This is a genomic window from Glutamicibacter sp. MOO4 (genome assembly GCF_056934395.1).
Genome location: NZ_CM167800.1, coordinates 1,836,563 through 2,067,248 on the forward strand (window position 1 = coordinate 1,836,563; position 230,686 = coordinate 2,067,248).

Below are 230,686 nucleotides of genomic sequence, written 5' to 3' on the forward strand. Positions count from 1 at the left end.
GGTGTGGAAGTAGGCAACCTGCTGGTTAGTGGCAGTGATGTTGATGGAAAACGCGAGAGATCCAATGAAGATCAATCCGAAGAGCGTTCCGGCAACCCACGCGAAGTTGAAACGCTTGGAGAACAGCTTCCAGATCAGTGCACTGAAGGCCAAGACTATGGGCCAGAGAATGAAGATTTGTCCCTGAACGGATAAGGACCAGAAGTGCTGTAGCGGTGAGGCTGAGTCTGTGTTGAACGCGTAGTAATCGACCTGATGATTAGCCAGATACCAGTTCTGTTTGTAGAGCATTGATGCTCTGGACTGATCGATGAGCTCCACCCAGCGGCTACTGGGCAAGATGATCCAGGCGGCAACGATAACGCTGATGATCACCGTCGCAGCTTGCGGGATTAGTCTGGAGAACCGGTGCAGCCATCCAGTAATGAGTGGCGTGCGTTCACCGCGAGAAATTCTGCGAGCGGTGGATGAGGTGAGGAAAAAAGCGGAGAGCATCAAGAAGATGTCGACTCCCCCGGAGACCTTGGAGAACCATATGTGATAGCACATCACCAGCAATACGGCTAAGGCTCGAAGACCCTGTAAGTCGACCCGAAAGTCAGCACCTTTGGTGCTTTTCCGGGGCTGTTTGAGGGCGGTAGTCACAAGCTATGCTTCCGTCGGGGACTCGGGCATGACTTCGGTGTTTAATCTTCTTGACACGTCAGACAACTATTGAGCCTATCAATCGACACTGTGATCCCCACACAGGTTGGCACGCCCTACAGCGCTCCTCAAGCAATAAATGCAGAGCTTGTATTGAGCTGACTTGCGCAAGATTAACTGAGCCTTGGAACCGACAAATTCCCTGTGAACTTGAGGATTTGACGTGCGTCACCCCCATGCCAAAGAATCGTCATTTTATGATTGCCTAATGAGCCTTCAGTGGATGGGACCGATATCGACGACAATTGCAGTTTTGTTTGTCGTCTACCAGGGATTTGATGAACGGTCGCTGAGCAAGAAATTTTCAACTTTGGCGGAAGCGCGAACAAACCTGCCCGAGGGCAGCAGCACACAAAGATCAATAGATTCGACGTTAGCAATTTTGGCTGACAAGATCGAACGCCAGTCACGACCACGTCGCCTTTTAGATTGGCTTAGCATGTTCGCGAAGATCTTGTTGACTTTGGCGTTTCTGTTGTTCACCTCGCAATGGGTCATCACGGCGGGATTCGATAACCCGGAGGACATGGATGAAACTTCCAGAAATCTGGCGGAAATTGCCTATGGCTTTGGCCTGATCTGTAGCGAGCTAGGAATAGCCATACTCATTATCGTGCTGTTTACCAAGCACGAGAAAACGCACATACTGAAGAAATAGATTTTCCGATTGGCGGTTTGCCGAGTTTGCGGAACGACCACGAGAATGACTTGATCGAGCATCCCGCCGAAGTCACCTTGCACCAGACAACCGACGCGAATTCATTATGCAACTCCAAAACCTGATGCTAACAGCCAATCCTCGTAGTTGAATATCGAACTACTAATGAAAAGAAGCCGCCGCCGGCTCAAGTAAGAACTTGATCCGACGGCGGCTTCAAAGCCTAGTCAATGACTTAGTGGCTGTGTGCGTCTTCCGCAACCTCAGTGGCCTTCTCGGCTACCAGGGTTTCGGTGGTCAGCACGAGTGCTGCGATCGATGCTGCGTTGCGCAGTGCCGAACGGGTGACCTTGACTGGGTCAATGACACCTGCGTTGATCAGGTTCTCATAAACACCGGTCTTGGCGTTGAAGCCCTCATTAGCTGGAGACTCTGCCACCTTGGAAACAACTACTGAACCGTCGAAGCCGGCATTGGTAGCGATCCAGAACATTGGCTGAACCAGTGCACGGCGCACGATGGCCACACCAGCTGCAACGTCACCTTCAAGGCCAACAATGGAGCTATCGGTATCAAGAGCAGTCAGAGCGTCAACCAGGGCGGTACCGCCACCGGCAACGATGCCTTCTTCAAGGGCGGCACGGGTAGAGGACACTGCGTCCTCGATGCGGTGCTTGCGTTCCTTGAGCTCAACCTCGGTGGATGCGCCCACCTTGATGACGCCGATGCCGCCAGCCAACTTGGCCAGACGCTCGGAAAGCTTTTCGCGGTCCCACTCCGAATCGGTGCGGTTCAGCTCAGCCTTCAGCTGGGCTACACGCTCAGCAACATCTTCATCGGTTCCGGCACCATCAACGATGGTGGTGGAATCCTTGGTGATGGTTACGCGGCGTGCGGAACCAAGAACCTCGGTGCCTACCTGATCCAGGGACAAGCCCAGTTCTGGGGAGACAACCTGGGAACCGGTAAGGATAGCCAGGTCCTGCATCATTGCCTTGCGGCGGTCGCCGAAGCCTGGAGCCTTGACGGCTACCACGTTCAGCAGGCCACGCAGCTTGTTGACCACCAGGGTGGAAAGGGCTTCGCCCTCAACGTCCTCGGCGATGATCAGCAGTGGCTTCTTGGTTTCCAGAACCTTTTCCAGCAGTGGCAGGAATTCAGCCACGGTGGAGATCTTGGCAGGGTTGATCAAGATCAGGGCGTCTTCCAGAACAACTTCCTGGCGCTCCTGGTCGGTGATGAACTGTGGCGAGAGGTAGCCCTTGTCGAACTGCATACCCTCGGTCACTACCAATTCGGTAGCGGTGGTGGAGGACTCTTCAATGGTGATGACACCATCGGTGCCAACAGTCTTAAAAGCCTCAGCAAGCAGTTCGCCGATTTCATCGGACTGAGCGGAGATGGAAGCAACGTTGGCAACCTTATCCGCTACCTCTACTGCGTTAGCAGCCAGTGCCTGCGAAACAACCTCGGTGGCCAGCTCGATGCCCTTACGGACATCACCTGGTGCAGCACCTGCAGCTACGTTCTTCAGGCCTTCCTTAACCAGTGCCTGAGCGAGCACGGTGGCGGTGGTGGTACCGTCGCCTGCTACGTCATTGGTCTTGGTGGCTACTTCCTTGGCCAGCTGTGCGCCAAGGTTTTCATATGGATCTTCAAGATCGATCTCACGCGCAATGGTGACACCGTCATTGGTGATGGTCGGGGCGCCCCAGGTCTTGGCAAGCACCACGTTACGACCGCGTGGGCCGAGGGTAACCTTCACCGTGTTCGCGAGCTTATCAATGCCCGCTTCGAGTGCGCGTCGCGCTTCCTCGTTGAATGCTAGCTGCTTAGCCATGCATTTTCTCCTGAAACTTTAGAGAGGGTGGCGTTACTTTACGACAACTGCCAGTACGTCGCGAGCCGAGAGTACGAGGTACTCTTCGTTGCCGACCTTGACCTCGGTTCCGCCGTACTTCGAGTACAGAACTACGTCGCCTTCAGCAACGTCTACAGGAACGCGGTTACCCTTGTCGTCAATGCGGCCGGGGCCTACTGCAACAACGGTGCCTTCCTGTGGCTTTTCCTTAGCGGAATCAGGGATAACAAGGCCCGAAGCGGTGGTGGTTACGGCTTCGACCTGCTTGATGACAATGCGGTCTTCGAGCGGCTTGATGGAGACAGACATGGTCTCTCCTTTTCGTGTACGAACCAATGGTGGTAGGGGTGCGCCCTATGGCATTGGACCAACCGTCGTCGCGGTGCCAGTTGGTGGTATCCAGTCAGGCGGTGGTTCCACACCCAATAAAGTGTGCAGAACTTCCAACACTGACTTTAGGACGTGCTTTAGCACTCGGTCAAGGCGAGTGCTAACGAATGCCCTTAGTTCGTCACACCGGTTCGCGCAGAGCGCACAGCAGCCGACTCTTCGATGTCCTCCGGAGCCGAAAGATCGATCTGTTCAAGGGTGACCATCTTTGACTTAGTGACCAACCGGTGCCCCAACCACAGCCCGAGGAATAGTGGCAGACCAATGTAGGCGGACAGTACTTCCAGGCCATGACCGGCTAATACCGCCTGATAGTTCTGTCCAACAATCACGGCAATAAGCATTATGAACGCCACGATAGGACCCAAGGGGAACAATGGTGCACGGTACGGAAGATCTTTGACGCTATAGCCCTGCGCCAAATAGCCGCGCCGGAAGCGGTAGTGTGATGCGGCGATGCCTACCCAGACAATAAATCCGCATAGTCCGGAGACGTTGAGCAACCAGGTGTAGGCGGCACCCTGCCCTACCAGTGCGGTCAGGAACCCAAACAGACCCACCGCTGCCGTAGCCATCAGAGCGATAATCGGAACACCGCGGGAATTGGTGCGTCCAAAAATCTTGGGAGCCTTTCCGTCATGGGCCATGGAGTAGAGCATGCGGGTAGAGGCATAAAGACCGGAGTTCCCGGCAGAGAGAATCGCTGTAAGAATCACTGCGTTCATTGCTGCCGCAGCAAAGGCAATGCCTGCGCGTTCAAAGACCAAAGTAAAAGGTGAGGAAGCAACATCCGCTTCACCGCTGGCCAACAGGCTGGGGTCAGCAAAAGGAATGAGGCAACCGATGATGAAGATGGCACCGATGTAGAAGAGCATGATGCGCCAGAAGACTCGGCGGATTGCTTTGGGAACTTCTCGGCGGGGGTCCTTAGCTTCACCGGCAGCAACACCCACCAGCTCGGTGCCTTGGAAAGAGAAACCGGCAATCATGAATACTGAAAGAATGGACAGCCAACCACCATGGAAGACTTCTTTGCCTTCCCTCCAGTTGGCCAGTGGGTCACTTTGCGTTCCGAGCACTCCGAAGATCATCAACACGCCAGCAGCCAAGAAAGCTACCACGGTGGCAACTTTGATCATGGCCAACCAGAACTCACCTTCGCCGAAAGCTTTGGCCGAGAGCGCGTTTAGTGCCGTTAGCGCCACGAGGAATACTGCAGCCCAAATCCAGCCCGGAACATCGGGCAACCAGAAGCTCATGACGATGCCGGCGGCTACAAGTTCAGCAGCAACGGTGATGGCCCAGTTGAACCAGTAGTTCCAGCCAATGGCGAAGCCGAACGAGGGTGAAACAAATCGGGTAGCGAAGGTTTGAAAGGAACCAGCCACCGGGAGCTTGGCAGTCATCTCCCCCAGTGATTGCATCAACAGGTAGACCATCAGGCCGACTGCCGCATAGGCCACCAAAGCGCCGCCAGGTCCAGCCTCCGCGATGGTTCCACCCGAGGCGACAAACAAGCCGGTACCGATAGACCCACCGATGGCAATCATCTGTAGGTGGCGACTACTCATGCCGCGCTTGAGTTGGTTTTGAGCCAGTGGCGCAGGGTCGTTCAGGTCCCCGACACTTGTTGGCAATTGATTGCTCGACGTCGTTGTCGTTCGCTGCATAGATTTCTTCACAGGTGCCATGGAACACCAAACCATGACCGAATGCGACCTGAGTCACTTCAGTTTTCCTCTATGCACTTCGCCTTTATCGCGCAACACGAGCAATCTGGCTTCGCAGCTCGCTAACTCGAACGACTGACTCTAAATCAGCCAAAGCTCTACCCGCCAGAAACATTTGAAGGATGCAACAAAGCATTACGCTTTCTAAACAAATGGCACTCCATGAAACAGCTTCGCTTAGCCAGCCAAGAATCACGCTTCACAGTTTGAACCCAAATGCCCTGACTCCGATCTCTCCCGAGGCGTGGGCAGCACCCGATTGCACCGACCTTCAAGACCATCAAGAGAATCTGAATATGACGCCGTAGTGTCACATAGGTCACATCGCCCAACTGGAGGCAACAGGCTTCTAGACAAAACAAGCAAACTATCAACGCTAGGCTTGAGACATGGCTCAGGCTTCTAACGACTCAACGCTCAACGAACAATTCGCCGCTCTGCTTTCTGCAGAAGGCTGGCAATTGCTTTCCACCATTGATCCATCCATGGTCTCTTCCAAGGATGCAGCGTGGACCCTGAATGAAAAACTGCGCAAGGACGGGCACGCACCAGAAGTGGTTCGTGCGGTCATTGCCCAGTCCGAGCTTCGTTACAAAGCCCGCGTCAAGTTTGGCCCTTTTGCTGACTCGTTGATTTTCACTCCGGCCGGTCTGGAACAGGCCACCCGGCTGACCATCGCCGGGCTACATGCCCAACGCTTCACCAAGGCTGGCGCAACCCACGTGGCTGACCTCGGCTGCGGTATTGGTACTGACTCGATTGCACTGGCAAGTGCCGGACTGCAGGTCACCGCGGTAGAAAAAGATGAAACCACCGCGGCAGCAACCACGTTGAACCTGATGCCATTTGAGAATGCCAAGGTTGTGCACGGTGGAGCTGAGGAAACAGACCTGACTGGAATTGACGGAGTCTGGCTTGATCCGGCACGCCGAACCGATGTCGCCGGTAGTACCCGCAGACTCTTTGACCCAGAGGCCTTCTCCCCTCCCCTGTCTTTTGTTGAGAAACTGGTTGATTCCGGACTAGATGTTGGCGTGAAGCTTGGCCCAGGCCTGCCCCACGATGCCATTCCTGCGAATGCAGAATCTGTGTGGATTTCTGATCACGGATCAGTCATTGAAGCGTGCCTCTGGTTTGGCAAACTCAAGCGTGAGAACGTGGCTCGCGCTGCTCTGGTCATCGACAAAGATGGCGCTCATGAATTGACGAGCCCTGTGGCGGACAAAGATGACAAGTTAGCTGAAGTTGGTGAACTGGCTGCGCACATCTATGAACCCGATGGTGCGGTGATCCGTTCTCATCTGATTTCAAAGCTTTTGGAAAGCACCGGAGGGCATCTGCTTGATGAGCACATTGCCTACTTCACGCATGAAGATAAGATCTCCACTCCCTTTGCTCGTGGTTATGAAGTGCTAGCAGTTCACGACTACAACGTGAAGAAACTGCGTAGCTGGGTCAAGGCCAATGGCATTGGCACCTTGGACATCAAAAAGCGCGGAGTTGATGCAACGCCAGAAGAGCTACGCAAGATTCTTCTGGCCGGCGCACCCAAGGGCGCGAAGAACCGAGCAACGCTGATGCTGGCACGTATTGGAGATAAGCGTGTAGCTTTCGAAGTATCACCTCACTAATCTGAGGTGATGCACCTCCCATCGGTTCGCTATCCCAACCGACGAGTTGCAATATATAGAATGGGTATGGAGAAACAACGATTTTCGGTGAATCTCCTGTCCTGTTTGTTCGGCTCCGGAGTGATCCGCCCGAGTAGTCATCACAAGGAGCACCGTGCAGAAAATCGAGTTCGCCAAATCCGCCCAATCCACCATTGGTGTTGAATGGGAAATTGCTCTAGTCGATCGCGAAGACGCGGACTTGTGCTCGGTAGCTGAAGATGTCCTTGACCAGCTCAAGAAAGATGCTGGTCTGAGCCATGAAGATGAGCACCCAACGGTCAAGCCAGAGTTGCTGATGAATACCGTTGAGGTAGTCACCGGTGTGCACAAGACAGTGGCCAGTGCTGCTGAGGAACTTCGCACCAACGTGCGAATGCTCAATGACGTTGCCGGAGACCACGGAGTAGATCTGTACTGCGCAGGCTCCCACCCGTTCGCAGCACCAACGTTGCAGCCGGTCACCGACAAAGACCGCTACGCCAAGCTGATTGACCGCACCCAGTGGTGGGGCCGCCAAATGGTGATCTACGGTGTACACGTTCACGTTGGTTTGGATAGCCGAGATAAGGCCTTGCCTATCACCGATGGCTTGATCAATTACCAGCCACATTTCCAGGCGCTGAGTGCTTCCAGCCCATACTGGGGTGGAGAAGACACCGGCTACGCCTCCCAGCGTTCACTAATGTTCCAGCAGCTTCCGGCCGCCGGCATCCCTTTCCACTTCAATTCATGGTCTGAATACGAAGCACATATCGCAGACATGCTGCATACCGGCGTGATTGATGATGTCTCAGAAATCCGCTGGGACGTACGCCCAGTGCCTCGCTTTGGCACCGTTGAAATGCGCATCTGCGACGGCTTGAGCTCACTAGATGACATTGCGGCAATTACCGCTTTGACCCAGTGCCTGGTTCACGACATGTCAATGTCAATTGAAGCTGGCTACAAGATCCCAATCATGCCTGCGTGGTTCCGCGTTGAGAACAAGTGGCGCGCAGCCCGCTATGGTTTGGACGCCATCATCATCCTGAATGCTCAGGGTGATGAAATGTTGGTGACTGACCACTTGCGTGCAGAAGTCAAGCGCCTTGCTCCCGTGGCCGAACAGCTGGGCTGTTCAGAGGAACTTCAAGGCATCATTCGTCTCATCGAGGCTGGTGCCGAGTACCAGCGTCAGCGTAAAGTCTTTGCCGCTTCCGGTGGGGATTTCAAGGCTGTTGTGCGCGACAACGTTGCACGAATGAAGTCGGTCTAAGAACCTTCGATAGAAAACATCTAGAACGGTGCCTCATGAGATTTCGAAATTTCGAGATTTCATGAGGCACTGTTTGTTTCTATCCGAAGCGGCGCCGACATCCGGTAGCTAATGCAGAATTGGCCTCCTCTACCATCTCTAAAACATTAGCCCTGTGGAATTTCAAGCGATTTTATGCGCTGGTTCGGCCGGAACCACAATATTGCTAAGATTCAGGCATGAGAGGTCAAGTTACTGAAGTTTTCAGAATTTACGATGCGCAGAATAAAGAACTGCTAATTCCGGTCTACCAGCGAAATTACGATTGGAAATCTAAACACTGTGAGCAATTACTTCGAGATCTGATCGATCTCGCGCAGTCAGGTAGACCAAAGCACTTCTTCGGCGCAGTCGTCGGGAAGACTGAAGGTTCTTGGCGATGGGTGGTTATCGATGGACAGCAGCGTCTTACGACGGTTAGCTTGCTAATGTTGGCACTTGCAGACCTCATCACCGCTGGATCCATCGAATCGTCCGATCCGTCACTGGGTACAAAGATCAGAAACAGCTATCTCTTGAACGACGCGGCTTCTCAGCAACCAAGGGTGAAGCTAAAGCCGGTCAAAGACGACGCTGACGCATATCGCAGGCTTTTCGGTCCAGCGTCCGAATACATCGAGTCCTCAAATGTGACCGCCAATTACAGGTACTTTTTATCCCGGATACCTCAACTCGGATTGACGGCTGATCAAGTCTGGGCATCAATCAACAAGCTCGAAGTCATGCATCTCGATTTGGAAGAGCATGATGACCCTCAGAGAATTTTCGAGAGCCTCAATTCCACCGGCTTGGAACTTTCGGAAGCCGACAAGATTAGGAATCTCGTGTTGATGGGGCTTCCTTCAGCAACACAAAACTTGCTGTACGAAGATTACTGGAACCGCATGGAAAAGAACGTGAATTACGATACCGACGCTTTCCTTCGTTGGTATCTAATCACCAAGACTTCCAAGACACCCAAACTGGACCAAGTCTTCGACAGTTTCAAAAAGTTCATAGTCAATGATGAACGCGACATCCAAGCAATCATGTCGGAGATCCGCGATTATTCTGACTACTATAAGCGGATACTCAGCGCAAAAACCGGCTCGGCAATGGTTGACGAACGACTGCGCCGCCTCGCTTTACTGCGCCAAGACGTTACCTTGCCCTTCTTCATGCCACTGATGGCCGAGTACCAGAACGGAACTGTCACAGAAGCTGACTTCGCAGACTCGGTCAGAATCGTTGAGTCTTACCTTTTCCGCCGTTGGGTTTACGGACTGGCAACGAACGCGCTAAATAAGATTTTTGCTCTTCTCTACAAAGACGTCCGTAAATTGAGGAAGCCAAACGATAAGTTCTCAGACGTCCTTGCCTATTTACTTACACGCCGATCGGGTAGTGGTTGGTTCCCCACTGATGAAGATTTTCAGGCCGATTTCCGGACTCGAGACATGTACCGAGTACAATCTGAACGCAGAAAGTACATCTTTGAATGTCTGGAGAACCAAGACTCAAATGATACGCGTGACATAGCTGCCGGGATCGAGAGCGGCAAACTGAGTATTGAACACATCATGCCCCAAACGTTGACTGAAGACTGGCGATCGGACCTAGGTGAAGAAGCCGATGCTATCCACGACGAATGGGCCCATCGAATCGCCAACCTAACGGTTACTGGCTACAACTCTGAGTACTCGAACAGCAATTTCGCCGTCAAGAAAACCCGACCTAACGGATTTAACTTTTCACCGTATCGCCTGAACTCGTTGCTCAAGGAGAGCGATACTTGGGGCTTGGATCAGCTCAATGCCCGCAGTGAGATTTTGACGAAGACAGCGTTGGAATATTGGAGCTACCCATTCTCTAAATTCGAGCCACCGCATGTCCCGGTACCGGTGGAGCCCATGGGCACCGACACAGACTTCACCAACCAGAATGTCATCGGATTTGAGTTTGAAGGTACAAAAGCGACTGTCGCAAACTGGCGTGACTTACTTCTATACGTTCTGAAGGCACTAGTCGAAAAAGATCGCGAAAAGATGTTTTCGTTCGCTAGGACGAATGACGCATTCGTAGAGGCGGCGGCTAGCCCAACGGATCCAACTAGCCTCCGCGAAATTGTACCTGGGCTAAAAGTTAGTACTCACTCCTCAACAGGCGTCAAGGTAGCCTTGCTACGGAAGATTTTCGACTTCATGGACTTAGATCCTGAAGAGCTCTTCATTACCCTACGGTCAACGAAAAACGATGCTGCTCATGCCCAAGAGGAAGTCGAGCTTGAGAGCGAATTTTCGGAAATCACAAAATTCATTGATCAGCTTGAGCCTCTGACTGACACTGAGTCTTCAATTGAAGATACCGCTGACCTCCGTCATGAAATTCGTGAGGCTCTCGAGAAGTTCCGTGTCAGCGAGTGGAACAAATTGCTCGGGACCAAGCCAGCCACGTTCGCCAAAAACGACGAGAATATCGGCGCGGCAAGCGCCGATCAGATTTTTGCGCTTTGCAGCGCAAAGCTCTTCGAGGAAGCAGAATTCGACGGTGAAGCCCTTCACGATATCATCTTGGATGGCTCTCTGATGCGATGGTTCCAGCGACTCAAGACGTTGTAAACCGGCGAATTGAGCCAAAAGGAAACCCGTGGGTGGTAACTGATCAATGATCAGTTACCACCCACGGGTTATGTCTTCTGCGCCGTCGCCTAGGAGACGTGGCTGCTTAGTTCCATTTGTTCCGAATAGCGCGACAACAGTTTCGCTAGATCGGACAAGTCCCGAGGATCCCATTCACTAAACATGTCTGAATACTCAGAACGCGTAGCCTGTTTAATTTCCGCAAAACGCTTCATCGCAAAGTCAGTAGGACTGACTAGATACACGCGTGCATCTTGCTCTGAGCGTTCCACCTGAATCAGACCCCACTGTTTCAAGTCCTTGAGCTGACGAGAAACAACGGACTTGTCCATGTGGCAGTCTGAGACGACTTCAGAGACTGTCACGTCTCCCTTGGGCCCACGCAGCGTGCGCAGTAAGACCATGCGAAGTACGGCGAACCCGGCGCCACGCAGTTCAGGATGAAACTGCGTGGCCGCATTAGCCATGCGTCCTTTGACTATTGGAGCGAGCCTTGCAAAGGCAGCCTCAATGTCATCAAGCGCCGGGCCATTCATTCGGCTCACAACCCTGCGCTCCGAGAATCTTCATCGGTACCGCTTGGCTGCTCGCCAGCTGGCTTTGCAGGTGCCGAAGGCTGAGTACCAGCATCAGCGACCGGCTGTGGTTCAGCAGGAGCGGTAGCTTCGCTCTGTGCTGCGTGGCGTCCTTGCATCCGGCTAACCGCACGGCGTTCGGCCTGCGCTTGGAGACGCAGTTCGTGCTGTGCACGTTCAGTGTCATCCACACGCTCGCCTAGAGCATTTAGCTTCTGATCATAGGACTTCAGAGTGTGAACAGCATTACCTACCTGCTCTTCGATTTGTGCGTGAGCTGCGCGGGCACGCTCTAGCGCTCCCTGCAGTTCCTCAACCATGAATTCTGCGCGGGCAGCTTCATGGTGCACTTCGCTCTCTGCGTTCTGAAGCTTCTGGGCAACGCTTGGTTCGACGTTTTGCTCAGACCCCGTGGTCCCAACGCCTTCACCAGGAAGTGCGTTTCGGTTACGCATGACCTGATCAACTAGGTCGCGCTCATCCATCCGACGGGCCACGTGCAACTGCTTACGCGCTTCGGCCAGCTCTTCTTCAGTTGGCAGCGTTATCGCACCGGTAGCGATGAGTTCTTCGTATCCGCGGCCGCCACGTTCGGCTGGCTCAAGGGCAGCAAGTTCTCCGCCAAGCTCTTCCTCAATCTGCTCGGAAGCAGTCTTCTTGGACAGTGGCTTATTAGGCAGGAAAATTGCACAGATCAGGGTGACGATTGCCAATGGGACAACCAGCAGGAACAAGAAGGCAATGGACTGGCCATAGGCGCTTTCCACGACGGTACGCACTGGTTCACATAGGTCGTTGACGGCTGGAACGGTGCCGCTGGTCAGGGACTTCAAGCTATCTGCACAGTCAGGGTGATCAACAAACATCTGCGGAGCACCGGCAGCCTTGTTGATTTCTTCAAGAATCTTGTCCATACCGGACTTCATTTTGTCGGATACCTGGGTACCAAGCACGGTTCCAAGAACGGAAACACCGATGGTGCCGCCGAGGCTACGGAAGAAGGCAATGGCGCCGGAACCGGAACCGATCATTCGTGGAGGCAGTGAGTTCTGTGTAACCAGAACTAGGTTCTGCATGAGCACACCGGAACCAAGACCAAGCAAGAACATGCCAAGATCCACAAACCACAATGGAGTGTCGTAGTCGATACGCGACATCAGGTAAAGACCAACGGTCAGTACTACGCCGCCGCCTACTACGTACTTCTTCCAGTAACCGGTACGGGAGATCAACTGACCTACAACAATGGCACCAAACATGGAGCCAAGAACCATTGGCAAAGTCTGCAGACCGGAGTGGGTTGGGGTGAAGCCGCGTGAGAGCTGCAGGTACTGACTGAGGAACACGGCGGTACCAAACATGGTCACACCAACGGCAATCGATGCAACGGAGGACAGTGCAAAGGTGCGCTGTGCAAACAGACGCAACGGGATGATTGGTTCCTTGATGCGCAGTTCCCAGAAAACGGTGGCAGCAATTAGTATTGCTGCGGCGGAGACCATGATGATGCTCTCCGAGGAATCCCAAGCGAATCCACCTGAGTCTGCAGTCTTACCGCCCAAGCTGATCCAGATCAGCAAGAGGCTGATGCCGCTAATGATCAGTGCAGCACCGAGGAAGTCGAATTTGGTCTCGCGCTTGACCTGGTTGATGTGCAGGGTTCCCTGGATCAGCAAGAATGCAACAACAGCAAATGGCACACAAACGTAGAAGCACCATTCCCAGCCCCAGCTATCGGCGATAACGCCACCAAGCAGTGGACCACCAATCTGTCCGACGGCCATGACGGCACCCATGATGCCCATGTACTTACCGCGCTCGCGAGGCGAGATGATGTCAGCCATAACCACCTGAACCAGCGCCATCAGGCCACCGGTACCGATGGACTGAATCAGACGCCAGCCGATAAGCCACTTCATAGCGCCTTCGTGCGAGTCGCCACCGATTTGGCTGGAGAAGCCGGCTGCAACGGTACCAACAACGAAGATGATCAAGCCGATTTGTAGCAGCAGCTTGCGGTTAAAGATATCGGAGAGCTTGCCCCAGATTGGGGTGGTCACTGTCATGGACAGGAAGGCCGCAACCAGTACCCAGGTGTACTCGGTGTTGGTACCGCGAAGATCCGCAACGATTTCTGGCATTGGTGTTGCCACCACGGTGGACGAAACCAGAACGGTAAAGATGGCGGCCATGAGGCCGGAGATGGAAAGCATGACCTGAGCGGGCTTCATCGGTGCCGATGATTTCACGCTCGGTTCTATAGGTGGTGCAGAAGTTGACATTACTCAACTATCTAAAAAAGGTTGAGAACTGTCAACCTATTTATTTGAGTCCCAAGAAGGTCTAGATTTACATTGTAAGACTATACTTCGGCTTGATTCCGGGGTTACGTCTCACAACCAACCCCGTTACTGACCAGTAAGTATGTTGGATTTGTTGGCAAGATCACAGCGATTCTAGCTGTCCCGATTCAACAGCTTGCTGGAGTCAGGATCGTGCGTGCCGCACACCCCTTGGTCATAAGGGTCTTCACTTTGGGCATGGCGTTAGTCCGAGCTTCGATACTTTCGTTGAACAGCACAGTAGTGGCCTTTGCGCCATGGATGAGAGGGCCATCACGTCGTTGATGACTCCTTCATCAGTTCCCGTAGCAATGCGACCCAAAGCTAAATGGGCCTGCTCTGGAAGATACGATGTCCTCATGCCTGAAGCTTCATATCGCATTGCCCGCGTCCATCCCAAGGACGCAAAAGACTCACCAATTCCAGAGCAATTCTTTGTACGAAATGACGCGGAGGACTACGACTCCCCCGAGGGTCAAACGTGGACGATCATCGATTCGCCATTCCCGACATCACGAGCAAACCAAAACAGCGCTTCACGCGAGGGTTGGGAAATCGACGATGTCGTCTCACAAGACCAGTTTGATCTACTTGCACCCTGCGCCCCAACCAACGTCTTTGGCATGGCCCATAACACCGGTGCACCAGGCCGCGCCATTCCACCGCAGCCATTCCACAAGGCTGCCAGTTCAGTCATCGGACCGAACCAAACAATTGAGCTAATGAGCTCCGACGCTCGCGTCGAGCCTGAAGCCGAACTGACGATTGTCATTGGCAAACCAGCAAAGAATCTAACACTGGACAATGCTCGCGAGGTTGTTCTTGGTGTAACTATCGGCAATGACGTCACGGACCGTGATGCTCAGAAAGCTGATGAACTATGGATCAGTGCCAAGAGCCCAGATACGTTCACACCACTGGGTCCATGGATTGTTGTTGGTCTAGAGGACCAAGACCTAGAAATAGGAATCGTACACAACGGCGAAGCACTAGAAACCTCGACTACGCAGAACCTCGGTTGGGGCGTCGAAGAGATCTTGGTTTATCACAGTGAATTCTTGACCCTACAGCCTGGTGATGTCATCTTGACGGGCTTCCCTGCCACGAGCCGACGGATCGCGGCTGGCGATGAAGTCACCTGCAAGATTCAGGGAATTGGCGAACTGACCAATCCGGTCATTGCGGTCTAATTGTCTTTGAACACTGAGAAGGGATGCCTCCAAGAATCAAAAGATTCTTGGAGGCATCCCTTTCTGTTCCCAGTCTTCGTCTCGTCATACTTCCCACGAGATGAATTCAAAGATCATTGGCTACGCGAAGCTCAGGTTGCGCACTTTGAGGTTCTTGTAGGTTGCCTTGCCGCCAGAAACAAAGAGTTTGATCCCTGAATCTGACGCTAGCGGGAACACCCGGTGTGAATGAACAATCCGTCCATCACCGAGGAAGACTTCAACGCTGGAACGGTCTACCAAGATTCGTACCTTTACGCGTCCGTTGGACACCTTGAGCGGACTCTTGGTTTCGCTCCTATCCCCTGGGTGGAAGCTCGGCTTGCGATTCACATAAGCGAATCCACCAGCCAAGTAGAGCCCAGTGGCAACGTGACGAGTCCCGGTCTTTGCCCGACACAATTCAAAGCCAACGTTTTCCGGTGGATTGGCTGGGTCCCAGTTCAATTCACAGGTCAGTTCGTAGGCGCTGCTGGAGAATTCCAGAACCTTTTCGCCAGATACTTTTGGGCTACCGAGGCTGACCGTAGGGCCCGCCAACTGATCCAGTTCTGCCACCGGGACTGAAGCGAGGTAGTATCCGCTCTTGCCGGCGATCATCCTTACTTCGCGGACAATCATGTCATCCCCGTTGTAACCATCGGTGGCCATGCTTGGTGCGTTATGCGGGTAATCCCAGAAGTTGTTCCAGCCAATGGCACGACGCAGTTCAGGGTTCTCGCTGCCGTCAGCGTGGTGATCTGGGTAGGTCACCGCTCCATAGAAGTCGAAGCCCCAGTCCAACCATTGCGGGTCATCTTCTGTTGTGGTGAAGCTTGTTCCATCAAACTTACCGAGCCAGTAGGCATAGGTAGCAGGCAAGTCTCGCGGCTTTCCATTGGCGCTGGTACCTAGCACCCAATGCTTGGTTCCATCAGAGGCCTGGATTTGGAACAGGTCTGGGCATTCAAGGATGCCCAGAGTTGTGCGCACAAATTCGCTGGTGCGTTTCCACTGCTTCAGATTTTCAGACACATAGATTCCCAGTCGGTCACCTTCAGCATTGAGCATGACCCACCGGGAAGACTCTTCATGCCAAATAACCTTGGGATCGCGGAAAGCTTCCTTGCCCGGATTTGCTAGTACTGGTTCGGTTCCACTTGGCTGGAAGGTTCGGCCTTTATCGGTGGAGTACCAGAGGTATTGTGCTTGCTTGCTATTAGGTGCCTGAGTAACCAAGGCAATGAGCGCATTCTTCCCATAACCAGCAGTGTTGTTCTCATCAATGACGATTGAGCCTGACCAGCAGTCACCGTTCTTGCTGGCGTGCTTGCTGATTGCGATACCTTGGTCAGCGAAATTCACGTGGTCTTTGGTAGTCGTCAATCGCCAGCTGGTACCCGTGCCACCAAGGATGTAGTCCTCGTTGTACAGGTAGTAATACAGATACTCGCCGTCCAAATAGATGGGACGTTGCGGATCGTTCTTCCAGTTATCAGGAACGCTGAAGTGGAAGCTGGGGCGGTAGCTCATGGCTGTGGTGGCTTTCGCTTTAGTTTCTGCCCGTGGTGCTGCCGGTGCAGCGTTGGCTACGCCTGTGCCGAGTCCGGTCAGGCCTAATGCGGTGGCCGAGGCAAGTGTGGCGACAATGCTTCGCCGGGACGGACCATCATTGCTCGCGTCTGTGGTTTTAGAGGTCAATTCATCTCGCTTTCCTCGGCCAGCACCCAGTGCTGGTTAGCTTCATCGATCATGTGTTTTTTGAGGTTGGCGCCGGTTGACCAGCGATGAATCTTTTCACGCAGGGCCGCACGCTTAGTTGCGTCCTGGGTGCTGTTACGGTCTGGGTTAGGCACGGCACCAACGAGTAACTGGGTGTAGGGATGTCTTGGGTTATCGAGCAGCTGCACCGACTCCCCCGACTCAACAATGCGCCCTTCATTCAGTACCGCGATACGGTCCGAAAGATAACGTGCAGACGCCAGATCATGGGTGACGTAGAGGATGCTGATTCCATGCTCATCGCGCAGCTTATGGAGCAGGTTCAGAACACCAATACGGACCGAAACATCCAACATCGAGGTCGGCTCATCAGCCAAGATGACACTTGGCTTAGCTGCCAACACACGTGCGATGGCGATACGCTGACGTTGCCCACCGGACAGCTCATGGGGGAAGGAAGAAAGCACCTCAGGGTTCAAACCCACAGTGCTCACCAACCTGGCCATTTCATTGCGCTTGGATCTGATCTCGGGTTGGTGCAAAGCCAACGCGCGTTCAAGGATGTGCTCAACTCGGAAGGTTGGGTTCAGCGAACCAAAGGGATCTTGGAAGACCATCTGGACATCGCTGCGGTACTTACGTGCCGCGGCTCCCTTGAGACCAGCAATCTCTTTGCCGTTGACCAGGACCTCACCGGAATCAGGAGTCTCAAGTAGCGCCAAGCAACGGGCTAGCGTCGATTTTCCTGAGCCAGACTCCCCTACCAGCGCAACAATTTCTCCGCGCTGAATCTCAAGATCAATATCCCTTAGCGCAGGAATCCTCTTTCGCTTGAGCAGTGAAGAGCTGCTGTAGGACTTGCTCATTGAGCGAATGTAAACGGCCGGACCGGTGGAGGTCTGAGGCGTTGCAGTTGAAGTCATGACAGTTCTCCTTGCGACAGCACTGGCTGATTAGTCGGAGACACCCAATGTCCCTGACTGATTTCTTCAAGGTCCTGAATGTCAGTAAATTTGGTTCCCTCTGCCAGACCGGTGAGTTTCACCCGTGGCCCATGAAGTGGAGGGAAAGCTCCGAGCAACGCTTGAGTGTATGGGTGACTTGAGTCGTCGCGCAGAACCTCTGATGGAGCCATTTCAACAATGCGACCGCCATACATGATGCCGATGCGGTTGGAGAGCTCAAGCATCAACGACATGTCATGGGTGATGAAGAGAATGGCGAATCCAAGCTCGGTTTGCAGTTCACGAATCTGCTCCAAGATTTCCTGCTGAACCACCACATCTAGTGCCGTGGTTGGTTCATCAAGGATTAATAACCGCGGGTTCAACGCACAGGCCATAGCAATGACGATGCGTTGGCGTTGTCCGCCGGAGAGCTGATGCGGGTAAGCGCGCAATCGAGCCGGATCAATGCGCACCATCTGCAGTAACTCTTTTGCGCGGTTCAGTGCCTCGGCACGGCTGCCACCGCGATGTGTACGAATCACGTCAACAAACTGCTCACCAATGCGAGTGACCGGGTTGAGCGAGTTCATGGCGGATTGGAACACCATAGCTACGTTGTTCCAACGCCATGCTCGCAAGGATGCTTCGTCCATGCCCAGCACGTCTTTGCCATCAAAGAGAATCTTGCCGTTGGTGATGCGTGCCGGATCCTTGAGTAGTCTCATGATCGAGTTGGCGATAGTGGACTTGCCACAGCCGGACTCGCCAGCCAAACCAAAGATTTCACCTGAGTTGATGGTGAAGCTGACTCGGTCCGCTCCACGTACAGCGCGTTCATCACTCACGTATTCAACGGTCAGGTCCTGGACTTCCAATACCGGGACGCTCATTTTTCTTCCTTTCGCACCACGGTGGTTGCCGCGGTGCTCTTTGTTGCATGCTTTGGTCGGCGCAGGCGTGGGTTGGTGATTTCATCAACTGCGTAGTTGCACAGCGCCAAGGCGAAGGCAACCAATGCGATGGCCAGACCCGACGGCACAAAGATCCACCATTGACCCAGCATCAGCGAGCCATCACTGGTGGCCCAAAACAGGTTGGTACCCCACGAAATTGTGTTCACGTCCCCTAGACCCAGGAATTCAAGGCCAGCCTGGGCACCGATGGAACCGATGATGCAGCCCAGCAAGGTGGTCATAACCACCGATGCCATATTCGGAAGAATTTCGCGCACCATAATGCGCAGTGGGCGTTCGCCCGAGACCAGCGCTGCGGCGACGTAGTCTTTGCCTCGGATGGACATGGCTTGTGAGCGCATCACACGTGCACTGCCTGCCCAGCCGGTAATCACCAATACAACAATGACCGTTCCAAGACCTGGCGGCATGAAGGCTGCCAGGATCACTAGCAAAGGAAGGCCAGGAACCAACAGGAACACGTTGGTAACCAAGGACAGTACTTCGTCTAGGCCACGCCCAAAGTAGGCACCGCTCAAACCAACTAAGACGCCAACCACGGTAGAGAAGATGCCTGCGGCAAAGCCGACAAAGAGTGAGGAACGTGCGCCCCACAGTGTCAGCCCCAAAACATCCTGCCCCTTGGTGGTGGTACCCAACCAGTGCTGCAGACTTGGGGTGCTTGCACCCGCAGAGGTAATACGTGCTGGGTCGCCCGGGAAGAGCACCGGTGCCAGAAGCGCCAAGACGATGAAGACAACGATGATGCTCAGCCCGGCGACTGCTTTGCCGTTGCGTAGCAAGGTGCGCAACAGTCGGGTAGCGCTCACGCGGGCTCTGTTGGCTGCGCTTTCTTCAGTGGGCTCTTCAGCTATCAGGGTTTGGGGATCTGTGACATTCTGACTCATGATGTTCAGCCCTTCCGCACGCGAGGGTCTAGTCGGATGTAGACCAGGTCTACGAGGAAGTTTGCAATCAGCACTGCGGCGGTAATGGTCAAGAACATGCCCTGCATCAGTGGGTAGTCAAGGCCTTGAACTGCACCAAGTAGCTGGTAGCCAACACCTGGGTAGGCAAACACCACTTCGGTGAGCAGTGCGCCACCGACAATAAATCCAATACTCATGCCCATGCTGGTCACCGAAGGCAGCATCGCGTTGCGTGCTGCGTAGTTCAGCATGATGCGGTGTGGGCGAAGGCCCTTAGCCTCAGCCATCAAAATGTAATCTTCAGAGTTGGTGGCAATCATGGTGTTGCGCATTCCCAACATCCAACCGCCTAGCGAAACCAACACGATGGTCAGCGCTGGCAAGATCAGGTGGGCGGCTACGTCCAAGATGAATACAAGGTTGAAGCCGGGGACCAATCCTACGGAGAAGGCGTGGCGCATTGGAGCTACGCCCATGTTGATGCCAAAGATGTACAGCGCACCCATGGCCAGCCAGAAGTACGGGAATGAGCCGATGAAAACCAACAGTGGTGGTGCCACCGAGTCCAAGAATCCGCCACGACGCCAGGCAGCAAGGATGCCTAGTAGGTTGCCAAGGATCACCGCGATAATCAAAGACGTCAACCCAAGCAACAAGGTCCATGGCAACTGCGAGGCGATAACCTCAGAGACCGGTGTGGGGAAACGGGAAATCGACATCCCAAAGTCACCGGTGAGGATACGGCCAAGGTAGGCAAAGTATTCAGGGATGATTGGGCCGCCATCTACGCCCATCAAGGTGCGTAGTGCTTCGACCTGTTGAGGTTCGAGTCGTTGCTGCGAACGAGAAAGCATGCGGGTGACGGGGTCACCTGGCATCAGTCGTGGCAGCAGAAAGTTTAGGGTGATTGACGCCCAGAAGGCTAAAAGATAAAAGCCTAGGCGTCGTAAGAGGAAACTCATGGTGTGTGTCCTTGACTAAGGATCGCAACGTAGTGGGCGGATAGAATCCGCCCACTACGGAAGGGAATTGTTGCTAGTTCGCTGGCTCTAGGCTGGTGAGCACCAAGACAGTGGTTGGTGCGCGGTTGCTCAGAGTTGCGTAAGGGTTTTCTTCGGTTGGCCAACCAACGAAGTTCTCGGTGGTGTAGGCGCCCCACTCTGGGCCGGCAAATAGCGGTACTACTGGCGCCAGTTCGCTGTAGCGTGCCTGCAGGTCATTAACAATCTGCTTCTGTTCACCTTCATCGCTGGTAGCGACAAAGTTGTTCAGCAGCTCATCTGCCTTCTTGTCACTGAAGCGGTGGTAGTTATCAAAGGTCTGCTTGCCTACCGGCTTCACGTTCTGGCTACCCATGAGGTTCAGGTAGTACTGGTACGGGGTCGGTGCGTTTGCGGTCCAAACGATGCCGGTATCAAATTCACCGGTCTCATATCCTGCCGTGACCGAAGCCCAGTCAGGAGAATCAACGGTGGCCTTGACGCCCACGTCCTGGAGGTTCTGCGCAATGATGTTTGCTACTGACAGCCAGTCGGTTGAGCTTGAGCCCACCGAGATATCAAAAGCGAATGGCTTGCCACCTGGGGTGGTGCGCTGACCCTTAGCGTTTTCCTTGTAGCCAGCTTCATCAAGAAGCTTCTTGGCACCTTCAACATCGCGCTTGGTCCAGTCGCACTTCTCCACTACCGAGGCATCACGCCACTTGTCGTAGTTGCCGGAGAGACCGGTGCAGTCGGCAGGCTTGGCGTAGCCGGACATGCCAACCTTGGTAACCTGGTCGCGGTCAACAGCCATGCTCAGTGCTTTACGCACGCGAACATCCGAGAAATCCTTCTTGGTGGTGTTCAGCTGCCAGTTGATTTCTGAACCGGTGGTTGGGAACCAGAAGTGACGGTGCTCAGGATCCTTATCCACGTAGGTGGACTGGATATCTGGCATGTAGGTCTGGGTCCAGTCAACGTCACCGGAGATAGCGGCCAAGTTGGCGCCGTCGTTACCGGCGAAGGCCAGCATACGGATGCCGCCAAGCTTCTGCTTGTCTGCTTGCCAGTAGTTCGGGTTCTTTCCCAACTCGAAGGACTGTGCTTGGAAGTTGCCTACCTCGGTGTAAGGACCGGTGCCTACAGGCTTCGGGTTCTCTTCATTGCCTGGCTTCTTGAACTTGGACCAGATGTGGGCCGGGACAATAACCTGCTGGCCCAGTTCATAGAGGGCCGGGGTGTACGCCTTGCTGAAGATGAATTCTACGGTGGAATCATCCGGAGTCTTGATTGACTTCAGGTAGTCATATCCGCCAAGAATCTTCTTCTGCAGTTCTACCGAAAGCTTGACGTCCTTAGAAGTCAGCTTGGTACCATCAGAGAATTTAACGTCATCGCGAAGGTTGAAGGTCAGTGACTTTCCGTCTTTACCAACTACCCAATCGGTGGCTAGCCATGGCACAGTGTTGCCGCCTGCTGGGTTGTAAACCAGCATGGATTCATAGATGGACTGACCGGTCATTGGCGCAGCATTTGGTGAGAATGGGTTGAAGTTTCGGGAGAAAGTTCCCATATCTTCACGCGGAATGGTGAGGAACGCAGCGCTTGCAGATCCGTTGCTTCCTTCAGTTCCGCCAGGATTAGATGCGACGCATCCGCTCAAGGCGAGTGCACCGACTACGGCGGTTGTTGCCGCGGCGAGGTGCGCCCGGCGTAGGTATTTGATTATCATTGAAGTTCCTCATCCATTCATGTGATGTGTAGCGGAGGGGAAGCTCATCTTTGGCCGTGCAAGGCCACAGATGAACGAATGCGTGGAGGGCAGCCGATGGTAATTTGGCGATTCTCAATCGGTGAGCCCTCTACCATTTGGTTTAGTAGTGATACTCCAGCCAAGCCCATTTCTTCAAAGGGCAAAGCGATGGTTGTCAGTTTTGGTCGCATATGCGGAGCCAGAATTTCTTGATCATCAAAGCCGACGATTGAAATGTCTTCTCCCACACGCAAACCGAGTTCTTTGATTGCGTCATAGGCGCCCATGGCGATCCGGTCATTTCCGCAGAAAATTGCGGAGGGTGGATCAGGTTGGCTTAGTAACGTTTGTGTCCCGTGATATCCGCTGTCTGCCGTACCGTCACCGGGGACGATTTTTGAATCGTCTTGTTCTATCCCATGTTCACGCAGAGCCTGCTTCATACCGGTTTGGCGCCCGATTTGTGCAGGGATTCCTGTGGCAACGGTGATGTGCCCAATGTTGGTGTGTCCGGCGTTAGCGAGAATTTCAGCGGCGGCATAACCGCCTCCGATTTCATCCGGGACAATTGAGGGAAATTCTCCGTCAGCGTCAAAGCAATTAACCAGAACGCATGGAACTGCTCTTGCGTTGGCTGGCACTGTTATTTCTCGGTGCCAGGTGGTTGCAATGATCAGTCCGCCGACTTGTTGTTCAAGTAGCTTCTCCACCGCACGGTGATCCATTCCCGGTTCCGCGTCGCTTGGTGCAACGAGGAGAAAATTGCCGTCTTCCCATGCTGCCTGCTGTGCTCCTTTGATCACGTCAGTAGCAAAGGGAGAGGTGGCGATTTCGGTAACCAGACCGAACCATGAGCTGCGTTTGCTGGCCAGGGTCCGTGCGGCTGCGTTAGGGCGGTAGCCCAGGTCGCGTGCCGCCTGGTTGATTCTTTCTCTTGTGGATTCAGGGATGCTCGATTCCATCCGACCATTGAGTACAAATGACACCGTTGTTCGGCTGACTCCGGCCGCTTTGGCGACATCGGCCATGGTGACGGATTGCTGAGACATGTCCCCTCCTCCCCTTTGAGATCAGTGCGTTTCTTGCCGTGTAAACGATTTGCTAACACGATTCAGTAACGCGCGTTACTACGCTGAGAAATAAGGTAACCCACATCACTTATGAGTGTCAAGGCGGAAAGTTCGAATGGTCGGCATTTCCTTGATTCCTGCGGATTTGGGCGCACAAAGTCAGGAGATCACTGCTGGAAAACGCACCGCTTTGTGAAGCCAGCGCAGGTCAAAGGTCCACTGGACTTAACTGGAGGCAGGTAGAAGCAACTGGTCTAGGCCACAAAAGTCGCTTCGTTGCGCGGGCGAAGCTCCGCTTAATGACAGTAAAGGTACTAGTCAGAATTTGCGGGCAACGTAAGAAATTTCCTGATTCACTCGCAAGCTGCGTTGAGATGCTTGCGTCAGTTGCTCTTCATGGAGTCGCGCTCGATGAGCGGCATATCAATTTCATGCTCAACGGGTTCCAGCTTCCCGTCGAGAAGCAGTCCAACAGCCAGCGCTCCCATTTCTTCATACGGAAGACGGATTGAACTCAGCTGCGGGCGCAGGTAGGAAGCGATGATCTCATCATCAAAGGAAAGTACAGAGAGGTCCGTTCCCGGTGCCAGACCCTTTTCGGCGAGCGCTTGAAAGACGCCCATGGCCACACGGTCGTTGGCGCAGATAATGGCGTCTGGCTTATAGCCCTCGGCCAGCATTCGCGTGGTGGCCTCGTACCCATCCGTGGGGTTCCAGTCTTCCAGTACCCAGTGGCCAAGAACCTCTAGTTCTGATTCCACCAAGGCCTGACGCATGGATCCGAAACGTCGAGTGATGCTGGGATAGATCCGTGGATTTTTTTCGGCGTTTTTCAGTTCACCGATAACGGCAACGCTTTGAGCGCCGGATTCAATCACGCGCTGAACTGCTTTGGCGCCGGACTCCCTCTCATTGGGAAGCACCGAAGTACAAGGACTCTCGTCTATCCCGTTTACCAGAACGGTGGGAAGTTCAGTCTGAGGAATCTTCAAATCACGTTGACGAGAATCCATGAATCCAAGAATCAGTCCGTCAACATCTCGGTGAGTCATCTGCGTTATGGCTTCAGCCATTTGCTCGGGCTTGCCAAAGGTCTCAGCAATGAGCACCGTGTGGTCACGGCTTTCGGCTTCACGCAGGATGCCCGTAATCATTTCCGAGGCGAAACGGGTGACGGTAACTTGATCAGAAATGAATCCCAGCGTGCGTGTCTTGCCACTTCGCAGGGATTGAGCGGCAGCGTTGGGGCGGTAGCCCAACTCTGTTGCGACAGCGCGGACCCGTTCGGTGGCTTCGGCTGACAGTCGTGTTCCTGGTTTTTTGTTCAGGATCATGCTGACTGCAGCCTTGGACATTCCCGAGGCTTCTGCCACGTCAGCTAGTGTTACCCGCTTTGCTTTGTGTGTTTCCACGTTTCCTTCTTGCCACCGTTGACATGCAATTATTCGAGCCTAGCCTATTGCAGGGATCACATCACACTGCTAGAGTTTTGTGCTAAATGCATTTAGCACTCTCTTATTGAAGGATGGCAGCGTTGCCCGAAACCCAGCAGGTCGCGGTGAAGCGACCACAGCTACACTTCACAGCAAAGAAAAACTGGATCAATGATCCCAACGGTTTGTTCTTTGATGGAAAGCAATATCACCTGTACTTCCAGCACAACCCCAATGGTGTTGGCCATGGCAACATGTCCTGGGGACATGCAGTAAGCACTGACCTAGTGAACTGGGAAGAACTGCCTATTGCCATCCTGCATGGCGACGTTGCTGACATCTTCTCCGGCTCCATCGTGGTGGACCATGACAACACCAGTGGCTTCGGCGACGGAACCATCCCACCGGTTATTGCCATCTATACCGCAGCAGCCAAGGACGAGACCAACCAGTCCCAGGCCATTGCCTACTCGCTAGATGGTGGCGCAACTTTCACCAAGTACGCGCAGAACCCAGTCATTGACCGCGGTTCCAAAGACTTCCGCGACCCTAAGGTCTCCCGCTACGAATCTGCTGAAGGCTCCTACTGGGTCTTAGTAGCTGTAGAAGCGATTGAACGTCGCGTAGTGATTTACCGTTCCGAGAACCTGATTGATTGGACTGAGTTTTCCAGCTTCGGGCCAAAGGCAGCAGTCACTGGCATCTGGGAATGCCCGGACTTGTTCCAGCTTCCAGTTTCGGGAACTGACCAGCTCAAGTGGGTCCTTATTGTTTCACTGAACCCAGGCGGCATTGCTGGCGGTTCCGGTACCCAATACTTTGTTGGCGAATTTGACGGCACTACCTTCACCCCGGATCAAGACGTAGCCGCTGTAGAGGGACTGGACTTTGAAGCACTAAGCGCCGCCAAATGGTTGGACTTCGGCCGTGACTTCTACGCCGGCGTCAGCTTCCACGGACTGCCAGTTGATCAGCAGACTCTGATTGCTTGGATGAGCAACTGGGATTATGCCCGCGATCTTCCTAATGATGGATGGCGCGGTTCTATGAGTACCGCTCGCACCCTGGACTTGGTCAAGAACGCTGAAGATAACTTTGAGATCCGCCAGCAGATCCTTGGACTGCCAGTCACCGATGTTGTTTCTCAGCCAGTGACCGGCACAGAAACTCGCATTGAGTTGGGCTCCCCAGCTCTAGTTGAATTGCGCTTTGCAGGAAACGTCAGCGAATCAGCAAAGCTGTCCTTCCACCGTGCGGATGACAGCTTGATCAGTGAAATCACTGTTGACGCTGCGTTGCTGACGCATGAACGTACCGCAGGCTTGGTTGATCATGAACTCTACGCGTCAACGCAGCGCATGCCACTGCCAGCAGGGCTGGCTGAAATCACGGTCCAGGTTCTGCTAGATCACGGTTCCATTGAAATCCTTGCTGCAGATGGACTTCGCTCACTGACCGATCAGCTCACCGGTGAAGCTGCACCAGCCTATGGCGTACTGAAATTAGCCGGCGGAACCAATGCCTCTGTTGCAGTACTACCGCTGGAAGAGATTGAAGCAGGTACCAACGCATGAGCCTGATTACCGTTCTTGGTGAATCCCTTGTTGATGTTGTTGGCGAAACTGCACATCCAGGTGGATCTCCACTCAACGTTGCTGTTGGCCTGTCCCGTCTCGGGCGCAAGGTTCAGTTCCACACCGAATTTGGTCAGGACACCTATGGTGAGCAAATTGCTGAACATCTGAGCAATTCAGGTGTCCAGGTTGCACCGGGTTCAGTCACGGAACGTTCCACCTCGGTAGCTCAGGTAGAGATGGATGAGCACTCCAACGCTCATTACACTTTTGATATCCACCAGCAGATTCCTGCGGTGGACGCGGATACACAGACCACCTTGCTGCACACCGGCTCCATCGCCGCATGGATTGAACCATCCGGCCAGTGCATTGTGGACGCATTTGAAAATGCATCTGCAGATTCCTTGCGCAGCTATGACCCGAACCTACGTCCGGATCTTGTCGAAGACCGCGAAGCTGCACTAGAGCGTATTGAGCTGCTCATCAGCCTCAGCCACGTAGTGAAGCTCAGTGACGTGGATGGCCAGTGGCTTTACCCAGACTTAGAAGCGTGGGAAGTACTAGAACACGTAGCTAGCCTCGGCCCAGCCGTCGCTGTCATGACGCAGGGCGGAGACGGATGTCTGGCACTTGCTGCTGGCAAGCGCTACGACGTTGAGGCCTCCCCCACCAATCTCAAGGACACCATCGGTGCCGGAGATGCTTTTATGTCCGGACTACTCTATGGAGTACTTTCACTTCCTGATCTCGTCATGGCACTTCGTGACGGAACTGAACTGAAATCTGAAGACATTAAACAAGCTTTGCGTGGTGCACTTACTTCTGCTGCACTGACAGTGGCACAGGCCGGAGCAAATCCCCCATGGCTTGAAGACTTCACTAACGCACTCACTCACTAATTTCGCTTTACATGCACACGAAAGAAACCAGGGCAAAGATGGCTGGCTTTACAACATCTCTAAGAAATCCGACATACCTCCAAAGTTCCTTCTCGATGCTGTTGTTCTTTGCATCTTGGGGTATCTGGTGGTCCTTCTTCCAAATCTGGCTCACCAGCGAAACGACCGGTCTAGCACTGACCGGTGCACAGGTCGGTACCGTCTACTCAGTGAACTCGCTGGCCACCTTGGTCCTCATGTTTGCTTACGGAGCTATCCAGGACCGCCTGGGTGTTAAGAAGCATCTAGCCGTCGTGCTGGCTGCGGTGACCGCACTGGTTGGGCCATTCGTCACGTGGGTCTACCAGCCGCTACTGCAGAGCAACTTCATGACAGGTGTCATCCTTGGCGCCATTGTGCTCTCCATTGGCTTCCTTGCTGGTGTGGGTCTGTTTGAAGCTTTGACCGAACGCTACAGCCGTCGTTTCGGTTTTGAATACGGCCAGGCTCGCATGTGGGGGTCCTTCGGTTACGCCGTAGTTGCCTTGGCAGCCGGCTTCCTGTTCACCATCAACCCAATGCTGAACTTCTGGATTGGTTCCGTACTTGGACTGGTACACCTAGCTCTGTTGTTGTTTTCGCGTGCCAAGGGTGAGCCGGTACCTAAGCGTCCGGTCGAGGGAATTATGTCCCCTGCCTCCACGCCTTCCTTCCGTGAAATGCTTGGCCTGTTCCGTTTGCCTAGCCTGTGGCTGATCATCATCTTCGTGATGCTCTCATGGACTTTCTACACCGTCTTTGATCAGCAGATGTTCCCAGAGTTCTACACCGGACTCTTTGATGATCCTGCTACCGGTCAGCGCGTTTACGGAATCCTGAACTCAGTACAGGTCTTCTTTGAAGCTGCCATGCTCGGTATCGTTCCAATCATCATGCGCCGTGTAGGTGTACGTGCTTCCCTCCTCATGGGTGTCGCCATCATGTTCGTTCGCATCTTGGGCTGTGCCCTGGTGGATGATCCGCTGTTGGTCTCGGCCATCAAGATGCTGCACGCAATCGAAACTCCGCTGTTCATCCTGCCGGTGTTCCGTTACTTCACCTTGCACTTCAACCCAGCACTGTCAGCCACCCTGTACATGGTTGGCTTCCAGGTCTCGGCACAGATTGGTAACGTCGTTCTGTCCACCCCACTGGGCGCACTGCACGACCGCGTAGGCAACGAGCAGACTTTCATCACCATTGCCATTGTGGTGCTGCTAGCCGGCGTCTACGGATTCTTTGCACTGAAGAAGGATGATCAACAAGTTGATGGTGACCCGTTCCTGCGTCACTCAAAGACTGCGGTTGATGCGTAACTAGATATAGCGTGGAAACGGGTCCGGTTGCTGTCGAATTATCGACAGTAATCGGACCCACACTTGCATATTCGTGCATGCCAATAGCAGTAGTGTCCCAGTAACACACAGGGATCTAAAGCGTTGGGTTTAGGCGTTTACCGTTTGAATCCAGAAGAGCCCCTTAACTGGAGCCACGTAGGATCCAGCGAGCACCAAGCGTCACAAGATACACGCACCACAGAGTTCGAGGCGCGAGTTCTGTGCGTACCCGCCTTCGCTCGGTGAACCCTTAACCAGCGCACCACAGGAACCTGGCTTCAAGACGGTTAGAAACAGGATCCAGCGAGCACCAAGCGTCACAAGATACACGCACCAGATGGAGCACCACCCCTCGGTCGGTTAAAACCGAAAGAAGAGCAACGGGAGTACCCGAAATGTTCTGGACGAAGACGTACCGACTGGACTTCGCCAGCCCGTCACTGCGATTCAAGATGAATTGGACCCGCGAGGCCACACGCGCTCTTTGGTCTTTGCGATCCAAATAAGCCTAGCTCCCCGTCGGTATCCACCGGTCAGATGCGTCCGCGCACTGTGGATATTTCTTGAGGATCCGAACAGTTTTGGTTTGGTGCAGGGTTTGTCGGTGCTCGCTTAGCATGCGTAAGTCACGTCGGTTCGCCCATTGGCCTACGGTCCAATCGATGTAGCGGCCTTAGCCATAGTGGCCGTCGCCAGTAAGCGCACGGGCTTGTTGCAGCGCTAGCATGTCTTGTTCATTGAAGGTCTTAGCTATATAGATTAAGTATGCAATCTAGAAGACTGCCCAGCGGTCGCCCCACTCTTCGTCCTTGGGTGAGCGAAAACCCTGAGATGACTGCACTAGCAGAACGTCTATTCCAAGGTGTACTGCTTCGCTTGAAGGAAGCTAGAGCTCAAAGGGCTCTCTTCGAGAAGGGTTGGAGCGATTACCTCGCAACTACCCCATGGTCGTTCTCGCTCGAATCGGCGTCGGAGACAAGCCACTCCCTATTGGGCGTGGAGAAATCTCCAGTTCCCGATAAATTAGGACTACATTTTAGTATCTGGCTTCAGCAGTTACGTTCGTCGTTAGACAACGCACTTCATGCTTGCGTAGGGGCTAATCAAGGGACCGCAACGCCATCGAAATCAAATTTCATCGAGTTTCCCATTTTTGAGTCCCAGAGAAAATTCAAGGACTCTAAAACAATCAAGAACGCTGATCTAGAAGAAGGCCTCATCGACGTGCTTCGGGGTTTTCAACCCTTTATGTTGACACGGTTCAAGTCTTGTTCCCCTCCATGGCTTTCCGAGCCTGTAGAAGACGCGCAGTTATCTCCGCTCTATTGGTTGAACGAGCTAGCGCGGAAGGACCGGCATCGAATGATGCATGTTGGTGTTGGATCGATTATCGTTCCACGAAATATCCGCCTAATCGGAGGCGCAGAACACACCATTACTTATAGGCACCCAGAAGATGCGATCTTTGCTGGTTCCACTTGTTTAATGAGGTTTGAGACTACCTCGCCACTACGCTACCGCAAGCTGAAGTTTCGTCAGAAAATGGAACTTTTACCGGATATTGCTGGCTGGATGAATGCACAGTCACTGGTCTACTCCGCCAGTGCGTACTCGGAGGAAGTCGGGCATGCAACAATACGCGTCTCACTCAAACAAAGGATGAAAAACGTTGAAAGTCTGGTTGAGGAAATTTGTCGACGCTTAGGATCCATGGCAAACCTCCCACCTGAATTCCTCGCCATGTCAGACTTCGCAGACTACAGCCGCCGATACAACAGCAGGGACCATATCAACTCCACAGAAACTCAACGGCAACGCCGAATCAACGGCCTCTGACCTTGAATAATAATTCTTGTCCAGCTTTCCTTCGCAGGCAACGTCCACTACAAACCGATAGATGGCTAAGGCGCTTAACCTGTGGCAGAGTCTCCAATGCTGCATGGCGCCCGGCGATATATTGTGATTCTATGACTACATTCGCCGAACGCATGGGCTTCCGCCAAGCACGCAAATTGATCCAAAAAGACGAACTTGATGAGCAAACGAGAATAGCTTTGTGGAACGATGTCGTTGTCCTCAAAGAAGTATTCGATGAGATTATCAACAGACGATATTCTTCAGATGAAACCGAAGACAGGTTACTCGAGTCAGTTTGGGCCAACTTCTACAACAGAGCGTCTGACGAAAAACCCCACAATACCCATGTATGGGCAGCCATAAAAAGTACGATCATTGACGACAATTGGTATGACAGCCTGAGCATCATCGAATTTCTCATGGAACGGCTAGAGCTACGCTCAAGCGAATCGTTTCAAAATATACACACCTCTGCAATTGAGGCTATCAATCGCACATTTGAGAAAAACCTAGTCGGCTATCGTTTCATCGATACTCACATCACACCTATCGATACCGATGCAGAACTGGATGCCATACAGTCTGCCCTTGACGAAACCGACCATCTCGCTGGGGTACGCCACTCTCTGCAGCGAGCAGTCGAACTTTTTGCCGACCGCAAGCAGCCGGACTACCCAAATTCAATCAAGGAATCCATCTCAGCTGTAGAAGCGATCGTCAAGAAGATCACCGGTAAGGGAACCTTGGGCGAGGGGATTAAGAAACTTGAATCTTCAGGGCTCAAAATCCATCCAGCACTCAAAGATGCCTGGCTAAAGATGTATGGATGGACTTCAGACGCTGATGGGATTCGTCATGCTGGCATCGAAGCTGCTGACGCGAATCAGGCATTGGCAAAGTACGCGCTCATTTCATGCTCAGCGTTCATCTCGTACTTACTTGATGAAGGGCAAAAAGCCGGATTACTCGATACCGTGGACTCGCCAGCATAGATAACAGCGGGAATCTCTTTGAGTAGAGCATCTTGAATCTCAACGCCCTAAGCCTGGCACAGCGCTAGTAGCAAGTTGAGCAGTGGATTCATCGGTGTTCCTAGCTTTGACTCGCCTTTTTCACACTTTTGGAATGACGGGCACAGTTCAAAATCGGATTCCATAAGTTAAACTCGACCGGTGCTGAGTACGGGTAGCGGGTACCGCTACCCGTATTTATCAGGATTGGGCAACATCGAGGTCACTCGAAAAAGGTTGTGTAGTAACTTCCATTCTTCTGTGCAGAATAGCGCTTGAAGGTACTTCTGTTCTTGCAAGCCGGGGTGAAATCTCGTTACTTCGTAGACACTGAAACTCATCACATCGTAGACAGTGGAACTCAAGGCTTTCACACATTTCTTAGGAACAGAAGAACCATTTCGCGCTATTCCCTGTCTGTCAGGGTTGAGGTGCGGCCGCCCTGCTCCGAACTCAAAGTAGGACGCACGGAACCAGCGAACGGTCATGCATCTCAACACGGCAGAAGGGCTCGGTGCCTTGGAGACTGCGAGGACGGCCGCTTGTCAAAAGCACCTATCGCCGGCATAGGTCGAAGATAGTCACATTCCCAATCTGGCCGTCACCTACGAATCCTAGGTCGGGAATTGAGCGATGATGAGCAGTATGAGCAATCAAATGAGTTGTTGGAGTCGCGGTCGCGGGCTAAGTCGCCTTCTTGCGCGGGAGACGAACATTTCGGACCTTATTCAGTACCTTAGTGACCGAGACCCTTCTCCATGGATCGACCTCGTCGGTTTCATTCCCGAAGAGGTCAAACGTGAGGGATCCAAGAGCGAGAACTACGCGGATTTAGTGTTGATATCCGGGTCTAACAGCGCCGCGATCGAAGTAAAGCTCGGCCATTCAATGAGTGAAGAGCAACAGTCTGCCTATGAAGCCCAACAAGGCCGAGCCGCCTATCTCGCAGCACTTAGCTTCGATGAAGGACGCCTCTCGAAAACTGACAGGGAGGTGTGGGGGTTCCTTAATTTAAGCAATCTTTTTGGCAAGTGGGAACATTCCAAAGACGAACTCGCACGGCTCCTTGCGAGCGAGGCAGCCACCGTCCTGCGCGGCTGGGACGACATGATTTCAGGCGTCTTCGAACCACCGACGTCAAGTCAATTGGTTCCCCTGACCGCTCTCGACGAAAAGTTCCTGGCTAGAGTGGTCACCCGCAGGATCGCTCTCGACCTGAGCGCGGCCGGCAGATGGGCCAAGGCCGGAGTCACCAGTGGTGGCGGCCTACCGATAATACAGGCTTGGACGCCGATCCGTGGCGAGACCATAGACCGAGCCTTTATTGCTGAGATCCGATGGAATAGCAATCGGCTCCGCGGGGAGCTGCGGTTCGGCGTTGACTTCGATCCTCGACCTCAACAATCCGAGGACGAGGAAGTACGCAGAGCCGCGTACGATCTCGCCCACAATATGGACGCAGTCATCACCTGTAACTCACTCGAAGATCATCTCGCCGAACTCCATCCAGATCTTCTTGACCTCTTAGTGCGCCAAAGTGGAACAGGCCGCCCCGAGATCAAGGGTGATTGGGAAAGTGTCATCAAGCATGGCTTCAAAGATTCCCCTTTGAGCAACGGTAAGAAGAATAGCCGCAGGCAGACTACGCCAGGATTTTACGGTGATGGAACCCTTCGATTCGAGGCAACCGTTGACGTCGACTTTAAACACACCTCAGCGCGAGATCTAATAATTCTTCTCAATGCGACATTGGAGTATCTAAGTTCTAACCAGCCGACACCGGCTTAGAACGCTCGACGATGCGGTTCGAACCCACGTTGTGTGGCCCATTGAGCATGCCCTCGCGTCCCATTTAGCCTGTCGCACCTGTTACAGATACGAGACAGGCTTCTGAGGCGAAACAATTGGTGCGGTGACAAGGACCGGGTCCCGTCTCGCACAAGTGATGATTATGAGACGCTATCGTTCGGACAACGGCGAATCCTGCCGAGAGGACGTCATGTGCAATGGGCATCATCTCGCGCGCCACGTCGCCAACGACTATTCAGGACGTTCGATCTTGCCAAGTCCCTTTGATTCAGCAAATTCAAATAAGAAGACATGAGCAATATAAGCGAACTCTACGAGCCAGGCGTACGCTACCAGCTTCTCTCCTTCGCTTTTGAAACGTGGTGCGGTCTGGAAAGTGAATTCACTTCCGCCGCCTACCCTCATGCCAGCAAAGTGGCTGATTGAACTTGGGTGTGCATATTTGCTGAGCTGATCGTAAACCTGTCGGAAATGCTGGAAGCGTCCGCTGCGGTCCGCATAACTGGTAATTCGACCAACAGGCACTCCGCGGCCCTCAAGATCGTTCCAAAGCCGTTCAGCCTTATCCGGATGGTCTTTCAAGTAGAGCGCCGCCGCAGACTGTTCTAAATAGGCACGGAGCAAGGTGAACGCAGCGTGCGGGTTATTCGAGTTGATCGCACTGAATGCCGCTTCATGCAGCGACTGCGCACGCGCGGCCATTCCAACAACTATCAGATGATCCATCGTGAAACTGCCCTCGCGAATAACCGATCGTGCGACCATGAGCAATAATTCTCGTGCTTCCTCTGCGCGACGACGGCCAGTGGCCTCATCGGTAATGCCATTTCTTACCAGAAGGTCATCGTCCTTGTTCACCTGTGTTTCCATGCGGTCACTGTACTACGCCGCACACGAAAGCCCTCTTACCGCGCATGTCGCGATGTGCGCTGGTCAACGCAAAAGCCAAAGTGTCGGTACAGCCAATTAGCCTATGAGTACCTACAAGAAAGGAGTCGCCACTATGGCCGACTACGATGTTCGGTTCAACAAGAACACCGGCGATTGGGGTGCCAAACGCGCAGGAGCTTCCAAGGCCGCCGCACGTTTCGATACACAGGCTGCCGCGCACGACGCTGCACGGGGATTCGCCGAGCGAAGCGGAGGTGGAGAAGTCCGTGACCACCGCAAATCGAACAACACCATCAGGAACACCGATACGATCGGAAAGAAGGACCCTAACCCGCCCAAGGGATGATTCGCTTACTGCGAAGAAAGTTTTTATGACCCTTACGGCAATTCCTGCATCACTGAGCCACAGGCTTTCAGAAGAAGTCCCACTCCGACGCGCCTTCAAATGGAACCGAAGTCCATAGATGAAAGTTGTCCATAACCTTCCTGAAGTTTGTGAAACGGCGGTTGCGCGATTCGAATCGGAATCGCGGTTTCCCTGTCCAAGACCCGAATTGTCGTATTGGCCTGAGATACTTTCCTTATGACTCTGCTCGACGACGTGATTAGCCAGGCCTCCGATGGAGAGGCTACGGCCATGCTTCGCAAGCTCATGATCGTAGCCCACCGATTGCAGGCGTCTTCATTGCTTAGGTGGGTGAAGAATGAGCTAAATGGCTACACATCGAAAGATGATCTACCGTCCTACCGGGGGCCGAAGCGCGTCGCTGTCCAGGCGGTTATCTCAGGACCGATGGGCCAAACAGGGAGGAACACTCTCAGTTCTGTTGGCGTGCCCGATGGATTTGAGCAATTATTCTCGATCTCATTTTTCGAACCATTGGCTGGTATTCAGTCAATGGCGGAAACCACGGATAGTATCGGCATGCCGTGGGATCCTGCAGCGGTCGGCCTGTATAACGGTTGGATCGATGAGGGGAAAGTGCCCTTCATAGAATTCTGGGGCGTATACAGTGCGACTAAATCGATTTCTCCGTCCACTGTCCAAGGCATCGTGGATATCGTACGTACGAAGGCTTTAGAGCTGGCGCTGGATCTCCAGGCAGAATTCCCTGATGCTGGTGAAGTCGGTGGGCCGACGACCAATGAGCCGGCAGTCCAAGAGGCCGTGACGCACATTACCAATAACATCTACGGCCCCGTGAACGGATTTGCACAAGGAAATAAGATCCGGCAGAACGTGAAGGTCAAGACCGGAGATCTAGCCGGCGCGCTACTAGCCGCAAAGACTTTCTTATCCGACGAAGCGATTACTGAGTTTTCGAGAATACTTACCGACCCGAACAGTGAAGATGAGAAGCGCAGCAAGCTGGGTCAATTCGTGCAAGGCATAAAATCTGGGACGTTCGCCGTTTCCAGCGGTGTAGCTAGCAACATCGCTGCTGAAGGTGTTATGGAGCTAGCCAATCAATTCTTTGGCTGGGCCTCCGGCGTAGTCGGATAGATTTCTGCTGTCATAAACGGGGTCCGCAGCTTGGCAAAAGTGGTGTGCAGTCGTTACATTATTCCGATTTGCTACACCACGAAGTGGCCGAGATCTATAGGCCATAGCTGGGGGAAGAAACTTACGGGCGAGGGAACCCGAACATCATGCGCAGCCATGATGCCTAATCGCCGTATCTTGTAGGCACTAGCTTAGACCCGCCTCATCTACAAGCCTGCCAGACTCTCACTGCAAACCAACTCTCGATTCCCTACTCCGAGCAATCTTTTCCACAGTTTGCAGTGCGGAAGCGAAAACAGCCTCACGCGATCGTAAACTCGTGCTCATGAACTACAAACGATTCATAGGACCCGACGGGCTGGTAATTCGTGTCCCGGCAGACGAGGAATATCGGACTTGTGCCGAGCGCGGGGGCGACTGCGTCCCAGAGCACGCGGCTCTCGACGGTTCGGGAGTGCGCATCGCGTTCGTCTGCCCAGAGCATGGCGTGCATTCGGTCGTCGACCCTTTCGAAGACAAGCGCTATTCGGCCGGGGCAAAACTATTGCCCCGGGAGTCCGAGTTGAAGAACTCGAATGGTCACCGGGGCGTTACACGTACAGGTTACGCGAGCCGGGACCGAGGCTTCAAGTTCGACTGGATGAACAGGGCGCGACGCTAAGGCCTATCCATCTTGTGCCAGGCCTAGCTGTTCCCTCAGCTGGCGCGCCTCGCGTTCGATCTTCGCGAGCCTTGCTTCGGCCCGCTTCTTCTCCGCCTCTGGACGATCCTGCGACTCTTTCTTCGACTCACTCCTTGGCACCAACCAGCCGATCCTCTGGTAACCGGTGATACGCCGCGCGAATCGACACGTGCGACACTCCTGCTCGGGCTCCGGGCGGGGCCAGCACAGGTCGAGCATCTTGCGGACATGGTCGCGCTCAGCACGTTCCTCAGGCCACCCGGTGTGATCTTCGGCGGACCAACTCTCTTCAAGCTCGCTCCTCATTTCGGATGCGCGCTGCTCTGTGATCTGCTTCGGCCCGTCCTCAGGGTTCCAATCCTCGTCAGTTACGACGCTGTCGTACACGTGACCGCAGGAGAGGCGTACACGCCAGAAGGCAGAGGAACTCGGTTCTGGCCTCCGCAGTACCGCCCACGCCTCCGGGGTCGTATCATCCGGACATTCTTCAGGATCGGCAGGAAACTCCCTGATTCTCCGATCCATCCACTCGACGACGTCGCGATAGACCCTGCCGACGTCCCCGTGATCGTTCGAGCACCAGTACTCGCCCAATGGCAGAGCATCGCTGGCACTTAGCCCGGTCCACGGATGGGAGTCGGGGAAGACCTCTTTCCCGAGGGTGAAGAGCTCGCGGACACATCCGCACTCCAACTGAACCCTCCAGCGTTAGGCGTCTTCTACCTTCGGGACAAAGAAGAACCAGAACTCCGGCTTGTAGCGCTGTTTTTGCCCAATGGCCACCCCATGATGAGTGAAAGAAACTCCATCCTGAGTGGTTGCATGGTCCCAGTCCCCCGGGCCGTTATTCACATCAGAATGCAGGTAATACAGATGGTAAGCGCCGTTGACGAAAACCGGGCGTTGAGGATCACACAGCCATCCGGCCGGCGGAGTCATGTGATAAAAAGACCGCTGTGATGCTACGGCTTTTGCGGCTGTGGGCAGTGCTGTGGCCGAATAGAGTCCAAGGGCTCCAATGCCGGAAACCTGTAGCAAACTTCGGCGAGAAAATACGTGCGTCATTGCGCGTTCCTTTCTGCATCCGGTCTCCGCTTCGCTGCAGTACCGGTGAGGATCTTGATCTTTTGGGCTACGAAAAAGCCTGAGAATATTTGGTGGTTTAGTCAGAGAGACTGACGACGAATTGTTGGGCAATTGATCAAGTACGTCTGATCATCTCGTTCTGGCTCAAGCCCTAGGAGAACTCGAATGCCTGCGGCGCCAAGTTCATAGTGGGGCAAGGCAATAGTGGACAGCGTCGGACGTAAATGGGCAGCAATGACTTCTTGATTATCAAAACCAACAACGGCAATGTCATCAGGTATGCGTAGGCCGCGTTCCCGTAGCCCGTCATATAGGCCCATGGCCACTCGGTCATTGTGGCAAAACACTGCGCTCACACCGCTGTCAATAATTGCCGCCGTGACCTCGTACCCGCCTTCCTGCTCTGGAGCTGCAGGAAATACCAGATCCTCGTCGAAGCTCAGACCTGCAGCTTCAAGCGCACCTCGGTAGCCGGCCAAACGGCCAGTTAATGCTGGTGAAGCAGTTGTCGTATTGATGAACGCAATCCTTTCATGACCAGCGACAATCAGTTCCTCGGTGGCGGATCTACCGCCCTGCACTTCATCTGGCACCACTGCCGGTAGTCCGCTGCCAGTGGAGAAGCAATCAACCAGGACTGTATCTGTTTGGAGAAGTGACGATGGCACTTCGATTTCACGGTGGTACCAAGTGGAATACAAGATCCCCCGTACCTGGTGTTCAAGCATCATTGCGATGGCATCCTGCTCAGCGGCTTGGTTGCCATCGGTGTTGGCGACCAATAGAACGTATCCGTGTTTCCACGCTTCATCTTGAGCACCGTGGATGATCTGGCCTGCGAAAGGTGTGGTTGCAATTGCGTCCGCAACCAGTCCAATGAATCGTGAAGATCCTACCGAGAGGTTCTTGGCTAACGCGTTGGTACGGTAGCCCAACTTGGCAACGGCGTCATGGACGCGTTGTTTGGTTTCTTCACCAATCCGCGCTCCAGGCTTGTCATTGACTACGTGGGATACGGTGGCCACCGAAACACCTGCTTCCCGTGCGATATCTCGCATGGTGACCGGTGAATTTTGTCTAGGTTGTCTTACTTGGCTCATCCCTTGGTGGCCCCACTCTCTAGTCCCTGAATCATTGCCTTGTTCAGGACTAGGAATACCAGCAGTAGTGGTGTCACCGAGATGCATACGGCCGCGAACGTCGCTGTCCAGTCTGTATTTCCCATAGCACCAATATAGTTCTGCAATCCCAGAGGAATGGTCTTCAGCCCATCGGAGAGCACAAAGGTATTAGCGAAGATGAAGTCATTCCAAATGAAAATACTGTTCACCAGAATCACCGTGACGATGGTATTCAAAGACAGCGGGAAGGTGATCTGAGTAAAGATCCGATAGGGCCCTGCACCATCCAAGGACGCCGCCTCGTAGGTCTCGCGGGGAATGAATCCGTAGAACGAGGAGAACAGATAGATGGCCATCGGCAATGAGAACGCTGCCAGCGGAATGATCATTGACAGGTGCGTATCGAGTAATCCAATTTTGGAGTAGTCAATGAACAATGGCACCAAAGCGATCTGCACCGGAACAATAATGCCCAGCAAGAACAGTGCACGGACCACCGAGCTAAAGCGGAAGCCTAGAACCTGCAACGCGAAGGCTGCCATCATTCCTGCAACAACAATCAGCGCGCTAGAGCCAAGGGTAACTATCAGGCTGTTGACGATGTTCAGTCCCAGATTTCCGGTCGCAAATGCGCGCGAATAGTTATCTAGGGTGAACTCAGAAGGCAACGCAAATGGGTTGCCACCAGCAAAGTCGGCCGTGGTGCGGAAGCTGGTCAAGAACAGCCACAGCAGCGGGTACACCTGAACTATCACTATCAGCACAACGGTCACTATCAGTAAGGTCCGGTGCACGCTGCCTCGTGGCCGTTTGGCCTTTGGTGCTGCTGGTGGCTTCTCAGCTATCGGTGTAGTCATGGGCTTTTCCGTTTCAATCTGAACAGTAGTGCTCACGATTCGTCCTTACGTCGCAGGAGGAGGTAGATCAGGCCAACAGCTACCAAGCACTCGATCACAATGAATACGGAGATCGCGCTGGCGTAACCGTAGTCTGTGTGAACAAACGCTGTTTTGTACATGTAGGTTGTCAGCAGTTCCGAAGATTGACCGGGCCCGCCGTTGGTCAAGAGATAAGGAATGTCAAAGCCACGCAGTGCAAAAGTGGTGGCCATGATTGTGGTGGTGATCCAGACTGGGCGAATGTGTGGGAAACGGATGTTCCAGAAGACTTGCCACCAGGACGCCCCATCCAAGCGGGCGGCTTCCTCAAGTTCTCGTGGCACTGAGATCAACGCTGCGTAGATGATCAGCATGTACAGGCCGGTGTACCTCCACCCCTCAGGGATGGACACTGCAGCAAGTACTGTCTGCACATTTGAGAGCCATGCAGTTTGTAGGTCCCCCAACCCAACCCATTGCAATACCTGGTTGAGCATGCCAATAGGTTCAAGTGAGTAGACCCGCAGGAACAAGAAGGCAATGGCCACGGTGGAGATGACCGCGGGCAGCAGGTACAGCGTCTTTACGAGTTCCCGCGCGCGAGGCAACGCGGTGAGCAAGCTTGAGACAACTAGTGCTCCGCCTAATTGCAGGACCAAACAGATGACCAGATAACCCAGCGCATTGGCGAACGCCGTCCAAAACACGTCATCACGCGTAAGCATCTTCACGTAGTTATCTAGGCCGACAAACCTCATGTCGGTGATGCCATCCCACTTATAGAAGCTGAGGACCAGCGACTGAACGATGGGAAGTAGGACCGCGACACCATAAATGATCAACGGTGGCACTAAGAAAACAGCAACAGATAATGCTGAGCGGCGCGGAAGCATGGACTGAACAGCTTTGCGGCGTTGACGAGGCGGACGTGCGCGCCTATTCACAATGGCCGTTTGTGTATTGCTAGCCACCGACGTTCTCCTTCAAAGTTGCGTCCATAGTGGTCACGAACTTATCAGCGGTGATGTCCCCCTGGACAAGCAGAGTCAGTTCCTGCTGCAGGCGAGTATTTGTTGCCGGGTCCAGTTGGGTATCCCAAGGCATCGCGATGTTGCTGCCCACGTCATTGGCCTGCTTGATGGCACGGTCATAGAGCTTCGTGGCCTTCTTTGGGACGGTGGTCTTTGCACCCGTAGTTGGTGAGAGAGCACCGGTGGAAGCGTAGAGCTCTGGGTAACGTTCCAGTGCAAAGGCCAGGAAGTCTCGAACCAGAGGATCATAGGTCTGGGCATTTACTGCCATGCCAATACCTGAAGGGGTAACGTACTCGTTTTCTGCGGTCGCTGAACCATCAATGGTAGGCAAGGTGAAGTAGTCAACATCCTCGCGTACTCCAGCGTCTAAGGTTTCGGTGGCCAGGTTGCTCAGCTCCCAGGTACCGGTGTTGTAGACAGCTGCCTTACCGGAGGTAAAGAGTGCTTGCGCATCGGCGTAACCGGTGGATGAGAAGCCCTTCTGGAAGCAACCTGCTTCACCTAGTGACTGCAACCATTCTGCCGCAGCCTTTCCTTCTGGGTCAGAGAACTTTGCCTCACCGGTCTTCAGCTTCTGCACGTATTCAGGGCCAGTCATGCGGAACGGGTAATAGGACATGTACCGTTCCAACGGCCACTGATCCTGACCATCCAGTGCAATCGGGGTGACGCCCTTTGCTTTCAGAGCCTTACACATGGCAGGGAAATCATCGAGGGACTTAGGAGCTTCAATGCCAGCGGATTTGAAGATGTCTTTGTTGAACCAGAAGAATTCAAGCTGGAATTCAAAAGGAACCATGTACAAGGACCCGTCATCAAACCGCTGGTAGTTCAGCGCAGCTTCACGATACTCATCATTTAGTCCAAGGTCTTTCAGCAGAAGATCAACGTCAACCATCCGGTCTTGGCCAGCCAGCTTTTGGGCGAAAGGCGTTGCATCAGTGTCAAAGAGTTCAGGAAGCTTGTTAGCCGCGGCCAGAGTCTCATACTTCTGAATGTAGGAAGGCCTATCTGGTGTGGTGATGAGGTTCAACGAGAATCCAGGATGATCTTTCGCGTATTCATCAGCAATTTGTTCCATAGTCTTGATCACCCCACCATCCGCTGGTCGGGAAAGCAGCCACGAAATTTCGCGGGCTTCGATTTCTCCGGTGGGATTGATGTCGGTGGGATCAGCTCCTGCGGAGCTTCCTCCACAGCTGGATAGTGCTAGGGCAGCGGCGGCGAGGATTGGTAGAAACTTTGTTGTGCGGTGTGTTCTGGTCATGGCTCAGTTCTCCGTTGAAGTGAAGGTGCATCAAGGTGGATTGTGCACGGTGCTGGTTGGGCCCTCAGGCTGAGGGTGCGACGAGTCTGTTCTCTTTGATTTGTGCGGCGGGCTGATTAGCCTCTCGCGTTGCTACTGAGAAGTGAGAGATCGTAACTGCTCCTTCTCCAACAAAGGCTCCGGCACGACCGGTTGGCCTGTCGTAGAGCCGAGTACTTAGAACTGTGGCGTCATCTAAAGTGGCTACGCACAAATCTGCATCCACGATGACTTCTAGTTCGTGGTGCCCCGGTTCGAGGGAACATGGTCGTTCCAGCTCGATCGCGAAGGGTACATCTCCGGAGATATGCCATTGTTCCGTCCCTGTGGCCCGTCGTGGCCACCGGTCGAGAACTAGCCGTCCACGATGTGGTTCAAGTCGAAGCGCATAGCCTTGGTCTCCGTCGGCGCTGGCGCGCAATAGGACACCAAATTCTCTGGTTCCCTCTTCCACCTCGAAGTGAGCACGTAGGCGGAATGCGCTTGGGGTGTTCTTATCGGTGAGGATATCGCTGTAGCCATCGGCTGCATCGAGCCGGGTCCCGGCAGGCAATGAATCTTCTTGACTGGTGAATATTGACCGGAATTCTTGAGGCGGATGAAAAGCTAAGGTTCCGTCGCTGCGCTGCTCAGCTTCAAGCACGGACATGGTTCCTGCCCATTGCCACGGCCTGTCATCATGTGAGTCTTCTTTGGAAGCAATCCAGCCGAAGAATAACCGACGTCCATCGCGTTCCGCAGACTTAGCTGCGTAATAGGCCCGACCGTCGAGGGTGTCGTATTCGGGAACAATCCAAGGCCCCTTTAGATCCCGTGCCATTCGATAGCGTGTGGTAAATGCGTCACTGAATTCGGAATAGACCATGTACCACCACTCCCCTATCTGGAAAACTTCAGGGCATTCGTGAGCCACGTAGCGTCGTGGATCCCAGAACGGTTCCACTGGTTCCCAGTGGTTGAGATCGGTGGAGGTGCACTGTGCAATGGTCCCGCGGCGTCGTTCCGGGCCGCTTTCGTGGCGAGCTGCGATGAGCATTCGCCACAACTTCGCGTCGGCATCCCAGAAGACAAATGGGTCTCGCCAATCTCCAGACTCATATCCTTGGCCAGCTCCGAAGGTGTGTTCCGGGTGGCGTTGCCAAGAGGTCATGTTGTCGTGGCTCGTGGCGTGCATAACCAGCTGAAGTGCCCGGCCGTCTTGTCCGAGGTTTTCTGGATTTTGTCCGGTGTAGAAAGCGTGGTGTGTACCTTGATCATCAAGCACGATACTGCCGGTGTAGATGTTGAAGTCATCGGCCAACGGACCACCGGATGCGATTGCTTCACCGTCTTCACGGTAGATCACCAGGTCTTCGGTTGTAACGCGGTACCAAGGCATTCCCCCGGTGGTAGCTCCGCGATCTTCGTGCAGGTAGAACAGATGGAAGACTCCATCTTCCTGCCAAGGAATGACATCGCCGACCCACGCGTCGTTCGGCTGGTAAAACCCTCGTGCTGTCATGCTCTGTCTCTTCCTTGAGGTTAATCGGTTAAGCATCACTTTAGTGGCGTGAGTCACAATTGGTCAACCGGTTAAGCAAAGAAATTACAAACGTACTTTTATGGGTTCAAGTGCAAGGACCCATGAGACGCTAGGTGCCTCATGTTGAGCGTTGCACTGACTGCGGAACCCTATGAACCTGCAGCAATGCGGCGCGGTTGCCTGAGCCAGCTCTTATCCTCGGCAGTTAAGAAGTTTCAGAAAGGCGTGACTCCGACGTTAGAAGACAAAAAAGTCGCTCCTGAATGCAGAACAACTCATGCATTCAGAAGCGACCATCGTCCGGACTTCTTATGAACTATGCCGTGGGCGATAGAACGATATTCGTGACCGGCTGCGAAGAATCGGTAGCAAAGTCCAGTCCCGATGGCGCAACACCGTCAGCAACCAGCTGGGCTCCTAGCGCCGCGACCATTCCGCCGTTATCGGTGCAGAGGGTGAATGGTGGCACGACCAAGGCGATGCCCGCAGAAGCGCAGCGAGCAGCAAGTAGTTCGCGCAGTCGAGTATTTGCCGCGACTCCCCCGCCCAGGAGTACTGTCTTCAGGCCGTGCTCTTGCATAGCGCGAACGGCCTTGGACGTAATCACGTCAACAACAGCTTCCTGGAAGGAAGCTGCAATGTCAGCCACGGGGATTTCTTCACCGTTGGCTTCGAAGTGCTCTACGCAGCGAGCCACTGCAGTCTTCAAACCGGAGAATGAGAAGTTATGCCGGTGCTTGCCTGGATTCTCTTCGCTGCCCACGAACTTAGGCAGGGTCAATCCACGTGGGAATCGGAAAGCCTTACGGTCCCCATCCTTGGCTGCCTTGTCGATGGCAGGCCCACCCGGGTAGCCCAGGCCTAGCAGTCGCGCGGTCTTGTCGTAAGCTTCGCCGGCTGCATCATCGATAGTGGAGCCAAGTAGCTGCACGTCATTGGTCAGCGAGGTGACCTTCAAGATTTCCGTATGCCCGCCCGATACCAGCAAGGCACCAAAGGTTGGTGGAAGGATGGTTCCTTCTAGAACACCTACACCAACGTGCGCCACCAAGTGGTTGATACCGTACAGCGGCTTGCAGGTAGCTAAGGCCAATGCTTTGGCAGCCGAGACACCCACCATCAGTGCACCAGCTAGTCCGGGGCCACTGGTCACTGCGATAGCGTCAATGTCATCTAGAGTCAGCTCAGCGGTGTCTAGTGCAGACTGCAGAGTGGGAACAAACGCCTCAAGGTGTGCACGCGCAGCAATCTCAGGAATCACTCCGCCAAAACGTACGTGCTCATCCATGGAGCTAGATACCGCGTTGGCTAGCAACTTGTTGCCTCGTACAATGCCCACACCGGTTTCATCGCATGACGATTCAATGCCTAAGACAATTGGTTCGGTGGTGCTCATGCTTTGTTGTCTTCCTCTTGTCCCTGTAGGGCATCCAGTTGCATCCTCATGATCAATGCGTCAACGCCACCCTTGTAGTAGCCCACACGTCGATGAATGGTTACGAATCCCATTGATTCATACAATGCAATAGCCGTTGGATTATCAAAACGGACTTCCAGCATGACGTCTAGTGCTTTTCGTTCCTTAGCCGTCTGAACCAGTAGCGTCAGAAGCTTACGTCCGAGACCTTGTCCTTGGAATTGCGGACTAATGGCAATGGTCTGGACGTCGCTGATAGGCAGGACCGTGCACAGCCCGGCATAACCAACAACTTTGTCTTCACTCTCGTAAACCCAGTAATTGCGAGTGTCGCTGTGCGCCAGTTCTGATTCAAAAGCAGCTAGTGGCCACGCGTCTTCTGGAAACAGTTCAGTCTCTAGTTTGTGGACTTCAGGAATATCACTGACAGTCATCTCACGAAGGGTCACGCTCATGCTTTAGCCTGCTTCATGAACGCCGGGATCTGCGCGTCAGACTCCCGCAAATACTGCGGTGCAGTATTTGACAGGTCTTTGCCCGCTGCCAGATCTGCGATTCCCCGCTGCGCCAGGTTGGCCGCATCGGCAATCCATTCAAAGGACTGCTCTTGTGGTTGAGCACCGGCTTCCTGGAGTTGTTCCGCATACAGCGCTGCTCCCACGCCAAAGACTGGAAGTGATGGAAGCGTGGAGGCCGCAGCAACATGTGGTCCATCAAGGATGTCACCGTTCTGGTTGTAACGAGCCCAGTAGACTTCTTTGCGCCGCGCGTCCGAAGCAACGATAAATTCCTCAGGTACGTTTGCCTCTTGCCTCACGTGTTCGGCGAGCGCATGAAGAGACATCACGCCATGCACCGGGACGTTCCATACAAATCCGAAGGTCCGCGCCGCAACAAGTCCCGCACGAAGTCCAGTATATGGACCGGGGCCAACGCCAACGAAGATTCCGGCGAGATTCTTGCCTTCGTCATTGTTGTCAGTCAGTAGTTCTCGCACGTAGACAGCCAGTGTTTCAGTTTGGTCATTGCCCTTGGGCGACGTTTTCTGGGCGATAACTGAACCAGTAGTGGAATCGACCAGTGCTACCGAGGTATGCGCAGAGGTATCGATGGACAGATAGTTAGGCATGCTTCTCTCCGGTGCGCTGCGCGTTGATAGCAGAGCGCAGGTTGTCTTTCAGCTGAGCAAAGTTTTCTGAGTCCCAGCGTGGGCCGATTGCTTTGAGCGTGAACTCTCTAGGTTCATCCAATTCTTCTTCGGATTCTTCCCATGGATTCTCTACGGCTGCGGCATTGACCTCGCGGTCCAAGGTAATTTCTAACCGTGAGTCGGTTAGGTGCTCCACTTTGCCCAGACCCCATTCAACAACGGTGACTGATTCAGCCAAGGTTGATTCTAGGTCTAGGGTGTCCACGTCATTCTGATCTTTCAGACGGTAGGCATCAACATGAATCAACGTCGGTCCGTCACCCAACGATGGGTGTTGGCGTGCCAGGACAAAAGTTGGGGAAATAATTCCTTCGCGAACATTTAGCCCAATACCCAGCGACTGTGTCAGCGTGGTCTTTCCTGCACCTAATGCGCCGGTAAGGATCACAAGGTCACCAGCGATGAGCTGCTCCCCTAGTGCCCGTCCCAGTGCTTCGGTTTGAGTGAGGTCAGTTAGCTGGCAGGTAAATTCCTGATTGGCCTCACTCACCAGCTTCACCCCAGCTTCCCTCTACGTAGAAGCGAGGCACGCGTGGTGAGACGCGAGTGACAACTTCATAGTTAATGGTGTTCGCTGCATGAGCCCAGGTGTTCACCGATTGCCCACCCTTACCAAAGATGATGGCTTCTGCACCCAAGAATTCTTCTGGATCAATGTCTGCTCCGAGATCGATAACGCACTGATCCATGGCAATACGTCCGCGCACTGGGTAACTGCGACCCTTGATGGTGACTGGTGCACCGGTAGCAATGCGTGGCAAGCCATCCGCATAGCCCATGGGAATTAGACCGAGGTAGGTTTCGCCTTCGGTCTTATATTTCAATCCGTAGGAGACTCCTTGACCGGCGTGTACCTTTTTCACGTTGGCTACGCGGGTGACCACCTTCATTGCTGGTCGCAGTCCCAAACTCTCGGGTGAATCACTCTCAAAAGGACTCAGGCCATACAGTCCAAGGCCTAAGCGCACCATGTCGTGGTGTGCATCTGGGCGCGAGAGAATGGCAGGAGTATTCGCGATGTGGCGGACTTCTATATCAAATCCGGCTGCTTCAACCATCTCAATAGCTTTGCTAAACAGGGCTAGCTGTTCATCGGTTTCTGGGCGCTCTGGTTCATCTGCCACCGCGAGGTGAGAGAACAGTCCAACGACGCGAAGCAATCCTTCTTCCTGGAAAGCGTTGGCGCGATTGAGCAGATCCGGGAACGCGTCCATAGTGGATCCGTTACGTCCCAGTCCGGTGTCAATCTTCAGATGAATACGTGCTGGGGTTTGTACGCAGCGTGCAGCGACAGCGACGCGTTCTAGTTCCCAGCCGGAGACACCAAGATCAAGACCGGCAGCAATGGCGGCTTTAAATGGTGTGTCTTCGGTGTGGAGCCAAGCAAGGATTGGCGCTTCGAGTCCCGCTTCGCGTAATACCAGGGCCTCAGTGACGTGGGCACAGCCAAGCCAGCTTGCCCCACCGTCGACTGCTGCTTTGGCTACTGGGATAGCGCCGTGGCCGTAGGCGTCTGCTTTAACAACGGCCATCACTGCTGCTGGAGCTACTACGTCAGAGATTTGCTTGACGTTGTTACGGATAGCCGACAAGTCAATAATTGCTCGGCGTTCAAATCCGTTGCTCTGCGCATTCTCGGTACTAGTTGTCACGTTGCTTTCTTCAAGCGCTTCAGAGTTCACGTATATATCTTCCCACTTTTCCCTCTGGGTTGCTGTGATGTCTCTTGCGCAGTACAGCACATTGATGAGTTAAAGCTAGAAGGGACGGATTGAAGCATCTGTTGATGCTTCAATCCGTCCCTTAGGAAACGGTTGCGTGGATCGTTTAGCGCAGGTTCTTCAGTTCGTCGCGAATCTGCTCCAGGATAGCCAGCTGTGGGTCTGGCTCTTCCTCGACCTCTTCTTCGGTCAGGCCTCGACGAGCTGCGAGCTTTTCATTGACCTTCTGCATTGGCAGTACCAATGCGAAGTAAACAGCAGCAGCGATCAGCAGGAAGTTAACAAGTGCGGTCAGGAAGACACCAAACTTGATGTCAACACCGTTGATGTTCAGCAGCAGGAAGCTGTCGAAGTTTGGGGAGCCCACCAATGCAGCGATAAGCGGCATCAGAATGTTGTCAACAAGGGCGGTAACTACGGCGCCGAAGGCAGCGCCGATCACAACAGCAACGGCCAGATCGACAACGTTGCCCTTCATAATAAAATCGCGGAAACCTTTAAGCATGTTTAGAGCATACACAGGAGTAGCACAGGATCAAGTGCAAATCTCCAGATGAAATCGATTAATTCGGCAAACTCTCAGGTTACGTTTCCCGCGCGTATATTCTCCATCCGAATAATTTCAGGCTAAATTTTGCGCAAAAGCATACGTCGCACCGAGTGATCCGCGGATTTGCGCAGAACTAGCTGGGCGCGCCCGCGAGTAGGCAAGACATTTTCTTTCAAATTTGGCTCATTGATCCGTTTCCAGATTCCGTGAGCTGTCTCACGTGCTTCTTCATCGCTCAACAGCGAGTACTTGTGGAAGTAGCTGGCTGGATCCGCGAAGGCACCAGAGCGCAAACGCATGAAGCGGTTGATGTACCACTCTTCAATGTTGCTAGTGCGGGCATCAACGTAAACGGAAAAATCAAAGAAGTCACTCAGCGCAAGACCCACGGTTCCATCAGAACGGGTACGTGCAGGCTGCAACACGTTCAGCCCTTCAACAATCAAAACCTGTGGGCGGCGAACTACGTTGCGCTGCCCCGGGATGATGTCATATGTCAGGTGTGAGTACACCGGCGTACTTACTTCAGGCACACCCGACTTCACTGCAGAAACAAACCTCAGCAATGCACGGCGGTCATAAGACTCAGGGAAACCCTTGCGGTGCATGATCCCACGGCGTTCAAGCTCTGCGTTGGGGTACAAGAATCCGTCAGTAGTAATCAACTGAACGTCAGGAGTCTGTGGCCAGCGGCGCAGCATTTCCTGCAACACTCGAGCGGTGGTTGATTTACCTACAGCTACAGAACCAGCCACACCAATAACAAATGGAGTGCGCGTGGTCTGTTCACCAAGGAATGTAGTTGTTGCCTGATGAGTCGCTCCGGCGCCTTCGACGTAGAGATACAACAGGCGGCTCAGGGGCAGGTAGACGTCCCGGACCTCTTGGAGGTCCAGTTCATCACCAAGGCCACGAAGCCGTTCAATGTCAGCAATGTTTAGTGGCTGTTCCATCTGGTCAGACAGCCGCGCCCAGGTCTCGCGCTCAAGATCAACAAAAGGCGAGATGGGTGTTTCAAGTGTTCCGTGTGGTTCCACGAGGTCAAATTCTGCCAAGAATATGCTCTACATCCCAATTAAGGGGTCGCACTACCAACTTGCTGGACCTGTATTTCTTACTGCTAGTGGCAGATCCCATAGCAATTATTGAGTGCTCAAACACGAATATTCCCATCGAAAGGGTTTGACCCGGTAAGATTTTGCTCATGTGCGGAATTGTTGGATATGCAGGAACCTCGAGCCGAGTTGTCGACCACGACGCCCTCGACGTTCTAATTGAAGGTTTGCGTCGATTGGAATACCGCGGTTACGACTCGGCTGGTGTCGCAGTTGTTGCCGATGGCGCTATTCATTCTCGGAAGAAGGCCGGCAAGCTGGCTAACCTCGAAAATGAAATTGCTGAAGCTCCATTGCCTAAGTCAATGACTGGCATTGGACACACCCGTTGGGCAACCCACGGTGGGCCGAGTGATGGCAACGCCCACCCACACCTAGCCGATGGTGGCAAGCTCGCCATGATCCACAACGGAATTATTGAGAACTTCGCCGGAATCAAGGCTGAACTGGTTGCCGAAGGCGCCACGTTCCTTTCTGAAACCGACACCGAAGTAGCAGCTGCCCTGCTGGGTAAGCTCTACACCACTGAAGCAGCAGGCGACTTGACCCTTGCCATGCAGCTTGCAGTAGCCCGCCTTGAAGGTGCCTTCACCTTGTTGGCAGTCCACGAGGACCACCCAGGTGTTGTTGTGGCTGCGCGCCGTAACTCGCCATTGGTTCTTGGCTTGGGCGACGGGGAGAACTTCCTCGGTTCAGACGTTTCCGGCTTCATCGACTTCACCCGTCGTGCTGTGGAACTGGGCCAGGACCAGATTGTCACCATTACCCCAGATACTCACACCATTACAGACTTCCAGGGCAACCCTGCTGAAGGTAAAGAATTCACCGTTGACTGGGATGCAGCCAGCGCTGAAAAGGGCGGCTTCGCCTCTTTCATGGAAAAAGAAATCTATGACCAGCCTGCCGCTGTGGCAGATACCCTCTTGGGACGTTCAGACGCTAATGGCCGTCTAACCCTTGATGAGTTGCGTATCTCTCCAGAGGAACTGGCTAAGATTTCCAAGATTGTTGTTCTTGCCTGCGGTACCAGCGCTTACGCCGGTTCTGTAGCTAAGTACGCAATTGAGTCTTGGTGCCGAATCCCAGTTGAGGTAGAGCTCTCCCACGAGTTCCGCTACCGCGAACCAATCGTTGACGAGAACACCCTGATTGTTTCCATCTCCCAGTCCGGCGAGACCATGGATACTCTGATGGCTGTTCGTTACGCCAAGGAACAGGGCGCTAAGACCCTGTCCATCTGTAACACCAACGGGTCCACCATCCCACGTGAATCCGATGCAGCGCTGTACACCCACGCTGGTCCGGAAATCGCAGTGGCTTCCACCAAGGCATTCTTGGCTCAGATCACCGCAACCTACCTGCTGGGCCTGTACTTGGCACAGTTGCGCGGCAACCTGTTCCAGGGTCAGATCAAGGACATCCTTGCTGACCTCGGCAAGATCCCTGCCAAGATCCAGGACATCCTGGACCGCGGCGAAGAGATCAAGTCTGTTGCACGCAAGATGGCACAGGTTCCATCGGTATTGTTCCTGGGTCGCCACGTTGGCTACCCAGTAGCAATGGAAGGCGCCTTGAAGCTCAAGGAAATCGCCTACATCCACGCTGAAGGTTTCGCCGCCGGCGAGCTGAAGCACGGACCGATCGCCCTGATCGAGCAGGACCAGCCGGTCTTCGTGGTGGTTCCTTCCCCACGTGGCCGCGACTCCCTGCACTCCAAGGTTGTCTCCAACATCCAGGAAGTTCGCGCCCGTGGCGCTAACACCTTGGTTATCGCGGAGTCCGGCGATGAGGACGTACGCGCATATGCAGAGTTCGTCTTCTACGTACCGGAGACCCCAACCCTGCTGATGCCACTGTTGACCACCGTTCCACTGCAGCTGTTCGCTTGCGAGCTAGCTTCGGCAAAGGGCTACGACGTTGATCAGCCACGTAACTTGGCTAAGTCGGTAACCGTGGAGTAATCCACGCACCATCCCACGCGAAAGGTCCACACCATCTTGGTGTGGACTTTTCGCTGTTAACTCACAATTCTCGAAGCGATACTTCTAGCTGGCGTCGTGGTCAGTTTCGAGAACTGAGGCCAACGTTTCGAGAGCTTCTGCGGCACCGGCATCTTCGCTGCGTAGCACCACTACTTCCCCGTGCTCAGCGCCCAATCCCATCAGCGTCAGAATGCTGCTGGCATCCCCGGCGTCTTCAGCTGGTTCGCCTTCGCGGGCAATGGTGATTTCGAAATCATAGTCGCTGGCGGCCTCTGCGAAGATCGCGGCAGGGCGTGCGTGCAAACCGACTCGACTGCCGATGGTGGCGGTACGTTCAATCATCTTTTTCCTTTGATCGTTAGTTGATTTTCAAAGACATCTCAGCCTTGAATCAACCGGTGGCTATTTAGCACGTGAGCGCTCATGTGATTCACTTCATATAACAGCGCTATAAGTGGTAGGGTAACGCGTATGGGTTCCAATGACCAGTTGCCACCAAAAACTCGCCTGCTGCAAGCTGCTACCGAGTTGCTCGCCAACGCAGGCAGCGAGCCGGTGTCGACTCGGCAAATCACCAAACTCGCCGGTGTAACCGCACCAACGCTTTACCACCACTTCAAAGACAAGGAAGGACTATTTGATGCAGTAGTCACCGCCGGATTCGAAGAGTACCTTGCAGGCGAGAGAGCCCTCGATATTGGTTCCAATCCCATCGAAGACATCCGTCGCCTCTGGGACGGCCACGTCCAGTTTGGCCTTGATAAAACAAATCTTTATTTAGTGATGTTTGGCAATATTCGCCCAGAGAGCCGTCCGGCAATCGTGGCGGAAGCTGAACAGCTGGTGGCAGAACGGTTAAACCGTGCAGCCATAGCAGGAGAGTTGAAAGTCCCACCGCGAGAAGCCGCACGCAGCATCATGGCCGCCAACGTTGGTGTGACTTTAATGCTGATCGCCGAGTCAGCCGAACGACGAAATTTGGAGTTGTCCACGATGACGCGGGACTCCATGATTCAGGCAGTGTTCAATGAAGAAGCCCACGCCCAGTTCTCCGAACCCACCAATCAATCCTCCGTCGTGGTCGCCGCCATTGCTTTGAATGCGGCGCTGCAGTCCTCTAGCTCTAGTGAGTTATCCAGCTCAGAACTTGAGCTGTTCTTGGAATGGCTTCACAGGATCTCGGCCTCCAGATAGCCTCGAAGTCCCACGACCACCCATCATCTCCAGACCTACTACCGCCTACGGGCACATTCTTAGGATTAGTCATGGAAACAGAAACGGTTGAAAAACCACGCGCCGGCTTGAGAGTCGGTGTCCAAAAGTTTGGCACCTTCCTCTCAGGCATGATCATGCCCAACATCGGTGCGTTCATCGCTTGGGGCCTCATTACGGCCCTGTTCATCCCGGATGGCTTCCTGCCAAACGAGAAACTGGCGCTGCTGGTAAGTCCAATGATCACCTTCTTGCTGCCGCTGCTCATCGGTTACACCGGTGGACACGCGATTCATGGTTTGCGCGGTGGCGTTGTTGGCGCCGCAGCAACCATGGGTGTGATCGTGGGTACCGATATCCCAATGTTCATTGGCGCAATGATCATGGGCCCGTTGGCCGCTTGGGTCATGAAGAAGTTGGACACACTCTGGGAAGGCCGCATCAAGCCTGGCTTTGAGATGCTGGTTAACAACTTCTCCGCCGGTATTGTCGCAGCCATCATGGCGATCTTCGGCATGCTACTGGTTGGACCAGCGGTCAAGGCTTTCAGCCAGGGCGCGGCAGCTGCCGTTGATTTCTTGGTTCAGCACGGTCTTTTGCCACTGACCAGCATCTTGATTGAACCAGCCAAGATCCTGTTCCTGAACAACGCCATCAACCACGGCATCTTGACCCCACTGGGTACTGAGGAATCACTGCAGACTGGCAAGTCTTTGCTGTTCATGCTTGAATCCAACCCTGGCCCAGGCCTTGGTCTGTTGCTGGCCTACACAATCTTTGGCCGTGGCATGGCTCGCGCTTCTGCCCCAGGTGCTGCGCTGATTCAGTTTGTCGGCGGTATCCACGAAATTTACTTCCCTTACGTTCTGATGAAGCCAGTCATCGTATTGGCTCCAATCCTCGGTGGCATGACCGGTGTCTTCACCTTGGTCATCACCGGTGCGGGTCTACGCTCCCCTGCTGCCCCGGGCAGTATCTTGGCTATCTACGCGGCCACTGCCTCAGATAGTTATCTTGGGGTCACTCTCTCGGTACTGTTTGCAGCCATCGTTTCCTTTGTTGTTGCCGCAGTGATCTTGAAGTTTGCTAAGCAGTCCGAAGGGGATGAGCTAGGCGAAGCAACCTCCAAGATGGAAGCCATGAAGGGCAAGAAGTCTTCTGTTGCTTCTGCATTGGTGAGCGCTGGTGCAATCTCCGGTCCAATCCGTTCAGTAGTCTTCGCTTGTGACGCCGGTATGGGTTCAAGTGCCATGGGCGCCTCGGTATTGCGCAACAAGATCAAAGAAGCTGGCTTTGGTGATGTGAAGGTCACCAACTCGGCCATCGCTAACCTGAGCGACACCTACGACATTGTGGTGACCCACCAGGATCTGACTGACCGGGCCAAGCCTAAGACGCAAAGTGCCACGCACGTATCGGTGGACAACTTCATGAATAGCCCACGCTATGACGAGATTGTTGAGTTGGTTCGCACCAGCAATACCGCGCCGGATGATTCGGCTACCTCGGCTGCTCCGGCGGCTGCGGCGGCTCCAGTTGCTGCTGCAAACACCGAACCGGAGGCTACCGAAGTTCAGGAATCCGAGGCACAAGGCGCCAGCAACGTCATTGACTCCGACGGTGTGGTTCTTGAAGGATCCGCCACCGAACGTGATGGTGCCATCAACGAGGTAGGACAGCTACTGCTAGCACGTGGTGCAGTGGATGCAGACTACGTAGCAGCCATGCATGAGCGCGAGACCTCGGTCTCTACCTACATGGGTAACTTCCTGGCCATCCCGCACGGCACCAACGAGGCCAAGGAGCATATCAACCACTCGGCCGTCGCCGTGATCCGTTACTCGCAGGGTATCGACTGGGGCGGCAAGGACGTGAAGTTTGTTGTGGGCATCGCAGGCCTCAACAATGAACACCTGAAGATCCTCTCGTCTATCGCCAAGATTTTCACCAACAAGGAACAGGTCGCCCAGTTGGAGCAGGCCACCTCCGTCCAGGAGATCCTTGATCTATTCGGAAAGGTCAACACCAAGTGAAAGCCGTACATTTTGGAGCCGGAAACATCGGTCGAGGCTTCGTCGGGCTATTGCTGCACGAAGCCGGCTATGAGATCGTTTTTGCCGACGTCGCAGCGGAACTAATCGACAGCCTCGCCGCTGCCGACAGCTACACCGTGCATGAAGTAGGCCAAGAAGGACAGGACAAGGTCGTCACCGGCTTTAGCGCCCTGAATTCTGGCTCGCAGCAAGCAGAGGTCATCGAAGCAATCGCCACCGCTGACCTAGTGACCACCGCGGTTGGCCCGCACATCTTGAAGTTTGTTGCCCCGACCATCGCACATGCACTGGCTCAGCGTTCGGCTGATCTTGGCCCACTGCACGTGATGGCTTGCGAAAACGCAATCAACGCCACCGACATCCTGCAGCAGGAAATTACTTCTGCTTGGGAAGGCTCGGAAGAAGATCTGGTTACCCGCGCGATCTTTGCCAACACCGCAGTAGACCGCATTGTCCCCGCCCAGGCTGCCGGTGCACATCTGGATGTCACCGTGGAAACCTTCTACGAGTGGGTTATTGACCGCACACCATTCAATGGAAATGAGCCGGTCATTCCCGGCGCCACTTTTGTTGATGATCTCGGTCCGTACATTGAGCGCAAGCTGTTCACCGTGAACACCGGACACGCCAGTGCTGCGTACTTCGGTTCCGTGGCCGGCATTGAGAAAATCGCTGACGTCATGGCCAATGAACAGATCGCTGCGAAGGTCAACGCGGTACTGCAGGAGACCAAGGCACTACTGGTCGCCAAGCACGGTCTGGATCCAGAAGTTCAGGAAGCTTATGTACAGAAGATCCTGACCCGCTTCACCAACCCGCACCTTCCGGACACCGTGGGTCGCGTTGGTCGTGCACCGATGCGTAAGCTCAGCCGCCACGAACGGTTCATCGGCCCAGCCGCTGACCTAGCAGAGCGTGGCATGCCGGTTGCCGCCTTGTCGGAAGCCATCGTTGCGGCGCTGCAGTTCAACGCACCAGATGATGCTGAAGCCGTGACCCTGCACGAGATCTTGGCTTCCCAGAGCCCGGATGAGGCCACCTCCTCGATCACGGGGCTGGAGCCAGAGCATCCGCTGTTTGCACAAGTTAGTTCTTTGATCGCCCAGAGCGCCTAACAACACTCTGGATTGATCAGATCCGAGGGGTCTCGCGGCGCCATAGGGCAACGCGAGACTCCTCGGTCGTTAAGCGGGGCAGCATGACAATGAATTTTCCCTAGTGCCGGCCGATATACTGGAAAGCATGATTGCAGGTATCGGAGTGGACATTGTTGACGTGCCACGGTTTGGCCGACAGCTCGAAAAGACTCCACGCCTCAAGGAGCGTCTGTTTACCGAGGAAGAACGAGTCCTTCCCCTGCGTTCTCTTGCAGCCCGTTTTGCTGCCAAGGAAGCCATTGCCAAGGCACTGGGCGCACCGGTGGGGATGAACTGGCAAGACTGCACGATCCGCAAGGATGAAGCCGGAGATCCTCAGGTGCACATCACCGGTTCCGTGGCTGCGGCCAGCGAGCTACGAGGAATCACTTCATGGCATCTGACTATGTCTCATGATGGCGATATGGCCATTGCGATGGTTGTCGCTGAACGCTGAGTATTCTCTATCCAAAGAATAACGACACGTTAGACACTAAATAAGGCTTCGCACAGCTGATTTGAGTATTGTTTGTCTTATGATCTCTGTCTACAGTGTTGCGCAAATTCGTGGGGTTGAGGCCCAAGAGATTTCCAAACGCGGTGAAGCTACTTTAATGAAGCAAGCTGCCTCGGAATTGGCTTCTTCAGCCACCAAGATGTTGGCTGAAAACCCGGGTACGGAACCCGCATATGTCGTAGGACTCATTGGTCCTGGCAATAACGGTGGAGATGGCCTTTACGCATTAGCTGAACTACAGCAGCAGAACATCTCTACATTGGCATTGCAGTATGGCGAGCAAGTACATGCTGAAGCCGTTGCCGCCTACACTCACGCTGGCGGAACACTCACTGACTTCGCTGACGGACAAAGCGAACTGGCCAATGCCTCGCTAGTCATTGATGCAATCTACGGGCTGGGATACCGCACCGGTTCCCCACTGCCAACGCTCCCAGCACGCGCACGCGTACTGGCCTGCGATGTACCTTCCGGTCTGAACCCAGAAACCGGTGAAGCAGAAGACAACGTACTACGTGCCGAACGCACCGTAACCTTTGGTGGATTGAAGTCGGGTCTGCTGACCCTTGACGCTCCACTGGTCACCGGAGAGATCTCCATAGCTGACCTTGATTTTGATTTTTCCTCCATCGCCCCGGCTACTAGCTTGGTTGATGAAGCAGCAGCTCTTGAACTGCTAGATCAGCACCGCTCGTGGCGAGACGCTGGACGACACAAATACCAGCGTGGAGTCTTGGGCCTCATTGCAGGTTCTGAGCTTTACCCGGGCGCCGCCCAGCTCACTGCCAAGGCAGCTGTTTCCTGCGGTGTGGGCATGCTTCGCACCCACGTACCTGAAGCAGTCCAGTCATTGATTGCAGTTTCTGTCCCAGAATCTGTGCCACTAGATGATGATCAGATCAAAGAAGCTTTGTCCTCTTCACGCCGTCACCTTCACGGCAAGGGCGCCAAGATTTCTGCTTGGGCCATTGGCCCTGGTCTAGATGGACGTACTCCCCCAACGGGTGCGATTGCTGAAGTCTTTGCGAGCCGTCAGCCGGCCGTCATTGACGCATCCGGTTTGGAAGTTGTTCCTACCGGGCCAAGTGAACAGCCTCGTGTACTGACCCCGCACGCTAAAGAACTACAGATGCTGCTTGGCCGCGCTGGTGTAAAGGTGACTCCGGACGAGATTTCTCAAGATCCCGTTCGCTGGACGCGCTGGGCAGCTTTGTCCTACAACGCTGTGGTGCTACTCAAGGGTCCAACCACCTACATCGTGGCTCCTAACGGTTCCAGCTTGGTCGTTTCCAATTCAGCACCTGAGCTTGCCACTGCGGGCAGCGGCGATGTTCTTACCGGCATCCTCGGCTACCTGCTTTCGGACAGCTCGCTGACCGGTACACAGGGCGCGCGCACCGTGCCTAACCGTCGCATCATGGAACTGGCAGCCTGCGCAGCCGTCATCCATGGAAACCTTGGACGAGTCACAGCTCAGGATGGAACGGTCAGCGCTTCTCGCCTGATTGAAAACTTACCAAAGGTCATGAAGAGCTTCGGGTTCTAATCAAATTTCGCTTGCAAACGGCTGGACCACTTTTGGTCCAGCCGTTGCTTGTTCCTAAGGCAAGCAGAGCGTTCGGCTGCCCTACATGTTTCTTTGACTTAGCTAGGACCACCCAACAACCAGTCGCGCAGCTTGCGCTGGGATAGTCGGGTCAATTCCCGTAAGTTCTGTGAAGCGTTTGAGTCTGTTCATCAATGTGTTGCGGTGGCAGTACAGTTGCTCTGAAGCTACGGAAACACTTCCTGTTTCAAGATACGCGGCTACGGAATCGCGCAAACGACGCCGCTCGGTCACACCGCATGTTTCCAGTGCCCGTTCAGCAACATCCAGATCTGGAGCTCCTGCTCGGTCCAGCTCAAATCGTGCCATCCGCGCCCATCCTCGCTGCCACGTCATGGCTCCTGATTCATCGGGATCAATGAGCTTTGCTAGTGATGTAGCCACGGATGCGACCTGCGGGATCCGTTCCAAAGCGCACCCTTCGCCAACAAGTCCGCAGCTGACTTGTTCCAAGCCCAAATAGAACTTGTGCAAGGCTGCGCCAGCGCGGGCACCTGCAGGGAAAAAGACGACTAGCGCATCACCCAGAGAGTAGGTGTAGATCTGGGCCTCGCCAGGATTCTTTGCCATCACGAGGCGCAGCTGTGGAATGTGATCCCACAGTGCCACCGCCACCACGTAGTCGGTGTCAACGCTCTGTCCAAGTTCTTCCGCAATACGTGTCAGCTCTGCGGACGTCAGAGTTTTCTCACTAAAAAGTGTAGCCAGATAGCTTTGGCGCATGCTCGCCGCTTCAGCTTGGATTTTGGCTAGTTCAGCAACGTAGGCACGTTGTGTTGCTCCCGCGTAACCGTCCACGACTTCCCAGACGCGGGCCGTATGTTGCACTAAAAGTTGTGCATCATCTTCATTGGCTATCGAAGTAATTGCTTCCCAGATTACTGAAAAGTCGAGTCGGATTGCAGTCATGAGCGCTTCGATAGGCACCCCGGCGCGTGCACGTGAGACACCAACGTCAACCGAGATCTTGTCCCGGTCTTTCAAAAACTCAGGTGCGTCTTCATCGGTTTCCAGCGCCAGGAGCAGGGCCTGGAATGATGCTCGTCCGGTACGTTGAATTTCGTTGGCCGGTAACGACGAGTCAACGTAGTCCGGCAGAGTTTTCAGCCTTCGCATGAACTCGTCGGTGATAGCTCCCAAGTCCACCTGGTGCAGAAGCTCACGCCAACGGTCGACAGCCCCTGATTGTTGATTTTGCGTGATTGCCGGGAAATCTGGAGTTAACATCCACTCATCTTATGTGCATTTGCACCGTTTGTGGCGTGGAACTCGTTGAAAATGGTGCAACCAGCGACGCAGTTTCCTTGCGAAGATTGTTGTTGTCCCAGTCACCAAGGCGGCGTGCAGCGATGCAACAGCCCTCCATCGGAATTACAGGCAGAGAATCCCATGAATGACACTGAAACACTCGAAGCTGGCGCAACACGTCAGATCTCGGATAAAGAGGCTACGAAGGTTGCTGTTGGCGCTCTCATTGGCACCGCCATGGAGTGGTACGACTTCTTCCTCTTCAGCGCAGCAGCCGCGTTGGTCTTCAACGTTCAATACTTCGCTAATGAAAACGCCACGGCCGCCGCACTTGCATCCTTTGCCACCTTCGGTGTGGGACTAGTTGCCCGCCCAATTGGCGGCATGGTCTTTGGCGTCATGGGCGACAAGATTGGTCGCCGTAAAACTCTGATGATCACCATCGTCGGCATTGGCATGATTACCGGCCTGATCGGTTTGCTCCCAACCTACGCCGCCATCGGCGTCCTCGCTCCGGTCCTGCTGGTCTTGCTGCGCGTAATTCAGGGACTCTTTGTCGGCGGCGAGTGGTCAGGCGCTATGACCATCGTGGTAGAAAATGCTCCGTTGCACCGTCGTGCACGCTACGCAGCTTTGCCACAGATCGGTTCACCTATTGGCACCATCCTCTCTTCGGGTGGTTTCTTCTTGATGACCATCTTCTTCTCCAAAGACAACTTTGACGCCTGGGGCTGGCGCATCCCATTCCTGGCTGCGATTCCCATGCTGCTGGTTGCTTTGTACATTCGAAGCCGCCTCGATGAATCCCCCGTGTTCAAAGAACTCATGGAAAGCGGAGAGACTGAAAAAGCGCCTATCCGCACCACACTCAAAGAATCATGGAAGCAGATCATCACAGGAATGGCTGCTGGCATGCTCGGCATCGGTGGCTTCTACCTGGTGACTGCATTTGTTGTTTGGTATGGAGTGAACGTACTGGAGTACAAGAGCTCACTCATGCTGCTCGGTGGCATCATCGCAGCCGCAGTTGAAATCCCGGTGCTCATCTTCGGCGGTCGTCTCGGCGAGCGCTTCGGAGCTTCTAAGGTCATCACCTACGGTGGCCTATTCTCAGCCATCATCGCTTGGCCAGCATTCATGATGATCGTTTCCGGCGTTGACGCTCTGGTCCTGATCGGTATGACCCTAGCTGTCGCTGCACTCTCCTTGCCTTACGCAGCATCAGGTACAGTGCTGACCGGGTTGTTCCCGGCTAAGACCCGCTACACCGGTGTTGGACTGGCCCAGAATGTGGCCGGCATGATCTCCGGATTTATCCCACTGGTAGCGACGGCCCTTGTAGCAGCAGCGTCCAGCCACTGGTGGCCAGCAGCTGCAATGTTGATCTTCTTGTCGCTGTTCACCGCGGTGGCCGGAATCATCACTCCTCGTTTGAGCGTGGATCTGCCCGGATTCAAGCACTAAATTCACGCATAAGCTCGCGGGCAAGATCCACATATTCTTGCCCGCGAGGTTGCTCATTCTTCATCGCACTCCCATGCAAAGGAACAACAATTCTCATGACTACGTCTGCCGGACACCTGATTGTCAAGACCCTCGAAGCACAGGGAGTGCGTCGTATCTATGCTGTACCCGGTGAGAGTTATTTGGATGTCCTCGACGGACTTCACGACTCCACCATCGAGACTGTGGTGACCCGACATGAAGGTGGCGCCGGCTTCATGGCGTTGGCCGAAGGACGGTTGGGCAGTGTTCCAGGAATCGCTATGGTCACGCGTGGTCCCGGAGCTGCCAACGCATTCATTGCTATTCACACCGCTTGGCAAGACGCGACCGCCATGGTTCTCTTTGTAGGCTTGATCCCACAGGCAGACCGAGGCCGGGCGTCCTTCCAAGAGTTCAGTCTTGATGGATGGTTTGCAACCACCACCAAAGGCATTTTTGTCATTGATGATGAACACCAAGCTGGTGACGTTGTGGCTCGTGCACTGCGCTTAGCGGCCACCGGACGCCCTGGCCCGGTAGTAGTGGGACTGCCAGAAGACGTACTGATCCGACTGACCGATTCCCCCGTTCCCGCGGTACTGCCACTTCCTGAATCCGCACCGTCGGCAACTGGGCTAGCCAAGTTTTCAACGATGCTCACTGAAGCCCAACGACCAGTCATCGTTGTTGGTGGCGACGGCTGGGATTCGGCCACTTCAACGGGGCTTGCCGACTTTGCCGCCGCGGCCCACGTACCGTTGATGGCTGACTGGCGCGCCTACGATGCTATCGATCACGATGCACCGGCCTACGCTGGTTGGCTCGGTTACGGACGTTCCGAGAACGCCGTATCCGCGTTGAGCAATGCTGACCTTTTGGTCTTTATTGGTTGTGCTCGCACGGACGTGCTCTCTGAGGGATACCAAGTGGCCCTAGAGACACCCAGCATCGTAGTGACCACCGACGCTGAACTCATCGGACATGCCGGACGTATTGATGCGCACCTGAGCACTTCCCCAGCAGACTTTGTCGCAGCACTGCCAGAAGCCACAACCGTACGTGGATCCCGAGGCCCGCAATGGCTAAAACAACTACGTGGTGAGCAACTAGCTTTTACCCGTTCAGGTGCCGACGGTGGTCAGGGTGTGGACCTGGGCCTTGCTTTTGAAGCCCTAGAAAAGGCGCTAGATTCCGACCGCATCCTCACCTATGGTGCAGGAAACGCTACCCTCTGGGGGCACCGCTACCTTTCGCATCATCAGCCTAAAACACTGGTTGGTCCACGCAATGGTGCCATGGGACTTTCGGTTCCAGCAGCCGTGGCGGCCAGCATCATGCATCCGGGACGCCATGTTGTTGCCATCTGTGGCGACGGAGACTTCTTCATGAATGCTCAAGAGCTCGCGGTCTCCTTTGCCCACGGTGGTACGCCATTAATTGTTGTGGTGGATAACGGCATCTTTGGCACCATCGTTGATCACCAGCAACGCAAATATCCTCAGCGACCTTCCGGCACGTCAATGGAGAATCCCAACTTTGCGCAATGGATTCAATCCTTTGGCGGACACGGTGAGCTAGTGACGTCCACAGAAGAATTCGCTCCAGCACTACAACGGGCACTGAGCAGCGGTTTGCCAGCCGTGCTTCATTTGAAAACTGACCCCACCACGATGGGCCCAGGCACTGTGGCGCACCAAGCGACGAACAACGCTCAGGAGTCAATCGCATGAAACTCGACTTGCTCATCCGTGCATCAAATATTCTGACTCTTGACGAGGACTACCCTGTTGCCCAAGAAATGGGAATCATTTCAGGACGCATCGTCGGCTTTGATGCTGACCTCGCAGGCTGCACCGCCACCGAAGTTCAGGACTTTGGCGATAAGACCATCACCCCAGGATTCATTGACGCTCACTGCCACACCACATGGTGGGGTCTTGGACTCGGAGCGCTAGATCTCTCCGGTGCCCGTGGGCTTGAAGAACTTTATGCCTTACTCGAAGCTGAGACTCAACGGCTTGCAGACTATCCAGACCTTTGGCTGAACGGTACAGGCTTCAATCACAAGCACCATGATGGACAGTTCCCCGATATTCGTCGCCTGGATGAGATCACCGGAGAACGTCCCCTTTACCTTCGCCACATCTCAGGGCATGCTTCCATCACCAATACTGCAACCCTGCGTCTTGCTGGCGCTTTGGACCCCGGCTTCACTGACCCCGTGGGTGGATCCGTGGTGCGAGATTCTCAGGGTCAGCCCACCGGCCTAGTAGAAGAAGAAGCTCAAGGTCTGGTTCAAAAGATGCTGCTCCCCTATTCTGTGGAACAAATTGTTGGTGCCTTAGACTCGGCCACCAGCCGCTATGCCGCCGAGGGTATTACTTCCTTCACCGAAGCCGGCGTAGGTGGCGGTTGGATTGGCCACTCCCCAGTAGAGATCACCGCCTACCAACAGGCTCTAGCCGCCGGGAAGCTACACGCCCGAGCCCAACTGATGCCAACACTTGATGCGTTACGCGTACAAGAGTCTCACTCTAGTGATGCTCACGGCACCGGCACGGGGCTGGGACTGGATCTAGGAATCGGCGCAGGTTTTGGCAATGAGTATTTGTCGCTGGGACCCATCAAGGTCTTCATGGATGGTTCACTTCTTGGCGCTACCGCGGCGGTGACCGAAGAATACTGCGGACACAACCACAACAGCGGGTACTTGCTGGATGATGCGCAGAGCTACCGTGAGAGAGTCTCGGCTGCCTACCGTTCCGGTTGGCCGGTAGCCCTACACTCCATTGGGGATGCAGCCATTGACCTATCTTTGGAAATCATCGGTGAGCTACAGGAAAAGTACGGTCGTAACGCACTACCTAATCGCATCGAGCACTTTGGGATCGCACGTCCCGACCAGGTAGCGACGGTAGCTAAGCACGGGATTGCCGTGACCCCGCAAGCGTCCTTTATTGAACCGCTTGGTGATCAGTTCGCCAAGCTCGTTGGCCCGGAACGTGAAGGATGGCTCTACCGTGGCCAGTCCCTGCTAGATGCCGGTGTCCTCGTTGCCGGTAGCTCGGATTTGCCCGTGGCAGATAACAACGTTCGCCGCGCTCTTGCCTCAGCGGTGAATCGGCGGACCGAAAAGGGAAAGATCCTCGGTGGCCTCGAAGAGTGCCTTTCGCCCCTGGAAGCGCTGAAGCTCTACACCGTCAATGCGGCCAAAGCCACCGGCCAGTTCACAAACCGCGGCTCACTTGCCCGAGGCAAGCTCGCTGACTTTGTAGTGCTCTCCGATACCCCACTACAAGCCCAAGCACTTGAATCCCTAGAAATACTAGCCACCTATGTAGGCGGCGTATCAACTTACAGCAACGCACAAGCTGAACTTCCAGCCGGCGCCACTAACTAACTCACAACGCAATTACCAGGAGCGAGAATGAACACTCTAGAGAACTCATTTCTGAATGATTTTAGGTCCATGAGCCAAAACGGTGCGACCCCCGGCGGTGGCGTTGACCGTCAGGCAGCCACGTTAGCCGATGGTCAAAACCGTAACTGGTTCCGCGGACTAGTAGAGGGCCATGGCTTCTCGGTGCACTACGACGCAGTGGGCAACCAATACTCATTGCTGGAACTCGTGCCCGGTGCTCCGTGGATTGCTGTCGGTTCACACCTTGATTCCCAGCCATTGGGAGGTCGCTTTGATGGTGCTTACGGTGTATTGGCCGGAGCCCATGCCGCCATCCGGGTACAGCAGCAATTTGCCGAAAGTTCCCACAACGAGAGTGAGCCCAAGTTCAACATTGTGGTGATCAACTGGTTCAACGAAGAAGGTAGCCGCTTCAAACCATCCATGATGGGAAGCTCGGTCTACACCGGAAAAATCCCAGTGGATCAGGTTCTAGTAACCACAGATCCAACAGGTGTGACGGTACAAGAAGCTCTTGAATCCATCGGCACCATTGGCGACTTTGAATTATCAGTTGCTGCTTACGTAGAAATCCATATTGAGCAAGGCCGTTCTATGGAAGATACGGGCCTGAGCATTGGGCTCGTTGAATCCACATGGGGCGCCAACAAGTATGAATTCATTGTTCATGGCGATCAGGCACATACCGGCGCAACGTTCATTGCTGACCGTCAGGATGCACTATTGGGTGCTTCGGCGTTAGTTGTTGCAGCCCGAGAAATTGCTCTTGAACATTCCACAGATGAACACATGGTGATCACCTCTTGCGGTGAGTTTAGTGTCTTCCCCAACTCCCCTGTAGTAGTGGCAAGTCGGGTGAACCTGCTGGTTGATATCCGCTCAACGGATCCAGACGTATTGGCCGCCGCCGATGCAGACTTGCACGCCCGCGTGGCAAAGATTGAACAGATGGCCAACGTTCGCATCGAACGTGGTGCTGAACATGTCTGGGCAGCTAAAGCCTATGACCAAGCGGGTTTGGACCTGGCAGCACAATCAGCCAAAGCTCTGGGCCTGAGCTACGGAGTGGTCCGTACGCTAGCTGGTCACGACTCCACGAACATGAAGGATATTGTCCCAACCATCATGTTGTTTGTTCCGAGCGTTGAAGGGATCAGCCACAACGAACGCGAGCTGACCAAGGATGAAGATATGTTGGCCGGTGTTGATCTGCTGACTGAGGTCCTCACGCGAGTAGTTCGTGGTGACTTTGTTTCTCCAGATAAGGCCGCAAGCTCGTTGGCTTCGGCAACCGCCAACTGATATTTCCGGCACATAGCAAACTGGTCCGTCACCTCACTCGGTGACGGACCAGTTTCTTTAGCTAGCTTGGGCTACTTGTCGCCCAGTTCAAAGTACTCACCAGGACCGGTCATAACCCAGCCCTGCTCACGCCAGGCCTGACGGTCCAAGACGTTGCGTCCATCAATGAGCATCTTGGAAGCTACTACTTCCCCAAGCTCATTTGGATCCAAGTCGCGGAATTCCTGCCACTCGGTCAGCACCAGAGTCAGATCAGCGTTGTGTGCTGCTTCCTGGTGAGAGTCAACGTATTTCAGACGCGGGAAGCGACCAGCTGCGTTGGCATTGCCCTCTGGGTCATAAACTGAGACTTCTGCGCCAGCGTTGTACAGGCGTACGGCAATATCCAATGCTGGTGAGTCACGTACGTCATCACTGTTGGGTTTGAACGTCACGCCCAGCACACATATGTGCTTGCCCGCCACATTGTTGCCCAGCATGTGCGAAGCCAACGAAACAACACGATCTCTACGGCGTAAGTTGATCTGATCAACTTCAGACAAGAATCCCATGGTCTGATTCAGACCCAGCTCGCTCACGCGCGCCTGAAGGGCCCGAATGTCCTTCGGTAGACATCCACCGCCAAAGCCCACTCCGGCGTTCAGGAAACGGCGCCCAATGCGCTTGTCATGGCCAATCGCGTCAGCCAGCGTCTTGATATCACCGCCAACAGTTTCAGTTACCTCAGCGAAAGCATTGATAAACGAAATCTTGGTCGCCAAGAAAGCATTAGCCGCGACCTTGACCAGCTCAGCGGTCTCAAGATCAGTGACAATCTCTGGAACATCCAATGCCAAGACCGGTGCATAGACTTCACGCAGTAGCTCAAGACCGCGTTCTTCTACTAGGCCATAGACCAAACGGTCTGGATGCAGAGTGTCATTAACTGCAAAGCCTTCACGCAAGAATTCTGGGTTCCATGCAAGGGCAATGGAACTACCCGCCTTGGCGTTCTGTGCAATCTTTTCGCTCAACCGGCGAGCCGTGCCCACAGGCACGGTGGACTTGCCAACAATCAATGCATCACCGGTGATGTGTTTGAGCAAGGAGTCGACAGCACCGTCAACATAAGACATATCGGCAGACTGCGAGTCTTTGCGCTGTGGGGTTCCCACGGTAATGAAATGAATATCTGCATTGGCGGCTACGTCAGCGTAGTCGTCAGTGAAGCGCAGGCGACCGGAGGCTACGTGCTTACGCAATAGCTCAGGCAGGCCAGGTTCGTGGAACGGCAGGATGCCAGCGGCCAAGGCCTGTAGCTTTGCTTTGTCTACATCGACGCCAATGACTTCATAGCCCAATTCAGCCATGCAGGCGGCATGGGTTGCACCGAGGTAGCCGGTGCCGATCACGCTGATGCGTAGAGTCACGAAAGTCCTTCTCTCCGAGAACACAAACCGATGTCAGTTTCTACTAGTTAGCATGCCACACCCCCGTAGCGTGTTCTTACTTGGAACGCAGTACGGGGGTGTGAGTTTTCTTGATATTTACGGGTAAGTTGCCCAGTGGCTACTACCTAAAGCGAAAGATGTTCCTTCACCGAGGAGGCCAGGGTCTCGGCTTCAGCCTGTGCCTGATCATGGGTGGCAGCTTCAACCATCACGCGAACCACTGGTTCGGTACCCGACGGGCGAAGCAGCACTCGTCCGGTGGAGCCCAGACGAGCTTCGGTAGCAGCGATGTCTCGTAGCAGCGGCTCGCATTCTGGAGCGGCAGCCTTATCCACGCCACGGACGTTGATCAGCACCTGTGGCAGAACGGTGAGTACCGAAGCAAGTTCCTTCAGGGACTTACCGGTAGCTTTCACACGTGCTGCAATCATCAGGCCGGTGAGCACACCGTCACCGGTGGTTGCGTGCTTGGAGAAAATCACGTGGCCTGACTGCTCGCCACCAAGCGAGTAGTTTCCTTCGTGCATTCCTTCAAGAACGTAACGGTCTCCGACGCCGGTCTGCTTCAGGGTGATCCCCGCAGCTTCCATAGCCAACTTCAAACCGAGGTTGCTCATCACGGTAGCTACAAGGGTGTTGTCCTTGAGCTCGCCGCGGTCCTTCATGTCCAGTGCCATGACTGCCATGATCTGATCCCCGTCAACGACGGTACCTTCATGGTCCACGGCCAAGCAACGGTCAGCATCCCCATCATGGGCAATGCCGAGGTCTGCACCGTTTTCCAGCACAGCAGCCTGTAGCTTCTCCAGGTGAGTGGAGCCGTAACCATCATTAATGTTGATGCCATCTGGATCCGCACCAATAACAATAACTTCAGCGCCAGCGGCCTTGAAGACTTCTGGGGAGCAACCTGATGCTGCACCGTGGGCGCAGTCTAGGACAACCTTCAAACCGTCTAAGCGGTTTGGCAGGGCCTGCAACAGGTGCATGATGTAACGATCTTCAGCGTCAGCAAAACGTGCAACACGTCCTACTTCCCCAGCCGTTGGGCGAGGCTTAGGCATCTTCAAGCAAGCTTCAATGGCATCTTCTAGAGAGTCATCGAGCTTCTTGCCGCCACGAGCCAAGAACTTAATACCGTTATCCGGAGCCGCGTTGTGCGAGGCAGAAATCATGACACCAAAATCAGCGTCTAGATCTCCCACCAAGAAAGCCGCAGCTGGCGTCGGCAGAGTGCCTGCGTCCATCACGTCCACGCCTGAGGCGGCCAAGCCGGCCTCAATAGCTGCGGACAGGAAGTCACCGCTGATACGTGGGTCCTTGGCAACCACAGCAACAGGCTTACGCCCGTCCTCTGACTGACTCAAGCCCAGCACCACGGAGGCTGCCTGCGCCAATTCCAGCGCTAACTCGGGAGTTAACAGTTCGTTTGCTTTTCCTCGGACCCCATCGGTCCCAAATAACCTTGCCATCGTTTCTAATCATAAGCCCTCTACTTCGATTTAACCTTGTTGTCACTACGGCAAGACGCAGCGGTGAGGAAAATTTATGATCACTTAGTGGATTACATCGGTTAAAGGCCAAAGGCCCCAACATCCTTTGCAGGATATTGGAGCCTTTGGAAAAGACCTTGAAGTAAGGTTTAGCGCTTCGAGAACTGCGAAGCCTTACGTGCCTTCTTAAGACCAGCCTTCTTACGCTCGATGACGCGTGCGTCACGAGTCAAGTAGCCAGCCTTCTTCAGGGTTGCGCGGTTTGCATCGCGATCGATCTCGTTCAACGAGCGAGCGATACCCAAACGCAGTGCACCGGCCTGGCCGGAAATTCCGCCACCGTTGATACGAGCGATAACGTCGTAAGCACCCTCAAGACCAAGGATCTTGAAAGGCTCGTTGACGTCCTGCTGGTGCAGCTTGTTAGGGAAGAAGTTCTCCAGGGTGCGACCGTTTACGGTCCACTTGCCGGAACCTGGTACCAGGCGAACGCGAGCAATAGCCTGCTTGCGACGGCCAACTGCTGCACCTGGAACGGTCAATGGAGCACGCTCGGTGTCAGCAACTGCTGCGGAAGCAGAGGTCTCAGTGGTGTAGGTCGAAGGGGTTTCGCCTTCAAATTCAGTGGTTTCTTCAGTGTTCTGAGCCACGATAATCTCCTATTAAGTATTTCTTCTCGGGGCCAGGACTACTGAGCGACCTGGGTGATTTCCAGGGCCTTTGGCGACTGAGCAGCGTGTGGGTGCTCGGCGCCACGGTAGACCTTGAGCTTGGACATCTGAACGTCAGCAAGCTTGTTCTTAGGGATCATGCCCTTGATGGCCTTCTCAACAGCCAGAACTGGGTTCTTCTCCAGCAGATCTGCATAGTTGATGCTCTTCAAGCCACCTGGGAAACCGGAGTGGCGGTAAGCGCGCTTGTTCTCAAGCTTCTTACCGGTCAGTGCAACCTTTTCTGCATTGATGATGATGACATGGTCGCCCATGTCCATGTGTGCAGCATAGGTTGGCTTGTGCTTGCCGCGCAGCAAGGTTGCGGCCTGGACGGCGAGACGGCCAAGTACTACATCGGTGGCGTCAATGACAAACCACTGACGAGTCTGGTCAGCCGGCTTTGGGGTGTACGTACGCACAGTAATTGCCTTACGTTGATTCGTTTCTGGTCAAACAGTCGCTTGTTGGCTGAAGGCGGTGAGATCCCCCAGTGACAGGCACTGTCGTGTTGTTCTTGTGTTTAGACCAGTACGCCAGGTGAGGACTGATGATAACCGGCCGTCCATATAGTGTTCGCACACCCAGCAGACCAGCGACTATGCAACTAAGCCGTCACGCTTGGGCGTGTAGTGTCGAACGTGGACATACACAACTCATAAAAGTTTAGCGGATTAAAGTGTCTTCGACCAAAAAAGCATCTCGGTCGTGAGCAACAACACCCTTAAGTTCTCGGGGTTTAGCGCCCGCTCAGTCATCTTTAGCGGCGTTGCCTAGTTCTTCTGCGGTGCGTCGAGCACGCGTTAGTAATGCCCGCGCTGCCAGCTCTTCCGCTTCTGGGTAGTAGACCTCTTCAAGGACCAGCGCGCGCGGGTGGGAAAGTCTGGTTCTAGAGTCGCGAACCATCATCTCCAACCTAGCGGCCAGGAACCCTGGCTGCTCGCGACCGTCCCCCACCATCATGGCTGCGCCAATCAGCGCGCGCACCATGTTGTGGCAGAAAGCGTCTGCCTTCAGGTGGGCAAGGATCAATCCGTCTTCACCACGGGTAAAGGTGAACTCCTGCAATGTACGAATGGTTGTCGCATGCGGACGTGGCTTACAGAACGTCAAGAAGTCATGGCGGCCCAGTACCGATTGAGCTTCGCGGTTCATCAAATCAATGTCTAGCTTTTCGCGGTGCCAGGTGGTCAGGTGACGCGTCAGTGGATCCCAGCGGTCCTGCCCGTCGGCAATGCGGTAGGAGTAGCGGCGGGCCAGAGCCGAGAAGCGTGCGTCAAAACCCTCGGGTGCTCGCGTAGCTTTGTGGACCCACACGGCACCGTCTTGGCGGCCAAGAATACCGTTGACCCGACGCAGCAGCGCGGGCTCAGGTGCCAGTTCGGAAGCGCGTGGCAACCCGTCATACTCTTCTTGAGTTAAGTCGAAGTGCACTACCTGACGTCGCGCATGGACCCCGGCGTCGGTCCGTCCGGCAACAACCACACGGATGCGACGCCGAATCATCATTTCCAAGGCTTCTTCAACCAGCTGCTGGACACCGGTCACGTTGGGCTGTCGTGCCCAACCGTTATAGGCGGCACCGTCATAGCTGAGCTCCATCTGCATGCGAATCCATGCTGGTGCTTGCGTAGTTCCTAGTGCGGTAGTTCCCAGCGGATCAATGATGTCAGACTGCGTGCTCATGATTTCCATTATGCGTAAAGATCGGTGCAACCGGCGAATCAAGTGCCCCGCTTCACGCTGTTATCCACAGCCGGCAAAACGAAATCTTTCTTCAGTTGTAGCCTGAGTGCATTCCGCGGCCCGGACATAGAAGTATCCATCATCAAGATATCCATTGCACCGTCACAACCGAAGGACTGAGCATGTTCAACAAAGCCGCTATTACTATGACCGCGTTAGCCGTAACGTCCACGCTCGTTCTGACCGCGTGCAGTTCGACAAAGTTATCAACCGTCGAATCTTGTGCACTGATCGATGAATTGGCGGTTGAACATTCCATCAAAGAAAAGTGGGAGATGGCCTACATCGCCATACTGGCAGAAAATACAGAACCTGTAGTGGACGCCCTCGAAGCCGCCAGCATTGTCTATCGAGAGGTTTCTGAGCAGACTGGCGATAGGGGTTTGCGTACTGCGCTAAATACGAGCGTTGAGAACTATCAAGAGTTCATTGAAATCATCAAGGGCCGCTCCCCCAACGAACCAACATTTGATGCAGAAGTTGAGGAATTGACCGACGAGATGGATGACGGGCATGTCGAATATATCCGCCGTTCCTGCCCTGGCTCGATTGTGGATCCGGACTAGTTCGTTCCCTCGCCACTTACTGCCTATGGCTTTGAGCCGTAATCCAGACTGCGCACCAGGCCATAATCCCGAGCCAAAGAAACCTTGGAATACTTCGCTTGTGTAGGCTTAAAGCATTGTCGGTAGTCCTTGTTTAAAGCACTGGCCGGCACATCATCACTACACAAGGAAATACATGATCAAGAAGGTTGCTGCAGCGACCGCAGTCCTAAGCCTGACTGCCACCGTTTTGGTTGGTTGCGCTTCGGGAAAGCTGAATACCCAAGATACGTGTGACTACGTCAATGAACAGGTTGCGATCAAGCAACTGCTGCAAAAGTCTGAGGACGTCAGTGAAGATCTCATAGCTGGTGATATGAAGGGCTACTCCTTGGTCATCGATGAGTATTCAGGCATCCTCACTGATGCGGCCGAAAAGACCAAAGACAAGAAGCTTGCCAAGGCACTGCACGCCACAGCTGAACAGAGCAACCAGGTCTCTGCGGTAATGGCTGAAGGCACCAGTAGCAATGTGGCTCAGACCGATCAAAAGCTCACGGCCTTAGAAGACCAGGACACCAGCGAGGAAACAGAATACTTGGGCATCAAGTGCCCTGAACTTGAATCCTTCAGCTAAGCAAATTCTCGTTAAACTAGAAAATTCCCGTTGGATCCTTGCGGATTCAACGGGAATTTTCTTTATCACCCCTAGGGGTGAATGAGCTTTAGCTCGAAGAAGACTTACGCCTCTTCGGTTGCCTCTGCCTCAGGTGCAGCCTTCTCGGTAGCCTTGGTGGCTTCCTTGACGACGGCCTGCTTTGGCGAAACTGGCTCCATCACTAGCTCGATAACTGCCATAGGAGCGTTGTCGCCCTTGCGGTTACCAATCTTGGTGATGCGGGTGTAGCCACCCTCGCGGTTTGCCATTGCTGGTGCGATGTTCTCGAAAAGCTCGTGAACGATCGACTTGTTGGTGCGCGAACGCGAAGCGATGACGCCCTGGACGCGGCGACGCGATGCCAGGTCTCCGCGCTTTGCGAAGGTGATCAAACGCTCTGCGTGTGGACGCAGACGCTTGGCACGGGTAAGGGTGGTGGTGATCTTCTTGTTCTCGAAGAGCTGTGCCGACATGTTAGCGAAAATCAATCGCTCATGTGCTGCACTGCCGCCGAGACGCGGACCCTTTGTAGGGGTAGGCATTGTGGTTCTCCTAGATGAATAACCCGTCCTGCACGAAACTTATCGTGTAAGCGGATGAAGTAGTGTGTCGCTAGACGGAAGTCTTACAGACCTTCGTCGTAATCGTCGCCATCTTCGATGGCGCTACGAGCGGCCAGATCAAAGCCTGGAGGGGAATCCTTCAGGGCCAGACCCAGTTCAACCAGCTTGGCCTTGACTTCGTCAATGGACTTCGCACCGAAGTTACGGATGTCCATCAAGTCTGCCTCGGAGCGAGTTACGAGTTCACCCACAGAGTGGATGCCCTCACGCTTCAAGCAGTTGTACGAACGAACGGTCAGTTCCAGATCCTCGATCGGCAGTGCCATGTCAGCAGCCATAGCTGCGTCCGTAGGCGATGGGCCGATTTCGATACCTTCAGCTGCAGTGTTCAGTTCGCGGAACAAACCGAACAGTTCAACCAGGGTGGTACCTGCGGATGCAACTGCATCGCGCGGGGTGATCGATTCCTTGGTCTCAACGTCAACGATCAAACGATCGAAGTCGGTGCGCTGCTCAACACGGGTAGCTTCCACGCGGAAAGTTACCTTTAGAACTGGGGAGTAGATCGAATCCACAGGGATTCGGCCAATCTCGCCGTCAATGTTCTTGTTCTGAGCTGCTGACACATAGCCACGGCCACGCTCAATGGTCAGTTCCATATCGAACTTGCCATTGGCATTCAAGGTTGCGATGTGCAGATCAGGGTTGTGGAACTCCACACCAGCTGGTGGGGTGATGTCCGCTGCAGTAACGATGCCTGGGCCCTGCTTGCGCAGGTAGGCAACGACTGGCTCGTCGTGCTCAGAAGAGACCGAGAGGTTCTTGATGTTCAAGATCAGTTCGGTGACATCTTCTTTGACACCGGCTACGGTGGTGAACTCGTGCAGTACTCCGTCAATACGAACACTGGTAACAGAAGCACCAGGGATCGAGGAGAGCAGGGTACGGCGAAGCGAGTTACCAAGGGTGTAACCAAAGCCTGGCTCTAGTGGTTCAATGACGAACCGGGAGCGATTATCGGCAACTACTTCTTCGGTCAGGGTTGGGCGCTGCGTAATGAGCACTTACATTTCCTTTCAGCGAGCGTCCGCTATATGACGCCTCACGGGGGTGGAAACGACGGTAGCCAAAGGTGGCCGTTCGTCTTTTGCAGGCATATGAGTCCAAGATAGTCACCGGAGCACTTGAAAATGCTTCGGTGACTTCTTAGGCCTAGCCTAGCGAATCAATTAGACGCGGCGACGCTTTGATGGGCGGCAACCGTTGTGAGCGCTTGGGGAAACATCCTGGATGGATCCAACCTCAAGGCCAGCAGCCTGCAGCGAACGGATCGCGGTTTCGCGTCCCGAGCCTGGGCCCTTGACGAAAACGTCAACCTTGCGCATGCCGTGCTCCTGAGCGCGCTTTGCAGCAGCTTCAGCAGCCATCTGGGCAGCGTATGGGGTCGACTTACGCGAACCCTTCATGCCTACCTCGCCGGCCGAAGCCCACGAGATAACAGCACCGGACGGATCGGTAATCGATACGATGGTGTTGTTGAAGGTGCTCTTGATATGCGCCTGTCCCTGCGCAATATTCTTTTTGTCCTTGCGACGCGGCTTACGTACCGCTCCACGAGTCTTTGGGGGCATTTCTTCTCCTACGAAAAAAGTATTTGAGTTAGATCGCTAAGATTTAGCGAGTCTTCTTCTTACCTGCGACGGTACGCTTCGGGCCCTTACGGGTACGTGCGTTGGTCTTGGTGCGCTGGCCGCGGACCGGCAGGCCCTTACGGTGACGAATACCTTCGTAGGATCCGATCTCAACCTTACGGCGAATGTCAGCCTGAACCTCACGGCGCAGGTCACCTTCAACCTTGTAAGTGCCTTCGACGAAGTCGCGCAGCTGCACGAGCTGGTCATCGGTGAGATCCTTAACGCGAGTGTCCGGGTTGATCCCGGTCGCCGCGATGGTCTCTTCTGCACGGGTCTTGCCCACGCCGTAGATGTAAGTCAGCGCGATAATTACGCGCTTCTCGCGTGGAATGTCCACGCCTGCTAAACGAGCCAAGTGGCTACCTTTCAACGAACGGAGGTCTGGAGCAGTACCATCCACGATTACTCGTGGCCCCGGCCTCCGAACCCGGGGGTACACCAGGACATAAGTCCTAGCTGATACTGCCTAATTGACTACGCGTGGGAATCCCGTAAAAACGGAATTAGCCCTGACGCTGCTTGTGGCGTGGGTTCTCGCAGATCACCATGACCACGCCGTTACGACGGATCACCTTGCACTTGTCGCAGATCGGCTTCACGCTAGGGTTAACCTTCAAGGCTTTGTCCTTTTGCGGTTGCAGTTAAATGTGGAGCAGTAAAAAGCTTGTCCAAGAACAATCATCAGTTTTCAATGAGAAAGTTTTTGGTCTGCGGTTTACTTGTAGCGGTAAACGATACGACCTCGGTTGAGATCGTATGGGCTCATTTCAACCTGCACTCGGTCCTCTGGGAGGATTCGAATGTAGTGCTGACGCATCTTACCCGAGATAGTGGCGAGCACTACGTGTCCATTCGGCAGCTCCACGCGGAACATCGCGTTCGGCAGTGCCTCTGAGACGGTGCCCTCTACCTGGATGACGCCTTCCTTCTTGCCCATTTTCCCCGCTAACTTTTTTTGTTGGTGATTTTTCGCCAACAAGTAATTGGTTCTGGCTCCTGATCGGTGATTCCCAAACAAAGAATTTTGGGCACACTTAAATCACGAACCAACAGTCAACGATACGCTATTGTGCCGATGAGTGCCAATCGTTCTCTGACTTAAAAAATGTTAGATCCAGCACGCGACCGCTGGGTCACGTGCTGGATCTATTAATGCTGATGGTTCTTAGTGCTTCATTAGCCCTTGATAGGCGATGGGGTCACACCGAAGGGAGCCAGTCCAGCTTCTCCCCCATCATGAGCCGAGAGCACCCAGATGCCACCCATGTGGAAGGCTACGGTGTGCTCCCACTGCGAAGCGTTGGACTTGTCGTTGGTGACTACGGTCCAGTCATCTTCTAGGACCGAGGTTTCGATCTTGCCACGAACCAGCATTGGTTCAATGGCCAGTGCCATACCTGGCTTGATGCGTGGACCACGGTGACCGGAGTTGTAGTTCAGCACATCCGGGGCCATGTGCATGGCTGAGCCGATGCCGTGACCGCAGTAGTCTTCCAGGATGCCTAGCTCGGCCCCTGGCTGGCTGGTCACAAAGTCATCAATGGCTTCACCGATCTGTCCGATGAAGCGTGCGTTGGCAGCGGCCGCGATGCCGGCCCACATGGCCTGCTCGGTGATGTCGCTCAGGCGCTGATCGGCTGGGTCAATGTTCTTGCCGACGAGCACGGTGCGAGCCGAGTCCGAATGCCAGCCATCAACAATGGCGCCGCCATCAATCTTGAGCACGTCACCATCTTTGAGTTCATAGTTTGATGGGAAGCCGTGGACCACTTCGTGGTTGACCGAGGCGCAGATGTTCGCTGGGAAGCCGTGGTAGCCCAAGAAGTTGCTGGTGGCGTTGTTGCGTTCCAGCACCTTGCCGAAGAGTTGGTTGATCGCTTCGGTGGTGATACCGGGGCGAGCCATCGCAACGGCTTCGTCCAACGCTTCTGCCAGAACCAGTCCGGCCTGACGCATCTTCAGGATTTCAGAGTTGGATTTGTACTCGATACGAGGCTGTCCGAAAGCCAATATCATTCCCCTAGCTGGATATGTTGCTTCTTTGTGGATCTTGCTAAAAACTGCGCAGGGACCGCGCTGCAACGTTCAATTGTTGCTGCACGATCCCTGCGCCGTGTATTTCGAGCTGCCTTAGGCGTTGACGTTCAACGCTGCCAGTACACGCTCGGTAACTTCTTCGATCGCACCGAGGCCATCGACCTTGCGCACGATGCCGCGCTCTTCATAGCGATCTACAACAACGCGGGTCTCTTCGTTGTACAGGCTCAGTCGGTGGCGGATGACTTCTTCGGTGTCATCTGCGCGGCCTTCGATTTCTGCACGCTTGAGCAGACGAGCTACCAGTTCATCATCATCGGCAGTTAGCTGCAGTACAGCGTCCAGTGCGATGCCCTTGGCTGCCAACATGGCGTCCAGTGCGTCGACCTGTGCGCTGGTGCGTGGGTAACCGTCGAGCAGGAAGCCCTTGGCTACGTCCTCTTGGTTCAGGCGATCGTCAACCATATTGTTGGTTACCGAATCAGGTACAAAGTCACCGTTGTCAATGTACTTACTGGCTTCGATCCCTAGCGGGGTGCCGCCCTTGACGTTGGCACGGAAGATGTCGCCGGTGGAGATGGCAACAATATCCAAACGCTCGGAGATCTTTACCGCCTGGGTACCTTTGCCGGCACCTGGAGGTCCAATAATTAGCAGTCGACTCATCGCAGTAGCCCTTCATAGTTTCGTTGCTGCATTTGAGCATTGATTTGTTTGACGGTTTCCAATCCCACACCAACCATAATGAGGATCGATGTTCCGCCAAATGGGAAGCTCTGATCTGCGTTGAACAGCACGAAGGCGATCAGTGGGATCAACGCGACGAACGCGAGGTACAGCGCGCCCGGCAAGGTAATTCGAGAAATCACGTACTGCAGGTATTCGGCGGTAGGCTTACCGGCGCGAATGCCTGGGATGAATCCGCCGTACTGCTTCATGTTGTCGGAGACCTCAACCGGGTTGAAGGTAATCGCAACGTAGAAGTAGGCAAAGCCGATGATCATCAGCGTGTAGACCAGCATGTACCAAGGTGACGAGGTTGAGGAGTGCTCTTGCAGCCACATTGCCCAGCCTGGCAAGGTTCCGTCATCGTTCTGGTTGAACTGCACCAGCATCTGTGGCAGAGCCAAGATGGAGCTGGCAAAGATCACTGGGATCACGTTGGCCATGTTCAGCTTCAGCGGGATGTAGGTGGAGGTGCCACCCACGGTGCGTCGGCCTACGGTGCGTTTAGCGTACTGAACCGGGATGCGACGCTGGGACTGCTCCACGAAGACCACAAGGGCCACGATGAGCAAACCAACAAGCAGCACACCAATAAATGCCATCACGCCCTGTGCCTGAAGGATCGAACCCATCGAGGATGGGAAGCCCGAAGCAATAGAGATGAAGATCAGGATGGACATGCCGTTACCGATACCGCGTTCGGTGATCAATTCACCCATCCACATGATCAGGCTGGTGCCTGCAGTGAGGGTCATGATCATCAGAAGAATCACGATCAGTGAGTCATCTGGAACCAGCGGTAGTGAGCAGCTTGGGAACAGGCTACCGGTACGGGCAAGGGTCACCAGAGTGGTTCCCTGCAACAAGGCGAGGGCGATGGTGAGGTAACGCGTGTACTGCGTTAGCTTGGCTTGCCCGGCTTGGCCTTCCTTATGCAAGGTTTCGAAGTGCGGGATCACCACACGCAGCAACTGGGTAATGATGGACGCCGTAATGTACGGCATGATTCCCATTGCAAAAATGGAGACCTGCAACAGGGCGCCGCCACTGAACAGGTTCACGAACGAATAAAGTCCACCGGTGGTTTCACCCATTGCCAGACACTGCTGAACGTTGCTGTAATCGATTCCCGGAGAGGGAATGAATACACCGACACGATAGATCGCGATGATCCCAAGCGTGAACAGCAACTTGTTGCGCAGATCAGGCGTCCGAAAAACTCGGGCTATGGCGCTGAACAAGCGTCCTCCTGAAGTAAGTGCTTGAGCCTAGGAAGAGATACTTCCTATGACCTAACGATTCTAGCCGTGAACAGTACTATCCTGCCAAATACGCCACACGATTGAGTCGCAACTGTGAATTGATAGAAATGTTAAAGACCAGATCAGGCAAGCATTAATAGTTATCTTTGAAACTTTCTCGCCGATAGCAGAATGGTCCCGGTTCACGTTGATTACTCAACGTGAACCGGGACCACTCAAAGGCTAACCCTGATTTAGAGGGTTTCTGCCGAGCCGCCAGCAGCAGCGATCTTCTCGGAAGCGGAAGTCGAGAAGGCGTCAACCTTCACGTCAACCTTAACCGTGATATCGCCAGTGCCCAGGACCTTTACAGGCTGGTTCTTGCGAACAGCGCCCTTGGCAACAAGTGCCTCTACGGTAACTTCGCCGCCTTCTGGGAACAATTCCGAGATCTTGTCCAGGTTTACAACCTGGAACTCAACGCGGAATGGGTTCTTGAAGCCACGCAGCTTAGGCAGACGCATGTGCAGTGGAAGCTGTCCACCTGCGAATCCTGCCTTCACCTGGTAACGAGCCTTGGTACCCTTGGTACCGCGACCAGCGGTCTTACCCTTTGAACCTTCACCGCGACCAACGCGGGTCTTGGCAGTCTTTGCACCCTCAGCTGGGCGCAGGTGGTGAATCTTTAGTGCTTTTTCTTCAGCCATCTCTACTTCGCCTCCTCAACCTTCAACAGGTGTGGGACCTTGTTGACCATACCAACAGTCACAGGGTCAGCGGAGCGGACAACGGTGTGTCCGATGCGCTTCAGGCCCAACGAGCGAACAACGTCGCGCTGGGACTGGCTACCACCGATGATGGACTTGATCTGGGTGATTTCCAGGTTGGCGTCGCTTACAACAATGTTCTTAGCCATTGATTAAGCACCTGCCTTCTGGGACTGGATGTGACGCAGCATTGCTGCTGGTGCAACTTCGTCCAGCGGAAGACCGCGGCGAGCTGCAACAGCTGCAGGCTCTTCAAGAGCCTTCAGTGCAGCAATGGTTCCCTGAACGATGTTGATCTGGTTGCTTGAACCCATCGACTTCGACAGAACGTCATGGATGCCTGCGCATTCCAACACGGCGCGCACTGGACCACCGGCGATAACACCGGTACCAGGAGCAGCTGGACGAAGCAAGACAACGCCAGCGGCGGCCTCACCCTTGACCAGGTGTGGAATGGTGGTGCCAACGCGTGGAACGCGGAAGAATGACTTCTTAGCCACTTCAACGCCCTTAGCGATAGCTGCAGGAACTTCCTTGGCCTTACCGTAGCCAACGCCGACCATACCGTTACCGTCACCAACAACGACAAGTGCGGTGAAGCTAAAGCGACGACCACCCTTGACGACCTTGGATACGCGGTTGATAGCTACAACGCGCTCAAGGAACTTGTCCTTGTCTTCGTTGCGGCTGTCCTTCTGGTCACGGCCACGGCCGCGGCCTTCGCCACGTCCACGACCTTCACCACGACCGCGGCCTTCGCCACGACGGGATCCAGCGTTCTCGGTAGCGGGAGCCGATGCAGTCTCGACTGCTTCAGTAGCTTCAGACACCTGAGTTTCCTTCTTGTTAGTTGCTTCGCTCACAGTGCCAGCCCACCTTCACGTGCGCCGTCAGCAACAGCAGCCACGCGACCGTGGTACTTGTTGCCACCGCGGTCGAAGACAACTGCTTCGATGCCAGCAGCCTTGGCGCGCTCTGCAACCAGCTCACCAACGCGCTTGGACTTTGCGGACTTGTCAGCATCGCTGTTGCGAAGATCTGCTTCCATGGTCGAAGCGCTGGCCAGGGTCAGACCCTGCGAGTCGTCCACGATCTGAACGAACATGTGACGAGCCGAGCGGTTGATAACCAAGCGTGGACGAGCAGTGGTACCAACGATGTGCTTGCGCACACGCTGGTGACGACGACCGCGCTGAGCGGACTTGCTCTTGCCCTTGATTCCGATAGCCATAATTACTTACCAGCCTTTCCGACCTTGCGGCGGATGATCTCGCCAGCGTAACGAATACCCTTGCCCTTGTAAGGCTCGGTCTTACGCAGCTTGCGGATGTTGGCGGCAACTTCACCGACGTGCTGCTTATCAATACCAGCGACGGTGATTTTGTTGTTGCCCTCTACCGAGTAGGTGACACCCTCAACGGCTGCAACCTTTACTGGGTGCGAGTAACCCAGAGCAAGCTCCAGGTCAGCGCCCTTGGCCAGTACGCGGTAACCGGTTCCGTGGATTTCGAGCTTCTTCTCGTAACCCTCGGTGACACCGATGATCATGTTGTTGATCAGGGTGCGAGTCAGACCGTGCAACGAACGAGCCTCGCGGCCGTCGTTGGGGCGGTTGACGGTAACAGTGTTCTCGTCCTTGGCAACGGTGATAGGAGCCTTGACGGTGATCGAAAGTTCACCCTTCGGGCCCTTGACGGCGACCTGCTGGCCATCGACATTTAGCTCAACGTTTGCAGGAACGGTGATCGGAAGACGTCCAATACGTGACATTGTATGTTTCTCCCTTTCCGTTACCAGACGTAGGCGAGGACTTCCCCACCCACGCCCTTCTTTGCAGCCTGACGGTCAGTAAGCAGACCGGAGGAGGTGGACAGGATTGCGATACCAAGACCACCGAGCACGTGAGGCAAGTTGGTGGACTTTGCGTATACGCGAAGACCTGGCTTGGAGATACGACGTACGCCAGCGATTGAACGCTCACGCGATGGGCCGTACTTCAAGGTGATGGTCAGAGTCTTGCCGACTTCTGCAGCAACTTCCTCGAACGAAGCAATGTAGCCCTGTTCCTTGAGGATGTTAGCAATGCGTACTTTTAGCTTGCTCGACGGCATCGACACAGTGTCGTGGTATGCCGAGTTAGCGTTACGCAGACGAGTCAGCATATCTGCGACTGGATCTGTCATAGACATGTGGGCTTCAGCCCTTCCTCGTTACGGTTTCCTTAGCGGACCTGTAACGTAGTGAGATTAGTTGTTGGTCTTGAATGGGAAGCCCAGAGCCTTTAGCAAGGCACGGCCTTCGTCATCAGTCTTGGCGGTGGTCACCACAGTGATGTCCATACCGCGCACGCGATCGATCTTGTCCTGATCGATTTCATGGAACATCGACTGTTCGGTCAGACCGAAAGTGTAGTTACCATTGCCATCGAACTGACGGTCGCTCAAACCGCGGAAGTCGCGGATACGAGGCAGTGCCAGGGTGATCAAGCGATCAATGAATTCCCACATGCGATCGTTACGCAGGGTGGTGTGCGTACCAATTGGCATGCCTTCGCGCAGCTTGAACTGTGCGATGGACTTGCGAGCCTTGGTTACCACTGGCTTCTGACCGGTAATTGCGGTCAGGTCCTTGACGGCACCTTCAATGAGCTTCGAGTCCTTGGCAGCTTCGCCGACACCCATGTTCACTACAACCTTGGTCAGGCCTGGGACCTGCATGGTGTTGACGTAGTTGAACTGCTCCTGCAAAGCAGGGCGGATCTCTGCGTTGTACTTAGCCTTCAGACGTGGCTGGATCTTGGTGGCTGCTTCAGTCATTACAGATCCTTTCCGGAAGCCTTGGCGAAACGGACGCGTACAGTCTTGGACACGCCGTTCTTTTCTACGGTTTCCTCGCGGAAACCGACGCGGGTTGGCTTCTTGGTTTCTGGGTCAACCACTGCAACGTTAGAAACGTGCACTGGTGCCTCAACAACCGTGATGCCGCCGGTGGTCGAACCTGATTCGGTCTGACCTGCCTTGGTGTGCTTGGTGACGCGGTTAACGCCTTCAACAAGTACGCGGTTGGTATCGGTGATGACCTTCAGGACTTTGCCCTGCAAGCCACGATCCTTGCCTGAGATGATCTGAACCAGGTCACCCTTTTTGATCTTTGCGCCCATGGTTACAGCACCTCCGGAGCCAGCGAAACGATCTTCATGAACTTCTTGTCACGAAGTTCACGACCCACTGGGCCGAAAATACGGGTACCGCGTGGTTCACCTTCGTTCTTCAAGATCACAGCTGCGTTCTCGTCGAACTTGATGTAAGAACCGTCTGCACGACGGATTTCCTTCTTAGTGCGAACGACGACTGCCTTGACGACGTCGCCCTTCTTTACGTTGCCGCCAGGAATTGCATCCTTGACGGTAGCGACAATAGTGTCGCCAATGCTTGCGTAGCGACGCTTCGAGCCACCAAGAACACGGATGGTAAGGATTTCCTTAGCACCGGTGTTGTCGGCAACCTTAAGTCGCGACTCCTGCTGAATCACTTCTTACTCCTGTCGTCTCGCTGGTTCTCTTATAAATCGAGCCTTGCGGAACGGATATGGTCTCCACGGCACGTATCGCTTACCCCCACCGTCGCGAGCGCACCGAATGCTGATCTCAATTGGCGGCAGGGCCGAGGCGTAAAATACCGAGGCTGTACTTGTGCATCTAAACTGATTTAGACCGCACTGCATCGTGCCGAAGGTGGATAGTCCCCGAACACACTGCGCACAGGTTTACAAGTCTAGCGCAGAGTGGCACAAAACCGAAATGGTGTGGTATGCGGAAAATAGGCGTCGTTCGTCACATCAGACACCACGTACTCCCCCGGCATATCAACGTTCATGACCGCGGCCAAATTTTCTGATGTGGTCGACTAACACCAACACTGCAGGTAATTCTTCTGACTGCCCATGGCTTCCTGAATGATTTTCAGAAAATATTTGCTATAGACGATGCCGCTCAAATGAAGCACAGGGCGCTACCTGCCTATGAGGCCAAACGTAGCCTTGATCGCCAGATGATCCGAGCCATGAATCTGCAGTGTCTCTTGTTCCAATGGAATGAATCCTCTCGACAGAACATGGTCTATGCCCAGCAGTGGTGGCACGTTTCTATTAGCCGGCCAGGTTGACAGCGGAAACAACGTTGACTCGTCGTCCATAATCGAAGCCAGTTTCCGAAACTGCGGATGGCTCCTCGCCGAGTTGAAGTCCCCTGCTAGGATCAACGGCTTGTTGCCTTCCTCGCCTATCCAATGTTGTAACGCGGACAAGCCTTGGGCCCACCGCTTCGCGCTGCCCAAAGGCGGATATACGTGAACGCCCACTACGGTGAGAGTCCTACCCGGTAATTCGACTTCCACAACGGGCATCCCATACCAGCCGGTGACCCCCGGGCCCAGACTACCGCCGAGGTCCTTTAGCGGATACCGCGAAAAGATCACGGTATCCCGTTCGCCTCCTGTGGGTACCGGTGCGCTGCGGTATTTCAACGAGCCTAAAGCGCCTTCCGCGCGCAGCCGGTCGTGCAGCGCTTCACTCGTTTCAACAAGCACCACGACATCAGGATCTACCTGCTGGATACTCGTTGCGAGTTGCTTTGCGTCCGCACCGGCTTTGAGCGCATTGAAAGAGAACACGGTGACATCGGCACTAGCGCCCTCCAGCGTTGCCTGATCGCTAGGCCAAACTACATTGGGAGCCATCCCCATCACCAACAGCACCACAGTGAGCGAAGCAACTAGCCAACGCCGCCTCATGAGCGTGAACAAGACGATGACCGCCACTGCAAGTAACGTCCATGGTTGGAATGCTTGAAGTCGGGGTAACCAACCGCCGGCAAGCCACGGAACGTACGGCAGGGCTCCAGTGCTGAAACAGGTCATCAGCAATATCGCCCACTTCCACGGCCAACGTGGATGTGGGCGATATTTTGACATGTGCTCAGCTTAGTTGACCACCAACGCGAAAGCGTTTACGACGAAGCGCTACCCGACTGCTGAGCAGCCCATTCCGCCACGCGTTGCGCGCTTTCCTCTTCGCTCAGATCTTCAACCCGGCTCATGATCGACCACCGCACACCGAATGGATCGATGATGGAAGCGAATCTGTCGCCGGAAACAAAATTAGTCACCGGTTCCCTCACCGTAGCTCCCGCTTCAATCGCTCTAGCCAGCACGGCATCCACTTCTTCGCAGTACAGACCCAAGGAGTAGGAGGCGTTCGGAGCCTCCGGCGGTGGCACCAGACCGTATGCCGGATTGGGCTCACCAATCTGTAGGTGTCCCTGGCCAAAATCTATTTCAGCATGCACGACAACACCGCCCATGCTTGTGGCATCGATGATCCGCGCTCCGAAAACATCTTTGTAGAACTCCAGTGCCTTCCGCGCATTGGCAACGGCGAGAAATGGAGTCAGTGAAGTTACTCCGTGCGGAACGCCAGCGGTGGTGTGCGTTCCGGTGACACCATGCACCAATTCGTTGTGATTTTTCATGTCTCAAGACTACGTACGTGTGCAATGCTGGGGCTTGTAAATTTGCGACGGATTTGAGGAGCGCTTGCATGGCTGATATTCATGATGGTCGAGGTGTTCTATATCCTGCACGGCTCCCAGAATTCGAACGCATCCTACCTCCCGAACATATGCAGCAGTACGTTAGCTGGTTCTGGATTTCTCGCTGGCAGCTTGCTGCCGGCAGAAGTTCTCGTCAACAGCTCTTACCTTTCCCGCTGATGAATGTTGTCGTGCAGCCTGAGGGAGTGACTGTCTCAGGTCCAAGCAACGGCGCATCCCATAAGGACCTGCGGGGTTCAGGCTGGGCGGTAGCCGCCTTGCTCCGCCCTGCAGCTGCTCCTTATGTTGCTTCTCTGACCAATTGCTCACCACAACAGCTACTAGATCAAGAGCTACCGATAAACGCTCATGATCTTCATCAGGCCTTGTTGAAAGAGCGACAACTACGTGGCGACGACCAGTTGAATGAACGTTGTGCTCATCATTTGTCTGTGTGGCTCGAACGATGCTTGCCACCGATCAATGAATCAGGAACGCTAGCCAACAAATTCTTGGATTACGTTTCGGCGGACCGTACCGCGCTACGTGTTGATCAAGTCGCTACAGATCTAAACCTGACTGTACGTAGCCTGCAACGCCTGTCCCTAAAATACTTAGGGCTTTCTCCGTTGTCCGTCATTCGGCGCTACCGGTTGCAAGAAGCCGCCTTGCATTTACGCGAGCATCCGCAAGCCTCGCTTGCCACATTAGCCGTAGACCTCGGCTAAACCGACCAGGCTCACATGTCGACAGACTTCCGGAAAGTACTCGGCTACTCCCCTAGCGATTATCGAAGCAGCTAAAGATTTCTGAGCGACTAACCAACGAACGATACAACGCCAAGAATCCCCATGAAGACCTAACCATTCGAATCGGCACTAACGTGCTGAATTGGGAGTTCGTTGTGGCAACCGGGTGCCGATGGCGGAAGTACCTTGGAAAGGTCCACCGCTCCTTAGACGCAGAAATGCCCCGAACTCTTCTTTCGAAGTGTTCGGGGCATTCTTCAATCACGAGATCCGTGAAATCGAGTCGAAAGCTTATTTAGCCTTCTCTACGATCTCAACGAGACGCCAGCGCTTGTCAGCAGACAGCGGGCGGGTCTCAGCGATTACAACCAAGTCGCCGATGCCGGCTTCGTTGTTCTCGTCGTGAGCCTTTACGTTCTTGTTGCGACGCATAACCTTGCCGTAAAGGGCGTGCTTCACACGGCCCTTTAGCGAAGACGAGAGGCCCCGTTCAACTACTCTGGGGTGACAAGTCTGGATAAAGTCCGAACACCGAACGCGAACTGGTCGAGCTGAAGTCTTACGTGGCCATTTTGCAGTCCTTGTCCGTTTACGCCAAGCTCACGAAATTTGAGAGGCAGCAGCTCTTCCGGTACTAACCGCGGTATAGTCCGGTTGATCCATGGCCATCTTTCAATAGCCTCAGGGGCGTGCCCGGCCAGCGCTTTAACATAGTCATCCGGCTTGAGCTCGGGACTAGAAGAGATTTCTACGACCGCATAGCAGTCCTTCGTTTCTTTTGCGCAGATAAGAACCAGGTCGCCTGGACGAAAGCTAGGCTTGCCCTTCTTGGGACTAGCGATCCAGCTCTCCTGCAGCCATCCACCGAGCTTGGGCTCTCCGTACTCTAGTTTTAGCCACAGCGTACGGGATTGCTCGCGTGCATCGGACAGCAGTTCTTCGACTATCAGCAATGCTGTCGTTGCATCAAACCATGTATTCTTTTCCGTCGTCTTGGCAATCTTGGATGCTGATTCAAGGAGCTTGGTCAGTGCTTCTTTTGAAACCGAGACGGAAGGCCACTGCTCAATTGCTCGTCGTGCTTCGTCTGCTTGACCAATGCTGAGCTCAACTGCCAGCTCCCGATTTCGTTTCATCGACAAACCAAGTCCAGCTCCCGTAAGGTTTCCAGATCCCAGCAAACCGCGACTACCCACAATGAAGCATTTAGCATGTAGGCGTTCTGTATGACGCACTTCGATACCGGCATTTATCAAGTCTTTCAGCCCATTTACGGCTAAATACCCGTCCGCAACTGCACGTGGATCCAAAGTCGTAATGACCCGGGTTGGTCTCGTGTGTTTAGCCGATGCCTCTACAATTCGATCGCATACTTCCTGAGTAACATAAGGGCTGGTTAATACGACTGGGCCATCCGGCGATTCGAGGGCCGCCGTCAGCCAGTCGCCTGCAACTTCAACAATGCCGATTGAATCCTTCATGATCCGAGATTAGCTTTCGAAGGGCAAAGTACTAAATTACGTCGCAGTCGCGCTCCAACGTGTCATTCATTCGCCCTGTTGAATCAGTGTGCCATGCCCGTAGTCGCAGGCAATTACCCTGGATATCGTATTCCGGTAGGATCCATTTCCTGTCACTACCAATCAGCGAACGGACCGAAACTTGGTGCCATACCAAATGAATGGATCTCAGTTTGTTCATCTTTTCTTAAAAGTCCGTTGCTCCTTAGACGCAGAAATGCCCCGAACTCTTCTTTCGAAGTGTTCGGGGCATTCTTCAATCACGAGATCCGTGAAATCGAGTCGAAAGCTTACTTAGCCTTCTCTACGATCTCAACGAGACGCCAACGCTTGTCAGCAGACAGCGGGCGGGTCTCAGCGATTACAACCAAGTCGCCGATGCCGGCTTCGTTGTTCTCGTCATGAGCCTTTACGTTCTTGTTGCGACGCATAACCTTGCCGTAAAGGGCGTGCTTTACACGGTCCTCAACGTCAACGACGATGGTCTTCTGCATCTTGTCGGAAACCACGTAACCACGGAGGGTCTTGCGGTCGTTACGCTCGGTAGCGTTATCCACACCGTTCTCCTTCTCGCTCATTACTTGGATTCCTTCTTGGTTTCTTCAACCGGAACGACGACATCCTGACGAATGCCCAGCTCGCGCTCGCGCAGCACAGTGTAAATGCGGGCGATATCGCGCTTGATAGCCTTCAGGTTCGCGTTGCTCTCTAGCTGGCCGGTAGCCGACTGGAAACGCAGGTTGAACAGTTCTGCCTTGGCCTTCTTCAATTCCTCGTTCAAACGAGCAGAATCGAAGCCGTCCAGGGACTCAATGCTAAGGTCTTTAGAACCGAGAGACATCCCTATTCACCACCTTCACGACGCACGATGCGTGCCTTCATTGGTAGCTTGTGGATTGCAAGACGCAATGCCTCTTTAGCTACCTCTTCACTGACGCCACCGAGTTCAAACATGACTCGTCCTGGCTTGACGTTGGCGACCCACCACTCAGGTGAACCCTTACCGGAACCCATACGGGTTTCAGCAGGCTTCTTGGTCAAGGGACGGTCAGGGTAGATGTTAATCCACACCTTGCCGCCACGCTTGATGTAACGGGTCATGGCGATACGAGCGGCTTCGATCTGACGGTTAGTCACGTAAGCCGGGGTCAACGCCTGGATGCCGTACTCACCGAACGATACGGTGGTACCGCCCTTGGCAGCACCCGAACGCTTTGGGTGGTGCTGCTTACGGAACTTGACTCGACGTGGGATAAGCATTTAAGCCTCTCCTCCTTCCGCAGCCGGAGCTGCAGCGCCCTTACGATCGTTACGACGACGGCGTTCGCCGCCACGTGGACGATCGTTTCCGCTACCGCGACCACCGCGAGCTGGAGCAGCAGCAGCCTGCTGTGCAGCCAGTTCCTTGGCGGTTACGTCACCCTTGTAGATCCAAACCTTCACGCCGATACGGCCGAAGGTGGTCTTGGCTTCGAACTTGCCGAAGTCGATGTTCGCACGCAGGGTGTGCAGCGGCACACGACCTTCGCGGTAGAACTCCTTGCGGGACATTTCTGCGCCGCCAAGTCGACCGGAGCACTGAACGCGGATACCCTTGGCACCAGCGCGCATTGCCGACTGCATTGCCTTCTTCATCGCACGGCGGAAAGCCACACGTGAAGCAAGCTGCTCGGCGATGCCCTGGGCGACCAACTGGGCTTCCATGTCAGGGTTCTTGACCTCGAGGATGTTCAGCTGAACCTGCTTGTTGGAAAGCTTTTCGAGCTCTCCGCGAATGCGGTCTGCTTCGGCGCCACGACGACCGATGACGATACCTGGACGAGCGGTGTGGATATCCACACGCACACGGTCACGGGTACGTTCGATTTCGACGCGGGCGATGCCTGCACGATCCATTCCCTTGGACAGCAGTGCACGGATCTGTACGTCTTCTTTTACGTAATCCGCGTAACGCTGGCCTGGCTTGCTGGAATCAGCGAACCAGTGCGAGATGTGGTCAGTGGTGATGCCGAGACGGAAACCGTTCGGATTTACCTTCTGTCCCATTTAGTTCTCCCCACCCTTCTGGGTTGAAACAACCACAGTCACGTGGCTGGTGCGCTTCTTGATCTGGAATGCGCGACCCTGAGCACGCGGCTGGAACCGCTTCATGGTCGGACCTTCGTCAACAAACGCTTCGCTGATAATCAGCTCGTCCTCATTGAATGCTTCACCTGCGCGGTCCGCGGCGGCACGGGCGTTAGCCACTGCCGATGCGACAACCTTGTATACCGGCTCCGAAGCTGCCTGTGGGGCAAACTTCAAGATGGCCAGTGCTTCGTTGGTCTGTAGACCACGAACAAGGTTGACGACGCGCCGGGCCTTCATAGGCGTTACGCGGATGTGACGCGCAATTGCCTTGGCTTCCATTGCTATCCTTCTCTCGTCTATCGAAGAAGTGCTAAGCGATACTAGATCCCTTGCGGGGCCTAGCGGCGCTTGCCCTTCTTGTCGTCCTTCACGTGGCCACGGAACGTACGGGTTGGAGCAAACTCTCCGAGCTTGTGACCAACCATAGATTCGGTAACGAACACAGGAATGTGCTTGCGACCGTCATGTACGGCGATGGTGTGTCCCAGCATGTCCGGGATGATCATCGAACGGCGGGACCACGTCTTGATGACGTTCTTGGTGCCCTTATCGTTTTCAGCAACGACCTTTAGGAACAGGTGCTGATCGACGAAGGGGCCTTTCTTCAGGCTGCGTGGCATGTTTCCAGGCTCCTATCGCTTGTTCTTGCCGGTCTTGCGACGACGCACAATGAGCTTGTCGCTTTCCTTATTCGGACGACGGGTGCGTCCTTCACGCTTACCGTTAGGGTTGACCGGGTGACGACCACCGGAGGTCTTACCTTCACCACCACCGTGTGGGTGGTCAACTGGGTTCATGACAACGCCACGAACGGTTGGGCGTACGCCCTTCCAGCGCATACGGCCGGCCTTACCCCAGTTGATGTTGATCTGCTCAGCGTTACCAACTTCGCCGATGGTTGCGCGGCAGCGCACATCAACGTTGCGGATTTCGCCTGAAGGCAAACGCAGCTGAGCGAAGCGACCCTCACGGGCAACCAGCTGAATCGAAGCACCAGCGGAACGAGCCATCTTAGCGCCGCCACCTGGGCGAAGCTCCACAGCGTGAATCACGGTACCAACCGGGATGTTACGCAGTGGCAGGTTGTTACCTGGCTTGATGTCGGCTTCTACGCCGGCTTCAATTGGGTCACCCTGCTTGAGGTTGTTCGGTGCAATGATGTAGCGCTTGGCGCCATCTGCGTAGTGGAGCAGTGCGATACGTGCAGTACGGTTTGGGTCGTACTCAATGTGAGCGACCTTTGCCGGAATGCCGTCCTTATCGTGACGACGGAAGTCGATAACACGGTAAGCGCGCTTGTGTCCGCCACCCTTGTGTCGGGTGGTGATCTTACCGGAGTTGTTACGGCCGCCAGTCTTGGTGAGTGGACGAACCAGCGACTTTTCCGGAGTCGATCGGGTGATTTCTGCGAAGTCGGCTACCGACGAGCCGCGAAGGCCCGGGGTAGTCGGCTTGTACTTACGAATTCCCATTTATTTTAATTCCTCGTTAAAGTGGTCTCCGCTTAGGAAAGCGGACCGCCGAAGATGTCAATCGAGCCTTCCTTCAGGGTGATGATGGCACGCTTAGTACTCTTGCGTGCACCCCACCCGAAGCGGGTGCGCTTGCGCTTACCGACTCGGTTGATGGTGTTTACAGAATCAACTTTGACGTTGAAGATAGCTTCAACGGCGTACTTGATTTCCGTCTTATTTGAGCTAGGTGCCACCTCGAAGGTGTACTGACCTTGATCGATCAGACCGTAGCTCTTTTCCGAAACGACTGGTGCGATGACCACGTCGTGTGGAGCCTTTGAGAACGCGCTCACTTGGCTTCCTCCTTCTGGACCAGGGCATCGAAGGCAGCCTTGGTGAAGACTACGTCATCCGAAACCAGAACATCGTAGGTGTTCAGCTGGTCGACGTACAGAACATGCACAGCGTCGAGGTTGCGAACCGAAAGGGCTGCAACATCGTTGGCACGATCGATGACGACAAGCAGGTTCTTGCGCTCGGTGAGTGAACGCAAGGTAGCCAGAGCATCCTTGGTCGATGGGGTTTCCCCTGCAACCAAGTTCTCAATCACGTGAACGCGATCGAAGCGTGCGCGATCAGACAAAGCGCCGCGCAGTGCAGCAGCCTTCATCTTCTTCGGGGTACGCTGCGAGTAATCACGTGGGGTTGGACCGTGGACAATGCCACCGCCGGTCATGTGTGGAGCACGGATCGAACCCTGACGGGCGCGGCCGGTACCCTTCTGCTTGAACGGCTTGCGACCTGCACCCGAAACCTCGGAGCGGTCCTTGGTCTTGTGGGTACCCTGGCGGGCAGCAGCAAGCTGTGCAACGACAACCTGGTGCAGCAGCGGGACGTTGGTCTGTACGTCGAAGATCTCTGCAGGCAGTTCGACGTTAAGTGCCTTAGTCATTTACTTATGCTCCCTTCACGGCGTTGCGTACGAGAACGACGCGGCCGCGGGCGCCTGGAACGGCACCCTTGATCAGCAGGAGGTTCTTCTCAGCGTCGATAGCGTGAATGGTCAGGTTCTGAGTGGTAACACGCTCAGCACCCATACGACCAGCCATCTTCTGTCCACGGAAAACGCGACCTGGGGTCGATGCGCCGCCGATGGAACCTGGCTTACGGTGGTTCTTGTGAGCACCGTGCGATGCGCCAACACCATGGAAGTTGTGGCGCTTCATAACGCCGGCGAAGCCCTTACCCTTAGAGGTACCTACGACGTCGACCTTCTGGCCGGCTTCGAAGAGCTCTACGGAAAGTTCCTGACCAGCGGTGTACTCGGCAGCGTCTGCGGTGCGCAGTTCTACCAGGTGACGACGTGGGGTTACGCCTGCAGCCTCGAAGTGACCAGCCAGTGGCTTGGTGACCTTGCGAGGATCGATCTGGCCGTAGCCGATCTGAACTGCGGTGTAGCCATCGCGCTCAGCGTTGATGAGCTTGGTGACAACGTTGCTATCAGCCTGCACGACGGTGACAGGAATCAGGTTGTTGTTCGAATCCCAAACCTGGGTCATGCCGAGCTTCGTGCCCAACAGGCCCTTGAAATTACGGGTTGCGGTCATAGTTTTCTCGCCACCTCCCCTTAAAGCTTGATTTCGATGTTGACATCCGCTGGCAGGTCGAGACGCATCAGCGAATCAACAGCCTTCGGGGTCGGATCAACGATGTCGATCAGACGCTTGTGCGTGCGCATTTCGAAGTGCTCACGGCTGTCCTTGTACTTGTGTGGCGAACGGATAACGCAGTACACGTTCTTCTCCGTTGGCAGCGGCACTGGGCCGACTACGGTTGCGCCTGCGCGCGTGACCGTCTCAACGATCTTCCGGGCTGAAACGTCAATGACCTCGTGGTCATACGACTTCAGCCGGATGCGGATTTTCTGTCCCGCCATGGCGTCATGCCTCTTTCTGTTAGCACTATCTAAAATTTCTGTGCCTATATACGGGTTCTTGCGAACCGGCACGCCTTACGCTGCGACTGAATCCGAATAAATCCGGGTTCCTCACCCGCAGGTGGCTCCGACCCCCGAACTCGGGCGTGTCGTGAAATTTTCAGTCACGACAAAACCGCAAAGTTCTCACTTTATCGAGGGCCTTATAGTTTGAAGCAGTTGTATTGATCCCGAACCACAGGCATTATCCTGTGTGAGAGCCAATCCCGGTTGTTCAAACCAGATCCGATTACCCCAACAAAGAGGATCGGGTTGCAATCAAGCAACTTATCTAGTCTGACAGGTCGGCAACGATCGCGCAAATCTTTTGTAGCCTTTTAGCCCCGTGATCTTGACCTCACCGCGCCTAAGAGACTGCATTAGACACTGCACTTTTACTCTTCGGGATCTTTGACAGTTGGATCTTGCCGCACATCGTCTTCTTGCGCAACTCGCATCCATGGCAACCCTGTCTGTGTCGGAGCCGCACCTGCTGGTTGTTGCGGCGGCGCAGTTGGCTCCGGCATTGACGGATTATTGGCCTTATCAACCTTCACCAATTTGAAGACCGCAGCAACAATCAGGCCCAAGCCAATGATGACTAACCAGAGGAAGGCCAGCTCGCGCAGGAACCACAGCACCGCAACCGTCATGGCGATGGCGCCCCACCAGATCAACAACTTATCCCCTTGTTTCAGGCTCCAGGCTACTAGGGCAGCGAAGAAGATCAAGGCCAAGATCTGTACCACAGGATTGGCGTCCATCAAGGAGAAGATCAAGCTGAGGCTGGCGGCTGTCGCTGCAGAAATCAGATAGATGCGTTCAAGCTGGCGGTCCACGCGCAGATTCCGCCAGATCACCAAGACCACGGCGATGGCGCACAGGTAGAGGCACACGGTGCTGGCCTGCGGCACAGACTCTAGGAATGCGTAGCTACTCAGGCCCAGCAGGGCCGCGAGCACAAAGAGTGCGTCCGGCATATAGGGGCGGAACTTCTCGGGTAGTTCAAAAATGTAGGTAGCTGTTGCCACCGCAAGAATGAGGGCCGCTCCCCCAATAACGCTGAAAGCGCCGTCGGTTTTACTATGCGCAATGAGTCCGGCACCAAATCCAGCCACCATCATCTGCGCGAAGTACAACCGCGATGCCCCACCCACCGCGTTGTCACTACGGTAGTTTGCTTCAGGATAGGCAGGTACGGGCTGAGCCCACCGTCCATGCGCGGTAGCCAATAGGTAGAAGACCAGCGCGGCAGCTAGCAAAACCCAAACACGATCCATGGCTTCTAAAGCGTTGGCACCTGAACGATCGCGCAACAGCTTCACCGCACGAATACCGAGGTACGTGATGGTCACACCTGCAGCAATCGCGTACCAAGCACTGAGACGAGTCACAACGAACAGCACCAACACCACAGCCACCAGCAACAAGGCCAGTACTTCGAACCACGTGCCCGACTGCCACAGCGCAACTGTCATTGCTGGAACGAAGATCCCCACACCGGCAGCTATAGAGAAGTTCTTCTTGGTGCGCAGACGCCATTCGGCCAAAGCAGCCACTAGGACAAGTATCAGCAAGAGCACACTGGCAACATCCTTGGTCCACCACGATGAGCGGATCCAACCGGTGTTCTGTCCCAAAGCCAATGCTGGAATACAGAGCAAGAGGGTTACACCCAAGATGGTTGGCAATATATAGAGCTGCCGAGCAACTGCTAGCTGATGTTGGGCCCAATAGGCGGTTGCCCCGTGTACGGCCCAAAGTAGTGCAGCAAGTAGCAGCGCGCCTCGATCCGGGTCCGGCACACCATACATGTAGACAAACAGGCTGACCGGTTCAAGGATGAGTAAACCGGTGGCAATCCATTGAAGTTCTTGAGACAGAACCTTCGTCTTCAGTGCGTTGCGTACCAGGCGTAGCAACTGCGGAACAACTAGCGAGAGCAGTAGCAGCGCGTAGCGTCCGTGGATATCAAACTGGTGAACGTCAACGAACCACCAAACCATGGTGCTAAAGAGCACCTGGGAGAAGGTAGCGTTGCGAATTTTCCATGACTGGCGTTGCTCTTGGCGCAAGCTGAGCAGGAAGAAGAGAAGCCCAATGGTTCCGACCACCAGGGCTAGGTACCAGTTCGCTCGGTTGAAGCTGAGTGAGTAGGTCAGCAACAGCATCAGGCTTGCCGCACCTCGAATCGAATCGTTGAGACGCGTCTGCTGGGCAGTCTTGCCCGCAAGCCACCAGCCGGATACTGCGGTGACCACGGCGGTCAGCAGCAAAATAGTGGTAAACCAGCTCACAGAAGAGATACCAACAAGTTGCGCCTGCGCCTCATGTGATACTCCGGTTATACGCCAGGCAACCAAGGTCATTGCCACCACCAGTGCCGAACCGCCCAGACGGATCAACCGGTGCGAATCGTCCTTGACGCTAGGCTCGCCACGCCTTGTGGCGAATGTGGCCAGAACCCAGTAGCCCAACGCAACGAGCGTAAGTCCAACACCCACCGACAACATGAGAGCTAGATCCGAACGCTTGCCAGTGGTTTCCCACAACGTTCCGCCCAGTGCACCACCCAAACTAAGCAGCAGCACCCAGCGAGCGTAGCTCCGCAGCACATTCCAGCCATGGTGGGAACTGCTGCGTATCACCGAGAGCGCGAGAATGCCCAGGGCCAGGCTTGGCAACGGACGCCAGAAATGCTCCGCGAGATCGAGGATAGGTATCAGCGCAAATCCCGGCAACGCGAGGGTTTCAACCCTCGAACGTTTCATCACGCCAAAGATTGTGGCAGTCATCAACAGTGGGATGGCGACGTAACTGATCCAGCCTGTAGTTCCTTCAGTACCAGTGAGGAAGTAGGACAGTGCGGCGGCGATGAGTGCCAGTGCCCATAGTGCTCCACGTTCATAACGCACGTGGGTCGCGCTGATGCCCAGCCGTTGCGCGTAGGAAGCTGCATAACGAAGTACCAGCACACCTTGAAAGGCTAGTGCTACAGCTACAGTGATAGCCGCGACCGAACCGGTAAATCCTGCATAGTCGCAGGCAGCGACCAGCATGAGCATGAAGCTCAGCCGGGCAGCATACAACCGATACAGCCGGAATTGGCTGAGCAGTTTAACGCTGAGCAGTAGCTGTCCGGTGAGCAAGAAGAAGATCCATAGGTAGTCTCTGCTCGAAAGTTCCGGCAGCAGCACCAGTGCCAACAGTCCTACCAGCGCAGGCAGTAGTTGGGCTGTGCTCGAAAGAGCCGTGTAGAACGCAGAGTTACGCACGCGGTCACTGAAGACAGCCAACAAGAGCAGGACCACCGACAGCGCCAAGAGGAACAGTAGGTAATAAAGCATTCCGCGCTGCAACATCGCAGCTCCAGCCATGGAGGTGCTGACCAGAATGAGTACGGCTACCCATGCCAAGACCCGAGACTTGAATCTAATCGTTGCGTAGCCAACCGCCAGTGTCGAGATTGCAGAGAAGACAAACCAGATCACTGGGCCGGGCACATCGAGGGTGTTGTAGGTAGCGATGCCACCCAGTGGCAGCAGCGCCATGCCGGTACCGGCAAAGGCAGCGCCTGCCGGCTTCAATGAAGATTTGAATGCGTGAGTGAGCAGTCCACCAACGTAGAACACTGCAGCCAGTAAGAAAAGACCAACCAGCTTGAGTACTGGGGGCAAGGCGAAGCTGAGGAATAGTGCGCCAGCGGCAACGATCATCAGGGCGGCTACATACAAGGTGATATTGATATTGCGCAGTTCGCGCTCACGCTTGGTTAGTACCTTGACCGGTTTGGCTACAACAATGGGGCCGGTGGTTATGTTTTCTTGTGGTCTTGGCCCGATGGGTTGCCGTGTCAGATACGGCTGGCCTACCCCAGGAGCTACTGGCTGCGCATAGGAAGTATTGGTTGGTGGGGATAGCTGCGGAGTTGATCCATACAGCGGGGCCACGGCAGTACCTGGCGGCGCCTGCCCTTGATCAGCAAGAGTTGAGTTGCGCAGAAATTCTTGGGCCGCTTCATAGCCTTGTTGCCAGGCTTCGCGCAGTTGGGCGGAGCCGACGTTGTCTTCTTCGGCTTTACTGCGTCCACGCTTTTGCCCAAAAACGAAGGCTAGAACGATCAGCAAAATCGCGAACAACGTTGAACCGACCATTATCGCCACTCCCCTAGTGATGATCCATTATGCTCACCAATTACACCAGCTTATTGAAATAATCGCTAGCGCAAAATCTTGGGGACACAAAAATCCCCCAGCACCGTAACAGTGCTGGGGGATTTCTCAGATCCGAGGATCTAAATCATCAAGTAGAGACTACTTGGTGATTGCGGTGACCTTGCCCGAACCAACGGTGCGGCCGCCTTCACGAATAGCGAAGCCGAGGCCTTCCTCCATAGCGATTGGCTGAATCAGCTCAACCGACATTTCGGTGTTGTCGCCAGGCATAACCATTTCGGTACCCTCTGGAAGAGTGATAACGCCGGTTACGTCGGTGGTGCGGAAGTAGAACTGCGGACGGTAGTTCGAGTAGAACGGGTTGTGACGTCCGCCTTCGTCCTTCGACAGGATGTAGACGTTTGCATCGAAGTTGGTGTGTGGGGTGATCGAGCCTGGAGCTACGATAACCTGGCCACGCTCAACATCGTCGCGCTTCAGACCGCGAAGCAGAAGGCCACAGTTCTCGCCAGCCCATGCTTCGTCAAGCTGCTTGTGGAACATCTCGATACCGGTAACGGTGGTCTTCTGCACTGGGCGGATACCAACGATCTCAACTTCCGAGTTGAGAGCAAGGGTGCCACGCTCGGCGCGACCGGTTACTACGGTACCGCGACCGGTGATGGTGAAGACGTCCTCGATAGGCATCAAGAATGGCTTGTCACGGTCACGTACTGGATCTGGGATGTAGCTGTCAACAGCGTCCATCAGTTCCTCAACAGCTGCAACCCACTTCTCGTCGCCTTCCAGAGCCTTCAGGCCGGAAACGCGAACAACTGGTGCGTCGTCGCCATCGAAGCCCTGGGAGGAAAGAAGTTCGCGAACTTCCATCTCCACGAGCTCGAGAAGCTCTTCGTCATCAACCATGTCCGACTTGTTCAGTGCAACCATCAAGGTTGGAACACCAACCTGGCGGGCCAGCAGAACGTGCTCGCGGGTCTGAGCCATTGGACCATCGGTAGCAGCAACCACGAGGATTGCGCCGTCCATCTGAGCAGCACCGGTGATCATGTTCTTGACATAGTCAGCGTGGCCTGGAGCGTCAACGTGTGCGTAGTGACGCTTCTCGGTCTGGTACTCGATGTGCGAGATATTGATAGTAATACCGCGCTGGCGCTCTTCTGGAGCCGAGTCGATGTTAGCGAAGTCGCGCTTTTCGTTCAGGTCTGGGTACTTGTCAGCCAGAACCTTGGAGATAGCTGCCGTCAGAGTGGTCTTACCGTGGTCAACGTGACCGATGGTACCAATGTTGACGTGCGGCTTGTTGCGCTCGAACTTTGCCTTTGCCACAAGTTCCTCCTAGAAACATTTACAGAAGACTTTTTTCGTCTGCGCGGTTCGCAAACGAACTTCAATTAGTCTACTGGGGGCGTGGATAATTATGGAAATTTCGGTCCTCTGCGGGCCCTGCATGTGATGCAAATCCCTCGTTGGCCGTTTGCGGGGCCGGCCTCAATGGCGTTGAAACCGGCTCCGCGATCGGCCACTTCCCCACATGGGGGTCACGGCCAAGTTTGGTTCCGAAGCGAATTATTCGCCGCGGGACTTCTGAACGATCTCGTCGGCAACTGCCTTCGGGACCTCAGAGTAGCTGTCGAAGGTCATCGAGTAAACTGCACGACCCTGAGTCTTGGAACGCAGGTCACCAATGTAACCGAACATTTCAGACAGTGGGACGCCAGCCTTGATGACCTTGACGCCTGCAGCGTCGGACATCTCGGTGATCGAACCACGGCGGGAGTTGAGGTCGCCGATAACGTCGCCCATGTACTCTTCCGGGGTACGAACTTCAACGCTCATCAGTGGTTCAAGCAATACAGGGTTAGCGCGGCGTGCGCCTTCCTTGAATACCTGTGAACCAGCGATCTTGAACGCCATTTCCGAGGAGTCAACATCGTGGTATGCACCATCGATGAGGGTAGCCTTCACACCAACCAGTGGGTAGCCAGCCAGGATGCCGTACTGCATTGCTTCCTGGATGCCCTGGTCCACGGATGGGATGTATTCACGAGGAACACGGCCGCCGGTGACGCCATTCTTGAACTCGTAGGTTACGCCGTCAACAACTTCCAGAGGCTCGAACGAGACCTGGACCTTTGCGAACTGACCCGAACCACCGGTCTGCTTCTTGTGGGTGAAGTCAACCTTCTCCACAGCCTTCTTGATGGTTTCGCGGTATGCAACCTGTGGCTTACCAACGTTTGCTTCCACGCGGAATTCGCGCTTCATGCGGTCAACCAAGATGTCGAGGTGAAGCTCGCCCATGCCGCCGATTTCGGTCTGGCCGGTGTCTTCGTTCAACGAAACGGTGAAGGTTGGATCTTCTGCAGACAGCTTCTGAATAGCGGTCGACAGCTTTTCCTGGTCACCCTTGGTCTTTGGTTCGATAGCAACGAAGATCACTGGAGCTGGGAAGCTCATCGACTCAAGAACGATTGGGTTTGCTGGATCACAAAGGGTATCACCGGTGGTGGTATCCTTCAGGCCGATCACTGCGTAGATGTGACCTGCGTGGATCTCGTCAACCGGATTCTCCTTGTTGGAGTGCATCTGGAAGAGCTTGCCAACGCGTTCCTTCTTCTGCTTGGTGGAGTTCAGCAGCTGTGCGCCGGCCTCGACCTTACCGGAGTAAACGCGGATGAAGTTGAGCTGACCGAAGAATGGGTGAGCAGCAATCTTGAAAGCCAGTGCCGAGAACGGTGCGTCCTCAGAAGGCTCGCGAGTGAGCTCGATTTCTTCGTTCTTTGGATCGTGACCAACGGTTGCGCCAACATCCATTGGGTTTGGCAGGAAGTCAATCACAGCGTCGAGCATTGGCTGCACGCCGCGGTTCTTGAAGGCCGAACCACAGTAGACCGGGTAGATCTCCGAGTTGATAACCATCTTACGAATGCCGGCCTTGAGCTCATCAATGCTGATCTCTTCGCCTTCAAGGAACTTCTCCATGAGCTCATCCGAGCCCTCAGCGACGTCCTCTACCAGCTTTGCGCGGTATTCCTCAGCCTTTTCCTGCAGTTCAGCAGGAATTTCGCGAGTTTCGTAAGCTGCACCCATGGTGACGTCGCCCTTGGCGTCGCCTTCCCAAACGAATGCCTTCATGGTCATCAAGTCGACCACGCCGGTGAAATCGTTCTCGGAACCGATTGGAAGCTGCATAACCAATGGCTTTGCACCCAAACGCTTGATGATGGTGTCTACGGTGAAGTAGAAGTCAGCACCCAGCTTATCCATCTTGTTCACGAAGCAGATACGTGGAACGTTGTACTTGTCAGCCTGACGCCATACGGTCTCAGACTGAGGCTCAACGCCTTCCTTGCCATCGAACACGGCAACGGCGCCATCGAGCACGCGAAGCGAGCGCTCCACCTCAACGGTGAAGTCAACGTGGCCAGGGGTGTCGATGATGTTGATCTGGTTCTTGTTCCAGAAGCAAGTAACGGCCGCGGAGGTAATGGTGATACCGCGTTCCTTTTCCTGCTCCATCCAGTCGGTGGTCGACGCACCATCGTGGGTCTCACCGAGCTTGTGGTTCACACCCGTGTAGAAAAGGATGCGCTCAGTAGTAGTGGTCTTACCGGCATCGATGTGGGCCATGATGCCGATATTGCGGACCTTGTTCAGGTCAGTAAGCACGTCCTGTGCCACGTTGTCTCCCTAAAAGGTGAGGCCGGAGTTGCTGGGCATCGGTTGATGCCCAGCTCATCCGAACAGTTCTTACCAGCGGTAGTGTGCGAAGGCCTTGTTAGACTCGGCCATCTTGTGAGTGTCTTCGCGACGCTTCACAGCGGCACCCAGACCGTTCGATGCATCCAAGATCTCGTTCATCAAACGTTCGATCATGGTTTTCTCGCGGCGAGCCTTCGAGTAGCCAACCAACCAGCGCAAAGCTAGTGCGGTTGCGCGTCCTGGCTTAACCTCAACAGGAACCTGGTAGGTCGCGCCACCGACGCGGCGTGAACGAACCTCAAGGGCTGGGCGGATGTTATCCATAGCCTTCTTGAGAGTCGTAACAGCGTCAGTACCGGACTTTGCAGCGGCACCTTCGAGTGCACCGTAAACAATGCGCTCTGCAGTGGACTTCTTGCCATCTACGAGAACCTTGTTGATCAGCTGGGTGACCAATGGGGATTCGAAGACTGGATCAGAAACTAGTGGGCGCTTTGGCGCCGGACCCTTACGAGGCATTACTTACCATCCTTCTTTGCACCGTAGCGGGAACGAGCCTGCTTACGATCCTTAACACCCTGGGTATCCAGAGCACCACGTACAATCTTGTAACGAACACCTGGAAGGTCCTTTACACGACCACCGCGAACGAGCACGATGGAGTGTTCCTGCAGGTTGTGTCCGACACCAGGAATGTAAGCGGTAACTTCGATACCACCGGCAAGGCGCACACGTGCGACCTTACGCAGAGCCGAGTTAGGCTTCTTCGGGGTGGTGGTGTACACACGGGTGCATACGCCACGGCGCATTGGGTTGCCCTTTAGGGCAGGGGCCTTGGTCTTGACGACCTTAGGCGAGCGGCCCTTACGGACCAGCTGCTGAATAGTAGGCACTTTCGTGTCCTTCCATTGTCTAAGTTTGTCGGCACCACGTCATAAGCACTGTTGCCTAGAAGAGTTTCGGTGCTTGGTTCATGGAGCTAGCTGCTTGCTTTACCGCTCAACTAGAATCTAAAAGTCCCTAGGCGTGCGAAAGTGTGGCATTCGTTGCGCAACCTACCCGCAACCCGGACTGAGTCCATTTTGCCACACATAAAACAATTGATTTCAGTCTAGCATTAATCCGCTGTCCCACCATGTCCAGTAACCGAGATCACCCGTGACCACCGGTTAGTCCATTGAGCAACAAGGAAGATACCAACATTCCCCTGACTCAAATTCAGGCTAACAAGTAGCCCTGAATAACAGCTGAACAGCGGTAGACACACACGTGGCGACAGGCTGAATCTCTAGGAACGGCACCGAAACCCTGGATTGGCGCGAATCCCTGCGGAGATCGGTGATTCTAGTTGATTATTCAACCAGTAGTATTCTCAACTAGTTTTTGTTTTCTTTCAGCAAGTCTGGCCCATCAGCAGCTAAGTCCTCCACTCCCCCAATCGCCTACTCTGCTGTAGGCGCAAACGTATCTGCAGGCTCACATCCAGCCGCATCAGGATTGCCTTGTTAAACGCCCAACGCCTGCCCACTTTTTCAAGTGGGCAGGCGTTGGGTCAACTACCTAGCGGTGTCGTTCTTCCGGTTTAGCGGAAATCCGATCCGTGGTCGTAGTCGTCCATCGAGATAGCACGGAATTCAGGCGAAAGCCCACCTTCCAGTGCATCGTCGTACAGACCCGAGGAGAAGGCCGAGGTACCGGTGAACAAAGTTGCCTTTGCTTCGTCGGTAGGCTCAACGTTGACCTGGGTGTAGCGATCCAGACCGGTACCGGCCGGGATCAGCTTACCGATGATCACGTTTTCCTTCAGACCGCGCAGTGGATCTTCCTTACCTTCCATCGCAGCCTGAGTCAGAACGCGGGTGGTTTCCTGGAAGGAAGCAGCCGACAGCCATGAATCGGTGGCAAGCGATGCCTTGGTAATACCCATCATCTCGTCACGGCCGGCAGCTGGACGCTGACCTTCCGAAACGGCCTTGCGGTTCGCAGCGGTGAAGCGTGAACGGTCAGCCAACTCGCCTGGCAGCAAGTCGGTTTCGCCGGACTCGATCACGGTGACGCGACGGAGCATCTGGCGGACGATAACTTCCACGTGCTTATCGTGGATGCCTACACCCTGGGACTGGTACACGTCCTGAACCTCACGGACCAGGAACTTCTGTGCTTCACGTGGGCCGAGGACTCGAAGAACCTGCTTCGGATCCAAGGTACCGGAAGTGAGCTGAGTACCGGCAACGATGTTCTGGCCATCTTCAACCAACAGGCGAGCACGACGCAGAACCGGGTAGGCCTGCTTCTCATCGCCGTTGTCTGGAGTAACCACAACGCGCAGCTGCTTCTCGTCGTCCTCGATCGATACACGACCGGTGACCTCGGACATCGGAGCCACACCCTTAGGGGTACGAGCTTCGAACAATTCCTGAATACGAGGCAGACCCTGGGTGATATCGTCAGCCGATGCCACACCACCGGTGTGGAAGGTACGCATGGTCAGCTGGGTACCAGGCTCACCGATGGACTGTGCAGCGATAATGCCAACAGCCTCACCAATGTCCACGGTCTTGCCGCTGGCCAGCGAACGGCCGTAGCACAGTGCACAGGTTCCAACAGCCGAATCGCAAGTCAGTACGGAGCGAACGCGGATTTCGTCCACGCCTGCGCTGTACAACTCGTCGATCAGCACGTCGCCTACGTCCGAACCGGCGGTAGCCAATACGGTGCCTTCAGCGTTCTTCACGTCTGCAGCCAACGTACGGGTGTAAGCCGAGTTCTCTACGGTTTCGTGCTTGACGCGGATGCCAGCTGAGCTATCAGCAATGGCAACGGTCAAACCGCGCTTGGTACCGCAGTCCTCTTCGCGGACGATAACGTCCTGCGAAACGTCAACCAGACGACGGGTCAAGTAACCCGAGTTTGCGGTCTTCAGTGCGGTATCAGCCAGACCCTTACGGGCACCGTGAGTTGCAATGAAGTACTCCAAAACCGACAGGCCTTCACGGTAGGAAGACTTAATCGGGCGAGGAATAATTTCACCCTTAGGGTTAGACACCAGACCACGAATACCGGCAATCTGACGCAATTGCAGGTAGTTACCACGAGCCTTGGAAGTCACCATTCGGTTAATGGTGTTCAACTCTTCCATGCCGTTCTTCATGGCCTCAGCAACCTCATCGGTAGCCTTGGTCCAAATGTCGATCAGGTCCTGACGACGTTCGGTATCTGCAATCAGACCCTTGTCGTAAGAAGCCTGAACCTTGGCGGCCTTTTCCTCGTAAGGTGCGAGGATGGCTGCCTTGTCCATGTTGGAGGTAATGTCCGAGATAGCAACGGTAACGCCAGAGCGGGTAGCCCAGTAGAAACCAGCATCCTTGAGGTTATCCAAGGTAGCTGCTGCGATGACCTTAGGGTAGCGCTCTGCCAGATCGTTAACGATCTCCGAGAGTGCATCCTTGCCGGCTACGCGAGCAACCCATGGGTAATCCGCAGGCAGGGTGTCGTTGAACAGAACCTGACCCAGCGAGGTCTCCAACAGTGCATCGGTACCTGGCTCCCAACCTTCTGGAGCAGGCTGCTCTTCCGAAGGAACGAAGTCTGGAACGCGAACGCGGATTGGTGCGTTCAGGTGCAGCTCGCCACGATCCTTGGCCATGATGGCCTCGGAGATGGTGGCGAACACACGACCGGCGCCAACTTCGTCAGCACGCTTGGTGGTCAAGTGGTGCAGACCGATGATCATATCCTGCGAAGGCAATGCCACTGGACGGCCATCGGAAGGCTTCAAGATGTTGTGCGAGGACAGCATCAAGATGCGTGCTTCAGCCTGAGCTTCTGGGCTCAATGGCAGGTGAACTGCCATCTGGTCACCGTCGAAGTCAGCGTTGAATGCGCCACAAACCAATGGGTGCAGCTGCAGTGCCTTACCTTCAACCAGCTGTGGTTCGAAGGCCTGGATACCCAAACGGTGCAGGGTTGGTGCACGGTTAAGCAATACCGGGTGCTCGGTGATGATCTCTTCAAGAACATCCCAAACCTGTGGACGGTAACGCTCGACCATACGCTTAGCCGACTTGATGTTCTGTGCGTGGTTGAGGTCAACCAGGCGCTTCATCACGAAAGGCTTGAAAAGCTCCAGAGCCATCTGCTTAGGCAGACCACACTGGTGCAGCTTCAGCTGTGGACCAACAACGATAACCGAACGGCCCGAGTAGTCAACGCGCTTACCCAGAAGGTTCTGACGGAAACGACCCTGCTTACCCTTGAGCATGTCGCTCAGGGACTTCAGTGGACGGTTACCTGGACCGGTGACCGGACGGCCACGACGGCCGTTGTCGAACAATGAGTCAACAGCTTCCTGCATCATGCGCTTTTCGTTATTCACGATGATCTCAGGTGCACCAAGATCAAGCAGACGCTTCAGGCGGTTGTTGCGGTTGATCACACGACGGTAAAGGTCGTTGAGGTCCGAGGTCGCAAAGCGGCCACCGTCAAGCTGAACCATTGGGCGCAGCTCTGGTGGGATCACTGGAACAGCGTCAAGCACCATGCCACGTGGCGAGTTGCCATTGGCGAGGAATGCGTTAACAACCTTCAGTCGCTTCAGTGCACGAGCCTTCTTCTGGCCCTTGCCGTTTTCGATGATGGTCTTCAGCTCTTCAGCTTCACCGGCGAGGTCGAAGTTTTCCAGACGCTTCTGGATAGCTTCGGCACCCATGGAGCCTTCGAAGAACAGTCCGTACTTTTCACGCATGGTGCGGTACAGGCCTTCGTCACCCTCAAGGTCAGCGACCTTCAAGGACTTGAAGCGATCCCATACTGCACGCAGGCGCTCAGACTCAGCCTTGGCACGCTTGTCGATCTGCAGAACAGTCTTCTCGGCCAGGGTGCGAGCCTTGTTCAGCTCGGCGTTCTTCGCGCCTTCGCCTTCCAGGCGCTCAAGCTCTGCTTCCAAGTCAGCTGCAACAGCCTTCTTGTCAGCTTCGGCGTTGTTTGCCAGGTTGCGCAGTTCCAGATCGTGCTGGGCCTGCAGGTTAGGCATTTCGGCGTGACGACGGTCTTCGTTCACAGCGGTGATCATGTAAGCAGCGAAGTAGATGACCTTTTCGAGGTCCTTCGGAGCCAGATCAAGCAGGTAGCCCAAGCGCGATGGAACGCCCTTGAAGTACCAGATGTGGGTCACTGGAGCAGCAAGCTCGATGTGGCCCATGCGTTCACGACGAACGTTCGCACGGGTCACCTCAACGCCACAACGCTCACAGATGATGCCCTTGAAGCGCACGCGCTTGTACTTACCGCAGTAGCATTCCCAGTCACGGGAAGGACCGAAGATCTTTTCGCAGAAAAGACCGTCCTTCTCCGGCTTCAGGGTGCGGTAGTTAATGGTTTCCGGCTTCTTAACCTCGCCGTAGCTCCATCCACGGATTTCATCCGCGGTGGCAAGGTTGATTCGCATGAGGCCGAATGAGGAATCGTTGGACATATGGTCCTTTTCTCTCTTCTATGGTGTCTGAAGTCGATACGAATGAGGGTTGAATTTTCGGCCGCTGCCTGCGGTTTTAGCGCAGGCAGGGCGTCAAATTAAACTTCCTCTACGGAGTTCGGCTCCGACCGGGAAAGGTCGATGCCTAGCTCTTCAGCGGCGCGGAACGATTCCTCGTCCGACTCACGCATTTCGATAGTGTTGCCGTCGGTACCAAGTACCTCAACGTTCAAGCACAGCGACTGCATTTCCTTGATGAGCACCTTGAACGATTCTGGAACACCTGGCTCTGGAACGTTCTCGCCCTTGACGATTGCTTCGTAGACCTTAACGCGGCCGTGGATATCATCCGACTTGATGGTCAGGATTTCCTGCAGCGTGTAAGCGGCACCGTAAGCTTCCAGTGCCCAAACTTCCATCTCACCGAAGCGCTGGCCACCGAACTGGGCCTTACCACCCAGTGGCTGCTGGGTGATCATGGAGTATGGACCGGTGGAACGGGCGTGAATCTTGTCGTCCACCAAGTGGTGAAGCTTCAAGATGTACATGTAACCAACGGAAACTGGATCTGGCAACGGATCGCCGGAGCGACCGTCAAACAGCTTGGCCTTACCGGAGTTACCAATCAGGCGCACACCGTCACGGGTCTTGCTGGTCGAATCCAGGATTCCGCGGATTTCTTCTTCCGAAGCACCATCAAAGACCGGGGTCGACACAGTAGTGGACTCAGACTCACGTGGCAGGTTAGGCAGATCGCGAACCCATGCAGGCTCGCCCTCGATCTTCCAACCCTGCTTAGCAGCCCAACCCAGGTGGATTTCCATAACCTGACCGACGTTCATACGGCCTGGCACACCCAGTGGGTTCAGGATGATATCCAGTGGAGTACCGTCCTCAAGGAATGGCATATCCTCCAGTGGCAGGATGCGGGAAATGACACCCTTGTTACCGTGACGACCAGCGAGCTTGTCACCGATCGAGATCTTGCGCTTCTGAGCAACGTATACGCGGACCAGCTGGTTGACACCAGGGGAAAGGTCATCGTCGTTGTCGCGGTCGAAGATGCGAACACCAATGACGGTACCGGACTCGCCGTGTGGAACCTTCAGGGAAGTATCGCGAACTTCGCGGGACTTCTCACCGAAGATGGCACGCAGCAAACGCTCTTCTGGGGTCAGCTCGGTTTCACCCTTAGGGGTGACACGGCCTACCAGTACGTCGCCAGCTTCAACTTCAGCACCGATGTAGACGATGCCGCGGTCATCAAGCTGGGAAAGGATATCTTCCGAGACATTCGGGATGTCGCGGGTGATTTCCTCGGCACCAAGCTTGGTATCGCGAGCGTCAACTTCATGCTCTTCGATGTGAATCGAGGTGAGCACATCGTCAAAGATCATGCGCTGGGAGAGGATGATCGCATCCTCGTAGTTGTAACCTTCCCAAGACATGAATGCCACAAGCAAGTTCTTACCCAGGGACAGCTCACCGGAGTCGGTGGACGGACCGTCAGCGATGATCGACTGGAATTCCAGACGATCGCCTTCGGAAACGCGCACACGCTGGTTGTAAGCGTTGCCCTGGTTAGAGCGAGCGAACTTCATGATTGGGTACATCGACTCGGTGCCGTCATCGTTCATGACAACAACCAGGTCAGCAGAAACCTCGGTGACCACACCTGGCTTGGATGCAACAACGGAGTCGCCGGCGTCAACTGCCGCGAACTTCTCCATGCCGGTACCAACCAGTGGACGCTCGGACTTCAGCAGCGGCACAGCCTGGCGCTGCATGTTAGCGCCCATCAGTGCTCGGTTTGCATCGTCGTGCTCGAGGAATGGAATCAGTGCGGTTGCAACCGAAACCATCTGGCGAGGCGAAACGTCCATGAAGGTAACTTCAGCGGCGTCGACGATAACAGGCTCGCCGCCACCACCCTTTTCACGAACCAAAACGGTCTCTTCAGCGAAGCGTCCGTTTTCGTCCAGTGGAGCGTTAGCCTGAGCGATGTAGTGCTGAAGCTCATCGTCTGCAGTCAGGTAGTCAACTTCGTTGGAAACAACGGAGTTGGATACACGACGGTATGGCGTTTCGATGAAACCGAAGGAGTTAATACGGCCGTAGGTTGCCAACGAACCGATCAGACCAATGTTTGGACCTTCGGGAGTTTCAATGGGGCACATACGTCCGTAGTGGGACGGGTGAACGTCTCGAACTTCCATGCCTGCGCGGTCACGGGACAGACCACCTGGGCCCAGAGCCGACAAGCGACGCTTGTGGGTCAGGCCAGCAAGTGGGTTGTTCTGGTCCATGAACTGCGAAAGCTGCGAGGTTCCGAAGAACTCCTTGATTGCAGCAACAACAGGTCGGATGTTGATCAGGGTCTGCGGAGTGATTGCCTCAACGTCCTGGGTGGTCATGCGCTCACGCACAACACGTTCCATACGGGACAAACCGGTGCGGATCTGGTTCTCGATCAATTCGCCAACGGCGCGGATGCGACGGTTGCCGAAGTGGTCGATATCGTCAACGTTTACTGGAACGTCGACGATTTCACCCTTGCGGGTACCTTCAACGGTCTTCTCACCAGCGTGAAGAGCTACGAGGTAGCGGATCATGGCGACAAGGTCATCGAGCGAAAGCACCGATGCGTTCTCAGCGTTAACTGGAGTCTCTACACCGAGCTTGCGGTTGATCTTGTAACGGCCAACCTTGGCCAGATCGTAACGCTTAGGCTCGAAGTACATGTTCTTCAGCAATGCCTGAGCGGCCTCAACCGTAGGAGGCTCGCCTGGACGCAGCTTGCGGTAAATATCGAGCAAGGCTTCGTTCTGATCCTTGATGCTGTCCTTTTCCAAGGTAGCGCGCATCGAATCATACTGGCCAAACTCGGACAGGATCTGCTCTTCGCTCCAGCCCAGTGCCTTAAGCAGCACGGTGACCGACTGCTTACGCTTACGGTCTAGGCGAACACCGATCTGGTCGCGCTTGTCGATTTCCAGCTCGAACCATGCACCACGGGATGGGATGATACGTGCCGAGTAGATCGTCTTGTCACTGGTCTTGTCCGGTGCGGACTCGAAGTACGCACCTGGGGAGCGCACCAGCTGGGACACAACAACACGCTCGGTGCCGTTGATAACGAAGGTGCCCTTTTCGGTCATCAGCGGGAAATCGCCCATGAACACGGTCTGCTGCTTGATTTCGCCGGTTTCATTGTTCATGAATTCAGCCTTGACATACAGCGGTGCCGAGTAAGTGGCGTCGCGGTCCTTGCACTCTGCAATCGAGTACTTAGGATCAGCGAACTCCGGCTCCGAGAAGCTCAAGGACATGGTGTCCTGGAAGTCCTCGATTGGGGAGATTTCCTCGAAGATTTCGGCCAAGCCGGAGACGTTTGGCACGCTGGTGTCACCAGCGGCTTCAGCCTTAGCTAGGCGCTCAACCCAGAACTGATTGCCGACGAGGCGGTCAAAGCTCTCGGTCTGCAATGCCAGCAGGTTAGGCACTTCAAGTGGTTCGTGAATCTTTGCAAAAGAAAGTCGGCCAGCGTATGCAGCATCGCGAGCCGAACTAGCGGTTTGGTTGTTAGGGTTGCTCGAGGCGACCAAGATGGATCCTTCCAAAGACCGTCAGGTTTCCGAACGCTTACCGTGCTAAGGTACCTGCCATAGAACAGTTCCTCTTTTTGGACCGCACAACCCACCGCTATATGAAGGCCGCGCGCGCAAACAGTAAGGCGCAAATTTCTACTCTACCGGAGGGAATTGCGCTTGTCGATACTCGGTGCACAAATCCGTGCTATAGTTTTCGCCGTTGAAATCCCGGCCACCGCAGATCCTCATATTTCTGATGAACCTGACAAACTTACCTTTGGCCCCGCGTCCTCTTCCTAATGCGCATTTGGCCTACTAATTCCGCTATTTCTCGGTAATTTCTCCACGCCCACCCACCATTTTTCTTGGGCCCCAGCTAAGGCAGCGACGCGCGCAGAACTCAAAGTATGCGTTTTGTCACAGGCGCACAAACATCTCAGCAAACGGACCTTTTGTACCCTTGGTGCACCGCAAATGAACGAGTTTTGGCGTGAGCTAGCAACATTTACTTACGCTCCGCTTTGATAGCGAATATTTCCTGAGGCCCAAGAATTACAACCAGCGTGCAGAGTTAGGTATTCCGCGCGGGTCCATTGGCCCACCTATCCCCCGCGTACAAGACGGCATTTTCAGTCTCTGCCGTTCTTGCCAAACCTGAATGCAACTATCTGAATGTACCAAGGGCATGGCTGCAAGGTTTATGGCATCTTCAAGACCCAATGGTTATGCTCGAGCACACATCGACGGTCAGGAGATCTAATGAATAAGTTGCAATCGGATGAGGCATTGACCCGAGTCACCTTGGACGCGTCTCGCCGAAACATACCGATCGAGATAGTGCCACGCGAAAAGGTTAACTCTCTGGAGGAGGCCGCCGAAGCGTTGGGGATCAAATCTGGACAGCTACTGAAGTCTCTGGTGATCAAAAAATCGGATGACACGTTTGTCTTTGCTTTGATTCCCGGTGGACGAAAGCTCGATTGGGCGAAGCTGCGCAGTCAGATAGGCGTCAACAAACTCTCGCTGCCACCAGCGGACGTGGCCTGGGACGTCACCCACTACGAAAGTGGGACCATCACACCGTTTGGATCTCATACGGTGTTACCCGTATTTGTTGATTCCAGTGTCTTTGAGGAACCCGAAGCTGAACACATTGGCTTGGGAAGTGGCGACCGCGGTCATGGTCTCTTGGTTAAACCTCGTGATTTTGTTAGCGGATTTGATGCCACGATTGCTGATATTTCGACTCCGGCATAGGGAACGCGGATCGGGTAACGGAGCTCTTGATCCATTCCACCGCTGTGGTCAGCGACTTGGTGGTTGCGCTGCGTAGGGCAAGGCCCAATGGCTTTTCTACAAAGCGCGCCACCAGGTAAGCCCAGAGCAGCATAAGTCCAACAAGTCCAAAGAGCAGCACGTACTTGTTGAAGACCCCGTGAAGTTCTTCGATGATCCACCAACCCCAGAGCTGGTGGAATAGGTAGAGCGGGAAGGTCAGTGAACCGGCTACGGCCATCCACTTTGCACGAACATTCTTTAGTGGAGTCAGGGTGCATAGGGCCAGTACTGCAACACAGAGAACCGCCAGGACTTGGAAATGCCATTCTGGGATTTGTAGCCCAGAGAGATAGTCCGCATCAAAGCTGCCCTTGATACCGGTGAAGAAGGCTGCGATCGCGGTGTCAAAGATCAGCAGCGTCCAACGCATCAGGGTATGTCCGCTTTGGTAGATCAAGAACAGCATCATGCCGGCTGCAAAGAGTGCTGCATACTGACCAGCAAACCAGTCCTGCGCCTTATCCAGATTGGTGAAGTGCAGGTACATGCCAATGCCTGGCCAGATCGCACAGAGCCACATGATGTGTTTGTTCTTCACAAAACCGAGGGCCAATAGAACACCTAGCAGGATGTAGAACCTCAGCTCCACCCAGAGGGTCCAATACACGCCGTCAAAGTCTTGGATATTAAATGCTGACTGCATCATCGTCAGGTTTGGCACGATGTCGCTGGCTGTACGTCCATCGTTACCTGACGGCCAGATCTTCAGCGACAGCACCGCGGCGGCAAGGACGGCGAACCAATAGGCCGGATAGAGCCGCCCAACTCGGGATCCGATAAAACCGATCACGCTCTTGCCCTGTACGGACATGAGAATAACAAAGCCGGAAATGAGGAAGAAGAGCTGTACTCCCAATTGCCCGTAGCGGGTGAATTCAGAGAGTACCGGCCAGAACTCAGCGGCCTTGGTCCCCCAGTGATCATGCCCCCATGCCGTGTAGTGGTAGAACACCACGATCAGGGCAGCGGTGAATCGCAACGCATCGAGTAAGCCAAGTCTTGGCGCTGGTGCGTGGGTCCGAGGGGCTAATGAGTTTGACACATATTCAGCCTATGCAATGAACTTGAATAAACGCTGTTAATAGAAACGTTATAAAACAATTGCTACGAAAGTATCAGTTAACGGCTAAGGGGTCCACAGGCTTTCGCCTGTGGACCCCTTAGCAATAAGTTGCGAGTGACCGCTGTACTTACTTAACGGTTACGGTTGCGCCAGCAGCCTCGAGGGACTCCTTAGCCTTCTCCGCTGCGTCCTTTGCAACGCCCTCAAGCAGAGCCTTTGGAGCTGCGTCTACGAGCTCCTTAGCTTCCTTCAGGCCCAGGGAAGTCAATGCACGAACTTCCTTGATAACTGCGATCTTCTTGTCGCCAGCCGATTCGAGAACAACGTCGAATTCGGTCTGCTCTTCAGCAGCAGCTTCGCCGCCGCCTGCAGGACCTGCAACTGCAACAGCAGCAGCGGTAACGTCGAAGGTCTCTTCGAATTCCTTAACGAACTCGGAAAGCTCGATGATGGTCATTTCCTTGAATGCGGAAAGCAGCTCTTCGTTGCTGAGCTTCGCCATGGTAGGCGTCCTTTCGGTTTTGGCCCGAAGGCCGAATGAATTTGGGATTACGTTGCGAGAGAACTCGAAAGCTTAGGCTTCTGCCGGAGCTTCCTCGGTGGCTGCGCCACCGTTCTCGTCGAGCTTTGCACGCAGTGCTTCGACGGCGCGAGCAGCAGCGGAGGCCGGAGCCTGCAGTACTGCAGCAACGCGAGCCAGCTGGGTTTCGCGGGATTCCAGTGCGGCCAGTGCAGCGATGCCACTCTGATCCAGCGCCTTACCTTCGAACCAGCCGGTCTTGATGACCAGCTTCTCGTTGGTCTTGGCGAATTCCGTGAGGCTCTTTGCAGCAGCAACAGCATCGCCCTTTACAAAGGCGATAGCGGTTGGGCCGGAAAGCTGCTCATCGAATGCATCGATGCCAGCGTTCTTAGCTGCGATTGCGGTCAAGGTGTTCTTTACAACTGCGTACTTGGTCTCCTGACCAAGAGCGCGGCGAAGTTCCTTGAGCTGTGCAACGGTAAGCCCACGGTATTCGGTCAAGACAGCCGCGGTTGCTTCGTTAAAGTCCGCAGTGATTTCTTCAATCGCTGCAGTCTTGCTCGGGGTTGCCATAACACTCCTTCCGGGGATTTGTTCGGTACCGTTTCAAAACCGGCGAGGCCATAAAAATAGCCCCGCGCAGGAGCACAGGGCAGTTCAACTTATTCAAGTTAAAACAAATCTATGTAACCTGCGTTGGTTGTCCTTTCGGACCTTTAGGAACAAATAGGAAACCATTTGCTCAACCGACGGTCTTCGGTATTTCTAGTCTAAAACAGATCACGCAGCCACAGCAAATCGAGCCCGAGCCCAATTGCCATGATCCTGATCACGGATTGCCAAGTACAGCAGTTGAACTGCACTTAAACTTCGAGGGAGCATGCCGACTGATCGGCATGCTCCCTCGAAATCAAAAGCTAAATAGCTTAGGCCTCAACGCGGGTTACGTTCGGGTCAACAGGGATACCTGGACCGAAGGTAGTTGCGAGGGTAGCCTTCGAGATGTAGCGACCCTTGGAAGCCGAAGGCTTCAGGCGCAATACCTCTTCGAGTGCAGCTGCGTAGTTCTCGGTCAGCTGCTTCTGATCGAACGAAACCTTACCAATGATGAAGTGAAGGTTCGAGTGCTTGTCGACGCGGAAGTCGATCTTACCGCCCTTGATGTCGCCAACAGCCTTGGCAACATCCATGGTTACGGTGCCGGTCTTAGGGTTTGGCATCAGGTTACGTGGACCCAGTACCTTACCCAAGCGGCCAACTTTACCCATGAGGTCAGGGGTAGCAACTGCTGCGTCGAAGTCAACCCAGCCGCCCTGGATCTTTTCGATCAGGTCGTCTGAACCAACGAAGTCGGCGCCAGCAGCGCGAGCTGCTTCTGCCTTGTCACCGTTAGCGAAAACAACCACGCGGGCGGTCTTACCGGTGCCGTGTGGAAGGTTTACGGTACCGCGAACCATCTGATCAGCCTTACGTGGGTCTACACCCAAGCGGAAAGCAACCTCAACGGTCGAGTTAGCCTTTTCGCCTGCGGTCTCCTTAGCCAGGGCAATTGCCTCGGCTGGAGCGTAGACATTGTTGTCGGCATCGATCTTAGCCGCGGCGGCTACGTATGCTTTGCTGCGCTTTGCCATCTGCGTTTTCTCCTTATGCAGTCGTGGTCATATGGACCGCGCGCGGTCCTGCCACGGGCGAATCGATCTATGGATCGTCTCGCCTTAGATTAAATTCTGATTTGCTATCCAACAGGTGAACAGCGGAAGGCGGAATTAGCCTTCTACGGTGACACCCATGGAGCGAGCGGTACCGGCGATGATCTTTGCTGCAGCAGCAAGATCGTTAGCGTTCAGGTCAGCCATCTTAGCGGTGGCGATTTCCTCAACCTGTGCCTGGGTAAGGTTTGCAACCTTCAGGGACTGTGGGGTACCCGAACCCTTAGCAACGCCAGCAGCCTTCTTGATCAGCTCAGCTGCAGGAGGAGTCTTGGTGATGAAAGTGAACGAACGGTCTTCGTATACGGTGATTTCAACTGGAATCACGTTACCGCGCTGCGACTCAGTCGCTGCGTTGTAAGCCTTGCAGAATTCCATGATGTTGACGCCGTGCTGACCAAGTGCTGGACCGATTGGTGGAGCTGGGTTAGCAGCACCTGCCTGGATCTGCAGCTTGATGAGTCCGGTGACCTTTTTCTTTGGGGCCATGTCGGGTCCTTCTTACTCTTGCGTTTCCCGCAGCACAGGAGCGTGGTACGGGGATCTGGCTATCGTGGCGCGACAGCCAAACGTGCCCTCACATCGATAAGCGACCGATACGGGGCACGAAGACTTAATACTACTGGATCTTATTGACCTGGTTGAAGTTCAGGGTCACTGGGGTTTCGCGTTCGAAGATCGAAACCAGAACAACCAGCTGAGCCGAATCCAGCTTGATCTCGGAGATCGTGGCCGGCATCGTTTCGAATGGACCATCGTTGACGATGACCGATTCTCCAACCTCAAAGTCCACAGTGACCTCAGTGATTGGGGCACGGCCAGGCTTGGAAGCCGATGGCTGCTCCACTGGGTCAACCACAGTGTGCTCAAGCATGGAGAAGACTTCGTCCAAGCTCAATGGGTTTGGATCATGGGCGTTGCCAACAAAACCGGTGACACCTGGAGTGTGGCGAACAACACCCCACGAAGCGTCGGTGAGTTCCATACGAACCAGAACGTAGCCCGGGATGCGAACACGGCGAACAATCTTACGCTGAGTGTTCTTGACCTCTACGACTTCTTCCATTGGTACCTGGATGTCGTAGATAAACTCTTCCATATCCTGAGTCTGGATACGGGTTTCAAGGTTCACCTTTACGCGGTTTTCGTAACCAGCGTAGGTGTGAATAACAAACCAGTCACCTGGCAGGCGGCGCAGCTTCGAGCGGAATTCTTCCTTGAGGCGTGCAACCTTGGTTTCGCCGTCTTCTTCAACTTCGGCTTCTTCATCCGAGGTTTCAGCGTCGGCTTCGTCGGCTTCAACGTCTGAGACCTCAGCGTCATCAGCATCTTCGGCTGGGGCTTCGGTCAGCTCGGTTTCAACCTCAGCGGCTGGATCTACCTGAGCGCTGTCGGCTTCAACGAACTCGTTTTCGACCTCGTCATTAATCTGCGGTTCGAGTTCCTTGTCGGACACTGCAGCTCCTGCTTTCTTTGACTGAATGACACTAAATTGCCTCGGGGCGATTATACCTCCGAGGCAACTAAATTACTGTTCTACCTGTTTAGTGAACAGGAGGATCGAACCCTGCCCGAAGACGAAGTCCAGGGCCGTCACGATCAGCATCACCACAACAACAAATCCAACAACCACCAAGAAGTAGTTGAGCAATTCGCTACGGGTTGGGGTGACAACCTTCTTAAGTTCCGCGATTACCTGTCGGATGAACAGCATGATTCGGGCGAAAAAGCCCGACTTCTGCTTACCGTTACCGGAGTTAAGAGCAGATTCGGTCACGTTCTTCCTCGTTTCAATTTTTTTGGCCAGTTGAAACAATCACGGTGCGTCGTAGCCTGACCGACCACAACACACCGTGACGTGAGATAATTCGCTGAGCGATAAATCGCTACTGCGCAGGGCAGACAGGACTCGAACCTGCAACCTGCGGTTTTGGAGACCGCTGCGCTACCAATTGCGCCACTACCCTTCGAGCTTTTCTCAGCTCTGATTACTTAGAACATCGTACCGGATGAAACCCTTGGGCTGATCCGCTGCAATGTCTGAGCAACGAGAAATAACTTTACGCAACGAAATCACAATTGTCGAACTGACAACCCTCGGTGTGGCGCAGAACGCATGGAACAGCGACTGCTGCCTGTGTGTTTATGTCATTTTCACTCACGCTCTGAGAATCTTGCACATGGGGAACTAAACTTGGTTTTAACAGCTCTCCCCATAACCAACAGGACGAACTTTTACATGTCTCGTATTTCACGCCGCATCGGCGCCATCTCTGAATCCGCGACCCTTGCCGTGGACGCCAAGGCCAAGGCCTTGAAAGCCGCAGGACGCCCAGTCATCGGGTTCGGTGCCGGTGAGCCTGACTTCCCAACGCCTGACTACATTGTTGACGCTGCGCTCAAGGCTGCAGTTGATCCAAAGAACCACCGCTACTCCCCCGCAGCCGGTCTGCCAGAATTGCGTGAAGCAATTGCCGCAAAGACACTGCGCGATTCCGGCTACGAGATCTCTGCATCCCAGGTACTGGTCACCAACGGCGGTAAGCAGGCCGTGTACAACACCTTCGCCACCTTGTTGGATCCAGGAGACGAAGTGATCGTCCCTGCTCCGTTCTGGACCACCTACCCTGAAGCAATCCAGCTGGCCGGTGGCAAGGCAGTATCGATCTTTGCTGGTCCTGAACAGGGCTACAAGGTCACCATCGAGCAGCTCGAATCGGTATTGACCGAACGCACCAAGGTATTGCTGTTCGTTTCTCCTTCAAACCCAACCGGCGCCGTGTACTCACCTGAGCAGGTTCGCGAGATCGGCCTGTGGGCTGCGTCCAAGGGCTTGTGGGTTGTCACCGACGAAATCTATGAACACCTGACCTATGGCGATGCAAGCTTCAGCTCCATTGCTACTTTGGCTCCAGAGCTTGAAGACCGCGTGGTCATCCTCAACGGTGTTGCTAAGACCTACGCTATGACCGGTTGGCGTGTGGGATGGATGGCCGGTCCAGCCGATGTCATCAAGGCTGCTACCAACTTGCAGTCGCACGCTACCTCCAACGTGGCCAACGTATCCCAGCGCGCAGCACTAGCTGCTGTTGCCGGACCACTAGATGCAGTGAACGAAATGAAGACTGCCTTTAACCGTCGCCGCTTGGCGATCGTTGAAGGGCTGAACGCTATTGACGGACTGCACTGCCCAACTCCTGAGGGTGCGTTCTACGCTTACTCGGATGTTCGTGGCCTGCTCGGTCGCGAAATCCGTGGCGTTGTTAACAACACCAGCGCCGAGCTGGCTGCCTTCATTCTGGAACAGGCTGAAGTTGCCGTTGTTCCGGGTGAAGCTTTTGGTCCTTCCGGCTACATCCGCATGTCCTACGCACTAGGTGACGCGGATCTTGCTGAGGGTGTTGCACGTCTGGCCAATCTTTTGGGTGACGCGAAGTAACTGATCGAGTCACTACACAAGGGCGGGGTACCAAGCATTGCTTGGTACCCCGCCCTTGATGCATCTGCTGGAGCTAGGTATTAGAGGATCTTGCGGTCCACTGCCCAACGGGTCAGTTCATGTCTGTTGGAAAGCTGTAGTTTGCGCAAAACGTTAGAGACATGTGATTCCACGGTCTTTACCGAGATAAACAGTTCTTTAGCAACTTCCTTGTAGCTGTAGCCACGAGCAATCAGGCGCATCACCTGCAGTTCCCTGTCCGAGAGCAGATCTAGCTCTTCATCAATCTCGGATACCGCCGTACTACTGCCAAAAGCGTCAAGGACAAAGCCAGCCAAACGTGGCGAAAAGACGGCATCTCCAGCAGCTACACGCCGCACGGCATCAGAGATGTCAGCCCCCGAGATGCTCTTGGTGACATAGCCTCGGGCGCCAGCACGAATCACGGTCACCACATCTTGAGCGGCATCAGAAACACTCAGCGCCAAGAATTTGGTGGTGCCCAGTAGGTCGGCACAATTTTTCAGAACCTCGGCTCCCCCACCAGCGCGCCCACCGGGAAGGTGCACATCCAGTAAAACCACGTCTGGCTTTTTCTCGGTGATCACGGCAATGGCTTCTTCAACGGTTCCAGCTTCACCAACGATCTGCATATCACTGGCAAGATCTGCTTTGAGTCCAGAACGGAAAATTGCATGATCGTCCACCAGGACTACGCGATAGCTCTGAGTACTGTTCTCGATGCTCATGATGTTTGTTCTTCCTGCGTTGTGCTTCGTGGCATGCTCAGCTGTACTTCGGTCCCAGTTTCACTGCTTCGTATCTGCGCTGTTCCACCCGCGCGCTGCATGCGGCCAATAATCGATTCGCGGACGCCGTGACGGTCCTCGGGAACATCTTCTACGTTGAAGCCTTCCCCACGGTCACGGATAAAGACTTCCACGGATTCTTCAGAACACTCCAGATACACCGAGATCTTTCCCTCGGCATGTTTGGCAGCATTCATCATCGCTTCCCTGGCGGCCGCCACTAATGCTTGCTGACCGTCAAAGCCTTGAGCATTGCCCACCGCAATGACTTCAACGTCGCGCAGCAGTAACTGCTCAATGTCATTGGCTTCATGCTGGACTTCAACTACTACGTCTTCATCGTTTAGGTCTTGGTTGCCATAGAGCCACTGACGTAATTCACGTTCTTGGATCCTTGCCAAGGTCCTGACTGCGGCCGGGTCATCACTGCGTTTTTGGATCACGGCCAAAGTTTGCAAGACCGAGTCGTGCAAGTGGGCAGCAAATTCTGCACGTTGCGCGGCTGCTTGACGTGAACTGCGCTCCGCGAGGAAGTCGCGCCAGAGCCGAGTACCCCAAGGCAAGAGAACGATAACTGCTCCGGCAATAATGGCCAATGCGGCCCACATTCCTCCGAGCAAATCTGAGATTCCCACCGAGCCACTGAGGATGGTCAGCAGTCCACCGATCACCAGGATCAGCCCTAGACCCATGCGGATCAGAACCGGGCGGGAGTTTTTCTTGGCCGCTTGCGTCGCTTGCTCATCAAGTTGCAACCAAGCCAAAAGAATTCCGGCAAGAATTCCAATGCCCGGCCAGATCAGATCCCAGCGAATATTCCATCCGGACCATTGAGCCAGCGCGAGCACCGAAAGAACCAGCAGCCCGCTACCGATAAGAATCTCGCGCCACGAAGAGTTTGTCTCCAAGCCCTCGCGTGAACGGAAAATCCCCTGCTGTACCCGAGTCATCTCCTCGGCCAAGCTGCGCGTGCGGGTACCCCAGGAACGGATTTCATCGGCTTGCGCTTCTTCAGCGCTGGGCACAAATACCCAGAGCCATGCATAAAGGACTGCGCCGATTCCCCCGAGAGCGGTCAGTGCGATAAAGCCCAAGCGTACATAGTTCAGCGGAATACCCAAATGCGCTGAGAGCCCACCACTGACGCCAGCGATCATACGCTTCTCGCTGCGCACCAAGAGGCTTCGTTCGGGACTTTCCATAGTTCTAAGTCAAGCACGTTATGCACGACTTTTGGTGTTTGATCAGCACATCTAGGGTGACCCCTAGGGCAAATTCAGGGTATCCCCTCATAGCGGTGAGCGGTGATCACACGAGAACATAGAAGCATGAACAATTCGGAGTCCGGGCGTCGAGGCTTTTTTATCCAGCTGGGCAAGTCACCATTTATCCGCAAGGAATCACGGTGGCTTGGTGGCGTCGCTACGGGAATAGCAGATTACTTCAAGATCGACGTGATCTTGGCGCGTGGCATCGTTGTTGTGCTGAGCTTCCTCGGTGGCCTGGGGTTGATCCTTTACGGTTTGGCCTGGGCGTTGCTGCCAGATGAGCAGGGACGAATCCATCTAGAGCAAGCGATGAAGAAGGACTGGACCAGCGGGATGACTGGGGCAACGATTGTTGTTTTCTTAGGCATCTTTCCCGCTCAGTGGATCTTGGATTCCGTGACACCGGTCGTGTGGCCTATAGCCATAGCGGCGGCGATCTTGTTCATTATTTTCAGTCGAAAGAACACGAAGTTCGATAAGCCTCGGCCTTATAAGCCACGGGCGGCGAAGAACTCCACGGATAAAACAGCGCACACAACCGCCATGGAGAAAACGTGGCGTGATGACACCCAGAGTTTCAGCAGCAGTGCCGCAGCAGCTCCAGGTAGATCCACTACTGAGAATTTTGATCAGGAGGAAGTCATGGCACCGAGACCGTCTGAGCCTTCAGGGGACAGCTATAGCTACGACTATTCGTACAGTCCCGAGTCGGCTTACACCCACCCCTATACACACCAGAGCGCAAAGCAAAAAGCGATGCGTAAGACACGTCTGGCTGAGCCAATTCCCGGTTGGCTCTCCACCACAGTCATCGGGCTAGTTGTCCTGGTGATGGCCGCAGTGCTGTGTGCAGACTACCTAAACTTCGTACAACTTCCAGGAGCTGGCTGGGGTGTGGCACTGGCAGTGGGTTTGTTGATCACCGGCCTCGCCATTGTTCTGGCCGCGGTAGCTGGACGCACCACCGGCGGGCTGCACGGTATCGCCGTTCCGTTGCTGGTGCTCACCATAGTCTTGTCGGGATCAGCGTTTGGAACCTCGGACCGAGAAGTTGTTCGGTCAGAAAAATCAAGCAATGAATACAGTGCCGTGTTCAGTAAGTCGGATGTGGATCTGACCCACCTGAATTCCATCACTTCTCCGACGACAGTGAAGATCGATTCAGTCTTCTCCCGACTCGATTTGAAACTTCCCTCTGATGTGCCAGTGCAGATCACCAGCGACGGGGTCTTTAATTCCCAGATGGATGGGGAACTGCCTCAGGATAATCGCGACTTCCCAGCGGATGCACCTTTACTAACCGTTGAGGTTGATGGCCTATTCTCGGCCTATGACACGCAAGTGGTCACCTCAATTTCATCCACCAACACGAACCCAGACTCCTAAGGAGTGAACAACCATGAGCACTGATTCTCATCTAGCCAAAAAGTTCCCCACTGGAACTCTGGTCTTCGGGCTGATCTTGATTGTCGTGGCCATCGCAACGCTCAGTCGCACAATGTTGAACTGGAGTTTGGACATGCCACTGTTCTTCATTATCGTGGTGGCCTTCGCCGGACTTGCGATGATCGTTTCAGGACTTTCCTCCGCTGGGAAACGACGCCAACGCGAAACCGAGATCCCAGCACCAACTGACCCAAACCTGTAACTCTTCAACCTCACGAACCTCAACTCTAAGGAGCTCGACCATGGACAAGTTCTTCAATTCCCTTCGCGCAATGCCACTACGCCGCGGACCATCGCGTATGGCCGGCGGTATCGCCGGTGGCATTGCTGACAAGTTTGGCTGGGACGTCACCTTGGTGCGAATCGGCCTGTTGCTCTCATTCTTGTTGCCCTTCATTGGCATCGCCGCATACATCGTTGCGTGGATCTTGATTCCTGCACAGGACGACAGCATCATTTTGCAGAATTGGTTACGCAAGTTCTAAGCAGCCAAGATTTCCGCAATGTTTCGCGGATTTCACTTGCATAGCTTCAAAATAAGGGCGAGACGCGGTCATTTCGGTGACTTGCAACTCGCCCTTGTGGCTTTAAGCACGTAGACTGTCATGCAGAATTGATGCTCAAAGACGCGCGGCAATTATTTGACATCCCAATGGAAATCTTTGTTGCTCTAGCAACGTTTCAACGAAACTGCGCCCAGCTTGTTGCACGAGGCTTTCCAATCTTTACGAAGCGAGGCCCAATGCGCGTTGGAATCATGACTTCAGGCGGAGACTGCCCAGGTCTTAACGCTGTGATCCGCGGTGCCGTACTCAACGGCATCAAGAGCTACGACTACGAATTCGTAGGTTTCCGGGACGGCTGGCGCGGAGTTAAGGAAGGCGACTTCTTCGAACTTCCACGCACCGCCGTTCGAGGCATCGCCAAGCAGGGTGGCACCATCTTGGGCACCTCACGCACCAACGCTTTTGAAGGTGAGCTAGGCGGAGCTGAAAACATCTCTCGCGTACTCAAAGAAAACAACATTGATGCTTTGATCGCCATTGGCGGCGAAGGTACCTTGGCTGGCGCTCAGCGCCTCTGCGCTGAAGGTCTGCCAATTGTTGGTGTTCCCAAGACCATCGATAATGACTTGGACGCCACCGACTACACCTTCGGTTTTGATACCGCTAACCAGATCGCCGTAGAAGCTATCGACCGTTTGCGTACTACCGGGGACTCCCACCACCGTTGCATGGTGGCCGAAGTAATGGGCCGCCACGTTGGCTGGATTGCCATGCACGCCGGTATGGCTTCAGGTGCTCACGCCATCTTGATTCCCGAGGTTGCTACCCCGATGGAACAGATCTGCGAGTGGGTTGCAGAAGCTCACGAACGTGGACGTGCACCGTTGGTAGTTGTCGCGGAAGGCTTTGTTCCTGAGGGAATGGAAGAGGCCTTCTCGGTGCGTGGTGTGGATACCTTCGGCCGTGCACGCCTCGGCGGCATCGGCGAGATGCTTGCCCCGGTCATTGAAGAACGCACCGGAATTGAAACCCGCGCTACCGTCTTGGGTCATATCCAACGTGGTGGCGTTCCTACCGCTTTTGACCGCGTACTGGCTACCCGTTTGGGCATGGCTGCAGTTGACTCGGTCAACGAGACCGCATGGGGCACCATGGTGGCTCTGCACGGCACCAAGGTGCTGCGTGTGCCACTGCGTGCTGCGCTCAATAACCTTAAGCGTGTGCCAATGGATCGCTACGAAGAAGCAGCAGTACTCTTCGGATAATCTTTAGCACTAGAACATAGGTGAGGCCGAGAATGCATTGCATTCTCGGCCTCACCTATATTCGGATGTTGCGTTGGCAGTACTAGCCCTGTGGAGGGGTGCGCAGGAAGCCGGTAAAGCGTCCAGCGACCTGTCCAGCATCAGGAGTCACGATGACGTCCTGGGTTGCTGGGTAGTTGGTTTCACCGTCAACAACAGTCAGTACGGAATCCGGATCCACATTTCGCTTGATCACGGCCAAGGCAATGGGACCGGCTTCATAGTGCAGGGTGGCTGAGGTGATGTGACCAACGGTCCGCTCCCCCAGCTTGACCTCAGCACCGGTGGACGGAAGCGTGTGCAGCGAACCGTCAAGGTCCAAGAAGACAACACGACGTGGTGGATGCCCAATGTTGTGTACTCGGGCCACGGTTTCCTGACCCTTGTAACAACCCTTTTCTAGGTGCACAGCAGTGCGCAACCAGTCCAGTTCATGCGGGATGATCTTCTCGTCAATCTCTGCACCAAAGCGTGGTTCCCAGGCGGCAATGCGCAAGGATTCAACAGCCATCATGCCAGCTAGTTCTTCCTCGGCTACGGCCTGTTCAAGCTGATCAAGAGCAACCACATGCAACAACCACGGACGGTCCTTGCCCGGGTGGTCTTCGCGTGAATACGCCCAACCACCGTCGACAACGCCAGGCCAAGGATCTACCCAAACGAGGGATGACGCAGTAGGGATCTGACGAGTTGCAGCCAGCACTCCGTGCGTTGCCGAAAGGTTGTTAACCTCTACTCGCAGCATGAAGCGCATCGAATTCAAGAACTGTTCCAGGGCTGCTCCAGCACCAGGTTCAACGATGAGCACTAGACGGTCCTGGTCAGCCAGCACCTTCATCTCATGTTCAACACGGCCCTGAATTGAAAGCAACAAAGTCTGGGTGCTCTGCGTTGGCTTGAGCGTTGTGATCCGCTGAGTGCTGAGCGTATCAAGCCAGCTCGCGCGGTCCTCGCCACGAATTTCGAGAACATCAAAGTGGCTCAGGTCTGCAATGGCCTGACCTTCAGCCAGCTTGCGGGCTTCACGAGTAGGCGCACCATAGTGCGCAGCAACGCCGGCATCGACACCGCCGGCTTCAATGGCGCCAGCACGTGAGAGCAAGACCGAGCGGTAAGTTTCGCTCATATCTACTTCACCGAGTTTTCAGTATTCACGCGCTTGAGCGCGGCCGAAGCGTGAGCTTTCAGATCAAGATTGCCTTGGGATACATCCCAGCGCCAGAACAGTTCACCGTTAACCAACCCGTAGATGCGGGTTGAGGAAGCATATTCTTTGGCGTTCTTACTGCGTAGCAGTCCTTCGGTGGCCAGCTGAATGCGTGGGCCATCAATGAGTCCGTAGTACAGCTCAGAAAGCCCACCTGGGTGCACGATGTGCGCCTGAATCTTGAAGCCCTCATCGGTGTGCAACTTCTGAACGTCGTCAGCTGAACGCAACACGGGGAAGATATCCCCCGGAGTCATGCCAGGGCCTGCATCAGCTTCTTGCTGCTTGCGATCCAAGGACCAGAAGCCGTTTTCTACGGCAAGGATTCGTAGCTTAGTTCCGTCGGCTTCGGTGAGCCATGCTTCGCTACGGTACTCAAGGTAGGGGGCACCAACATCACGGAAGGTGACTTGTTGCCAAAAGTATTCGTCCTCGGCTTCGCCGTCGCCTAGTCGGCCCGCACCTTCCCAGGTGCCAATGAGCCAAGCGAAAGGTACTAGTTCCGGGGTGAGGTCCGTTGGGAGATCAAATGCCATGGACGACTCGCTTCCTCTAATTCATTGGTGAAATGAAAAACAGCGCACACGTTATTGTGTGCGCTGCTTTTGCTTTTGACCTACTTCTGACCCTGGAAGAGACGCTTTACTACCAAGCCTGCAAAGCCCGCCATACCAAGACCGGCGATCACAACGAGTGCCTGGAAGAAAATTTCGAGTGCAAGATAATTTTCATTCATGGCTTCATCTTAGCGCGATACCGAGGAGAACTTCGACACGCGTGACGTAGCCCGCACTCAGTTGTTTCATTTCGTTTCTAGATGAACGCCAAAACTTCCATGACGTACCAACTCGAAGCACCGCTGAGCAAGATGATTCCCGAGGACAGCCCCAGAATTCCGCTGAGGTTGCGCACACTTCGACTGGCCAATGCCAGCGCTCGTAATGAGCCGACAAGAAGTCCGGCAATCAGTCCCATAGCGGCACCTTGGTACCACAGAATGTCTACCGGTAGAGCGCTGGCCGCAGCTCCCAAGGCAACTGCCACCAAAGGTGCCAGGATCATGGTGATGCGGTTAGGAAGGCGGGTGACCACAATGGCTCCGGCGCCCAACAATGCACTGACCGTCACGACCGCGATGCCAAAACCGTAGGAAACTTCGGCGCTGGCAGACCAGGCTGATCCCAAGACGCCAAGCACCATGCCGGTGACTCCTGAGACCACGCCAGCTAGCCGTCCTTCGGCCTCCGCACCGCGAAGAACCTGAGAGATAAACACCAGCAGTACGCCCACCGCGATGACTTCCACACCGTGTGACATCACAGAGGATCCGGGCATAAACAGCGTCGCGGAGGTGGCCGCCAGTGAACAAATAGCAATGATGATTGAAATGGGCCACGGTGCATCGGAGCGGACCATTCGAGGCCAAGTGAACGCAAAAATCAGCTGTAATATTGCGGTCACGAGACCCATCGGCCACGACAGTGTCGAAAGGCTTGCGGCCCCGGCCAATAGGGCAGCAGCGACGAACCCGCACAATAAGACTTTGATTCTCAAACTAAGTTTCCTGACGGTAATGTGTCTGCATCTGCGTGTTCACATGCATGATTCAAGTGATTCTTTCCTTATACTGTGACACGTAAAGATCATTTATTCGCAACAACTTGGTAGGAGGACGACCTATTGGCCCACCTACTGCTACTTAGCAATCATGCCGAAAACGCGGCCGAAGTTCTTCCCGCGCTCGAATTACTACTGCATGAGATTTCTTTCCTTCCTGCAACCACCGAATCGCTGAGTCAGGTTCCAGAATGTGACGCTGTCATTTTGGACGCTCGCACCGACCTGATTCCAGCCCGTTCGCTGGCACAGATCCTGCATGCAAACCTGCACCTTCCGCTACTGCTGGTTGTCAGTGAAGGCGCGTTGGGTATTTTGAATTCCGAATGGCATGCCGCTGATTTCCTTTTGCCTTCGGCTATTCCGGCTGAACTTGATGCTCGCATCCGACTGATGCTCGCAGCGATCCCAGAAGCATCAGTAGCACCGGTGGCTGCCGAAAACACCACGGGACTGCGCATCGATGAGCTCAGCTACACGGCTCGGATTGATAACCGCATGTTGGATCTGACGTACAAGGAATTTGAGCTGCTCAAGTACCTAGCTCAGTTCCCTGGTCGAGTCTTCACCCGCGAGCAGCTGCTGCACGAGGTCTGGGGCTACGACTACTACGGAGGCACTCGCACGGTGGACGTTCACGTTCGTCGCCTGCGCGCCAAATTGGGCACTGATCACGAACAACTCATCGGAACAGTTCGTAACGTCGGCTACCGTTTCCATACCGAATCATAACTTTCAGCTAATTTATGGCGGGTTCATTCCTTTACCGACTATCGTGAAGATATGAGTGAACTGCCACAGACCACAGTATCGATTCACCAAGTATCTGACGAGCTTGATGAGCGCACGCTAAGTGACGTACGCCAGCTTGCTAAAGACTCCTTAAACGTTGATGGCAATCCGCCGCTGAGCGACCAGACTCTGGTCGCTCTAGCGGCCGATGATGCCAGTGAAAATATCATTACCCTGCTGGCAGAAGTTGGCGAAGGCACAGAATCAGTGCTCGCCGGTATTGCCGTAGTTGTGCGCGAAGCCGCCGACCAGCCATGGGTACTGGAAGTAGTAGTGCATCCCGATCACCGTAAAACCGGAATTGGTCGTGCGCTGCTCACCAAGCTCAGCGAACTGATCGATTTGCCCCAGGCTCAGGCATGGGCGCACGGAGATCATGAAGCCGCTAAGAAGCTTGCCTCGCGTATTGGCATGAGCCGCGTACGCGAGCTATACCGGATGCGCCGCGAAGGTACCGACTTCCTCGAAGAAGCCCCGGTTGATCGCCGAATCAGCGTTCGTTCCTTCCGCGTTGGAGAAGATGAACCATCGTGGCTCGAATCCAATTCGCAGGCCTTTGTACATCACCCAGAGCAGGGCTCACTGACCCTCAGTGACCTTGAAGCACGAATGGCCGAAGATTGGTTTGACCCTTCCGGCTTCTTCTTGGCATTTAATGCAGAGCAGAAGCTCGTCGCCTACCACTGGACCAAGATCCATCAGTCCTCGGGTGAATCCATTCGCCCTACCGGCGAGGTCTACGTTGTTGGTGTTGTTCCCGAAGCCCAGGGCATGGGCCTCGGCCGCTCACTAACCACCACCGGAATCAACTACCTGTTAGAGCAGGGCGTGGACGCGGTCATTCTCTACGTTGATGCTGAAAATGAAGCGGCCGTCAAGCTCTACCGCTCCCTTGGCTTCACACTTTGGGATGCAGACATTATGTACGGCCCGCAGCCGATAGACTAGTGATACTGGCGGTCCCATGTACTAACTGGGACCGCCTTCACAAGGTGTTTTGACATCTACTCGCAAGAAGAAATGAGTTCAGCAGATGACTAGCTCCCCCAAGGAAACTACTCCTCGTCTAAGTGATGTTCCCTCCTCCAAAGTTAATGAGGACAGAATTGAACCCGCTGAAGTCATTCCGGCTCCACAGCTGGACGGCGAGTTTCACAACGAGCGATTCCTTGACCGTGAACTGAGCTGGTTGCACTTCAACGCCCGCGTTTTAGAACTTGCTGAAGACACCACCTTGCCGTTGCTGGAACGCGTGAACTTCCTGTCGATTTTTGCTTCCAACCTTGACGAATTTTTCATGGTTCGCGTCGCTGGCCTCAAGCGTCGTATTGCAGCCGGGCTCGCGGTTCCCGCACCTAACGGCATGAGCCCAGTAGACCAACTGGAATTGTTGCTCTCTTCGGCTCACGCATTGCAGACCCGCCACGCTAACGTCTTCTCCGAGGCGGTTTCTCCAGACCTCGCTGAGCACGGCATCCGCATCACCACCTGGGATCAGCTTTCCGGTGGTGAGCACGACATTCTTTCCAAATGGTTTGTCTCCCAGGTCTTCCCGGTGCTCACCCCACTGGCCGTTGACCCAGCTCACCCGTTCCCCTACATCTCCGGCTTGTCGCTAAACCTTGCTGTGGTTGTACGCAATCCTTTGACCGGCAAGCAGCTCTTTGCCCGACTTAAGGTGCCCGATACCATTGCTCGTTTGATCAGCATTGATGGCACCCGCGCAGCGCATTCTTCGCACAAGACCGCTCGCTTCATTCCGCTCGAAGCGCTCATTGCAGTGCATCTTGAGATGCTCTTCCCAGGCATGGAAATCGTGGAGCACCACTTCTTCCGTGTGACTCGTAACGAGGATCTGGAAGTTGAAGAAGACGACGCCGAGAACCTGCTTCAGGCTCTCGAGAAGGAATTGCTGCGTCGTCGCTTTGGCCCACCGGTTCGTTTGGAAGTTGCTGATGACATCAACTCCGAAATCATGGAGTTGCTGACCAGGGAACTGGGCGTTGAGGAAGACGAAGTCTTCAAACTACCTGCTCCCCTCGATCTTCGTGGTCTCGGCGTCATCGCCTCACTGGATCGCGCAGAGCTGCACTACCCAAAGCACATGGGACACACCTCCCGCTACCTGAACGAGTCGGAGACGGCCAAGGCCGCCAACGTCTTTGCTGCTGTGCGTCGCCGCGACATTTTGCTGCACCACCCTTACGATTCATTCTCCACCAGTGTCCAGGCGTTCTTGGAACAGGCTGCCGCTGACCCTAAGGTCATGGCCATCAAGCAGACCTTGTACCGCACCAGTGGTGATTCACCGATCGTTGATGCCTTGATTGATGCTGCAGAAGCAGGCAAACAGGTTCTGGCATTGGTAGAAATCAAGGCCCGCTTTGATGAGCAGGCCAACATCAGCTGGGCCAGGAAACTGGAACAGGCTGGCGTGCACGTGGTTTACGGCATTGTCGGGTTGAAGACTCACTCCAAGCTGTCCTTGGTAGTGCGTCGTGAGGGTGACAAGCTGCGCCGCTACTGCCACATCGGTACCGGTAACTACCACCCACGCACTGCCCGATACTATGAAGACTTCGGCTTGCTCACCTGTGATGACGCCGTAGGTGAAGACGTTTCAAAGCTGTTCAACCAGCTGTCTGGCTATGCACCACGCTCAACCTACAGCCGCTTGCTCGTTGCCCCTCGTTCGGTGCGCACCGGTTTGCTCACGCATATCGAGAATGAAATCTCCAACGCAAAGTCCGGCACTGACGCCAAGGTAGTCATCAAGGTCAACTCGATCGTTGATGAAGTCATCATTGACGCTCTGTACCGAGCCAGCCAAGCCGGCGTCAAGGTTGAAGTCATTGTCCGTGGCATCTGTGCACTGCGCCCCGGAGTGCCTGGACTCAGCGATAATATACAGGTGCGTTCCATCTTGGGCCGCTTCCTTGAGCACAGCCGCGTCTTCATGTTTGCTAACGCCGGAGAGCCACTGGTTTACATCGGTTCTGCAGACATGATGCACCGCAACTTGGACCGCCGAGTTGAGGCCTTGGTGTCTTTGCGCAACCAAGAAGACGTGGATGACTTGATCCACCAGCTTGGCCTGTACATGGATGACAAGACCGCTTCATGGCACCTGAACTCTAATGGGGAATGGATTCGCTATTCTCAGGATGAAGAAGGCAACCCACTGACCGATGTTCAGTTCTGGCTCATCGAAGAGCATGCCCGCCGTCGCAATAGTGGGCGTAACAGCTAGTGGCCGAGCTTGAACTGCGCGATCCTCATGCCAGAGTTCGTGAAATTATCCGCTCAGTAGATGCCGATGAAATTTCCCTCGGCGACTATGAAATCATCGCTGCGGGCGCGATCCCTTGGCGGATCCTTGATGGAAAACTTCAGGTTTTGCTCATCCATCGTCCAAAGTATGACGATTGGTCCTGGCCTAAGGGCAAGCTGGATCCGGGTGAGTCCATTGCTGAATGCGCTATCCGTGAAGTACGTGAGGAAATTGGTCTTCGCATTGCTCTGGGCATTCCGCTCTCGGCGACGGCTTACTCGGTCAAGAACAAGTCAAAAGTTGTCTATTACTGGGCAGCCAAGACTGATCCACTGACTGTTATTCAGCCCGACGGTGGTGAATGCGATGAGACCAAGTGGATGAGCGTGAAGAAGGCTCGGGAAATGTTGACCAACCCGACCGATGCACAACCACTGGAAGATTTGGCTAAGGCCCATAAGAACGAGACGCTCAACGCCCAACCGGTGTTGATTGTCCGCCATGCCAAGGCCAAACCACGAGGCAACTGGACCAAAGCGGAAGGTGAACGCCCTTTGGCGGCCACCGGACGACGTCAGGCTCAGGCCGTTTCGCGCATGCTTGAAGCGTGGCAGCCAGCGTTCATTGCCACCTCGCCGTGGGTTCGTTGCGTTCAGACGCTGGCTCCCTACGCGGCCTTGCACGCAATGAAGATGAGGAACGTCAAGGCACTGACCGAACACGCGGCCACACGTCACCCCGAACGTGCCCGCAAGGCGGTGCAGAAGCTTTTTAATAAGTACCGTTCTCAAGCTATTTGTACTCACCGACCGGTGTTGCCATTTGTCTTGGAAGTTCTCGCTAAGAACTCCACACCGGAACTGGCCAAGGCCTTACCCACGGTGGATCCTTATCTGGAACCCGGATCAATCATCGTGGCCCAACAGGTTGCTGGAGCAAAGCCACGCATGGTGTCCTTTGAAATCCACGTGCCTTACCACGATTAGTCGCTAGCTTCGCCCGGCAATTTTTGCCGGGCTTTGCTGTACCCGGATGAAGTGCCCAAACCCGTTGCATCTGGCTCCGATTAGGGCTAAGACTGTACTAAGCACTTCACACGCATCGGAAAACGAGGTATCGCCATGACTGCCCAGCAGCCAACTGACAAAGTTGTTCACCACGGTCTGCGCCTTGACCATGACGCAAGCCGAGGCCGTTTTTCGCTCTGGCATGGTTCCACGTTTGTTGGATTCATCGGTTACCACCAAGAAGATGATGTGGTCACCATCCAGCACACCATTGTGAATGAAGAGTTTGGTCGCCGCGGTTATGCCCGTGCTCTAGTTACTTTGGTTCTGGATCGATTCAGAAATGAAGGGCTGAAGATCATTCCGGAGTGCAGCTACGTGCAGGATTACCTGCGCCGCTATCCGGAATACAACGACATGGTGGTTCAGCCCGGCTAGCTTTGGACGCTGCCTTCATCTCTGCGATGCTTCTCATCCTCGGCGGATGTTCCCGCCGAGGACATGGTGAACTAAACTTGGGTGCGTGAACATCGCGACCCCATACGAAGACCTGCTCAAAGACGTGTTGGAAAACGGCACGTCTAAAGAAGACCGCACCGGGACTGGAACTCTTTCCGTCTTTGGCCGCCAGATCCGCTTTGATCTGCAGGATTCTTTCCCGCTAGTCACCACCAAACGCGTACATTTTAAGTCCGTTGCAGCTGAACTTCTGTGGTTCCTGCGCGGGGAATCCAATGTGCAGTGGTTGCAGGACAACGGCGTGCGCATCTGGAACGAATGGGCCGATGAAGACGGTGAACTCGGCCCGGTATACGGCGTACAGTGGCGCAGCTGGCCAAACCCAGACGGTGGCCACATCGATCAAATCTCTGAACTGGTCGACGCATTACGCAACAACCCAGACTCCCGCCGGCACATCGTCTCGGCCTGGAACGTCTCGGAAATCAAGAACATGGCGTTGCCTCCTTGCCACGTCTTCTTCCAGTTCTACGTCGCGGACGGCAAGCTCTCCTGCCAGCTATATCAGCGCAGTGCAGACATGTTCTTGGGCGTTCCCTTTAATATTGCGTCCTACGCGCTACTCACCTGCATGCTCGCACAGCAGCTGGATCTTGAACCCGGTGAATTCATTTGGACCGGCGGTGACGTTCACATCTACACCAACCACTTGGAACAGGTGAAGGAACAGCTGTCCCGCGATCCTTACCCATACCCAACGTTGAGCTTCAATTCAAAGCCTGAGTCGATTTTCGATTACACGCTTGAAGACTTCAGGATCAACGATTATCAGCACCACCCGACGATCAAGGGAAAAGTCGCCGTATGACCCAAGAGTCACGCCACGCGAACCAGCTTGAACCAATGCTCGGCGCTATCTGGGCCCAAGCAAACAACGGGATTATTGGTGACCAAGGCTCCATGCCATGGCACGTGCCCGAAGACTTGGCACACTTCAAGCGCGTCACCGCCGGTCATCCGGTCATTATGGGACGAGCTACGTGGAATTCATTTCCTGCCAAGTACCGTCCACTGCCAGGGCGCACCAACATTGTCTTAACCTGTCAGGCTGAGGCTCACGAGCAACTTCGCAACGAAGGCGCCGTCGTAGCAACTAGCCTCGAAACGGCACTGACTTTGGCCCGTGAGGCCAAGGGCGGAGAAGAAGTCTGGATCATCGGTGGTGGCAAGGTTTATGCCCAAGCATTGTCCATGCTGGACGTTGCAGTGATTACCAAGCTGGATGTAGATCCGGCAGGTGATACTTCTGCTCCGGTGCTGTCTAAAGACTTTGTTATGGGAACCAGCGACCCTTCGGTTGAATCGACAGAACCCGAATGGCACGTCTCCTCCAGCGGAACCCGATACCGCTTTGAAACCTGGCTGCGTCAGAAGGACTAATACACCCATGAAAAAATACATTGGCGAGCTTAAGGCACACCCCGAGGCGCTCTTCGTCTTGGGCTACATGCTCTTCCCACTCCTGGCGCTTGTTGTTGCGGTATTGGGATTCTTCATGGTCTTAGGTGGCTACAAGATTCTTGGCCTGATCCTCCTACTGGTGCCGGCACAGATATTCATCTTCGCGGCAGTGTGGGCGATCAATAATCGCAAGAGAGCACTTGAGGAAAAGTAAAACTTTTGCTGTACACAATCACACCTGAACCCTTCTGGGGCTTGGGTGTGATTCTGCTTTAACTCCTGTAACGAACCGGGCTCCGTTGGCCAAACGCCCCTACGATGGATACATGACTTCATCTGTTGGTTTTGTAGGTTACCGTGGCATGGTCGGCTCCGTGCTGATGCAGCGCATGGTTGACGAGGGCGACTTTGCTCAGATTAATCCGGTGTTTTTCTCGACTTCGAATGCCGGCGGCAACGCCCCAGCATTCGCTGAAGGAGCCGGGGCCCTAGAGGATGCTTATGACATCCAGACCCTGTCCAAGCTGCCGATTATCGTCACCGCACAGGGTGGGGACTACACCTCCAAAGTCCACGCTGAGCTTCGTAAGTCCGGCTGGGACGGCCTGTGGATCGATGCAGCCTCGACGCTGCGCATGAATGATGATTCGGTCATCGTTTTGGATCCAGTTAACCGCAATGTCATTGACCAGTCCCTAGCCTCCGGCGTCAAGGACTTTGTGGGCGGTAACTGCACCGTTTCTTGCATGCTGATGGGCTTGGGCGGCTTGTTCAAGAACAACTTGGTTGAGTGGGGCACCGCCATGACCTACCAGGCAGCTTCCGGCGGCGGAGCACGCCACATGCGCGAACTGCTCAACCAGTTCGGTGACATCAACGCGTCGGTAGCTTCTGAACTTGTTGACCCAGCAAGCGCCATCTTGGACATTGACCGCAAGGTTCTTGAAACCCAACGCGGTGGCTTGGACGCTGCCCAGTTCGGTGTTCCCCTCGGTGGATCCCTCATCCCTTGGATCGACGCGGACTTGGGCAATGGCCAGTCCCGCGAAGAGTGGAAAGCCGGCGCAGAAACCAACAAGATTCTGCAGACCTCAGGCGAGAACAACATCATCATGGACGGACTGTGCGTGCGCATCGGTGCGATGCGTTCACACTCGCAGGCACTGACCTTGAAGCTCAAGGAAGATCTGCCAGTAGCTGAGATCGAATCCTTGCTGGCTGCAGATAACCAGTGGGCCAAGGTTGTTCCTAATGAAAAGGAAGCAACCATGAATCAGCTAACCCCAGTGGCTGCTTCAGGTACTTTGGATATCCCTGTGGGACGTATCCGCAAGCTAGAAATGGGTCCAGAGTACATCTCGGCGTTCACCGTCGGTGACCAGCTGCTCTGGGGAGCTGCTGAGCCCCTACGTCGTATGCTGGCTATCGCTCAGGGCCGTCTCTAATCCCGGAGTAAAAGACCTCATACAAAAAGCACGGTCCGGAACAATTGTTCCGGACCGTGCTTTGTTTTGCGTCTAGCTGGACCACTGATCACGTAATACCGAGAAGATGACCTGATCGTGCCAGGCTCCTGCACGCCATTGCGCCTGGCGAATGATTCCCTCTTGGTGGAAGCCAAGCTTCTCAAGACACCTACGTTCAGCAGTGTTCTCCAACGCTGTCGTGGCTTGGATTCGATGCCGTGGGTAGTGGGCAAACAAGTAATCAATCAACAAGCGCTGCGCCTGCGTACCAAAACCTTGGCCACGGAACGGCTCAAAAATACCAATGGCAATTTCCCAGCACGCGGAGGTGTTGGCGCGGCCCCAGTTGGTGATTGTGAACCAATCGACCTTGCCGATGGTGCGCTCCCCCAGACAGATGGCCAAAGCGCCATCGTTGCTGCCAATGAATTGATCTTGGTCCAGCCTGGTGCGCAGCTTGGTCGTGTCCCAAAACCCGAACCATTGAGCTTCGCCAGCACCCTGAACAGATTGAAATTGCTCTTCTAGTAGATCAATACCTTCAGCAGTTAGTTTTCGTAGCGATAGCTCAGCCATGCCAACACTCCTCGGTAAGGTTTTGATATCCGTTAGTGCAGTGGCTTAGAGCTCAAGACCAATCAGCAACGGTTCATTGACCAACATAATGCCAAAGCGTTCGTTAACACCGGCCTGCACGGCACGCGCAATGGCAACGATGTCGTTGGCACTGGCCTCGCCACGGTTGGTGATGGCCAGCGTGTGCTTGGCAGACAGTGAGGCACGCCCCTGAGCCACCGAGAACCCATAGGTGCCCTCCAAGCCATAGCCCTTGGTGAATCCGGCTTGGTCGATCAGCCAGGCAGCCGACAGCTTTACAAAGCCTTCTTGAGCCACTGGATAGTTTGGCGCATTCTCCGGCAAGCTCTGCAGTACCGAAGCTTCAACGATGGGGTTGGTGAAGAATGACCCGGTGGAGTGCGAATCAGCATCCTTTGGGTCATAGACCATGCCCTTGGACCGGCGTAGCTCAAGAACTCGCTGGCGTACCGACAAGGCATCGGCGCGCTCACCTGGCTCTACATTAAGTTGACGGGCTAGCTCAGCGTACCGAATAGGCGCAGACTGGCTATCTCGTTCAAGCAAGAACGCAACTTCGAGCACTACGTAACGTGGGGATCCGTTGTTGCTGGTGCGCTTGATCAGCGAATCACGGTAGGCAAACTCAAGTTCTGCATTCTGCATCTTGAGCACCTGGCTGGTCTGCCGATCATAAACTCGCACCCACGCCAGTGACTGAGAAACATCTGCGCCATAGGCGCCAACGTTCTGTACCGGAGTGGCCCCAGCATTGCCCGGGATGCCAGACAGTGCTTCCAGCCCGCTCAGACCCTGAACTAGGCTGAACTCCACCGTCGTGTCCCAGCTTTCACCGGCGGCAGCGCGCAACAAAACTTTGCCGTTAGGTTGCTCATCGAGGTGCAAACCGCGGGTGGCAATCTGCACGGCCACGCCGGCGTAGCCTTCATCGCTGATCACCAAGTTAGAGCCACCGCCAATGAGCAGGACGTTATGGCCTGCGCTGTCGGCGGCAGCAACGGCTTGCGCCAGTTCGGCTTCGCTGGTGGCGGTAAGCATTTGGTTTGCCGGTCCACCCACGCGGGTGGTAGTCAGATTCTTCAGCATTGATTCAAGGTACTTTCAGTGTCGAGGCAATTGCTGCACGCCAAGGCAACAGTCTAGTTATCGGTGCGTTTTTCGTCTTGTGGGTATCCGGCAGTGTTTTTGGAAAGCATAAAGGCCAGAACGATCAGCAGGGAAATTGAACCCAAGGCTGGCAACAGACCTATCGCCCCTGCCAACAAGCCCAATAGCGGCGGGCCGCCCAAGAAGGCCCCGTAGCCAATGGTTGATACCACAGCTACTCGGGTTGCCGAATGCAGTGGGTCATCCGATGCTGCGCTCATGGCCAGTGGGAAGGTCAGTGCAGCACCAATGCCCCAGACCACCAGCGCGGCAAACGCCAGCGGAAGGTTATGGCCAAAGGCAAAGATCAGAACGCCAACAAAGGCACAGATGGCGCTGGCCCGAATCATGATGACTCGTCCCAGACGCAAGATCAAGTCACCGGAGAGCAAACGAGTCAGCGTCATGGCGGTGACAAATACACCGTAGCCCACGGCTCCGGTGGCTTCGCTGGTTCCATAACCATCTGCCAGGGCAAGAGCTACCCAGTCCCCTGCTGCACCTTCGGCGAGCGCCATGCCCAAGACCAAGATGCCCAGCAGGACGGTTTGTGGTTCTTTCCATGCACGCGACAGCGACGGGCCGCTGGAGGTTCTCGGGGTACGGCTGAAATCTTCACCATAGAATCGGGAGCTGTAGAGAACAGTGCCGACAATGATCAGACCCATGAGCAGGTAGTGGTACTGCAACGGCAGCCCCATATGGGCTGCTAGCGCGCCGAGGCCTGCGCCAATCACGGTGCCGATGGAGAAGAAGCCATGCAACGCAGGCATGATGCTCTTGCCCAGTGCGCGTTCCATCACTGCGCCCTGGACGTTAGAGGCTACATTCCATGAGGCTGATCCGAGCCCCTGGGTGAACAGGAAGACACCGGTGGCAACGGCACTGCCAAAGACGCCGGTGCTTACGCCAACAAGGATGAGGGAAGCACCGCTGAGGGTGGCGGCAATGCGCATCACGTTGGCTGCGCCGAGGCGCAGCACCAGTTGACCGGAGACCGAGACGGACAGGAAGGATCCTGCGCTCATGCAGAGCAAGAGCAACCCGACAGTGGCGTGGTCAAGGTCCAGTGCGTCGCGTACTGCTGGCAGTCGCGATACCAAGGCGGAAATCAGTAGACCGCTGGCCAGGTAGGCGGCCATCAGTGCGTTGCGCCAGTGTATTACCGACGGTTGCGCATTACCGGATAGGGGCATCTTTAGAGCTGCACCACAACTTGGCACTTGAGCAGTACCTTGCTGTCATTGGCAGTAACGGCCAAGTCGATGCGTGCTGTGCGCTTTTCGTCATCTAGCGCGCCAACTTTGCCTTCAACAAAAATGCTGGTGCCCTCGTAGTCAGCTGGGTTGCTACCCTCTGGGTCTTCAACTACTACCGGCTTGGTGAAGCGTGTTTGGTAGTCGATGATCGCTCCTGGGTTTCCTACCCATTGTGAGACGAGGTCAACCACTGAACCCATGGTGAACATGCCGTGAGCAATTACCGATGGAAGTTCTACTTCTTTGGCGAAGCGTTCATTCCAGTGGATCGGGTTGAAGTCTCCGGAGGCCCCGGCATAACGAACGAGGTCCGCACGGTTGACCTTGACGGTGTGGGAACCGATGACGGTTCCCTTTTCAAGAGTTTCGAATTCAATCATGCTTAGTCCTCAGCTCGTACCAGTAGCGACGAAACGGTAGTGGCGACCTTTTCGCCAGAGATGCTGGAGATTTCAGCGCGGGTGGTGATCATGGCACCGGCACCCATCTCACGTACCTGATCTACATACAGCTCAGCAATCAGCTCATCGCCAGCCACAATCGGACGGTGGTGGGTAAAGCGCTGATCCGCGTGGACAACACGCGAGAAATCAATGCCCGACGCTGGGTCTGCAATCAGCTGCGCATCGGCACGCTGGGCGACGATGATGGCAAAAGTTGGGGGCGCGACTACATCGCTGTAACCCAGCTTCTGCGCTTCTTCCACTTTGAAGTGTGCCGGCGAGGTTGCTTTGGTAGCCGTAGCGAACTCGCGGATCTTTTCGCGTCCTACGTGGTAGGACTCTCCGGCAGGGAAAACGCGCCCCACCAGGTCGGGATTGATGCCCATGGATTCTCCTGAACTTTGGTGTAACAGAAAATGACGTGCTGCATCGACGGTGCGCCAGGATTCAGCGCATCATCAACGATTCTTGACTCTTGCTGAGTTCTACTGGCCGTCGCGGGCTGAGCTCTTGGCTTTCCGTGGGGCTGCCAGTCCATTCTCAACGCGCCACTGGCGGGTGTCTTTGGCCCTGACAACCATTCCTGCGATGTGGCAAAGCATGCCTACAAACATGATTCCGATTGCGGTGTATACCGTTGGCAAAGATGGAATGTTTGCGCCGATAATCGCAAGGATGATGCCTGCTCCCATGATTGCCATGGCAGTAAAGACGAGCTTCTTATAGCGCGGTGAGGCAGCTTCCCAGGGAGTATTGGTCATAACTCAAGTCTAGTTCAGCTCACCTCGCAGGACTCATTGGAACAACGGTATTTTCTCGTGACTCCACTGACAGCTAAACGTCAAAGCTTAGAACAATGCGGACTGTTCTTCTTTGAATTCTCCATACTGCTGTCGCAACTGAACTTCACGTGTTTTTAGTTCCGCAGCATCTAGCAGTCGTAGGGTGGTGCCTTCCCCGCTATCGGCCATGATGCTTTGACCTAAGACCCCTCTGATGCGCAGGTCCGCGGTGGCACCGGGCAGTGCAGAATTCCAGGCGTGTAGCGTGCGGGAATTCCACGCTTCAATGACCGGGTGGGCAAAGGCCGGTTGTTCCCAGAGCTCATCACGAAGCTCAACACCATAGGTATCCAGCCCGCGTTGTGCCCCGAGGAAGTCACGGGCTTTGCTAGCGGCTTGCTCGTTGATCTCATCAAGCTGCGCTAGGTCCAATTCCCAACTCACCAGTCCCTTGATTTTGGACTTCTGCCGGACTTGTTGGGTGAGCGCAACGTGCACGGTGACCAGATCTTCAAGTACACGAATTGCTGTACCATCATTGGCGCGAGCAATATAGCGCGCTATGACGGCGCCCTGCTGAGCCAGTCGAGTCCACTTGCTCTGTGTGGAAGTAGTTCCAACCTTGGTCGCACCATGGGCAAAACTAGCGACGTAGAGGAAGTGCGGCTGTTCAAGGTATTTGCGCATTCCCTCCGGGGCTTCCCCGGTCTTATGGAACTGGTGCATGAACTTGGAGTGGTCTAACCGGCGGCAGCTATCGCATTGGGTGCCGGTGCGTAGTGCTTTGGTCTTGGGGCATGGCAAGGTGTTGCGGGAACCATCACGATTCATAGTGATATAGCCCAGGCAAAACTTCAGTTCTCCGACATCCATGCTCAGCGAGCGGTTCAACTCAAGATATTCGGTCTTCCACTGGTCAGCTGTGCGCAGTCGAAGCATGGGCGCGGGTTCATGCTGAGAGAAGCTAATGCCATGACATAGCTGCCGTGAAGCGCTGGGGAATTCCATCAAGACCTTTCTGAAGTAGCCCTTCCAACCTTAGGCCACCAGCAAGGAACCATACAGCTCAAAGTACTTGTGCTTTGCTCCCCCAATCGAGGCGAGCAAGTACTAGTCCCCGATAGATTCCCGAGGTCTTCTGGCCAAATTCTTAGACTGCTGACCTAACCTTGAAATAGAGAGCGCTCATGTCCTTTGACATAGCCACAACATGTAGAGGTGATTTACGATTTCTACGCCGTATCAAGAAGACCCACCTGGCGTTGTTTCGCTGCCGTCGGTGGCAAACCTCGCCCCTGGCGAACTACAGGAAATTACGCAGGCGTTCCGCCTTCAATTCCAACGGTTCATGATGGAGTACCAGTTTGCAGTCGATGAGGTCCTAACCAAGGTCTCCATCTTGCGCGAAGAGTTTCTTTATCTTCATAAGTACAATCCGATTGAACACATCACTTCGCGGGTGAAAACTCCAGAGAGCATCATGCGCAAGGTGAGCCAGCGAAAGATTCACCCCTCGCTCACCGCGATCAGGGAAAACATCAGTGACATCGCTGGCGTTCGAATCACGTGCAGCTTCGTCAAGGACATCTACAAGGTACTCAATACCTTGACTGCACAAAACGATATCCGTGTCATTCAAATCAAGGATTACATCAAGAACCCTAAGCCAAGCGGCTACAAGAGTGTTCACGCGATCGTTGAGATTCCGGTATTCCTCTCTGACGGTCCGGTCAACGTGATCGTAGAGCTGCAGATCCGCACTATTGCCCAAGATTTTTGGGCCAGCCTAGAGCACAAGATCTTCTACAAGTACGAAGGTGAAGTTCCAGCCCACCTAGCTAGCGAGCTGGCAGACGCTGCAGCTATTGCAACCAAACTGGATATGCAGATGCAACGGCTTCACACCGAGGTTCATGGTCACGATGCCAACAATGAACAACCCGATGGGCAAGATATGGATTCTGATGTGATCCAAGGGCTACTCATGCTGGCCAAGGAAGCTTCGAATAGTGGCGACCAGGCGCATAAGGGTGCAATCGGTCCCAACGACGCCAGCCTCTAGACGCACCAACTAAACAACGGCCACCTACATCATCGCATTGCGATGCGGTAGGTGGCCGTTCCTGTATTGCACTGCTCGCTACACTCTGAACTGGGGCCGATATCCGTGACGTGACGTCGGGGGTACTTTCGAGGTACACCTAGGTCCCACCTACGGCACTAGGATTCGATTTTGAGCATGAAAAAGCCCCGAAATTCAATGAATTTCGGGGCCAAATCTGTAGCGGCGCCGGGACTCGATCCCGGGACCTCACGATTATGAGTCGTGCGCTCTAACCAGCTGAGCTACGCCGCCACAAGTGAGAAGCAATCCAGTAGAAGCCAAGACTACTTCTCACTCAGAGCCCCCTGCCGGAATCGATCCGGCGACCTCGTTCTTACCAAGAACGCGCTCTACCACTGAGCTAAGGGGGCAACGAGTAAATACTCTACACGGCTTTGGGCACAAAGAAAAATCGTCATTCGCCTCCAATGAATTTCGGACCGCGTCGCGTTACCCCAAGTCAACGCATGTTTCTAGAAGACGTAGTGCTGACATGGAACGAAGGTTGGCACAAAAGCGCATAGGTGACGATGCTCACTGGAGCATTAGTAGTGGTCAATTTGGTAATTTCCAGCCTTCGGAAAGCGCTGCACGAGTTCCTTTTCTAACGACCAAGCGGTGCCACTTTCCTGCCGCTTGAGTCAGTGAAAATCACTTTTCCAACAACAAAACATCCGTACATCTTGATGCTTCGCAGTCAAAAGAGGTAAATATCAACATGTGCGAGGTCTGCCATTTTTCGCGGCGCAGACTACCCGCGTTTAGAACACCATCGAGCAACCGATCCCCTGCCGCGTTTTTCCTACTTGAGTAGGGGTCTTGTGACGTCAGCTACAAACTCGTTACGGATTTTGAAATCGCCAAAAACCTGTGTAGAGTATTTACTCGTTGCCCCCTTAGCTCAGTGGTAGAGCGCGTTCTTGGTAAGAACGAGGTCGCCGGATCGATTCCGGCAGGGGGCTCGAAATAAGAGAGACAATCTGAATTCAGATTGTCTCTCTTTTCGTCTATCTGGACTTATTTTCTTGGGCCCCGCTGCCACTTCGCTTCTCCCCCATCTTCCACTTCCAACGCTCAGACCTAGCGTCAAATTTTGGCGCCCATTCTTGTGCGCCGATTTTTTCATGCTAGTGTCGTCTCCGACCACACGGGAGCCCCATGGCAAGGGCTGAGATCGGGCTATCGCCGTCCGCGACCGTTGAACCTGTCCGGGTAATGCCGGCGAAGGAAGTGAGTTTCTCAATGGAACAATTTGAACAACATCCTGCCCACTCTCTCGCGTTCCGCGAATCGGAAGGGATCTCAGTTCCCGTCACGCAAATTCAACTTGCGGACTCCCCCAACGGCCAGCCAAATGAACCGCTACGGGTGTATCGCACCAGTGGTCCAGGTAGCGAACCAACTCAGGGACTGAATCCTTTTCGGGAACCGTGGATCATGGAACGAGCAGACGTTGCGGTCTATGAAGGCCGCGAACGCAATCTGCACGATGACGGGCGCTCAGCGGTCCGCCGAGGAACTGCCAGCGATGAATGGGCCGGACGCACGGCGCCACCACTACGTGCAGTTCAGGGGGCCACAGTAACCCAAATGCACTACGCACGAGCTGGGGTGATCACCCCTGAAATGCGATATGTGGCGGTTCGCGAAGAGTGCGATGTAGAACTGGTGCGCAGCGAGCTGGCGGCCGGGCGAGCAATCATTCCGTCCAATATCAATCACCCGGAATCTGAACCGATGATTATCGGCAAAGCCTTCTTGGTGAAAATCAATGCAAATATCGGCAACTCTGCGGTGACCAGCTCGATTGCTGAAGAAGTATCCAAGCTGCAGTGGGCCGCCAAATGGGGTGCAGACACCGTCATGGATCTATCCACCGGTGATGACATCCACACCACTCGTGAGTGGATCATCCGCAATTCACCGGTGCCCATCGGAACGGTGCCCATCTACCAAGCCTTGGAAAAGGTCAATGGCGAAGCCAACGCACTGACCTGGGAGATCTTCCGCGATACCGTCATTGAACAGTGTGAGCAGGGCGTGGACTATATGACCATTCACGCTGGCGTGCTCTTGCGTTATGTTCCTTTGACTGCCAACCGGGTTACCGGCATTGTCTCGCGCGGTGGGTCCATCATGGCCGGCTGGTGCTTGGCACATCACGAAGAGAATTTCTTGTACACGCACTTTGATGAGCTCTGCGAAATCTTCGCACAGTACGACGTTGCTTTCTCACTGGGTGACGGGCTTCGTCCCGGCTCCATTGCTGATGCCAATGACGCCGCGCAGTTCGCTGAGCTAGATACCCTAGCTGAGCTGACCAAGCGGGCCTGGAGGTACGACGTACAGGTCATGGTTGAGGGACCGGGACATATTCCATTCCATAAGGTCCGGGAGAATGTTGAACGCCAGCAGGAGTTGTGTGATGGTGCGCCCTTCTACACACTGGGCCCACTGGTTACCGATATCGCTCCGGGCTATGACCACATCACCAGCGCCATCGGCGCTACGGAGATCGCTCGATATGGCACAGCCATGCTTTGTTATGTCACACCCAAGGAACATCTGGGATTGCCTAACCGTGACGATGTAAAGACCGGTGTTATCACTTACAAGATTGCAGCTCACGCCGCCGACTTAGCCAAGGGGCACCCGGGTGCCAGTGCGCGCGATGATGCGCTGAGTAAGGCACGCTTTGAGTTCCGCTGGAATGACCAGTTCTCGCTGAGTTTAGATCCCGTCACGGCTCAAGAATTCCATGACGAGACTTTGCCCGCAGAACCAGCCAAGACCGCACACTTCTGCTCGATGTGTGGACCAAAATTCTGTTCCATGCGGATCTCCCAAGATATCCGTGATGAATACGGTTCTACGGAGGCTCAAGCGGCGTTGGCAGGCATGGCAGAAAAGAGTAGAGAGTTCTTGGAGAGCGGCGGAAAAGTTTATCTAGGAGATGAGATTCCGGTAGGCAGCGCAGCCCAGTAATAGCTGGCTGCTGGAACAAGCATCTTGGAGAAACACACAACGCCCCTGGATCAAACCTTTCGGTTTGTTCCAGGGGCGTTGTGTTGTGCTTTTAGCTAGTTAGCTTAGGAGCGTCGACTTAGTAGTCGCGACGTCCACCGCTACGGCCCGAGTCGCTGAAGCGCTTGTCGCCGCCACGGCCACCGAAGCGCTTTTCGCCGCCACCGCGTCCGCCGCGGAAACCGCCACGGTCTCCACCGCGGAAACCGCCACGGTCTCCACCGCGGAAGCCGCCACGGTCGCCGCCACGATCGTTGTCATCGTCGTCGCGTGGCTTACGGCCGGAGTCAAGCTCCATGCTGATCAGCTCGCCGCCGATGCGGGTCTTGGACAGTGCACGCCACTGGTCCTTGCTCAGCTCTGCTGGCAGTTCAACCAAGGTGTGATCCGAACGGATCTCAATGCCACCGATTTCCGAAGAATCGAAGCCACCTTCGTTAGCCAAAGCGCCAACGATCGAGCCTGGCTGCACGCGGTTGCGGCGGCCAATGGCCAGACGGTACATGGCGTTGCCTGCAGCAGCAGTCTTACGTGCACGTGGGCCACGGTCGCCGCGGTCACCACGGTCGCCGCGATCGCCACGTTCTGGGCGGTCACCACGTTCCATGCGAGCCTTCTTGGAAGGCGAAGCTACTGGTTCGGTCATCAGCAATGGACGTCCACCCTGAGCCATCAAAGCCAGTGCAGCTGCGATTTCCAGCTGATCAAGGTCTTCATGCTCAGAAGCGAACTTCTCAACGATTTCGCGGAAGGTGGTCAGGTCCTGACCACTGATGGTCTGATCGATGCGATCAGTGAACTTCTGGATACGACGGTCGTTAACCGAATCCAGCGAAGGAAGCTGCATCTGGGTCACCGGCTGGCGGGTAGCCTTCTCGATGGCACGCAGCAAGTACTTCTCGCGTGGGGTCATGAACAAGATCGCGTCGCCCGAACGACCTGCACGGCCGGTACGGCCAATGCGGTGAACGTAGGACTCGGTGTCATGTGGGATGTCGAAGTTGATGACGTGGCTGATGCGCTCAACGTCCAAACCACGAGCTGCAACGTCGGTAGCAACCAGGATGTCGATCTTGCCTGAACGCAAGTTCTCAACGGTGCGCTCACGCTGCTGCTGTGGGATGTCACCGTTGATAGCTGCAGCGGTGAAGCCGCGAGCCTTCAACTTGTCAGCCAGGTCCTCGGTAGCCATCTTGGTACGAACGAAGGCGATAACACCTTCGAATGACTCGGACTCGAGGATACGGGTCATGGCGTCAAGCTTGTGCGAGCCCATAACCTGCAGGTAACGCTGGGTGATGTTGGTGCCGGTCGACTGCTTGGACTTGACCGAAATTTCCTGCGGATCGCGCAGGTATTCCGAAGCAATACGACGGATGGTACGTGGCATGGTGGCCGAGAACAGGGCAACCTGCTTCTCTGCTGGGGTTGCTTCCAAGATCTTGTCGACCTCTTCGGCGAAGCCCATGCGAAGCATTTCGTCGGCCTCATCCAGTACAACGTACTGAAGGTTGGACAGGTCCAAAGAACCCTTGTTGATGTGGTCGATTACGCGACCTGGGGTACCAACAACAACCTGAGCGCCACGGCGCAGGCCGTTGAGCTGTGGGCCGTATGGGGAGCCACCGTACACTGGCAAGACGGTGAAGTCTGGCAGGTACTTTGCGTAGGAAGTGAAAGCCTCAGCTACCTGGAGGGCCAACTCGCGGGTTGGAGCCAGAACCAGGATCTGTGGGGTGCGGGCTGGACCATTGGTGTCAGCCAGCTCTGCCATGCGGGACAGGGCAGGAAGCGCGAAAGCAGCGGTCTTACCGGTACCGGTCTGAGCCAGACCAACAACGTCGCGGCCTTCGAGAAGCTTAGGAATAGTGGCGGCCTGAATTGGCGATGGCTTTTCATAGCCCAGGTCAGCCAGTGATGCAAGCACACGAGCATCCAAACCAAGTTCGGAGAAGAGCACGGTTGGCTCTTCTGGGGTCTGGTTGTCATCGGTGTTTACGGGCATGTCAGAAGACACGAAGATTTACCTCATTCGTTGGGGAATATGCCTTAGCCGTCCCCAAAGAAACGACGTATAGGCTACACAGTCAGATACAAGTCACGCTCTACAAGCGCTCCCCTATGACATAAGAAACCGCACACACTTGCGGAAATACAACACGAGAAGGCTCCAGCCTCAAATATTGGGCTGGATGCAAGGGATACCCTTGAAGTTTGCGAACACTTAACACTAACGCGAACCACCGCTAATTGTCAGTGCCCAGAGCGTGTGAGATCGGGCACCGCGCCAAAGCACGTAGTGTTAAAGATGTGAAAATACCATTCTTGCCACGCCGCCCTGAAGAGCCTGTACCCAGCGCTTTGTTCATCGCGCAAATGCTTTGGTTACTAGCCGGAGTGCTGTTTTTAGGCTTTGGTGGCTTCCTCATTTATGAGCAGAGCGACTCAGGTTCACTGAACTTTGCAGCCATTGCCTTGGCCATATTTTTTGCTGCCGCCGGCTGCGCCTGCGGGGTTCTTGGCTACCGTTTGTTCACCGGTCAACGTGCTGCCCGCACCAATCTCACCTGGCTCGGTGTGATTACCGCGGTGCCATTGTTGATGCGTTTTGGTCGCTATTCACTACTGGCCGCCATCATCATGTTCTGTGTAGCTCTCATGTGGCTTCCTAGCAGCAACTACTACTTCAAGGTCGTCTCCCCTAAGCCGCCTAAACGGCGTCGCTAGCGCAGCTGAAACCCGATAAACAAAAAACGCGAGGGTGAACATTCCATACGGAATGTTCACCCTCGCGTTATATGCGTTGATTTAGAGGTTGAGGAAAGCCTTCTCTAGGTCATCAATGAGATCTGCTGGATCTTCGATGCCCACCGAGAGACGCAACAGGTTCACTGGAACCGCCAGCTCGGTACCCTTGACCGACGCGTGGGTCATTTCCGATGGGTAGTTCATCAAGGATTCAATGCCACCCAAGGATTCAGCCAAGGTGAACAGCTTGGTGCTTTCAGCGATCTTGCGTGCTGCAGCTTCGCCGCCCTTGAACTGAACCGAGACCATGCCACCGAAGTCGCTCATCTGCTTCTTGGCGATCTCATGGCCTGGGTGATCTTCGAAGCCTGGGTAAAGTACGCGCTCAACTTCGCTGCGCTCGCGCAACCACTGGGCAACGGTGGCCGCGTTCTCGCTGTGTGCGCGCATGCGCACACCCAAGGTCTTCAGACCACGGGTAGTCAAGAAGGCATCCATTGGGCCAGATACTGCACCAACGGCGAACTGGATGAAACCAATCTTCTCTGCCAGGGCTGCGTCCTTGACGATCACCGCACCGCCCACCACATCGGAGTGACCACCGATGTACTTGGTGGTTGAGTGAACCACAATGTCAGCACCCAAGGTCAAAGGCTGCTGCAAGAATGGGCTGGCGAAGGTGTTGTCCACGACCAGCAGTGCGCCGGCAGCGTGAGCAATTTCGGCTACCTTGGCAATGTCGGTGATGGTCATCATTGGGTTGGATGGGGTTTCTACCCACACCAGTTTGGCCTTGTTCTTTTCGATAGCTGCAGCCAGGGCAGCTTCGTTGCTCATATCTACCGGGGTGTTACCGATGCCCCAGTCACCGAGCACTCGGTCAATGAGGCGGAAGGTTCCACCATAAGCATCGTTACCAAGGACAATGTGATCGCCTGGGCGCAGAATTGCGCGGATCAATGAGTCTTCGGCAGCCAGTCCGGAGCCGAAGGAGAAGGCGTGGGTGCCAAATTCGGCGCCGGCAAGCTGAGCCTGCAGGGCGTCACGAGTTGGGTTGCCACCGCGGCCGTACTCGTAGCCGTTGCGCAGGTTTCCGATACCGTCCTGTGCGTAGGTGGTCGAGAAGTGCAGCGGTGGCACGACGGCACCGGTGTGTGGCTCAAATTCCTGGCCCACGTGGACGAAGCGAGTGTTTGATCCCTGAGTGTTTTCGGTCATCGATATCAGTCCTTAAGTGAAATCATTAGCGAGTTGAGTAAGCCAACAGATCTGCTGACGTGGCGCCTGCAATAACGTCGCCACCCTTGGTCAGCAGCACCGCTGGATGCTGTTTAAGTAGTTCTTGGGCGTGTTCTAGGGTGTCAGCTACGCCGATCAGTGGCTTGGGCAAATCTCCCAAGTCCTTGATGGTGCTTGTTGGTTCTGCTCCACCGAGCAACGCTTCGGTAATGGTGCTGGCGCCGATGACGCCACGTACTTCACCAATGCGGGCTGGCAGCGAAGTGCTGGCAACGACCAACGCGTCGGCACCTTGTTCGCGTAAGGCCCTAGCCGCCTGTAACAACGTTGCGTTCTCGTCGATTATTTCCGTGCCTTGCTTTGACAGGGCGGAGCCGATGAAGTCCAGAGCGGAGTATTCATCAGTGATGAAGCCCTGCTGCAGCATCCAGCTGTCGTTGAAGATCTTGGCAAGGTAGCCGCGTCCGCCATCTGGGGCGATAACTACTACAACGTCGTCTTCGCTGAGTTCACGCGCGGTACGTAGCGCCGCAACAACTGCCATGCCTGAGGAACCGCCCAAGAGCAGTCCTTCTTCTTTAGCTAGACGACGGGTCATCTCAAATGACTCAGCATCAGTGACCGCTTCAATAGCGTCGGGGACCGAAGCATCGTAGTTGCCCGGCCACATATCTTCGCCAACACCTTCAACAAAGTATGGGCGTCCAGTGCCACCGGAGTAGACCGAGCCATCTGGGTCAGCCGCGATAATTTTCACTGGGCCTGAAGCACGCTGCGCCGAGATCTGCTTGAGGTAGCGTCCGGTGCCGGTAATGGTTCCGCCGGTACCTGCGCTAATGACCGCGTGGGTCACTTTGCCGTCGGTATCGTTCCAGATTTCTGGTCCGGTAGTTTCAAAGTGGCTATCAGGTGCGCCCGGGTTGGAGAACTGGTCGGGCTTGTAGGCGCCCTCAATTTCGGTCACCAGTCGGTCCGAGACACCGTAATAGGACTCTGGAGAATCAGGGGCTACAGCGGTAGGCGTGACCACTACTTCGGCACCATAGGCACGAAGTACGTCGCGCTTTTCCTCGCCAACCTTATCTGGCGTGACGAAGATGGTTTTGTATCCCTTGAGCTGGCCAACCATGGCCAGACCTACACCGGTGTTTCCACTGGTAGGTTCCACGATGGTGCCGCCGGGCTTAAGCTGGCCACACTGTTCAGCACGTTCAACCATCTTCAACGCAATGCGGTCCTTAATGGATCCGCCGGGATTTAGGTATTCAAGTTTGACCAATACGGTGGCTTTGATTCCGTCGGTAACGCTGTTGAGCTTTACCAGCGGAGTGTTGCCAATCAGATCAAGAACAGTGGAAGCATACTTCATGTCAAGAACTTTACCGGCGCTTGTCACACTTGTCCTTGCCGATCGTAGTGAAACGTCATGCAGTGGACGTGATGTTTGCGTCAGTGCTAAAGGCCACTGAAGCCCCAAGCTCAAAGATCCAGACGATAAAATGCGAAATATGCAGAAATCTTGGAGCGCGAGCTTCACTCCTAGCGGACCGGTGTCTTTGACGAAGTCTCTGGGTATCCTGCGCCGAGGCCTCGGTGACCCGACGATTCGGCTTTCGGCAAGTGAAGCCTGGCTGGCTTTTGCTACTCCCCTAGGCCCAGCAACCCTGCAAATTTCAAAACCCACCCTTCAAGGTGCTGCCGACTTCCAAGCATGGGGTCCCGGCGCATCTTGGGCATTGGACTCTGCGCCCAATCTTTTAGGCGCGCAGGATGATTGGAACGAATTTGATCAAGGTCTGCAAGAGGGAATCTATCCGGAGATTATTGCCCGGAACCGGGCAGAACATCCTGATCTAGTACTACCCAAAACCGGCAGGATCTTTGAGCATGCAGTAGGTGCCATTCTTGAGCAACGCGTTACTGGCATTGAAGCGAACCATGCGTGGCGTTGGCTCATTCATCGATTTGGGCAGCCCGCGCCCGGTCCGGCCCCTGAAGGGTTGAAGATTTTTCCTTCACCGCTGGATCTGGCACAGATGCAACGGTGGGATTGGCAGCAGGCTCGGGTTGAAGGGCAGCGCGCCACAACGATAAGAAAATTCGTTCAGGTAGCCGGTGCCATCAATTGGTGGGCGGATAAGCCACTGAACCATGCCAAGCCGACGGCAAAAGCGCCTGGAACATTGGAGGCGGCGTTAGCCTCGGTGCCTGGAATCGGGCCGTGGACTATCGCTGAAACTCTTCAGCGGTCGCATGGGTCTTCAGACCACATCTCAGTGGGAGACTTCCATTTGGCCCATTTTGTTGGTCAAGTACTGACCGGAAAGCGGATCACTGATCCACAAATGCTGGCGCTCTTGGCACCCTACGCACCACATCGGCAACGAGTGGTGCGACTGTTGATGCTCTCTGGCGAGCGAAAACAAAGCTTCGGGCCACGCTACGCTCCGCTGGATCACCGGCAGAGGTAGGGCCCGAAACTCAAAACGCAGTCCTAGGAGTCAGCCTGAGCTGCTTCTTCAGCGATCTGCTTGTGAACTTCACTCATGTCGATGCCCTTGACGGCGGTGACCAAGTCTTCAAGCTGTGGCTGGTTCAACGCACCTGCCTGCGAGAAGACGAGTACCTGCTCACGGAAAGCCATGATGGTAGGAATCGAAGTTACGTTAGCTGCACGGGCCAGGCCCTGTTCTGCTTCGGTGTCTACCTTGGCGAAAACAACATCAGTGAACTTGTTTGAGGTCTGATCATAAACAGGTGCAAACTGCTTGCACGGTCCGCACCAGTCTGCCCAGAAATCCACAAGGACGATATCGTTGTCTTCAATCACCTGTGCGAAGTCATCTTCGCTCACATTTCTAGTAGCCATGCCTATACGGTAACCGAACATTAGGTGAAATACGTAGAAAGGTGATCTTCATTGACACCGGGAATAGATCCGGATCACAGTGCAACAAAGTTTGCCCGGATGCAAAAAACTCCCGGATCAAAGATCCGGGAGTTTTTGTGGCAGATACTGGATTCGAACCAGTGAAGGCGTTGCCAGCTGATTTACAGTCAGCCCCCTTTGGCCGCTCGGGTAATCTGCCGAGATGGTTCGTTCAAGAACGTTTGTTCTTGTCGGAACGAGAAATAACTCTACAGGAGATTTTCGATGATGTGAAATCGAGGGGGCTCTTTTCTCTGTAAGCCTGATCACAGCCCGAATTTAGGGCGCAAAACCGGTAGGCTATGAAACGAATCAGACCCGTTACAGCTAGGAGTATTCACATGGCTAGTGATTCCACATTCGACGTCGTCAGCAAGGTTGATAGCCAGGAAGTCGCTAACGCGATGAACCAGGCTCAGAAGGAAATCGCCCAGCGCTACGACTTCAAGGGTGTAGGCGCTGAGGTTGACTTCAGTGGCGAGAAGATCTTGATGAAGGCTAACTCTGAAGAGCGCGTCAACGCTGTACTGGATGTTTTCCAGTCAAAGCTGGTCAAGCGTGGCATCTCATTGAAGTCCTTGGAATCCGGTGAGCCATTTGCATCCGGCAAGGAATACCGCATTGAGTCCAGCATCAAGGAAGGCATCGCACAAGATGTCGCCAAGAAGATCAACAAGTTGATCCGCGATGAGGCTCCTAAGGGAGTCAAGTCCACCATTCAGGGTGACGAGCTTCGCGTCTCTTCCAAGTCCCGCGATGATCTGCAGGCCACCATGGCCCTGCTGCGTGACTTCGAAGAAGCTGACCTGCAGTTCATCAACTTCCGGTAGGCATCTTTAGGTTCTCTTTGAACTAGAAGTGAGCGGCGGCATCCCACAGTCAATGTGGGAAGCCGCCGCTCACTTTTTTGTCTACGCGCAAACGCCGCTAAGGATTTTTAGTACTGCTGGCCGCCGGCCATGGCTTCGAGGCGAGCAATACGCTGATCCATTGGTGGGTGCGTGGAGAACATCTGCTTCAGGCGCGAACCGAAAGGGTTAGCGATCATCAGGTGTGAGCTGTTGACCAGCTTCTGGTCCCCCGTTGCCAGTGGAGCCTGAGAAATTCCGGACTCCAACTTTCGCAACGCGCTGGCCAGAGCCAATGGGTCGTTGGTTAGTTTGGCTCCATCTTCGTCAGCGTCATACTCACGAGTCCGGCTCACAGCCATCTGAATAATTGATGCGGCCAGTGGTGCCAAGAGCGACAACGCGATCAGTGCGATCGGGTTGACGTTGCGGTTTTCATTGCTTCCACCGCCACCAAAGAACATCAGGAACTGTGCCACCGAGGTGATTACACCGGCAATCGCCGCAGCCACCGATGAAGTGAGAATGTCACGGTTATATACGTGCATCAGTTCGTGGCCCAGCACGCCGCGCAGCTCGCGCTCATTGAGTAGCTGCAAGATTCCCTCGGTGCAGCACACCGCAGCATTTTGTGGGTTGCGGCCGGTGGCGAAGGCATTGGGCGAAGTAGTTGGTGAGACATACAGTCGCGGCATTGGCTGTTGAGCGTTCATCGATAGCTCGCGCACAATGCGGTACATCATCGGACTCTCAGCTTCACTCACCGGGTAGGCGTGCATGGAACGCAAGGCGAGCTTGTCACTGTTCCAGTAGCCATACGCGGTGGTGCCCAAACCGATCAGGGCGAAGACCCAAATGAACATTGACCGGCCAGTTCCGGCCGAAATGAGCGAACCGATAGCCAGTAGCAGGGCAAACATTCCGCCGAGCAACAGTGCTGTTTTCAGTCCGTTGTTATGACCATGCACCGTGACGCACTCCTTGTAAATGACTCAGACCAAGTTGGTATTTCTTAGTCTAGTCAACGTTTATGCCTGCAGCTTCGTTCCGGTATTAAGCATTTGAAACGCAGTTGTGATGTAGAGTACCGAATTCTGCCTAACGTATTTCGCTCTGCGGGGAATATTGTCTAGCTATAGGCGTTGTACTTTGTGAGTTGCAGGGTGCAATTTTTGCCCCGTAGCTCCGCCTTTTCCTGCTTCACAATAGTTCGAAAGCGTACATTCTGCATGTCATCAAGCACCACCAAACCGGTCCGCTCTGAACACAGCTATGGTCTGATTCAAGGCACCTCTGCCTATCTCATCTGGGGATTGCTCCCCGCATACTTCTTGCTGCTCCCGGAGATCTCAGCTGTGGAGTTCGTAGCCGTGCGAGTTCTCTTCTCTTTGATCTTCTGCTTGATCCTGCTCGCTATTACCTCGCAGATTCGTCAGTTTATTGCGATGTTCAAAGATACAAAGACCATGATGCAGTTGGCCCTGGCCAGCGTCTTGATCGCGGGCAACTGGGTTCTCTACGCCTTGGCAGTGTTGACCGGACACGTACTTGAGGCGTCGCTGGGCTACTTCATCAACCCCATTGTTGCCATCCTGCTCGGCGTGCTGGTGCTTAAGGAAAAGCTGCGCCCCTTGCAGTGGGCAGCAGTGGCGCTGGCTACCGTAGCCGTTATTGTGCTCACCGTGGGCTTGGGCCGCGTGCCATGGATTTCTCTGGGCCTTGCGTTCTCCTTTGGCTTCTACGGCCTAGTAAAGAACAAGGTCGGCTCCAAGGGCACCGCATTGGGCGCACTGACGGTCGAAACTGTGTGGCTAACCCCGCTGGCCATCATCTACGTCATTTGGCTCTCGCAGACCACCGGTTCCACCTTGCTAGACAGCAACCTCGGTGGCGTACTCTTGCTGGCTTCCAGCGGCATCATCACTGCTGTTCCACTCTTGCTCTTTGGTGGGGCTGCTCGACGCCTTCCGCTGAGCACGGTGGGCTCGCTGCAGTTCATCGCTCCCCTACTGCAGTTCATCCTTGGTGTACTGATGTTCCACGAACATATGCCGTTTGAACGCTGGATGGGATTTGTCCTGGTATGGATTGCGGTCATCTTCGTTTTGGTCGATATGCTGCGCGCACCTAAGGCCCGGAACCTTCCTGAACCAGTAGAGATCAGCTAGCTGCCAACGCATTTAGCGCACAAAGAAATAAGCTTCGGCCGTTCTAGTTTCAAACTAGAACGGCCGAAGCTTTAGTTATTTACTTCCGGGCTAAGCCTTAGGCAGCAAGCTTGCGGATAGCAGTCTCAAGAACGTCGAATGCATCGTTGAGCAGCTCATCCCCGATAACCAATGGAGGCAGCAGACGAATGACGTTGCCGTAGGTACCGCAAGTCAGGATGACAACACCCTGAGCCAGGCACTCGGCAGCGATAGCCTTGGTCAGATCAGCGTCTGGCTCTTTGCCACCAGCCTTGACGAACTCAATAGCAATCATTGCGCCACGGCCACGGACTTCACCGATAGCTGGGAATGCGGACTGCAAAGCGGTGAAGCGAGCGAAGAACTTCTCTTCGATCTCACGTGCGCGACCTGGCAGGTCCTGCTCTTCCATGAACTTGATGCTCTCAAGTGCTGCAGCAACAGCTACTGGGTTACCACCGTAGGTGCCACCCAAGCCGCCACCGTGAACCGAGTCAAGCAGTTCGGCGCGGCCAACGATGCCCGACAGTGGCATACCGCCGGCGATGCCCTTAGCCACGGTGACGATATCTGGTTCGATCTCTTCGATGTCCGAAGCGAACCAAGCACCGGAGCGTGCGAAGCCGGCCTGAACTTCATCAGCAATGAAGACAATGCCGTTTTCCTTGGCCCATTCAGCAACGCGTGGCAAGAAGCCGGTTGCAGGAACGATGAAGCCACCTTCACCCTGGATTGGCTCGATGATGATCGCAGCGATCTGGTCGCCACCGATCTGCTTCTCCATGGCCAAGATCGCGCGCTCTGCAGCTTCCTTGCCCGAGATGTTTGGATTCTCTTCACGGAATGGGTAGCTCATTGGCATGCGGTAGATCTCTGATGCCAGTGGACCGAATCCGCGCTTGTATGGGGCAGCCTTAGCGGTCAGACCCATGGTCAAGTTGGTGCGGCCGTGGTAAGCGTGGTCGAAGGCTACAACTGCCTGGCGACCGGTAGCTACACGAGCAACCTTGATGGCGTTCTCCACGGCTTCAGCACCAGAGTTGAAGAACACTGCGCGCTTCTCGAAGTTACCTGGGGTGATGGCAGCAAGCTTCTCAGCCAAGGCAATGTAGTTCTCGTAAGGAGCAACCATGAAGCAGGTGTGGGTGAAGCGCTGCGCCTGCTCGGCAACGGCCTTAGCCACTGCTGGGTTGGATGCGCCAACGGTGGTTACCGCGATGCCCGAGCCCAGGTCGATCAGCTGGTTGCCGTCAACATCAACAATGATGCCGCCGTCAACGTCAGCTGCGTAAACAGGCAGGGTGGAAGCAACGCCGGCAGCAACTGCCTTGGCGCGGCGTGCGGCGAGTTCTTCCGACTTTGGGCCGGGGAATGGCCCGTTGATCTTGCGCTTCTGTTCAATACGGTAGGTAACGTCCACCTGCTTGTCCTTTCACTAAAGTTTTACGAGCATGTCGCTCGACGTGTTCTAACCAACAGACTATTCTTCAAGGCCCTTTGCGACTAGCAAAGTTGGCACAAATGACTTTTGGTTTTGTAGTGCATCTGCACAGCAAAGCCTCCCCGTTCCAAGTCGGACTTGGAACAAGGAGGCTACAGCTAATTTCTGCGGAAATTACAGGTTGCTATTACCTGCAGGTTCAGCGGTTTCAATCACGTGGTCATCATCCTTTTCAGGATTGCGTGAGAGGTTGATCAGTGAGATGGCCAGGCCACCCCAGATGGTCAGCATGGAAATGATCATGAATACAATTGCGATGCCGCTCATGACTAGTATTCCTTTCCGACTGCGTCAGGAAGTTCTTCAGCTTCAACATTCTTCTGATGCTGTTCAAACTCTGGATCATCGATCTTTGAGTTTTTGCCCCATGGGATCAGCGACATGAGTACAGCGCCAACAATCAACGCGCCAGCCATGCCCCAACCGAAGATGCCGTTGAACCATGCTGGGTAACCCGAGTACGGCTCGTTGATCTTGGACTGTACTTCGTTGATCAGCATGTAGCCCAGCGCTGCCGGACCGATGCCGCCAACCAGGACCTTCCAACCGGTGCCCAGCTTGATGGAGCTGTGACGGTTCATGTGCTTGGCCAGCTTAGGCAACATGCCAAGACCTGCGCCAAAGACAATCACCAAGACCAATGCACAAGCGAGGATGCCGAACTGGTTCACGAAGGCGTCCATGGTGTCCAGTAGGTACAAACCGGTGGTTGTTGGGAACAGCACCAGTGAGATCACGGCAACTGGAAGAACAACTACCAAGGTTGCCGGGGTACGCTTCCAACCCAGCTTGTCTTGGAAGGCCGCAACGATGACCTCAAGAATCGAGATCAGCGAGGTCAAGCCCGCGAAGACCAGCGAACCAAAGAACAGCACACCAATGAGTCCACCCAGAGGTGCCTGGGAGACGATGGTTGGGAAGGCAATAAATGCCAAGCCGATGCCACTGGTGGCCACGTCATCAACGCTGGATCCAGCGTTGTGCGCCATGAAGCCTAGGGCAGCGAAGACGCCGATACCGGCTAGCAGCTCGAAGCCCGAGTTAGCAAAAGCAACAACATAACCGGAACCGGTCAAGTCACTCTTGCGCTTCATGTACGAGGAGTAGGTGACCATGATGCCGAAGGCCACGGACAGCGAGAAGAAGATGTGGCCGAAGGCCGCAGCCCAGACGGCCGGGTTCTGCAAGGCCGCGAAGTCCGGGGTGAAGAAGGCGTTCAGGCCGTCAATGGCGCCTGGCAGGAAGACCGACTGGACCACGAGGATCACGAACATGACGATCAGCAATGGCATGAAGACCGCGTTGGCTCGGGAAATACCCTTGTTAACGCCGGCAATCATGATCACCATGGTGACCAGCCAAACGATCAACATCGGCACGAAGATGCGGCCGACCACGTCGAAGGAAACGCCCACGGTATCGGAAACCTTGAGGAAGTCATTCATAAAGAAGCCTTCGGCTCCCTTAGGGTTCTTGTCCCAGGCCTTGGTGATGGAGAACCAGCAGTACATGGCAGCCCACGCGATGATGGCTGCGTAGTAAATGGCGATTACGAAGCAGATCAGTACCTGCCACCAGCCGAGCATTTCGGTTTTACGGTTGGCCCGGCGATAAGCCAGTGGAGCCGAACCGCGGTAGCGGTGACCGATGGAGTAGTCGAGGAATAGCAAAGGGATACCGGCGCAGAGAATTGCGACCAGGTAAGGGATCAGGAATGCACCGCCGCCGTTTTCGTAGGCAACATAAGGGAAACGCCAAATGTTTCCCAGACCAACGGCTGAACCAATCGCAGAAAGGATGAACAACTTTCGAGAACTGAAGGTTTCACGCTTTTCGGATGCGAGTGGAGCGCCCTGTGTAGAAGATGGAGAGCTCATGAATCCAAGCTACTGCAAAAAGTTCACATTCTGGTCAATTTTCGGGTGCGTGTGTCCATTATTTGAGCATTTTGCTGAAATGGGAACTTTCCGTCTCCCAACTAGAATAGCCACATGGCAATTAGTTTACGCGGACTCCTTGAGCATGACGAGCTCAACCTGAAGCCGATGACCGACCACACCCATCGCGACGACGTGGTTATCACCTGGGGAGCCATCACGGAGCTACTTGACCCCTCACGCTTCCTTACCGGTCGAGAGATCGTGTTGACCACCGGTGTGCGTCAAAAGACAAAAGCCGCCCAACGAGAATTCGTTCGTGTTCTGGCCGCCAATGATGCAGTGGCGCTGGGTTTCGGCACCGGTCTTGAACATTCCTCGGTTCCCGAGGCAACCATCACCGCCGCCCGCGAAGTAGGATTGCCGGTCTTTGAAGTTCCCTATCAGGTACCTTTTGCCTCAATCACCCGGCTCATCGCCGAGGCGTTGAATGCTGATCACCTCAAGCGCGTTGAGAACCTGCTCAAGTCGCACCAGAAGCTGGCTCGCTCGCTGCTCTCCTCAGATCTGGACAGCATGCTTGATGAGCTCGTACGGATGATCCGCACCGATGTGGCACTCAGCCTGCACGGTGAGGTCATCAGTGGCGACTACGACCCAGAACGTATCTGGCATGAACTTCCGGTGGCTACCGGACTTCGCGATAAGTGCATTCTTCATCTGGCCGAACCCTATGTACATGACCCGGTCGTGGACTACGCACAGTCACTGATTGGCCTAGAAATGGCCAACAAGTCACGCCTTCGCGCCTCCCAGCGCCAGGCCAACGGTCAAGTACTCGCTGACCTTGCCGCCGGCACGCTGGTTGGCTCGGACGCAGCCGGACGGCTTGGCGCCCTGGGACTAAACCCACAGCGTGAACACGCAGTGATCTTGGTGCAGGCTTCATCTCAAGCCGAACGACTCCAAACACTGCCATTACCAGCTGATCTTTCTTCCCAGGTCTCCGCAATGATGGAAGGACGGCTTGCGGTCATTGTTGCCCACTCCAAGGTGCAGCTATCTATCAAGCATCTAGATGAGTATCTGGTGGCTGCCGGTATTTCCGCCCGCGTTGGCTACGGTGGACGCTATTCAAATACCACCGGTATTCGTTGGAGCTACTTTGAGGCGCTTGAATCCCTTCGTCACGGCGAACGTGTCAACGTGCCAACCAAACTTTCTTTGACCTCGCTGCTGCTCGCTGCCCGCGATGTCCCATTGCAAGACTTGGCTACCGAGGCTTTGGGCCCACTGCAGGACTTTGATTCCACCCATGAGTCAGACTTGCTGTTGACCTTGCGTGAATACCTGAATCGGGATGGATCTGTCGGCGCCGTTGCCGAAGCTTTAGGGTTGCATCGCAACACGGTGCGCTATCGCATGCAGCAGATCTCAGAGCTCTCGGGCTATGACCCGAATGTGACAAGTGACCGAGTCCAGCTTTGGATCGCGTTGAGCGCACTAGAGCTTGGCTAATCTCGATAGGATAAAGACATGGCTGACATGTTTCTAGAGAAGTTCTGTTCCTTGGTTCCAAAATATTTGGAAGACCAGTGGAATGAAGCCGACGGGTTGAACAGCGAAGAGCTGAGCGAAGCCCTAGCGCAGTCCAAGGTTTCGATTCCTTTTGTGCTCGAAGAGTTCTACCGGGCCCTAGGCAACAATGAAGACTTCATGGAGGCCTACCACTACTTCTTCGACCCAGAAGAGCTGGAAATCGAAGACGGTCACCTGCTGTTCTTGGAAGACGAAGAAGAGAAGTTTGTCTGGGCGTTTAAGGCTTCACAGCTTGATGTTCCGGATCCAATTGTCTATCGCCGCAATAACGCCAAAGGTACCTGGACCAGTGAAGAAGGCACTTTCAGTGAATTCACGCTGGACATGTTCGCATGGGTCTTTGACGAGCTGGCTGCCGAACTGGAGGACTAGTGCTCCACCATTCCCATCAACCGGACGGCTACCAATGCCCATTTTGCGAATTGGTGCTTGACTTACCGTTCAGCCAAGACAACTTGTGCGCACCCACAGATCTGATTTATCAGACTGATCTGGTGGCCGCCATCATGGCTTGTGATGGGTTTGGTAATTACGGCGGGCATGCCATGATCATTCCCACCAAACATTTGGAAGCACTCTACGACCTAGACGACGCCACCGGTGCGGCGATCATGAAGGAAACCAAACGCGTGGCCTTGGCCATGAAATTAGCGTGGGATCCCGAAGGAACCAGTACCAGGCAACATAATGAACCGGCAGGAAACCAGCACGTCTGGCATTACCACCAGCATGTGTTCCCGCGGTATCACGATGATCAGTTGTACCAGCAGCTTCGCCACCGGGTCTCGGTTGAAGAACGAGCGATCAAAGCCAAAGAACTACGCGCGGCTCTATTCTCTAATGAGCATCCAGAGCCACTAACTGCTGCACAAGTTATCCGCTGAGCACCGGCGATGACCAAGCAAAAAATCCCCTGAAGAAATCAATCTTCAGGGGATTTTTCGTCTCAACATTCTTTAGGCGTCGCGGGTTACCACGGCGTCAGCGAAGGAGATCAAAGCTTGCTTCACGGTGCCCTCTGGCAACGGATTCAGCGCCTGGATCGCGGAATCTGCCCACTGACGGGCAACCTTCCACGCATCGTGGAGCGCGGTGTGCTCACGGACCGCTGCTACTGCTTGGGCCAAGGCCTCATCGGTAGTGAGGTCTGCATCAACCAGTGCCAGCGCAGCCTGTGCTTGTTCGTCTCCAGCCTCAGCAGCCTGACGCAACAGCAAGATTGGCAACGTCGGAACACCTTCGCGCAAATCAGTGCCCGGAGTCTTGCCCGAATCTGCCTTCTCGGACGCTAGGTCAATTACGTCGTCGGCAACTTGGAAGGCAACGCCAACCTTTTCACCGTACTCACGCAAGGTCTCAATAAATTCAGGTGCTCCACCAAAACGAGCGCCAAAGGCACCGGAGGTGGAAAGCAAAGAAGCGGTCTTATCGCTGATGACCTGGATGTGGTGCTCAATCGCGTCGTCGCCTTCACGCGGTCCGATGGATTCATGCAGCTGGCCTAGGCAGAGGCGCTCAAAGGTTCGCGACTGCCACATCACCGCTTCTGGTCCCAGATCTGCACCGAAGACCGAAGCCCGGGCGAAGATCAGGTCGCCAGCCAAGATGGCTACCGAGTTGCCCCAGACCTCGTGGGCGGTGGGGGCTCCACGACGTAGCGGAGCTGAGTCCATCACGTCATCGTGGTACAGGGTGGCCAGGTGGGTCAGCTCCACAATGGCGGCAGATTTGATGACCTCGTCGGTCACACCGTGGCCGAGCAGTGAGGTCAGCAGCACCAGCAATGGGCGCACGCGCTTACCGCCGGCTTCGACCAGGTGCCGGCTGGAGGCATCAATCAATGGATCGGAGTTAGCTAGCGCATCGCGCAATAGCTTCTCGACCTTTGCCATACCGATGGAAATAGCCGGACCAAAGTCCGGGTCCTCGGCCAGCATTGCAAAGCCCGAGGGAAGATTGATAGCCGCAGCTAATGCAGCGGTTTCAGGATTCAGCTCAATCGAGTCGGACACTTCGTGCCCGGCTGCGGTCCAGTTGCTCTTCGAATCAGTCACTGTTCTACGGCTTACTTATCTTTCATCGGGGCGGCCATCGCGGAATGCGAAGACTTCTGCGCCTGCATAATGCAGACAAACATCTCTTCACTCTAACCGATGCGGTCCACCGCTGGTGATCGGCACGACGCAACATTTTGCAGGTTGCAGGCCAGCGACCGAGCGGTTCGGTTTAGAGTTTACCGACTTAGGCTAACAGTTCTGCCAAGACCCGCCATATCTCACAGTCGTGACTGGGGACACCACCACCGCTTGAACCCCGGCATCCCGCGGTAGGCTTAGCCGTATCATGTCTGCAGAATCGTCCGTTCTTAGCGCCAGCGCCCATCAGGCGTCGGCTCCATCGCTGTCCAGCATCACCTTTGAATATCTTGATGCCCCGCAAACTCTGCTTGGCGACTCATTGCGTCACCGAAGCATGGTCTGGACCCGGAACGGGCATGGCTTGGTGGGTTTTGGCACCGCCGCCCGCCTGCACACCCACGGGGAGGAACGCTTCGCGCGGGCCCGCGCGTGGTTTGCACAGGTCATCGAGGCCGCGGACATCATTGATCCAATCAACCGGCCCGGTAGTGGTTTGGTCAGCTTTGGATCCTTCGCTTTCTCCTTTACCAGCGTTTTTGAATCGCGCATGATCATCCCGCAGCTGGTGGTTGGACGCGATGAGCAGGGCGCGTGGATTACCGTGACCGGCACCGCCGAGGAACTAAGAGATCTGACCTACGAGCAGGCTTTGGCCCGGGTCAACGCCGCCATGGAGGACGCGGCCATCGCTGCCACCGATCCAGGGGCTATCAAGCTCACCAGTGGACAGTTGACCGCAGGCTCCTATGTTGAAGCCGTACGCAAAGCACTGGGTCATTTTGAAGAGCGCGGAATCTCCAAGCTGGTGCTGGCTCGCGACGTACTAGCCCACAGCACCTCCCCCATCGATCTGTCCGCAGTGGCCCACGCCCTGACCGAACGTTACGCAGACTGCTGGACCTACAGTGTTGATGGCCTCGTGGGTGCCACCCCGGAAATGCTGGTTCGCGTCACCGATGGCCTGGCAGAAGCCCGCGTCTTGGCCGGCACGTTAGATCGTGCCGCAGCGGGAGCCGCAGACCCTGAGTTTGCCCAGCATCGACTCTTTGAAGATCCCAAGCAGCGTAATGAGCATCAGCTGGCCATCGATTCACTCACTGACTCGTTGAACCCAATCTCGCATGGCATGAGCGCACCCAAAGAACCATTTATTCTCCAGCTACCGAACGTCTGGCATCTAGCCAGCGACGTACGCGCACAGTTGCGTGCCGACGCAACAGGCGCCTTGCCCTCCGCTTTGGATGTAGCTGAGATTTTCCATCCCACCGCAGCGGTGTGCGGAACACCCACCAAGAAGGCCGGGGTGCTCCTGCGCGAGCTCGAAGGTTTGGACCGTGGACCTTACGCGGGCCCAGTGGGTTGGGTTGATAGCCGAGGCGACGGAGAATTTGGCATCGCCTTGCGCGGAGGAATCTTGGAAGACGAGAAACTCATGCGCCTCTACGCCGGATGTGGCATCGTTCCGGGTTCAGTGCCGGAGGATGAACTGGCAGAGTCTTGGGCAAAAATGCGCCCCATGCGCCAGGCCCTCGGCGCCGAGTAGGACGCAGATCACTTTTCGGTCAATTGTTTCACTCTCATGTTTCTTCAGCGTAAATTTTTCTTGCCCTCGATGACACTTGTGTGAAGTGCGTCTCTCGCTAGTGTTACCGCGGTTATGATTAGGGCATCGCAGTGATCCACTCGCAATGACCCGAAAGTAGGTTTTGATCCTATGCGCAGCCCTAAGAAAAAATTCGCCGCCGCTATCGCTCTCAGCTCCGTAGCACTCTTGGCAATGACCGCCTGCGGTTCCGATAGCAGCTCCGAATCCTCAGCGGATGGTGCATCCTTCCCGCTCAACCAGGGCAAGCTGACCGTCTGCTCGGATATCCCTTACGAGCCATTTGAATTTGTTAAAGACGGCAAGAACGTCGGCTTCGACATGGATGTTGCTGCAGAAATCGCCAAGGACGCCAAGCTGGATTTGAACGTCATCGACGCCAGCTTCGACTCCATCGAGTCGGGACTTTTCAGCACTCAGTGCGACATCGCAATTTCCTCGATCTCAATCACCGATGCACGTAAAGCCAAGATGGATTTCTCCACTCCATACATGGATGATGACCTGGTCTTGATCGCTAAGAACGGTTCGGGCATCACCGACCTCGCTTCAGCCACCGACAAAAAGGTTGGCGTTCAGCAGGCCACCACCGGTGAAAAGTATGGCAAAGAAAAAGGCCTGAAGAACATCGTAGGCTACGAGGATGCCGGTCTACAGACCCAGGCATTGCTTGCAGGACAGGTTGATGCCGTTCTGGGTAACCAGTCGGTCCTCGGCTACGCGGTGAAGGACAAAGCCGATTACAAGGCTGTGGCCAACTTCAAGACCGGTGAGCAGCTAGGTGTTGCCGTTCCTAAGGACAAGGCTGACACCTTGAAGCTGGTCAACGGAACCCTGAAGCGTCTGACCGATGCCGGCACCATGAAGGAACTGACCGTGAAGTGGTTCGGCGAAAAATAACTCGTCACTGAACACGCAATGATCTACCAGCGGGGGTTCACCGCCCAACCGACAAGCATGACCCGGTTGCAAGTGCGAACCCCCGCTACCTTTACGAGAGGTACAACCCCATGGCAATGACTACCAGTCAGCGTGCCCGTACGAGCAAGACCATTCAGATAGTTGTCTTTGTAGGCATCATCATCGCGTTGATTGCGATTATTGACTGGGATAAGGCCGCTTACGCGTTCTTCTCCTTTGACAAGCTCGGCCCGATGTTCCCGGACATGATTTTGGTCGGCCTGAAGAACACCATCTTCTACACGATCATTGCCTTCGCCTTTGGCTTGGCACTGGGTCTGATTCTGGCCCTATTGAAAACCGCGAGCTTCGCGCCCTATCGTTGGTTCGCCACCGCATTTATTGAATTCTTCCGTGGCATCCCCGCGATCCTCGTGCTCTTGGCTTTTGGATTTGGCTTGCCTCAAGCTTTTGGCACTACGTGGCCGCAGCCGGTGAACGTGATGTTCGCTTTGGGTCTGGTTTCCTCGGCTTATATCGCTGAAACCCTGCGTGCTGGTTTGCAGGCTGTCCCTAAGGGTCAGACCGAAGCAGCCCGTTCGCTGGGCATGCCAGCCTGGCGCGCAATGGTTACCATCGTCATCCCGCAGGCATTCAAGATTGTTTTGCCACCGATGACCAATGAGATCATCTTGCTCACCAAGGACACCTCGTTGGCATTTATTCTTGGCGCAGCCATGGCCCAGTACGAGATGACCAAGTTCGGCCGTGACGGTATCTCCCAGTTGGATGCAGGCCTCACCCCGCTGGTGGTTGCTGGCTTGTTCTACCTGGTTATCACCATTCCGTTGAGCTTGGTAGCCCGTAAATTCGAATCCCGCGCAGCGAAGACCAAGCGGTAGAGAGGACTTGAGAATGTCTACTGACACTAATCAAATTTCAGTCAATGCCGCGGGCGTGGAGATCACCGGACTGCGTAAGTCCTACGGTTCCAACGAAGTACTCAAGGGCATCGATCTGAAGGTTAAGCCGGGCGAAGTTGTTTGCCTGATTGGTCCTTCAGGTTCCGGAAAATCCACCTTGCTGCGTTGCGTCAACCTACTTGAGCAGCCCAACGGCGGCACGATCTTGGTCGGTGGCTTTGATGCCACCAACGTAGATGTCAATCTTGATCAGATGCGTCAAAAAGTTGGAATGGTTTTCCAGCAGTTCAACCTTTTCCCACACCTGACGGTGTTGGAAAACTGCACTGTTGCACCGATCAAGGTGCTCAAGCGCAAGAAGCTTGATGCGCAGAAGGTAGCTCACAGCCACCTCGAACGTGTTGGCTTGGGCGATTTTGGTGGTCGCTACCCTGACCAGCTTTCCGGTGGTCAGCAGCAGCGTGTGGCTATTGCCCGTGCACTGTCGATGGAACCGACGCTGATGCTCTTTGATGAGCCAACCAGTGCTTTGGATCCTGAGACGGTCGGTGAAGTTCTATCGATCATGAAGAATCTAGCCCAGGCGGGTATGACCATGCTTGTGGTCACCCACGAAATGGCTTTTGCTAAAGAAGTTGCTGACCGTGTGGTCTTCATGGACGGCGGTGTGGTGGTTGAAGAAGGCATTGCTTCGGAAGTCATTGGCAATCCGCAACAGCCTCGTACCCAGGATTTCCTGCGTCGAGTCTTGGACCCTACCCACGTGGATATCTAAGGCCCAAAGAAGCTAAAGAAGATCTATTGCAAAAGAATCCTCTGTCCCGACACCGAGTAGGTGTTCGGGGCAGAGGATTTTCTTGTCGAAAGAATCAGTGAACAGCTTAGGGCTCTGGCCAAACAAGGCTTGAGATGTGTTGATTGAGTCGTTGATTATCTGCCCGCAAGGTTTCACGGGAAGCCGGGACTTCGATGAGCCGCAGCGTCTTTTCCTCTGACTGGGTCAAGATATCTGAAAGTTGTGCTCTGGAGGTTGCCCGCTCATAGCGCCACCCATAAGCCTTGGCCAGCGACTGAACATCAAATTGTTGAGCAGTAGCAAACAAACGCTCGACCGCTTCGGCATAACGTCCCGAGTCATCCACCGCACCGTGCTCCAATGTGGAGAAAATGGCACCGCCACCATCGTTGTACACCACCACATCCAGTTGAGGTTGTGGCTCTGAAGGTGCCCACATCAAGGAGCTGGCGTCATGAGCGAAGGTGATATCTCCCATGACAGCGACAGTTCGCTGTCCACTGCCCACGGCCAAGCCCATGGCAGTAGAAATCGTGCCGTCAATTCCCGCTAAACCACGGTTGGCATACACCTTGGTGCCATGACTCTCGGTCGGCTTGGCAGCCAGATCAAAATCGCGAACGATATTAGATGAGCCGAGCAGTAGAACCTCCGGCTGGTTTTCCCAGAGCACTTCAGCCACGTCCAGCCCGTTGAGCGTGGACTCTTCGCCGTGCAACGCACGAATCTGCTGGGCGTGTCTATCTAGGTCTTGCCAGTTGGCCAGCCATTCCTCAGCGCCTACACCGGCAAACTCTACAAGCTGTTCCCAGCTATTGATCGGTTGCTCACGCCGCCGCCCTGGCTCATACCAAGGCGCTGGTGTCGGTTGCCAGATGGCACTGTCAATTCGAGGATCAGCTAAGAGTTTGGCTACAGGCCGGCTGAGCGTAGGACGCCCAAAAAGCACTACACGATCAATGTGTTCACTGCCCACGGCAATCAACGGCCGGTAATGAGTAATGGCATTTGTTGAAAAGCGTGCGTTGGACGAGGGCTCAGCAAAAAGTGGCAGACCTAAAAGTTGTGCAAACTCTGCTGCCTGCTCCCCCGCATCATGTCCTGCAACAACAACCGTGCGACGCAGTGGAAGGAATTGAGCACTCACGATTGCTGTTGATGATTGATTCACGACACCAGGCCATGTACCGGCCTGAATGTTGGTCCAGGGCTGAGAGCCAATCGTTTCGTCTTCACCTGGGATCAGCGGATCGCGAAATTGCAGGTTCAGCTGCACTGGGCCGGCCGGGTTCAGCTGACTACCGGCGAGCGCTATTAGCGCTTGATTCACTTGGGCTACAGGATCTTGGCCTGCTGGCACGTTGAGCGCGGCTCTGACGTGTTCGCCGAAGAGTGTCTTTTGTTTGGTGCTTTGGCTGGCGCCCGTGCCATGTAGTTCATCGGGCCGGTCCGCGGAGAGGACTAGCAGTGGTGTTGCCGTGTGGTTCGCCTCCATGACGGCTGGCAGCATCTGGCCGATGGCAGTACCACTGGTGGCAGCTACGGCTACCGGTGTTCTTGTGCTTTGCGCCAGACCTAAGGCCATGAAGGCGGCTGAACGCTCATCGATGCGCACATGGATGGTGAGCAGTCCTGCGTGCTCAGCTTCAGCGGCGGCATAGGCCAAGGGCGCGCTACGTGAGCCAGGAGAAATCACTAGATCTCGTACTCCCGCCTGGATCAGTGATCCGAGGACTTCACGAGCCGTGGTGATGGCGCGTTGCTCTTCTGGTTGCTGCAATCCCACGCGATGTGGCTCCTTCGATTCCTCAGCTTAGGCACTACCCCAAGTCTATGCCTTGGTACGCGCGCCGACTGCGAGGGTGCAACAAGACGCCGGTGAGATCTGCGAAACTCACAGATCTCACCGGCGTCTAATTACACGATGGCCGAAAGGCTACTTGTTTTTGCCCTTGCCCTTACCCTGGTTTTCAGTCTCTGCTTTGAAGACCTGAACCACGGTTGGACGTGGGCCGTAGAACTGGCCTGCGCCTGCTGCGGCTGGGTTCTCTAGGAAGTCAGGGAACAGCGAGCTTGGGGAGACGAAGGTGCCGCCTTCTCCCGGGTGCTGCACAGAGACGAAGACTGAGTTGTCTTTGTCATGGATCAGTGGGCCACAGGTTTCAGCGCCCGTTGGGACAGCCAAGAACTGTTCCACGCGGCCACGGTCCTTGCCGGTCAAGGTGACCTTGTGCAGTGCATCCGAGTAGCCGATGGTGCTTGGTGCGCCGTCGGTGGAGATCCACAAGTTGCCCTTTGAATCGAAGGCCAGGTTATCCGGGCAGGAAATTGGTGAGACCTTATCGGCAGGGTAACCAGAGAAGTACGTTGAACCGTTGACCTTCGGATCGCCTGCAACCAGCAGAATGTTCCAAGTGAACTTGGTGCTGGTGGCGTCGTTTCCTGCCTCGGTCAGTTCAATAATGTGTCCATCGCGGTTGGAAATGCGAGGGTTCGGCTCGGTTGCGCCTTCCTTGCCGGTCTTGCCACGATCAGAGTTGTTGGTCAGCGCCACGTACAGCTTTCCCGACAGCGGGCTTGGCTCCACGTCTTCTGGGCGGTCCATCTTGGTGGCGCCGAGCTTATCTGCTGCCAGACGGGTGTAAACCAAAACCTCTTCAACGCTCATGCCTTCAACCATGGACTTGCCGCCCTTGACCAATGGCAACCAGGTGCCGGTGCCGTCGAATGCGCCGTCCGATGGCAGTTCGCCGTTGCCGTCAATTTCGTTTGCTGGCGAGTTACCGGCGAACTTTGCGACGTAGAGGTCACCGTCGGAGAGCAAGCTCATGTTCTTCTTGCGGTCATGCTTGGAGTAGGTGCCCTTGGAGACAAACTTGTACAGGTACTCAAAGCGGGAGTCATCACCGGAGTAGGCAACAGCCTTACCATTCTTGGCGATGCGCACGTTGGCACCTTCATGCTTAAAGCGGCCCAAGTTGGTGTGCTTTACCGGGGTGGACTTTGGATCCTGTGGGTCAATTTCGATAACCCAGCCGAAGCGGTGTGCTTCGTTTTCATAACCTTCGTTGCTCAGGCCAAAGCGTGGGTCAGTATCTTCCCAACCGCGCTCGGTGGCTGCGGTGCCTATGCCGTAGCGTGCTTCTTCGGCAGTGCCCTTGCCCTTGAAGTACTGGTCAATGTTTTCTTCACCGGAAAGCACGGTGCCCCATGGGGTGGTGCCGCCGGAGCAGTTATTCAGGGTGCCCAGAACCTTGGTTCCGGTTGGGTCTGCAACGGTCTTGAGCAGATCGGCTCCAGCAGCAGGGCCATCTACCTTGAATTCAGTCTGTGCGGTGATGCGACGGTTACGTTCGCCGCCCTGGACGTAGCTCCACTGCTTGTCATGCTTCTTGCGCTTTACTTCTACAACGCTGAAACCGTGAGCGTTCATCGCGATGCGGCGAGCTTCGTCCTTGTTAGCTTCAAACCACGCAGCGTCAAACATCATGTCTTCGTTGGTGTATTCGTGGTTAGCTACCAGCACGCCGGTGCGGCCCGAGTACTTATCAACAATGATGTCTAGGTAATCGTTGTTGTAACCGAACTGTTCGGCCTGCTTCTTGGCGCTCTGTTTGGTGGCGTCAAACTGTGCGGTGTTCTTGAATAGCGGGTCACCCCAACGGATGATCGGAGCCCAATCGTAGCCTTCTGGAACGGTGAGGTTATCTACTGAACGAGACACCGGCTCAATGGCGTCAAAGGCCAGCTTCCCACCCTTGTCAGAACCGTTCTTTAGCGGCACCAATGGTGCGGCGGTGGCATCAGAGGCACCGAAGAACTGTGGTCCAACTACTAGCGCCGATGCACCGACGGCGCCTAGGCCAAGGATGCTGCGGCGAGACATTGCCTTATCGGCAATATCTTTGAAGTAGCCGTTGGACGAGGTATTGCAATCTGGCTTAACGCAGGCATCTCCACACTTAAAGTGGCAAGTAGCTGCGGAACGTCCGCCACGGGTGTGGCCTAGCATTGGCAAAAGGGTACGGGTTGGATTCATGATCCATCACTTCCTCAGTTAGGGCTCGCTGTCAGGGGAACGACTCGATATGAGGTTTTCACCCAGAAGTGTGCAAAATGCAACGCGTAAGTTAACTGCGGGGAAATAGATGGGTGCTACAGGCTAAGCATTCACCAGCTGCTCATAACATTGCTCAACTCTGCGTAGCCACCACTGAACTTTCGAGGCTTCAGGGCGTAGGTCCTGAAGCTTCTTGGCATCGGCTTCGATTCGACGCACCGGAAGGTAGCCGGCTTTGGCCAGCAATGGATCCGCGCATACGTCATCGGCTAATAATGTCCCGGTAGATAATCCGCAGGCGTAGGGCAGTTCTGGTAGCGCACTGGCTAGAGCTGCCGCTTGAGCTAGTCCTACCGAGGTGTCCAGAGCGCTAGAAACGACGACGTCTAGTTCAGCTTTCTTAGCAATATCCAGTACGGCCTGAATCCCACCCAGTGGCTGCGCCTTGATGACCATGAGATCTGCTGCGCCCAGCCGAGAAACTTCCAGCGGGTCTGTGTGCTTGCGCACTGCTTCATCGGCAGCGACCTTCAAATCAAAGCCTGCATTGCGCAATTTCTCACGAACTTCAGCCAAACCGGTGATGCCCGGTACTGGCTGTTCAGCATATTGCAGGTCGTACTCACTGAGGGCCTTGAGCGCATGGACCGCTTGCTCAATGTCCCAGCCCATATTTGCATCAACTCGCAAAGCGGCGTGAGGGTAAAGCCGACGGGCTTCGGCAACCCGGGCCAAGTCCTGGTCCAAGTCTTGTCCCTGTTCTGCCACCTTGATTTTGATGGTGTGTGGTGCATCGTAGCGTTCAAGTACGGCACCCACCTCGCTGGCTGGGACCGACGGCAGAGTTGCGTTGACGGGGATCAAAGTGCGAAGTGGTTCCGGGAATGGTTGGTAGGCAGCTTCGATGCCGGCAGCGAGCCAGCGGGAGGCTTCGTGGGCTCCATATTCAGGGAAGGCCGAGAATTCTCCCCACCCGGCCGGTCCTTTGATGAGCAGTGCTTCGCGCTGGGTGATTCCGCGGAATTTAACTCGCATGGGTAAGCGAACAACATGGCTGTTTGCCAACAGTTCTGCCAGCGGTGGAAGTTCAATGCTCATGTACCATAGCCTAGCGAGCGTGGGGATAATTACAGTCTTTTTGGGTGACGTTTGCACCAGTAATTGTGACAGTCTAGAAGCATGCCCCGCCATTCAGCAGCTCCGCACCCGCGCCACATTCGGTGGTGGTTGGCTCTCATCTTGTTGATAGCCCTGTTCTGCGTTGAATATGTCTTCTTTGTGCTGCTGCGCGCGGGTCAATGGGCCGATCAAGCAAGCTTCATGGCTTGGTCGCAGTGGTGGCCACGTACCGAGTTGCTGGATCCAGTGCGCCAGTTCTTGGATCTGCTTCCGGTGATCTGTGGTGTTGTTGCCGGAATCTTCTTGCTCTATCGAGTGATCAGAGACCGAAGTTTCATCAGGGCCATTGTCGCGATTCTCGGTGCGGCAGCAGCGTTGGGCACTACGCAGTTGCTCAAACATGAAATCTTGATTCGTCCGGACTTCAATTTTGGTACGACCGGAAACTCATTCCCTTCGGGACACACCACTGCTGCGGCAGCGGCCATGGGCTTGATGTATTTGATGTCCCCACCAAAACTTCGCCCAGTCATACAGCCTATTGTTTGGCTCTTTGCCACAGTCACCGGTGTGGCAACACTAGTGTGTGGTTGGCACCGCCCGAGCGACATCGCCGCTGGTTTTCTGGTCACTGCTTTTTGGATGGTTATCGCCAGCGTTGTATTACAACGGATTCAACCGCTGAGTCATGAAGTGCGCAAGACTGGCTGGTCCAGACGAGTTGGCGCGACCAGCATCATCGTGTGGGCCATCATCATCGGATTATCTTTCCTCTTACCTCACCCGCACATTCAGAAGATTCCCGAGACCTTACAGCTGACCTACGCAATCTTGGGCATTGCACATGTCGTCGCGGCATCACTGGTTACAGGGTTGGCGTTACGTTCTGTCGTGCTGGGGCCAATGCGCACCGTTGCGCAATAAGTGGTTCCTCGGGGTCACCAGCAAGGCCGTATTTAGGAATCATTCCTCTGCAGCAGTGCATTGAGTTTCTCGGCGCCACGTTCAGAGTGCGGAACCGTCACAGCAAATCGCGTTGAATTCTTCAGCTCAAAGGCCAGGCCTTCAAAACGTCGTAGGACCACCGCTGATCCACCGGGAAAGAAGCGCCATCCCCAGCCGCCCCACGTCATTGGGTCAATCTCGGTACTGGCCACCGACAGGATGTCAACCAGCTGGATGGTGCGCAAGGGGAACCCAAAGATTGCGGAGGCCACCTGCACCTGTTGGTCAGTGATAGTCACTCGGATCAAACAAAGTCCTAGGACTAGCGGACTAACGACCAGGCAAGTTACTAGACCGGTAATGGTGGCGGCCGAATTCACTTCACCCGGGCGGGCGATGAATTCGAAGAGAATATATAGCCCTACTCCAGCAATCAGTATCGCGAGCGCCCACATCCACCACGGGGCCTTCATCGTTTCACTAAATTTCTTGCCCCCAGCGCTCACATCGGGCTGGGGTGTAGATGCAGTTCTTCCCTGAGCTAGGTCGATACGTGTTTGTCGTTGAGCTTGCAGTTGCTTTGAATACGACTGGTAGACGCCGCAGATCCACAGTGGAGTGAGAGCTACCAGCGTGCAGAGCAACATGGGGAGCATCCAGATGCCGATGACGGCTGTCTCTGGTGTTTCGGCGAGCGCTGTTGGTATCACCGAGCCTACAAAAACTCCCACCGTGGTCCACGAAAGTAGTGAACCAACAAAGAGGAGCGTCAACAATAAGCCCGGCCTGCGCTGCTGAACTAATGAGCTCAAACCGAGGACGGTTCCTAGGATGCTCAGGCCAATGGCAACTGGCACAAATACTGCAGTGCGGGTGAATTCGTCAGGATAGGTCGATGACCAGTGCGTAGCGATGATCTCCGGCAGCTGATTAGCCAGCGGGAAGTAAATGCCGAACACGATGAAGACCGGAAGAATCAAGATCAGGTATACCCATGGACGGTTCTTCACTGCATGCCTGGTCATCTTCATCTCGTTTCCATAGTCCAGTTGATCGGCTCCGTGGTTGGTGGAGTCATTTACCAGCCGCATCTACTTCAACAAGGTGCGTAGATGTATTTCCATGCTATCAACACTAATCTGACATGGAACTAAATGATCGATCAATACTGAAATATCAGCATTAAGGATGATCCCCGCCGAACCCGTTTCAACTTGGGTTCGACAGGGATCATCGATGCCACTCAGCAACTGAGTAGTTCAGTGACAGCGCAGCACTACTAGAGCGTCGCCAGGGCCCGCTTGGGATCCGTCATTGCATCAGCAACAAATCGCAAGAACCCGGCAGCGGTGCCACCATCACAGACACGGTGATCAAAACTGAGCGTCAGCTCGCAGATCGAGCGGACCTTAAGTTTGCCGTTGACCACCCATGGCTTCTCGATAATGCGCCCCAGCCCCAGGATCGCAGCCTCCGGGTAATTAATAATGGCAGCCGAACCATCAACGTTGAAGACCCCGTAGTTGTTGATCGTGAAGGTGCTACCCGACAAGTCGGACACGCCGGCCTTGCCCTCGCGGGCAACCGTAGCCAAACGAGCAAACTCGGCAGAGAGCTCTTGGGCATTGAGCTTATGAGCGTCCCGTACATTGGGCACAACTAAACCGCGCTCGGTCTGAGCCGCAAATCCTAGATTCACTCCCTCAAATACGGTGTGCCGCAATCCCCCATCAGTCTCGACATCAATACGACTGTTCAATTCAGGGAAACGCTGCAGCCCTGCCACGGCAAAACGCGAAATCAAAGCTATGACGCTAGGCGCCTGACCATCGGCTTCCTTGATCTTGGTGCGCAGCTTCAACAGTTTGGTGACATCTACATCCACCCACACTGTCGCTTCGGGAATTTCACGGCGGGAAGTGCTCATGGCGTTGGCAATGGTCTTGCGTACCCCGGAGAGCACCTGCGAAGAAGCTACCGGCAATCCGGTACGTGAGTCTGCATCCACAGTGCCTGTCGAAAGTTTCGGCTTCGCGGCCGTGCTCGAAGTGCTTGGCTGCGTAGCGGTAGCAGTCGTCGCAGGCGCTTGACTTGCAGCAGCAACGGCAGCTTCCACATCAGTGCGCAGGATCAGACCCTCTGGGCCGGTGCCTTGCACGGTAGAAATGTCCAGAGAATTCTCTCGGGCCAGCTTACGAACCAGCGGGTTGACTACACGAACTGCTTCAGCAGGAGCCTTCGCTGCTGATGCGCCACTAGCGCCCAGCCCGCGAGGTTTACGCCTCCGACTAGTTTTGCGCTGAGCTGAGCCAGTGCCATAGCCGATGAGGACATTGCCACTGCCTTCTTCGTCGTGCTCTGCCTCGCCACTTGGGTCAACAGATTCACCAGCAGGGGCCTGTGTTCCTGCAAGTTCTTCTTCGCGATAGGACTGTGCGCGCTCGCCGGATGGTTCCCCAGTCTGCGGTGCATCCTCGCCGCCGGTGTTCACGGAGATGAACGGCTCATCTACCAGCATCATCTGGCCAGCTTCACCGTGCAGCGTGGAGACTACGCCTTCAAAGGGAGACGGAATCTCCACCAAAGACTTGGCGGTTTCGACTTCTGCGATGGGTTGGTCCACGGCGACAGTGTCGCCAGCAGCCACAATCCATCGGACCAGCTCTACTTCGGTCAGTCCCTCGCCGAGGTCAGGTAATAGGAAAGTCTTGATACTCATTTAGGCCTCCCACTGGAGTTGATCAACGGCGTCGAGAATTCCTTCCGCACTGGGCAGGTGGTATTTTTCCAAAGTTGGTGCCGGGTATGGGATATCAAATCCGGTGACCCTCAAGACTGGAGCTGCCAGAGAGTGGAAGCACCTTTCTTGGACGCGGGCAACAATTTCACTGGCCACTGAGGCGAAGCCCTGAGCTTCGGCAATCACGATAGCTCGCCCAGTTTTGCGTACCGAGGCACAGACGGTCTCATCGTCAAACGGAACGATGCTGCGCACGTCGATAACTTCTAAGTTGAGGCCTTCTTCAGCTGCCATCTTGGCTGCTGCCAAAGCGGTGGAGACACTTGGGCCGTAGGTGATCAGCGTGGCGTCGCTACCGGCACGCGCAATACGAGCTCGGCCTTCAGTTTTTGCGCTCTTTTTTGCTTCGTATTCCTGTGCCAGCTGCTCAAGGTCTACCTGTTCCTTAGACCAGTAGAGCTTCTTTGGTTCAAAGAAAACTACCGGATCATCGGAATCAATGGCTTCGCGGAGCATCAGGTAGGCGTCCTCAACACAGGACGGAGTGAACACCTTCAGTCCAGGAGTGTGAGCGTAATAGCCTTCCGACGAATCGCAGTGGTGCTCTACACCGCCAACTCCTCCGGCATAAGGGATACGAATGACCATCGGCAGGCTGAGCTTGCCTTGGGTGCGGTTACGCATCTTAGCCACGTGCGAGGCTACCTGCTCAAAAGCGGGGTAAGCGAAAGCATCAAACTGCATTTCAATAACTGGGCGCATACCGTTGATGGCCATGCCCACAGCCATTCCGACGATGCCAGATTCTGCCAGTGGGGTGTCAAAGCAGCGGTCAGCTCCGAAGCGTGCGGTGAGCCCATCGGTAATACGGAAGACTCCCCCAAGGGTTCCGACATCCTCACCAAAAATGACTACTGAATTATCGGCCACCAGGCCATCGGCGAGAGCCGTATTCAGTGCCTTACCAAAGGTCACTGGCTGGTTTCCATTAGCGGCTTTGGCGGCAGCACGCGCGGTGGCAGCACTGACGTTCGGGTTGACGCGCGAAGTAGTGGCAGTCATTCTAGGCCTCCTCGCGGTCTAGTTCGTCAGCAAGCAATGCTTGCTGTTCGGCGAGCTGAGTGCTCTTGGTGGAATAAACATGTTCAAAGAGTTCGCGCGGATCGGTGTTGGCATCCTGATTCATGCCATCACGCAAGGTCTTGGCCACCGCTTCGGCGTCCTCGGAGATCTTGGCAACGGTCTCCTCGGTGAGCAGTCCGGCATCTTCCAGATACGCCTTCATGCGGGTCACTGGGTCTTTGGCAATCCAGGCCTGAACCTCGGAGTCCTCGCGGTAACGCTTGTCGTCGTCAGCGTTGGTGTGCGCCTGCATGCGGTAGGTGTGAGCCTCAATGAGCAGTGGGCCGTTGCCTTCGCGGGCCATGCGTACTGCTCGGGTCATGATGGCCATCAATGCCATCAGGTCATTGCCGTCTACCCGCTCACCGGCCATGCCGTAACCCACTGCCTTGTGGGCCAGCGATGGTGCGGCGCTCTGATGTGAGAGTGGGACAGAGATGGCGTACTTGTTGTTTTGTACAAAGAAGATGACCGGCAGGTTGAAGACCGCAGCAAAGTTCAGTGCTTCGTGGAAGTCGCCTTCACTAGTAGCTCCGTCGCCACACATGGCCACAACAACCGTGTTTTCACCGCGCAGCTTGGCGGCGTGAGCAACGCCCACTGCGTGCAGTAGCTGAGTGGTCAATGGCGTTGACATGGGCGCGCATTTGTAGGCCTTCGGGTCGTAACCACAGTGCCACTCGCCTCGGAAGCTAGTCATGACTTCCATCGGGGCAACGCCCTTGGTTAGCACGGCTACAGTGTCTCGATAGGTTGGGAAGAGCCAGTCGTTGTCATCTAGGCAGAGCGCGGCAGCAATTTGGCAGGCTTCTTGCCCGTGGCTTGATGGGTAAACAGCCATTCGGCCCTGGCGGACCAGGGCGGAGTTTTGGTCGTTGACTCGACGTCCGGTGACCAGTGCGGCATAGGCTTCCATGAGCCGAGCAGGACTTGGCAGCGGATATTCGTGACCTGGTTCGGTACCCTGCTCATTGTCCGGACGGAGTGATCCATCTGGATTCAACAAGTTGATCATGTGCCGCGCTGGCAACATGTAGTCCTCGGGGGTAATGCCGAACTTTTTGCTGACTTCAGAGATGCGAGCTGAGGATGCGTCCGCGCTCATGTTCTCCCACCTTTCTCTTCTGTGACTCAGCCCTCTAGGCGCACGCCCTGTGACTCAGTTCACCTAAACATCATTTGCAACTAATTATGCGTATCGATTGCATTCTGTATCCACTCAGCCGGAGAATCGTGGAAAGTTGAGACGCAGATACGTATACTTGTGGACGAAACGTTTCAATAAAATGTGTTTGATCGAGAGGCGTCAGACACATTGAAAAGGAGAATCATGGCCGCGGAAGTGGAGCTAAAACTTGACGAGGTTGACCGCGCCATCTTGGCCGAGCTCACCAAGGATGGTCGCCAGTCAGTAACCACGGTTGCGCAGAAGGTTCACGTGTCTCGTGCCCACGCCTATTCGCGCATCGCCAAGCTGCAAGATGCTGGAGTTATCACTCGTTACACGGCGGTCATCGACCCGGTGAAGGCCGGCCTAAAAGCCAGCGCCTACGTCACCCTCAAGCTTCGTCAGCATTCGTGGCGCGAACTACGCGACCACCTAGCTTCAATCCCTGAAGTCCAACATATTGGCCTCGTGGGTGGAAATTTTGATGTGATCCTGCTGGTGCGAGCAACAGACAATTTGGACCTGCGTCGTGTGGTCTTCGAAGAATTACAGGCACTGCCGACGGTGCTTGATACCCAAACGCACCTGATTTTTGAGGATACAGACACCCGATAAAGACAAACTGCCCGCCTGTATCAAAACTTCGGTCTCCCAAAGCCTTGGAACAGGCAGGCAGTTTCAAGCGGATCAAGTCACTGGCTTGCCACGGGTTTTATTTCTTCCCATAAAAGACCGGCGGGCGTTTGTCTTGGAAGGACTTGAACCCCTCCGCGTAGTCAGGCGTATCGCACAAGGCTGCCTGCGCACGGTTTTCAGTTTTCATTGAAGCCCAGAGTCCAACTCGCTGATCCCGTATTTCTTGGACCAGTCGCTTTGACTCAACAAACGCCTGCGTTGCCCCTTGGGCCACTTTGCCAATCAGCTCTTCACCGCGTTCCACCAAGTCCTCTGACGGGAAAGCACGCGAAAATAATCCGGATTTCACGGCTTCTGCCCCGGAAATCAGTTCAGCGGTATAGATCATGTCCAGGGTGCGGTGCGCTCCGAGTCGCTCGGTGAAAAGCCAATGCCCACCCGAATCCAATGTTGCTCCCAGATTGGCAAACGGTGAACCAATTTTTGCGTTCTCTGCCACGTACACAACGTCCGTAGCGATGGCCAAGCCCAGACCAACACCCAGACACGCACCCTGAACCAAAGCGAAGGTCGGCGCCGGAAGATTCGACATCTTCTCTAAGAGTGGCTGCACTTTGCCATCCAAATACCCAATGACATCATCATCGGCAGGGTTCACTGCAGAAATATCTCTTCCGGCACAGAAGCCACGACCAGCGCCGGTCAGCACCAACGCCCGAACACTGCCATCGGCCACGCCAGCAGCAGCCTGGTCGTAGGCGAGCGACAACTCGTCTAGGGCAGCTACATCAAGGGAGTTCATTTTCTGTGGAGCATTAAGCACAACTCGGGCAATTGAATCGGCAATCGTCAATTCGATCATGAGTGATTCCTTGCTTTCCTAAGCGTCAAAATCGACGGCCAGTTTTTCGCTGGTCGGATGTGATTGGCAGGTGAGCACGTAACCGGCTTCAACTTCTTCTGGCTCCAGCGCATAGTTTTCAGCCATGGTCACTGATCCGCAGGTCACCTTGGCACGGCAGGTTCCGCAGACTCCGCCAGCACAGGCGAACGGGACATCTTGGCGAACACGCAGAGCAGCGTTTAACACGGTTTCGTTGGCTCGCACCGGCGAGGTAACTTCGCCTTTGAGGCCATCGAGGTTGAAGCTGATCTCGTAGCTTTCCTCATTCTCTTCCACCACCACGGGTCGGCCAATATGGCCTTGCGGCTTGGATGGTTCACCGGTGGTAAATAGTTCAAAACGAACCTTCTGCGCTGGTACTCCTAGCGCAGTCAGTTGGTCTCTGACCAGCTGGACCAGTTCGAATGGTCCGCATAGGAACCACTCGTCCACACTGGGTGCTTGCACCACATTGGTGAGCAAGGAGCTTAGCTTTTCTGCGTCGATACGACCAGAGAGTAACGGTGAAATCCGCTGTTCACGACTCAGCACGTGGTGCAGTGCCATGCGTGATGGGTACCGGTCTTTGAGGTCTGCCAGCTCTTCAAGGAACATGACATCCATGGCGGCTTTGTTCGCATAAATCAGATCAAAGCGGCTGTGCTCGTTGGCTTCCAGGATCGTACGAGCGATTGCTAGAACCGGAGTAATCCCTGAGCCGGCAGCCACTGCAACAAAGCGATCTTGTGTGGTGGTGTTGATCTTTGAAGGATCATTAATCTCAGTGAGTTTGTGCTTGGAAATGAAGGCACCAGCCGGACTCATCACGTCAATCTGCTCACCTGCGGCCAGTTCCTCGTTGGCCCAGGTGGAGAACAAACCACCAAGGTCACGCTTGATAGCTACCTTGATTTCATCCCCGGTGGGCGCGGCGCAAATTGAGTAAGAACGGCGCAGTTCCACCAATTCGCCCGCGGCGTTGGGAAGCTTCTTGCGAAGGGCCACGTACTGTCCGGCGACATAGTCATATTCTTCGCTGAGTTCTTCAGGGATAGCGAAGGTGACTTCAATGGCGTCTTTGGTCAGGCGACGCACATTCGAAACGGTGAGACGGTGAAAAGCGGCTCTGCGTCGAGCCGAAGTTTGTAGATCGGTCATGAAAGTACCTTGAAGTAGTCGAAGGGCTCTAAACAGTCTTTGCAGGTGTAGAGCGCTTTACATGAAGTGGAGGCAAAGCGGGCCAGCTCACGGGTATTCAACGAATGGCACCGAGGACATTTCACACTCATACCCAGGGTGATTCGCCCGGCGTGGCCTTGGCCGGTAGGAGGAGCGATCCCATACTCTTCGAGTTTTCGTTTGCCATCTTCGCTCATCCAGTCCGTGGACCAGGCAGGGCTCAGCACCAGCTTGATCTGGACCTGATGATATCCGGCGTCGCTAAAGGCCGAATACAGGTCTTCACTGATCACGTCCATAGCCGGGCATCCAGAATAGGTCGGGGTGATCACTACCTGTACTGTGCCGTCTTCGGCGGCGGTGACCTCGCGCAGAATCCCAAGGTCCACAATGGACAGCACAGGTATCTCCGGATCATGAACCTTCGCGGCGATGGCGAACAGCTCGTTGGTGTCAGCGATCAGCTTATTCAAGACTGCTCCCCCTCTCGGGCATTATTTGTCGTTACCAGCTGGCGCCGGGATGCTTACGTGCAAGTACCTGCATCTCGGCCAGCACGTAGCCAAGATGCTCAGAGTGCTCACCTCGTCGTCCATAGACCATGGCTTGGCCGGTGGAAGGAATCTGCAGACCCGCGTCGGTTAGAACTGCCGTGATCTCTTCTTGCCATGCGTCGCGAAGCGTCGAGGGCAACACCGCGATACCTTCTAGGCGTTGGTGTACCGCTTCATCGCGGAACATTTCATCAACGTAGGGCCAGAGAATATCCAGAGCGTGACGCATTTTTTCGGCCGACTCTTCGGTTCCCTGTCCCAACCGGATGGTCCACTGAATGGCGTGGTCGCGGTGGTAATCCACTTCTTTGACAGCCTTGGCTGCGATAGCTGCTAAAGTTTCGTCAGCTGAGCTGACCAGCTTTTGATAGAGCAGGTGCTGGAAGATGGAGACGATCAGCTGTCGCATGATGGTGACACCAAAGTGCCCGTTGGGTTGCTCAACGATCCATAGCGAAGTGAATTCTTCTTCCTCACGCCAGTACGCCAAATCATCTTCACTCTTGTCCCAGGCCAGTCCGGCGTAGGTCAAAAATGAGCGGGCGTGACCGAGGATATCTAGGGCAATGTTGCCCAGGGCTACGTCTTCTTCTAGCTCAGGGGCCCTCGAAATCCAGTGGGCAAGTCGCTGAGCCAAGATCAGCGAGTCATCACCCAAGGTCAGTGCGTACTGTGCCACTTCATCGCTGGGAGCTACACCGTCTACGGCAATGTCTTCCGGACGAAGTGCGTTTCCCGGGGTGACTCGGGTGGCCGAAGCCAGTGCGTCGCCGAAGCTGTCCAGTGCAGCATCCAATTCTTCGTGCTTCACAGATGCTTCACTCCTTCACTGGCCTTGTAGTACGTGGCATGTCGATAGTCTTTGCCCTGCGGAGATTCAAAGAAGGAATCTTTCTCATCCGGATCAGAACTAATGATGTCGCTGGATTTCACTACCCAGAGGGAAACGCCTTCATTGCGTCGGGTGTATAGATCTCGTGCGTTACGCACGGCCATCTGCGCGTCAGGGGCATGTAAGGATCCTGCGTGCACGTGCGAGAGTCCGCGGGAGGAACGGACAAATACTTCCCACAGGGGCCAGTTGTTCTGTTGGCTCATGTTAGGCGACCTCACTTTGTGCTTGTTTTGCGGCGTAGGCTGTTGCGGCTTCGCGGACCCAGGCGCCTTCTCGGTGTGCTTCGCGGCGACGTTCGAGTCGTTGGGAGTTGGCTGGACCGTTGCCTTTGATGACGTTCATGAATTCATCCCAGTTCAGATCCTTATGAATCCACTGCTTTTTGACTTCGTCATAGTGCAGTTCTGGATCTGGAAGGGTCATGCCAAGGACCTTGACCTGCTCGGCGATCATGCCGACAAAGCGCTGGCGCAACTCATCATTTGAGAATCGTTTGATGTTCCAGGCCATGGACTGCTGGGAGTTAGGTGACTGGTCATCGGGTGGGCCGAACATCATCAGCGATGGCTCATAGAAGCGGTTGATGGCATCTTGAGCCATTTTCTTTTGAGCTTCGGTGCCGCGCGAGAGTGCCAGCAGGATCTCAAATCCTTGGCGCTGGTGGAAGGACTCTTCCTTGCAGATACGCACCATCGCACGTCCATAAGGACCATAGGATGCACGGCATAGTGGGACTTGGTTGGCGATGGCTGCTCCGTCGACTAGCCAGCCGATAGCACCCATGTCCGCCCATGAACGTGCTGGGTAGTTGAAGATCGAGGAGTACTTGGCGCGACCGGTCAAGAGCTGATCGTTGAGCTCGTCGCGGCTGGTGCCTAGGGTCTCGGCAGCCGAGTAGAGGTACAGTCCGTGCCCGGCTTCATCCTGAACCTTAGCCATCAAGATGGACTTGCGCTTCAGCGACGGAGCACGAGTAATCCAGTTAGCTTCAGGCTGCATGCCAATGATTTCTGAGTGGGCATGCTGGGAGACCTGTCGAGTCAAAGTTTTGCGGTAAGGCTCAGGCATCCAGTCACGTGGTTCAACGCGAGCGTCCCGATCAATCAACGCATCAAAGCGAGCTTGTGATTGTTCTTCTTCGTAGCTCGGGACAGCACTGAGTCCCGGTTCCTGCGGCGCACTCGGGGCCATGGGTTCACCTCTTCGAAAACAAATTACATACTGACCGTTCGTTCAGTATGTCAGAGTGCTCTCGGTCACGTCAACAAAAGCTCCGCAGGTACAACAAAACCCCAAGGATCACTCCTTGGGGTTTTGTTTGAAGCTACAAATCTAGGCGTTGACCGCGGCACGCTTTCCGCGCTTAGGGCCAAACAGCAAGTGATCAATGGCCCAGCGACCTGGTCCCATCAAGGCCAGCGCGACGGCGCCGGCAGCCAGGGCCAGCACGAGCTCATAACCACCATTGGCAACAAAAACGCCGTTCTGTGCGTGAGTTAGAGCCAACGCGCCGATCATATCCAGCACCAACAGTGCGCCGAAAATTCGGGTTGCAATGCCCAAGATCAGGGCGATGCCTCCCACCAGTTCCAAGGTTGCTACCACTGGGGCAACCAAGCTTGCGGCAGGAACGCCCATCTGAGCGAAGTTGGCGGTGGTGCCATCAATGGTGAACTGGGAGAACTTTTGCCAACCGTGGGCGGCAAATAGGAATCCGATAACAAGGCGCAAAATGGCCTGCGCAGCGACAAGTAGGCGGGGATTATTTTCCAGATTGTTCATGATCTAGCGCCTCAGAAACGTCAGCCGGTCAGGGGTCTCCCTGCTCGATTTCCCGTTCAACACTATTCGGATCAAGTTGAAGCTTCAAGCACTTAGATGTTTTACTCCGGTTACCTTCATCACGAAAAAAGCCGCGTTCCCCACCCGAGCGTGATGCTGGGGCAGGAAGCGCGGCCCTTATCCGTTGGCTTTAGAACTTCGTACTAGAGCACCTTCGAAAGGAAGTCACGAGTACGTTCCTGCTGCGGATTACCAAAGAGTTGCTCTGGCTCACCCTGCTCACAAACCACACCGTCAGCCATGAAGATCACTCGGTCACCCACCTCGCGGGCGAAGCCCATCTCGTGGGTTACCAAGACCATGGTCATGCCCGAGTCAGCCAACTCCTTAATAACCTGGAGCACCTCGCCGACCATCTCAGGGTCAAGAGCACTGGTGGCCTCGTCAAAGAGCATGATTCCTGGAGCCATGGCCAGCGCACGAGCAATAGCTACACGCTGCTTCTGTCCACCTGACAGGGATGCCGGACGAGCGTTGGCCTTGTCCTTGAGCCCTACACGTTCCAGAAGTTCCAGCGCACGTTCGCGTGCCTGGGCCTTGTCCATCTTCTTCAGCTCCACTGGAGCAAGCATGATGTTCTCGGCGACGGTCATGTGCGGGAAGAGGTTAAAGTGCTGGAACACCATGCCCACATGACGGCGAACCTCATTGATATCCACCTTTGGATCGGTGACATCAAAACCGTCAACAATCACCTTGCCAGAAGTAATCTCTTCCAGCTTGTTCAGGCAACGCAGCAGTGTGGACTTACCGGAACCCGAAGGCCCGATGACACACACCACTTCACCTTCACGAATATCAAGATCAATGCCCTTAAGAACATTGTTTGAACCGAAAGACTTATGCAGGTCTTGGACCTGGATTTTCATCTGGGAGCTCTGCTCGGTTACGGCGCTCACTTGTTGAACCTCCGATCGGCGTAGTTAGCCAACTTTGTCAGGGCCATGATGGCGATGAAGTAAATGACACCCACGATGAGCAGGGTTTCGGTCACGCGGAAGTTCGCTGCGTAAATCTGCTGACCTTGGTAGAGCAGTTCGCCAAAGCCAATAGCCAACAGCAACGAGGAGTCTTTCAGGCTGATGATCAACTGGTTGATCAACGATGGAGTCATCATCTTGAAAGCCTGAGGAACAACAACCTTCTGCATCGACTTGCCGTAGCCCAGACCCAAGGAGCGAGAAGCTTCAAGCTGGCCTGGATCCACCGACTGGATACCACCGCGAACGATTTCAGCAACATAGGCGCCAGCGTTCAGCGACAAGGTCAGCACACCTGCGGTCCAGACTGAGACTTCCCAACCGGTCAGCTGTGGCAGACCGAAGTAGAACATGAAGGCCCAGAGCAGCAGCGGGGTTCCGCGGAAGATATTGACGAAGGTCGAGGCAATCCCGCGAAGCACGATGTTGCCCGAGAGCTTCAAGAAGCCGAAGAACAGACCAAGCACCATGGCAATGGCGAAGGAGATCGCGGTGACCAACAGGGTGTGCCACAAACCGGACATCAAGGCCGGGAAGGACTTGGCCACTAGATCAAAGAAATTATCCGGAGTCGAAGCGCTGGGATCAGAAAGGTACTTGTCCAGAATCTTCTGGTACTCGCCGTTGGCCTTTAGCTCTGCAAGACCATCGTTGAAGGCTGCCAACAGGGCGGTGTTCTCACCCTTATTAACTGCGAAACCGTAGGAGCCACCGGGCACCTTGTCGGTCACGGTCTTCAGACCGTTACCCTGAGCAATGCCGTAGGCCAGCACCGGGTAGTCATCAAATACCGCTACAGCGGAACCTGACTTCACCGATTCATACATGGTCGCGGACTGGTCTAGGGACTTGACCGTAAACCCATATTTTTTAGCGATGGACTTGGCGTAGGTTTCACCCTCAGAACCAGTCTTGGCGACAACGGTTTTGCCCTTGAGGTCCTCATAAGTCTTGACGTCGTCTTTGTTCTTGGCGACAGCCATCTGTACACCGGACTCAAAATATGGCTCCGAGAAGTCATAGATTTCTTTACGTTCATCGGTGATCGACATACCTGCGATGACGCCATCCACCTGATTTGATGAAAGGGCAGCCAAAGCGGCACTGAAGCCAAGGGACCTGACTTCAACCTTAAATCCTTGGTCATCAGCAATTTGCTGCAAGATGTCCATATCGATACCAGTCAGTTCGCCATCCTGACGGAATTCAAAGGGGGCGAAGGTGGTGTCGGTACCAATGACGTATGTTTGACCGTCAACTTTTTCGTTGCCTTGGGCCATGGCCGAAGGCGCACCAACAACCAACGCCATCAAACCGATGGCTGCCGCGGCAATCCATCGTTGCAGGCGCCCGTGCCGGGCAACTCTCTGTTTCTTTTCCACTGATGATCGCTTTCTCAAACTAAAGGGCGAGTGGCCCGAGCTGCAGACATGATCCTATTCCTGCAAGCCTAGGCGCATTAGAGTCTAGCCGGAAGCATTGGCGCCTATTGTGCTCAGAGATCCAAACCCGGCAACGATCTTCTGTCCGCGCTGAGCATAGCCAGTGCCCACAAGTGGTGCGCGTGAGATTGAATAGGGGTATGACTGATGCATCGTTGAATAACACTCCTCCGGTCGCGGCCAAGCGCCCTACCACCCGCAGCTTCCATGGTGATGATTTCATCGATAACTACGAGTGGCTCAGGGAGAAGACCAGCCCTGAAGTGATCAACCATCTCAAGGCTGAAAACGACTACACCGACGCAGTCACCGCCGCCCAGCAGCCACTGCGCGATGACCTGTTTAACGAGATCAAGGCACGCACCGTAGAAACCGACTTGTCTGTACCGGTTCGCCGCCGCGGTTGGTGGTACTTCACCCGCTCAGCCGAGGGCAAGCCTTACACCGTGCAGTGCCGCGTTAAGGCCACCGATACTTCGGATGCAGTAGCCGACTGGACTCCCCCAGTAATTGATGCAGAACAGAGCTTGCCGGCCGAAGAAGTCTTGCTTGACGGCAATGCCCTAGCTGAAGGTCAACCCTTCTTCTCCCTCGGTGGCATGGCGCTGAATGAAGAAGGGAATCTGCTGGCCTACTGCGTTGATAATGCAGGAGATGAACGCTTCACCCTTTACATCAAGGACCTCAAGACCGGTCAGCTCTTGCCGGACGTTATCGAAGGCGTCTTTTACGGCTTAGCTTTCTCCCCGGATTCCTCCACCGTTTTCTACACGGTGGTTGATGAAACGTGGCGTCCTAACCAGATTCGCGCACACCGTTTAGGCACCGATGCAGCCGAAGACCAGCTGATCTTTGAAGAAAACGACCCGGGCATGTGGCTTGGCTTTGATCTGAGCCCAGACCGCAAAGTCCTGATGATTTCCAGCGGCAACTCTGAGTACTCGGAAACCAGCATGCTGGATCTGACCGACAGCAACGCCACTGTCACCTTGCTGGTCCCCCGTGATCTGGGCTTGTTACACGGTATCGACTTGATGCCAGCCGCCGGCCAAGCACTGATCACCCACGACTACCAGGCACCGAACAATATGGTGTCTTTGGCAAACATTGATCAGCTTGGTAAAGACACGTCTCCAGAGCAGTGGCAGAGCGTTGTTGCTCATGAGGACACGGTGAAGATTGAAGGTACGATCCTCACCGGTTCCCACGTGATCCTCTCGGTACGTCGTGACACCTGCGAACGCGTGCAGCTTCTGGCCCTGGAAGGGTTGGGAACCGCGGCGCAAGCAGCACCGATCGAACCTGAATTTGAAGACGAGTTGTTCACCGCCTCCCCGACTTTTGCTGAACTTGATGCACCGCTGATCCGCATCAGTTACACCGCTGACTTCACCCCTGCCCGGGTTTACGACCTGTGGCTAGAAGATCAGAGCCTGGTTCTACGCAAGCAGACGCCGGTCAATGACTATGCCCCGAGCAAGTATGTCTCCACTCGGGATTGGGCTACCGCCGCTGACGGAACCAAGATTCCTTTGACCGTCATGCGTCGTGCCGATCTGGATACCTCCGTACCGCAGCCGGTGCTGATCTACGGGTACGGCTCCTATGAGGCTTCCATGGACCCAGGCTTTGGCATACCGCGGTTGAGCGTTTTGGATCGCGGAGTCATCTTTGTGATAGTTCACGTGCGTGGCGGTGGCGAGTTGGGTCGCGATTGGTACTTGAAGGGCAAGAAGCTACACAAGAAGAACACCTTCACGGACTTTGTTGATTCAACTAAGCACGTCATCGATTCTGGCCTTGCTGACCCGCAGCGCATTGTTGCCCTAGGCGGCTCCGCCGGTGGACTTCTTATGGGTGCTATCGCCAATATGGCTCCGCAGCTGTACACCGCGATCATTGCTCAGGTGCCATTTGTTGACGCACTGACATCAATCCTTGATCCAGACCTTCCACTCTCCGCCTTGGAGTGGGAAGAGTGGGGTAATCCGATTGAAAGCAAAGAAGTCTATGACTACATGAAGTCGTATTCTCCGTATGAAAACGTCACTGCTCAGGCCTACCCAAAGATTGCCGCGGTTACTTCGCTGAACGACACCCGTGTGCTGTACGTTGAGCCAGCGAAGTGGGTTGCCAAGCTTCGTGAAGTCGGCACCGGTGAGGCACCGATCGTGCTGAAAACCGAGATGGACGGTGGCCATGGCGGCGCCTCGGGCCGATACGAGTCATGGAAGTCTCGCGCCTGGGATTACGCCTTTGCCTTAGATTCCTTGGGTTGCACCAAACTAATCTGATCATGAAGCAAGTAGCGGCCATGCGCCACATCAGCATCACCGACTACCGCGATGACTCTGCGGTGCGTCGGTTGCTGGTGCTGGCCGCTAGTCCTGCCGATGAACAAGGCCTAGAAGAACTACTGGACGAATGCCAAGCTCTGAATGTTCTTGCCAGTTTCACTCAATCTGGGAACATTTGCGCCTTGGCCGCCTACCGGCATGCTGACAAGTATTCGTTGTGCCTTGAATACCTCGCCGTCTTACCCGAACACCAGCAACAGGGCTTGGCACATGGTTTGCTGAAGGCACTGCGAAAGCGCCACGGCAAAAGCATTTGGGCGACCACCGATAAGGATGCCATCGAGTTTTACGGTGCCATCGGCTGTATGATTTCCAAGTCAGCCGAAGATTGGCGTTGGCCCGGCACCACAAGATATTTGTGCACCTTGCCGTACCCCCCGCTACTGCGATCTCAGCCCGAAGAAGACCCGGGTTATGAGGCGGTTGGTGGCCAACTGACGCGCGGAAACATTCGCATCGAAGAACCCCAAGCTCATTGGGCCAGCGACTTCGCGAACCTCGCTGCCCTTATTTCCTCGGCGTTGGGGCCGCTTGCCTTAGCTGTGGAACATACCGGTTCTACTTCGGTAGTTGGACTGCCAGCCAAGCCGATCATCGATATCACCTTGTTGGTGCCTGATGCCAACGATGAAAGTACGTATGTGGCGGCGTTGCAACAGGCAGGCTTAGTGTTCTGGCACCGGGAACCAGGCTGGTACGCGCACCGCATGTTTAAACCATCGATGGAGTCTGGGCTGTCGGATGCCAACATTCACATCTTTTCCGCAGGCAGTCCTGAATACCTGCGAATGATGATTTTCCGTGAACATCTGCGACACAACAGTGTTGACCGTGATGCCTACGCCGCGGTGAAGAGACAGGCCGCTGCACAGATCGCGGCTACCGATGGTGAAGATGCTCTGGTCATGGACTACAACCGAATCAAGGAACCCTTCATCCTTGATTTACACCGTCGCATTTTCACCGACTAGTTTCCTCTCGCCCTCTGGCGCAATACGGGATACCCAACTGTTCAAAAACTTGACTTAGCTCACATTATGTTATTACCTAATGATCGTTCGGTAAATAAATCGGCGAAGGACAATGATGACCAAAACTCAGGTAGAAGAGCCGTTACCCCACGAGATTCTCCGCAATGATACTGCCGCCCGATGGCTAGGCATTGAAGTCATCGAAGCCAGTGACGGACATGCGGTCATCACCATGGAGCTTCGTGAAGAAATGCTCAATGGCTTTGGCATTGGTCATGGCGGGATGATCTTCACCCTTGCAGACACCGCATTCGCCATGAGCTGCAACGAAGTCGAAGGCTCCGAAGAAACCATCACCGTGGCCTCCGGAGCAGACATCAACTTCCTAAAGCCAGCAGTGCTGGGCAGAAAACTCACTGCCACCGGCAACCGAGTCTCGCAACAAGGACGTAGCGGACTCTACGACATTACGGTCACTCAAGAAACCAGCGACGGTACTAGCGAAGTTATCGCCGAATTCCGCGGACGTTCCCGCACCATACCTAAGCCAAAATCGCGCTAATCCCCCAGTCCATTCCTGACGAAAGTTCTAGCATGTCTGAGACCTCCCGCCGTGTTGAGCTGCCAAACCCGCTTGACGCAGAAGAAACCATGAGCCGTGATGAGATCGAATCGATCCAACTTGCTCGTTTGAAGGACACCCTGCATCTGGCCTACAACAAGGTTCCTCATTACAAGGAAAAGTATGATGCTGCAGGCGTCCATCCCAATGATCTCAAGGAACTGAGCGACCTGTCGCTGTTCCCTTTCACGGAAAAAGAAGATCTGCGAAAGACCTATCCGTTTGGCATGTTCGCCGTCCCACAGCACGAAGTTGCACGTATTCACGCTTCCTCAGGAACCACGGGAAAACCCACCGTTGTTGGATACACCCAGCAGGATTTAGATGACTGGGCCAAGTTGGGCGCAAGGTGCCTTCGCCTATCGGGAGTGAAACCAGGCTGGAAGGTTCACAACGCCTATGGTTACGGACTCTTCACCGGTGGACTGGGCGCGCACGCTGCAGCCGAACGCCTGGGCGCTACCGTTATCCCGATGTCCGGTGGGCAAACCGATAAGCAGATCTCACTGGTCCAAGACTTCGCTCCGGATGCCATCTTGTGCACGCCAACCTACCTGCTGACTATCGGGGACGCGATGCAACGCAAAGGCATTGACCCACGCAGCACTTCGCTCAAGGTTGCTGTGCTCGGCGCAGAACCGTGGACTGAAGAAATGCGTCACGAGCTAGAAGAAATGTTCAATATTGATGCCTGCGATATCTATGGACTTTCCGAAGTCATGGGCCCAGGCGTCGCTGGAGAATCAAATGAACGTAAAGACGGCAGCCACATCTGGGAAGATCACTTCCGTCCGGAAATCATTGATGCCTTTGACCCAACCAAGGTCCTCGGCGACGGCGAGCACGGAGAATTGGTCTTCACTTCTTTGACCAAACAGGCCCTACCGATCATTCGCTATCGCACCCATGACCTCACTCGATTACTGCCAGGTAGCGTTCGTCCCGGACACCGTCGAATGGGTCGAATCACCGGACGCAGTGATGACATGATCATCTTGCGTGGCGTGAACTTGTTCCCCAGCCAGGTTGAAGAATTGATCCTGAAGGTTCCGGGTCTCTCCCCGCACTTCCAACTGATCCTCTCCCGCCCTGATCGCATGGACCAGTTGGCCGTCAAGGTGGAGCGTCGCATGGATACTTCCACCGAGCAGGCCGAGCACGCAGGCAAGGAACTAGCCAAACTGATCAAGATTCACATTGGATCATCGTGTGCCATCGATGTTGTAGAACCTGAATCGCTGGAGCGTTCCATGGGTAAACTCAAGCGCATCTATGACCTACGTAATCAGTAATCCGAGCTGGGACATGGAATAATCGATTCATCATGGACACCACTGACACTGCAAGTCGACCGGCTAAAAGAGGGCGCCCCGGCTACGACCAGGAAACCGTATTGCGCATTGCCGTTGAGGCTTTCAACGAATACGGGTACGACGCGACCTCGATGGGTAAACTCGCCGACCGACTGAGCATTAGCAAGTCCGCGATTTATCACCATGTGCCTTCTAAAGAGGATTTGTTGCGCCTTGCCTTGGATGAAGCACTGATTCCTTTGGAAGCAGTGATCACCGAGGTGCAGTCCCATGAGGGTAGCGCCGATGAACGGCTCGAATTTTTCCTGCGTTCAACGATTCGTATTTTGATTGACAAGCGCCTGTACGTCACCTTGTTGCTTCGCTTGCGTGGCAACACCGAACTTGAACGTCAAGCGTTGGAGCGCCGACGCGCCATGGACCGCCAGTTAGCTGAATTGGTCACAGCTGCGCAGAGCGACGGCAAGCTTCGAGAAGATCTAGATCCACGAAGCACCGCCAGATTACTCTTCGGCATGATCAATTCATTGGTGGATTGGTACCGCGTAGATGGTCCCCTCGAAGCGACGAAGCTTGAAGAACAAGCCATCTCTTTGCTGTTCACCGGTTTGCACACCAAGTCGTAATAGCTAGATTAGCAACTTTGAGGATGCGACCTTCTGCTTACGGGTAGAGGGTCGCATTCTTGTTTCTGCATCATCAGGCACGAGGGTTGTGTTGCATCCAACCCTTACAGGATTCACTGACTCACAGGAATCACGGCTAGCATCTAAGGGGTGCCTTGTGCACCTGCCGTTGCCAATCGATCGAGTGAAGAGCACCGTGGATTCAATCTTACAAACCCTTTTCATGGCTACTGCTGACAGCAATAGTTCCTATGTTCAAATCCTGCTGTCCGCCGCAAGCATGTTGCTAGTTTTCGTCTCTGCAATCTTGCTGGCCCATCGCAACGATCTGGGTTGGTGGACTCTGATTCTTGCCGTTTTTGTCGGCCCACTGATTTCTGCGCTGCAGTTTGACCTTCTTGGACTGATCTACGGTATTCCGCTGTTGCTGCTGCCGATCTTTGGCCTCTGGCGGTTCTCCCAATACAAGCTTCACGGCAAGTTCACCCGTGAAGTAACCCGTACTGGAATCACCATGTGGTCTGCCGTTGGCATGCTTGTTGGCCTGATCTTGTTGGTTGCTTTGCGATTCGGCCCATTCTTGTTCAACTCCACTTTCCTGAGCGCTACGCCGGAAATTTGGGTCATGTACTTCGCCGACGCAGCGATCTTCGCATCCTTCGTGATGATCGCACGAGGCGTTCGTGAGGGTTGGCTGTTGTTGGCCCTTGCGGCCATCGCTGATCTGGTCATTTACTTCATGATCTCCCCAATGCTGGGCATGATCGGCTTGTACGTATTTATCGCCCTGGCCGCCGTGTATGGCTTCTACCTCTGGCGCAACCTGTCCGGTGCTTCAGAGGTTGCTCATGAGGAACTGAGCGAAGAAGAACTTGCACTGCAAAAGGCAAAGCAAGCCACTTTGGATAAGCTGAACGCTGACTCTGAAAAGTAAGTTTTCCGCAAAAAATCCCGCCCATTTTTGGGCGGGATTTTTTTGTTGGAGCTAGTTATGCCAGCTGTCTTTCAGAACCAGTGATCCATCGGCCCCAACAGTGGCGGTGCGGTTGCCTCCGGACTCCCAACTGGTGTTCCCGTTCTGGTCATACTTGATGTACTTGTACTCAAAGGTTGTCCCGGCAGGAAGGTCCACGGTGCCGGTCCAGCTCGGGTAATTTGCCGAGGAGAGCGCCAGCGCCTTGGCCGGGTCCCAATTACCCAGCATCGCCTGGTTGCCGACAATTCGGATATTCTGCCCCAGTGTGGTTTCGGCAGTTACTGCCACACTAACGTCACCGGCTTCTTCGACCGGGTCGGTTCCCCCACCGATTGAGCCATCACCGAGTGCACCCACGTGCAACGCCAGTGCACCGTACGCAGGTATGGTCGCGGTGAACTTGCCGTCAGCTCCTACGGTGATCTTCTGCGAGCAGTCCGCACCGGAGACGACATCGCAGTAGGTCCCGGCAGCTAGCGCGCTAGTGTACTGACGGGTAGTGGCAGCCCCGGTGTTGTTAATGGCGACAAATCCCTTGTTACCTCGTCCGTAGGCGATCTGGTTATTTCCGTCGTCCCACCAGTTGCTTACCGCAGCGTCGCCAACGGCATTGTTGAATCCGACCATTCCAATAATTTCTTCTTGCCGCTGTTCGCAGGTCCATGCCGATGAATCACAGTTGGCGTTGGGCACCGAAGAATCGCTGGCGCCGGGAGCACCGGATTCCTTGTCAGTGAATGAGAAGCCTGAGTACACCGAGGGCGAACCATAAGGCCAAGAAAGCATAAAAACGTTCGCTAGCAGGTATTTGGCTCCCCATTTGTAGTTCATGGTTTCACCATTGCGTTCGGTGTCATGGTTGGTCACGAAGACCCCAGCATTGGCGCCGTTAAGCTTGCCATCACCGATGAAACGCAGGTTGGAAATCTGTGCATCAAAGTCGTTCTTCAGCTGACGGGCATAGTCGAATTCAAATGAGTCGCCGCTACCTAGATATTCGCTTTCCTGGATAGGTTCCCCAGAGGCTCCGATAACTTCATGGACCCAGTAAACACCCGAGTTTTTCATCTTTGATTTGATCGCCTCAAGATCAGAAGCCGGGATGTGCTTTGAGGCGTCAATGCGGAATCCGGAGACACCTAGCGAGACCAGATCATCAAGATAGTCTGCGATGTTCTGCTGAACGTAGCTGCTGGAAGTCTTCAAATCTTGCAGTCCGACTAGCCGGCAATTTTGAACCTGCCAGCGGTCAGCGTAGTTGGAAATGTTGGTGCGGCAATCGTTGAAGTCTTGGGCCGAATACTCTGGGAAGTTGTCTTCCGAGAATGGCGAGCCGGCGGTCCCGGTGCCGGACTGGCCCACACCAGCCATGTGATTGACCACGGCGTCGGCGACTACTTTGACGCCTGCATCGTTACAGCTTTTGACCATGGCCGAGAACTCTTCGCGGTTACCCAGCTTTGAGTCCACCTTGTAGCTCACCGGCTGATAGGAAGTCCACCAGGCTGTTCCGCGAAGGTGCTCAGCGGGTGGTGAAACCTGAACGTACCCGAAGCCTGCTGGTCCGATGCTTGATTTACATTCTTGGGCCACCGAGTTCCAGTTCCACTGGAAGAGGTTAAGAATGACATCCTTCCCGTTGTTTGATGGGGTTGTCGCTTGAGCTGGGGCGGCGAACAATGGGGCAGCCAACAAGGCTAGTGAGGCGGCTAGAGCGGCAGCTGGTTTGGCCGCTCGTGCTCCGATTCTGCGTCTAGTTGGTTTGGCGCGTGATGACAAAAGTCCCACAGAAATGCTCCTTTGATGTGATGATTGGGCAACGATCCGGCGGAACCTGCGCTCCGAATCGACTAGCCACACATCTCCCCATCAATATGTGACCTGAGACACAACTGTAAACGCTTTCTTAGGTCTAACCAAGAAGTAAATTTCTGTAAACAGGTTAAATCAGCGATATTCTCGGCCTAGATTGACGAAAGTTTTTAGCCATGGGTATGAGTTTGAGAACATTTTGGAAACGCTTACATGGGCTCCACAGTTCATCGGAGCAGACACGAAAGAGGTGGGCGTCGCATAGTGCGACGCCCACCTTCTATGGATCTAAGAGCTTAGCTTCCGAAGTTTGCGTAAGTGATATTTTCTTTCTCCACCAGAGTCAAAACATCGTAGGTTGCCACGATCTCATCATGCTGATTGTGCAAGATTGCGTCCCACGCGACCTCGCCATATTCATCGGTGACGCGCGGGGTGATTTTCTTGGCCGTCAGCGTCACGCGAATGGCGTCCCCGGCCGAAACTGGAGTGATGAACCGTAGGTTTTCTAACCCATAATTGGCCAGTACCGGCCCCGGTGTTGGCTCAACGAAGAGGCCCGCGGCCCATGACACCAGAAGATAGCCGTGGGCAACAATCCCTGGGAAGAATGGGTTAGCTTCCGCGGCTTTGGCGTCTGTGTGAGCGTAGAAGGTATCGCCGGTTTTTTGCGCGAATTCACTAATTTCTTCTAAGTGCACAACACGCAGATCCGAGGCGAATCCGTCCCCAACGCGCAGCTCGGCAAGTGACTTACGGAATGGGTGGACATACTGCGCATCACCACCAAACTTTTCACTTCCAGCCAATCGTTGGTCGGCTCCTAAGTGCCATACTCCGCTCAACGCGGTGAGCATATTTGGTGAACCCTGTACGGCGGTGCGCTGCATATGGTGCTTGACCGAACGGATTCCGCCTAGCTCTTCGCCGCCACCGGCACGGCCTGGTCCGCCGTGGACCAGATGCGGTACCGGTGAGCCGTGGCCAGTTGTTGAACGAGCAGTTTCTCGATTCAGGATGTGAACACGTCCGTGATGCGCAGCGATGCCCAAGGTCAGCGCGCGCACCGTCTCAGCGTCGTTACTGCACACGGTTGCTACAAGGGACCCGGCACCCATGACAGCCAGTTCGATTGCTTCGTCCAGGTTCTCGTAGCCGATGACCGAACTGACTGGTCCAAACGCTTCACGCGAGTGCACCAGTGGATTACGTGCATCATTCCAGCGAAGAACAATCGGTGACATGAAAGCACCGGCTTGTGCAACAGCGTCCTTTTCGGGCGCTACGCGCACCGCTGGCGCGTCAAGACGTCCATAGGCCAGCTCGCCGCCGGCAGCCATCATATCTTGCACGGCAGCCCGCACATCGCTCAGCTGCTCCAGTGAAGCCAAAGCTCCCATATTCACGCCCGCTACGCGCGGATCACCAATGACCACGCGCTGGTCAATGCGCTCTCCGATAGCTGCAATCACTGGGTCAACCAAGCGCGAGGGAACGATGTTGCGACGGATGGCGGTGCACTTTTGGCCGGCCTTGCTGGTCATCTCAGTGACGGCTACCTTGACGAAGGCCTCAAATTCGGCGCTTCCCACTTCTGCGTCCGAACCTAGAATGGCCGCGTTCAGGGAATCGGTTTCAGCCGCGAATCGCACTCCCCCGTCGATAACGTTTGGATGGGATTTAAGTTTGTTTGCGGTGGCAGCTGAGCCGGTGAAGGCAAACATGTCACGGTAATCCAGATGATCCATGAGGTCTCGGGCTGAGCCTGAAAGTAGCTGCAAGGATCCTTCTGGCAGGATGCCTGAATCGAGCATCAGTCGTACTGCGGCCTCTGCCAGGTAGCCCGTTGGTGTTGCTGGCTTAACGATGGTTGGAACACCGGCAATAAAGGCGGGGGCAAATTTTTCCAGCATGCCCCAGACCGGGAAGTTGAAGGCATTCACCTGCACCACTACTCCGCTCATGGCGGTGTAGATATGTGTGCCGATAAATGAGCCGTCTTTGCTTAGTGGCTCAGTGGGGCCGTCAAGAATGGCATTGTTGTTGGGTAGTTCGCGACGTCCCTTGGAAGAGAACGTAAAGAGCACACCAATGCCGCCATCAATATCCACCATGGAATCTGTTTTCGTGGCTCCGGTTTTGAACGAGATCTCGTAGAGATCCTTGCGTCGTTCATTCAGATACAGCGCCAGTTCCTTGAGCTTCAACGCCCGCTCGTGCAAGGTGAGCTTGGCAAGTTCTTGGTGCCCGGTGCTTCGGCCATAGACAACGGCGGCGGCAACATCCAATTTGTCACTAGTTACCGAGGCCAGCAACTCTCCGGTATTGGCATCGCGAACCTCAGTTCCTCCCTGAGATTCGGGAGTCCACCATTGTCCCGCGATGAAGCTGGGTACTGCGCTGATCTGTTTTGTCGACATTGACACAATTCCTTCCTGAACGGTCGGTCAGTATTAACTTAAACCCTATCAGGAAGAGCGTGACAGGGGACACCTTAAGCTGCCTCAGATCAATGAGTCATCTGTCGCCAAGATTCGTAAACGCTCCAACAATGCCGGGTCCATACCCTGCTGTTCGAGGTAGGACTGCGCTGAACCAATCCAAGTACAGAATTTTTCCAGTGCTACCGCGCGCTCATTGATGACCTGTCGCAGTTCTTCTTCCTCACGAAAACTCTCGTACGGGTGCTTGCGGGGCGATACCCGGTGCCATTCATTAATGCCTCGCACCGCAAGTTCATCATGCTTCAGAATCTGGTTTCCCTGACCAGCCAAATCAAGCAAGAGCGTCGCAATAAGTCCTGAACGATCACGTCCTGCCGAGCAATGAATGACGGTGGCCCCTTGTGAATCCGCCAAATTTTCAAAGACCTCACGTAGCTGGCTGCCAAATTCTTCGCAGACCAACCGATACATACTGGTGTGATTCATGTAAGGAACCGCGATGGACTCAAAGCGTTGATTGCCCGGGGTTTCCAGTGGCAGGTTCACTAGTTCAATACGAGCAAGACTGGCCTCGGGTACCGCTGGGTCATGTTCTCGCCGATGAATCTCCGCTGGGTTGCGCAGGTCAATTACCTTGGCCACGCCATCGGCATGCATTTGCTGCCAACCTTCAGCGCTCAGCCATTCATGGCGACCCATGCGATAGAAAGTTCCGCAGATATGTCGCGCATTCACCGCCCCTGACCACGCCAGGTCCCCGACCTGCTTGTGATAGTTCACTTCCTGACTCATTTACCCATTGCAACATATTGATTCACTGTTGTAGAGTCTTAGTCATTGACAAGTGTCAATCAGTCTATTGAAGGAGGGGTAACGATGATTGTTTACCGCTATTCCCGGTCAGTTACCTCTTCCTTAAGGACTTCCCCCAATGCATTTCCCTGCTGGAGAACCATCCACCAGCTCACAGCTGATCACGTCAAAATCCGCTGACACTGAGACAGAACTCAAATTCCACAAGCACAAGCCTGTCTGGAATGAATCATTCACCGATGAACCACCAGCCGGCCAACGCTACTCAACGTGGCCATTTGTTGAGAAGGCTCTGAGAGGTCCTCAGCCCTATCCACTGTGGCTCATTGAAGATGCTGGCGCCCTCGATACCGAGTTAGGCATCCTCAAGACAGGCAAAGAAGGCGACGTCTTTTTGCTTGAACGTGCTATCGGCGAGCGCAAGAGCCTGCTGGCGGCCAAACGTTACCGCAGTCGCGACCACCTGCAATTTAGCCGTTCGCAGGCCTATAGTGACGGCCGTTCAGCACGTCGCTCCCGTGATAACCGCGCAATCCGCAATAACTCTGCCTATGGCCGAGACATTGCAGCTTTGCAGTGGTCCAACGCCGAGTGGACCTATCTCTTGCGTTGTTATGAGGCAGGGATCCCGGTGCCCTACCCAGTACAGATCGACGGCACCGAAATCCTGATGGAGTTCATTGCCGACCCAGATGATCCGTTCGCCGCAGCCCCGCGACTTCAACAGCTTGCGCGTTTTGATCCACGGCTACCTGCTTTGTGGGATCAACTCACCGATGCGTTGGAGAAGTTCGCGCGGCTGGGAGTGGCTCACGGTGACTTATCGGCGTACAACCTTCTGGTCTCCGGCGAGCGCTTAGTTGTTATCGATGTCCCGCAATGTGTGGACCTCGCTGGCAATCCGCACGGTATGGACTTCTTACATCGTGACTGCCTGAACCTCTGCGAGTGGTTTGCTTCCAAGGGTCATGTGCATGATCCCGATGAGCTGTTCGCTTCATTATTAGGCCACCTGTTCTAGGCTCCTTAAAACGTTCAGTCCCGCCGGTCAGCTACGACCGACGGGACTGAAAGTGTTGTGACCAATTGCCGATATTTCCTACCAGCTATAGAAGCCTTGGCCGCTCTTGCGCCCCAGCTTTCCTTCAGCCACCAAATCCTTGAGGATCTGCGGTGGCGCAAACCGCTCCCCCAGAGTTTCATGCAGGTACTCGGCAATTCCTAAACGCACATCCAGTCCGACAATATCGGTGGTCTTCAGTGGACCGGTCGGGTGCTTATAGCCAAGCACCATGGCGTTATCGATATCTTCGGCGCTGGCGACACCTTCTTCAACCATGCGCATCGCTTCCAATGCGATAGCTACCCCCAGTCGTGAGGAAGCAAAACCCGGAGCATCATTGACCACCACTGCGGTCTTTCCCAAGGCCTGAACCCAACCACGTGAGGCCTCGATCAAGCTGGTATCGGTTTGTTCACCGATGACTACTTCGATCAATGTGGACGCGGGAACGGGATTAAAGAAGTGCAGTCCGAGGAACTTTTCCGGACGCTCTAATTCTTTGGCCAAGCCGCTCACCGATAGGGAGGACGTATTCGAAGCCAAGACCGCATCGGCAGCTAGTACCTGCTCAACTGCTTGCAAGGAAGAAACCTTGAGGTCCCAGATTTCGGGAACCGCTTCGATCACCAGCTGAGCGTTGGCGAACTGCTGATAGTCAGTGCTGACCGAAAAACGTTGCAGTAGCTCGGTCTTGGATTCGCTGACCACACCGCGCTCGATGGACTTGTCCACGGACTGGGCTACTCGCTCAAAAGCAGCCTGCGCCGAGGCATCATCGCGCTCAACTATGACCACGGTACTTCCGCTAATCAATAGTGCGTGGGCGATACCGGCGCCCATGCGTCCGCCACCGAGCACTCCGCTGCGTTGCGGAAGTTGGCCGGCGGCCAAGGTGTTACTTGCGCTCATGGTTACTTCTTCTTTCGATCAAGGAATTCTTGCATACGATCAAATTTGGCTTGGGATTCAAAAAGCATTCCTTGGGCCAAGGTATCGATGAGCGGGTGGGCTTCACGAGGGCTATGGAATACCGACTTGGTAATGCGCACCGCCAGCGGGTCTTGGGCGGCAATCCGATCAGCCAAAGCTTCAGCGCCGGCATCAAGGTCCGCCGCCTCATGCAGTTCGGTGACCAGACCAGCCTGAAGACATTGCTGGCCGGTAAGCACTTTGCCTGCCAAGAGGATCTCTTTGGCCAGCGGTTCACCCACGAGTTCCTTGAGTCGCCAGGTCGCACCGGCGGCAGCCATGATCCCAAGGTTGGTTTCCGGATTGCCCATTCGAAGTTCGGGGGTGCCGACGCGGAAGTCGGCGGCGTAGGCCAACTCAGCTCCGCCACCTAAAGCAAATCCGTCTAGAGCGGCAATGACTGGCATGGGAAGCTTGGCGATGCGCTCGAAGATGCCGGAGTTAATTCCGGCCAGGGCGTCATCGCGGCGACGTTCACGTAACTGGGAGATGTCCGCACCGGAGGCAAAGATCCCCTTGCTCCCCTTGGGATTTTCCTCGCTGGGCGCTTGGCCCGGTGTACCGGCAAGGATCAAGATCTTCGGGTTCTTTTCCAAGTAGGAACACGCTGTGTGTAGCTCATCAACCATTAACTGATCGATGGCATTGCGCACCTCTGGTCGGTGCAGGCGAACCCAAAGCCGATCTTCACCTTCAGTGACGAGAAGCGTGTCAAAGTTCTGCGTCAGGTTGTCCATGTTTAGACACCTTCCAAGAGGATCGCTGAACCTTGCCCCACGCCAACACACATGGTGGCCACACCAAGTTTGCGTTCAGCACCTGCCAGTTCACGTTCTATTCGGCCCAGCAGGCTAATGACTATGCGCGAACCGCTTGAGCCCAACGGATGGCCCAGAGCAATAGCCCCACCGTCGCGGTTCACGATGTCTGGGTCTACTGACAGTTCTCGGATACTGGCCAAGGACTGGCTAGCAAACGCTTCGTTGATTTCCATGGCTCCGATCTCATCGATCTTTAGCCCTGCACGATCAAGCACCTTGCGGGTAGCCGGCACCGGCCCCATGCCCATGATTTCTGGTTCCAGTCCGACGGCCTGGCCGTCGATAATGCGTGCTCGGGCGTTCAGCCCGTACTTTTTTAGGGCGCGTTCGGAAACGACCAGAATTGCTGAGGCGCCATCGTTGAGCGAGGAAGCATTGCCGGCGGTGACCACGCTGCCGCCCTTTACTACTGGCCGTAGCCCGGCGAGCACCTCAAGAGTTGTCCCTTCACGTGGGCCCTCATCGGTATCAACAACCATTTCACCTTTGCGGTGCTTAACAATTACCGGAACAATCTCGTCACGGAAGTGCCCCGCCTGGATGGCGGCTATGGCTTTGGCGTGGGACTGTACGGCAAACTCGTCGCAGTCCTCGCGGGAGATGCCGTATACGCGGGCCACCTCTTCGGCGGTTTCTGGCATGGAGAAAGTTGCTTTGCCCTCGCGGGATAGCTCACCGGAGAGAAATTGAGGATTGGTAAAACGCCAGCCAATAGAGGTGTCAAAAACGGCTCCGGGCTTGGCAAATGCTTTATCTGGCTTCTCCATTACCCAGGGGGCGCGGGACATGGACTCGACGCCGCCGGCAATCACAATGTCGGCAGCTCCGGACTTGATCATATGGCTGGCCATGGTGATGGCACTCATCCCCGAGGCACACAAGCGATTGACCGTAATGCCCGGAATACTCACCGGCAACCCGGCAAGGAGCGCTGCCATGCGGGCCACGTTGCGATTTTCTTCGCCTGCACCGTTGGCGTTGCCAAGAATCACTTCATCAACCGCTGCTGGGTCAATGCCTGAGGCTTTGATGAGCTGAGAAATAGTGATGGCTGCCAAGTCATCTGGGCGTACCGGACTCAGCGCGCCACCGTAACGCCCCACAGGAGTACGGGTTCCGCCCACCAAATATGCCTCAGCCATGAATACTCCTTTGTACTCCGGGCCAGCCCCACTTATTGAACCTCAGGGGTCAGGGTCCGGAAAGATGTTTTTCGCGGTGGCGCAAACCACCGCATAAACTTACCGACCATTCGTTCACTAATAGAATCACAGAAAGGTTCACTCGCCGTCAAGAACGTGAACCTATTTGGCAAATTTCACAGAGCGTCTAAACAAACAAATACATGTCAAACATTGAATCTCGAATTCTCCTGACGTAGCCTGTGGAGATTGACCGACTCTGGGCACCTGCCCAGATCGTGGACCGTCACCCAGGGTCAATATAACGAGGTATCCCCTGGGCGTCCGGTCGACGGAAAGCTGAAGAGCAACGGAGCAGTTATGCCACCGGATGACAGCCAACCCAACCACGCAACACCTGCCGATTCTTTTTCTCCCGATTTGTCTCATGACATCGGCCCTGACATCAATACCACCGCCGGACGCCAAGAAATTCGCAAAGCTACCGCCGCCAGCGCCATGGGTAACATGACCGAGTGGTTCGACTACGGTGTATATGCGGTAGCCGTCACCTATATCACCGCACACTTCTTCCCTTCCGAGGGCGGCACACTCATGGCTTTGGCCACCTTTGCGCTCTCCTTCCTGGTTCGCCCACTGGGCGGACTGGTTTGGGGTCCACTCGGGGACAAACTGGGACGCAAAAAGATCCTCGCTTTGACCATCATTATGATGTCTCTTGCGACATTCTTGATTGGTGTACTTCCAACCTTTGAAACCATCGGTGTCTTTGCACCGATCTTGCTTGTCTTGCTTCGCATGGTCCAAGGCTTCTCAACGGGCGGTGAATACGGTGGCGCAGCAACCTTCATGGCCGAATATGCCCCGGACCGCAAACGTGGCTTCTTTGGATCATTCCTTGAGTTCGGCACACTGGGCGGGTTCGCCTTAGGCACTGGAATCATGCTTCTGCTGCAGATCACCCTGGGCGAAGAATCCATGATGGCTTATGGCTGGCGCATCCCGTTCTTCCTCGCATTACCGATGGGCCTGATCGGTTTGTACTTGCGAAGCAAGTTGGAAGACACCCCAGTCTTCCAGGAGATGCAAGAAGCCGAAGAAACCCAGCAGAAGAGCACACTCAAAGAATTAGTGATGACCTATTGGAAGCCAATGCTCACCATGAGCGGGCTGGTCATAGCACTGAACGTCGTGAATTACACCTTGCTCAGCTACATGCCGACCTATCTGGAAACTCAGTTAGGTCTGGATTCCAAGGCTTCATTGGCCACTATCTTGATCGGTGAGGTGGCCATGATGGCAGTCATCCCCTTTGCTGGATCACTCTCTGACAGGGTGGGCCGCCGACCCATGTGGTACACGTCGGTCATTGGATTATTTGTTCTGGCTGTACCAATGTTCTGGCTCATGGGACAAAGCTTTGGCTGGGCCATCGTTGGCTTTGCGGTACTCGGACTGTTGTACATTCCGCAGTTGGCAACGATTACTGCCACGTTCCCGGCCATGTTCCCCTCACATGTTCGCTTCGCCGGGTTTGCGGTCACCTACAACATTGCTACCGCACTCTTTGGCGGAACCGCGGCCATCGTTAATGAGGCTGCCATTGATGCCACAGGCTTCCTACTTTTCCCTGCGGTCTACATGATGATCGCCTGCGTCATTGGCATGATCGCCATCAAGTACATGCCGGAAACCGCGGGCGCCTCCCTACGAGGCACCGAGATCCCTGATGCCCACGACACCGGGATTCTAGTGACGGTGAAGAAGGACCAGTGAAGAAGAACTAACGCTAGACGCCTAACGTCAACCAACCGTGCGGGGCTTGGGTTTCAGTCAATTTTTGGCTAATTCCCAAGCCCCTTCGCTGTGGCACCGAGATTCACTGCGTTCAAAACCATCGGTTTGTGCGCCACAGTCCGCGCAAACAGGTTCAAGGTACTAGCATTTAGAGGGTGAATAGCCAGAACAGCTCAGCCCTGCCCGAAAAGGTTTCCGACGTCTTTGATCCAATGCGCTGGCGCGTGGTTGAAGGATTCGACTTCACCGACGTCACCTACCACCGTCAGGTAGAGCGCAATACCTACGGCGAAATCACTCGCGACCTACCAACGGTCCGTATCGCCTTTGACCGTCCCGAGGTGCGCAATGCTTTCCGCCCGCACACCGTTGATGAGCTTTACCGCGCTATGGATCACGCCCGTATGACCAGTGATGTGGCCACCGTCATCCTCACCGGCAACGGACCATCAGCCAAAGATGGCGGGCACGCCTTCTGCTCCGGTGGCGACCAGCGCATCCGTGGCCGTGATGGCTACCGCTACGCCGAGGGTGAGACCCGCGAGTCAATCGACCCTGCCCGCGCCGGACGCCTGCACATTCTTGAAGTACAGCGCCTGATGCGCACCATGCCCAAGGTTGTCCTGTGCGTGGTCAACGGTTGGGCCGCGGGTGGCGGACACTCACTGCACGTAGTTTCTGACTTGACCATCGCCTCCAAAGAAAACGGCAAGTTTAAGCAGACCGACGCCACCGTCGGTTCCTTTGATGCTGGCTATGGCTCGGCGCTGCTGGCCCGCCAGGTAGGTCAGAAGACTGCCCGCGAGATTTTCTTCCTTGCCCGCGAATACTCCGCCGATGACATGGTACGCATGGGTGCGGTTAATGAATCAGTTGATCATGAGCGTCTGGAAGAAGTTGCATTGGAATACGCAGCGGACATCGCCAAGCAATCCCCGCAAGCCATCCGCATGCTCAAGTTTGCGTTCAACTTGGCTGATGACGGACTGGCCGGTCAGCAGGTCTTTGCCGGCGAAGCTACCCGCATGGCCTACATGACCGACGAAGCCGTAGAGGGACGCGACGCGTTCTTGGGCAAGCGGGACCCTGACTGGTCCAACTACCCGTACTACTTCTAATCACTGGCACCGGCACAAGGAACCACTATGGACGCACAGCTTCAGGAACTGCTCTCGGCACTGGCCAACGCCGCTAACGACGATGGCCCGGCTGTTGAAGTCATCATCGACGAAAGCAGCGACTCAGGCTGGCGCATCGAATACCTCACCGAGCAGGATCTGCCCGGCTTTGAACAACCCATGGCGGTGGTGCGCACCTCCGGTTCTACCGGTCGGGCCAAGCGCACGGTGCTCAGTGTTGAGGCGTTGGCATCAAGTGCGCAGGCCACTGCTGAGTACCTAGGATTTGAGGGCCAGTGGTTGTTGGCTTTGCCGGTGCATTATGTGGCCGGGCTCAGCGTGCTGACTCGCTCCTTGTTCGCCGGAACCAAACCTGTGGTCATGGATTTGTCGGGTAGTTTTTCAGCTTCCTCGTTCACTCAGGCTGCACAGCAGATGGTTGAAAAGCGACGCCTCACCTCGCTGGTACCAACCCAGCTAGCTCGCCTGCTTGATGACACTGATCCGGCTACCCTGACCGCGCTCAAACGCTTTGACGCCATCTTGCTCGGCGGAGCCCGCGCCAGCAAGGACTTGCTCGTCAACGCTCGACACCACGGACTGAAGATCTTCCAAACCTATGGGTCTTCAGAGACCTCGGGTGGATTGGTGTACAACGGCAGCGCACTGCCCGGCGTGCAGCTGGCCGAACACGATTCTCGCATCTGGGTTTCTGGCCCCATGCTGGCCGATGGCTACGTGGATTCCCCAGAGGCCACCGCAGAGCACTTTGTAGAACACGATGGACACCGCTGGTACGTTACCGATGATTTGGGCTCTGTTCAGGGCCAGCGACTAAGCATCGTTGGGCGCGTGGATGACGTGATCAACTCTGGTGGCATCAAGCTCTCAGCTTCCAAGATCGAGGGCATCCTGGAAGAATTCTTCACCCAAACCTTGGTCGTTTCGGTGCCTGATCCGCAGTGGGGTCAAAGCGTTGGCTTAGCTTTCAGCGGACCCACCAAAACCGAGGCAGCCTTCGACGCGGTGCGCCGAACCTTGGGCAAAGAAGCCGTGCCAAAGTATGTTCGGCACTACCCTAACGGGTTGCCGCAACTGCCCAACGGCAAGTTCGACCGCAAGCTGATCATTGATGAACTCGGTGCGCGCAACTAGCTCGATTCGCCTTGCCCGCCCATTCGCGGGAAACTAGAGGGTACGAGTTTTTCTTTTGCCCCGAAAGGACTGAAAGTGGCCACACTTTCCCAATGGGTCTCCGGTGCACGTTTGCGCACCTTGCCTATCGTCATCGCCCCGGTAGTTATTGGCACCGCGGCCGCAGTGGGCGAAACAGGCACCCTTCACTGGGTCCGTTTTGTTCTGGCGTTGATAGTCGGTTTGCTGTTGCAGGTTGGCGTTAACTACTCCAACGACTACTCCGATGGAATCCGCGGCACTGACGATGATCGTGTCGGCCCATTCCGTCTTACGGGCTCCAAACTCACTGCCCCGAAGAACGTACGCAACCTCGCCTTCGCCTGCTTTGGCCTGGCAGCTATTGCGGGCCTGACCCTGGTGGTCGTCTCCGCATCATGGCCGTTGTTGCTAGTTGGCGTGGCAGCCATTTTTGCTGCGTGGGGCTACACCGGTGGCAAAAATCCTTATGGCTACCGCGGCCTTGGTGATATCTACGTCTTCATCTTCTTTGGATTAGTAGCGACCCTGGGTACGACCTTCACTCAGATCAATGAACTGCCACTGACCTCCATATTGGGTGCGATTGGTACCGGTTTGATTGGCTGCGCGCTACTCATGGCCAACAACGTTCGGGACATCCCCACCGATAAAGAGGTTGGGAAAATTACCTTGGCTGTGCGCCTCGGCGAACACAATGCCCGTCTGAGCTACGTGTTGATGATTGCCGTAGCGATCTTGTTGCCACTGCTAGCTACCGGAACTTTCCCTTGGCTGTGGTTGCTACTGCTTACTTTCATCCCAGCTATCGCACCATCGTTGCTGATGCTGCGTGAACACGAGCTTCCCAAGCTGGTTAAGGTTCTCAAGCAGACCGGCATGCTGAACATGGTCTATGCCTTGCTCTTTGCGCTGGCCATTATCTTGCAGACTTGGTTCTAGCCCACCGGGTATTTAGCGCTTAATCACCAAAGCCTTGGCTCATCACTGCCCTCGCGGGAAATGATGAGCCAAGACTTTTTTCTGCTCAAAAGGTCACTGGAGTTAAGAACTCAGTTACCGAGCACGCAAATTATGTTGACGTTTATTCTGCAGTTCGGTGATTGCGTCGCTGATCTTCATCAAATTCATCTTCGACAGCTTCATCGTCCAGCTGCTTCTGCGTCTTACTTGCCGAGGTTTTAGCAAAAGCTTTACGCACGTCCTCGTTCGCTTTTAGACGAAGTTTATTAAAGAACAAGTAGGCTACCGCGAACGCGAAGATCAGCCCGATGATTCCGGAAACGAAGATAGGCCAGTTCAGACCCCACGAAAGACCAAGGAACACTGCGCAGAAGATGCCCAGGCGAAGAGCTGTATATTTCAGAAACTGCATAACTTCAAGTTTACCGATGAACCTGTGAACTCGATTATCACTAGAATGATTACATGGTCCGTCTCCTTATATTCGCAGCAGTAGTTTCGGTCGCTTTGATGATCTACACCTTGATCGAATGCAGCCGTGCGCCGAGGCATCTGATACGTTCCTTGCCGAAGCCCGCATGGTTCGTAGTGATCATCCTCTTACCGCTGATCGGTGCCGTATTGTGGTTCGTTCTTGGACGACCTCAAAGCTCGGCAAACCAACCAGCAGGGCAACAAACTGCCCCCGATGATGATGAGGACTTTTTGCGTCAGCTAGAAGTCTGGCGCCGACAGCAACAACGCGAAGCAGATACTAAGGCTCGTGAGCAAGAACTCAAAGATCAGGGCAAGATTCAAAAGAATACTAATCCTGAACCACCGGCTAAATCAGAAGACACCGACACTGATTCACCGGACACCAAGTCCTAGAAGCCAGTAGCGGCCTACTCACGGCCCGTAGAACACAAGCCCCGACATTTCCGTTACCGCGCCCTCGCGTGGCGCTCACGGAGGCCGGGGCTTTGTTGTACCTGTTGCTCGGCTGGCGTGGTCTGAGATGAGTAGCGTGGATCAGTTGGGTAGCTCAGATCAGTTGGGAACAAGGTGCCGAGCCCAGCGCCCTTCAAGGCCCAGAATGATCCGCCAACGACAAACGGCGAGCAATACCCCTGATGGGTGTCGCTCGCCGTTTGTGTATTGCTGCGGGGTCTAGACGCCCGCGTAGGAGTGTAGTCCGTTGAAGAAGATGTTCACGATGGTGAAGTTGAAGACCACGCAGAGGAAGCCGATAATCGACAGCCATGCTGAACGTGGGCCGGTCCAGCCACCGGTAGCGCGGGCGTGCAGGTAGCCTGCGTAGACAACCCAGATCACGAAGGACCAGACTTCCTTTGGATCCCAGCCCCAGTAGCGTCCCCACGCTGCTTCGGCCCAGATGGCGCCAGCCATCACGGTGAAGGTCCACATGACAAACGCGATGGTGTTGATGCGGTAGGCGAAGTTCTCCAGTGCACCTGCGCCAGGTACTACGCGCATGAATGGCAACTTGTCGCTAAGACCTGAAGCCAAACGGTTCATGCGCGAGTGCTGCAGCAACTGCAAAACGTTCATGGCGAAGCTAATGGCAAACAGTGAAGAGGAAAGCACTGCAATGGAAACGTGGATGACGATCCATGGCGACTGTAACGCTGGCACCAGGTGACCTACTGGAGTAGGGAAACCGATGGTAGCTGCACACAGCATCAAGGTGACCAGACCAGAGATGAACGAACCCATGAAGCGCAGGTCCTTGATGATCAGAATGATCAGGTACACCAAGGCAACAAGGAATGCACCGGTGGTGAGGAACTCGTACATGTTGCCCCATGGCACACGGTGAGCAGCCAGAGCACGGGAAACCACAGCGAAACCGTGAAGCGCAGCGGCAAGCCACATCAGCACTACGGCGATGCGCGCCATGGGGCGCTTCGCCGAGAAGCTGGTGTAGGTCATCTTGTCCGAGACGATCTCTTCACTGATGTGATCTGCTCGGCTATTTTCGCCGCGGCGTTTGCGATTGCTTCCAGCAACAACGTTGCCAGCACCAACGAGCAGTTCTTCGTCACGCTTGAGCGCAGCAGAGTCCATCTCGGTAATGGACTTGTTTGTCTTGGCCAAATCAAGAGCAAAGATGATGAAGACTACGCCATAGACCATGGCTGCCAGCAGCATGAACAACTGGCTGTATTCACCCAGCGATTCATTAATTGGTGATAATGCCCCAGCGTTACCCATTTACTGCTCCTTGGTTCTGCTCCTGGCTTGCCAATGGCCAAGCCTTGTCAAAGATTTTTTGTAGTTCTGAAGCTTCGCGTTCCAGTCGTGGGTCTTCGCCACGGGCCAACAGCGCATATTCGATACTACGCTTGCCATCAACCTGCACCAGTTTGATCCAGACACGACGACGCGGAGTAAACAGCGAGACGCCAAGTCCGATGAGAGCCAGAGCCGCAAAGATACCAATTGGCAGCTTGCCCGGGTCGTAGTTCACATCCAAGGCTACGTAGCGCTTGAGGTCATCAAAGGTGATGCTTCCCTTGCCATCTGGAAGATCGTAGGTCTGGCCAGCTTCAAGACGAATACCACCGGCGTCGAGGTCGCGACTGTTCAGTGCCTTCATCTTCGCGGTATCCAGCACAAAGACGTTCTGCGGATTGCCATTGTCTAGGCCTAGATCACCGTAGAAGGAGTTCAGGTGCAGCTGCGGGTTGATCGCGTTAGGATCTCCCGAGATACCAAATCCCTTTTCATCTACCAGCGCGGTAGGAAGTAGGAATCCCTGGAAGCCCAGCTGATCGGGCTTAGCGTCAGGCACCTTCAGCACGAAGATTGAAGTGTAAACGGAGTCCTGCGGAACCGAAGCTACCGGACCCGAGTAAGAAACGTTGCCTTTACCATCACGCACGGTGATGACCGGTGCATAGCCGTTGCCCACCAAGTAAACATCCGCGCCATTAATACGTAGCGGATGGTTCACTTTCAGGTCTTGTTTTACCGGTTCTGACTGCGCAGTCTTACGGACCTGCACGTGCGCGGTGAAGTCCAGCGGCTGTCCAAAATGTGCCTCTGATTCACGGTCAAAGACGATGTCGAATTTATCGAGTTTCACCGAGTAACCAGGAAGTTTGTCAGCATTAAACGCGGTTCCCGGAGTGAACGAGTCGTAGGCAACCAGCGAGTTAACGAAGGTCTCCCCCTCAACAACCACACGCTGTCCGGTGTAGCCGAAGGCCCCACCCACGGCGGCGGCAACCAGCACACCAATCAACGAGATGTGGAACATCAGGTTGCCGATTTCACGAACGTAACCACGTTCTGCTGCTACCGAACGTCCCGTCGCATCCTCGCGGCGTTCTACTCGATAACCACGCTTTTTCAGGATCTTGTAGGAGTCCTCAATGATTTGGTCATCATCGGGGGTATCCGACTCACCTTCGAGAATCTCGTAGGAAGTATATTGCGGCAAACGGTTCAGGCGAGCCGGAGTGCGTGGTGGTGGAGTACGCAGTGCTTGCGCGTGCTTACGCACACGCGGAATGATGCAGCCAACCAAGGAGATGAACAGCAGAATGTAGATCGCTGAGAACCAGACCGAGGAATAGACGTTGAACATCTGGAAGCGATCAAGCCATGGACCGGCCACCGGGTGCTGGTCAATGTAGCCTACGACGTTTTCTGGCCCCGAGGGACGCTGCGGGAAAATCGATCCCGGTACAGCAGCAACAGCCAATAGCAACAGCAAGAACAACGCTGTTGGCATGGATGTAAGTTGAGTCCAGATCCACCGCAGGGTACCGACAAACCCTAATGCGGGTGCGTCTTGGGTGCCTTTGGACTTCCGTTGTTTTTTCGCCATTAAATTGGCAACCTCACTTCATTGGCAAACCAGTTTTGCAGTTCTGACACCCAAGTGCCCCATAGGCCAGTCACCATGACTACGCCGAGGGCCATGAGCATTGCGCCGCCAAAACGCATGATGAATACCTGATGTTTGCGGAAGAACGCTAATGCCTGCATTCCGCGCTGTAGTCCAAGGGCTATCAGGATGAACGGCAACCCTAGTCCTAGGCAGTAGAACGCCGTGAGCAATGTGCCTCGTGCGACGTTGGCTCCGCCACCGGTAGACATTATTAGTACCGCGCTCAAGGTTGGGCCGATGCACGGTGCCCAGCCTAGACCAAAGGTCAGGCCCAGGACCGGAGCACCCCATAGCCCGGCTGGTGGTTTTTTATGGATCTTACGGTCACGCTGCATCCATGAGAATCCGCCCATGAAGACGATGCCCATAAAAATTACGACAATGCCCAGAATCTGGGTGACCCAAGATCCATTAAACTTTAACCAGGCGGTCGCCTGGCTGAACAGCACGCCAGCTGCGATGAAAACTACGGAGAATCCAAGAACAAACAGCAAGATTCCAAGGACTACCCGGCCTCGTCGGTGTTCTTTGAGATCCGCTCCGGTCAGACCGGTGACGTAGCCAAGAAATCCGGGAACCAGTGGCAGAACGCAGGGAGAAAGAAATGATACTAATCCCGCCAACACCGCTACCGGCGACGCGAGTAATAACGACCCGTCTAGGACGATGTCGGCAAATGGATTTGAGGTCAACGCCTAGCTCACAACTCTTCGGTCAAAGCAGTATCGATCAGCGACTTCAAAGTGCCCGGATCCGCTGCACCAATAACGCGGGCGCGCACTCGTCCCTTGCGGTCTAGGACCAGGGTGGAAGGAACGGCTTGCAAAGGCACGTACTTGGTCATAGCTAGCTGAATATCGCCAGAGGTGTCTTGGATTGATTCATAAGGAAGGTCAAAGGTGCGTTCAAACGCCTTGGCTGCCTCCGCTTCATCACGCACGTTGACGCCAATGAACTCCACCTTGTCACCAAACTTGTTGGCCAACTTCTTCAAATCTGGAGCTTCGATACGGCATGGCGCACAGGCGGCGTACCAGAAGTTCATCACTACTGGCTTGCCTTCCCACTTGCTGAAGTCAACGTCGGTGCCGTGGTACGTGGTCGCGGTGATCTCTACTGGTTCACTGCGCTTGGATGCTACGTATTCCTGCACAGCTCCGTCGCCAGCAATGTAGTTTTTCCCATCGCCGTTGTTTGCTTGCGCAGTCAACGTATCTTCCTTGGCGCCACAGGCAGCCAAAGGAACGATCGCGGCGGTAAGCATCAACGAACGCAGCATGGTGCGTCGGCTCAGATTGCGCGGGGTTGGCACAGGATCAGTCATTTGCTTAGGCTCCAGGAATATTCGCTGCGCCGGCCAGTAGCTCGGGGTTTGGTTCGGTGTATCGCACGGAGACTAATTCGTCCCCTTCAAAGTCGAAGCTCGTGACCGAGGCCAGCGTGCATTCGCGCTGACGCGGGTCGTGCCACAACGGCTTCTTCTCGGCTGCTCGGCGAGTGACCCAGATAGGAAGCTGGTGACTAACAATGATCACTTCGGCGCCTTCGCCGTGTTCGGCGACAGCAGCGCGACGATGCGCATCCATGGCTTCACGCATGCGCTGAACCTGCTGCGCATAAGGTTCGCCCCATGATGGCTTGAGTGGGTTGACCAACAATGGCCAGAACTTCGGCTGACGAAGGTGCTCGGCGACCTTGGACAGGCCTTGAAGTTTGTTACCGGCTTCGATGACACGGTCATCAGTGCGAATCGGCAGGTTCAGGGCGTGGCTGGTGGGAGCAACGGTTTGCTGGGCACGGATCAATGGCGAAGCAACCAAGCGAACCACCTTGGCTCCCTCGGCCTGACGCTGAGCGAAAAATTCGCCGGCCGCATCAGCCATTTTGAATCCCAGCTCGGAGAGCCCGTAGCCGGGGATCCGTCCGTAAAGAATACGGTCAGGGTTGAAAACTTCCCCGTGGCGCAACAAATGGACGGTCGATAAAGGCATACTTCCAGTGTCTCAAATGTTCAGTGCAAAATAGTCATATTGTGTCCACCATCAACTATTCACAGCCCATGCATGGGATTCCCATATAGAAAAACCATCCTTTTGGATGGGGTAGCTCACAGCGCCGAGTACTAGTCTTGAACACAACAACAAGTTGACCCCTAAAGGATGATGGATCATGAGTAATTACGACCCGAATCAACCCGGCCAGCCCTACAATCCTGAGTCCGGCGCTCAAGGTTCAAATCCGAACCCTTACGGTGAAAACCCGTATGCACAGCAGCCTTCCCCGTACGGTCAAAACCCATACGGTCAGAACCCGCAAGCCGGGCAAGATCCTTACGCACAAGCTCCGATGACTGCTGGCTACAACCAGTTCCCTACCCAGGGTGGCTACGCCGCAGTTCAGCCTCCAGCAACCCGACCAAAGACCTTGCAGATTGCTTTTATCTTGATTCTGCTTTCGGGTGTTGTCGGTGCGATTGCTAGCTGGATGATCTCCACCTCAAATCTGTTCACCAACATGGTTGCTTCCCAGTGGGCAGCGGTGGAGACAGAACTAAAAACGCAGATGGAAAGTTCGCCTGAAATGGCTAACGACCCAACCCTGCAGCAGATGATGAACAGCCCCGAAGCGTTCATGGCACAGGCCAGCTCGGTAGTGGCCGGCATCAGCATTGTTGGTGCCATCATCTCGGTACTTCTGTACTTCTTGGTGGGCTTCTTTGTAGGCCGTGGTGTGGGCGCGATGCGCATCATCGCTACCATCTTGGCTGTACTGTCACTGTTCGGCATGTTCTCAACCGTGTCCGCCATCAGCATGTACGGCGACTCCCAGGCCGGTGTCCTGAGCGCGGTCTACATCATTGGTGTATTGCTTGGCATTGCTGGTGTGGTCTTTGCTTGGCTTCGTCCATCATCCGAATACATTGCAGCCCGTCGCATGGCTCGTCGCGCCGGTTACCGGTAAACAGCTGTAGCGCCCTGACTTCAGGGCAAATAGCTAAGGCGTTGCCTGTTTTGTCATCACTGACAAAAACAGGCAACGCCTTTTTTATTGCTAAAAGTTGGTTAGCCTTGCACGGCCAGATAAGCCAGAATCTGTAATTCTGTCGACAGATCAACACGGCGTAGGTTCATGCCGGTTGGAACCTTTAAAGGTTTCGGGGCAAAAGACAGCACCGATCGCACGGAATTTTCAGCAAGTACGTAAACGAGATCTTGAGCAGCATCACCAGGGACCGCTAGCACCGCAATATTGATTTCTTCGCGGGCTACTACTTGGGCAAGATCAGCTATTGACTCAACGGTCAGTTCACCGACTTTGTCACCGATTAGGGCAGGGTCAACATCCAAAATGGCTTTGACGTTGAAGCCACGCGAAGTGAAACCCGCGTATCCGCTCAACGCGCGGCCCAGGTTACCGGCACCGACAATCGCTACTTTCCAGTCTTGGTTCAGCCCCAAGGTCCGACTGATGTGTTCAGCCAGTTCTCGCACGACATAACCGACTCCACGCGTTCCATAGGAGCCGAGCCATGAAAGATCTTTACGCAAGATTGAGGGGTTCACCCCAGCCTCTTTGGCCAACACCCCGGAGCTGGTGCGTTCGCGCCCTTGGGCTTCGAGAGTGTTCAACGCCCGCAGGTACTGAGTGAGTCGAGCCAAGGTGGCTTCAGGCAGGACACGAGCTTCAAGCTCAGACATCTTCGTTCCCCTGCACTTTCCAATGGGCTAAGCGAGCACCGCGCATGTTCATGTTTGTGGCAACTGCTAGTTGGTGAGCAGACGCTCAAGCCGTTGTGGATCGATGGTCCAGAAGTCTCGGACCTGTCCGTCAATGAACAGCACTGGAACCTCTTCATGATGCTTTGCCAACAGATCAGGATTCTGATCTATGTCTATCTCAGAAAATTCCATATTCAACCGGCCCGTCACTTCTGCCACTGTCTGCCGAGCGGCGTGACAAAGGTGGCAGTCTTTTCTAACCAACAGTTGAATCTGATGCAAAGTACTCACCTGTCCATAATCTCACGAGCCGTAACCACGCTTGAACTTTAAGATGAAATAAACTGGATCAAATGTCTTCCTCAGAATTTGACTCCACGCAGTCTCAAGCTCCGGCATCGGGTACCGTCGCCGCATTTTTTGATGTGGACAACACCCTGGTTCGCGGTGCCTCGCTTTATCTACTGGCGCGCAAACTCCGTGAACACAAATTCTTCCAATTCCGCGAGATCCTATGGTTCGCGTTGAAACAACTGCGCTATGCCGCCCGTGGCGAGCATTTGGGCGACATCCATCAGATTCGTGACCGTGCGTTGATGATGGTGCGCGGAATCCCGGTGGCCGAAATTGAGCAAATCGGCAACGAGATCTATGACGAGTTCATCGAACCGAAGCTGTGGTCCGGGACCGTGGCCATTGCCCGTCAGCACCTGCATGTAGGTCGCGAAGTCTGGCTGGTCACCGCCACTCCCCTGGAAGTGGCGAATGTCATCTCGGATCGGCTCAATCTTTCCGGCGCTTTGGGCACCGTGGTGGAAAGTAAGGACGGTTTGTACACCGGGGCGTTGGCTAGCCCAATTCTTCACGCAGCCGAAAAAGCGCAAGCTGTTCGGTCCCTGGCTAAGGCTCGCGGGATCTCACTTTCGCGTTCCTGGGCCTACTCGGATTCCTACAATGACGTTCCATTGCTAGAAGCCGTTGGCCATCCTGTGTGCATCAATCCGGATGCTCGGTTACGTGCCTACGCCAAGCGCAGAGGCTGGCAAGTTTACGATTTCCGCACCGGCCAACGAGCCGCCAAGCTCAGCCTGCGAGCAGCCGGAGTCATCGGTGCGCTGTGGGCCGCTAGGCGCTCTATCCTGCGCCGTTCCGGCTCTTAGCAGGGTGTTAGTTACTTCTGGATAAAGCAATCGCCACCGTTTGCAGTTCAACTGCATATCGGTGGCGATGATTGCCTAGCGGCAAAGTGCTCGAAGTAGATTTACTTCTTATTGCGACGCTGGTGACGAGTCTTACGAAGCAATTTACGGTGCTTCTTCTTGGACATACGCTTGCGGCGCTTCTTGATAACAGAGCCCATAATGGTTCCTCACAAACTAATAAATGCGTCAACCCAAAATATCTGCTTGCACGCAAGCAAAAGGACAAGGTTGACCGGACGTTAAACGTTCCTTAATAGATTACCCGCTTTTCGGTCATGCTCTGACCATCGTGCGGACTAACGGCCGTATGAACCAGTACCGTGCTGCGGATCAATAGCCGCGGCACTTAGGTAGGATTCGACAGCGTTCTCCGGTACACGATAGGAGCGACCGAACTGAACGGCAGGCAGATCGCCTGCGTGAATCAGCCGATAAACCGTCATTTTGGAAACACGCATCATGTCAGCCACTTCGGCTACCGTCATGAAACGGGCTCCTGCAAAATTCTGTCTATCCGTCATGCGGGATATTCTCCTGACGCTGATCTCTATTTCGTCGCGTTACTAGCGAAGGTGAACTTACACGACTTTGGATCAACATCGGCGATCAGGTTCACGTTCGCTTTGTCCTAGTCTAATCGCACTTTGGTAACTTTCGCATCACGCAACACTTCAGGGCGCATCTGAATCAAAAATTTTGTTGCTTAATTGAGACAATTCGCGAGCCACGGTCCAATACAACCGGCTGTGACACGCGAGTCGTAATCAAAGGATTCCCCTAGATGACGCCTTGGGCCAGCATGGCGTCCGCTACCTTCACAAAGCCAGCGATGTTGGCACCGGCAACATAATTGCCTGGTATGCCGTACTCGTCAGCGGTTGTCGCACATCGGTCGTGAATGCCCACCATGATCTCGGTCAGACGCTGCTCGGTGTGTTCGAAACTCCACGAGTCACGGCTGGCGTTTTGTTGCATTTCCAGCGCTGAGGTTGCCACGCCACCTGCGTTGGCTGCCTTACCTGGGCCAAAGAGCACCCCGGCTTCTTGGAAGAGTGAGGTTGCAGCAGCGGTTGTTGGCATATTGGCGCCTTCGGCAACAGCAATGGTTCCTGCGGCCACCATCTTCTTCGCGGCACTTTCATCCAGCTCGTTCTGCGTTGCGCAGGGCAGTGCGACGGTTCCAGCAACGTCCCACACGCTGCCAGCTTCAACGTAGTGCACCCTGCTGGTTCCACGGCGTTGTGCGTATTCGGCAATACGTCCGCGCTCAACTTCCTTGATCTGGCGTAGCAGTTCTAGGTCGATGCCATCTTCGTCAACGATGTAGCCGGCCGAGTCCGATGCGGTCACGACCTTGGCACCTAGGTTGGCAGCTTTCTCGATGGCGTGAATGGCCACGTTGCCGGATCCCGAGATGATCACCCGTTGCCCGTCGAAGGACTGGCCGCGGGTCTTGAGCATTTCTTGGGTGAAGATCACGGCCCCGTAGCCGGTTGCTTCCGGGCGAACCAACGAGCCGCCCCAGCTCAGTCCTTTGCCGGTCAAGACGCCAGATTCGTATCGGTTGGTAATGCGCTTGTACTGTCCGAAGAGATAGCCGATTTCGCGGCCGCCCACGCCAATATCACCGGCAGGCACATCGGTGTATTCGCCAATGTGACGGTACAGCTCGGTCATGAGCGATTGGCAGAAGCGCATAACTTCACCGTTGGACTTTCCCCGTGGATCAAAGTCAGACCCACCCTTGCCGCCGCCAATAGGCATACCGGTTAGGGAATTCTTGAAGATTTGTTCAAAGCCTAGGAACTTGACGATGCCTAGGTACACCGAGGGGTGGAAACGCAGTCCACCCTTGTACGGGCCTAATGCGGAGTTGAACTCAACGCGGAAGCCTCGGTTGATTTGGACTCGACCTTGGTCATCAACCCACGGCACACGGAAAATGATCTGTCGTTCGGGTTCGCACAAGCGTTGCAGGATCGCTGCTTCAGCATATTCGGGATGTTTGAGCGATACAGCTTCAAGGCTGTCGAATACTTCGGTGACCGCTTGGTGGAATTCTGATTCTCCGGGGTTACGACGGAAAACTTCATCACGAATCGTTGTTAAGTGCGTATCCAAGTTTCTCTCCTCATCAAACGGGGCAGGAACATGCGCACTGGGAAACTTACCCGTGGCGACACTGTCCCCCTTTCGAGAGTGTCATGGAGAACACACCGAGCTAAAATTTGCCGTTAAAAACCAGAAACACAACCGTAACTTGAAAACTGGGGATCACTTAGCGACGGCGGCCAAAGCGCGGAAGCCGCTCCAAGAATTCTTGAGCACGTCCAGTAACTTGTTCCAGGCCTCGGCCAACGCTGCGGCCAATCTGTTGCGCAGTGGGGTTGGCGGTTGTTGCCAGCTCAGTGCCCGCTTCAGATTCATGGAGTTCTTGTTGCTCTTCGAGTACTTGTTCTGGCAGCAGATCGGCGCACCAACGAACAAGCTGCTCTAGCGCGGAGGTATCGATGCTGTAGATACGGCGCTGCCCGGCAGCGGCCATGCTCACCAGCTGCGCCTCACGTAATACCTTCAGGTGCTTGGATACCGTGGGCTGGGAAATTTCCAGCTCGGTTACCAAAGCGCCCACCGCTTTCGGTTCGCTTTTGAGAGCTTCAATAATTTTGCGTCGGGTTGGTTCTGCCAAAGCCGAGAACACTTCATCAATTGCCACACACATAACCCTAACGGCATATGACCTTCTGGCCATTGATTTCGCCGGGCTATCCACGGTGAAATTCACGGCAATTGCCTAACCGATGAAGTTCAAAGGCTCAGTCAAACCAGGGGTCGAGTCCAAAGAGCGGGAAGATTTCCTTGCGAGTCGCGATGATCGTGCGGTCCACTGGATCGGCTGGATCGTAGCCGACTTCCCAGTTGCGCCACCACAGCTGGGCGTCATCACCCATCAGGTACGGGGTGGCACGACCGTATCGTTCCAAAACATATCGTCGGAAAGTCTCCGGGACATATGTTCTTAGCGGCACGGGCTTCCCGGCGACGATGGCCGTCAGATGAGTCCACACACGCGGGACCACTGCGCTCACGTTGTAGCCGCCACCACCGGTGGCCAACCATCGACCTTCGCAGACCTCATCGGCCAGCTGGGAAATATCCAAAGCGGCCTGACGTTGCGCGTCCACGGAGAGTTTGAGGTTGGTCATGTCGTCGTCACGGTGGGCATCGCAACCATGCTGAGAAACGATAATCTCTGGCTTGAAGGCATGAACCAGCTGGGGAACAATCGCATGGAAGGCGCGCATCCATCCGGAATCCCCGGTCATGGCCGGCAGCGCCACATTGACTGCACTGCCTTCGGCTTGCTTGCCGCCAATATCGTTGGCGAATCCTGTTCCAGGAAATAACGACAGGCCAGATTCGTGGATGGATATCGTCAGTACTCTTGGGTCATCCCAAAAAATTGATTCGGTGCCATCCCCATGGTGAGCGTCAACATCGATGTAGGCAACCCGTTGCACCCCACGGTCGAGCATGCGTTGGATCGCTGCGGCAGCGTCGTTATAGATGCAGAAACCGCTGGCTTTTCTTCGCGCCGCATGGTGCATGCCGCCTGCAAAGTTCACTGCTCGAACGGTACTTTCATCCATTATGGATTGCGCGGCAATCACTGAGCCACCCACAATACGCGCCGAAGCATCATGCATGCCGGCGAAGACTGGATCATCTTCGGTGCCCAAACCAAAGTCTTCTGCAATCAGTGTCGGATCTTCGCTGACCCGACGCACCTGATCAATGTAGGCCTGATCATGCACGGTTGCCACAAGCGCATCACTAGCAATTTCTGGAGCATGGATACTCACGTTTTGCGCGCTCAGCACTTCGAGTTCTCCGCTAAGGCGGTAGGTCAGTTCTAAACGTGATGGGTGCATCGGATGCCAGTCGCTGAATTTGTACTTCAGATACTGTTCATCCCACATGACCATAGTTGGGCGAGGAGCCTGCTGCGGATCTAACACTTTTTCAGGCTACCTGATAGTGATCCAACTCATGAATATATGGCGTATTCGGCCACGCAGTCATTCTTTAGGGCGATATGACAAGCGTTTGGCCCGGGAAACGCGTAAATTACTAGGAGGACTTGAACCTCCACATCTTTATTCCACCCGGCCAGAAGAAACTGCGAGTTATCGATGAGCATAGGCAGTGAACTGGGCCCCAGCGCCCGGGCAGCTGAATTGCGCGAGAAGCGCCGCAAGCAACGATTTGCGTTTCGCGCGAGAATTGCTGACATCACCGTACGCTCCCCCGCGCGCTTAACGCTGAGCGTCTTTCTCTTAGCGATCACACTTTTCACTTCCCTGCTCGCTGCCCCGTTTTCTTCTTCTAAGGGTGAAGTGACTCCCCTGCACGACGCGCTGTTTACCGCAGTTTCTGCGGTTTGCGTGACTGGTCTAACCACCGTCTCCACCGCAGCGCACTGGTCCTTTGTTGGACAGCTGATCATGCTGATCGCTGCATTCATGGGTGGTTTGGGCATTTTGACGCTGGCCTCGATCATGTCGTTGGCCGTCTCACGCAAGTTGGGCGTCCGCGCCAAGCTCATGGCACAGAAGTCCATGGACAGTTCAGGTGCCTCCGCGTTGGGCGAGGTTAGTTCCTTGCTGCGCATCGTGATCACCACGGCCGTGAGCCTTCAGGGACTTATCGCGCTGTTCCTGATCCCGCGCTTCTATGTTCTGGGCGAAAGTTTCCTTTCCTCTATTTGGCACGGGATTTTCTATGCCGTCTCAGCGTTTAACAACGCCGGGTTCACTCCCCACTCAGATGGTTTGGTGCCTTACGAAACTGACCTGTGGATCTTGATCCCTTTGATGGTCGGCGTGTATGCCGGCTCGCTGGGCTTCCCAGTAGTCATGGTCTTGTTGGCGCACAAGTTCAACGTCAAAAAATGGAACTTGCACACCAAACTGACCATGCTGGTCACCACGCTATTGCTCTTTGCTGGCGCGCTACTGTGGCTGGTATTTGAATGGTCCAACCCGCGTACCCTGGGTGACATGTCCATAGGCGACAAGGTCATTCATGCTTTATTTGCCTCGACGATGACGCGCTCTGGCGGCTTCAACTTGGTTGATCAAAATGACATCCACCAGGTGACGGTGTTGCTCACCGATGCATTGATGTTTGCTGGTGGCGGTTCGGCATCCACCGCCGGCGGTATTAAGGTCACCACCATCGCTGTTATGTTCCTAGCAATCATGGCCGAAGTTCGAGGCGACACCGAAGTGACCGCGTTTGGTCGCCAAATTCCCCAGGGAACAATGCGCGTAGCTATCTCGGTAGTTGCGATGGGCGGTTCGTTGGTCATGGTGGCCACCGGCGTTTTGGTCACCATCGATGAGTCTGTTGGTTTTTCCCGTGCCTTGTTCGAATCCATTTCAGCTTTCGCCACCGTCGGATTAAGTACCGGCGTGTCTCAAGAGATGCCACCGGCCGGTAAATACGTACTCAGTATCCTTATGTTTGCTGGACGTATCGGTAGCATCACCCTAGCTAGCGCGCTGACCATGCGCCACCGTAACTCCCTGTTTAGACTTCCAGAAGAGAGGCCGCTCATTGGCTGACAAGAATATAGACCACAATGCCCCAGTTCTGGTGATCGGTCTGGGACGTTTTGGTGCCTCCGTAGCCCAAACGTTGGTCAAGCAGGGCCGAGAAGTTTTGGCCATCGAACGCAGCCCAGAACTCGTTCAGCAGTGGGCCAGTACGCTCACCCACGTGGTCGCCGCTGATGCCACGAACATTGATGCACTACGTCAGCTTGGTGCCCAAGAGTTCTCCTCCGCCGTGGTTGGCGTGGGTACTTCCATCGAGTCATCCGTGCTGATCACGGTGAACTTGGTGGACTTGGGAATTGAGCATCTGTGGGTCAAGGCCATTACCCCTTCGCACGGCAAGATCCTCACGCGCATCGGTGCCAATCACGTGATTTACCCGGAAGCAGATGCTGGGGTCCGTGCCGCGCACTTGGTCGGTGGACGTATGTTGGACTTCATTGAATTTGAAGACGGCTTTGCCATCGTGAAGATGTATCCGCCAAAGGAGACTCAGGGCTTCACCCTTGCGCAGTCCCAGGTTCGTTCTAAGTACGGCGTGACCATTGTCGGTGTGAAATCGCCCGGTGAAGATTTCACGTACGCTGTGCCAGACACCATCGTGACCCGTAGAGACGTGCTGATCGTTTCTGGGCACGTGGACTTGCTAGAAAGATTTGCGGCCCGTCCGTAGGCCATTGCACGGCGCTTGGCACGGATGGAAGAGGCCGGTACCCCTTAGGGTACCGGCCTCACTCATCTTTAGTTGTAAAAAGAAACGGCGATTAGCCTAGTTCCTCGCTGAGCTTGGCCGCACGTGCAGCAGCAGCCTGGGTGCCCGCAGCAATAATCTTTGGGATACCCTGCTCATCAAAAGTAAGGATGGCCTGCTCGGTGGTGCCCTTAGGGCTGGTCACAGCCTTGCGCAGCTCACCCGGGTTAGCGTTCGGATCAGAAAGCATCTTGCCGGCACCGGCAACGGTGGCTCGGGCCAGATCGATGGATAGCTTTTCATCCAGACCCATCGCTACACCGGCGTTAGCCATGGCTTCAGCCAGGTAGAAGGCGTAGGCAGGGCCTGATCCTGAAATCGCCGAGAGTGCATTTTGCTGGGACTCATCGATGACGTGAACGTCGCCGGAACCTGAAAGTAGGTCGCTGACAAGTGCGGTCTGCGTTTCGCTCACGCTTTGAGCTGGGCTCAAGCCAACTACGCCTGCGCCAACCATCAATGGGGTGTTTGGCATGGAGCGAATCACCGGCTGGTCAGCAGGCAAGTGTGCCTGCATGCTTGCCAGGGTGATGGCGGCAGCGACTGAAACGACAACCTTTTCTGCGGTGAGGGATTCGGAAATCTCTTCACACAAGTCAGTAATTCCTACTGGCTTTACACCCAGGAAAATGATGTCGGAGTCGGCGGCAGCCTTAGCGTTGGCCGATGAGTCTTCTTCGCTAACCAGCACGTTGATGCCTAGTTCGCGAAGTTCTGCAGCTCGCTTGTCGCTACGGATGGTGGCGGTGATCAGCTTGGGATCGTGGCCTGAAGCGACAATGCCGCGAAGGATGGCACCATTCATGGATCCGGTGCCGAGGAAGGACAGTTTTAGGTTCTTTGTTGCTTCACTCATAAGTTCATTGTTTCATTGGGTCGTGCTCGGAGCTTGCAGATAAGTGCTCACGAGCAAATTCAAGGGTCTTTCCCAGCCACTCTTCTTTTTGGCCGGTATTCTTTGCCTTGCGCGTGGAGACTTCAACCGCCATGGTTCCTGACCACTGAACGTCCCGCAAATACTGCAAGGTTTCGGCCACGCGCTGTGTTCCTAGGCCCGGTACCAAGTGCTCGTCTTTACCGTTATCAAGACCGTCGCAAAGGTGCACGTGGGTTAATCGCTCACCGAGGTCCTCCACGGCTTGGCGTGAATCGGTATTGGCAATGGCAGCGTGGGAGAAGTCCCACGTGACGTGTTGGTAATTTTGCGGAACTGGGTTCCAGTGCGGCAAGTACATTTTTGCCTCGCGGCCTCGGGCGCGCCACGGGTACATATTCTCCACGGCGATTTTCATCCCGGTGGTATCAACCAGACGCTGGACACCATCGGCGAAGCCTTCAGCGTAGGTGCCCTGCCATCTGAATGGCGGGTGTGCCACTACGACGCTGGCGCCCACTGCTTGAGCCAGGATGACCGAGCGTTCCACTTTGGCCCAGGCCGAACCCCACACCTGCTGAGTCAACAACAGGGTCGGTGCGTGGATGGCCATGATGGGCAGTTGGTACTTATCCATCAATTTTTTGAGCGCGTCAGCGGACTGGCTTGCAGCATTTCCGGTAATCAGGACCTCAATGCCGTCATATCCCACGTCTTTGGCCATAGCGAACGCGTCATGGACCGATAGCGGGTAGACGGACGCGCTGGACAAGGTGACCGGCACCCGGTGAGAACTCTTCTGGTCTTCCATGCCCCTGCCTCCTGTTACGGTGGCGCCCTAGTTCAAGGGCACCTGTATCACTGAGAAACTCTAGCTACTTGGCTCTTTCAAGAACTGGTCTTTTTCATAAGCCAAGGGTACTTCTCCCACACCCACGCTACTACTGAGCGGTGTCGCTGAAGCAAACATCACGTGATCAAAACGGCGCAGCATCAATCCTTCACGAATTGCCCATGGGCAGATTCGGATGGATTTCAGCTTCAACGCGCTCATCGCTTCGTGAGCCACAATGGCGCCAGCTAACAGCTGCGGTGCACGGATCTCTGAGACCCCTGGCAGCTCGGCTCGCTCGGCCCAGCTCATCGCTGTCAGACGGTTAGTCCAGAGCTTTAGCGCGTCACGGTTTAGTACACGTTTCACGTACGGACCTTCATCACTCGGAGCAGCTCCGGTGATGCGGGCCAATGAACGGAAAGTTTTAGATGTTGCCGTGGCCAACGTTGGTTTTCCGTATTGGCGCAGCTCGGTCGAAGGGTCATTCAGGACGTCGCGTACATAGGTACGCAATTCCTTGACCTCTTTGATCGACGGCAAGTCATTCGGCAGCCATTCACGAGTCAGGCGTCCGGCACCCAAAGGCACCGAGAATGCGGCCTGTGGGAATTCGTCGGTGCCATAGGCCAGCTCTAACGAACCGCCACCCATGTCCAGGTTGAGGATAGATTCCGAAGACCAACCAAACCAACGACGTACCGAGTAGAAGGTCATGCCGGCTTCTTCTTCACCGGATAGTTCCATCAAGCTCACACCGGTCTGAGTTTTGACTCGTTCCAGCACACTGGCACCGTTGGAAGATTCACGAATAGCCGATGTACAGAAGGCCATAAAGTCTTCCACCTGATGGCTTCCAGCAAATTTCACTGCTTCATCAATAAATGAAATCAGCTCTTGCTGGCCCTCTTCGGTAATGGCACCGTATTCGTTGAGGTAGCGCACCAAGGACAGTGGACGCTTGTGCGATGCATAGGGAACCGGTCGGGCTCCTGGGTATGCGTCGACGAGCAAAAGGTGAACGGTATTCGAACCGATATCCAGTACACCTAGTCGCATGGTGCGCTCCTCATTTGGCCGAGCAAAAAATTCTAATCAGTCTTTTTTGCGGTCGTCTTTTTGGTCGTAGTCTTCTTTGCTGGCGCCTTCTTGGCGGTGGCTTTCTTGGCCGGAGCCTTCTTCGCGGTACGTTTTACCGGGCCGCGGGCGCGCTTGTCTGCCAGCAATTCGATAGCCTGCTCGCGAGTCAGCTCCTCCAACGACGTTCCTCGCGGAACGGTGATGTTGGTAATCCCATCGGTGATATAAGGACCGAAACGACCATCCTTGACCACGATGTTCTTTTCGCTTGTCGGATCCGCACCGAACTCTGCCAGTGGCGGAACAGCAGCACGGCGACCACGTTGCTTTGGCTGCGAGTAGATCTCCAGAGCTTCATCCAAAGTGATGGTGAAGATCTGATCTTCGCTCTCAATTGAGCGCGAATCGCTACCCTTCTTCAGGTATGGACCAAAGCGACCGTTCTGTACGGTGATCTCTTCACCCTCAGCATCGGCACCCAGCACGCGTGGCAAGCTCATCAGCTTTAACGCATCATCCAAGGTCACCGTCTCAACGGTCATGCTCTTGAATAGTGAAGCGGTGCGAGGCTTAAGCTTGACCGGCTTCTTAGGTGGCTTAGGCTTGCCATTCTTGTAGTACTCCACAGGCTGAGCAGCCAAATCTTCGGCCGTTGGCTCTGGAATGATCTCCGTGACATAGGCGCCATAGCGACCGTCCTTGGCCACAATCGCACGGCCCGTTTCTGGGTCAGTGCCCAGTTCGTTTTCCGAGACCTGCGAGGTAGCAAAGAGCTCTTCAGCCTTCTGTGCAGTCAGCTCATCCGGTGCCAAATCTTCAGGCACGTTGGCGCGCTGTGGCTCGGTACCTTCTTCAGCACCTTCCGGGATGGCACGTTCAAGGTAAGGACCGAACTTGCCCACACGCAAGGTGATGTCATCAGTGACTGGGATGGAGTTGATGGCGCGCGCATCAATGTCACCGAGGTTATCGACTACATGCTTCAGGCCTTCGGATTCAGACTCTGCGCCCTTGCCGAAGTAGAACAGGTTCAGCCAATCGCTACGAGCGCGCTGACCCTTGGCGATCTCGTCGAGGTCATCTTCCAACCGTGCGGTGAAATCGTAGTCAACGTACTTAGCAAAATGCTCTTCGAGCAAACGAATAACAGAGAAGGCAATCCAGCTAGGAACCAAAGCTCCGCCACGCTTGGTGACGTAGCCACGATCCATGATGGTGGAGATTGTTGGTGCGTAGGTTGAAGGGCGACCAATTTCGCGCTTTTCCAACTCAGCAACAATCGAAGCTTCGGTGTAACGCGCTGGCGGGGAAGTTTCGTGGCCCAAGGCCAGAAGCTCATCTCCTGCTAGGTACTGTCCAACACTCAGCTGTGGCAGGCGTGCCTCGGCGTCAGCGGCAGCAGCTTCAATAGCCTGCTCATCCTTGCCTTCTTCGTAGGCTGAAAGGAATCCGCGGAAGGTAATGACGGTACCGGAGGCCGAGAATTCAGCAACGCGGCTATCACTAGCGGTGCCTTGAAGCTTGATGGTGGCGGTAAAGCCCTTGGCATCTGCCATCTGCGAAGCAACGGTACGCTTCCAGATCAGCTCGTAGAGTGCGTTTTCATCCTTGGACAGCGAGGAACGCACATCCTTGGGACGACGGAACATGTCACCGGCTGGACGGATCGCTTCGTGAGCTTCCTGTGCAGCATCGGACTTGGCCTTGTAAACACGTGGCTTGGCTGGCACCGAGTCGGCACCATAAAGTTCGGTGGCCTGCTTGCGTGCGGCGGTGGTTGCTTCCTGCGAGAGGAAGACCGAGTCCGTACGCATGTAGGTGATATAACCGTTTTCATACAGGCGCTGAGCGATCTGCATGGTCAGCTTGGAGCTCCAGCGCAACTTGCGCGAAGCTTCCTGCTGCAACGTGGAAGTGGTAAATGGTGCGGCTGGACGACGTGTGTACGGCTTATCTTCAACCGAGGTGACAGCAAAGTCAGTGTCGGAAAGATTGGTCACCAGCGACTGTGCCGATTCCTGATCCAGGTGAGCGAGCTTGTTCCGCGAAGTCTTCAGTACACCGCGGTCATCAAAGTCACGGCCCGAGGCCACGCGGGCGCCGTCAACGGCAGCGAGCTTCGCTTCGAAGCCTTCGCCTTCTTTAGTGGCAAAGTTGCCTTTCACGTCCCAGTATCCAGCCGGGATGAACGCCATACGTTCGCGTTCACGCTCAACAACCAGACGAGTAGCCACAGACTGCACACGACCTGCAGACAGGCCACGAGCTACCTTGCGCCACAGTACCGGCGAGATCTCGTAACCGTACAGACGGTCCAAAACACGACGGGTTTCCTGGGCATCAACGAGGTCGGTATCCAACTCGCGCATGTTTTCCAGTGCGCGAGAAATACCTTCCTTGGTGATTTCGGTGAAGGCCAGACGACGTACTGGAACTTTGGGCTTAAGCACCTGCAACAGGTGCCACGCGATGGCTTCGCCTTCGCGGTCCGCATCGGTTGCGAGGTAAAGTTCGTCAGCTTCTTTAAGCTTGGCTTTCAGTTCTGAAACGCGCTTTTTCTTGTCTGGATAGACCATGTAGTAAGGCTCAAAGTCATTATCCAAATCAACAGCAAACTTGCCCACCGACGTCTTCTTCAACTCGGTTGGTAGTTCTGATGGCTGTGGAAGATCGCGAATGTGCCCCACCGATGCATCAACGTCAAAGCCCTCGCCCAAATACTTGGCGATCGACTTCACCTTGGCAGGAGACTCCACGATAACGAGTTTCTTACCAGTCTTTTCTTTGGCCTTGGGGGGCACAGCACTCCTTTTAAACAGTCCGGACTTTAGGAGTCTTATTTAGACCCCGAATCAGTCCGCCATCGCAGCTTCGTTCTTTGTGCCTACTCTATAGCCACATTTCCCGATGATCTTACACCGAGGGATAACCGTGGTTTGAGTGAGGCTTTTTACAACGCTGCTTCACCGGAACTCTGATATTCGGGAAGCAACGAGATTAAGTAGAACATACGACGGGAGTCAATGCTTCGTTCCTCAGCAGTAGCTTTCGCCTCGTACTCGTAGACAAGGTCCAACATTCTGCGATTGAACTCACGCTGTTTATCTTCAGAAAGGAAGACCAAACCGCTAGTGAGCATAGGTGGGCGATCAGGATCTGGGGTGATTCCTGCGTTCGCTTCATTTTGGCGTCGCTGAACTTCGGCGTTCAGCCGTGTTCTAAATGCGTTTAATTGCACGTTTAGATATGCAGTCTTGGCGTTAGAGGAGTCGATCTGAGTGTTCAGTTCCAACCGTTCACCGGCCGCACGCCACCTACGCTCGCGGGCATCACCTTCGCTTGCTGCACGGATCACATACCCGTATTTTTCAAGCGCACGCAAGTGATAGCTCATGGCGCTAGGCGTTAGATCACACAGCGATGCGAGTTCAGTTGCAGTGCGAGTAGTCTGCGAGGCAAAGAGCTCATCCAAAACGATTAGTCGCGCGTCATGGGCCAAAGCACGAATGGCCTGTGGGTCCGTAATGGAGACGACCTGTGGAAATTCGCTCTCCTGGGTCGAGGCTGCAGGAGCCTGCTCCTCTATTGTGTTGCGTGTCATAGGCAAGAACTTTAGCGCTTGTTTCACATTTTACGAAGCATACCGTGTAGCAAGAGGCGCTTCACTGCTTCATAAAGCCGTTCCGCAAAGTCTTCCTCGCCCTCACCGATCAGCGAATCTAGCGCGTTGACTAGTTGAATTACGGACAAATCACCGTCGCAGGCAGAAACAAATCCGGCTTGTGCAGTATCAAGGAGTTCGGTTCTACGCAGACCCGCACCTTGGCGAAGCAAAATCACCCCAGGATGCTCAGCTCCGGGACGCTGATGGCGCTCTTCGGTCACGTCTTCGGCCACCAGCAGGTGCCAGTTTTTAAAATCTTCTCCTGCGGCTGCCAGTTCATCAGCCATGGCGATATCGCGCTGCAAAGTCGGGGCCAGCGGCTGCTCCATCTGGTGGGTGATCTGCTCATAACTTTGCAAGACCCGATGGCCGTCTACCGGCTTGCGGAAGTAGACCAACCCGAAGCCCACCGCAGCTACGGCACGGGATTCAAAATCATCAAGGTACGCGTTGTAAGCGGCAATATAGGAGCTTGAGTCTTCGGTCTGTGAAGAGTCCCGTAGCCACGTTTCGGCATAACCACTGGGGGTAGTCTGCTCACGTTCAATGACCCAGACGTCCAGGTCTTCTGCGAACCATTGGCGAACTCGTGTATCCCACGAAGCATCCGACTCGTCATCTATGCGAGGAATCTCCCAGTTAGAGAGCATCTGCAGCGAACCGCCAGGAGTCAGGAACTGCGGTGCCTGCTCAATGAGCGTGCTCACCAGGTTGTCTCCAGCCATGCCGCCATCACGATAAGTGAATCGGTCTTTGGCTCGCTCATTAGAACTGCGAGGGGTGATCACAAACGGTGGATTGCTAGCGATCAGTTCAAAGCTCTGCCCGGCTACCGGTTCGAAGAGGCTCCCCTGCAACAGCGTCACACGAGCTTCAAGATTCTGTGGGTCAAGCTTCAGCGCCCGGTGGTTGAGCAACAGATTGAATCGGGCAAAGCCCAAGGCGCGAGCCGAAAGGTCAGTTGCCGTGACATGTTGTGCATGAGACAGCAGGTGGAAGAGCTGGATTCCGCAACCGGTGCCAAGGTCCAAAGCCCGTTGAACGTCGGCTCGAATTGTCAGCTGTGCCAGTGTCAGCGATGCTTGGCCAATTCCCAATACGTGGTCAGTGCGCAATACACCTGGGCGCTGATGTGCACCAAGGTCATGAGCCACCCACAGCTCACCGTCCACGTCTGAGGAATGCAGCGCCAAGGCGATGGTGGCACGGAAACCACTGGCCCACGCATCGATAAGGCCGAGTTTGATCAGACCTTCCACTTTCACATGGCTAAACGCCTGATTGATCGCGGATTCAGATACGGTTTGGGCCAGCTGGAACAGTCGGATCACAGATGCCAAAGGCGAATCAGGTGTTTGGCGATCTAGTATTCGCAAGGCCGGGTGAATTTGGTCCCGGGCAAATGCGGAGGCCGCTTCTTCACCGATCAACTCTATGACGTTTTCGTAGCTATATCCGAGGTCATCCAAGTCTTTGACTAGCAAGTCAATCAAGGTTTGATCGGAACTTTGAGGGGTATCGTCCAGGGCAGAAAATTCAGCGGCATTCACATCTTCAAGTCTACCCAGTCACGCAACTGTGCGCAGATAGCTTGATTCGCCCTGCCCCGAATAGGATGTGGGCATGACTCAAGTGACTGTTACCTTCCTTCAGCAGCTGTCCTCGGATGAGCTCATCGGCTCCACCAAGACCCTTCCCAGCGACGCACGAATTGAACAAGTTGAGCAGATCACCCCAGAATTCTCACGCTTCCTCTACCAAAGCGTAGGCAGCGAACTAAATTGGACTGACCGGTTGGATTCGACAAGGGAAGTGTGGAACGAAGTTCTGATACGTCCTGGTTCTGAAACGTGGGTCCTCTATCGGGGCGGCGCACCACGCGGTTACTTCGAGCTGGTCACCGAAGCCGGGCAGGGTGGAAGCGAAGTGGAGATTTTTTACTTCGGACTTTTCCCTGATGCCACGGGCCAGGGACTCGGCGGAGTTTTACTTGACCAAGCTTTGACTCAGGCGTGGCGCTTAGCAAGCCGGTGGCCTGCTTTACCTGAGGTCTCCCGAGTGTGGCTGCATACGTGCTCGCTCGATTCTCCCGCTGCGCTGCCTAACTATCTGGCCCGCGGTCTGAAGATCTATCGCACCGAGATTGAAGAATCCGAGGTACGCGATGCATCGACCGGATTATGGCCGGTGGCTGCCAAATAGAAAAAGCTCGGCACCAACTTCGCGAGAAATTGGTGCCGAGCCTCTTTATGAGATGCGCTTAGGCATCCACGCTGTTGCAATCTGGGCAGCGACGTAGCTGCTCATCATGTGCGCAGTCCTCGCAGAACAGGCGCAGGTTACGACAGGTTGGGTTTGAGCAGTTTTCAAACTTGTTGGTTGGTCCCTGACAGCCAACGCACTTGCCGATGGTTACGGCATCTTCCGAGAACTCGGTGTGCATACGCTTGTCGAAGACATAGAGGGATCCTTCCCACAGGCCTTCATCCGCATACTTTTCGCCGTAACGAACGATGCCGCCTTGCATCTGGTACACCTCTTGGAAGCCGCGCTTAACCATCAGCGCTGAGAGTACCTCGCAACGGATGCCACCGGTGCAGTAGGTAACTACCGGCTGGTCCTTGAGGTGGTCGTATTTGCCCGAATCAAGTTCGGCTACAAAGTCACGCGTGGTATCAACTTCAGGAACGATAGCGTCCTTGAACTTACCGATCTGCGCTTCGAAGGCGTTTCGTCCGTCAAAGAAGTGCACCTTTTCGCCGGACTTCTTCTTGGTGTCTACCAACTCGTGAAGTTCCTCGGGGCGCAGGTGGGTTCCGCCGCCAACAACACCGTTTTCGTCTACTTCCAGTTCGCCGGGCGCACCGAAGGTGACTATCTCGTCGCGGACCTTGACCGAAATACGTGGGAAGTCTTCTGCGGAGCCTTCGGACCACTTGATGTCCATTTTTTTGAAGGCAGGAAGTTCGCGGGTGGCTTTGACGTAAGCCTTAACAGCCGAGATCTCGCCACCGACGGTACCGTTAATACCTTGCTTGGAGATGATGATGCGTCCGCGTAGTCCCCAACGTTCCAACAGTGAACGTTGCCACAGGCGAATTGCCTCTGGGTCAGGAAGCGGAGTAAATGCGTAATACAGAACTATGCGATGAATGGCCACCATACAATATTAGTAGCTTTTGGTCGCGAAACGCCGAGTAAAAGAGCAACGTCACACTGATTCGTCGCGAAATTTCCAGTGGTCCGGTGGTCCAAGAGTTTCAACTAGGCAACGATTAGGTCGACATCAGCAAATTCCTAGGAAAGACAAGGTAGGGTCAAATTATGGCATCAAACGCAAGCGATGAACTGATCGGCACCTGGGTCACCGGCTGGGCTGGCGCCCGTGGCTACGAAACTCGCAATGAGGGACGAGTCCATGCTGCCCTGCGTCACGACACCACCGAAGACTGGGAATACGTGATCTATGGCCCTTCTAAAGAGGAACTGGCTGCAGTCGCCGAAACTCTAAAAAAACACCCTAACCGTCGCCTTACCGCGTTTGATGATTCGGCCGAAAATTTGGTCGCCATCGCCAGCGAGGTTGGCCTACAGGTTACTGCCGACGACGAAGCACTCATGGTGACTGAACTTGCCGTGCACGACGTTGAAGTACCGTTGCCCATTGATGGCTTTGTCTTCCAGATTGAACGCGATGGCACCCACGCTTATGTTTCCTTGCACCCCGAGGGCAACCAAGAAGTAGTGGCCGCCTCAGGTCACGTGTCGGCCGTTAACGGTGTGGCAATTTTTGACCGCATCATCACCGGTGCAGACTTCCGTCGCCTTGGCCTGGGTACCTTGATCATGCGCGCTCT

General features: G+C 54.8%; 218 protein-coding genes, 5 tRNA genes, 2 pseudogenes and 1 riboswitch (2 of these 226 cut by a window edge). Of the genes and pseudogenes, 75 read left to right on the forward strand and 150 right to left on the reverse strand.

Going from position 1 to position 230,686, the window contains the following annotated elements:
- Positions 1-645, reverse strand: the 5' end (the start) of a protein-coding gene (locus AC1Z3F_RS08545) for an acyltransferase family protein (RefSeq protein ID WP_131088720.1). Its footprint begins 1,449 nt before the window's first position; only the first 645 of its 2,094 coding nucleotides appear in the window; its start codon is at positions 643-645; its stop codon lies beyond the left edge, outside the window.
- 268 nt (positions 646-913) lie between these two features.
- Between AC1Z3F_RS08545 and AC1Z3F_RS08550 the strand changes: the two genes are divergently transcribed.
- On the forward strand, positions 914-1,363 hold the full coding sequence (locus tag AC1Z3F_RS08550) for a hypothetical protein (RefSeq protein ID WP_131088721.1): 450 nt from the start codon (positions 914-916) through the stop codon (positions 1,361-1,363).
- 235 nt (positions 1,364-1,598) lie between these two features.
- Here AC1Z3F_RS08550 and groL read toward each other — a convergent pair whose 3' ends face one another.
- The 3 genes from groL to AC1Z3F_RS08565 all read right to left on the reverse strand — a co-directional run bounded on the left by groL (position 1,599) and on the right by AC1Z3F_RS08565 (position 5,284).
- On the reverse strand, positions 1,599-3,203 hold the full coding sequence (groL, locus tag AC1Z3F_RS08555; protein ID WP_131088722.1) for a chaperonin GroEL: 1,605 nt from the start codon (positions 3,201-3,203) through the stop codon (positions 1,599-1,601).
- 33 nt (positions 3,204-3,236) lie between these two features.
- The gene (gene groES, locus AC1Z3F_RS08560; protein ID WP_022874060.1) at positions 3,237-3,533 is read right to left on the reverse strand and encodes a co-chaperone GroES; all 297 of its coding nucleotides are present in this window, start codon (positions 3,531-3,533) and stop codon (positions 3,237-3,239) included.
- Between the two features lie 194 nt (positions 3,534-3,727).
- A complete protein-coding gene (locus AC1Z3F_RS08565) occupies positions 3,728-5,284 on the reverse strand; it encodes an amino acid permease (protein WP_165477287.1) in 1,557 nt (518 codons plus the stop codon).
- A gap of 449 nt (positions 5,285-5,733) precedes the next feature.
- Here AC1Z3F_RS08565 and AC1Z3F_RS08570 point away from each other — a divergent pair, with 449 nt between their 5' ends.
- The 3 genes from AC1Z3F_RS08570 to AC1Z3F_RS08580 all read left to right on the forward strand — a co-directional run bounded on the left by AC1Z3F_RS08570 (position 5,734) and on the right by AC1Z3F_RS08580 (position 10,908).
- Positions 5,734-6,975, forward strand: a complete 1,242-nt coding sequence (locus AC1Z3F_RS08570; protein WP_131088723.1) for a THUMP-like domain-containing protein — start codon at positions 5,734-5,736, stop codon at positions 6,973-6,975.
- Positions 6,976-7,129: 154 nt separating this feature from the next.
- Entirely contained in the window at positions 7,130-8,272 is a 1,143-nt protein-coding gene (locus tag AC1Z3F_RS08575; RefSeq protein WP_131088724.1) for a glutamate--cysteine ligase, read from the forward strand.
- Between the two features lie 218 nt (positions 8,273-8,490).
- Positions 8,491-10,908, forward strand: a complete 2,418-nt coding sequence (locus AC1Z3F_RS08580) for a DUF262 domain-containing protein (RefSeq protein ID WP_131088725.1) — start codon at positions 8,491-8,493, stop codon at positions 10,906-10,908.
- An 89-nt stretch (positions 10,909-10,997) separates the two neighbouring features.
- Here AC1Z3F_RS08580 and AC1Z3F_RS08585 read toward each other — a convergent pair whose 3' ends face one another.
- Both AC1Z3F_RS08585 and AC1Z3F_RS08590 read right to left on the reverse strand, forming a co-directional pair.
- On the reverse strand, positions 10,998-11,465 hold the full coding sequence (locus tag AC1Z3F_RS08585) for a MarR family winged helix-turn-helix transcriptional regulator (RefSeq protein ID WP_242632543.1): 468 nt from the start codon (positions 11,463-11,465) through the stop codon (positions 10,998-11,000).
- Between the two features lie 5 nt (positions 11,466-11,470).
- Positions 11,471-13,753 carry an MFS transporter gene (locus AC1Z3F_RS08590; protein WP_262199648.1) on the reverse strand — a complete coding sequence of 761 codons (2,283 nt, stop codon included), beginning with the start codon at positions 13,751-13,753 and terminating at the stop codon, positions 11,471-11,473.
- Positions 13,754-14,205: 452 nt separating this feature from the next.
- Between AC1Z3F_RS08590 and AC1Z3F_RS08595 the strand changes: the two genes are divergently transcribed.
- Positions 14,206-15,036 (forward strand): fumarylacetoacetate hydrolase family protein, encoded by an 831-nt coding sequence (locus AC1Z3F_RS08595; RefSeq protein WP_483565545.1) that lies wholly within the window; start codon positions 14,206-14,208, stop codon positions 15,034-15,036.
- A gap of 120 nt (positions 15,037-15,156) precedes the next feature.
- Here AC1Z3F_RS08595 and AC1Z3F_RS08600 read toward each other — a convergent pair whose 3' ends face one another.
- The 8 genes from AC1Z3F_RS08600 to AC1Z3F_RS08635 all read right to left on the reverse strand — a co-directional run bounded on the left by AC1Z3F_RS08600 (position 15,157) and on the right by AC1Z3F_RS08635 (position 24,820).
- Positions 15,157-16,755: a glycoside hydrolase family 32 protein gene (locus tag AC1Z3F_RS08600; RefSeq protein ID WP_483565546.1), complete on the reverse strand. Its 1,599-nt coding sequence runs from the start codon at positions 16,753-16,755 to the stop codon at positions 15,157-15,159.
- The gene (locus AC1Z3F_RS08605) at positions 16,752-17,699 is read right to left on the reverse strand and encodes an ABC transporter ATP-binding protein (protein WP_483565547.1); all 948 of its coding nucleotides are present in this window, start codon (positions 17,697-17,699) and stop codon (positions 16,752-16,754) included. Before AC1Z3F_RS08605 ends, AC1Z3F_RS08600 begins: the two co-directional genes overlap by 4 nt.
- On the reverse strand, positions 17,696-18,613 hold the full coding sequence (locus AC1Z3F_RS08610) for an ABC transporter ATP-binding protein (protein ID WP_262199645.1): 918 nt from the start codon (positions 18,611-18,613) through the stop codon (positions 17,696-17,698). Before AC1Z3F_RS08610 ends, AC1Z3F_RS08605 begins: the two co-directional genes overlap by 4 nt.
- Positions 18,610-19,584 (reverse strand): ABC transporter permease, encoded by a 975-nt coding sequence (locus AC1Z3F_RS08615; RefSeq protein ID WP_483565548.1) that lies wholly within the window; start codon positions 19,582-19,584, stop codon positions 18,610-18,612. The genes AC1Z3F_RS08610 and AC1Z3F_RS08615 overlap by 4 nt, the downstream gene beginning before the upstream one ends.
- A 5-nt stretch (positions 19,585-19,589) precedes the next feature.
- Entirely contained in the window at positions 19,590-20,567 is a 978-nt protein-coding gene (locus AC1Z3F_RS08620) for an ABC transporter permease (protein WP_483565549.1), read from the reverse strand.
- Between the two features lie 73 nt (positions 20,568-20,640).
- Positions 20,641-22,317, reverse strand: a complete 1,677-nt coding sequence (locus tag AC1Z3F_RS08625; protein ID WP_483565550.1) for an ABC transporter substrate-binding protein — start codon at positions 22,315-22,317, stop codon at positions 20,641-20,643.
- Between the two features lie 44 nt (positions 22,318-22,361).
- Entirely contained in the window at positions 22,362-23,387 is a 1,026-nt protein-coding gene (locus AC1Z3F_RS08630; protein WP_262199643.1) for a LacI family DNA-binding transcriptional regulator, read from the reverse strand.
- 404 nt (positions 23,388-23,791) lie between these two features.
- Positions 23,792-24,820, reverse strand: coding sequence for a LacI family DNA-binding transcriptional regulator (locus AC1Z3F_RS08635; RefSeq protein WP_483565551.1), 1,029 nt, complete (start codon positions 24,818-24,820; stop codon positions 23,792-23,794).
- Positions 24,821-24,942: 122 nt separating this feature from the next.
- On the opposite strand from AC1Z3F_RS08635, the gene AC1Z3F_RS08640 reads away from it, so the two are divergent.
- The 6 genes from AC1Z3F_RS08640 (at position 24,943) to AC1Z3F_RS08665 (ending at position 33,327) form a co-directional block, all read left to right on the forward strand.
- Positions 24,943-26,415, forward strand: a complete 1,473-nt coding sequence (locus tag AC1Z3F_RS08640; protein ID WP_483565552.1) for a glycoside hydrolase family 32 protein — start codon at positions 24,943-24,945, stop codon at positions 26,413-26,415.
- Positions 26,412-27,317 carry a carbohydrate kinase family protein gene (locus AC1Z3F_RS08645; RefSeq protein ID WP_483565553.1) on the forward strand — a complete coding sequence of 302 codons (906 nt, stop codon included), beginning with the start codon at positions 26,412-26,414 and terminating at the stop codon, positions 27,315-27,317. Before AC1Z3F_RS08640 ends, AC1Z3F_RS08645 begins: the two co-directional genes overlap by 4 nt.
- A gap of 38 nt (positions 27,318-27,355) precedes the next feature.
- A complete protein-coding gene (locus AC1Z3F_RS08650; RefSeq protein ID WP_131088737.1) occupies positions 27,356-28,651 on the forward strand; it encodes an MFS transporter in 1,296 nt (431 codons plus the stop codon).
- A gap of 852 nt (positions 28,652-29,503) precedes the next feature.
- The gene (locus AC1Z3F_RS08655) at positions 29,504-30,508 is read left to right on the forward strand and encodes a hypothetical protein (RefSeq protein WP_483565554.1); all 1,005 of its coding nucleotides are present in this window, start codon (positions 29,504-29,506) and stop codon (positions 30,506-30,508) included.
- 131 nt (positions 30,509-30,639) lie between these two features.
- Positions 30,640-31,521, forward strand: a complete 882-nt coding sequence (locus AC1Z3F_RS08660; protein WP_483565555.1) for an AbiJ-NTD4 domain-containing protein — start codon at positions 30,640-30,642, stop codon at positions 31,519-31,521.
- Positions 31,522-32,184: 663 nt separating this feature from the next.
- Positions 32,185-33,327 (forward strand): hypothetical protein, encoded by a 1,143-nt coding sequence (locus tag AC1Z3F_RS08665; RefSeq protein WP_483565556.1) that lies wholly within the window; start codon positions 32,185-32,187, stop codon positions 33,325-33,327.
- Between the two features lie 252 nt (positions 33,328-33,579).
- On the opposite strand, the gene AC1Z3F_RS08670 is transcribed toward AC1Z3F_RS08665, so the two are convergent.
- Positions 33,580-34,218, reverse strand: coding sequence for a hypothetical protein (locus AC1Z3F_RS08670; RefSeq protein WP_483565557.1), 639 nt, complete (start codon positions 34,216-34,218; stop codon positions 33,580-33,582).
- Positions 34,219-34,351: 133 nt separating this feature from the next.
- On the opposite strand from AC1Z3F_RS08670, the gene AC1Z3F_RS08675 reads away from it, so the two are divergent.
- Positions 34,352-34,585 carry a DUF2188 domain-containing protein gene (locus AC1Z3F_RS08675; protein ID WP_483565558.1) on the forward strand — a complete coding sequence of 78 codons (234 nt, stop codon included), beginning with the start codon at positions 34,352-34,354 and terminating at the stop codon, positions 34,583-34,585.
- Positions 34,586-34,822: 237 nt separating this feature from the next.
- Complete coding sequence (locus AC1Z3F_RS08680) at positions 34,823-35,743, forward strand: AbiTii domain-containing protein (RefSeq protein ID WP_483565559.1); 921 nt, start codon at positions 34,823-34,825, stop codon at positions 35,741-35,743.
- A gap of 664 nt (positions 35,744-36,407) precedes the next feature.
- Here AC1Z3F_RS08680 and AC1Z3F_RS08685 read toward each other — a convergent pair.
- The 14 genes from AC1Z3F_RS08685 to coaA form a co-directional block, all read right to left on the reverse strand.
- On the reverse strand, positions 36,408-36,812 hold the full coding sequence (locus AC1Z3F_RS08685) for a hypothetical protein (RefSeq protein ID WP_483565560.1): 405 nt from the start codon (positions 36,810-36,812) through the stop codon (positions 36,408-36,410).
- A 321-nt stretch (positions 36,813-37,133) separates the two neighbouring features.
- Positions 37,134-37,490, reverse strand: a complete 357-nt coding sequence (locus AC1Z3F_RS08690) for a hypothetical protein (protein ID WP_483565561.1) — start codon at positions 37,488-37,490, stop codon at positions 37,134-37,136.
- Positions 37,491-37,591: 101 nt separating this feature from the next.
- On the reverse strand, positions 37,592-38,569 hold the full coding sequence (locus tag AC1Z3F_RS08695) for a LacI family DNA-binding transcriptional regulator (protein WP_483565562.1): 978 nt from the start codon (positions 38,567-38,569) through the stop codon (positions 37,592-37,594).
- Positions 38,570-38,607: 38 nt separating this feature from the next.
- Positions 38,608-39,489: a carbohydrate ABC transporter permease gene (locus tag AC1Z3F_RS08700; RefSeq protein WP_483566947.1), complete on the reverse strand. Its 882-nt coding sequence runs from the start codon at positions 39,487-39,489 to the stop codon at positions 38,608-38,610.
- A 32-nt stretch (positions 39,490-39,521) separates the two neighbouring features.
- A complete protein-coding gene (locus AC1Z3F_RS08705) occupies positions 39,522-40,403 on the reverse strand; it encodes a carbohydrate ABC transporter permease (protein ID WP_483566948.1) in 882 nt (293 codons plus the stop codon).
- Positions 40,404-40,473: 70 nt separating this feature from the next.
- Positions 40,474-41,811, reverse strand: a complete 1,338-nt coding sequence (locus AC1Z3F_RS08710; RefSeq protein ID WP_483565563.1) for an ABC transporter substrate-binding protein — start codon at positions 41,809-41,811, stop codon at positions 40,474-40,476.
- 64 nt (positions 41,812-41,875) lie between these two features.
- The gene (locus AC1Z3F_RS08715; protein WP_483565564.1) at positions 41,876-43,351 is read right to left on the reverse strand and encodes a glycoside hydrolase; all 1,476 of its coding nucleotides are present in this window, start codon (positions 43,349-43,351) and stop codon (positions 41,876-41,878) included.
- A 337-nt stretch (positions 43,352-43,688) separates the two neighbouring features.
- On the reverse strand, positions 43,689-44,768 hold the full coding sequence (gene tsaD / locus AC1Z3F_RS08720; protein WP_444613912.1) for a tRNA (adenosine(37)-N6)-threonylcarbamoyltransferase complex transferase subunit TsaD: 1,080 nt from the start codon (positions 44,766-44,768) through the stop codon (positions 43,689-43,691).
- Complete coding sequence (gene rimI, locus AC1Z3F_RS08725; protein WP_444613913.1) at positions 44,765-45,244, reverse strand: ribosomal protein S18-alanine N-acetyltransferase; 480 nt, start codon at positions 45,242-45,244, stop codon at positions 44,765-44,767. Before rimI ends, tsaD begins: the two co-directional genes overlap by 4 nt.
- Complete coding sequence (gene tsaB / locus AC1Z3F_RS08730; RefSeq protein ID WP_444613914.1) at positions 45,241-45,918, reverse strand: tRNA (adenosine(37)-N6)-threonylcarbamoyltransferase complex dimerization subunit type 1 TsaB; 678 nt, start codon at positions 45,916-45,918, stop codon at positions 45,241-45,243. Before tsaB ends, rimI begins: the two co-directional genes overlap by 4 nt.
- A complete protein-coding gene (gene tsaE, locus AC1Z3F_RS08735; RefSeq protein ID WP_483565565.1) occupies positions 45,911-46,489 on the reverse strand; it encodes a tRNA (adenosine(37)-N6)-threonylcarbamoyltransferase complex ATPase subunit type 1 TsaE in 579 nt (192 codons plus the stop codon). The genes tsaB and tsaE overlap by 8 nt, the downstream gene beginning before the upstream one ends.
- Positions 46,482-47,651: an alanine racemase gene (gene alr, locus AC1Z3F_RS08740; protein WP_483565566.1), complete on the reverse strand. Its 1,170-nt coding sequence runs from the start codon at positions 47,649-47,651 to the stop codon at positions 46,482-46,484. Before alr ends, tsaE begins: the two co-directional genes overlap by 8 nt.
- A 175-nt stretch (positions 47,652-47,826) precedes the next feature.
- Positions 47,827-48,225 carry a large conductance mechanosensitive channel protein MscL gene (mscL, locus tag AC1Z3F_RS08745; protein WP_131088752.1) on the reverse strand — a complete coding sequence of 133 codons (399 nt, stop codon included), beginning with the start codon at positions 48,223-48,225 and terminating at the stop codon, positions 47,827-47,829.
- Positions 48,226-48,347: 122 nt separating this feature from the next.
- A complete protein-coding gene (gene coaA / locus AC1Z3F_RS08750; protein WP_483566949.1) occupies positions 48,348-49,307 on the reverse strand; it encodes a type I pantothenate kinase in 960 nt (319 codons plus the stop codon).
- A 167-nt stretch (positions 49,308-49,474) separates the two neighbouring features.
- On the opposite strand from coaA, the gene glmS reads away from it, so the two are divergent.
- Positions 49,475-51,346 (forward strand): glutamine--fructose-6-phosphate transaminase (isomerizing), encoded by a 1,872-nt coding sequence (gene glmS / locus AC1Z3F_RS08755; RefSeq protein ID WP_131088753.1) that lies wholly within the window; start codon positions 49,475-49,477, stop codon positions 51,344-51,346.
- Positions 51,347-51,430: 84 nt separating this feature from the next.
- On the opposite strand, the gene AC1Z3F_RS08760 is transcribed toward glmS, so the two are convergent.
- Positions 51,431-51,709, reverse strand: a complete 279-nt coding sequence (locus AC1Z3F_RS08760; RefSeq protein ID WP_131088754.1) for an HPr family phosphocarrier protein — start codon at positions 51,707-51,709, stop codon at positions 51,431-51,433.
- Positions 51,710-51,838: 129 nt separating this feature from the next.
- On the opposite strand from AC1Z3F_RS08760, the gene AC1Z3F_RS08765 reads away from it, so the two are divergent.
- The 5 genes from AC1Z3F_RS08765 (at position 51,839) to AC1Z3F_RS08785 (ending at position 57,832) form a co-directional block, all read left to right on the forward strand.
- Positions 51,839-52,561 (forward strand): TetR/AcrR family transcriptional regulator, encoded by a 723-nt coding sequence (locus AC1Z3F_RS08765; protein WP_483565567.1) that lies wholly within the window; start codon positions 51,839-51,841, stop codon positions 52,559-52,561.
- Between the two features lie 71 nt (positions 52,562-52,632).
- Complete coding sequence (locus tag AC1Z3F_RS08770) at positions 52,633-54,612, forward strand: PTS mannitol transporter subunit IICBA (RefSeq protein WP_483565568.1); 1,980 nt, start codon at positions 52,633-52,635, stop codon at positions 54,610-54,612.
- Entirely contained in the window at positions 54,609-55,748 is a 1,140-nt protein-coding gene (locus tag AC1Z3F_RS08775) for a mannitol-1-phosphate 5-dehydrogenase (RefSeq protein WP_131088757.1), read from the forward strand. Before AC1Z3F_RS08770 ends, AC1Z3F_RS08775 begins: the two co-directional genes overlap by 4 nt.
- A 127-nt stretch (positions 55,749-55,875) precedes the next feature.
- The gene (locus tag AC1Z3F_RS08780) at positions 55,876-56,226 is read left to right on the forward strand and encodes a holo-ACP synthase (RefSeq protein WP_131088758.1); all 351 of its coding nucleotides are present in this window, start codon (positions 55,876-55,878) and stop codon (positions 56,224-56,226) included.
- A 157-nt stretch (positions 56,227-56,383) separates the two neighbouring features.
- The gene (locus AC1Z3F_RS08785) at positions 56,384-57,832 is read left to right on the forward strand and encodes an NAD(P)H-hydrate dehydratase (RefSeq protein WP_483565569.1); all 1,449 of its coding nucleotides are present in this window, start codon (positions 56,384-56,386) and stop codon (positions 57,830-57,832) included.
- A gap of 102 nt (positions 57,833-57,934) precedes the next feature.
- Here AC1Z3F_RS08785 and AC1Z3F_RS08790 read toward each other — a convergent pair whose 3' ends face one another.
- Positions 57,935-59,119 (reverse strand): RsbRD N-terminal domain-containing protein, encoded by a 1,185-nt coding sequence (locus AC1Z3F_RS08790; protein WP_483565570.1) that lies wholly within the window; start codon positions 59,117-59,119, stop codon positions 57,935-57,937.
- Positions 59,120-59,281: 162 nt separating this feature from the next.
- Between AC1Z3F_RS08790 and AC1Z3F_RS08795 the strand changes: the two genes are divergently transcribed.
- From AC1Z3F_RS08795 to AC1Z3F_RS08810, 4 genes are all read left to right on the forward strand, one after another.
- Entirely contained in the window at positions 59,282-60,604 is a 1,323-nt protein-coding gene (locus AC1Z3F_RS08795) for an MFS transporter (protein WP_483565571.1), read from the forward strand.
- Positions 60,605-60,699: 95 nt separating this feature from the next.
- Positions 60,700-62,355 carry a thiamine pyrophosphate-dependent enzyme gene (locus AC1Z3F_RS08800; RefSeq protein ID WP_483565572.1) on the forward strand — a complete coding sequence of 552 codons (1,656 nt, stop codon included), beginning with the start codon at positions 60,700-60,702 and terminating at the stop codon, positions 62,353-62,355.
- Positions 62,352-64,025, forward strand: coding sequence for an amidohydrolase (locus tag AC1Z3F_RS08805; RefSeq protein ID WP_483565573.1), 1,674 nt, complete (start codon positions 62,352-62,354; stop codon positions 64,023-64,025). Before AC1Z3F_RS08800 ends, AC1Z3F_RS08805 begins: the two co-directional genes overlap by 4 nt.
- 69 nt (positions 64,026-64,094) lie before the next feature.
- Positions 64,095-65,348, forward strand: coding sequence for a M20 family metallo-hydrolase (locus AC1Z3F_RS08810; RefSeq protein WP_483565574.1), 1,254 nt, complete (start codon positions 64,095-64,097; stop codon positions 65,346-65,348).
- Positions 65,349-65,419: 71 nt separating this feature from the next.
- Here AC1Z3F_RS08810 and AC1Z3F_RS08815 read toward each other — a convergent pair whose 3' ends face one another.
- From AC1Z3F_RS08815 to truA, 5 genes are all read right to left on the reverse strand, one after another.
- Positions 65,420-66,757, reverse strand: a complete 1,338-nt coding sequence (locus AC1Z3F_RS08815; protein ID WP_483565575.1) for a UDP-glucose dehydrogenase family protein — start codon at positions 66,755-66,757, stop codon at positions 65,420-65,422.
- 146 nt (positions 66,758-66,903) lie between these two features.
- On the reverse strand, positions 66,904-68,250 hold the full coding sequence (glmM, locus tag AC1Z3F_RS08820) for a phosphoglucosamine mutase (protein ID WP_131088762.1): 1,347 nt from the start codon (positions 68,248-68,250) through the stop codon (positions 66,904-66,906).
- A 170-nt stretch (positions 68,251-68,420) separates the two neighbouring features.
- Positions 68,421-68,921 (reverse strand): 30S ribosomal protein S9, encoded by a 501-nt coding sequence (gene rpsI / locus AC1Z3F_RS08825; RefSeq protein ID WP_131088763.1) that lies wholly within the window; start codon positions 68,919-68,921, stop codon positions 68,421-68,423.
- A gap of 38 nt (positions 68,922-68,959) precedes the next feature.
- Positions 68,960-69,403: a 50S ribosomal protein L13 gene (gene rplM / locus AC1Z3F_RS08830; protein ID WP_131088764.1), complete on the reverse strand. Its 444-nt coding sequence runs from the start codon at positions 69,401-69,403 to the stop codon at positions 68,960-68,962.
- Positions 69,404-69,731: 328 nt separating this feature from the next.
- Positions 69,732-70,667 (reverse strand): tRNA pseudouridine(38-40) synthase TruA, encoded by a 936-nt coding sequence (gene truA / locus AC1Z3F_RS08835; protein WP_131088765.1) that lies wholly within the window; start codon positions 70,665-70,667, stop codon positions 69,732-69,734.
- 182 nt (positions 70,668-70,849) lie between these two features.
- Between truA and AC1Z3F_RS08840 the strand changes: the two genes are divergently transcribed.
- Complete coding sequence (locus tag AC1Z3F_RS08840) at positions 70,850-71,293, forward strand: hypothetical protein (protein ID WP_483565576.1); 444 nt, start codon at positions 70,850-70,852, stop codon at positions 71,291-71,293.
- A 175-nt stretch (positions 71,294-71,468) separates the two neighbouring features.
- Entirely contained in the window at positions 71,469-71,909 is a 441-nt protein-coding gene (locus AC1Z3F_RS08845) for a hypothetical protein (protein ID WP_262199603.1), read from the forward strand.
- A 107-nt stretch (positions 71,910-72,016) separates the two neighbouring features.
- On the opposite strand, the pseudogene rplQ reads toward AC1Z3F_RS08845, so the two are convergent.
- The 20 genes and pseudogenes from rplQ to AC1Z3F_RS08945 form a co-directional block, all read right to left on the reverse strand.
- Positions 72,017-72,472 (reverse strand): annotated as a pseudogene (gene rplQ, locus AC1Z3F_RS08850) (50S ribosomal protein L17); the annotation flags it as partial.
- 83 nt (positions 72,473-72,555) lie between these two features.
- Positions 72,556-73,557, reverse strand: a complete 1,002-nt coding sequence (locus tag AC1Z3F_RS08855) for a DNA-directed RNA polymerase subunit alpha (protein WP_131088769.1) — start codon at positions 73,555-73,557, stop codon at positions 72,556-72,558.
- A gap of 165 nt (positions 73,558-73,722) precedes the next feature.
- Entirely contained in the window at positions 73,723-74,124 is a 402-nt protein-coding gene (rpsK, locus tag AC1Z3F_RS08860; RefSeq protein WP_131088770.1) for a 30S ribosomal protein S11, read from the reverse strand.
- 43 nt (positions 74,125-74,167) lie between these two features.
- The gene (gene rpsM, locus AC1Z3F_RS08865) at positions 74,168-74,542 is read right to left on the reverse strand and encodes a 30S ribosomal protein S13 (protein WP_022874115.1); all 375 of its coding nucleotides are present in this window, start codon (positions 74,540-74,542) and stop codon (positions 74,168-74,170) included.
- Positions 74,543-74,690: 148 nt separating this feature from the next.
- Positions 74,691-74,804, reverse strand: a complete 114-nt coding sequence (rpmJ, locus tag AC1Z3F_RS08870; protein WP_013349661.1) for a 50S ribosomal protein L36 — start codon at positions 74,802-74,804, stop codon at positions 74,691-74,693.
- Between the two features lie 98 nt (positions 74,805-74,902).
- Complete coding sequence (gene infA, locus AC1Z3F_RS08875; protein ID WP_013349662.1) at positions 74,903-75,124, reverse strand: translation initiation factor IF-1; 222 nt, start codon at positions 75,122-75,124, stop codon at positions 74,903-74,905.
- 239 nt (positions 75,125-75,363) lie between these two features.
- The gene (gene map, locus AC1Z3F_RS08880; RefSeq protein ID WP_483565577.1) at positions 75,364-76,197 is read right to left on the reverse strand and encodes a type I methionyl aminopeptidase; all 834 of its coding nucleotides are present in this window, start codon (positions 76,195-76,197) and stop codon (positions 75,364-75,366) included.
- A 120-nt stretch (positions 76,198-76,317) separates the two neighbouring features.
- Complete coding sequence (locus tag AC1Z3F_RS08885; RefSeq protein WP_131088772.1) at positions 76,318-76,890, reverse strand: adenylate kinase; 573 nt, start codon at positions 76,888-76,890, stop codon at positions 76,318-76,320.
- Positions 76,887-78,191, reverse strand: coding sequence for a preprotein translocase subunit SecY (gene secY / locus AC1Z3F_RS08890; RefSeq protein WP_131088773.1), 1,305 nt, complete (start codon positions 78,189-78,191; stop codon positions 76,887-76,889). Before secY ends, AC1Z3F_RS08885 begins: the two co-directional genes overlap by 4 nt.
- Before the next feature lie 254 nt (positions 78,192-78,445).
- Entirely contained in the window at positions 78,446-78,898 is a 453-nt protein-coding gene (gene rplO / locus AC1Z3F_RS08895) for a 50S ribosomal protein L15 (RefSeq protein WP_131088774.1), read from the reverse strand.
- 2 nt (positions 78,899-78,900) lie between these two features.
- A complete protein-coding gene (gene rpmD / locus AC1Z3F_RS08900; protein WP_131088775.1) occupies positions 78,901-79,107 on the reverse strand; it encodes a 50S ribosomal protein L30 in 207 nt (68 codons plus the stop codon).
- Positions 79,108-79,110: 3 nt separating this feature from the next.
- Complete coding sequence (gene rpsE, locus AC1Z3F_RS08905; protein ID WP_207306507.1) at positions 79,111-79,788, reverse strand: 30S ribosomal protein S5; 678 nt, start codon at positions 79,786-79,788, stop codon at positions 79,111-79,113.
- Between the two features lie 29 nt (positions 79,789-79,817).
- Positions 79,818-80,189, reverse strand: a complete 372-nt coding sequence (gene rplR, locus AC1Z3F_RS08910; RefSeq protein WP_131088777.1) for a 50S ribosomal protein L18 — start codon at positions 80,187-80,189, stop codon at positions 79,818-79,820.
- Positions 80,190-80,191: 2 nt separating this feature from the next.
- Complete coding sequence (gene rplF, locus AC1Z3F_RS08915) at positions 80,192-80,728, reverse strand: 50S ribosomal protein L6 (protein ID WP_131088778.1); 537 nt, start codon at positions 80,726-80,728, stop codon at positions 80,192-80,194.
- 20 nt (positions 80,729-80,748) lie between these two features.
- A complete protein-coding gene (gene rpsH, locus AC1Z3F_RS08920) occupies positions 80,749-81,147 on the reverse strand; it encodes a 30S ribosomal protein S8 (protein WP_013349671.1) in 399 nt (132 codons plus the stop codon).
- A gap of 57 nt (positions 81,148-81,204) precedes the next feature.
- Complete coding sequence (rplE, locus tag AC1Z3F_RS08925) at positions 81,205-81,774, reverse strand: 50S ribosomal protein L5 (RefSeq protein ID WP_131088779.1); 570 nt, start codon at positions 81,772-81,774, stop codon at positions 81,205-81,207.
- The gene (gene rplX, locus AC1Z3F_RS08930) at positions 81,774-82,118 is read right to left on the reverse strand and encodes a 50S ribosomal protein L24 (protein WP_131088780.1); all 345 of its coding nucleotides are present in this window, start codon (positions 82,116-82,118) and stop codon (positions 81,774-81,776) included. The genes rplE and rplX overlap by 1 nt, the downstream gene beginning before the upstream one ends.
- Positions 82,119-82,120: 2 nt before the next feature.
- Positions 82,121-82,489: a 50S ribosomal protein L14 gene (gene rplN, locus AC1Z3F_RS08935; RefSeq protein ID WP_058254887.1), complete on the reverse strand. Its 369-nt coding sequence runs from the start codon at positions 82,487-82,489 to the stop codon at positions 82,121-82,123.
- A 479-nt stretch (positions 82,490-82,968) separates the two neighbouring features.
- Entirely contained in the window at positions 82,969-83,775 is an 807-nt protein-coding gene (locus tag AC1Z3F_RS08940; RefSeq protein WP_262199598.1) for an endonuclease/exonuclease/phosphatase family protein, read from the reverse strand.
- Between the two features lie 188 nt (positions 83,776-83,963).
- The gene (locus AC1Z3F_RS08945) at positions 83,964-84,485 is read right to left on the reverse strand and encodes a VOC family protein (protein ID WP_131088782.1); all 522 of its coding nucleotides are present in this window, start codon (positions 84,483-84,485) and stop codon (positions 83,964-83,966) included.
- 68 nt (positions 84,486-84,553) lie between these two features.
- Between AC1Z3F_RS08945 and AC1Z3F_RS08950 the strand changes: the two genes are divergently transcribed.
- Positions 84,554-85,273, forward strand: coding sequence for a helix-turn-helix domain-containing protein (locus AC1Z3F_RS08950; protein ID WP_207306467.1), 720 nt, complete (start codon positions 84,554-84,556; stop codon positions 85,271-85,273).
- Between the two features lie 312 nt (positions 85,274-85,585).
- On the opposite strand, the pseudogene rpsQ (AC1Z3F_RS08955) reads toward AC1Z3F_RS08950, so the two are convergent.
- The 20 genes and pseudogenes from rpsQ (AC1Z3F_RS08955) to rpoB all read right to left on the reverse strand — a co-directional run.
- Positions 85,586-85,759: pseudogene (gene rpsQ, locus AC1Z3F_RS08955) on the reverse strand (30S ribosomal protein S17); the annotation flags it as partial.
- Positions 85,760-85,788: 29 nt separating this feature from the next.
- On the reverse strand, positions 85,789-86,775 hold the full coding sequence (locus AC1Z3F_RS08960) for a phospholipase D-like domain-containing protein (RefSeq protein ID WP_483565578.1): 987 nt from the start codon (positions 86,773-86,775) through the stop codon (positions 85,789-85,791).
- Positions 86,776-87,104: 329 nt separating this feature from the next.
- A complete protein-coding gene (gene rpsQ, locus AC1Z3F_RS08965) occupies positions 87,105-87,392 on the reverse strand; it encodes a 30S ribosomal protein S17 (protein ID WP_013349679.1) in 288 nt (95 codons plus the stop codon).
- Complete coding sequence (gene rpmC, locus AC1Z3F_RS08970) at positions 87,392-87,655, reverse strand: 50S ribosomal protein L29 (RefSeq protein ID WP_131088783.1); 264 nt, start codon at positions 87,653-87,655, stop codon at positions 87,392-87,394. Before rpmC ends, rpsQ (AC1Z3F_RS08965) begins: the two co-directional genes overlap by 1 nt.
- Before the next feature lie 2 nt (positions 87,656-87,657).
- The gene (gene rplP / locus AC1Z3F_RS08975; RefSeq protein WP_131088784.1) at positions 87,658-88,074 is read right to left on the reverse strand and encodes a 50S ribosomal protein L16; all 417 of its coding nucleotides are present in this window, start codon (positions 88,072-88,074) and stop codon (positions 87,658-87,660) included.
- A complete protein-coding gene (gene rpsC / locus AC1Z3F_RS08980; RefSeq protein WP_131088785.1) occupies positions 88,075-88,860 on the reverse strand; it encodes a 30S ribosomal protein S3 in 786 nt (261 codons plus the stop codon). It lies immediately after the preceding gene.
- Positions 88,861-89,223: a 50S ribosomal protein L22 gene (gene rplV, locus AC1Z3F_RS08985; RefSeq protein ID WP_022874133.1), complete on the reverse strand. Its 363-nt coding sequence runs from the start codon at positions 89,221-89,223 to the stop codon at positions 88,861-88,863.
- Between the two features lie 59 nt (positions 89,224-89,282).
- Positions 89,283-89,564 (reverse strand): 30S ribosomal protein S19, encoded by a 282-nt coding sequence (rpsS, locus tag AC1Z3F_RS08990; protein WP_013349684.1) that lies wholly within the window; start codon positions 89,562-89,564, stop codon positions 89,283-89,285.
- Positions 89,565-89,576: 12 nt separating this feature from the next.
- Positions 89,577-90,416, reverse strand: coding sequence for a 50S ribosomal protein L2 (rplB, locus tag AC1Z3F_RS08995; RefSeq protein ID WP_131088786.1), 840 nt, complete (start codon positions 90,414-90,416; stop codon positions 89,577-89,579).
- A gap of 32 nt (positions 90,417-90,448) precedes the next feature.
- Complete coding sequence (gene rplW, locus AC1Z3F_RS09000) at positions 90,449-90,751, reverse strand: 50S ribosomal protein L23 (RefSeq protein WP_131088787.1); 303 nt, start codon at positions 90,749-90,751, stop codon at positions 90,449-90,451.
- Entirely contained in the window at positions 90,748-91,350 is a 603-nt protein-coding gene (gene rplD, locus AC1Z3F_RS09005; RefSeq protein WP_131088788.1) for a 50S ribosomal protein L4, read from the reverse strand. The genes rplW and rplD overlap by 4 nt, the downstream gene beginning before the upstream one ends.
- Positions 91,351-91,354: 4 nt before the next feature.
- The gene (gene rplC / locus AC1Z3F_RS09010) at positions 91,355-92,005 is read right to left on the reverse strand and encodes a 50S ribosomal protein L3 (protein ID WP_131088789.1); all 651 of its coding nucleotides are present in this window, start codon (positions 92,003-92,005) and stop codon (positions 91,355-91,357) included.
- 20 nt (positions 92,006-92,025) lie between these two features.
- Positions 92,026-92,334: a 30S ribosomal protein S10 gene (gene rpsJ, locus AC1Z3F_RS09015; RefSeq protein ID WP_013349689.1), complete on the reverse strand. Its 309-nt coding sequence runs from the start codon at positions 92,332-92,334 to the stop codon at positions 92,026-92,028.
- A gap of 434 nt (positions 92,335-92,768) precedes the next feature.
- Entirely contained in the window at positions 92,769-96,527 is a 3,759-nt protein-coding gene (locus tag AC1Z3F_RS09020; protein ID WP_483565579.1) for a hypothetical protein, read from the reverse strand.
- A 159-nt stretch (positions 96,528-96,686) separates the two neighbouring features.
- Positions 96,687-97,877 carry an elongation factor Tu gene (gene tuf / locus AC1Z3F_RS09025; RefSeq protein WP_131088791.1) on the reverse strand — a complete coding sequence of 397 codons (1,191 nt, stop codon included), beginning with the start codon at positions 97,875-97,877 and terminating at the stop codon, positions 96,687-96,689.
- Positions 97,878-98,117: 240 nt separating this feature from the next.
- On the reverse strand, positions 98,118-100,232 hold the full coding sequence (gene fusA, locus AC1Z3F_RS09030; protein WP_131088792.1) for an elongation factor G: 2,115 nt from the start codon (positions 100,230-100,232) through the stop codon (positions 98,118-98,120).
- A gap of 69 nt (positions 100,233-100,301) precedes the next feature.
- Positions 100,302-100,772, reverse strand: a complete 471-nt coding sequence (gene rpsG, locus AC1Z3F_RS09035; protein ID WP_096283700.1) for a 30S ribosomal protein S7 — start codon at positions 100,770-100,772, stop codon at positions 100,302-100,304.
- Entirely contained in the window at positions 100,772-101,146 is a 375-nt protein-coding gene (rpsL, locus tag AC1Z3F_RS09040) for a 30S ribosomal protein S12 (RefSeq protein WP_047119685.1), read from the reverse strand. Before rpsL ends, rpsG begins: the two co-directional genes overlap by 1 nt.
- A gap of 689 nt (positions 101,147-101,835) precedes the next feature.
- Complete coding sequence (locus tag AC1Z3F_RS09045) at positions 101,836-105,726, reverse strand: DNA-directed RNA polymerase subunit beta' (RefSeq protein ID WP_131088793.1); 3,891 nt, start codon at positions 105,724-105,726, stop codon at positions 101,836-101,838.
- 98 nt (positions 105,727-105,824) lie between these two features.
- Complete coding sequence (gene rpoB, locus AC1Z3F_RS09050) at positions 105,825-109,331, reverse strand: DNA-directed RNA polymerase subunit beta (RefSeq protein WP_262199591.1); 3,507 nt, start codon at positions 109,329-109,331, stop codon at positions 105,825-105,827.
- Between the two features lie 744 nt (positions 109,332-110,075).
- On the opposite strand from rpoB, the gene AC1Z3F_RS09055 reads away from it, so the two are divergent.
- Positions 110,076-110,573 carry an aminoacyl-tRNA deacylase gene (locus AC1Z3F_RS09055; RefSeq protein WP_262199590.1) on the forward strand — a complete coding sequence of 166 codons (498 nt, stop codon included), beginning with the start codon at positions 110,076-110,078 and terminating at the stop codon, positions 110,571-110,573.
- Here the strand turns inward: AC1Z3F_RS09055 and AC1Z3F_RS09060 are convergent.
- From AC1Z3F_RS09060 to AC1Z3F_RS09095, 8 genes are all read right to left on the reverse strand, one after another.
- Positions 110,527-111,696 (reverse strand): acyltransferase family protein, encoded by a 1,170-nt coding sequence (locus tag AC1Z3F_RS09060; RefSeq protein ID WP_483565580.1) that lies wholly within the window; start codon positions 111,694-111,696, stop codon positions 110,527-110,529. The genes AC1Z3F_RS09055 and AC1Z3F_RS09060 overlap by 47 nt on opposite strands.
- A gap of 148 nt (positions 111,697-111,844) precedes the next feature.
- On the reverse strand, positions 111,845-112,219 hold the full coding sequence (rplL, locus tag AC1Z3F_RS09065; protein ID WP_131088797.1) for a 50S ribosomal protein L7/L12: 375 nt from the start codon (positions 112,217-112,219) through the stop codon (positions 111,845-111,847).
- 72 nt (positions 112,220-112,291) lie between these two features.
- Positions 112,292-112,813: a 50S ribosomal protein L10 gene (gene rplJ / locus AC1Z3F_RS09070; protein WP_131088798.1), complete on the reverse strand. Its 522-nt coding sequence runs from the start codon at positions 112,811-112,813 to the stop codon at positions 112,292-112,294.
- Between the two features lie 353 nt (positions 112,814-113,166).
- The gene (gene rplA, locus AC1Z3F_RS09075) at positions 113,167-113,871 is read right to left on the reverse strand and encodes a 50S ribosomal protein L1 (protein WP_131088799.1); all 705 of its coding nucleotides are present in this window, start codon (positions 113,869-113,871) and stop codon (positions 113,167-113,169) included.
- 135 nt (positions 113,872-114,006) lie between these two features.
- Positions 114,007-114,438: a 50S ribosomal protein L11 gene (gene rplK / locus AC1Z3F_RS09080; RefSeq protein WP_022874150.1), complete on the reverse strand. Its 432-nt coding sequence runs from the start codon at positions 114,436-114,438 to the stop codon at positions 114,007-114,009.
- A gap of 130 nt (positions 114,439-114,568) precedes the next feature.
- A complete protein-coding gene (gene nusG / locus AC1Z3F_RS09085) occupies positions 114,569-115,405 on the reverse strand; it encodes a transcription termination/antitermination protein NusG (RefSeq protein ID WP_444613939.1) in 837 nt (278 codons plus the stop codon).
- Between the two features lie 72 nt (positions 115,406-115,477).
- Entirely contained in the window at positions 115,478-115,726 is a 249-nt protein-coding gene (gene secE, locus AC1Z3F_RS09090; RefSeq protein WP_131088801.1) for a preprotein translocase subunit SecE, read from the reverse strand.
- A gap of 117 nt (positions 115,727-115,843) precedes the next feature.
- Positions 115,844-115,916 (reverse strand) — tRNA-Trp (locus tag AC1Z3F_RS09095).
- A 272-nt stretch (positions 115,917-116,188) separates the two neighbouring features.
- Here AC1Z3F_RS09095 and AC1Z3F_RS09100 point away from each other — a divergent pair.
- On the forward strand, positions 116,189-117,388 hold the full coding sequence (locus AC1Z3F_RS09100) for a pyridoxal phosphate-dependent aminotransferase (protein WP_483565581.1): 1,200 nt from the start codon (positions 116,189-116,191) through the stop codon (positions 117,386-117,388).
- Positions 117,389-117,468: 80 nt separating this feature from the next.
- Here the strand turns inward: AC1Z3F_RS09100 and AC1Z3F_RS09105 are convergent, their stop codons facing one another.
- Complete coding sequence (locus AC1Z3F_RS09105) at positions 117,469-118,137, reverse strand: LuxR C-terminal-related transcriptional regulator (RefSeq protein WP_483565582.1); 669 nt, start codon at positions 118,135-118,137, stop codon at positions 117,469-117,471.
- Positions 118,134-119,399, reverse strand: coding sequence for an ATP-binding protein (locus AC1Z3F_RS09110; RefSeq protein ID WP_131088804.1), 1,266 nt, complete (start codon positions 119,397-119,399; stop codon positions 118,134-118,136). Before AC1Z3F_RS09110 ends, AC1Z3F_RS09105 begins: the two co-directional genes overlap by 4 nt.
- A gap of 126 nt (positions 119,400-119,525) precedes the next feature.
- Between AC1Z3F_RS09110 and AC1Z3F_RS09115 the strand changes: the two genes are divergently transcribed.
- From AC1Z3F_RS09115 to AC1Z3F_RS09130, 4 genes are all read left to right on the forward strand, one after another.
- The gene (locus AC1Z3F_RS09115; protein ID WP_483565583.1) at positions 119,526-120,851 is read left to right on the forward strand and encodes a PspC domain-containing protein; all 1,326 of its coding nucleotides are present in this window, start codon (positions 119,526-119,528) and stop codon (positions 120,849-120,851) included.
- A gap of 13 nt (positions 120,852-120,864) precedes the next feature.
- Complete coding sequence (locus AC1Z3F_RS09120; RefSeq protein WP_131088806.1) at positions 120,865-121,113, forward strand: hypothetical protein; 249 nt, start codon at positions 120,865-120,867, stop codon at positions 121,111-121,113.
- Positions 121,114-121,153: 40 nt separating this feature from the next.
- Positions 121,154-121,396 (forward strand): PspC domain-containing protein, encoded by a 243-nt coding sequence (locus AC1Z3F_RS09125; RefSeq protein WP_131088807.1) that lies wholly within the window; start codon positions 121,154-121,156, stop codon positions 121,394-121,396.
- A gap of 257 nt (positions 121,397-121,653) precedes the next feature.
- A complete protein-coding gene (locus AC1Z3F_RS09130) occupies positions 121,654-122,682 on the forward strand; it encodes a 6-phosphofructokinase (RefSeq protein WP_131088808.1) in 1,029 nt (342 codons plus the stop codon).
- Positions 122,683-122,764: 82 nt separating this feature from the next.
- Here the strand turns inward: AC1Z3F_RS09130 and ygfZ are convergent, their stop codons facing one another.
- The 3 genes from ygfZ to AC1Z3F_RS09145 form a co-directional block, all read right to left on the reverse strand.
- Positions 122,765-123,847, reverse strand: coding sequence for a CAF17-like 4Fe-4S cluster assembly/insertion protein YgfZ (gene ygfZ, locus AC1Z3F_RS09135; RefSeq protein WP_444613941.1), 1,083 nt, complete (start codon positions 123,845-123,847; stop codon positions 122,765-122,767).
- Between the two features lie 2 nt (positions 123,848-123,849).
- Positions 123,850-124,464, reverse strand: a complete 615-nt coding sequence (locus AC1Z3F_RS09140) for a heme-binding beta-barrel domain-containing protein (RefSeq protein WP_131088810.1) — start codon at positions 124,462-124,464, stop codon at positions 123,850-123,852.
- A 277-nt stretch (positions 124,465-124,741) separates the two neighbouring features.
- Positions 124,742-125,482: a hypothetical protein gene (locus AC1Z3F_RS09145; RefSeq protein ID WP_262199584.1), complete on the reverse strand. Its 741-nt coding sequence runs from the start codon at positions 125,480-125,482 to the stop codon at positions 124,742-124,744.
- Between the two features lie 126 nt (positions 125,483-125,608).
- Here AC1Z3F_RS09145 and AC1Z3F_RS09150 point away from each other — a divergent pair, with 126 nt between their 5' ends.
- The 9 genes from AC1Z3F_RS09150 (at position 125,609) to asd (ending at position 133,980) form a co-directional block, all read left to right on the forward strand.
- Entirely contained in the window at positions 125,609-126,277 is a 669-nt protein-coding gene (locus AC1Z3F_RS09150) for a winged helix-turn-helix transcriptional regulator (RefSeq protein WP_131088812.1), read from the forward strand.
- Between the two features lie 51 nt (positions 126,278-126,328).
- A complete protein-coding gene (gene mshD, locus AC1Z3F_RS09155; RefSeq protein ID WP_131088813.1) occupies positions 126,329-127,285 on the forward strand; it encodes a mycothiol synthase in 957 nt (318 codons plus the stop codon).
- An 85-nt stretch (positions 127,286-127,370) separates the two neighbouring features.
- Entirely contained in the window at positions 127,371-129,587 is a 2,217-nt protein-coding gene (locus tag AC1Z3F_RS09160) for an RNA degradosome polyphosphate kinase (RefSeq protein WP_483565584.1), read from the forward strand.
- Positions 129,587-130,594: an NUDIX hydrolase gene (locus AC1Z3F_RS09165; protein ID WP_444613944.1), complete on the forward strand. Its 1,008-nt coding sequence runs from the start codon at positions 129,587-129,589 to the stop codon at positions 130,592-130,594. The genes AC1Z3F_RS09160 and AC1Z3F_RS09165 overlap by 1 nt, the downstream gene beginning before the upstream one ends.
- 135 nt (positions 130,595-130,729) lie before the next feature.
- Positions 130,730-131,053: a GNAT family N-acetyltransferase gene (locus tag AC1Z3F_RS09170; protein WP_131088816.1), complete on the forward strand. Its 324-nt coding sequence runs from the start codon at positions 130,730-130,732 to the stop codon at positions 131,051-131,053.
- 85 nt (positions 131,054-131,138) lie between these two features.
- Positions 131,139-131,942 (forward strand): thymidylate synthase, encoded by an 804-nt coding sequence (locus tag AC1Z3F_RS09175; protein WP_483565585.1) that lies wholly within the window; start codon positions 131,139-131,141, stop codon positions 131,940-131,942.
- Positions 131,939-132,514 carry a dihydrofolate reductase gene (locus tag AC1Z3F_RS09180; RefSeq protein ID WP_131088818.1) on the forward strand — a complete coding sequence of 192 codons (576 nt, stop codon included), beginning with the start codon at positions 131,939-131,941 and terminating at the stop codon, positions 132,512-132,514. The genes AC1Z3F_RS09175 and AC1Z3F_RS09180 overlap by 4 nt, the downstream gene beginning before the upstream one ends.
- A 7-nt stretch (positions 132,515-132,521) precedes the next feature.
- Positions 132,522-132,749 (forward strand): NF038396 family protein, encoded by a 228-nt coding sequence (locus tag AC1Z3F_RS09185; RefSeq protein ID WP_131088819.1) that lies wholly within the window; start codon positions 132,522-132,524, stop codon positions 132,747-132,749.
- A gap of 112 nt (positions 132,750-132,861) precedes the next feature.
- Entirely contained in the window at positions 132,862-133,980 is a 1,119-nt protein-coding gene (gene asd / locus AC1Z3F_RS09190) for an aspartate-semialdehyde dehydrogenase (protein WP_131088820.1), read from the forward strand.
- Between the two features lie 72 nt (positions 133,981-134,052).
- On the opposite strand, the gene AC1Z3F_RS09195 is transcribed toward asd, so the two are convergent.
- The 7 genes from AC1Z3F_RS09195 to AC1Z3F_RS09225 form a co-directional block, all read right to left on the reverse strand.
- Entirely contained in the window at positions 134,053-134,577 is a 525-nt protein-coding gene (locus AC1Z3F_RS09195) for a GNAT family N-acetyltransferase (protein WP_131088821.1), read from the reverse strand.
- Positions 134,578-134,622: 45 nt separating this feature from the next.
- Positions 134,623-135,684 (reverse strand): UDP-N-acetylmuramate dehydrogenase, encoded by a 1,062-nt coding sequence (locus tag AC1Z3F_RS09200; RefSeq protein ID WP_483565586.1) that lies wholly within the window; start codon positions 135,682-135,684, stop codon positions 134,623-134,625.
- A 53-nt stretch (positions 135,685-135,737) separates the two neighbouring features.
- The gene (locus tag AC1Z3F_RS09205; protein WP_131088823.1) at positions 135,738-136,940 is read right to left on the reverse strand and encodes an MFS transporter; all 1,203 of its coding nucleotides are present in this window, start codon (positions 136,938-136,940) and stop codon (positions 135,738-135,740) included.
- A 2-nt stretch (positions 136,941-136,942) separates the two neighbouring features.
- The gene (locus AC1Z3F_RS09210) at positions 136,943-137,383 is read right to left on the reverse strand and encodes a MaoC family dehydratase (protein WP_131088824.1); all 441 of its coding nucleotides are present in this window, start codon (positions 137,381-137,383) and stop codon (positions 136,943-136,945) included.
- A gap of 2 nt (positions 137,384-137,385) precedes the next feature.
- The gene (locus tag AC1Z3F_RS09215; RefSeq protein WP_131088825.1) at positions 137,386-137,832 is read right to left on the reverse strand and encodes an FAS1-like dehydratase domain-containing protein; all 447 of its coding nucleotides are present in this window, start codon (positions 137,830-137,832) and stop codon (positions 137,386-137,388) included.
- Positions 137,833-137,931: 99 nt separating this feature from the next.
- Entirely contained in the window at positions 137,932-138,207 is a 276-nt protein-coding gene (locus AC1Z3F_RS09220) for a hypothetical protein (protein WP_131088826.1), read from the reverse strand.
- 87 nt (positions 138,208-138,294) lie between these two features.
- Complete coding sequence (locus AC1Z3F_RS09225) at positions 138,295-139,167, reverse strand: DUF2797 domain-containing protein (protein ID WP_262199577.1); 873 nt, start codon at positions 139,165-139,167, stop codon at positions 138,295-138,297.
- Between the two features lie 340 nt (positions 139,168-139,507).
- Here AC1Z3F_RS09225 and AC1Z3F_RS09230 point away from each other — a divergent pair, with 340 nt between their 5' ends.
- Positions 139,508-140,290: a GTP pyrophosphokinase gene (locus AC1Z3F_RS09230; RefSeq protein WP_242632471.1), complete on the forward strand. Its 783-nt coding sequence runs from the start codon at positions 139,508-139,510 to the stop codon at positions 140,288-140,290.
- Positions 140,291-140,510: 220 nt separating this feature from the next.
- Here the strand turns inward: AC1Z3F_RS09230 and AC1Z3F_RS09235 are convergent.
- Both AC1Z3F_RS09235 and AC1Z3F_RS09240 read right to left on the reverse strand, forming a co-directional pair.
- Positions 140,511-140,584, reverse strand: a tRNA-Met gene (locus AC1Z3F_RS09235).
- Between the two features lie 47 nt (positions 140,585-140,631).
- Positions 140,632-140,703, reverse strand: a tRNA-Thr gene (locus AC1Z3F_RS09240).
- A 519-nt stretch (positions 140,704-141,222) separates the two neighbouring features.
- Between AC1Z3F_RS09240 and AC1Z3F_RS09245 the strand changes: the two genes are divergently transcribed.
- Both AC1Z3F_RS09245 and thiC read left to right on the forward strand, forming a co-directional pair.
- Positions 141,223-141,294, forward strand: a tRNA-Thr gene (locus tag AC1Z3F_RS09245).
- A gap of 175 nt (positions 141,295-141,469) precedes the next feature.
- Positions 141,470-141,579, forward strand: a riboswitch (TPP riboswitch).
- The gene (thiC, locus tag AC1Z3F_RS09250; protein WP_483565587.1) at positions 141,575-143,317 is read left to right on the forward strand and encodes a phosphomethylpyrimidine synthase ThiC; all 1,743 of its coding nucleotides are present in this window, start codon (positions 141,575-141,577) and stop codon (positions 143,315-143,317) included. (Overlaps the previous riboswitch by 5 nt.)
- Positions 143,318-143,435: 118 nt before the next feature.
- Here thiC and AC1Z3F_RS09255 read toward each other — a convergent pair whose 3' ends face one another.
- Positions 143,436-145,361, reverse strand: coding sequence for a DEAD/DEAH box helicase (locus tag AC1Z3F_RS09255; RefSeq protein ID WP_483566950.1), 1,926 nt, complete (start codon positions 145,359-145,361; stop codon positions 143,436-143,438).
- Between the two features lie 305 nt (positions 145,362-145,666).
- Here AC1Z3F_RS09255 and AC1Z3F_RS09260 point away from each other — a divergent pair, with 305 nt between their 5' ends.
- Positions 145,667-146,083, forward strand: a complete 417-nt coding sequence (locus tag AC1Z3F_RS09260; RefSeq protein WP_262199575.1) for a hypothetical protein — start codon at positions 145,667-145,669, stop codon at positions 146,081-146,083.
- Positions 146,084-146,164: 81 nt separating this feature from the next.
- Here AC1Z3F_RS09260 and AC1Z3F_RS09265 read toward each other — a convergent pair whose 3' ends face one another.
- A complete protein-coding gene (locus AC1Z3F_RS09265) occupies positions 146,165-147,322 on the reverse strand; it encodes a cystathionine gamma-synthase (protein WP_483565588.1) in 1,158 nt (385 codons plus the stop codon).
- 25 nt (positions 147,323-147,347) lie between these two features.
- Complete coding sequence (locus AC1Z3F_RS09270) at positions 147,348-148,712, reverse strand: cystathionine beta-synthase (RefSeq protein WP_131088832.1); 1,365 nt, start codon at positions 148,710-148,712, stop codon at positions 147,348-147,350.
- Between the two features lie 139 nt (positions 148,713-148,851).
- Between AC1Z3F_RS09270 and AC1Z3F_RS09275 the strand changes: the two genes are divergently transcribed.
- Positions 148,852-149,814: a DNA-3-methyladenine glycosylase family protein gene (locus AC1Z3F_RS09275; RefSeq protein WP_483565589.1), complete on the forward strand. Its 963-nt coding sequence runs from the start codon at positions 148,852-148,854 to the stop codon at positions 149,812-149,814.
- 23 nt (positions 149,815-149,837) lie between these two features.
- Here AC1Z3F_RS09275 and trxA read toward each other — a convergent pair whose 3' ends face one another.
- The gene (gene trxA, locus AC1Z3F_RS09280; protein ID WP_131088834.1) at positions 149,838-150,212 is read right to left on the reverse strand and encodes a thioredoxin; all 375 of its coding nucleotides are present in this window, start codon (positions 150,210-150,212) and stop codon (positions 149,838-149,840) included.
- A gap of 138 nt (positions 150,213-150,350) precedes the next feature.
- Positions 150,351-150,432, reverse strand: a tRNA-Tyr gene (locus AC1Z3F_RS09285).
- Between the two features lie 181 nt (positions 150,433-150,613).
- Between AC1Z3F_RS09285 and AC1Z3F_RS09290 the strand changes: the two genes are divergently transcribed.
- On the forward strand, positions 150,614-151,102 hold the full coding sequence (locus AC1Z3F_RS09290; RefSeq protein ID WP_131088835.1) for a YajQ family cyclic di-GMP-binding protein: 489 nt from the start codon (positions 150,614-150,616) through the stop codon (positions 151,100-151,102).
- A 107-nt stretch (positions 151,103-151,209) separates the two neighbouring features.
- On the opposite strand, the gene htpX is transcribed toward AC1Z3F_RS09290, so the two are convergent.
- Positions 151,210-152,088, reverse strand: coding sequence for a zinc metalloprotease HtpX (gene htpX / locus AC1Z3F_RS09295; protein WP_483565590.1), 879 nt, complete (start codon positions 152,086-152,088; stop codon positions 151,210-151,212).
- Positions 152,089-152,349: 261 nt separating this feature from the next.
- On the opposite strand from htpX, the gene rarD reads away from it, so the two are divergent.
- Positions 152,350-153,288 (forward strand): EamA family transporter RarD, encoded by a 939-nt coding sequence (gene rarD / locus AC1Z3F_RS09300; protein ID WP_483565591.1) that lies wholly within the window; start codon positions 152,350-152,352, stop codon positions 153,286-153,288.
- 97 nt (positions 153,289-153,385) lie between these two features.
- Here the strand turns inward: rarD and gabT are convergent, their stop codons facing one another.
- The 3 genes from gabT to AC1Z3F_RS09315 all read right to left on the reverse strand — a co-directional run bounded on the left by gabT (position 153,386) and on the right by AC1Z3F_RS09315 (position 156,687).
- Complete coding sequence (gene gabT / locus AC1Z3F_RS09305; RefSeq protein WP_131088838.1) at positions 153,386-154,729, reverse strand: 4-aminobutyrate--2-oxoglutarate transaminase; 1,344 nt, start codon at positions 154,727-154,729, stop codon at positions 153,386-153,388.
- Positions 154,730-154,924: 195 nt separating this feature from the next.
- Complete coding sequence (locus AC1Z3F_RS09310) at positions 154,925-155,077, reverse strand: methionine/alanine import family NSS transporter small subunit (RefSeq protein ID WP_131088839.1); 153 nt, start codon at positions 155,075-155,077, stop codon at positions 154,925-154,927.
- 2 nt (positions 155,078-155,079) lie between these two features.
- On the reverse strand, positions 155,080-156,687 hold the full coding sequence (locus AC1Z3F_RS09315; protein ID WP_131088840.1) for a sodium-dependent transporter: 1,608 nt from the start codon (positions 156,685-156,687) through the stop codon (positions 155,080-155,082).
- Between the two features lie 114 nt (positions 156,688-156,801).
- Here AC1Z3F_RS09315 and AC1Z3F_RS09320 point away from each other — a divergent pair, with 114 nt between their 5' ends.
- From AC1Z3F_RS09320 to AC1Z3F_RS09330, 3 genes are read left to right on the forward strand one after another with little or no spacing between them, the layout of a single operon-like run.
- Positions 156,802-158,205: a PucR family transcriptional regulator gene (locus AC1Z3F_RS09320; RefSeq protein WP_483565592.1), complete on the forward strand. Its 1,404-nt coding sequence runs from the start codon at positions 156,802-156,804 to the stop codon at positions 158,203-158,205.
- An 18-nt stretch (positions 158,206-158,223) separates the two neighbouring features.
- Positions 158,224-158,658, forward strand: coding sequence for a hypothetical protein (locus tag AC1Z3F_RS09325; RefSeq protein WP_131088842.1), 435 nt, complete (start codon positions 158,224-158,226; stop codon positions 158,656-158,658).
- Positions 158,658-159,170, forward strand: a complete 513-nt coding sequence (locus AC1Z3F_RS09330; protein ID WP_131088843.1) for an HIT family protein — start codon at positions 158,658-158,660, stop codon at positions 159,168-159,170. Before AC1Z3F_RS09325 ends, AC1Z3F_RS09330 begins: the two co-directional genes overlap by 1 nt.
- A 72-nt stretch (positions 159,171-159,242) precedes the next feature.
- Here the strand turns inward: AC1Z3F_RS09330 and AC1Z3F_RS09335 are convergent, their stop codons facing one another.
- Positions 159,243-160,340, reverse strand: coding sequence for a polyprenyl synthetase family protein (locus tag AC1Z3F_RS09335; protein ID WP_131088844.1), 1,098 nt, complete (start codon positions 160,338-160,340; stop codon positions 159,243-159,245).
- A 289-nt stretch (positions 160,341-160,629) separates the two neighbouring features.
- Here AC1Z3F_RS09335 and AC1Z3F_RS09340 point away from each other — a divergent pair, with 289 nt between their 5' ends.
- The 4 genes from AC1Z3F_RS09340 (at position 160,630) to AC1Z3F_RS09355 (ending at position 164,625) form a co-directional block, all read left to right on the forward strand.
- Entirely contained in the window at positions 160,630-161,967 is a 1,338-nt protein-coding gene (locus tag AC1Z3F_RS09340; protein WP_262199572.1) for an isochorismate synthase, read from the forward strand.
- 171 nt (positions 161,968-162,138) lie between these two features.
- Positions 162,139-162,927: an ABC transporter substrate-binding protein gene (locus AC1Z3F_RS09345; protein WP_444613969.1), complete on the forward strand. Its 789-nt coding sequence runs from the start codon at positions 162,139-162,141 to the stop codon at positions 162,925-162,927.
- Positions 162,928-163,037: 110 nt separating this feature from the next.
- Positions 163,038-163,829 carry an amino acid ABC transporter permease gene (locus tag AC1Z3F_RS09350; protein WP_131088847.1) on the forward strand — a complete coding sequence of 264 codons (792 nt, stop codon included), beginning with the start codon at positions 163,038-163,040 and terminating at the stop codon, positions 163,827-163,829.
- Positions 163,830-163,842: 13 nt separating this feature from the next.
- On the forward strand, positions 163,843-164,625 hold the full coding sequence (locus tag AC1Z3F_RS09355; protein WP_483565593.1) for an amino acid ABC transporter ATP-binding protein: 783 nt from the start codon (positions 163,843-163,845) through the stop codon (positions 164,623-164,625).
- A gap of 106 nt (positions 164,626-164,731) precedes the next feature.
- Here the strand turns inward: AC1Z3F_RS09355 and menD are convergent, their stop codons facing one another.
- From menD to AC1Z3F_RS09370, 3 genes are all read right to left on the reverse strand, one after another.
- The gene (menD, locus tag AC1Z3F_RS09360) at positions 164,732-166,432 is read right to left on the reverse strand and encodes a 2-succinyl-5-enolpyruvyl-6-hydroxy-3-cyclohexene-1-carboxylic-acid synthase (RefSeq protein WP_483565594.1); all 1,701 of its coding nucleotides are present in this window, start codon (positions 166,430-166,432) and stop codon (positions 164,732-164,734) included.
- Between the two features lie 150 nt (positions 166,433-166,582).
- Entirely contained in the window at positions 166,583-168,685 is a 2,103-nt protein-coding gene (locus AC1Z3F_RS09365) for a PhoX family protein (RefSeq protein WP_483565595.1), read from the reverse strand.
- Positions 168,686-168,808: 123 nt separating this feature from the next.
- Positions 168,809-169,804, reverse strand: coding sequence for an o-succinylbenzoate synthase (locus AC1Z3F_RS09370; protein ID WP_483565596.1), 996 nt, complete (start codon positions 169,802-169,804; stop codon positions 168,809-168,811).
- A gap of 81 nt (positions 169,805-169,885) precedes the next feature.
- Here AC1Z3F_RS09370 and AC1Z3F_RS09375 point away from each other — a divergent pair, with 81 nt between their 5' ends.
- Positions 169,886-170,749: a phosphatase PAP2 family protein gene (locus AC1Z3F_RS09375; protein ID WP_483565597.1), complete on the forward strand. Its 864-nt coding sequence runs from the start codon at positions 169,886-169,888 to the stop codon at positions 170,747-170,749.
- A gap of 32 nt (positions 170,750-170,781) precedes the next feature.
- Here AC1Z3F_RS09375 and AC1Z3F_RS09380 read toward each other — a convergent pair whose 3' ends face one another.
- From AC1Z3F_RS09380 to pdhA, 4 genes are all read right to left on the reverse strand, one after another.
- Positions 170,782-171,795, reverse strand: a complete 1,014-nt coding sequence (locus tag AC1Z3F_RS09380) for a hypothetical protein (protein ID WP_483565598.1) — start codon at positions 171,793-171,795, stop codon at positions 170,782-170,784.
- 254 nt (positions 171,796-172,049) lie between these two features.
- Entirely contained in the window at positions 172,050-173,489 is a 1,440-nt protein-coding gene (locus tag AC1Z3F_RS09385) for a dihydrolipoamide acetyltransferase family protein (RefSeq protein ID WP_483565599.1), read from the reverse strand.
- The gene (locus AC1Z3F_RS09390) at positions 173,490-174,572 is read right to left on the reverse strand and encodes an alpha-ketoacid dehydrogenase subunit beta (protein WP_483565600.1); all 1,083 of its coding nucleotides are present in this window, start codon (positions 174,570-174,572) and stop codon (positions 173,490-173,492) included.
- Between the two features lies 1 nt (position 174,573).
- Complete coding sequence (gene pdhA, locus AC1Z3F_RS09395) at positions 174,574-175,737, reverse strand: pyruvate dehydrogenase (acetyl-transferring) E1 component subunit alpha (protein WP_483565601.1); 1,164 nt, start codon at positions 175,735-175,737, stop codon at positions 174,574-174,576.
- A 225-nt stretch (positions 175,738-175,962) separates the two neighbouring features.
- Here pdhA and AC1Z3F_RS09400 point away from each other — a divergent pair, with 225 nt between their 5' ends.
- On the forward strand, positions 175,963-176,415 hold the full coding sequence (locus AC1Z3F_RS09400) for an Lrp/AsnC family transcriptional regulator (RefSeq protein WP_131088856.1): 453 nt from the start codon (positions 175,963-175,965) through the stop codon (positions 176,413-176,415).
- Positions 176,416-176,512: 97 nt separating this feature from the next.
- Here the strand turns inward: AC1Z3F_RS09400 and AC1Z3F_RS09405 are convergent, their stop codons facing one another.
- The 9 genes from AC1Z3F_RS09405 to AC1Z3F_RS09445 all read right to left on the reverse strand — a co-directional run bounded on the left by AC1Z3F_RS09405 (position 176,513) and on the right by AC1Z3F_RS09445 (position 184,151).
- Complete coding sequence (locus AC1Z3F_RS09405) at positions 176,513-177,298, reverse strand: enoyl-CoA hydratase/isomerase family protein (protein ID WP_444613978.1); 786 nt, start codon at positions 177,296-177,298, stop codon at positions 176,513-176,515.
- Between the two features lie 18 nt (positions 177,299-177,316).
- Positions 177,317-178,477 (reverse strand): 1,2-phenylacetyl-CoA epoxidase subunit PaaE, encoded by a 1,161-nt coding sequence (paaE, locus tag AC1Z3F_RS09410; protein ID WP_483565602.1) that lies wholly within the window; start codon positions 178,475-178,477, stop codon positions 177,317-177,319.
- On the reverse strand, positions 178,474-178,971 hold the full coding sequence (gene paaD, locus AC1Z3F_RS09415; protein ID WP_483565603.1) for a 1,2-phenylacetyl-CoA epoxidase subunit PaaD: 498 nt from the start codon (positions 178,969-178,971) through the stop codon (positions 178,474-178,476). Before paaD ends, paaE begins: the two co-directional genes overlap by 4 nt.
- A 31-nt stretch (positions 178,972-179,002) precedes the next feature.
- Positions 179,003-179,863, reverse strand: coding sequence for a 1,2-phenylacetyl-CoA epoxidase subunit PaaC (paaC, locus tag AC1Z3F_RS09420; protein WP_131088860.1), 861 nt, complete (start codon positions 179,861-179,863; stop codon positions 179,003-179,005).
- A complete protein-coding gene (paaB, locus tag AC1Z3F_RS09425) occupies positions 179,860-180,150 on the reverse strand; it encodes a 1,2-phenylacetyl-CoA epoxidase subunit PaaB (RefSeq protein ID WP_131088861.1) in 291 nt (96 codons plus the stop codon). Before paaB ends, paaC begins: the two co-directional genes overlap by 4 nt.
- Position 180,151: 1 nt before the next feature.
- Positions 180,152-181,138 carry a 1,2-phenylacetyl-CoA epoxidase subunit PaaA gene (gene paaA, locus AC1Z3F_RS09430; RefSeq protein ID WP_131088862.1) on the reverse strand — a complete coding sequence of 329 codons (987 nt, stop codon included), beginning with the start codon at positions 181,136-181,138 and terminating at the stop codon, positions 180,152-180,154.
- 141 nt (positions 181,139-181,279) lie between these two features.
- Positions 181,280-181,729: a DoxX family protein gene (locus AC1Z3F_RS09435; protein WP_483565604.1), complete on the reverse strand. Its 450-nt coding sequence runs from the start codon at positions 181,727-181,729 to the stop codon at positions 181,280-181,282.
- Between the two features lie 203 nt (positions 181,730-181,932).
- A complete protein-coding gene (locus AC1Z3F_RS09440; RefSeq protein ID WP_131089808.1) occupies positions 181,933-182,658 on the reverse strand; it encodes an amino acid ABC transporter ATP-binding protein in 726 nt (241 codons plus the stop codon).
- 26 nt (positions 182,659-182,684) lie between these two features.
- Positions 182,685-184,151, reverse strand: coding sequence for an amino acid ABC transporter substrate-binding protein/permease (locus AC1Z3F_RS09445; protein WP_396268538.1), 1,467 nt, complete (start codon positions 184,149-184,151; stop codon positions 182,685-182,687).
- 200 nt (positions 184,152-184,351) lie between these two features.
- On the opposite strand from AC1Z3F_RS09445, the gene AC1Z3F_RS09450 reads away from it, so the two are divergent.
- The 6 genes from AC1Z3F_RS09450 (at position 184,352) to AC1Z3F_RS09475 (ending at position 191,034) form a co-directional block, all read left to right on the forward strand.
- On the forward strand, positions 184,352-186,505 hold the full coding sequence (locus tag AC1Z3F_RS09450; RefSeq protein ID WP_483565605.1) for a S9 family peptidase: 2,154 nt from the start codon (positions 184,352-184,354) through the stop codon (positions 186,503-186,505).
- Positions 186,506-186,507: 2 nt separating this feature from the next.
- A complete protein-coding gene (locus tag AC1Z3F_RS09455) occupies positions 186,508-187,539 on the forward strand; it encodes a GNAT family N-acetyltransferase (RefSeq protein WP_483565606.1) in 1,032 nt (343 codons plus the stop codon).
- Between the two features lie 115 nt (positions 187,540-187,654).
- Positions 187,655-188,101 carry a hydroxyphenylacetyl-CoA thioesterase PaaI gene (gene paaI / locus AC1Z3F_RS09460; protein WP_131088866.1) on the forward strand — a complete coding sequence of 149 codons (447 nt, stop codon included), beginning with the start codon at positions 187,655-187,657 and terminating at the stop codon, positions 188,099-188,101.
- Between the two features lie 32 nt (positions 188,102-188,133).
- Positions 188,134-189,453, forward strand: a complete 1,320-nt coding sequence (locus AC1Z3F_RS09465; protein WP_483565607.1) for a phenylacetate--CoA ligase family protein — start codon at positions 188,134-188,136, stop codon at positions 189,451-189,453.
- Between the two features lie 32 nt (positions 189,454-189,485).
- Positions 189,486-190,100: a TetR/AcrR family transcriptional regulator gene (locus AC1Z3F_RS09470; protein ID WP_131088868.1), complete on the forward strand. Its 615-nt coding sequence runs from the start codon at positions 189,486-189,488 to the stop codon at positions 190,098-190,100.
- A gap of 223 nt (positions 190,101-190,323) precedes the next feature.
- Positions 190,324-191,034: a nicotinamide mononucleotide transporter gene (locus AC1Z3F_RS09475; protein ID WP_131088869.1), complete on the forward strand. Its 711-nt coding sequence runs from the start codon at positions 190,324-190,326 to the stop codon at positions 191,032-191,034.
- 51 nt (positions 191,035-191,085) lie between these two features.
- On the opposite strand, the gene AC1Z3F_RS09480 is transcribed toward AC1Z3F_RS09475, so the two are convergent.
- From AC1Z3F_RS09480 to AC1Z3F_RS09490, 3 genes are all read right to left on the reverse strand, one after another.
- Entirely contained in the window at positions 191,086-192,864 is a 1,779-nt protein-coding gene (locus tag AC1Z3F_RS09480; protein WP_242632473.1) for a carbohydrate-binding module family 20 domain-containing protein, read from the reverse strand.
- A 320-nt stretch (positions 192,865-193,184) separates the two neighbouring features.
- Positions 193,185-195,308, reverse strand: coding sequence for a phenylacetic acid degradation bifunctional protein PaaZ (gene paaZ / locus AC1Z3F_RS09485; RefSeq protein WP_483565608.1), 2,124 nt, complete (start codon positions 195,306-195,308; stop codon positions 193,185-193,187).
- 84 nt (positions 195,309-195,392) lie between these two features.
- Positions 195,393-196,124 (reverse strand): tyrosine-protein phosphatase, encoded by a 732-nt coding sequence (locus AC1Z3F_RS09490; RefSeq protein ID WP_483565609.1) that lies wholly within the window; start codon positions 196,122-196,124, stop codon positions 195,393-195,395.
- 139 nt (positions 196,125-196,263) lie between these two features.
- Here AC1Z3F_RS09490 and AC1Z3F_RS09495 point away from each other — a divergent pair, with 139 nt between their 5' ends.
- Entirely contained in the window at positions 196,264-197,166 is a 903-nt protein-coding gene (locus AC1Z3F_RS09495; protein ID WP_131088872.1) for a serine protein kinase RIO, read from the forward strand.
- A 78-nt stretch (positions 197,167-197,244) separates the two neighbouring features.
- Here AC1Z3F_RS09495 and AC1Z3F_RS09500 read toward each other — a convergent pair whose 3' ends face one another.
- Genes AC1Z3F_RS09500 through AC1Z3F_RS09510 form a run of 3 tightly spaced genes read right to left on the reverse strand, consistent with a single transcriptional unit; the run spans position 197,245 to position 200,140 of the window.
- Positions 197,245-198,117 carry a 3-hydroxyacyl-CoA dehydrogenase family protein gene (locus AC1Z3F_RS09500; protein ID WP_483565610.1) on the reverse strand — a complete coding sequence of 291 codons (873 nt, stop codon included), beginning with the start codon at positions 198,115-198,117 and terminating at the stop codon, positions 197,245-197,247.
- A 2-nt stretch (positions 198,118-198,119) separates the two neighbouring features.
- Entirely contained in the window at positions 198,120-198,914 is a 795-nt protein-coding gene (locus AC1Z3F_RS09505; RefSeq protein WP_483565611.1) for an enoyl-CoA hydratase/isomerase family protein, read from the reverse strand.
- A gap of 2 nt (positions 198,915-198,916) precedes the next feature.
- A complete protein-coding gene (locus tag AC1Z3F_RS09510; RefSeq protein ID WP_131088875.1) occupies positions 198,917-200,140 on the reverse strand; it encodes a thiolase family protein in 1,224 nt (407 codons plus the stop codon).
- Positions 200,141-200,500: 360 nt separating this feature from the next.
- On the opposite strand from AC1Z3F_RS09510, the gene AC1Z3F_RS09515 reads away from it, so the two are divergent.
- The 4 genes from AC1Z3F_RS09515 to AC1Z3F_RS09530 all read left to right on the forward strand — a co-directional run bounded on the left by AC1Z3F_RS09515 (position 200,501) and on the right by AC1Z3F_RS09530 (position 205,170).
- Positions 200,501-201,916, forward strand: a complete 1,416-nt coding sequence (locus AC1Z3F_RS09515) for an MFS transporter (RefSeq protein WP_483566951.1) — start codon at positions 200,501-200,503, stop codon at positions 201,914-201,916.
- Positions 201,917-202,092: 176 nt separating this feature from the next.
- Positions 202,093-203,055 carry a 1,4-dihydroxy-2-naphthoyl-CoA synthase gene (locus AC1Z3F_RS09520; protein WP_131088876.1) on the forward strand — a complete coding sequence of 321 codons (963 nt, stop codon included), beginning with the start codon at positions 202,093-202,095 and terminating at the stop codon, positions 203,053-203,055.
- Between the two features lie 27 nt (positions 203,056-203,082).
- Positions 203,083-204,210: an AMP-binding protein gene (locus AC1Z3F_RS09525; protein WP_483565612.1), complete on the forward strand. Its 1,128-nt coding sequence runs from the start codon at positions 203,083-203,085 to the stop codon at positions 204,208-204,210.
- 75 nt (positions 204,211-204,285) lie between these two features.
- Entirely contained in the window at positions 204,286-205,170 is an 885-nt protein-coding gene (locus tag AC1Z3F_RS09530) for a 1,4-dihydroxy-2-naphthoate polyprenyltransferase (RefSeq protein ID WP_262199554.1), read from the forward strand.
- A gap of 142 nt (positions 205,171-205,312) precedes the next feature.
- On the opposite strand, the gene AC1Z3F_RS09535 is transcribed toward AC1Z3F_RS09530, so the two are convergent.
- Positions 205,313-205,603, reverse strand: a complete 291-nt coding sequence (locus AC1Z3F_RS09535) for a DUF4229 domain-containing protein (protein WP_131088879.1) — start codon at positions 205,601-205,603, stop codon at positions 205,313-205,315.
- A gap of 53 nt (positions 205,604-205,656) precedes the next feature.
- Between AC1Z3F_RS09535 and AC1Z3F_RS09540 the strand changes: the two genes are divergently transcribed.
- Complete coding sequence (locus AC1Z3F_RS09540) at positions 205,657-206,061, forward strand: PLD nuclease N-terminal domain-containing protein (RefSeq protein WP_131088880.1); 405 nt, start codon at positions 205,657-205,659, stop codon at positions 206,059-206,061.
- A 279-nt stretch (positions 206,062-206,340) separates the two neighbouring features.
- Here AC1Z3F_RS09540 and ccsB read toward each other — a convergent pair whose 3' ends face one another.
- The 5 genes from ccsB to AC1Z3F_RS09565 form a co-directional block, all read right to left on the reverse strand.
- A complete protein-coding gene (ccsB, locus tag AC1Z3F_RS09545) occupies positions 206,341-207,405 on the reverse strand; it encodes a c-type cytochrome biogenesis protein CcsB (protein ID WP_131088881.1) in 1,065 nt (354 codons plus the stop codon).
- On the reverse strand, positions 207,398-208,930 hold the full coding sequence (resB, locus tag AC1Z3F_RS09550; RefSeq protein WP_242632474.1) for a cytochrome c biogenesis protein ResB: 1,533 nt from the start codon (positions 208,928-208,930) through the stop codon (positions 207,398-207,400). The genes ccsB and resB overlap by 8 nt, the downstream gene beginning before the upstream one ends.
- Positions 208,931-209,025: 95 nt before the next feature.
- Positions 209,026-209,781, reverse strand: coding sequence for a cytochrome c biogenesis CcdA family protein (locus AC1Z3F_RS09555; protein ID WP_131088883.1), 756 nt, complete (start codon positions 209,779-209,781; stop codon positions 209,026-209,028).
- An 8-nt stretch (positions 209,782-209,789) separates the two neighbouring features.
- A complete protein-coding gene (locus tag AC1Z3F_RS09560) occupies positions 209,790-210,413 on the reverse strand; it encodes a TlpA family protein disulfide reductase (protein WP_207306468.1) in 624 nt (207 codons plus the stop codon).
- A gap of 4 nt (positions 210,414-210,417) precedes the next feature.
- Positions 210,418-211,080: a histidine phosphatase family protein gene (locus tag AC1Z3F_RS09565; RefSeq protein WP_262199553.1), complete on the reverse strand. Its 663-nt coding sequence runs from the start codon at positions 211,078-211,080 to the stop codon at positions 210,418-210,420.
- A 178-nt stretch (positions 211,081-211,258) separates the two neighbouring features.
- On the opposite strand from AC1Z3F_RS09565, the gene AC1Z3F_RS09570 reads away from it, so the two are divergent.
- Positions 211,259-212,050 carry a hypothetical protein gene (locus AC1Z3F_RS09570; protein ID WP_262199552.1) on the forward strand — a complete coding sequence of 264 codons (792 nt, stop codon included), beginning with the start codon at positions 211,259-211,261 and terminating at the stop codon, positions 212,048-212,050.
- A 101-nt stretch (positions 212,051-212,151) separates the two neighbouring features.
- Here the strand turns inward: AC1Z3F_RS09570 and AC1Z3F_RS09575 are convergent, their stop codons facing one another.
- A complete protein-coding gene (locus AC1Z3F_RS09575) occupies positions 212,152-212,787 on the reverse strand; it encodes a redox-sensing transcriptional repressor Rex (protein WP_131088886.1) in 636 nt (211 codons plus the stop codon).
- 66 nt (positions 212,788-212,853) lie between these two features.
- Positions 212,854-213,099: a glutaredoxin family protein gene (locus AC1Z3F_RS09580; protein WP_315973789.1), complete on the reverse strand. Its 246-nt coding sequence runs from the start codon at positions 213,097-213,099 to the stop codon at positions 212,854-212,856.
- Positions 213,100-213,161: 62 nt separating this feature from the next.
- Between AC1Z3F_RS09580 and AC1Z3F_RS09585 the strand changes: the two genes are divergently transcribed.
- Complete coding sequence (locus tag AC1Z3F_RS09585; RefSeq protein WP_131088887.1) at positions 213,162-213,968, forward strand: HAD family hydrolase; 807 nt, start codon at positions 213,162-213,164, stop codon at positions 213,966-213,968.
- 101 nt (positions 213,969-214,069) lie between these two features.
- On the opposite strand, the gene AC1Z3F_RS09590 is transcribed toward AC1Z3F_RS09585, so the two are convergent.
- From AC1Z3F_RS09590 to AC1Z3F_RS09610, 5 genes are all read right to left on the reverse strand, one after another.
- Complete coding sequence (locus AC1Z3F_RS09590; RefSeq protein ID WP_005504750.1) at positions 214,070-214,168, reverse strand: 30S ribosomal protein bS22; 99 nt, start codon at positions 214,166-214,168, stop codon at positions 214,070-214,072.
- 138 nt (positions 214,169-214,306) lie between these two features.
- Positions 214,307-214,531 (reverse strand): helix-turn-helix domain-containing protein, encoded by a 225-nt coding sequence (locus AC1Z3F_RS09595; protein ID WP_131088888.1) that lies wholly within the window; start codon positions 214,529-214,531, stop codon positions 214,307-214,309.
- Between the two features lie 256 nt (positions 214,532-214,787).
- On the reverse strand, positions 214,788-216,131 hold the full coding sequence (gdhA, locus tag AC1Z3F_RS09600) for an NADP-specific glutamate dehydrogenase (RefSeq protein WP_483565613.1): 1,344 nt from the start codon (positions 216,129-216,131) through the stop codon (positions 214,788-214,790).
- Between the two features lie 157 nt (positions 216,132-216,288).
- Positions 216,289-216,726, reverse strand: a complete 438-nt coding sequence (locus AC1Z3F_RS09605; RefSeq protein WP_131088890.1) for an ArsR/SmtB family transcription factor — start codon at positions 216,724-216,726, stop codon at positions 216,289-216,291.
- A 100-nt stretch (positions 216,727-216,826) separates the two neighbouring features.
- Positions 216,827-217,996 (reverse strand): acetoin utilization protein AcuC, encoded by a 1,170-nt coding sequence (locus tag AC1Z3F_RS09610; protein WP_483566952.1) that lies wholly within the window; start codon positions 217,994-217,996, stop codon positions 216,827-216,829.
- A 207-nt stretch (positions 217,997-218,203) separates the two neighbouring features.
- Between AC1Z3F_RS09610 and AC1Z3F_RS09615 the strand changes: the two genes are divergently transcribed.
- Positions 218,204-219,637, forward strand: a complete 1,434-nt coding sequence (locus tag AC1Z3F_RS09615) for a TrkH family potassium uptake protein (protein ID WP_131088891.1) — start codon at positions 218,204-218,206, stop codon at positions 219,635-219,637.
- Positions 219,630-220,301 (forward strand): potassium channel family protein, encoded by a 672-nt coding sequence (locus AC1Z3F_RS09620; protein WP_131088892.1) that lies wholly within the window; start codon positions 219,630-219,632, stop codon positions 220,299-220,301. The genes AC1Z3F_RS09615 and AC1Z3F_RS09620 overlap by 8 nt, the downstream gene beginning before the upstream one ends.
- A 91-nt stretch (positions 220,302-220,392) precedes the next feature.
- Here the strand turns inward: AC1Z3F_RS09620 and proC are convergent, their stop codons facing one another.
- The 6 genes from proC to AC1Z3F_RS09650 all read right to left on the reverse strand — a co-directional run bounded on the left by proC (position 220,393) and on the right by AC1Z3F_RS09650 (position 228,379).
- Positions 220,393-221,235 (reverse strand): pyrroline-5-carboxylate reductase, encoded by an 843-nt coding sequence (gene proC, locus AC1Z3F_RS09625; RefSeq protein ID WP_262199550.1) that lies wholly within the window; start codon positions 221,233-221,235, stop codon positions 220,393-220,395.
- A gap of 4 nt (positions 221,236-221,239) precedes the next feature.
- On the reverse strand, positions 221,240-222,064 hold the full coding sequence (locus tag AC1Z3F_RS09630; RefSeq protein WP_262199549.1) for a sugar phosphate isomerase/epimerase family protein: 825 nt from the start codon (positions 222,062-222,064) through the stop codon (positions 221,240-221,242).
- Between the two features lie 60 nt (positions 222,065-222,124).
- On the reverse strand, positions 222,125-223,144 hold the full coding sequence (locus tag AC1Z3F_RS09635) for a Ppx/GppA family phosphatase (protein WP_131088895.1): 1,020 nt from the start codon (positions 223,142-223,144) through the stop codon (positions 222,125-222,127).
- A gap of 32 nt (positions 223,145-223,176) precedes the next feature.
- On the reverse strand, positions 223,177-225,966 hold the full coding sequence (gene topA, locus AC1Z3F_RS09640; RefSeq protein ID WP_483565614.1) for a type I DNA topoisomerase: 2,790 nt from the start codon (positions 225,964-225,966) through the stop codon (positions 223,177-223,179).
- Between the two features lie 149 nt (positions 225,967-226,115).
- The gene (locus tag AC1Z3F_RS09645; protein WP_131088897.1) at positions 226,116-226,766 is read right to left on the reverse strand and encodes an ArsR/SmtB family transcription factor; all 651 of its coding nucleotides are present in this window, start codon (positions 226,764-226,766) and stop codon (positions 226,116-226,118) included.
- 23 nt (positions 226,767-226,789) lie between these two features.
- A complete protein-coding gene (locus AC1Z3F_RS09650) occupies positions 226,790-228,379 on the reverse strand; it encodes a DUF7059 domain-containing protein (RefSeq protein ID WP_483565615.1) in 1,590 nt (529 codons plus the stop codon).
- A gap of 73 nt (positions 228,380-228,452) precedes the next feature.
- Here AC1Z3F_RS09650 and AC1Z3F_RS09655 point away from each other — a divergent pair, with 73 nt between their 5' ends.
- On the forward strand, positions 228,453-229,031 hold the full coding sequence (locus tag AC1Z3F_RS09655; protein ID WP_483565616.1) for a GNAT family N-acetyltransferase: 579 nt from the start codon (positions 228,453-228,455) through the stop codon (positions 229,029-229,031).
- A gap of 58 nt (positions 229,032-229,089) precedes the next feature.
- Here the strand turns inward: AC1Z3F_RS09655 and trhO are convergent, their stop codons facing one another.
- Positions 229,090-229,989 carry an oxygen-dependent tRNA uridine(34) hydroxylase TrhO gene (gene trhO, locus AC1Z3F_RS09660; RefSeq protein WP_131088900.1) on the reverse strand — a complete coding sequence of 300 codons (900 nt, stop codon included), beginning with the start codon at positions 229,987-229,989 and terminating at the stop codon, positions 229,090-229,092.
- A 164-nt stretch (positions 229,990-230,153) separates the two neighbouring features.
- Here trhO and AC1Z3F_RS09665 point away from each other — a divergent pair, with 164 nt between their 5' ends.
- Positions 230,154-230,686, forward strand: partial view of a GNAT family N-acetyltransferase gene (locus AC1Z3F_RS09665; protein ID WP_131088901.1) — the 5' portion only. The gene runs 124 nt beyond the window's last position; 533 of the gene's 657 nt are visible here — the first part of the coding sequence; the start codon lies at positions 230,154-230,156; its stop codon lies off the right edge, out of view.

Excerpts from the sequence above, each read along its gene's own strand:
- AC1Z3F_RS08585 (WP_242632543.1), bottom strand. The coding sequence starts at position 11,465 with ATGAATGGCCCGGCGCTTGATGACATTGAGGCTGCCTTTGCAAGGCTC.
- AC1Z3F_RS09390 (WP_483565600.1), bottom strand. The coding sequence starts at position 174,572 with ATGACTGCCACTACTTCGCGCGTCAACCCGAACGTCAGTGCTGCCACC.
- rimI (WP_444613913.1), bottom strand. The coding sequence starts at position 45,244 with ATGAGCGTGACCCTTCGTGAGATGACTGTCAGTGATATTCCTGAAGTC.
- AC1Z3F_RS09140 (WP_131088810.1), bottom strand. The coding sequence starts at position 124,464 with ATGGCATTTGATCTCCCAACGGACCTCACCCCGGAACTAGTACCTTTC.
- AC1Z3F_RS08625 (WP_483565550.1), bottom strand. The coding sequence starts at position 22,317 with ATGATAATCAAATACCTACGCCGGGCGCACCTCGCCGCGGCAACAACC.
- AC1Z3F_RS08795 (WP_483565571.1), top strand. The coding sequence starts at position 59,282 with ATGAATGACACTGAAACACTCGAAGCTGGCGCAACACGTCAGATCTCG.
- rpmC (WP_131088783.1), bottom strand. The coding sequence starts at position 87,655 with ATGTCTCTCGGTTCTAAAGACCTTAGCATTGAGTCCCTGGACGGCTTC.
- AC1Z3F_RS09375 (WP_483565597.1), top strand. The coding sequence starts at position 169,886 with ATGCCCCGCCATTCAGCAGCTCCGCACCCGCGCCACATTCGGTGGTGG.
- AC1Z3F_RS08840 (WP_483565576.1), top strand. The coding sequence starts at position 70,850 with ATGTTCAACAAAGCCGCTATTACTATGACCGCGTTAGCCGTAACGTCC.
- rplF (WP_131088778.1), bottom strand. The coding sequence starts at position 80,728 with ATGTCACGTATTGGACGTCTTCCGATCACCGTTCCTGCAAACGTTGAG.
- AC1Z3F_RS08765 (WP_483565567.1), top strand. The coding sequence starts at position 51,839 with ATGGGTTCCAATGACCAGTTGCCACCAAAAACTCGCCTGCTGCAAGCT.
- AC1Z3F_RS09645 (WP_131088897.1), bottom strand. The coding sequence starts at position 226,766 with ATGACACGCAACACAATAGAGGAGCAGGCTCCTGCAGCCTCGACCCAG.
- AC1Z3F_RS08960 (WP_483565578.1), bottom strand. The coding sequence starts at position 86,775 with ATGAAGGATTCAATCGGCATTGTTGAAGTTGCAGGCGACTGGCTGACG.
- AC1Z3F_RS09205 (WP_131088823.1), bottom strand. The coding sequence starts at position 136,940 with ATGCCCCTATCCGGTAATGCGCAACCGTCGGTAATACACTGGCGCAAC.
- rplK (WP_022874150.1), bottom strand. The coding sequence starts at position 114,438 with ATGGCCCCAAAGAAAAAGGTCACCGGACTCATCAAGCTGCAGATCCAG.
- groES (WP_022874060.1), bottom strand. The coding sequence starts at position 3,533 with ATGTCTGTCTCCATCAAGCCGCTCGAAGACCGCATTGTCATCAAGCAG.
- ccsB (WP_131088881.1), bottom strand. The coding sequence starts at position 207,405 with ATGGGTAACGCTGGGGCATTATCACCAATTAATGAATCGCTGGGTGAA.
- rpmD (WP_131088775.1), bottom strand. The coding sequence starts at position 79,107 with ATGGCTAAGAACATTGTTGTAAGCGACGCCAACCTGGAAATCACCCAG.
- AC1Z3F_RS08550 (WP_131088721.1), top strand. The coding sequence starts at position 914 with ATGAGCCTTCAGTGGATGGGACCGATATCGACGACAATTGCAGTTTTG.
- trxA (WP_131088834.1), bottom strand. The coding sequence starts at position 150,212 with ATGGCTACTAGAAATGTGAGCGAAGATGACTTCGCACAGGTGATTGAA.
- AC1Z3F_RS09490 (WP_483565609.1), bottom strand. The coding sequence starts at position 196,124 with ATGAGTCAGGAAGTGAACTATCACAAGCAGGTCGGGGACCTGGCGTGG.
- tsaD (WP_444613912.1), bottom strand. The coding sequence starts at position 44,768 with ATGAGCACCACCGAACCAATTGTCTTAGGCATTGAATCGTCATGCGAT.
- AC1Z3F_RS08645 (WP_483565553.1), top strand. The coding sequence starts at position 26,412 with ATGAGCCTGATTACCGTTCTTGGTGAATCCCTTGTTGATGTTGTTGGC.
- AC1Z3F_RS08680 (WP_483565559.1), top strand. The coding sequence starts at position 34,823 with ATGACTCTGCTCGACGACGTGATTAGCCAGGCCTCCGATGGAGAGGCT.
- AC1Z3F_RS09515 (WP_483566951.1), top strand. The coding sequence starts at position 200,501 with ATGCCACCGGATGACAGCCAACCCAACCACGCAACACCTGCCGATTCT.
- AC1Z3F_RS08845 (WP_262199603.1), top strand. The coding sequence starts at position 71,469 with ATGATCAAGAAGGTTGCTGCAGCGACCGCAGTCCTAAGCCTGACTGCC.
- AC1Z3F_RS09265 (WP_483565588.1), bottom strand. The coding sequence starts at position 147,322 with ATGACCGAAAACACTCAGGGATCAAACACTCGCTTCGTCCACGTGGGC.
- infA (WP_013349662.1), bottom strand. The coding sequence starts at position 75,124 with ATGGGCAAGAAGGAAGGCGTCATCCAGGTAGAGGGCACCGTCTCAGAG.
- rpsJ (WP_013349689.1), bottom strand. The coding sequence starts at position 92,334 with ATGGCGGGACAGAAAATCCGCATCCGGCTGAAGTCGTATGACCACGAG.
- paaZ (WP_483565608.1), bottom strand. The coding sequence starts at position 195,308 with ATGTCGACAAAACAGATCAGCGCAGTACCCAGCTTCATCGCGGGACAA.
- AC1Z3F_RS08660 (WP_483565555.1), top strand. The coding sequence starts at position 30,640 with ATGACTACATTCGCCGAACGCATGGGCTTCCGCCAAGCACGCAAATTG.
- AC1Z3F_RS09585 (WP_131088887.1), top strand. The coding sequence starts at position 213,162 with ATGTCTTCCTCAGAATTTGACTCCACGCAGTCTCAAGCTCCGGCATCG.
- AC1Z3F_RS09505 (WP_483565611.1), bottom strand. The coding sequence starts at position 198,914 with ATGGACAACCTGACGCAGAACTTTGACACGCTTCTCGTCACTGAAGGT.
- AC1Z3F_RS09195 (WP_131088821.1), bottom strand. The coding sequence starts at position 134,577 with ATGGCTGAGCTATCGCTACGAAAACTAACTGCTGAAGGTATTGATCTA.
- mscL (WP_131088752.1), bottom strand. The coding sequence starts at position 48,225 with ATGCTTAAAGGTTTCCGCGATTTTATTATGAAGGGCAACGTTGTCGAT.
- AC1Z3F_RS09615 (WP_131088891.1), top strand. The coding sequence starts at position 218,204 with ATGAGCATAGGCAGTGAACTGGGCCCCAGCGCCCGGGCAGCTGAATTG.
- AC1Z3F_RS09370 (WP_483565596.1), bottom strand. The coding sequence starts at position 169,804 with ATGAGCATTGAACTTCCACCGCTGGCAGAACTGTTGGCAAACAGCCAT.
- rpsK (WP_131088770.1), bottom strand. The coding sequence starts at position 74,124 with ATGCCCCCAAAGACTCGTGGAGCGGTACGTAAGCCGCGTCGCAAGGAC.
- AC1Z3F_RS09590 (WP_005504750.1), bottom strand. The coding sequence starts at position 214,168 with ATGGGCTCTGTTATCAAGAAGCGCCGCAAGCGTATGTCCAAGAAGAAG.
- rpsS (WP_013349684.1), bottom strand. The coding sequence starts at position 89,564 with ATGCCACGCAGCCTGAAGAAAGGCCCCTTCGTCGATCAGCACCTGTTC.
- AC1Z3F_RS09540 (WP_131088880.1), top strand. The coding sequence starts at position 205,657 with ATGGTCCGTCTCCTTATATTCGCAGCAGTAGTTTCGGTCGCTTTGATG.
- AC1Z3F_RS09455 (WP_483565606.1), top strand. The coding sequence starts at position 186,508 with ATGAAGCAAGTAGCGGCCATGCGCCACATCAGCATCACCGACTACCGC.
- rplE (WP_131088779.1), bottom strand. The coding sequence starts at position 81,774 with ATGACTGAAGCAGCCACCAAGATCCAGCCACGTCTGAAGGCTAAGTAC.
- AC1Z3F_RS08945 (WP_131088782.1), bottom strand. The coding sequence starts at position 84,485 with ATGAAAAATCACAACGAATTGGTGCATGGTGTCACCGGAACGCACACC.
- AC1Z3F_RS09110 (WP_131088804.1), bottom strand. The coding sequence starts at position 119,399 with ATGGAAAGTCCCGAACGAAGCCTCTTGGTGCGCAGCGAGAAGCGTATG.
- AC1Z3F_RS09310 (WP_131088839.1), bottom strand. The coding sequence starts at position 155,077 with ATGAGCGGCATCGCAATTGTATTCATGATCATTTCCATGCTGACCATC.
- groL (WP_131088722.1), bottom strand. The coding sequence starts at position 3,203 with ATGGCTAAGCAGCTAGCATTCAACGAGGAAGCGCGACGCGCACTCGAA.
- AC1Z3F_RS08580 (WP_131088725.1), top strand. The coding sequence starts at position 8,491 with ATGAGAGGTCAAGTTACTGAAGTTTTCAGAATTTACGATGCGCAGAAT.
- AC1Z3F_RS09115 (WP_483565583.1), top strand. The coding sequence starts at position 119,526 with ATGAACAATTCGGAGTCCGGGCGTCGAGGCTTTTTTATCCAGCTGGGC.
- rplX (WP_131088780.1), bottom strand. The coding sequence starts at position 82,118 with ATGGGCGCAAAGATCAAAAAGGGTGACCTGGTTCAGATCATCTCAGGC.
- rplL (WP_131088797.1), bottom strand. The coding sequence starts at position 112,219 with ATGGCGAAGCTCAGCAACGAAGAGCTGCTTTCCGCATTCAAGGAAATG.
- asd (WP_131088820.1), top strand. The coding sequence starts at position 132,862 with ATGACTTCATCTGTTGGTTTTGTAGGTTACCGTGGCATGGTCGGCTCC.
- AC1Z3F_RS08610 (WP_262199645.1), bottom strand. The coding sequence starts at position 18,613 with ATGAGCGTCCCGGTATTGGAAGTCCAGGACCTGACCGTTGAATACGTG.
- paaE (WP_483565602.1), bottom strand. The coding sequence starts at position 178,477 with ATGACCGATCTACAAACTTCGGCTCGACGCAGAGCCGCTTTTCACCGT.
- rpsH (WP_013349671.1), bottom strand. The coding sequence starts at position 81,147 with ATGTCTATGACAGATCCAGTCGCAGATATGCTGACTCGTCTGCGTAAC.
- AC1Z3F_RS08690 (WP_483565561.1), bottom strand. The coding sequence starts at position 37,490 with ATGACGCACGTATTTTCTCGCCGAAGTTTGCTACAGGTTTCCGGCATT.
- AC1Z3F_RS09405 (WP_444613978.1), bottom strand. The coding sequence starts at position 177,298 with ATGATCGAATTGACGATTGCCGATTCAATTGCCCGAGTTGTGCTTAAT.
- AC1Z3F_RS08760 (WP_131088754.1), bottom strand. The coding sequence starts at position 51,709 with ATGATTGAACGTACCGCCACCATCGGCAGTCGAGTCGGTTTGCACGCA.
- AC1Z3F_RS09365 (WP_483565595.1), bottom strand. The coding sequence starts at position 168,685 with ATGAATCCAACCCGTACCCTTTTGCCAATGCTAGGCCACACCCGTGGC.
- AC1Z3F_RS08705 (WP_483566948.1), bottom strand. The coding sequence starts at position 40,403 with ATGCTTCCGCGCCGCTCAGCATTATCTGTTGCTGTTTTCTTAGTGCCA.
- rplV (WP_022874133.1), bottom strand. The coding sequence starts at position 89,223 with ATGGAAGCCAAGGCAATTGCGCGTCACATCCGCGTAACGCCTATGAAG.
- AC1Z3F_RS09635 (WP_131088895.1), bottom strand. The coding sequence starts at position 223,144 with ATGCGACTAGGTGTACTGGATATCGGTTCGAATACCGTTCACCTTTTG.
- truA (WP_131088765.1), bottom strand. The coding sequence starts at position 70,667 with ATGAGCACGCAGTCTGACATCATTGATCCGCTGGGAACTACCGCACTA.
- rplO (WP_131088774.1), bottom strand. The coding sequence starts at position 78,898 with ATGGCTGAAGAAAAAGCACTAAAGATTCACCACCTGCGCCCAGCTGAG.
- AC1Z3F_RS08780 (WP_131088758.1), top strand. The coding sequence starts at position 55,876 with ATGATTGCAGGTATCGGAGTGGACATTGTTGACGTGCCACGGTTTGGC.
- AC1Z3F_RS09465 (WP_483565607.1), top strand. The coding sequence starts at position 188,134 with ATGTCTGAGACCTCCCGCCGTGTTGAGCTGCCAAACCCGCTTGACGCA.
- AC1Z3F_RS09340 (WP_262199572.1), top strand. The coding sequence starts at position 160,630 with ATGTCTGCAGAATCGTCCGTTCTTAGCGCCAGCGCCCATCAGGCGTCG.
- AC1Z3F_RS09380 (WP_483565598.1), bottom strand. The coding sequence starts at position 171,795 with ATGACCAGGCATGCAGTGAAGAACCGTCCATGGGTATACCTGATCTTG.
- AC1Z3F_RS08665 (WP_483565556.1), top strand. The coding sequence starts at position 32,185 with ATGAGCAATCAAATGAGTTGTTGGAGTCGCGGTCGCGGGCTAAGTCGC.
- AC1Z3F_RS09495 (WP_131088872.1), top strand. The coding sequence starts at position 196,264 with ATGCATTTCCCTGCTGGAGAACCATCCACCAGCTCACAGCTGATCACG.
- AC1Z3F_RS08800 (WP_483565572.1), top strand. The coding sequence starts at position 60,700 with ATGACTACGTCTGCCGGACACCTGATTGTCAAGACCCTCGAAGCACAG.
- AC1Z3F_RS09500 (WP_483565610.1), bottom strand. The coding sequence starts at position 198,117 with ATGAGCGCAAGTAACACCTTGGCCGCCGGCCAACTTCCGCAACGCAGC.
- AC1Z3F_RS09210 (WP_131088824.1), bottom strand. The coding sequence starts at position 137,383 with ATGATTGAATTCGAAACTCTTGAAAAGGGAACCGTCATCGGTTCCCAC.
- AC1Z3F_RS08630 (WP_262199643.1), bottom strand. The coding sequence starts at position 23,387 with ATGTCTCAGCAATCCGTCACCATGGCCGATGTCGCCAAAGCGGCCGGA.
- glmM (WP_131088762.1), bottom strand. The coding sequence starts at position 68,250 with ATGGCAAGGTTATTTGGGACCGATGGGGTCCGAGGAAAAGCAAACGAA.
- paaA (WP_131088862.1), bottom strand. The coding sequence starts at position 181,138 with ATGGCCCCGAGTGCGCCGCAGGAACCGGGACTCAGTGCTGTCCCGAGC.
- AC1Z3F_RS09400 (WP_131088856.1), top strand. The coding sequence starts at position 175,963 with ATGGCCGCGGAAGTGGAGCTAAAACTTGACGAGGTTGACCGCGCCATC.
- AC1Z3F_RS09320 (WP_483565592.1), top strand. The coding sequence starts at position 156,802 with ATGGCAATTAGTTTACGCGGACTCCTTGAGCATGACGAGCTCAACCTG.
- AC1Z3F_RS08710 (WP_483565563.1), bottom strand. The coding sequence starts at position 41,811 with ATGACCAGAACACACCGCACAACAAAGTTTCTACCAATCCTCGCCGCC.
- AC1Z3F_RS08595 (WP_483565545.1), top strand. The coding sequence starts at position 14,206 with ATGCCTGAAGCTTCATATCGCATTGCCCGCGTCCATCCCAAGGACGCA.
- AC1Z3F_RS09100 (WP_483565581.1), top strand. The coding sequence starts at position 116,189 with ATGTCTCGTATTTCACGCCGCATCGGCGCCATCTCTGAATCCGCGACC.
- AC1Z3F_RS09170 (WP_131088816.1), top strand. The coding sequence starts at position 130,730 with ATGACTGCCCAGCAGCCAACTGACAAAGTTGTTCACCACGGTCTGCGC.
- AC1Z3F_RS08785 (WP_483565569.1), top strand. The coding sequence starts at position 56,384 with ATGAAGCAAGCTGCCTCGGAATTGGCTTCTTCAGCCACCAAGATGTTG.
- pdhA (WP_483565601.1), bottom strand. The coding sequence starts at position 175,737 with ATGAGCGCGGACGCATCCTCAGCTCGCATCTCTGAAGTCAGCAAAAAG.
- AC1Z3F_RS09125 (WP_131088807.1), top strand. The coding sequence starts at position 121,154 with ATGGACAAGTTCTTCAATTCCCTTCGCGCAATGCCACTACGCCGCGGA.
- AC1Z3F_RS08670 (WP_483565557.1), bottom strand. The coding sequence starts at position 34,218 with ATGGAAACACAGGTGAACAAGGACGATGACCTTCTGGTAAGAAATGGC.
- AC1Z3F_RS09610 (WP_483566952.1), bottom strand. The coding sequence starts at position 217,996 with ATGGTCATGTGGGATGAACAGTATCTGAAGTACAAATTCAGCGACTGG.
- AC1Z3F_RS09595 (WP_131088888.1), bottom strand. The coding sequence starts at position 214,531 with ATGACGGATAGACAGAATTTTGCAGGAGCCCGTTTCATGACGGTAGCC.
- rpsC (WP_131088785.1), bottom strand. The coding sequence starts at position 88,860 with ATGGGACAGAAGGTAAATCCGAACGGTTTCCGTCTCGGCATCACCACT.
- AC1Z3F_RS08650 (WP_131088737.1), top strand. The coding sequence starts at position 27,356 with ATGGCTGGCTTTACAACATCTCTAAGAAATCCGACATACCTCCAAAGT.
- rpsQ (WP_013349679.1), bottom strand. The coding sequence starts at position 87,392 with ATGAGCGAGAAGGAGAACGGTGTGGATAACGCTACCGAGCGTAACGAC.
- AC1Z3F_RS09215 (WP_131088825.1), bottom strand. The coding sequence starts at position 137,832 with ATGGGCATCAATCCCGACCTGGTGGGGCGCGTTTTCCCTGCCGGAGAG.
- AC1Z3F_RS09130 (WP_131088808.1), top strand. The coding sequence starts at position 121,654 with ATGCGCGTTGGAATCATGACTTCAGGCGGAGACTGCCCAGGTCTTAAC.
- AC1Z3F_RS09200 (WP_483565586.1), bottom strand. The coding sequence starts at position 135,684 with ATGCTGAAGAATCTGACTACCACCCGCGTGGGTGGACCGGCAAACCAA.
- AC1Z3F_RS09315 (WP_131088840.1), bottom strand. The coding sequence starts at position 156,687 with ATGAGCTCTCCATCTTCTACACAGGGCGCTCCACTCGCATCCGAAAAG.
- AC1Z3F_RS09565 (WP_262199553.1), bottom strand. The coding sequence starts at position 211,080 with ATGCCTTTATCGACCGTCCATTTGTTGCGCCACGGGGAAGTTTTCAAC.
- AC1Z3F_RS09630 (WP_262199549.1), bottom strand. The coding sequence starts at position 222,064 with ATGGAAGACCAGAAGAGTTCTCACCGGGTGCCGGTCACCTTGTCCAGC.
- AC1Z3F_RS08885 (WP_131088772.1), bottom strand. The coding sequence starts at position 76,890 with ATGAGTCGACTGCTAATTATTGGACCTCCAGGTGCCGGCAAAGGTACC.
- AC1Z3F_RS09475 (WP_131088869.1), top strand. The coding sequence starts at position 190,324 with ATGGCTACTGCTGACAGCAATAGTTCCTATGTTCAAATCCTGCTGTCC.
- AC1Z3F_RS08620 (WP_483565549.1), bottom strand. The coding sequence starts at position 20,567 with ATGAGTTTCCTCTTACGACGCCTAGGCTTTTATCTTTTAGCCTTCTGG.
- rplC (WP_131088789.1), bottom strand. The coding sequence starts at position 92,005 with ATGACCGCAACCCGTAATTTCAAGGGCCTGTTGGGCACGAAGCTCGGC.
- AC1Z3F_RS09120 (WP_131088806.1), top strand. The coding sequence starts at position 120,865 with ATGAGCACTGATTCTCATCTAGCCAAAAAGTTCCCCACTGGAACTCTG.
- rplJ (WP_131088798.1), bottom strand. The coding sequence starts at position 112,813 with ATGGCAACCCCGAGCAAGACTGCAGCGATTGAAGAAATCACTGCGGAC.
- mshD (WP_131088813.1), top strand. The coding sequence starts at position 126,329 with ATGAGTGAACTGCCACAGACCACAGTATCGATTCACCAAGTATCTGAC.
- glmS (WP_131088753.1), top strand. The coding sequence starts at position 49,475 with ATGTGCGGAATTGTTGGATATGCAGGAACCTCGAGCCGAGTTGTCGAC.
- AC1Z3F_RS08655 (WP_483565554.1), top strand. The coding sequence starts at position 29,504 with ATGACTGCACTAGCAGAACGTCTATTCCAAGGTGTACTGCTTCGCTTG.
- AC1Z3F_RS08565 (WP_165477287.1), bottom strand. The coding sequence starts at position 5,284 with ATGCAGCGAACGACAACGACGTCGAGCAATCAATTGCCAACAAGTGTC.
- AC1Z3F_RS08615 (WP_483565548.1), bottom strand. The coding sequence starts at position 19,584 with ATGAGTCAGAATGTCACAGATCCCCAAACCCTGATAGCTGAAGAGCCC.
- AC1Z3F_RS09185 (WP_131088819.1), top strand. The coding sequence starts at position 132,522 with ATGAAAAAATACATTGGCGAGCTTAAGGCACACCCCGAGGCGCTCTTC.
- rpsG (WP_096283700.1), bottom strand. The coding sequence starts at position 100,772 with ATGCCTCGTAAGGGTCCGGCGCCAAAGCGCCCACTAGTTTCTGATCCA.
- AC1Z3F_RS08790 (WP_483565570.1), bottom strand. The coding sequence starts at position 59,119 with ATGTTAACTCCAGATTTCCCGGCAATCACGCAAAATCAACAATCAGGG.
- ygfZ (WP_444613941.1), bottom strand. The coding sequence starts at position 123,847 with ATGAGCGAAACTTACCGCTCGGTCTTGCTCTCACGTGCTGGCGCCATT.
- AC1Z3F_RS08715 (WP_483565564.1), bottom strand. The coding sequence starts at position 43,351 with ATGACAGCACGAGGGTTTTACCAGCCGAACGACGCGTGGGTCGGCGAT.
- AC1Z3F_RS09325 (WP_131088842.1), top strand. The coding sequence starts at position 158,224 with ATGGCTGACATGTTTCTAGAGAAGTTCTGTTCCTTGGTTCCAAAATAT.
- AC1Z3F_RS09290 (WP_131088835.1), top strand. The coding sequence starts at position 150,614 with ATGGCTAGTGATTCCACATTCGACGTCGTCAGCAAGGTTGATAGCCAG.
- AC1Z3F_RS09355 (WP_483565593.1), top strand. The coding sequence starts at position 163,843 with ATGTCTACTGACACTAATCAAATTTCAGTCAATGCCGCGGGCGTGGAG.
- AC1Z3F_RS09055 (WP_262199590.1), top strand. The coding sequence starts at position 110,076 with ATGAATAAGTTGCAATCGGATGAGGCATTGACCCGAGTCACCTTGGAC.
- paaB (WP_131088861.1), bottom strand. The coding sequence starts at position 180,150 with ATGAGCCAACAGAACAACTGGCCCCTGTGGGAAGTATTTGTCCGTTCC.
- tsaB (WP_444613914.1), bottom strand. The coding sequence starts at position 45,918 with ATGCCTAACTATCTGTCCATCGATACCTCTGCGCATACCTCGGTAGCA.
- AC1Z3F_RS09435 (WP_483565604.1), bottom strand. The coding sequence starts at position 181,729 with ATGAACAATCTGGAAAATAATCCCCGCCTACTTGTCGCTGCGCAGGCC.
- AC1Z3F_RS09105 (WP_483565582.1), bottom strand. The coding sequence starts at position 118,137 with ATGAGCATCGAGAACAGTACTCAGAGCTATCGCGTAGTCCTGGTGGAC.
- rplR (WP_131088777.1), bottom strand. The coding sequence starts at position 80,189 with ATGGCTATCGGAATCAAGGGCAAGAGCAAGTCCGCTCAGCGCGGTCGT.
- AC1Z3F_RS08810 (WP_483565574.1), top strand. The coding sequence starts at position 64,095 with ATGAGCCAAAACGGTGCGACCCCCGGCGGTGGCGTTGACCGTCAGGCA.
- resB (WP_242632474.1), bottom strand. The coding sequence starts at position 208,930 with ATGCCAACAGCGTTGTTCTTGCTGTTGCTATTGGCTGTTGCTGCTGTA.
- AC1Z3F_RS09440 (WP_131089808.1), bottom strand. The coding sequence starts at position 182,658 with ATGAAAATCCAGGTCCAAGACCTGCATAAGTCTTTCGGTTCAAACAAT.
- thiC (WP_483565587.1), top strand. The coding sequence starts at position 141,575 with ATGGAACAATTTGAACAACATCCTGCCCACTCTCTCGCGTTCCGCGAA.
- AC1Z3F_RS09270 (WP_131088832.1), bottom strand. The coding sequence starts at position 148,712 with ATGAAGTATGCTTCCACTGTTCTTGATCTGATTGGCAACACTCCGCTG.
- AC1Z3F_RS09450 (WP_483565605.1), top strand. The coding sequence starts at position 184,352 with ATGACTGATGCATCGTTGAATAACACTCCTCCGGTCGCGGCCAAGCGC.
- rarD (WP_483565591.1), top strand. The coding sequence starts at position 152,350 with ATGTCATCAAGCACCACCAAACCGGTCCGCTCTGAACACAGCTATGGT.
- AC1Z3F_RS09655 (WP_483565616.1), top strand. The coding sequence starts at position 228,453 with ATGACTCAAGTGACTGTTACCTTCCTTCAGCAGCTGTCCTCGGATGAG.
- AC1Z3F_RS08770 (WP_483565568.1), top strand. The coding sequence starts at position 52,633 with ATGGAAACAGAAACGGTTGAAAAACCACGCGCCGGCTTGAGAGTCGGT.
- AC1Z3F_RS08805 (WP_483565573.1), top strand. The coding sequence starts at position 62,352 with ATGAAACTCGACTTGCTCATCCGTGCATCAAATATTCTGACTCTTGAC.
- AC1Z3F_RS09045 (WP_131088793.1), bottom strand. The coding sequence starts at position 105,726 with ATGTCCAACGATTCCTCATTCGGCCTCATGCGAATCAACCTTGCCACC.
- AC1Z3F_RS09525 (WP_483565612.1), top strand. The coding sequence starts at position 203,083 with ATGGACGCACAGCTTCAGGAACTGCTCTCGGCACTGGCCAACGCCGCT.
- AC1Z3F_RS09575 (WP_131088886.1), bottom strand. The coding sequence starts at position 212,787 with ATGTCTGAGCTTGAAGCTCGTGTCCTGCCTGAAGCCACCTTGGCTCGA.
- AC1Z3F_RS08950 (WP_207306467.1), top strand. The coding sequence starts at position 84,554 with ATGGCTGATATTCATGATGGTCGAGGTGTTCTATATCCTGCACGGCTC.
- AC1Z3F_RS09570 (WP_262199552.1), top strand. The coding sequence starts at position 211,259 with ATGAGTAATTACGACCCGAATCAACCCGGCCAGCCCTACAATCCTGAG.
- AC1Z3F_RS09160 (WP_483565584.1), top strand. The coding sequence starts at position 127,371 with ATGACTAGCTCCCCCAAGGAAACTACTCCTCGTCTAAGTGATGTTCCC.
- AC1Z3F_RS09535 (WP_131088879.1), bottom strand. The coding sequence starts at position 205,603 with ATGCAGTTTCTGAAATATACAGCTCTTCGCCTGGGCATCTTCTGCGCA.
- AC1Z3F_RS08700 (WP_483566947.1), bottom strand. The coding sequence starts at position 39,489 with ATGACTACACCGATAGCTGAGAAGCCACCAGCAGCACCAAAGGCCAAA.
- proC (WP_262199550.1), bottom strand. The coding sequence starts at position 221,235 with ATGAGTGAAGCAACAAAGAACCTAAAACTGTCCTTCCTCGGCACCGGA.
- AC1Z3F_RS09470 (WP_131088868.1), top strand. The coding sequence starts at position 189,486 with ATGGACACCACTGACACTGCAAGTCGACCGGCTAAAAGAGGGCGCCCC.
- AC1Z3F_RS09350 (WP_131088847.1), top strand. The coding sequence starts at position 163,038 with ATGGCAATGACTACCAGTCAGCGTGCCCGTACGAGCAAGACCATTCAG.
- AC1Z3F_RS08570 (WP_131088723.1), top strand. The coding sequence starts at position 5,734 with ATGGCTCAGGCTTCTAACGACTCAACGCTCAACGAACAATTCGCCGCT.
- AC1Z3F_RS09510 (WP_131088875.1), bottom strand. The coding sequence starts at position 200,140 with ATGGCTGAGGCATATTTGGTGGGCGGAACCCGTACTCCTGTGGGGCGT.
- AC1Z3F_RS09255 (WP_483566950.1), bottom strand. The coding sequence starts at position 145,361 with ATGCCCGTAAACACCGATGACAACCAGACCCCAGAAGAGCCAACCGTG.
- AC1Z3F_RS09560 (WP_207306468.1), bottom strand. The coding sequence starts at position 210,413 with ATGACTGATCCTGTGCCAACCCCGCGCAATCTGAGCCGACGCACCATG.
- rplD (WP_131088788.1), bottom strand. The coding sequence starts at position 91,350 with ATGACTAAGGCACTTAACGTCGAACTGCCTGCAGAGATCTTCGACGTA.
- AC1Z3F_RS09220 (WP_131088826.1), bottom strand. The coding sequence starts at position 138,207 with ATGACCAATACTCCCTGGGAAGCTGCCTCACCGCGCTATAAGAAGCTC.
- AC1Z3F_RS09020 (WP_483565579.1), bottom strand. The coding sequence starts at position 96,527 with ATGGTCGGTTCAACGTTGTTCGCGATTTTGCTGATCGTTCTAGCCTTC.
- rplP (WP_131088784.1), bottom strand. The coding sequence starts at position 88,074 with ATGCTTATCCCACGTCGAGTCAAGTTCCGTAAGCAGCACCACCCAAAG.
- AC1Z3F_RS08675 (WP_483565558.1), top strand. The coding sequence starts at position 34,352 with ATGGCCGACTACGATGTTCGGTTCAACAAGAACACCGGCGATTGGGGT.
- AC1Z3F_RS09385 (WP_483565599.1), bottom strand. The coding sequence starts at position 173,489 with ATGAGTATCAAGACTTTCCTATTACCTGACCTCGGCGAGGGACTGACC.
- rplB (WP_131088786.1), bottom strand. The coding sequence starts at position 90,416 with ATGGGAATTCGTAAGTACAAGCCGACTACCCCGGGCCTTCGCGGCTCG.
- AC1Z3F_RS09180 (WP_131088818.1), top strand. The coding sequence starts at position 131,939 with ATGACCCAAGAGTCACGCCACGCGAACCAGCTTGAACCAATGCTCGGC.
- rplA (WP_131088799.1), bottom strand. The coding sequence starts at position 113,871 with ATGGCAAAGCGCAGCAAAGCATACGTAGCCGCCGCGGCTAAGATCGAT.
- paaI (WP_131088866.1), top strand. The coding sequence starts at position 187,655 with ATGACCAAAACTCAGGTAGAAGAGCCGTTACCCCACGAGATTCTCCGC.
- AC1Z3F_RS09345 (WP_444613969.1), top strand. The coding sequence starts at position 162,139 with ATGCGCAGCCCTAAGAAAAAATTCGCCGCCGCTATCGCTCTCAGCTCC.
- AC1Z3F_RS09225 (WP_262199577.1), bottom strand. The coding sequence starts at position 139,167 with ATGCTTCGACTGCGCACAGCTGACCAGTGGAAGACCGAATATCTTGAG.
- AC1Z3F_RS09275 (WP_483565589.1), top strand. The coding sequence starts at position 148,852 with ATGCAGAAATCTTGGAGCGCGAGCTTCACTCCTAGCGGACCGGTGTCT.
- AC1Z3F_RS08605 (WP_483565547.1), bottom strand. The coding sequence starts at position 17,699 with ATGACTTCAACTGCAACGCCTCAGACCTCCACCGGTCCGGCCGTTTAC.
- AC1Z3F_RS08695 (WP_483565562.1), bottom strand. The coding sequence starts at position 38,569 with ATGCGAGATATCGCACGGGAAGCAGGTGTTTCGGTGGCCACCGTATCC.